At 42.2% G+C, this 230,686-nt stretch carries 197 protein-coding genes, 12 tRNA genes, 1 other RNA gene and 3 pseudogenes (2 of these 213 cut by a window edge); 141 read left to right on the top strand and 72 right to left on the bottom strand.

What is annotated here, in order from left to right; all coding sequences use genetic code 11:
• The 4 genes from ACSLBF_RS12205 to ACSLBF_RS12190 all read right to left on the bottom strand — a co-directional run.
• Positions 1 to 335 carry the 5' portion of a hypothetical protein gene (locus ACSLBF_RS12205; protein ID WP_440053662.1) on the bottom strand. It extends 40 nt beyond the left edge of the window, so 335 of the gene's 375 nt are visible here — the first part of the coding sequence; the start codon lies at positions 333 to 335; its stop codon lies beyond the left edge, outside the window.
• Positions 336 to 503: 168 nt separating this feature from the next.
• Positions 504 to 1,268, bottom strand: coding sequence for a YdcF family protein (locus ACSLBF_RS12200; protein ID WP_440053661.1), 765 nt, complete (start codon positions 1,266 to 1,268; stop codon positions 504 to 506).
• Between the two features lie 116 nt (positions 1,269 to 1,384).
• Positions 1,385 to 2,272, bottom strand: coding sequence for a LysR substrate-binding domain-containing protein (locus tag ACSLBF_RS12195; RefSeq protein ID WP_440053660.1), 888 nt, complete (start codon positions 2,270 to 2,272; stop codon positions 1,385 to 1,387).
• Between the two features lie 320 nt (positions 2,273 to 2,592).
• A complete protein-coding gene (locus ACSLBF_RS12190) occupies positions 2,593 to 4,950 on the bottom strand; it encodes a bifunctional diguanylate cyclase/phosphodiesterase (RefSeq protein WP_440053659.1) in 2,358 nt (785 codons plus the stop codon).
• A 183-nt stretch (positions 4,951 to 5,133) separates the two neighbouring features.
• Between ACSLBF_RS12190 and pyrC the strand changes: the two genes are divergently transcribed.
• From pyrC to ACSLBF_RS12175, 3 genes are all read left to right on the top strand, one after another.
• The gene (gene pyrC / locus ACSLBF_RS12185; RefSeq protein ID WP_440053658.1) at positions 5,134 to 6,171 is read left to right on the top strand and encodes a dihydroorotase; all 1,038 of its coding nucleotides are present in this window, start codon (positions 5,134 to 5,136) and stop codon (positions 6,169 to 6,171) included.
• A gap of 145 nt (positions 6,172 to 6,316) precedes the next feature.
• Complete coding sequence (locus tag ACSLBF_RS12180; RefSeq protein ID WP_440053657.1) at positions 6,317 to 6,622, top strand: H-NS histone family protein; 306 nt, start codon at positions 6,317 to 6,319, stop codon at positions 6,620 to 6,622.
• Positions 6,623 to 6,692: 70 nt separating this feature from the next.
• Positions 6,693 to 8,486: a DEAD/DEAH box helicase family protein gene (locus ACSLBF_RS12175; RefSeq protein WP_440053656.1), complete on the top strand. Its 1,794-nt coding sequence runs from the start codon at positions 6,693 to 6,695 to the stop codon at positions 8,484 to 8,486.
• A 24-nt stretch (positions 8,487 to 8,510) separates the two neighbouring features.
• Here ACSLBF_RS12175 and ACSLBF_RS12170 read toward each other — a convergent pair whose 3' ends face one another.
• Entirely contained in the window at positions 8,511 to 8,834 is a 324-nt protein-coding gene (locus ACSLBF_RS12170; RefSeq protein WP_440053655.1) for a ribonuclease E inhibitor RraB, read from the bottom strand.
• Between the two features lie 478 nt (positions 8,835 to 9,312).
• Here ACSLBF_RS12170 and ACSLBF_RS12165 point away from each other — a divergent pair, with 478 nt between their 5' ends.
• From ACSLBF_RS12165 to ACSLBF_RS12155, 3 genes are all read left to right on the top strand, one after another.
• The gene (locus ACSLBF_RS12165; protein WP_440053654.1) at positions 9,313 to 11,076 is read left to right on the top strand and encodes an autotransporter assembly complex protein TamA; all 1,764 of its coding nucleotides are present in this window, start codon (positions 9,313 to 9,315) and stop codon (positions 11,074 to 11,076) included.
• Entirely contained in the window at positions 11,076 to 14,747 is a 3,672-nt protein-coding gene (locus ACSLBF_RS12160) for a translocation/assembly module TamB domain-containing protein (RefSeq protein WP_440053653.1), read from the top strand. The genes ACSLBF_RS12165 and ACSLBF_RS12160 overlap by 1 nt, the downstream gene beginning before the upstream one ends.
• A 78-nt stretch (positions 14,748 to 14,825) precedes the next feature.
• Positions 14,826 to 15,680, top strand: coding sequence for a peptidylprolyl isomerase (locus ACSLBF_RS12155; RefSeq protein ID WP_440053652.1), 855 nt, complete (start codon positions 14,826 to 14,828; stop codon positions 15,678 to 15,680).
• 46 nt (positions 15,681 to 15,726) lie between these two features.
• Here the strand turns inward: ACSLBF_RS12155 and queF are convergent, their stop codons facing one another.
• Positions 15,727 to 16,572 (bottom strand): NADPH-dependent 7-cyano-7-deazaguanine reductase QueF, encoded by an 846-nt coding sequence (queF, locus tag ACSLBF_RS12150; RefSeq protein WP_440053651.1) that lies wholly within the window; start codon positions 16,570 to 16,572, stop codon positions 15,727 to 15,729.
• 59 nt (positions 16,573 to 16,631) lie between these two features.
• Here queF and syd point away from each other — a divergent pair, with 59 nt between their 5' ends.
• A complete protein-coding gene (gene syd / locus ACSLBF_RS12145) occupies positions 16,632 to 17,183 on the top strand; it encodes a SecY-interacting protein (protein WP_440053650.1) in 552 nt (183 codons plus the stop codon).
• Positions 17,184 to 17,223: 40 nt separating this feature from the next.
• Here syd and ACSLBF_RS12140 read toward each other — a convergent pair whose 3' ends face one another.
• The 3 genes from ACSLBF_RS12140 to ACSLBF_RS12130 form a co-directional block, all read right to left on the bottom strand.
• Positions 17,224 to 17,997, bottom strand: a complete 774-nt coding sequence (locus tag ACSLBF_RS12140; RefSeq protein ID WP_440053649.1) for a Zn-ribbon-containing protein — start codon at positions 17,995 to 17,997, stop codon at positions 17,224 to 17,226.
• Positions 17,997 to 18,257, bottom strand: a complete 261-nt coding sequence (locus ACSLBF_RS12135; protein WP_440053648.1) for a hypothetical protein — start codon at positions 18,255 to 18,257, stop codon at positions 17,997 to 17,999. The genes ACSLBF_RS12140 and ACSLBF_RS12135 overlap by 1 nt, the downstream gene beginning before the upstream one ends.
• 69 nt (positions 18,258 to 18,326) lie before the next feature.
• Positions 18,327 to 18,554, bottom strand: a complete 228-nt coding sequence (locus ACSLBF_RS12130) for a DUF2789 domain-containing protein (protein ID WP_440053647.1) — start codon at positions 18,552 to 18,554, stop codon at positions 18,327 to 18,329.
• Positions 18,555 to 18,746: 192 nt separating this feature from the next.
• On the opposite strand from ACSLBF_RS12130, the gene ACSLBF_RS12125 reads away from it, so the two are divergent.
• Positions 18,747 to 19,379: a GNAT family N-acetyltransferase gene (locus ACSLBF_RS12125; protein WP_440053646.1), complete on the top strand. Its 633-nt coding sequence runs from the start codon at positions 18,747 to 18,749 to the stop codon at positions 19,377 to 19,379.
• Positions 19,380 to 20,082: 703 nt separating this feature from the next.
• On the opposite strand, the gene ACSLBF_RS12120 is transcribed toward ACSLBF_RS12125, so the two are convergent.
• Positions 20,083 to 20,388 (bottom strand): DUF3301 domain-containing protein, encoded by a 306-nt coding sequence (locus tag ACSLBF_RS12120; RefSeq protein ID WP_440053645.1) that lies wholly within the window; start codon positions 20,386 to 20,388, stop codon positions 20,083 to 20,085.
• The gene (locus ACSLBF_RS12115) at positions 20,389 to 21,417 is read right to left on the bottom strand and encodes a DUF3549 family protein (RefSeq protein ID WP_440053644.1); all 1,029 of its coding nucleotides are present in this window, start codon (positions 21,415 to 21,417) and stop codon (positions 20,389 to 20,391) included.
• A 140-nt stretch (positions 21,418 to 21,557) separates the two neighbouring features.
• Here ACSLBF_RS12115 and ACSLBF_RS12110 point away from each other — a divergent pair, with 140 nt between their 5' ends.
• Genes ACSLBF_RS12110 through ACSLBF_RS12100 form a run of 3 tightly spaced genes read left to right on the top strand, consistent with a single transcriptional unit; the run spans position 21,558 to position 23,052 of the window.
• Positions 21,558 to 21,881 carry a YqcC family protein gene (locus ACSLBF_RS12110; RefSeq protein ID WP_440053643.1) on the top strand — a complete coding sequence of 108 codons (324 nt, stop codon included), beginning with the start codon at positions 21,558 to 21,560 and terminating at the stop codon, positions 21,879 to 21,881.
• Complete coding sequence (gene truC / locus ACSLBF_RS12105) at positions 21,875 to 22,609, top strand: tRNA pseudouridine(65) synthase TruC (protein ID WP_440053642.1); 735 nt, start codon at positions 21,875 to 21,877, stop codon at positions 22,607 to 22,609. Before ACSLBF_RS12110 ends, truC begins: the two co-directional genes overlap by 7 nt.
• On the top strand, positions 22,609 to 23,052 hold the full coding sequence (locus tag ACSLBF_RS12100) for a flavodoxin (protein ID WP_440053641.1): 444 nt from the start codon (positions 22,609 to 22,611) through the stop codon (positions 23,050 to 23,052). Before truC ends, ACSLBF_RS12100 begins: the two co-directional genes overlap by 1 nt.
• 33 nt (positions 23,053 to 23,085) lie before the next feature.
• Here the strand turns inward: ACSLBF_RS12100 and ACSLBF_RS12095 are convergent, their stop codons facing one another.
• Both ACSLBF_RS12095 and gloB read right to left on the bottom strand, forming a co-directional pair.
• On the bottom strand, positions 23,086 to 24,663 hold the full coding sequence (locus ACSLBF_RS12095) for a LysM peptidoglycan-binding domain-containing protein (protein ID WP_440053640.1): 1,578 nt from the start codon (positions 24,661 to 24,663) through the stop codon (positions 23,086 to 23,088).
• 385 nt (positions 24,664 to 25,048) lie between these two features.
• Positions 25,049 to 25,816, bottom strand: coding sequence for a hydroxyacylglutathione hydrolase (gene gloB / locus ACSLBF_RS12090; protein ID WP_440053639.1), 768 nt, complete (start codon positions 25,814 to 25,816; stop codon positions 25,049 to 25,051).
• Positions 25,817 to 25,870: 54 nt separating this feature from the next.
• Here gloB and ACSLBF_RS12085 point away from each other — a divergent pair, with 54 nt between their 5' ends.
• Positions 25,871 to 26,626 carry a class I SAM-dependent methyltransferase gene (locus tag ACSLBF_RS12085; RefSeq protein ID WP_440053638.1) on the top strand — a complete coding sequence of 252 codons (756 nt, stop codon included), beginning with the start codon at positions 25,871 to 25,873 and terminating at the stop codon, positions 26,624 to 26,626.
• 2 nt (positions 26,627 to 26,628) lie between these two features.
• On the opposite strand, the gene rnhA is transcribed toward ACSLBF_RS12085, so the two are convergent.
• Positions 26,629 to 27,102: a ribonuclease HI gene (rnhA, locus tag ACSLBF_RS12080; protein ID WP_440053637.1), complete on the bottom strand. Its 474-nt coding sequence runs from the start codon at positions 27,100 to 27,102 to the stop codon at positions 26,629 to 26,631.
• A 68-nt stretch (positions 27,103 to 27,170) separates the two neighbouring features.
• Between rnhA and dnaQ the strand changes: the two genes are divergently transcribed.
• The 17 genes from dnaQ to ACSLBF_RS11995 all read left to right on the top strand — a co-directional run bounded on the left by dnaQ (position 27,171) and on the right by ACSLBF_RS11995 (position 40,609).
• Positions 27,171 to 27,881, top strand: a complete 711-nt coding sequence (gene dnaQ, locus ACSLBF_RS12075) for a DNA polymerase III subunit epsilon (protein ID WP_440053636.1) — start codon at positions 27,171 to 27,173, stop codon at positions 27,879 to 27,881.
• Positions 27,882 to 27,938: 57 nt separating this feature from the next.
• On the top strand, positions 27,939 to 29,309 hold the full coding sequence (locus ACSLBF_RS12070; protein WP_440053635.1) for a TIGR03503 family protein: 1,371 nt from the start codon (positions 27,939 to 27,941) through the stop codon (positions 29,307 to 29,309).
• Positions 29,310 to 29,418: 109 nt separating this feature from the next.
• Positions 29,419 to 29,495: transfer RNA gene (locus ACSLBF_RS12065), tRNA-Asp, on the top strand.
• A 29-nt stretch (positions 29,496 to 29,524) separates the two neighbouring features.
• Positions 29,525 to 29,601: transfer RNA gene (locus ACSLBF_RS12060), tRNA-Asp, on the top strand.
• A gap of 30 nt (positions 29,602 to 29,631) precedes the next feature.
• Positions 29,632 to 29,708, top strand: a tRNA-Asp gene (locus ACSLBF_RS12055).
• A 32-nt stretch (positions 29,709 to 29,740) separates the two neighbouring features.
• Positions 29,741 to 29,817 (top strand) — tRNA-Asp (locus ACSLBF_RS12050).
• A gap of 50 nt (positions 29,818 to 29,867) precedes the next feature.
• Positions 29,868 to 29,944, top strand: a tRNA-Asp gene (locus ACSLBF_RS12045).
• Between the two features lie 41 nt (positions 29,945 to 29,985).
• Positions 29,986 to 30,062, top strand: a tRNA-Asp gene (locus ACSLBF_RS12040).
• Between the two features lie 31 nt (positions 30,063 to 30,093).
• Positions 30,094 to 30,170: transfer RNA gene (locus tag ACSLBF_RS12035), tRNA-Asp, on the top strand.
• Between the two features lie 496 nt (positions 30,171 to 30,666).
• Complete coding sequence (gene imuA / locus ACSLBF_RS12030; RefSeq protein WP_440053634.1) at positions 30,667 to 31,353, top strand: translesion DNA synthesis-associated protein ImuA; 687 nt, start codon at positions 30,667 to 30,669, stop codon at positions 31,351 to 31,353.
• Positions 31,354 to 31,432: 79 nt separating this feature from the next.
• Positions 31,433 to 32,767, top strand: a complete 1,335-nt coding sequence (locus ACSLBF_RS12025; protein WP_440053633.1) for a Y-family DNA polymerase — start codon at positions 31,433 to 31,435, stop codon at positions 32,765 to 32,767.
• Positions 32,767 to 35,856, top strand: coding sequence for an error-prone DNA polymerase (locus ACSLBF_RS12020; RefSeq protein WP_440053632.1), 3,090 nt, complete (start codon positions 32,767 to 32,769; stop codon positions 35,854 to 35,856). Before ACSLBF_RS12025 ends, ACSLBF_RS12020 begins: the two co-directional genes overlap by 1 nt.
• A gap of 77 nt (positions 35,857 to 35,933) precedes the next feature.
• A complete protein-coding gene (locus ACSLBF_RS12015) occupies positions 35,934 to 36,467 on the top strand; it encodes a hypothetical protein (RefSeq protein WP_440053631.1) in 534 nt (177 codons plus the stop codon).
• A gap of 390 nt (positions 36,468 to 36,857) precedes the next feature.
• On the top strand, positions 36,858 to 37,727 hold the full coding sequence (locus ACSLBF_RS12010; protein ID WP_440053630.1) for a hypothetical protein: 870 nt from the start codon (positions 36,858 to 36,860) through the stop codon (positions 37,725 to 37,727).
• Between the two features lie 414 nt (positions 37,728 to 38,141).
• The gene (locus ACSLBF_RS12005; RefSeq protein WP_440053629.1) at positions 38,142 to 38,309 is read left to right on the top strand and encodes a hypothetical protein; all 168 of its coding nucleotides are present in this window, start codon (positions 38,142 to 38,144) and stop codon (positions 38,307 to 38,309) included.
• A gap of 425 nt (positions 38,310 to 38,734) precedes the next feature.
• A complete protein-coding gene (locus ACSLBF_RS12000) occupies positions 38,735 to 39,991 on the top strand; it encodes an alpha/beta hydrolase-fold protein (RefSeq protein WP_440053628.1) in 1,257 nt (418 codons plus the stop codon).
• Between the two features lie 105 nt (positions 39,992 to 40,096).
• Positions 40,097 to 40,609, top strand: a complete 513-nt coding sequence (locus tag ACSLBF_RS11995; protein ID WP_440053627.1) for a GNAT family N-acetyltransferase — start codon at positions 40,097 to 40,099, stop codon at positions 40,607 to 40,609.
• 248 nt (positions 40,610 to 40,857) lie between these two features.
• Here ACSLBF_RS11995 and ACSLBF_RS11990 read toward each other — a convergent pair whose 3' ends face one another.
• The 3 genes from ACSLBF_RS11990 to ACSLBF_RS11980 form a co-directional block, all read right to left on the bottom strand.
• Positions 40,858 to 41,289 (bottom strand): GNAT family N-acetyltransferase, encoded by a 432-nt coding sequence (locus ACSLBF_RS11990; RefSeq protein WP_440053626.1) that lies wholly within the window; start codon positions 41,287 to 41,289, stop codon positions 40,858 to 40,860.
• A gap of 134 nt (positions 41,290 to 41,423) precedes the next feature.
• Complete coding sequence (locus ACSLBF_RS11985; protein WP_440053625.1) at positions 41,424 to 42,290, bottom strand: AraC family transcriptional regulator; 867 nt, start codon at positions 42,288 to 42,290, stop codon at positions 41,424 to 41,426.
• Between the two features lie 101 nt (positions 42,291 to 42,391).
• On the bottom strand, positions 42,392 to 43,024 hold the full coding sequence (locus ACSLBF_RS11980; protein ID WP_440053624.1) for a LysE family translocator: 633 nt from the start codon (positions 43,022 to 43,024) through the stop codon (positions 42,392 to 42,394).
• A gap of 704 nt (positions 43,025 to 43,728) precedes the next feature.
• Between ACSLBF_RS11980 and ACSLBF_RS11975 the strand changes: the two genes are divergently transcribed.
• Positions 43,729 to 45,753 (top strand): methyl-accepting chemotaxis protein, encoded by a 2,025-nt coding sequence (locus ACSLBF_RS11975; RefSeq protein ID WP_440053623.1) that lies wholly within the window; start codon positions 43,729 to 43,731, stop codon positions 45,751 to 45,753.
• Here the strand turns inward: ACSLBF_RS11975 and ACSLBF_RS11970 are convergent.
• Entirely contained in the window at positions 45,743 to 46,948 is a 1,206-nt protein-coding gene (locus tag ACSLBF_RS11970; RefSeq protein ID WP_440053622.1) for an iron-containing alcohol dehydrogenase, read from the bottom strand. The genes ACSLBF_RS11975 and ACSLBF_RS11970 overlap by 11 nt on opposite strands.
• 185 nt (positions 46,949 to 47,133) lie before the next feature.
• The gene (locus tag ACSLBF_RS11965; RefSeq protein ID WP_440053621.1) at positions 47,134 to 47,589 is read right to left on the bottom strand and encodes a hypothetical protein; all 456 of its coding nucleotides are present in this window, start codon (positions 47,587 to 47,589) and stop codon (positions 47,134 to 47,136) included.
• A 93-nt stretch (positions 47,590 to 47,682) separates the two neighbouring features.
• On the opposite strand from ACSLBF_RS11965, the gene ACSLBF_RS11960 reads away from it, so the two are divergent.
• A complete protein-coding gene (locus ACSLBF_RS11960) occupies positions 47,683 to 48,066 on the top strand; it encodes a response regulator (protein WP_440053620.1) in 384 nt (127 codons plus the stop codon).
• A gap of 128 nt (positions 48,067 to 48,194) precedes the next feature.
• On the opposite strand, the gene rpsT is transcribed toward ACSLBF_RS11960, so the two are convergent.
• Positions 48,195 to 48,455, bottom strand: coding sequence for a 30S ribosomal protein S20 (gene rpsT / locus ACSLBF_RS11955; protein WP_010370978.1), 261 nt, complete (start codon positions 48,453 to 48,455; stop codon positions 48,195 to 48,197).
• Between the two features lie 434 nt (positions 48,456 to 48,889).
• Here rpsT and murJ point away from each other — a divergent pair, with 434 nt between their 5' ends.
• The 13 genes from murJ (at position 48,890) to ACSLBF_RS11890 (ending at position 63,603) form a co-directional block, all read left to right on the top strand.
• On the top strand, positions 48,890 to 50,452 hold the full coding sequence (murJ, locus tag ACSLBF_RS11950) for a murein biosynthesis integral membrane protein MurJ (RefSeq protein WP_440053619.1): 1,563 nt from the start codon (positions 48,890 to 48,892) through the stop codon (positions 50,450 to 50,452).
• A gap of 68 nt (positions 50,453 to 50,520) precedes the next feature.
• Entirely contained in the window at positions 50,521 to 51,447 is a 927-nt protein-coding gene (gene ribF, locus ACSLBF_RS11945) for a bifunctional riboflavin kinase/FAD synthetase (RefSeq protein ID WP_440053618.1), read from the top strand.
• A 21-nt stretch (positions 51,448 to 51,468) separates the two neighbouring features.
• On the top strand, positions 51,469 to 54,297 hold the full coding sequence (gene ileS, locus ACSLBF_RS11940) for an isoleucine--tRNA ligase (RefSeq protein WP_440053617.1): 2,829 nt from the start codon (positions 51,469 to 51,471) through the stop codon (positions 54,295 to 54,297).
• Between the two features lie 9 nt (positions 54,298 to 54,306).
• Positions 54,307 to 54,807, top strand: coding sequence for a signal peptidase II (gene lspA, locus ACSLBF_RS11935; protein WP_440053616.1), 501 nt, complete (start codon positions 54,307 to 54,309; stop codon positions 54,805 to 54,807).
• Entirely contained in the window at positions 54,804 to 55,244 is a 441-nt protein-coding gene (gene fkpB, locus ACSLBF_RS11930; RefSeq protein WP_440053615.1) for an FKBP-type peptidyl-prolyl cis-trans isomerase, read from the top strand. Before lspA ends, fkpB begins: the two co-directional genes overlap by 4 nt.
• Positions 55,244 to 56,173, top strand: a complete 930-nt coding sequence (ispH, locus tag ACSLBF_RS11925) for a 4-hydroxy-3-methylbut-2-enyl diphosphate reductase (RefSeq protein ID WP_440053614.1) — start codon at positions 55,244 to 55,246, stop codon at positions 56,171 to 56,173. Before fkpB ends, ispH begins: the two co-directional genes overlap by 1 nt.
• Positions 56,174 to 56,177: 4 nt before the next feature.
• Positions 56,178 to 57,188: a sensor histidine kinase gene (locus tag ACSLBF_RS11920; RefSeq protein WP_440053613.1), complete on the top strand. Its 1,011-nt coding sequence runs from the start codon at positions 56,178 to 56,180 to the stop codon at positions 57,186 to 57,188.
• Positions 57,185 to 57,874: a LytR/AlgR family response regulator transcription factor gene (locus ACSLBF_RS11915; protein WP_440053612.1), complete on the top strand. Its 690-nt coding sequence runs from the start codon at positions 57,185 to 57,187 to the stop codon at positions 57,872 to 57,874. Before ACSLBF_RS11920 ends, ACSLBF_RS11915 begins: the two co-directional genes overlap by 4 nt.
• 132 nt (positions 57,875 to 58,006) lie before the next feature.
• Positions 58,007 to 58,564, top strand: coding sequence for a type IV pilus modification protein PilV (gene pilV / locus ACSLBF_RS11910; RefSeq protein ID WP_440053611.1), 558 nt, complete (start codon positions 58,007 to 58,009; stop codon positions 58,562 to 58,564).
• A gap of 7 nt (positions 58,565 to 58,571) precedes the next feature.
• Entirely contained in the window at positions 58,572 to 59,582 is a 1,011-nt protein-coding gene (locus tag ACSLBF_RS11905) for a PilW family protein (RefSeq protein WP_440053610.1), read from the top strand.
• Complete coding sequence (locus ACSLBF_RS11900; RefSeq protein WP_440053609.1) at positions 59,579 to 60,040, top strand: pilus assembly protein PilX; 462 nt, start codon at positions 59,579 to 59,581, stop codon at positions 60,038 to 60,040. The genes ACSLBF_RS11905 and ACSLBF_RS11900 overlap by 4 nt, the downstream gene beginning before the upstream one ends.
• Position 60,041: 1 nt before the next feature.
• Complete coding sequence (locus tag ACSLBF_RS11895) at positions 60,042 to 63,188, top strand: pilus assembly protein (RefSeq protein WP_440053608.1); 3,147 nt, start codon at positions 60,042 to 60,044, stop codon at positions 63,186 to 63,188.
• Complete coding sequence (locus ACSLBF_RS11890) at positions 63,178 to 63,603, top strand: type IV pilin protein (protein ID WP_440053607.1); 426 nt, start codon at positions 63,178 to 63,180, stop codon at positions 63,601 to 63,603. The genes ACSLBF_RS11895 and ACSLBF_RS11890 overlap by 11 nt, the downstream gene beginning before the upstream one ends.
• Positions 63,604 to 63,659: 56 nt before the next feature.
• Here ACSLBF_RS11890 and ACSLBF_RS11885 read toward each other — a convergent pair whose 3' ends face one another.
• Together ACSLBF_RS11885 and ACSLBF_RS11880 are read right to left on the bottom strand one after the other, a co-directional pair.
• Complete coding sequence (locus tag ACSLBF_RS11885; RefSeq protein WP_440053606.1) at positions 63,660 to 64,172, bottom strand: GspH/FimT family pseudopilin; 513 nt, start codon at positions 64,170 to 64,172, stop codon at positions 63,660 to 63,662.
• A gap of 97 nt (positions 64,173 to 64,269) precedes the next feature.
• Positions 64,270 to 64,818: a GspH/FimT family protein gene (locus tag ACSLBF_RS11880; RefSeq protein WP_440053605.1), complete on the bottom strand. Its 549-nt coding sequence runs from the start codon at positions 64,816 to 64,818 to the stop codon at positions 64,270 to 64,272.
• Between the two features lie 246 nt (positions 64,819 to 65,064).
• Here ACSLBF_RS11880 and glnB point away from each other — a divergent pair, with 246 nt between their 5' ends.
• Positions 65,065 to 65,403: a nitrogen regulatory protein P-II gene (gene glnB / locus ACSLBF_RS11875; RefSeq protein ID WP_440053604.1), complete on the top strand. Its 339-nt coding sequence runs from the start codon at positions 65,065 to 65,067 to the stop codon at positions 65,401 to 65,403.
• A 110-nt stretch (positions 65,404 to 65,513) separates the two neighbouring features.
• Here glnB and ACSLBF_RS11870 read toward each other — a convergent pair whose 3' ends face one another.
• Positions 65,514 to 66,272 carry an outer membrane protein assembly factor BamD gene (locus ACSLBF_RS11870; protein WP_440053603.1) on the bottom strand — a complete coding sequence of 253 codons (759 nt, stop codon included), beginning with the start codon at positions 66,270 to 66,272 and terminating at the stop codon, positions 65,514 to 65,516.
• Between the two features lie 123 nt (positions 66,273 to 66,395).
• On the opposite strand from ACSLBF_RS11870, the gene rluD reads away from it, so the two are divergent.
• From rluD to ACSLBF_RS11840, 6 genes are all read left to right on the top strand, one after another.
• Positions 66,396 to 67,373, top strand: a complete 978-nt coding sequence (rluD, locus tag ACSLBF_RS11865; protein WP_440053602.1) for a 23S rRNA pseudouridine(1911/1915/1917) synthase RluD — start codon at positions 66,396 to 66,398, stop codon at positions 67,371 to 67,373.
• A gap of 196 nt (positions 67,374 to 67,569) precedes the next feature.
• A complete protein-coding gene (pgeF, locus tag ACSLBF_RS11860; protein ID WP_440053601.1) occupies positions 67,570 to 68,289 on the top strand; it encodes a peptidoglycan editing factor PgeF in 720 nt (239 codons plus the stop codon).
• A gap of 88 nt (positions 68,290 to 68,377) precedes the next feature.
• Positions 68,378 to 70,951, top strand: a complete 2,574-nt coding sequence (gene clpB, locus ACSLBF_RS11855) for an ATP-dependent chaperone ClpB (protein WP_440053600.1) — start codon at positions 68,378 to 68,380, stop codon at positions 70,949 to 70,951.
• 126 nt (positions 70,952 to 71,077) lie between these two features.
• Complete coding sequence (locus tag ACSLBF_RS11850) at positions 71,078 to 72,013, top strand: NADP-dependent oxidoreductase (protein ID WP_440053599.1); 936 nt, start codon at positions 71,078 to 71,080, stop codon at positions 72,011 to 72,013.
• 58 nt (positions 72,014 to 72,071) lie between these two features.
• Positions 72,072 to 73,649, top strand: coding sequence for a glutamate--cysteine ligase (gene gshA, locus ACSLBF_RS11845; RefSeq protein WP_440053598.1), 1,578 nt, complete (start codon positions 72,072 to 72,074; stop codon positions 73,647 to 73,649).
• A gap of 122 nt (positions 73,650 to 73,771) precedes the next feature.
• Complete coding sequence (locus tag ACSLBF_RS11840) at positions 73,772 to 74,380, top strand: transglycosylase SLT domain-containing protein (RefSeq protein WP_440053597.1); 609 nt, start codon at positions 73,772 to 73,774, stop codon at positions 74,378 to 74,380.
• 288 nt (positions 74,381 to 74,668) lie between these two features.
• On the opposite strand, the gene ACSLBF_RS11835 is transcribed toward ACSLBF_RS11840, so the two are convergent.
• A complete protein-coding gene (locus ACSLBF_RS11835; RefSeq protein ID WP_440053596.1) occupies positions 74,669 to 75,931 on the bottom strand; it encodes an HlyC/CorC family transporter in 1,263 nt (420 codons plus the stop codon).
• Positions 75,932 to 76,107: 176 nt separating this feature from the next.
• Entirely contained in the window at positions 76,108 to 76,914 is an 807-nt protein-coding gene (locus ACSLBF_RS11830) for a cytochrome C assembly family protein (RefSeq protein WP_440053595.1), read from the bottom strand.
• Between the two features lie 167 nt (positions 76,915 to 77,081).
• Between ACSLBF_RS11830 and ffh the strand changes: the two genes are divergently transcribed.
• From ffh to tyrA, 7 genes are all read left to right on the top strand, one after another.
• Entirely contained in the window at positions 77,082 to 78,458 is a 1,377-nt protein-coding gene (gene ffh / locus ACSLBF_RS11825) for a signal recognition particle protein (RefSeq protein WP_440053594.1), read from the top strand.
• A gap of 474 nt (positions 78,459 to 78,932) precedes the next feature.
• Positions 78,933 to 85,745: an Ig-like domain-containing protein gene (locus ACSLBF_RS11820; protein ID WP_440053593.1), complete on the top strand. Its 6,813-nt coding sequence runs from the start codon at positions 78,933 to 78,935 to the stop codon at positions 85,743 to 85,745.
• Between the two features lie 350 nt (positions 85,746 to 86,095).
• Complete coding sequence (gene rpsP / locus ACSLBF_RS11815) at positions 86,096 to 86,344, top strand: 30S ribosomal protein S16 (protein WP_440053592.1); 249 nt, start codon at positions 86,096 to 86,098, stop codon at positions 86,342 to 86,344.
• Positions 86,345 to 86,361: 17 nt separating this feature from the next.
• Complete coding sequence (gene rimM, locus ACSLBF_RS11810; protein WP_440053591.1) at positions 86,362 to 86,895, top strand: ribosome maturation factor RimM; 534 nt, start codon at positions 86,362 to 86,364, stop codon at positions 86,893 to 86,895.
• Positions 86,895 to 87,650 (top strand): tRNA (guanosine(37)-N1)-methyltransferase TrmD, encoded by a 756-nt coding sequence (gene trmD, locus ACSLBF_RS11805; RefSeq protein WP_440053590.1) that lies wholly within the window; start codon positions 86,895 to 86,897, stop codon positions 87,648 to 87,650. The genes rimM and trmD overlap by 1 nt, the downstream gene beginning before the upstream one ends.
• A 45-nt stretch (positions 87,651 to 87,695) precedes the next feature.
• A complete protein-coding gene (gene rplS, locus ACSLBF_RS11800) occupies positions 87,696 to 88,055 on the top strand; it encodes a 50S ribosomal protein L19 (protein WP_440053589.1) in 360 nt (119 codons plus the stop codon).
• Between the two features lie 433 nt (positions 88,056 to 88,488).
• Positions 88,489 to 89,628 (top strand): bifunctional chorismate mutase/prephenate dehydrogenase, encoded by a 1,140-nt coding sequence (gene tyrA / locus ACSLBF_RS11795; RefSeq protein ID WP_440053588.1) that lies wholly within the window; start codon positions 88,489 to 88,491, stop codon positions 89,626 to 89,628.
• 53 nt (positions 89,629 to 89,681) lie between these two features.
• On the opposite strand, the gene ACSLBF_RS11790 is transcribed toward tyrA, so the two are convergent.
• Positions 89,682 to 90,836, bottom strand: a complete 1,155-nt coding sequence (locus ACSLBF_RS11790; protein WP_440053587.1) for a chorismate mutase — start codon at positions 90,834 to 90,836, stop codon at positions 89,682 to 89,684.
• Positions 90,837 to 91,156: 320 nt separating this feature from the next.
• Between ACSLBF_RS11790 and ACSLBF_RS11785 the strand changes: the two genes are divergently transcribed.
• Positions 91,157 to 94,141, top strand: coding sequence for an EAL domain-containing protein (locus ACSLBF_RS11785; protein WP_440053586.1), 2,985 nt, complete (start codon positions 91,157 to 91,159; stop codon positions 94,139 to 94,141).
• Positions 94,142 to 94,153: 12 nt separating this feature from the next.
• Here the strand turns inward: ACSLBF_RS11785 and ACSLBF_RS11780 are convergent, their stop codons facing one another.
• Positions 94,154 to 94,483: a stress response translation initiation inhibitor YciH gene (locus tag ACSLBF_RS11780; RefSeq protein WP_440053585.1), complete on the bottom strand. Its 330-nt coding sequence runs from the start codon at positions 94,481 to 94,483 to the stop codon at positions 94,154 to 94,156.
• 144 nt (positions 94,484 to 94,627) lie between these two features.
• Here ACSLBF_RS11780 and ACSLBF_RS11775 point away from each other — a divergent pair, with 144 nt between their 5' ends.
• The 4 genes from ACSLBF_RS11775 (at position 94,628) to ACSLBF_RS11760 (ending at position 98,734) form a co-directional block, all read left to right on the top strand.
• Positions 94,628 to 94,933, top strand: coding sequence for an STAS domain-containing protein (locus tag ACSLBF_RS11775; protein ID WP_440053584.1), 306 nt, complete (start codon positions 94,628 to 94,630; stop codon positions 94,931 to 94,933).
• 21 nt (positions 94,934 to 94,954) lie between these two features.
• On the top strand, positions 94,955 to 96,610 hold the full coding sequence (locus tag ACSLBF_RS11770; protein WP_440053583.1) for a SpoIIE family protein phosphatase: 1,656 nt from the start codon (positions 94,955 to 94,957) through the stop codon (positions 96,608 to 96,610).
• A gap of 83 nt (positions 96,611 to 96,693) precedes the next feature.
• Positions 96,694 to 97,362 (top strand): GAF domain-containing protein, encoded by a 669-nt coding sequence (locus ACSLBF_RS11765; RefSeq protein WP_440053582.1) that lies wholly within the window; start codon positions 96,694 to 96,696, stop codon positions 97,360 to 97,362.
• Positions 97,363 to 97,543: 181 nt separating this feature from the next.
• On the top strand, positions 97,544 to 98,734 hold the full coding sequence (locus ACSLBF_RS11760; protein ID WP_440053581.1) for an amino acid aminotransferase: 1,191 nt from the start codon (positions 97,544 to 97,546) through the stop codon (positions 98,732 to 98,734).
• A 123-nt stretch (positions 98,735 to 98,857) separates the two neighbouring features.
• Here ACSLBF_RS11760 and ACSLBF_RS11755 read toward each other — a convergent pair whose 3' ends face one another.
• Positions 98,858 to 99,169, bottom strand: a complete 312-nt coding sequence (locus ACSLBF_RS11755) for a YebG family protein (RefSeq protein WP_440053580.1) — start codon at positions 99,167 to 99,169, stop codon at positions 98,858 to 98,860.
• A gap of 308 nt (positions 99,170 to 99,477) precedes the next feature.
• Between ACSLBF_RS11755 and ACSLBF_RS11750 the strand changes: the two genes are divergently transcribed.
• Complete coding sequence (locus tag ACSLBF_RS11750; protein ID WP_440053579.1) at positions 99,478 to 99,783, top strand: ComEA family DNA-binding protein; 306 nt, start codon at positions 99,478 to 99,480, stop codon at positions 99,781 to 99,783.
• Positions 99,784 to 99,795: 12 nt separating this feature from the next.
• Here the strand turns inward: ACSLBF_RS11750 and ACSLBF_RS11745 are convergent, their stop codons facing one another.
• From ACSLBF_RS11745 to ACSLBF_RS11735, 3 genes are all read right to left on the bottom strand, one after another.
• Positions 99,796 to 100,113 (bottom strand): hypothetical protein, encoded by a 318-nt coding sequence (locus ACSLBF_RS11745; RefSeq protein WP_440053578.1) that lies wholly within the window; start codon positions 100,111 to 100,113, stop codon positions 99,796 to 99,798.
• 2 nt (positions 100,114 to 100,115) lie between these two features.
• Positions 100,116 to 100,622 carry a disulfide bond formation protein DsbB gene (gene dsbB, locus ACSLBF_RS11740; RefSeq protein ID WP_440053577.1) on the bottom strand — a complete coding sequence of 169 codons (507 nt, stop codon included), beginning with the start codon at positions 100,620 to 100,622 and terminating at the stop codon, positions 100,116 to 100,118.
• Between the two features lie 190 nt (positions 100,623 to 100,812).
• The gene (locus tag ACSLBF_RS11735) at positions 100,813 to 102,309 is read right to left on the bottom strand and encodes an amidohydrolase family protein (RefSeq protein WP_440053576.1); all 1,497 of its coding nucleotides are present in this window, start codon (positions 102,307 to 102,309) and stop codon (positions 100,813 to 100,815) included.
• A 153-nt stretch (positions 102,310 to 102,462) separates the two neighbouring features.
• Here ACSLBF_RS11735 and ACSLBF_RS11730 point away from each other — a divergent pair, with 153 nt between their 5' ends.
• The 3 genes from ACSLBF_RS11730 (at position 102,463) to ACSLBF_RS11720 (ending at position 106,031) form a co-directional block, all read left to right on the top strand.
• Complete coding sequence (locus ACSLBF_RS11730; protein ID WP_440053575.1) at positions 102,463 to 104,256, top strand: tetratricopeptide repeat protein; 1,794 nt, start codon at positions 102,463 to 102,465, stop codon at positions 104,254 to 104,256.
• Between the two features lie 143 nt (positions 104,257 to 104,399).
• The gene (gene fadR / locus ACSLBF_RS11725) at positions 104,400 to 105,113 is read left to right on the top strand and encodes a fatty acid metabolism transcriptional regulator FadR (RefSeq protein WP_440053574.1); all 714 of its coding nucleotides are present in this window, start codon (positions 104,400 to 104,402) and stop codon (positions 105,111 to 105,113) included.
• Between the two features lie 312 nt (positions 105,114 to 105,425).
• Positions 105,426 to 106,031: a peroxiredoxin C gene (locus ACSLBF_RS11720; RefSeq protein ID WP_440053573.1), complete on the top strand. Its 606-nt coding sequence runs from the start codon at positions 105,426 to 105,428 to the stop codon at positions 106,029 to 106,031.
• A 261-nt stretch (positions 106,032 to 106,292) separates the two neighbouring features.
• Here ACSLBF_RS11720 and ACSLBF_RS11715 read toward each other — a convergent pair whose 3' ends face one another.
• Together ACSLBF_RS11715 and smrB are read right to left on the bottom strand one after the other, a co-directional pair.
• On the bottom strand, positions 106,293 to 106,541 hold the full coding sequence (locus tag ACSLBF_RS11715; RefSeq protein WP_440053572.1) for a hypothetical protein: 249 nt from the start codon (positions 106,539 to 106,541) through the stop codon (positions 106,293 to 106,295).
• A 221-nt stretch (positions 106,542 to 106,762) separates the two neighbouring features.
• A complete protein-coding gene (gene smrB, locus ACSLBF_RS11710) occupies positions 106,763 to 107,314 on the bottom strand; it encodes an endonuclease SmrB (protein ID WP_440053571.1) in 552 nt (183 codons plus the stop codon).
• 86 nt (positions 107,315 to 107,400) lie between these two features.
• On the opposite strand from smrB, the gene prmB reads away from it, so the two are divergent.
• The 3 genes from prmB to ACSLBF_RS11695 are packed head-to-tail and all read left to right on the top strand — an operon-like array spanning position 107,401 to position 109,966.
• A complete protein-coding gene (gene prmB / locus ACSLBF_RS11705; RefSeq protein WP_440053570.1) occupies positions 107,401 to 108,345 on the top strand; it encodes a 50S ribosomal protein L3 N(5)-glutamine methyltransferase in 945 nt (314 codons plus the stop codon).
• Positions 108,346 to 108,392: 47 nt separating this feature from the next.
• The gene (aroC, locus tag ACSLBF_RS11700) at positions 108,393 to 109,490 is read left to right on the top strand and encodes a chorismate synthase (RefSeq protein ID WP_440053569.1); all 1,098 of its coding nucleotides are present in this window, start codon (positions 108,393 to 108,395) and stop codon (positions 109,488 to 109,490) included.
• Positions 109,491 to 109,534: 44 nt separating this feature from the next.
• Positions 109,535 to 109,966 carry a hypothetical protein gene (locus tag ACSLBF_RS11695; protein WP_440053568.1) on the top strand — a complete coding sequence of 144 codons (432 nt, stop codon included), beginning with the start codon at positions 109,535 to 109,537 and terminating at the stop codon, positions 109,964 to 109,966.
• Positions 109,967 to 110,034: 68 nt separating this feature from the next.
• Here ACSLBF_RS11695 and folD read toward each other — a convergent pair whose 3' ends face one another.
• Positions 110,035 to 110,889 carry a bifunctional methylenetetrahydrofolate dehydrogenase/methenyltetrahydrofolate cyclohydrolase FolD gene (gene folD, locus ACSLBF_RS11690; RefSeq protein WP_440053567.1) on the bottom strand — a complete coding sequence of 285 codons (855 nt, stop codon included), beginning with the start codon at positions 110,887 to 110,889 and terminating at the stop codon, positions 110,035 to 110,037.
• Between the two features lie 451 nt (positions 110,890 to 111,340).
• Here folD and ACSLBF_RS11685 point away from each other — a divergent pair.
• From ACSLBF_RS11685 to ACSLBF_RS11630, 12 genes are all read left to right on the top strand, one after another.
• A tRNA-Pro gene (locus ACSLBF_RS11685) sits at positions 111,341 to 111,417 on the top strand.
• A 40-nt stretch (positions 111,418 to 111,457) separates the two neighbouring features.
• A tRNA-Arg gene (locus ACSLBF_RS11680) sits at positions 111,458 to 111,534 on the top strand.
• Positions 111,535 to 111,558: 24 nt separating this feature from the next.
• Positions 111,559 to 111,634, top strand: a tRNA-His gene (locus ACSLBF_RS11675).
• A 19-nt stretch (positions 111,635 to 111,653) separates the two neighbouring features.
• A tRNA-Pro gene (locus ACSLBF_RS11670) sits at positions 111,654 to 111,730 on the top strand.
• A gap of 23 nt (positions 111,731 to 111,753) precedes the next feature.
• Positions 111,754 to 111,830, top strand: a tRNA-Pro gene (locus ACSLBF_RS11665).
• A 278-nt stretch (positions 111,831 to 112,108) separates the two neighbouring features.
• Positions 112,109 to 113,416 carry a trigger factor gene (gene tig, locus ACSLBF_RS11660; RefSeq protein ID WP_440053566.1) on the top strand — a complete coding sequence of 436 codons (1,308 nt, stop codon included), beginning with the start codon at positions 112,109 to 112,111 and terminating at the stop codon, positions 113,414 to 113,416.
• Between the two features lie 387 nt (positions 113,417 to 113,803).
• A complete protein-coding gene (gene clpP / locus ACSLBF_RS11655; protein WP_440053565.1) occupies positions 113,804 to 114,421 on the top strand; it encodes an ATP-dependent Clp endopeptidase proteolytic subunit ClpP in 618 nt (205 codons plus the stop codon).
• Between the two features lie 122 nt (positions 114,422 to 114,543).
• On the top strand, positions 114,544 to 115,827 hold the full coding sequence (clpX, locus tag ACSLBF_RS11650) for an ATP-dependent protease ATP-binding subunit ClpX (protein WP_440053564.1): 1,284 nt from the start codon (positions 114,544 to 114,546) through the stop codon (positions 115,825 to 115,827).
• Positions 115,828 to 115,949: 122 nt separating this feature from the next.
• Positions 115,950 to 118,298, top strand: coding sequence for an endopeptidase La (gene lon / locus ACSLBF_RS11645; RefSeq protein ID WP_440053563.1), 2,349 nt, complete (start codon positions 115,950 to 115,952; stop codon positions 118,296 to 118,298).
• 222 nt (positions 118,299 to 118,520) lie between these two features.
• Complete coding sequence (gene hupB / locus ACSLBF_RS11640) at positions 118,521 to 118,793, top strand: nucleoid-associated protein HU-beta (protein WP_010371157.1); 273 nt, start codon at positions 118,521 to 118,523, stop codon at positions 118,791 to 118,793.
• A gap of 397 nt (positions 118,794 to 119,190) precedes the next feature.
• Entirely contained in the window at positions 119,191 to 121,098 is a 1,908-nt protein-coding gene (locus ACSLBF_RS11635; RefSeq protein WP_440053562.1) for a SurA N-terminal domain-containing protein, read from the top strand.
• A gap of 170 nt (positions 121,099 to 121,268) precedes the next feature.
• Positions 121,269 to 122,492: a polysaccharide deacetylase family protein gene (locus tag ACSLBF_RS11630; protein WP_440053561.1), complete on the top strand. Its 1,224-nt coding sequence runs from the start codon at positions 121,269 to 121,271 to the stop codon at positions 122,490 to 122,492.
• 48 nt (positions 122,493 to 122,540) lie between these two features.
• Here ACSLBF_RS11630 and ACSLBF_RS11625 read toward each other — a convergent pair whose 3' ends face one another.
• From ACSLBF_RS11625 to pspF, 6 genes are read right to left on the bottom strand one after another with little or no spacing between them, the layout of a single operon-like run.
• Complete coding sequence (locus ACSLBF_RS11625; protein ID WP_440053560.1) at positions 122,541 to 123,302, bottom strand: ATP-binding cassette domain-containing protein; 762 nt, start codon at positions 123,300 to 123,302, stop codon at positions 122,541 to 122,543.
• Complete coding sequence (locus ACSLBF_RS11620) at positions 123,287 to 124,294, bottom strand: peptide ABC transporter ATP-binding protein (RefSeq protein WP_440053559.1); 1,008 nt, start codon at positions 124,292 to 124,294, stop codon at positions 123,287 to 123,289. Before ACSLBF_RS11620 ends, ACSLBF_RS11625 begins: the two co-directional genes overlap by 16 nt.
• A complete protein-coding gene (locus tag ACSLBF_RS11615) occupies positions 124,294 to 125,187 on the bottom strand; it encodes an ABC transporter permease subunit (protein ID WP_440053558.1) in 894 nt (297 codons plus the stop codon). The genes ACSLBF_RS11620 and ACSLBF_RS11615 overlap by 1 nt, the downstream gene beginning before the upstream one ends.
• Positions 125,174 to 126,208: an ABC transporter permease gene (locus ACSLBF_RS11610; protein ID WP_440053557.1), complete on the bottom strand. Its 1,035-nt coding sequence runs from the start codon at positions 126,206 to 126,208 to the stop codon at positions 125,174 to 125,176. Before ACSLBF_RS11610 ends, ACSLBF_RS11615 begins: the two co-directional genes overlap by 14 nt.
• Positions 126,209 to 126,210: 2 nt before the next feature.
• Positions 126,211 to 127,818: an ABC transporter substrate-binding protein gene (locus ACSLBF_RS11605; RefSeq protein ID WP_440053556.1), complete on the bottom strand. Its 1,608-nt coding sequence runs from the start codon at positions 127,816 to 127,818 to the stop codon at positions 126,211 to 126,213.
• 2 nt (positions 127,819 to 127,820) lie between these two features.
• Positions 127,821 to 128,909 carry a phage shock protein operon transcriptional activator gene (gene pspF, locus ACSLBF_RS11600; protein WP_440053555.1) on the bottom strand — a complete coding sequence of 363 codons (1,089 nt, stop codon included), beginning with the start codon at positions 128,907 to 128,909 and terminating at the stop codon, positions 127,821 to 127,823.
• A 183-nt stretch (positions 128,910 to 129,092) separates the two neighbouring features.
• Here pspF and pspA point away from each other — a divergent pair, with 183 nt between their 5' ends.
• From pspA to ACSLBF_RS11515, 17 genes are all read left to right on the top strand, one after another.
• The gene (pspA, locus tag ACSLBF_RS11595; RefSeq protein WP_440053554.1) at positions 129,093 to 129,752 is read left to right on the top strand and encodes a phage shock protein PspA; all 660 of its coding nucleotides are present in this window, start codon (positions 129,093 to 129,095) and stop codon (positions 129,750 to 129,752) included.
• Positions 129,753 to 129,830: 78 nt separating this feature from the next.
• Positions 129,831 to 130,064, top strand: a complete 234-nt coding sequence (pspB, locus tag ACSLBF_RS11590; protein ID WP_440053553.1) for an envelope stress response membrane protein PspB — start codon at positions 129,831 to 129,833, stop codon at positions 130,062 to 130,064.
• A complete protein-coding gene (gene pspC, locus ACSLBF_RS11585; protein ID WP_440053552.1) occupies positions 130,061 to 130,459 on the top strand; it encodes an envelope stress response membrane protein PspC in 399 nt (132 codons plus the stop codon). The genes pspB and pspC overlap by 4 nt, the downstream gene beginning before the upstream one ends.
• Positions 130,460 to 130,507: 48 nt before the next feature.
• Positions 130,508 to 131,920 carry a YcjX family protein gene (locus ACSLBF_RS11580; RefSeq protein ID WP_440053551.1) on the top strand — a complete coding sequence of 471 codons (1,413 nt, stop codon included), beginning with the start codon at positions 130,508 to 130,510 and terminating at the stop codon, positions 131,918 to 131,920.
• Positions 131,917 to 132,930 carry a TIGR01620 family protein gene (locus tag ACSLBF_RS11575; RefSeq protein WP_440053550.1) on the top strand — a complete coding sequence of 338 codons (1,014 nt, stop codon included), beginning with the start codon at positions 131,917 to 131,919 and terminating at the stop codon, positions 132,928 to 132,930. The genes ACSLBF_RS11580 and ACSLBF_RS11575 overlap by 4 nt, the downstream gene beginning before the upstream one ends.
• Before the next feature lie 154 nt (positions 132,931 to 133,084).
• Positions 133,085 to 134,263 (top strand): trans-sulfuration enzyme family protein, encoded by a 1,179-nt coding sequence (locus ACSLBF_RS11570; protein ID WP_440053549.1) that lies wholly within the window; start codon positions 133,085 to 133,087, stop codon positions 134,261 to 134,263.
• Between the two features lie 270 nt (positions 134,264 to 134,533).
• A complete protein-coding gene (phhA, locus tag ACSLBF_RS11565; protein WP_440053548.1) occupies positions 134,534 to 135,331 on the top strand; it encodes a phenylalanine 4-monooxygenase in 798 nt (265 codons plus the stop codon).
• Between the two features lie 9 nt (positions 135,332 to 135,340).
• Positions 135,341 to 135,685, top strand: coding sequence for a 4a-hydroxytetrahydrobiopterin dehydratase (locus ACSLBF_RS11560; protein ID WP_440053547.1), 345 nt, complete (start codon positions 135,341 to 135,343; stop codon positions 135,683 to 135,685).
• A 506-nt stretch (positions 135,686 to 136,191) separates the two neighbouring features.
• A complete protein-coding gene (locus ACSLBF_RS11555; protein ID WP_440053546.1) occupies positions 136,192 to 137,232 on the top strand; it encodes a Leu/Phe/Val dehydrogenase in 1,041 nt (346 codons plus the stop codon).
• 48 nt (positions 137,233 to 137,280) lie between these two features.
• Complete coding sequence (locus tag ACSLBF_RS11550; protein WP_440053545.1) at positions 137,281 to 137,943, top strand: CatA-like O-acetyltransferase; 663 nt, start codon at positions 137,281 to 137,283, stop codon at positions 137,941 to 137,943.
• Between the two features lie 385 nt (positions 137,944 to 138,328).
• On the top strand, positions 138,329 to 139,099 hold the full coding sequence (locus ACSLBF_RS11545; protein WP_440053544.1) for a DUF3450 domain-containing protein: 771 nt from the start codon (positions 138,329 to 138,331) through the stop codon (positions 139,097 to 139,099).
• Between the two features lie 6 nt (positions 139,100 to 139,105).
• On the top strand, positions 139,106 to 140,470 hold the full coding sequence (locus tag ACSLBF_RS11540) for a MotA/TolQ/ExbB proton channel family protein (protein ID WP_440053543.1): 1,365 nt from the start codon (positions 139,106 to 139,108) through the stop codon (positions 140,468 to 140,470).
• Complete coding sequence (locus ACSLBF_RS11535; RefSeq protein WP_440053542.1) at positions 140,470 to 140,994, top strand: MotA/TolQ/ExbB proton channel family protein; 525 nt, start codon at positions 140,470 to 140,472, stop codon at positions 140,992 to 140,994. Before ACSLBF_RS11540 ends, ACSLBF_RS11535 begins: the two co-directional genes overlap by 1 nt.
• Before the next feature lie 14 nt (positions 140,995 to 141,008).
• Complete coding sequence (locus ACSLBF_RS11530; protein ID WP_440053541.1) at positions 141,009 to 141,413, top strand: ExbD/TolR family protein; 405 nt, start codon at positions 141,009 to 141,011, stop codon at positions 141,411 to 141,413.
• The gene (locus ACSLBF_RS11525) at positions 141,413 to 142,018 is read left to right on the top strand and encodes an energy transducer TonB (protein WP_440053540.1); all 606 of its coding nucleotides are present in this window, start codon (positions 141,413 to 141,415) and stop codon (positions 142,016 to 142,018) included. Before ACSLBF_RS11530 ends, ACSLBF_RS11525 begins: the two co-directional genes overlap by 1 nt.
• Before the next feature lie 11 nt (positions 142,019 to 142,029).
• Positions 142,030 to 143,289 (top strand): CDC27 family protein, encoded by a 1,260-nt coding sequence (locus ACSLBF_RS11520; RefSeq protein WP_440053539.1) that lies wholly within the window; start codon positions 142,030 to 142,032, stop codon positions 143,287 to 143,289.
• 85 nt (positions 143,290 to 143,374) lie between these two features.
• Positions 143,375 to 144,391: a hypothetical protein gene (locus tag ACSLBF_RS11515; protein WP_440053538.1), complete on the top strand. Its 1,017-nt coding sequence runs from the start codon at positions 143,375 to 143,377 to the stop codon at positions 144,389 to 144,391.
• Here the strand turns inward: ACSLBF_RS11515 and ACSLBF_RS11510 are convergent.
• Complete coding sequence (locus ACSLBF_RS11510; protein WP_440053537.1) at positions 144,354 to 144,731, bottom strand: conjugal transfer protein TraR; 378 nt, start codon at positions 144,729 to 144,731, stop codon at positions 144,354 to 144,356. The two genes, ACSLBF_RS11515 and ACSLBF_RS11510, sit on opposite strands and share 38 nt — an antisense overlap.
• 34 nt (positions 144,732 to 144,765) lie before the next feature.
• A complete protein-coding gene (locus ACSLBF_RS11505; protein WP_440053536.1) occupies positions 144,766 to 145,755 on the bottom strand; it encodes a tRNA-dihydrouridine synthase in 990 nt (329 codons plus the stop codon).
• Positions 145,756 to 145,906: 151 nt separating this feature from the next.
• On the opposite strand from ACSLBF_RS11505, the gene ACSLBF_RS11500 reads away from it, so the two are divergent.
• From ACSLBF_RS11500 to ACSLBF_RS11430, 15 genes are all read left to right on the top strand, one after another.
• Positions 145,907 to 146,476, top strand: a complete 570-nt coding sequence (locus tag ACSLBF_RS11500) for an HvfA family oxazolone/thioamide-modified RiPP metallophore (protein ID WP_440053535.1) — start codon at positions 145,907 to 145,909, stop codon at positions 146,474 to 146,476.
• 114 nt (positions 146,477 to 146,590) lie between these two features.
• On the top strand, positions 146,591 to 147,433 hold the full coding sequence (locus tag ACSLBF_RS11495) for an HvfB family MNIO-type RiPP peptide maturase (protein WP_440053534.1): 843 nt from the start codon (positions 146,591 to 146,593) through the stop codon (positions 147,431 to 147,433).
• On the top strand, positions 147,423 to 148,160 hold the full coding sequence (locus ACSLBF_RS11490; protein WP_440053533.1) for an HvfC family RiPP maturation protein: 738 nt from the start codon (positions 147,423 to 147,425) through the stop codon (positions 148,158 to 148,160). The genes ACSLBF_RS11495 and ACSLBF_RS11490 overlap by 11 nt, the downstream gene beginning before the upstream one ends.
• Before the next feature lie 436 nt (positions 148,161 to 148,596).
• Positions 148,597 to 149,142 carry an adenine phosphoribosyltransferase gene (gene apt, locus ACSLBF_RS11485; RefSeq protein WP_440053532.1) on the top strand — a complete coding sequence of 182 codons (546 nt, stop codon included), beginning with the start codon at positions 148,597 to 148,599 and terminating at the stop codon, positions 149,140 to 149,142.
• A gap of 2 nt (positions 149,143 to 149,144) precedes the next feature.
• Positions 149,145 to 151,418, top strand: a complete 2,274-nt coding sequence (gene dnaX / locus ACSLBF_RS11480; protein ID WP_440053531.1) for a DNA polymerase III subunit gamma/tau — start codon at positions 149,145 to 149,147, stop codon at positions 151,416 to 151,418.
• 59 nt (positions 151,419 to 151,477) lie between these two features.
• A complete protein-coding gene (locus ACSLBF_RS11475) occupies positions 151,478 to 151,804 on the top strand; it encodes a YbaB/EbfC family nucleoid-associated protein (protein ID WP_440053530.1) in 327 nt (108 codons plus the stop codon).
• A gap of 401 nt (positions 151,805 to 152,205) precedes the next feature.
• Positions 152,206 to 154,632, top strand: coding sequence for a type I restriction-modification system subunit M (locus tag ACSLBF_RS11470; protein WP_440053529.1), 2,427 nt, complete (start codon positions 152,206 to 152,208; stop codon positions 154,630 to 154,632).
• Positions 154,632 to 155,993, top strand: a complete 1,362-nt coding sequence (locus tag ACSLBF_RS11465) for a restriction endonuclease subunit S (protein WP_440056224.1) — start codon at positions 154,632 to 154,634, stop codon at positions 155,991 to 155,993. Before ACSLBF_RS11470 ends, ACSLBF_RS11465 begins: the two co-directional genes overlap by 1 nt.
• Positions 155,993 to 156,115: a hypothetical protein gene (locus ACSLBF_RS11460; protein ID WP_440053528.1), complete on the top strand. Its 123-nt coding sequence runs from the start codon at positions 155,993 to 155,995 to the stop codon at positions 156,113 to 156,115. Before ACSLBF_RS11465 ends, ACSLBF_RS11460 begins: the two co-directional genes overlap by 1 nt.
• Before the next feature lie 68 nt (positions 156,116 to 156,183).
• Positions 156,184 to 157,236, top strand: a complete 1,053-nt coding sequence (locus ACSLBF_RS11455; RefSeq protein WP_440053527.1) for a PDDEXK nuclease domain-containing protein — start codon at positions 156,184 to 156,186, stop codon at positions 157,234 to 157,236.
• A 4-nt stretch (positions 157,237 to 157,240) separates the two neighbouring features.
• Entirely contained in the window at positions 157,241 to 160,489 is a 3,249-nt protein-coding gene (locus ACSLBF_RS11450; RefSeq protein WP_440053526.1) for a type I restriction endonuclease subunit R, read from the top strand.
• 57 nt (positions 160,490 to 160,546) lie between these two features.
• Positions 160,547 to 160,894 (top strand): DUF3024 domain-containing protein, encoded by a 348-nt coding sequence (locus tag ACSLBF_RS11445; RefSeq protein ID WP_440053525.1) that lies wholly within the window; start codon positions 160,547 to 160,549, stop codon positions 160,892 to 160,894.
• A gap of 291 nt (positions 160,895 to 161,185) precedes the next feature.
• Positions 161,186 to 161,851 carry an outer membrane beta-barrel protein gene (locus ACSLBF_RS11440; protein WP_440053524.1) on the top strand — a complete coding sequence of 222 codons (666 nt, stop codon included), beginning with the start codon at positions 161,186 to 161,188 and terminating at the stop codon, positions 161,849 to 161,851.
• 225 nt (positions 161,852 to 162,076) lie between these two features.
• Positions 162,077 to 163,837 carry an endonuclease/exonuclease/phosphatase family protein gene (locus ACSLBF_RS11435; protein ID WP_440053523.1) on the top strand — a complete coding sequence of 587 codons (1,761 nt, stop codon included), beginning with the start codon at positions 162,077 to 162,079 and terminating at the stop codon, positions 163,835 to 163,837.
• A gap of 126 nt (positions 163,838 to 163,963) precedes the next feature.
• Complete coding sequence (locus tag ACSLBF_RS11430; protein WP_440053522.1) at positions 163,964 to 164,533, top strand: rhomboid family intramembrane serine protease; 570 nt, start codon at positions 163,964 to 163,966, stop codon at positions 164,531 to 164,533.
• 29 nt (positions 164,534 to 164,562) lie between these two features.
• Here the strand turns inward: ACSLBF_RS11430 and ACSLBF_RS11425 are convergent, their stop codons facing one another.
• Positions 164,563 to 165,747, bottom strand: coding sequence for a cellulase family glycosylhydrolase (locus ACSLBF_RS11425; RefSeq protein WP_440053521.1), 1,185 nt, complete (start codon positions 165,745 to 165,747; stop codon positions 164,563 to 164,565).
• A 281-nt stretch (positions 165,748 to 166,028) separates the two neighbouring features.
• Between ACSLBF_RS11425 and ACSLBF_RS11420 the strand changes: the two genes are divergently transcribed.
• The 3 genes from ACSLBF_RS11420 to htpG all read left to right on the top strand — a co-directional run bounded on the left by ACSLBF_RS11420 (position 166,029) and on the right by htpG (position 170,423).
• Positions 166,029 to 167,540 carry an alpha/beta hydrolase gene (locus ACSLBF_RS11420; RefSeq protein ID WP_440053520.1) on the top strand — a complete coding sequence of 504 codons (1,512 nt, stop codon included), beginning with the start codon at positions 166,029 to 166,031 and terminating at the stop codon, positions 167,538 to 167,540.
• Positions 167,541 to 167,720: 180 nt separating this feature from the next.
• Complete coding sequence (recR, locus tag ACSLBF_RS11415) at positions 167,721 to 168,332, top strand: recombination mediator RecR (RefSeq protein WP_440053519.1); 612 nt, start codon at positions 167,721 to 167,723, stop codon at positions 168,330 to 168,332.
• A 177-nt stretch (positions 168,333 to 168,509) separates the two neighbouring features.
• Positions 168,510 to 170,423 carry a molecular chaperone HtpG gene (gene htpG / locus ACSLBF_RS11410; RefSeq protein WP_440053518.1) on the top strand — a complete coding sequence of 638 codons (1,914 nt, stop codon included), beginning with the start codon at positions 168,510 to 168,512 and terminating at the stop codon, positions 170,421 to 170,423.
• A 67-nt stretch (positions 170,424 to 170,490) separates the two neighbouring features.
• On the opposite strand, the gene tpx is transcribed toward htpG, so the two are convergent.
• Positions 170,491 to 171,075, bottom strand: a complete 585-nt coding sequence (gene tpx, locus ACSLBF_RS11405; protein WP_440053517.1) for a thiol peroxidase — start codon at positions 171,073 to 171,075, stop codon at positions 170,491 to 170,493.
• A gap of 199 nt (positions 171,076 to 171,274) precedes the next feature.
• Between tpx and ACSLBF_RS11400 the strand changes: the two genes are divergently transcribed.
• Both ACSLBF_RS11400 and ACSLBF_RS11395 read left to right on the top strand, forming a co-directional pair.
• Positions 171,275 to 172,279: a response regulator gene (locus ACSLBF_RS11400; protein WP_440053516.1), complete on the top strand. Its 1,005-nt coding sequence runs from the start codon at positions 171,275 to 171,277 to the stop codon at positions 172,277 to 172,279.
• 2 nt (positions 172,280 to 172,281) lie between these two features.
• Positions 172,282 to 173,250 (top strand): diguanylate cyclase, encoded by a 969-nt coding sequence (locus ACSLBF_RS11395; protein WP_440053515.1) that lies wholly within the window; start codon positions 172,282 to 172,284, stop codon positions 173,248 to 173,250.
• 251 nt (positions 173,251 to 173,501) lie between these two features.
• Here ACSLBF_RS11395 and ACSLBF_RS11390 read toward each other — a convergent pair whose 3' ends face one another.
• From ACSLBF_RS11390 to ACSLBF_RS11345, 10 genes are all read right to left on the bottom strand, one after another.
• Entirely contained in the window at positions 173,502 to 174,404 is a 903-nt protein-coding gene (locus tag ACSLBF_RS11390; RefSeq protein WP_440053514.1) for an alpha/beta hydrolase, read from the bottom strand.
• Between the two features lie 242 nt (positions 174,405 to 174,646).
• Positions 174,647 to 175,588, bottom strand: coding sequence for a hypothetical protein (locus ACSLBF_RS11385; protein WP_440053513.1), 942 nt, complete (start codon positions 175,586 to 175,588; stop codon positions 174,647 to 174,649).
• Between the two features lie 446 nt (positions 175,589 to 176,034).
• Entirely contained in the window at positions 176,035 to 177,204 is a 1,170-nt protein-coding gene (locus tag ACSLBF_RS11380) for a metallophosphoesterase (protein WP_440053512.1), read from the bottom strand.
• 6 nt (positions 177,205 to 177,210) lie between these two features.
• On the bottom strand, positions 177,211 to 177,786 hold the full coding sequence (locus tag ACSLBF_RS11375; RefSeq protein ID WP_440053511.1) for an HAAS signaling domain-containing protein: 576 nt from the start codon (positions 177,784 to 177,786) through the stop codon (positions 177,211 to 177,213).
• A complete protein-coding gene (locus ACSLBF_RS11370; RefSeq protein WP_440053510.1) occupies positions 177,779 to 178,162 on the bottom strand; it encodes a PadR family transcriptional regulator in 384 nt (127 codons plus the stop codon). Before ACSLBF_RS11370 ends, ACSLBF_RS11375 begins: the two co-directional genes overlap by 8 nt.
• Before the next feature lie 299 nt (positions 178,163 to 178,461).
• Positions 178,462 to 179,031 (bottom strand): GNAT family N-acetyltransferase, encoded by a 570-nt coding sequence (locus ACSLBF_RS11365; RefSeq protein WP_440053509.1) that lies wholly within the window; start codon positions 179,029 to 179,031, stop codon positions 178,462 to 178,464.
• Positions 179,032 to 179,141: 110 nt separating this feature from the next.
• A complete protein-coding gene (locus ACSLBF_RS11360) occupies positions 179,142 to 179,609 on the bottom strand; it encodes a GNAT family N-acetyltransferase (RefSeq protein WP_440053508.1) in 468 nt (155 codons plus the stop codon).
• An 88-nt stretch (positions 179,610 to 179,697) separates the two neighbouring features.
• On the bottom strand, positions 179,698 to 180,132 hold the full coding sequence (locus ACSLBF_RS11355) for a GNAT family N-acetyltransferase (RefSeq protein ID WP_440053507.1): 435 nt from the start codon (positions 180,130 to 180,132) through the stop codon (positions 179,698 to 179,700).
• A 159-nt stretch (positions 180,133 to 180,291) separates the two neighbouring features.
• Positions 180,292 to 182,031, bottom strand: coding sequence for a gamma-glutamyltransferase (gene ggt, locus ACSLBF_RS11350; RefSeq protein WP_440053506.1), 1,740 nt, complete (start codon positions 182,029 to 182,031; stop codon positions 180,292 to 180,294).
• 551 nt (positions 182,032 to 182,582) lie between these two features.
• Complete coding sequence (locus ACSLBF_RS11345; protein WP_440053505.1) at positions 182,583 to 183,773, bottom strand: aspartyl protease family protein; 1,191 nt, start codon at positions 183,771 to 183,773, stop codon at positions 182,583 to 182,585.
• A 305-nt stretch (positions 183,774 to 184,078) separates the two neighbouring features.
• Between ACSLBF_RS11345 and ACSLBF_RS11340 the strand changes: the two genes are divergently transcribed.
• On the top strand, positions 184,079 to 184,321 hold the full coding sequence (locus ACSLBF_RS11340; protein ID WP_440053504.1) for a hypothetical protein: 243 nt from the start codon (positions 184,079 to 184,081) through the stop codon (positions 184,319 to 184,321).
• 193 nt (positions 184,322 to 184,514) lie between these two features.
• Here the strand turns inward: ACSLBF_RS11340 and ACSLBF_RS11335 are convergent, their stop codons facing one another.
• The 5 genes from ACSLBF_RS11335 to ACSLBF_RS11315 all read right to left on the bottom strand — a co-directional run bounded on the left by ACSLBF_RS11335 (position 184,515) and on the right by ACSLBF_RS11315 (position 190,016).
• Positions 184,515 to 184,850 (bottom strand): hypothetical protein, encoded by a 336-nt coding sequence (locus ACSLBF_RS11335; RefSeq protein WP_440053503.1) that lies wholly within the window; start codon positions 184,848 to 184,850, stop codon positions 184,515 to 184,517.
• A gap of 191 nt (positions 184,851 to 185,041) precedes the next feature.
• Entirely contained in the window at positions 185,042 to 185,377 is a 336-nt protein-coding gene (locus ACSLBF_RS11330; RefSeq protein WP_440056223.1) for a RidA family protein, read from the bottom strand.
• Between the two features lie 180 nt (positions 185,378 to 185,557).
• Entirely contained in the window at positions 185,558 to 187,303 is a 1,746-nt protein-coding gene (locus ACSLBF_RS11325; RefSeq protein ID WP_440053502.1) for a CocE/NonD family hydrolase, read from the bottom strand.
• 280 nt (positions 187,304 to 187,583) lie between these two features.
• Positions 187,584 to 188,582, bottom strand: a complete 999-nt coding sequence (locus ACSLBF_RS11320) for a sphingomyelin phosphodiesterase (protein ID WP_440053501.1) — start codon at positions 188,580 to 188,582, stop codon at positions 187,584 to 187,586.
• A 402-nt stretch (positions 188,583 to 188,984) separates the two neighbouring features.
• Positions 188,985 to 190,016 carry a S66 family peptidase gene (locus ACSLBF_RS11315; RefSeq protein ID WP_440053500.1) on the bottom strand — a complete coding sequence of 344 codons (1,032 nt, stop codon included), beginning with the start codon at positions 190,014 to 190,016 and terminating at the stop codon, positions 188,985 to 188,987.
• Positions 190,017 to 190,301: 285 nt separating this feature from the next.
• On the opposite strand from ACSLBF_RS11315, the gene ACSLBF_RS11310 reads away from it, so the two are divergent.
• Positions 190,302 to 192,989, top strand: coding sequence for a YHYH protein (locus ACSLBF_RS11310; protein ID WP_440053499.1), 2,688 nt, complete (start codon positions 190,302 to 190,304; stop codon positions 192,987 to 192,989).
• A gap of 19 nt (positions 192,990 to 193,008) precedes the next feature.
• Positions 193,009 to 193,614, top strand: coding sequence for a hypothetical protein (locus tag ACSLBF_RS11305; protein ID WP_440053498.1), 606 nt, complete (start codon positions 193,009 to 193,011; stop codon positions 193,612 to 193,614).
• A gap of 179 nt (positions 193,615 to 193,793) precedes the next feature.
• Here the strand turns inward: ACSLBF_RS11305 and ACSLBF_RS11300 are convergent, their stop codons facing one another.
• On the bottom strand, positions 193,794 to 194,165 hold the full coding sequence (locus ACSLBF_RS11300) for a hypothetical protein (RefSeq protein WP_440053497.1): 372 nt from the start codon (positions 194,163 to 194,165) through the stop codon (positions 193,794 to 193,796).
• A 583-nt stretch (positions 194,166 to 194,748) separates the two neighbouring features.
• On the opposite strand from ACSLBF_RS11300, the gene ACSLBF_RS11295 reads away from it, so the two are divergent.
• On the top strand, positions 194,749 to 195,159 hold the full coding sequence (locus tag ACSLBF_RS11295; RefSeq protein WP_440053496.1) for a MerC domain-containing protein: 411 nt from the start codon (positions 194,749 to 194,751) through the stop codon (positions 195,157 to 195,159).
• Positions 195,160 to 195,419: 260 nt separating this feature from the next.
• Here the strand turns inward: ACSLBF_RS11295 and ACSLBF_RS11290 are convergent, their stop codons facing one another.
• Positions 195,420 to 196,163: a hypothetical protein gene (locus tag ACSLBF_RS11290; RefSeq protein WP_440053495.1), complete on the bottom strand. Its 744-nt coding sequence runs from the start codon at positions 196,161 to 196,163 to the stop codon at positions 195,420 to 195,422.
• Positions 196,163 to 196,405 (bottom strand): thioredoxin family protein, encoded by a 243-nt coding sequence (locus ACSLBF_RS11285; RefSeq protein ID WP_440053494.1) that lies wholly within the window; start codon positions 196,403 to 196,405, stop codon positions 196,163 to 196,165. Before ACSLBF_RS11285 ends, ACSLBF_RS11290 begins: the two co-directional genes overlap by 1 nt.
• A 106-nt stretch (positions 196,406 to 196,511) precedes the next feature.
• Between ACSLBF_RS11285 and ACSLBF_RS11280 the strand changes: the two genes are divergently transcribed.
• Entirely contained in the window at positions 196,512 to 197,078 is a 567-nt protein-coding gene (locus ACSLBF_RS11280; RefSeq protein ID WP_440053493.1) for a MarR family winged helix-turn-helix transcriptional regulator, read from the top strand.
• 385 nt (positions 197,079 to 197,463) lie between these two features.
• Here ACSLBF_RS11280 and ACSLBF_RS11275 read toward each other — a convergent pair whose 3' ends face one another.
• Positions 197,464 to 197,673 carry a hypothetical protein gene (locus ACSLBF_RS11275; protein WP_440053492.1) on the bottom strand — a complete coding sequence of 70 codons (210 nt, stop codon included), beginning with the start codon at positions 197,671 to 197,673 and terminating at the stop codon, positions 197,464 to 197,466.
• 300 nt (positions 197,674 to 197,973) lie between these two features.
• Between ACSLBF_RS11275 and ACSLBF_RS11270 the strand changes: the two genes are divergently transcribed.
• Entirely contained in the window at positions 197,974 to 198,726 is a 753-nt protein-coding gene (locus ACSLBF_RS11270) for a hypothetical protein (RefSeq protein ID WP_440053491.1), read from the top strand.
• A 240-nt stretch (positions 198,727 to 198,966) separates the two neighbouring features.
• On the opposite strand, the pseudogene ACSLBF_RS11265 reads toward ACSLBF_RS11270, so the two are convergent.
• Positions 198,967 to 200,099, bottom strand: a pseudogene (locus ACSLBF_RS11265) (tyrosine-type recombinase/integrase).
• Between the two features lie 715 nt (positions 200,100 to 200,814).
• Here ACSLBF_RS11265 and ACSLBF_RS11260 point away from each other — a divergent pair.
• The 5 genes and pseudogenes from ACSLBF_RS11260 to ACSLBF_RS11240 all read left to right on the top strand — a co-directional run.
• Positions 200,815 to 201,309, top strand: a complete 495-nt coding sequence (locus tag ACSLBF_RS11260) for a hypothetical protein (RefSeq protein ID WP_440053490.1) — start codon at positions 200,815 to 200,817, stop codon at positions 201,307 to 201,309.
• A gap of 201 nt (positions 201,310 to 201,510) precedes the next feature.
• Positions 201,511 to 202,984 (top strand): annotated as a pseudogene (locus tag ACSLBF_RS11255) (transposase).
• Positions 202,985 to 203,186: 202 nt separating this feature from the next.
• Positions 203,187 to 203,573 (top strand): hypothetical protein, encoded by a 387-nt coding sequence (locus ACSLBF_RS11250; protein WP_440053489.1) that lies wholly within the window; start codon positions 203,187 to 203,189, stop codon positions 203,571 to 203,573.
• Positions 203,574 to 203,749: 176 nt separating this feature from the next.
• A complete protein-coding gene (locus tag ACSLBF_RS11245; RefSeq protein WP_440053488.1) occupies positions 203,750 to 205,492 on the top strand; it encodes an alpha/beta hydrolase family protein in 1,743 nt (580 codons plus the stop codon).
• Between the two features lie 263 nt (positions 205,493 to 205,755).
• Positions 205,756 to 206,670 (top strand): annotated as a pseudogene (locus ACSLBF_RS11240) (transposase); the annotation flags it as partial.
• Positions 206,671 to 207,091: 421 nt separating this feature from the next.
• On the opposite strand, the gene ACSLBF_RS11235 reads toward ACSLBF_RS11240, so the two are convergent.
• Positions 207,092 to 208,063: a transposase gene (locus ACSLBF_RS11235; RefSeq protein ID WP_440053487.1), complete on the bottom strand. Its 972-nt coding sequence runs from the start codon at positions 208,061 to 208,063 to the stop codon at positions 207,092 to 207,094.
• A gap of 220 nt (positions 208,064 to 208,283) precedes the next feature.
• Here ACSLBF_RS11235 and ACSLBF_RS11230 point away from each other — a divergent pair, with 220 nt between their 5' ends.
• The 3 genes from ACSLBF_RS11230 to ACSLBF_RS11220 all read left to right on the top strand — a co-directional run bounded on the left by ACSLBF_RS11230 (position 208,284) and on the right by ACSLBF_RS11220 (position 209,681).
• Positions 208,284 to 208,577 (top strand): hypothetical protein, encoded by a 294-nt coding sequence (locus tag ACSLBF_RS11230; RefSeq protein WP_440053486.1) that lies wholly within the window; start codon positions 208,284 to 208,286, stop codon positions 208,575 to 208,577.
• 135 nt (positions 208,578 to 208,712) lie between these two features.
• Entirely contained in the window at positions 208,713 to 209,105 is a 393-nt protein-coding gene (locus ACSLBF_RS11225; protein WP_105168154.1) for a DUF6678 family protein, read from the top strand.
• Between the two features lie 162 nt (positions 209,106 to 209,267).
• Entirely contained in the window at positions 209,268 to 209,681 is a 414-nt protein-coding gene (locus ACSLBF_RS11220; RefSeq protein WP_440053485.1) for a VOC family protein, read from the top strand.
• Positions 209,682 to 210,004: 323 nt separating this feature from the next.
• Here ACSLBF_RS11220 and ffs read toward each other — a convergent pair.
• Both ffs and ACSLBF_RS11210 read right to left on the bottom strand, forming a co-directional pair.
• An RNA gene (gene ffs, locus ACSLBF_RS11215) (signal recognition particle sRNA small type) lies at positions 210,005 to 210,101 on the bottom strand.
• Positions 210,102 to 210,230: 129 nt separating this feature from the next.
• On the bottom strand, positions 210,231 to 211,133 hold the full coding sequence (locus ACSLBF_RS11210; protein ID WP_440053484.1) for a DUF3014 domain-containing protein: 903 nt from the start codon (positions 211,131 to 211,133) through the stop codon (positions 210,231 to 210,233).
• A gap of 363 nt (positions 211,134 to 211,496) precedes the next feature.
• Here ACSLBF_RS11210 and ACSLBF_RS11205 point away from each other — a divergent pair, with 363 nt between their 5' ends.
• Positions 211,497 to 212,636 (top strand): patatin-like phospholipase family protein, encoded by a 1,140-nt coding sequence (locus tag ACSLBF_RS11205; protein WP_440053483.1) that lies wholly within the window; start codon positions 211,497 to 211,499, stop codon positions 212,634 to 212,636.
• Positions 212,637 to 212,661: 25 nt separating this feature from the next.
• On the opposite strand, the gene ACSLBF_RS11200 is transcribed toward ACSLBF_RS11205, so the two are convergent.
• On the bottom strand, positions 212,662 to 215,958 hold the full coding sequence (locus tag ACSLBF_RS11200) for an EAL domain-containing protein (RefSeq protein ID WP_440053482.1): 3,297 nt from the start codon (positions 215,956 to 215,958) through the stop codon (positions 212,662 to 212,664).
• Between the two features lie 431 nt (positions 215,959 to 216,389).
• Between ACSLBF_RS11200 and ACSLBF_RS11195 the strand changes: the two genes are divergently transcribed.
• The 5 genes from ACSLBF_RS11195 (at position 216,390) to ACSLBF_RS11175 (ending at position 224,647) form a co-directional block, all read left to right on the top strand.
• Positions 216,390 to 217,217, top strand: a complete 828-nt coding sequence (locus ACSLBF_RS11195; RefSeq protein ID WP_440053481.1) for a hypothetical protein — start codon at positions 216,390 to 216,392, stop codon at positions 217,215 to 217,217.
• Positions 217,218 to 217,304: 87 nt separating this feature from the next.
• Complete coding sequence (locus ACSLBF_RS11190; protein ID WP_440053480.1) at positions 217,305 to 218,189, top strand: hypothetical protein; 885 nt, start codon at positions 217,305 to 217,307, stop codon at positions 218,187 to 218,189.
• Positions 218,190 to 218,261: 72 nt separating this feature from the next.
• On the top strand, positions 218,262 to 219,002 hold the full coding sequence (locus ACSLBF_RS11185) for a substrate-binding periplasmic protein (RefSeq protein WP_440053479.1): 741 nt from the start codon (positions 218,262 to 218,264) through the stop codon (positions 219,000 to 219,002).
• 143 nt (positions 219,003 to 219,145) lie between these two features.
• Entirely contained in the window at positions 219,146 to 221,248 is a 2,103-nt protein-coding gene (locus ACSLBF_RS11180) for a two-component system response regulator (RefSeq protein WP_440053478.1), read from the top strand.
• 12 nt (positions 221,249 to 221,260) lie between these two features.
• Positions 221,261 to 224,647 (top strand): ATP-binding protein, encoded by a 3,387-nt coding sequence (locus tag ACSLBF_RS11175; protein ID WP_440053477.1) that lies wholly within the window; start codon positions 221,261 to 221,263, stop codon positions 224,645 to 224,647.
• Positions 224,648 to 224,718: 71 nt separating this feature from the next.
• On the opposite strand, the gene ACSLBF_RS11170 is transcribed toward ACSLBF_RS11175, so the two are convergent.
• Positions 224,719 to 225,912, bottom strand: a complete 1,194-nt coding sequence (locus tag ACSLBF_RS11170; protein ID WP_440053476.1) for a Bcr/CflA family multidrug efflux MFS transporter — start codon at positions 225,910 to 225,912, stop codon at positions 224,719 to 224,721.
• 174 nt (positions 225,913 to 226,086) lie between these two features.
• Here ACSLBF_RS11170 and ACSLBF_RS11165 point away from each other — a divergent pair, with 174 nt between their 5' ends.
• The gene (locus ACSLBF_RS11165) at positions 226,087 to 226,884 is read left to right on the top strand and encodes a M48 family metallopeptidase (RefSeq protein ID WP_440053475.1); all 798 of its coding nucleotides are present in this window, start codon (positions 226,087 to 226,089) and stop codon (positions 226,882 to 226,884) included.
• Here the strand turns inward: ACSLBF_RS11165 and ACSLBF_RS11160 are convergent.
• Both ACSLBF_RS11160 and ACSLBF_RS11155 read right to left on the bottom strand, forming a co-directional pair.
• Entirely contained in the window at positions 226,881 to 227,384 is a 504-nt protein-coding gene (locus ACSLBF_RS11160) for a M48 metallopeptidase family protein (RefSeq protein WP_440053474.1), read from the bottom strand. The genes ACSLBF_RS11165 and ACSLBF_RS11160 overlap by 4 nt on opposite strands.
• 12 nt (positions 227,385 to 227,396) lie before the next feature.
• A complete protein-coding gene (locus ACSLBF_RS11155; RefSeq protein ID WP_440053473.1) occupies positions 227,397 to 228,245 on the bottom strand; it encodes a DUF72 domain-containing protein in 849 nt (282 codons plus the stop codon).
• Positions 228,246 to 228,490: 245 nt separating this feature from the next.
• On the opposite strand from ACSLBF_RS11155, the gene aspS reads away from it, so the two are divergent.
• A complete protein-coding gene (gene aspS, locus ACSLBF_RS11150; protein WP_440053472.1) occupies positions 228,491 to 230,260 on the top strand; it encodes an aspartate--tRNA ligase in 1,770 nt (589 codons plus the stop codon).
• Between the two features lie 81 nt (positions 230,261 to 230,341).
• Here the strand turns inward: aspS and ACSLBF_RS11145 are convergent, their stop codons facing one another.
• Positions 230,342 to 230,686, bottom strand: the 3' portion of a protein-coding gene (locus tag ACSLBF_RS11145) for a hypothetical protein (protein WP_440053471.1). It continues 213 nt past the right edge of the window; only the last 345 of its 558 coding nucleotides appear in the window; its start codon lies beyond the right edge, outside the window; its stop codon occupies positions 230,342 to 230,344.

Here is a 230,686-nt window from a genome sequence, read left to right as displayed (position 1 = left end):
CCTGCTAGTTCTGCAATCCATAATTCTTCAGCTTTGAAGCCATCGTCGTTGGCTTTAACCACGGTAAAGCCAGATGATTTCTTCGTAACAGCCTGCGGAGCTTTTTTTGTTGTTTTCGGTTTCTTGCTAGGCGCTGTTTGCGTTTTTTCGCTGGCTACAGCTGAACCTGAAGTAAGTTCTTCAGTAAGCGCTGCGACCTCAGCTAGGCGCATATTTTTGCCACCATCAATGCTGTACCAGCCTGATTTTGCTTCGATTTCAGGCTTCTTGCCGTTTGCAGCCTCATAAGCAGCTTCAAAAGCGCTTAATACTTCAGTTTTATCTAGTTTACTCATCGTAGATCCTAGTCGTGTTGTACGCGGATACGCGGGTTTCAGATTAAACTCTATTTATACCCATATTCGCGCTATTTTTCAATTTTTTAAGGTTTTACACTGATAATTATAGCTATTTCAGCGGATTTTGTTGTCTTTTTCAGCATAGCAACTTGTCTACAAGGCGAATTAAATTGATTCTGGATCGATTAACCTTCGCAAGTCTATCCACAATAAACCAATCTGTTCATGCCAGACTTGCGTGACAGACATTAACGCCTGAATATTAGGAATATACATTCTATATTCTGGAAAATGAACGAAGTTGGTGTATTCGGTGGGAGCAGAGACGACTTCGATACCTTGTGCTGCAAACAAATCTGTTGCGCGTTTCATATGATAGGCTGACGTTACGAGTGCGACATCAAAATCAACCAGTTTGGGTGCTAGAGAACTTGCTTCTTCAGCTGTGTCTCTGGCTGAGGGGTTTTGGATGATACGCTTAGACTCAATACCCAATGTAACAGCTGTGTTAGACATCAGGCTGCTGTTGGTGGTTGCACCAAACCCAGCACCAGAGACGATCAACTTTGCATTTGGATATAATTTCGCAAGCCTTACACCTTCAACCAATCTTGATAAGGAGCAGCCCCCAAGCTGGGCATTACTGGGTAAGGTAGATGAGGGGTAAATATCACAACCCAAAACGACTATTTTATCTATATTGTCATGCTTTTTTGCGTTAAATGGTTGCAACGAATGATTGCTGGAACTCAATACAAATTGTGCGAAAAACGGCGTGGCAATGAACCACAGGAAAACGATAACGACCAGTGCGCCGATATAGGGGCGTTTTTTGCTTTTGGCCACAAACAACATAAAGACCAGCAAACAAAGCAGAGAAAGGGGCAACGGCATTACTAACTGGCCAATGACCTTTTTGGTGACGAACATTTACTTTCCTTATTATCAATAGGGACGACGATTAGCCGATAACTAATTGACATAATAAGGTAAAAAATAGCACTTTGTAAGATGAGCAGCCTCTTTAGTGATGAGGCTGGAAACAACTATCTTGCTGTGGTTTTTCGACAAGTATTTAAAAAGTGTCGATAAACAGGGTTGTCTTTCATGCTCTTCTTCATTGCTAGATACATCGGACGGCTCAGTCCCAACGCTCCAAGCGGAATTGACTTGATTAGCCCTTGGCTCTCATAAGGGGTGACCAGCCAATCAGGAAGTGCCGCGACACCCATCCCTGCACTGACCATTTGGAATATTAATAGACCTTGGTCAACAGTTTTCAGTGTGCCGTCAAATCTGGCATTTTGAATAAAGTGTTTAAAAATGTCCTGTCTTTCTCTAGGGATCGGATACGAGATAATCGTTTCGTCTTTTAAATCTAGAGCTGTGACATAGGCTTTTTTGGCTAGCTCATGATCCGGGGCAACGATAAGTTTTAACTTAAAATCAAATAGATGCGCATACTCTAACTGGTCTGGTTCACGAATATCAGATGTCAGTACTAAATCTAACTCATCGTCCATCAGATCAGGGATCGCATCGTAGCTAAAACCACGTTCGTAATCGACTTGGATATCCGGCCAAAAGGTATTGAACTCTTTGATTGTCGGTAGAAGCCAATGAAAGCAAGCATGACACTCGACACTCAATCTTAGTTGTGAGATTGGCTGGTTAAGGCTTTCTTTTAAGCGACATTTCGTTGCTTCTACTTTGGGTAGAACATCGTTAGCCAATTCCAGTAATAACATTCCTTGAGGAGTGAATCTGACTGGCTGAGTTTTGCGCTCAAAAAGTTGGCAGTCAAGCTTATTCTCGAGATCCTTAATCTGATGAGATAAAGCCGATTGAGTTAAAAATAACTCTCTAGCTGTGTTAACCAGAGAACCAGTTTCTTTCAAGGTGGATATGGTTTTGAGGTGCTTTATGTCAATCATTATTAGTTGTTCTCATTTTTTGTTTGAGCAAAACTCAGCTTAGTTTAATTTTACTGTTGTGCGGTTCTGCAATCAATGTCTAGACGTCTATAGTTCCCTCGTGAATTGATTAAAAATTCACAAAATCACTATAACACTAAAAATGACAGCGTTGTCACTATTTAAACAAAAAATTTTCAAAAATTACAATTTAATTTTCTTCATGCTGAATTTAAGCAAAGGGGGGGTGTTCCAAGTAGAAAATAGCACGAGATATATGAATCGGTGTAAACAAGCTTATTTGGGGATAATGCGGGCTTAGGCCCACATTTTCTGGTCGCTTAGTATTGCTTTAAATGTTTTAAAACATCGTCCGCTGCGATCGCTTTGGAAATCACATAGCCTTGTCCGAATTCACAGCCTTTTTGTTTAAGAATTTGCCACTGTTTCTGAGTTTCTATGCCTTCAGCGACGACGTTTAGGTTTAATGAGCGGGCAAGGCCAAGGATAGCATCAACCAGAGGATTGCCTTCTGTGGATAATTGATCGACGAAGCTTTTGTCTATTTTTAGGACATGAATGGGGAGCTGGTGTAAATATCCTAAGGCTGAGTAACCGGTACCAAAGTCGTCCAGATAGAGTCTTACGCCAAGTGACTCTAAACCACGAATAATTTTCGTCGCTAAGGCGAGGTTTTCAATCAAACCAGATTCAGTGATTTCCAAACATAAACTACCGGGGCTTAATTTGTGCTTGTGATACAAACTTTCAATGGTATCTACAAAATCAGCGCTTGCGAAATGTCTAGATGACACATTAACAGTTACGCAAATAGGCTGTTTTGTTTGTTTATTCCACTCCGCCAATTGTCTTGCTGCGAGTGACAATAAATGCAAATCTAACTCGATAATTTGACCAGTTTGCTCTGCGATTTGTATAAATTCATCCGGCAGCACTTGACCATTTTTAGGGTGGTGCCAGCGAACTAAAGCTTCAAAGCTCACGGTTTTGCCCGTTGCTAGATTAAAGATAGGCTGATACACGAGGGTAAATTCATTCTTTTCAATACCATGTTGCAAGTCATTCTCGATATCTGCGCGTTGCTTCATGCGTTTTCGCATGGCATCGTTAAAGAAGCAAATTCTGCCTCGTCCGCTTGATTTGGCCTCATACATAGCCGCATCTGCTTGTTGAAGCAGGTTTACTGCGTCGTCACTATCGCTGTCGGTAAATGCGACGCCAACACTGGTGGAAGCTTGTAGTACATGACCATCGATATGTAGAGGTTTTGCAATCGCTTGACTGATCCGTTCAAGCACAATATCTACTTGTTTTTTGTTTTGGACGTTTTCCATAAAAATTGCAAACTCGTCACCCCCTAATCTGGCGAAGGTATCGGTTTTTCGAATGCACTCTTCAATTAGTCTGACGATCGCAATTAAGAAGTGATCACCCACCTCGTGACCCAGAGAGTCGTTAATACTTTTAAACCTGTCTAAGTCTAGGTATACCAAACAATGCAAACTTTCGTCACTGGCTCTTGAAAGGCGCAAAATACCATGCTTTACCCTTTCAATTAGCAGGTAGCGATTAGCAAGCCCAGTTAAGTCGTCATGCAGTGCGCGGTGCTCCAGAGCTTGACGAGATAATTGTCGGTCAATCGCCATGCTTATCTGACGACTAATATAGGTCAGTATGGAAAGATCGTGTTCAGTAAAAGCTTTGTTCTCTCGGTAGCTCTGAACGACTATCACCCCTTGATATTTACTGTTAACAATAAATGGCACGCCTAGCCATGAAAGTGGTAACCGGCCGACCATGTGAAATTTACCGGCATCTACATGCGATTTAAATTGGGATGCGTCGCAAAGTAGGGCTTGCTGGTTACGTAAAATATAATATGAAGCGGTATGTTTTAGCTGGTCTTTAGAAACTTTTTGATGCGCATTACATTTTTCTCCACCCTCTATCAGATAATCAATTTCTAAGGCGTCCTGTTCGGCATCGTAAAGTCCGATAAAAAAATTCTCTGCGGGTAATAGGCGGCAGATAATATCGTATAGGTCGTCATAAAAGGCTTCTAGGTTTTTAAATCGATAGGTAATGTTGGCAATTTTAAGCAAAGTTTGCTCTAAACGCTGGGCTTGGTGCAGCTGTAATACTGTACTTTGTAGATGCTCGACGGTTCTTAATTGACTTATTTTGGCACTCATTAAGTGACCAACAGTAGTTAATATTTCCAAGTGTGCAGGCGTAAAATAGTTAGCGTCAGGATGTTCACAATCGATAACTCCGATCAATTCACCTTCATAGGCAAGCGGTACGCATAACTCTGACTGAGCGGGAATGGCGTCAGCGATGTATAAAGGGTGGTTTGCGACATTACCACTGATAAATGACTGTTGACTACTTGCAACATGCCCCGTAATTCCTTCTCCTAATGGTATTTTTGTCCGTCCGACCTGATAGGTATTATTGGATGTTGCAACTCCCATGCTTGCAACGGCCTCAAGTGCAGTTTTTTGCTCGTCGACGAGGTAAATTACGCAGTCGACGAACCCTAATTTATTCACAACTTGTGTCGTAACGTAATCAAAAAGCTCAGTTAGTTGCGTGTGGTGTACAAGCGCAGAAGTAAACTGGTTTATGATGCTAAGCTGTTCCGTTTTTGATTCTAGTTTTTGTTTGTCAGATAGCATGCGATTGTCTCGAAAGAGTAATACATTAAAATTGCTTAACCCCTTTGAATGCTCGAAGCGAGGGTAACATCTTTAAGCAATGTATTCTTAAGCATAGCAAATCATGTGCCTTGTGAACGTAAAAACTTTACACGCTCATCGGTGCGGCCTATGATCGGGCAAATTCAGCAGTGGAAAAGAGCGATGACAAACACAAAGACCTTGACTATCACACGACCTGACGATTGGCATGTACACTTAAGAGATGGTGATGTGTTGACCGATACGGTGAGAGACATTAGCCGATACAATGGCAGGGCTATCATTATGCCTAATCTAATTCCTCCAGTGACTGATACCGCAACTGCGCTTGAATATCGCGACAGAATTATTGCAGCCAAGCCAGAATCTCATTTCGAACCACTCATGGTTTTATACCTGACTGATAATACAACACCCGACGAAATCAAAAAGGCGCATGCGACTGGAAAAATAGTTGCCGCTAAGTTGTATCCCGCTGGTGCAACCACCAATTCGGCTTCTGGAGTGACCGACATTGAAAAGGTTTATCCTGCGCTGCAAGCCATGCAAGAAGTGGGTATGCTGTTATTAGTTCATGGTGAAGTCACGGATTCATCTATTGATATTTTCGATCGTGAAAAATTATTTTTGGAAACTAAGCTGGCTAAGGTGGTCGATGCATTTCCAACACTGAAAATTGTTCTTGAGCACATCACCACAAAAGATTCGGTTGAGTTTGTCCAGAATGCACCAGACAATGTTGCCGCAACAATTACCGCGCACCATTTACTTTATAACCGTAACCACATGCTGGCTGGTGGTATTCGTCCACATTTTTATTGCTTACCGATCTTGAAACGTAATATCCATCAGCAAGCTTTGATCGCTGCAGCAACAAGTGGTAATAAAAAATTCTTTTTGGGCACGGACTCTGCTCCTCATAGTAAAGATAAGAAAGAGGCGGCATGCGGTTGTGCAGGAGCCTACACTGCCCATGCATCAATCGAATTGTATGCAGAAGCATTTGAAGATGCAGATGCTTTAGACAAACTAGAAGGCTTTGCAAGTCACTTTGGGCCTGATTTCTATGGTTTACCAAGAAACACAGATACCATCACATTAACGAAATCAGCTTGGCAGGTTCCGCAAAGCTACTCGTTAGGTGACGGTGAAGTAGTGCCTATAAAAGCTGGGGATGAAATTACTTGGCAGGTTGTTTAAATAACCTCATTAATTCAGATTTATCGGCTCATAGTTTACATAAAGGTGCTCTTAGCACCTTTATTTTTTATTATTTTAAATTGATATTTGAATTTTAGATATTGTAATATAATATTAATTAAAATATTAATTCTCGGAGGGGAAAATGAGAACGATTAAATCGTTTATTAAAGAAGCAAGCTTTGGTGATCTTGAAAAAGCACTTGAGTTAATTCAAAAAGCAATAGATGAGCAGCGAGAGCAAGAAGAAGCTAAAAAAGAAGTTATGGCGATGCTTAAAGAAAAAGGCCTTACTCTTGACGATTTAGTGGGTAATGCTGCTCCAGACAAGCGCGCTAAAGTTAAGCCAAAATATAGAGTAGAAAAAGACGGCCAAGTTTTTGAGTGGACTGGACGTGGTAAACGCCCTAAAGCGTTTCAAGGTGTTAATCTAGATGATTGTTTAATATAACAATCGTTACAGGTTTTATACCAAAGCAAGTGTTCTAAAAAACAGAGCAAATTTTTACGATATAAAAAGGATGTGTCAAAATAGGTACGTCCTTTTTATTTTTTTAAGAAACCGACGTAGAGATTTCCCCATTTATACTCTAAGACCCTACCAAGTTGATGCAGTAAAAAGCACTATCAAGCATTTTCAAAAATCGAGTGATTCAGCTGTAATTGTGTTGCCGACAGGCGCAGGGAAAAGCCTCGTTATTGCTGAACTTGCCAAACTGGCTAAACATAAAATTTTAGTACTCACTCATGTAAAAGAATTAGTAGAGCAAAATGCCAACAAGTATATGAGCTACGGTTTGAAAGCGAGTATTTTCTCTGCAGGGTTGAATCAAAAGTCTCTAAGCCATCAAGTGACTTTCGCGAGTGTCCAATCACTAACTAGAAACTTGCAACAGCTAAACGAGTATTATTCGTTAGTAATAATCGATGAATGTCATAGGGTGAGTAACGATAATGAAAGTCAATATAAAAAAATATTAACCAAGTTAAAAGAAAACAATGTTGATTTAAAGGTTTTGGGACTCACTGCGACACCCTATCGTTTAGGGTTAGGTTGGATTTATCACAAGCATTACCATGGGTTTATTAGAGGTACGAGAGACGTACCTTTTGTTAAATGTATATTCGATTTACCGATTAGGTACATGATTGACAAAAAGTATTTAACTGCACCTAAAAAAATAGATCCAGCTGTAGAAAACTATGATTTTTCATTATTATCCAACGACTCCTTTGGACGTTATTCAGAAACAGATTTAAACTTGTTATTGAAACAACAAACTAGAGCAACAAAAAGTATAATTGAACATCTAATTACCATTAGTGAAGATCGTTTGGGTGTGATGATTTTTGCGGCGACAGTATTACATGCTAAAGAAGTGCTTAGCTACTTACCTCAAGATAATTCAGCATTAATTGTTGGGGATACTGAAAATAACCAGCGTGATAGGATTATCGAACAGTTCAAAAATAAAGCCATAAAATTTTTGGTAAATGTTTCAGTGTTAACCACCGGATTCGATGCACCTCATGTTGATGTCATTGCTATTCTCAGGCCAACTGAGTCGGTGAGTTTATATCAACAAATTGTTGGCCGAGGGTTACGCTTGAGTGACACCAAACAAGATTGTCTCGTCATTGACTATGCGGGTAACGAATACGATTTGTTTTATCCTGAAGTTGGTAGTAAAAAGCCAAACACGGATAGCGAGCCTGTGCAAGTCGTATGTCCTGGTTGTGGCTTTGCTAATATTTTCTGGGGCAAGCTAGATGAGCAAGGCAAAGTGATAGAACATTATGGAAGGCGTTGCCAAGGACTATTAGAAGATGACTTGGGGAGTTCGGAGCAGTGTGATTACCGGTTTAAATTTAAAGAGTGTGATAGCTGTGGTGCAGAAAATGATATTGCGGCGCGACAATGTCACAGTTGTCATGCGGTGATGGCAGATCCTGACGATAAACTTCGAGCAGCGCTGAACTTAAAAAATGCGATGGTATTACGATGCTGTGGATTAGCGGTGGAAGTTATAACCGATAATAAATTGAAGGTAACGTACTACGATGAAGATGGTGCTAGCTGCTCGGAAGTCTACGACTTTAACAACAGCAAAAGCGTTTACCATTTCCACCGTTTCTTTGCTAAGCGCACCAAAACCAATAAGCCAATGAGCTGGAAGCAAGCTTGTGATATTGACTCTGTAACGCTAGTTGCTCCTGATTTTGTGGTTGCGAAACGACATCAAAAATATGGTTGGCAAGTGAGTGATAAAATCTTTGATTATCAAGGAGCTTATCGTAAAGCTGATAAGAGCTAGTGTGAGTGGTAGAAGGGGAGATGGTTAGGCCATCAAACCCCAACCATCTCCATAGCCTTCATGGCTATTGGCGATACTTTCGATATATTGTTCTGTCTGACCAAGTAAAGTGTGCTCAGGCACCATAGTTACGGTTGTAATTACTTCCCAGACACCAGTGTCTTTGCATTGTTGAAGCTCTGTTTTTGGAGCTAATTCATCTTCAGATATTGCTTTCATAAAGCTTTGAGCTTGATCTTTTTTCTCAAACAAAATAAAAAAATCAATGTGTTGGGGAATGGTTAAGTCTACACCTTCTGCAGCTATCTCGGTTAAAAGTTGGCCGTTGTCATCATTTGGAAATTGCATATTGCTACTCTGCTGTATCAGTTGCCTATATTGTCCGATATCTTCTCTAAAATAAAAAGCTTATAGCGTAATTAATTGCTATTTTGTTGGTGAGAAAGGGTATTGATTTTGTGAGGTGGCTTAGGGTTAAACAATGCAGAACAATTGTCTTGGAGTCGCTGAAGATGTGTACTGAAAATAAACCCAACGTTCAGTTTTATTTCTGTATAATCATCGTAATATAATACTAATCCATATAAAGAACTAACTAATTTTAGGAACGAAATCTATAGTTATCTATGTTGAGAATTTCTTATTTATAACGACTAAACAGAAAAGTTTCGTCTAGATATCGATACAACTTTCTCAGCCAAAAATGGGCTACTTTAGTAAGTGAATAGGTATAGATTACAAAGTGGTATCTCAGCTTCATACGCTGTCACATCGAAACCAGATAACGACTGACAGCAGTAACAACACCAATCACAGGCGGGCTTCTTTGAGCAACAGTAATTTGCTGGCTAATGTAATAAAGCGTTTTTTCATTTCTGTTTTCTTCGCAGCGGTTTTGACCAGTCATTACAGTTTTGCGGAGCCTACACAGCGTCCTTTCAGTTCGACAATAAAAGAGATTCAAATTAACGTTGAAAATAGTAGTGTACGAGACAACATTGCCGGCTTTTTAGCGCAATACCAAGGAAAAACACCGAACAAGCTCGTCATGAAGGAGTTAAAAGCTCGTACAGATAAGGCCTTACAGGCGCTGGGCTACTACCAATATGATTTAGTTTTTGCAATGAATAATGGTGTCCTAACACTAAGTGTGGCGTTAAAAGAACCTGTGATATGGCGTGAAATAGATATTCGCCTTGTCGGGGAGGGTCAACAAGATAGCGTGTTGAAGGAGCTGTCTGCTCAATTGCCTATTAAACAAGGTATCCAGGTCAACCATGCGGATTATGAACAAACCAAAGCACTGTTCGAAAGTGAGTTATTAGAACGAGGCTATTTTACATTCCGTTGGTTAGAAACCAAATTAGAAGTACATCGGAAAAAAGGTTATGGGATTGCTCGACTGCACTTAGATACCGGACCTCGCTTTGTTTTCGGCAATATTGTCATAGGCGGAGATACTCGAGCTTCTGAGTACATTACTAATCAAGTTACCTTTGAACCTGGGCAGCCATTTTTGGCAAATACACTTTCAGAATTCAATCAAATCCTTAATAAAATGCCTTATTTTAGCAGTGTTCGAGTTTATCCATTGTTAAAAGAGCGAGTCAATAAGCACGTTCCGATTGGCATTCATGTTGAAGACAAACCCTCTAACAGCTTTGAAATCGGTGGAGGTTATGGTGATGATGTTGGCGCCAAAGCTCGTTTTAAATGGGTTAAACCTTGGGTTACCAGTGCCGGACATACTTTTGAGTCCAACCTAAGATTATCGCAAAAACAACAAGATATTACCGCGAGTTACACCATTCCTGTAGATGATCCCAATGATGATGTTTGGCGTGTTTTGGCGGGGTATCAGTTACAAGATGATGTCACTGATGGCGTAGACAGTAAGATTTGGAATATCCAGTTGCAGCGCCAGTGGCTAACGTCTGACCACTGGGTACGCACCGCTTTTATTAAGCGGGAACATGAATCGACGGAGCAACAAGGTGATATTCAACGTACAGAAATGCTGATCCCTGGAATTAGTTATTTAAAAAAACAGGCCAAGGGCGGAGCTTTACCGTTTTGGGGCAACGAACGCCTAATTTCCATAGAATTTGCAGCTGATGACTTACTCTCATCAGTGGATATGTTAAAGCTGCGTTGGAACAATCAATGGTTAAGGAATTCCGGTGACAAGCACCTTTATATCGCTCGCTTAGATTTAGGTGCAATAGTGACCGAAAATATCGAGTTACTGCCATTTAACCATCGCTTTTTAGCAGGAGGGGATCAAAGTGTAAGGGGGTTTGCGTATGAGTCAATTGGGCCCAAAGATGATGAAGGGAAAGTGCTTGGAGGAAAATACCTAGCGACGGCATCACTAGAATACAACTATCAATTTCATCCAAAATGGCGCTTAGCGTTATTTAGCGATGCTGGCACTGCTACGAATGACTTTTCGGAGCAAGTAGAAGTGGGGGCTGGTTTTGGCTTTCGCTATTTAACTCCCGTCGGCCCAATTCGGTTAGATCACGCTTGGGGACTGACGAAAGACAGTAAAAGCACACGTTTGAGCATCGTCATAGGACCTGAAATCTAATGCAAATTAAAAACATAAAACGAAGAATAATCACCAGCTTGGTGTGCCTGTTTTTATTTGCGGTGAGCCTATTTTTTACCTTACCTGGACACAAGTTCTTGGTGTGGCTTGCCAATCAAACGGTTTCAGGGTTAGTGATTGAACAGCCGAGGGCTCGATTGTTATCTGGCACACCACTGACACTTGCGTATCACAGTGATGGGATCGTTGTAAAAGGGCGAAATGTGCGAGTGACGTTGGAGTGGTTCTCCTGCGCGACAATTTGTATCAGCTTGCACGGTGAGCAAATTAGTATTCGACAAAATCAGTCAGCAAGTGAGCAACTAGAGCCAGAGCTTGAGGTAGAACCAGAATCGAAGCGAACATCAAAGCTGCTCCCTTTTTCCCTTCAGCTTAAAGAAATAAAGCTAAACAAGATTAAAGTGGAAACACCACAACTAGCCTTAACAGTAAACAAGGTAGATTCATCGGTTAGTGTGAGTGACAGGCAGATCCAAATTCCGTTTTTACAAATAGCAAGCTTCCAAGCGGTTACTTTCGAGCAGCAAGCCACTACTGTGCAATCACCTTTAACTGAGTTAGCACCGATTACCTTACCTAACATCGATGTGCCAATATCTTTGCAGCTCAGGCGTTTTGTTGTGCATCAACTTGCGATTAATGAACAACAACTGCAAAACCTAAAGTTTGATGAGTTGAACTTAGATGAGACGCAGTTGGCGTTATCAGGTATCAACGCTAGTTACCAAGACATGCAGTTTACTGCTAACGGGACTGTGACGCTCAGTGACTTCGGTCTGAACCTAACCACGCAAGTCGCTGATAAAAACAATACGCTTAGCGCAGAAATGGCGGGTCACTTAAATGAGTTGCACATAAATGTAGCGACTGAAGGTCAAATCGTAAGTACTTTGCAGCTGCAAGCCGATTTGACTCAACGTAACTGGCCATTTGATCTAACAACTAAGTTGCATGACTCTCAAATGGCTATTAACGGCCTATCTCCTCAATCCGTCAGTGTTGATATGCGCGGTGATGCAAGTCGTTATCACTTCAACATGGATAGCATGCTGTTATTAGATCAAATTGGACAAGCGAAAGTAAAAGCTTCAGCCGCAGGTGGCTTGGATAAGCTAGAGATTAATCACCTGAAGATGGAATTACCAGATTCTACGTTTGCTGCAACAGGAAAAGTAGCTTGGGGTGAGAAGTTAACATCGGAACTCCAAGTCCAGTTTAATGCGCTGCCCATAGGCAAAATTTTAGCGCTTGCCGAGGTCGAAGGTATACCTGAACAAGACAGTTTGTCAGGTGGGACAGAGCTTGAGTTTACCTATCAAGGTTCAGAATGGCAGCTGATGGTGAACCAGCTCAGCGCCACTGGAGACATAGCCAATAAGCCATTAACGTTAGACGCACAATTAAGCTTGAATGACCGTCTACAGGGAGAAGTTAAGCACAGCATAGTTCGCTATGGAAACAGTTTAATTGATGTTCAAGGAGAGCTGGGTAAACAACTTGATTTGATGGCCAAAGTGCATCTTGCACATGAACATTCAGAGCTCATTCCGGTGGATATTATTGGACAGGGGGAGTTGTTTATCCGCGGAGATTATCAGCAGCCTCAGTTACAAAGCACAGTAGCTATTAATAGGGTAAACACACAGCAGCTAAGCCTAACCGGAGTAAATATTTCAACCAGTGGACTATTGTCAATGCAACCTAGTGGTCAACTGAGTGTATCTATAGATGCTATTGAGCAAGGGCAGCAACAGCTTGAGAACATTAAACTTAAGCTTGACGGTGATGTTGCCCAGCATAGGTTAAAGTTGACTGTGAGAGATCCACTGGTGGTCGGTGATTTGAGCCTAACTGGCCAAACAACAGCTGCGGGTTGGCAAGCAACGCTGGCACAAGGGCAATTTACGGCGAAAGGAAAAACACTCAAGCTGAGCGAGCCGGCATTGATTGAAATGGGGGCGAACACACAATCAATCGCACCGCAATGTTGGAAGGTGGAAACAGCATCGGTGTGTTTTGAAGTAACGCAAAAGCAAGGGCAAGGCATAGCCAAACTAAACGCACAACATATTGATCTTGAAAAGCTGACTGCGTGGTTGGGTGGAGACTTTTTTGCATACGGGCAAGCTAATACAGCGGCCGAAGTGCAGTGGCAGCATGGCAAACTGTTGGGTGCTAAAGCCACCGCCAGATTAACCTCAGCAGGGGTAAGTTATCAACAGCAAAACCTACCGATTGAACATGTGGCGTTGAGCGTCACGTCGAATCAGCAGCAAGTATCGGGAAACTGGCAACTGGACTCTTCGGTTTTAGGTGCGTTGAACGGTACGTTTCAAACGCCACTCAATCAGGCTAACCCTACGCTGCGCGGCAATATTGAAATTCAAGGAATAGCGCTTGATAAGTTAACTCCATTTGTTGAAAAATCGTTAGATCAAGAACTACAGATGGGTGGAAATATTAGCGGTGCAATGGCGCTCAGCGGGGTATTAAACGCACCTGAATTAACAGGTGAACTAACGTTGCAATCGTTGGCATTGAGTAGTCCTTTGTCTCCTGTTGAAGTCTCTGATGGTTTTGGCAAGCTTAGTGTTAATAAGCAAAGTGCGCGGTTTAATGCTGACATAAAAGCCAAGCAAGGTGGTGATTTGCAGCTCAATGGAGAGTTAAATTGGGCGTCAAAATTACACGCAAACTTAAATGTCACGGGTGATGCGTTGTTTATTCAAGCCAATTCAAACGTCGAGTTGACAGCATCTCCGAATATTCAAGTGAGTTATCGCGACCAATTATTAGATGTGTCTGGCAAAGTTTTGGTGCCGTACGGACGCGTGAATATCGATTCTTTGCCAGAGGGGGTGGTATCTCCAAGTGATGATCAAGTCATTATTGACGCAAAAGCACAAGAGCCGACCCAATCGAAAATTGCGCAGCGAATTGATTTGCATTTGATCGTTGCTGATAACTTCAGAGTTAAGGCGCTCGGCCTTGATAGTTTTATCCATGGTGAACTTGAGATAGATAAACAACCTGACTCTGTGCTACTGGCGACTGGGGAGCTTGCGCTGCGTGAAGGCAGTTATCGTGCATTTGGACAAGATTTGTTGATCCGAACAGGGCAAATTGGATTCAATGGGTCGCTAGAGCAGCCTTATTTGAATATAAAGGCGATACGTAACCCGGAAGTCACTGCGGATGGTGTGATTGCGGGTGTTGAGTTAGCTGGAAGTATTAAGCACCCCAAGCTCAATGTTTACTCAGAACCGGCGATGGATCAGGGTAAAGCATTGGCTTATTTACTAAATGGTCAACCTTTTGGTGAAGGAGAAGGCTCAAACAATGCACTGTTGACGCAGCTTTTGCTGTCGCAGGGCATCGATAGAAGTGAAGGCTTTTTTTCTAAGGTGGGTAATAAACTCGGCTTCAGTGACGTAAATTTAGCTGCCAAAGGTAGCGGTGATGACACCCAAGTGGAAGTATCTGGCTATATTACCCCGAATGTTCAAGTCAGCTATCGGGTGGGGGTATTTGAGTCAATGAATGAAATAGCGCTGCGTTATCGAGTATTTTCGAAGTTTTATATCGAAGCGACTAGCGGTCTATATGACAGTGTTGACTTACTTTATAAATTTGATTGGGATACAGATTAACAGCGCCAGCTATTTGATTATCTTCATAGTTTGATAATGTATCTGCAATAGAACAAAAACAAAATTGGGAAAACAACAATGAAAAAAACCATACTTTGCGTAACACTTGCGATGCTCACAAATTTTGTGCAAGCGGAAACAATGAAATCACCTTCTGAAATTATTGCCACCGCCACAGCACAAGATTGGCAACAACTCGATCCTGAAAACATTTTACAAATCGATTTACCTACAGGACCGGTCTATATTGCGTTAAATCCGCAACTGGCTCCGGGTCATGTAAACAACATCAAAGCACTGGCCCGCGAAGGCTTTTATAGTGATTTATCTATGTATCGTTTTGTTGAAAACTTTGTCGCACAAGGTGGTGATATGAAGGACAGTAAGCAGCCAAAACAAGGTAAAAAAGCGATACCTCAAGAATTTTTTTATACTTCAAAAGCAGAACTAGCTATTACTCCGATAAACTCAGTTGATGGTTATGCCTCGCGAACAGGGTTCTTAAACGGCTTTGCTGTGGCGCAAAATCAAGCAGGAACAAAAACTTGGATGACTCACTGCGTTGGTTCGTTCGCCATGGCACGCAGCAATGATGTAAACAGTGGTGGCACCGAGTTTTATATTACTTTAACGCCACAACGCTATCTAGATAAGAATACCACCGTGTTTGGCCAATTACTTGCTGGGATGGAGCATGTGCAAAAACTAGATAGAGCACCCACAGAAGGGCAACCTTATAATACTATTCATGGTGTATCGGTGCTTGCAGATAATAAGTCTAAGGTAAGTTTTAAGCGTTTGAAAACCGATACAAAGTTATTCGAGCAGCTGATAGCCGCGCGCAAAAACCGTGCGGGAGAATGGTTTGTTGATAGACCAAACCACACGGATGTTTGCTCCGTCCCAGTGCCAGTCGAAATGACGGAAGGTTAGAGCTGAGTGAACTGCGGCTTGTTATAAAGCAAGCCGCGAAGCGAGTTTACTGTCGGTTAGTTCTAACGGTAAACGTGGTTTTATTTTGGACACTAGAGCGGAAAGGGTTGATATCAAGTCCCCCACGTCTGGTGTATCTGGCGTAAACTTCCAGCTCTATAGGCGCCAATTTTCGCCATAATTCGCAGTAAATACGTTCCACACACTGTTCGTGAAATTCATTGTGATCTCTGAAGGAGATGAGGTACTTCAGCAGTGAAGCTCGGTCTATTTTCTTGCCTTTATAGCGAATAATAATACTGGCCCAGTCGGGTTGAGAAGTTATCAGGCAGTTAGATTTGAGCAGATGACTGTGTAGTGTTTCTTCAACCAATTCATCGCTTTGGGTGGTTAACAGCGAGCTATCCGGGGTATAGCTGTCAATTTCAATATCTAAATCATCAATACATTCACCCGGCATAGCGCTGAATGGAATGCACGCAAAATCATCTGGCCCGTACAAGGTAACCATGACCTCAGTGTTAGCAGCATGAGAAAGGTCGCGACATAGAATTTGTTGTACTTGCTCTGATGAGTCAAAGCGGGTTTGATTAAAACTATTTAAATACAACTTAAACGACTTAGATTCGATGATATGTGAGCTTTGACATGGAAATACAAAGGTCGCCACGGCAACTTGTGGCTTTCCTTTGTTATTTAGCCAAGATAGCTCATAGCCAGTCCATGTGTCTTCACCTTTGAATGGTAAATTTTGTTCGTCGACGGCTATTTGATCGCGGTTTAGTTTACGTGCAATAGGATGCAGTAAACTCGGTGTATAGTCCGAAGCGTATTCGGTGCTTTTACCCAGTAGCGATGACTGAAGTTCTTCTGAATTGCTGTAGTCTGTCATGTTAATTCATTACTCGTTACAATGGTGCAATTATAGCGAATTACAAAGAGAACTTCAGCATGAGCCTTATCGACAAATTGCAGCAACTTCATTTAGCTCACGAGCGCTATTGTCTTGATGCAACACAGCAGATGCCACAGATATACCATGACCCAGATTGGCCAAGTGAATGTGAACGAGGTGAGGTAAATAGTTTAGGAGAGATTGCTTGGCAGGCGGTAAAGCGAGGTGATATCGGTAGCTTAGAAAAATTAGCACAAGCCCTAGAGTGCCAGTTTCCTGATGACCTGAGTGATTTCTATGGCGGCTTTTATGCAGGTAACGTCGAAGCATTTTTTGATGGCAAAAAAATAGAACTATTGCAGGCATGGAATGACGAAGATTTTGCCCGGCTTCAGCAAAACATCACGGGCCACGTGCTGATGAAAAGACGGTTGAAACAACCTGATACGGTGTTCATCGGCTTAACAGAACAAGAAGACCTGTTAATTTCGGTGGATATTTCTTCAGGTGAAGTGGGGCTCGAGTTCGTTGGCAAGAAGCAGCATCATATTTTGGCGAGTTCTCTCTCTGCGTTTATTGAGCAGTTACTGACGCAATACCCCAACTAACTTATAGTGTGCAGCGCACATTATTGTGTGCGCTATCACCTTATTGAAAATCCCAAGAAATGTTAGAAACCAGCTGGCATTGCTCACAACGAAAATCAAACAACTCAAACCAGGGGTCGTCAAGCAGCCAATCTCCATTACAGCTCGGGCATTTACGTGATTTTTCGGCCTCAAGACTTTCGCCACCAACGCGATACAGATAATAGTAAACCGGCTTTTCGGTTAAATAACGGATGCGCTTGCTTAACTCCATGCCTCGTCTAAATAAATCGCTGTCTATGCTGGAGATTTCTTCAAGAGCTGCAAACTCACAGCGAGTTGCACCATTGATTTGAATTTGGTCGCAGGCTTGCCAGTCTTCTTGCCATTTTATTAGCGCTTTATAGTCACCATTGGCAATCGCAGGGATTGTATATAGTGGTACAGGTAAAAAATCATCACCGCAATATAAAGGGCTACAGGTATGAACATAGGTTGTGTATAAAATATAGCTGGATGGGCTTTTACAGGCGTCGGCGCCATTGGCATGAATATCTTGACCAATGACTTTTACTTTGGGTGCTAACAAGCCTGCTTGTTGTAGCTGTTCAATGGCGAACTTTACAAAGGGACTGGCGTTTAATGGGTGCAAAGAGTCTTCTTCAGGGCACATCACACGCGTTACAAAAAAACCTTCTTTTAGTACGGTAGGAAACTCGTCACCGATGATCTGACCGTTAAAGCGCAGCGCATTAACGACGGTATTGATGGCTTTCTCAGCTTTTGTCAAAGTCGTTTCTTCATAACAGTCAAAAGTGAGATCAACAACAAACATTATTTACGCTCCAAAAGAGCAAGTAATTTGTCCAGCTTTGCTTCAATACGATCAAGTTGTGATGAGGATTCTGCTTGGCGTTCTGCAATAGGCTGGGATAGTGATTTTATACTATCTGGGTATTGTTTATACGCACTCATTGCCGCGATGATTTCAGGTATAGGTAATGGACTCGGTAATTTACTTTTGATGAGTGCAACGCTGGGAGTTTTATCTTCATCCAAAAGCGTTTGAATGGCGTGAGCGATAGCCGGGTGCATAAAGGCTCCTAAACTAGAAAAGCTGAGGAGCCGATAATATCATTTTTTGTGTCAAAGAGGGTACTGGGGTTATCTTAATAGTGTATCTAGCTCGTCTATCATCTCACTCCAATCCGCATCTGCTCGTAACGACTCTTCAATAAAATGACGCTGGCCGTCATTCCAAAACGGTGCTTCACTGATCAACATATCGCTAGGAATACGGTGGTTGCGGATAAACTTGTCGATACTCTCTGGGCTATTGTCTAATCCCAGTTGAGAAAATAGCGTGGCGATATTGTGATTACTAGTATCCATCTGACGCTCCATTTATTGCCTGAAATTTAGTCACTAACTATAGTAAAGGAGGTCGCATCAGCTTTGGCAAGTCTAAAATTTGAGATTATTGCTTATGCTGCTGATGGCGCAGTACCGTAGTACAAATAAACAAAATAATAGTTGGGAAGTAAGTATTCACCTAAGTCAAACAATAACAACAAGGAATAGCCTATGTCTGTATCCACATCTGAACCGACAATCCAAGTAAAATATATTGCGCCCGAAGATATCAATGTCGCGGGTAGTTTATTGTACAAGGCATATCATGATGATCCCCTTTTAAAGCAGGTACTTGAGGCAAAAGCAGAAAGGGAGTTTGAGAAAAAGTTACGTGCCTTAATTCGCGAAGAGTTACTGGCGTTTAGCAGAACAGGCCAGCCTGTGCTGGGATTATATGATGGTGAGCGTTTACTAGCTGTCGCATGCGTGATTGCAGATGGGCACGAATTGGAGGCTAGTCGGCAGTGGCATTGGCGCTTGAGATTGATGATGAGCGCCGGCTTTTTGCAAACTCAACAGCTGATAGATAAAGAAAAAATGATTCGAGATGCGTTGGTAGAATTAGAGCCTTATCACTTCTTATCATTGATTGCTGTCGACCCGCAAATGCAGGGTCAGGGATTGGGTCATTGCTTACTGAGCTCATTAGATGATTTACTTGATAGAAGCGATCACTCAAAAGGAATCGCGGTGTTAATTACCCAAGCAGAGCAAGGGCCATTCTTTGAAGGGCATGGTTACACAAAACATTGTGAACTTAAGTTTAAAGCAATTGACGGCGTATTGTACTTTAAATCGCGATAGACAGTTTGGAAGATCCTATGTAGGAAATATCGCACAACAACGTAAGTAAACACGGTTTAAACCGACGACTTAGTATATTGTTTTTTGATTATCTTTTTGTTTTTAAACTAATTTTGTTAAGTTTCATTTTTGTGAAGGTAAAAAGATACGATTTACGAGGTACCTTTATACCACAATAAAAGTAGACTTAGTTATGTAGGGAAGCACAAGAGCAGGAGCTCAGTGTCAAAGGAAAGGAATTTGACAATGTGTAATGGAGTATTTCACAGGGCAAGGACTGAACTGGAACTCGAGGAAGCGAGGGTAAGGCGGAGCTTTACGAAGGGAAATGGAAACACAGGATGTGAAAGGAGCGCGGGAAGCGAAAGGGAGCAGGGACGTGTGTGGAAGGACGAGCTAGGCTCTAGGATGATGGACTACATTCAGGATGAATGTGAAGTGGATGTTTAGGGAAGAGTTAGGAGCACAGACGGAGCTGTGAAGGGGAAGGCCAAGCAGGCTAAATGGAGCGACACTGAATGTGTCATAGGATGAAGGCAAGGAAGGTGCTCGGGTATGAGACGGAGTATATACCCGTTCAGGGGACGAAAAATTGGCGGATCGCTATTCAGTTGTTAGCAGAGGGAGTGGAGACCTCGTGGGATATACGTCAGATTGAGGCGCAGCATATAGGCTTGCGCCTTAGTTTTTTCTAGCTCAAGACTTAGTTCAAGACTTTGTGTGCTGGCAGATCTTTTTTAACCAACCGTTCATTTTCTAAAAACAGAGTACCTTGGTACGATGACTCACCATCTGAACTAAATTCAAATAGAAACTGGCTTTTTATTCCGAGTTTGCCATTCCTTAGCACGCCAATACGTCGTTTAGTGCAAGCCACACTCAATAACTGAACATTGAGCTGTTCGGCTTGATGTTTAGCATGACGATTTGCAGCTTCAGCAATTTGTCGACTATACCAAAACAGCGCGATAGCCGATGTGACGAGAATAAAAATCCATAACGATGTCATTTACGAAAACAGCCTTCCTATTGCACGTGATAGTGTTTCACTACGATTTTGCGCTCTAATCATACCTAGAACATGTGGGCGCAGCATTGGAATTGCAACTAAGTCGGCAAAAACACCTCGAAATAGCTCTTCAGCTTGTGGATGTTGGGCCACGCATTCCATAAATTTGTATAGCCTCTGTGCGTCGGTCAAAGTTTCCCAGCAACGTCCCGTAATGGTAAGTAGACAATCAAGATCACCACTTAATGGACTATCCAAAATACTATCTACTGCCTGCGCAATTAAACCCAGCGCATGACTTCCAGACAGCGCTCTTAAATTTGTAACGCCAAGCCGTGAATCCTGGGTTTTACAGGCAGTTTCCACATATGAAAGCATTTTTTCAGTTTGCGCAGTAGAAATTGCAACATGTTCTAACATTGCAGCTAGTGGCGTTTGAACTTCAATTGGTAGTTGAGGCCAAGCGGTTTCGAGCATGGCGGCATTATTACCATGCTCTAAACGCATCGCAAAATCAGCGAGTCCTTGTAGAGCAACGTCTTGCCACTGTTCAAAGCCAAGCTTCCCAGATAAATACAACTCAGCATGTTCATAGTATTGAGAGGCGGGACGTTTGAGTTCACACTTGAGTAAAGCGTTAAACGCGGCCAGCTTGTTGGCATTGGGTTTGAATACGTATGGGTTGTTGTCTAGCTTCCCTTGTGCGGCTTCACCGGTGAGCTGCGTGCCAAGCGCTTCTAGTACCATCGAAGCAAAGTGGTCTCTGCTGGCTAACACTAATTTACTTTGTTCATCAACAGGAAACTTTAAAAACCACACATAGGGATCTTGGGTTGCCTGGTTGTCCCAAAATTGAATCGCTAAAATCGCATGGCTATTTAGTGGGTATGGATAGGGCACTTGAGCGTTTTCGATTTGCGCGAATTGTTTTTTATCAATTTTTGTTATGCGGCGGCCAATATCAAATACTCGCCATTGTGTGCCTGCATTACTAAGTAATTCACCCAAAGTAGAAATTTGCGCTGTCATACTGCTCTTCTGTTGCTAGTTTAATTAATTCGACGTGGATTATAGCGGTTTTTCGCTATGCTGATAAGAGGTGAGCAGTCGCTTACCATGATTAACATCAGGTATAATGAGCGGACTTTTGCTGTTTAGAATGAGATATTATGGCTAGTAACTTACTCAGTTTGTTAGCTGAATTAGAGTCCTGTTTGAAAGCTGCTGGACTTTGGCAGCGACAGGAGATTGATCCATTAGCACTCACTTCAACACAACCCTTTTGTTGTGACACGATGAGTTTTGAGCAATGGTTGCAGTTCGTGTTTATTCCCAAAATGCAGCTTCTAATTCGCCAGAGTGAACCTCTCCCGAAGTCAATGGCGATTGCTCCTATGGCAGAGATGACATTGCAAAACCATCGTTATTTTTCGGTTGTTTATCAGAGTTTAAAAAACATTGATGCGGCGTTTGAACAGAGGTCATCATGTTAGAGATCATATATCAAGATGCAGATTATGTGGCCATCAACAAACCTTCAGGGCTATTGGTGCACCGTTCATTTTTGGATAAAAGAGAAACTCAATTTGCGATGCAAATGCTCAGAGATCAGCTTGGGCAGCACGTATTTCCAGTACACCGCTTAGATAGGCCAACCTCTGGTGTGTTGCTATTTGCACTCAGCTCTGAAGCGGCAAGAGCAATCAATGAGCAGTTTATTACAGGCGATATTGAAAAGCGTTATCTTGCGCTGGTTAGAGGATTTGCACCGGACGCTACATTGGTCGACAAACCGCTTAAAGAGGAGCTAGACAAAATAGCCGATAAGTTTGCTGATCAAGATAAGGCCCCACAAGAAGCACAGACACAAATTAATTGTTTGCAACAAGCAAGTTTACCCATTCCTTTTGGTAAGTACCCAAGTATTCGTTATTCACTGGTCGAATGCTTTCCCAAAACTGGTCGCAAGCATCAAATAAGAAGACATTTGAATCATCTTTCACATCCCATCATTGGTGATGTAAATCATGGCGATAATAAGCAGAATCATTTTTTTGTTGAGCACTTTGAATTACGAAGACTGATGTTGTTTGCAACTGATTTAAAATTTGTTCATCCTTATAATAACCAAAATATCTCCATATCAGCTAATTTAGGTGAGTCAGCATTAGCAGTCTTTGCCAAGTTGGGTTGGTCTAACAACGAAAGGGATTATAAATAATGGCAGCAATATCGATTTTTGTCGGCAGTATGTATGGTAACGCTGAAGGGCTGGCTGAGAAGTCGGTGGATTTTTTGAATAAATCAGGTCACCAAGCTCAGGTGATAGAGCCTGCGACGCTAGAAGCGCTGAAGCAAGCTGATAATGTATTGTTTATTTCATCTACCACTGGCTCTGGTGATATCCCAGACAATCTTTTACCGCTGTTTTTACAAATGCAAAGTGAATTTCCTATGCTCACGGGGAAAAATGTGGCAGTGATAGCGCTTGGTGACTCTAGTTATGGAGAAACGTTTTGTGGTGCAGGAAAACAAATAGATGCATTTATTGAGGAATTAAATGCGAGCAAAGTACTGCCACGGCTAGATATTGATGCTTGTGAATACTTTGAGCCTTGGGAGGCTGCTGAACAATGGCTGCAGCAGCTTGCTAGTAAGCTATAAATCAAAAGGCTGTTTTCGACAGCCTTTTTGGTGTTAAACACTCTTGCTTTGTAATTTGAGCTTGAGCTTTTGTCCGGGATATAAATACTTTTGCCCCGTAAGGTCATTCCATTTCACGATCTCTTTGACGGTTACATCAAATTTACTGGCAATTCGTGCCAACGAATCACCTTTTCTAACCTTATAGGTGATAGTGCGCTGTTTTGGTTCTAACGTCGAGGCTGTTGAATTTTTATCACTTTTATAAAGTGTCAACTTTTGGCCCAAACGCAGCACAGAATTGGTACTAAGTTTATTCCATCTTGCTAAGTCTTTAACAGTTACGTCGTATTCACGGCTAATGTCCCACAAAGTATCTCCGGCTTTTACTGTGTGGGTTTGTTTTTGTTTGGTGATTTTGTTTGCCGCTACTCTGACTTCCTGTGGAAGATGCTCGCTTTGTAGTGTGCCATCGCTCAATGGGATCAGTAAATTTTGACCCACGCGGATAATATTGCCGTCAATAGTGTTTAATGAACGAATAGCGCCAATAGTTGTTGAAAACTTTTTAGCAACCACAGAGAGGCTGTCGCCATTTTGTACGGTGTAATGTTGCCAGCGCAATCTGTCTTTAACATCGGTATTTGCTAACTTGTCTTTAAATATTTCAACTTTATCTATGGGCAAAAGCAAACTGTGAGGACCATCAGGATCGGTTGCCCAACGGTTAAAGCCTGGGTTGAGACGGTACAGCTCTGTAAGAGATATATCAGCCATCTCAGCGGCTAGCGCAAGATCGATTTGTGATCCGATTTCAACAACATCCACTACCTGCGCATTGATGATTGGCTGCCACTTAACGTTAAATTCATCATGCCTTTTAAGTAGGTCTGAAAGCGCCAACAGTTTTGGTACATAGGACGTGGTTTCTCGTGGTAAATCCAAAGACCAAAAGTCAGTAGGTAGGTGTTTTCTGCGGTTTTTACGGATTGCGCGTAACAGTCGCCCTTCACCAGAGTTATAGGCTGCAATGGCGTTAAGCCAGTCTCCTTCCAGTGTTTTGTGCAAATACGTCAAGTAATCTAAAGCGGCTTTAGTAGAGGCAACAATATCCCGACGTCCGTCATACCACCAGTTTTGTTTTAGATTAAAACGCTCACCAGTTTGTGGCATAAATTGCCATATACCCGATGCACTGCGGTGAGAAAATCCAAATGGATCAAAAGCGCTTTCTACGATGGGAAGTAAGGCTATTTCGATTGGGATATTGCGCTTTTCGACTTCTTCCACAATGTAGTATAGATAAGGCTCAGCACGTTTTGCGATGCGATCTAGGTAAGCTTGGTGGCGCTGGTAGTAATTGCGTTCCGCCACGACGGGACGGTTTTGAGGCACGTTTATTGACAATTGGTAACGTATTCTCTCCCAAACATCGTCAAAAACGGGGACTTCTTCGTCGTCAGTTTCAACTTGCCAAAGCGTAGTCAAAGTTTCTGATATTTCATAGGGGTTTGCGTGATTAAGCTGTGTTTCTTCAGAGTGCTGCACGGCGGTTTCAGCAGGTGCTTCTGCTGTGAGCTGACAGCCACTGAGTATCAATGAGGAAACAATTGTTAGAACGAACTTTTTCATAGGCACTATCTTCGGCTTGCTTATCTAGAACAAAACTGGGCAATGTTACCGAGTTACTTGATGCATTTAAAGTGTTAGCAAAAAATAACGGATATTTGAATGATTTCAACCAAGTATAGCAACCATCTGCAATGTTGGTCATATTTTGTTACATAACCTGAGGGTTGGATTAAGAGTAGGTTAACTTTTTGTCTTTATGAACAGGCTAAAATCCAATGCTATTCAGCCTGAGAGCTTAAGGGAAAATAAGGCGAATGTATGTATCAAGGGCTGTCAATTGAAAGTAAATTCAACGCAGTTAGCCTTAAAACTGGCTTCGAGATAGGTATTAGTTATCCTGAGCTCAGGTCAATTGTGAAAGCATTGGTGCGACATGTTTTGTCTGTTAGAAGTTATCTTTCCACTTTCGTAGTGCACCAAATGTTGCACCGGCAGAATCTGTGACCGGTTGATATTTGGCTGGAACGTGCACCAAGATATTCTTTTCGGAAACCCTCAAAAAAGGGTTAATTTGTTTTTGGATACCAATGCTGGTTGGTAAAGTGATGATGTTGCTTGCACGTTGTTCCGCCGCTATTTCGATATATTCAAGCAGTGTGGGGTTATTAGGCTCCACGGCATAAGCAAATTTCAAATTGGCTAAAGTGTATTCGTGAGTACAGTAGACAAGGCAATCATCGGGTAGGTCGGTAAGTTTACAAAGAGAGTGCCACATTTGACTTGGTGTGCCTTCAAACATGCGCCCACAACCGGCATTAAATAAAGTGTCGCCAGTAAAGGCAAGAGTGGGATGTACATAGCAAATATGATCTAAGGTATGACCAGGAGTGGTTATTATATGAAATTCCATATTAAACAAAGAAATTGAGTCACCTTCAGTTAGAGGGTGAGTTATTCCCTCGTAGGGGCTGTCTTTAGGACCAAAAACTGGGATATCAGGAAATAGCGCTTTTAATGGTGCAATACCATCAGTATGGTCCCAGTGATAGTGGGTAACCAAAATACCGGCAAGCCTTTTACCTAAATTTTCCAGAAACTTTAATACCGGTTGTTCATCGCCCGGATCGACCACCCAAACTTGGTTGCTGTCAGCATGACTTATTGCCCAGATATAGTTATCATTAAATGCTTTAATTGCCTCGACTTGCACCATATATCATTGCTCTATAAAGTGGGTTAATAAGATATATTATAACGGGCTCAATAGATGAAACCAGCGCTAAGCTTTTTACAAGGTCCAAAACCATATAAGTGGCAAGACTTCCCTCATGGTGAATACGTAAAAGTTGGGATCCAAAAACGCCTAGATCCATGGTTATCCAGAATGTTTGGTTATCATATGCTAAAACTGGGCACATTAAGTGGCCAGCTTGATACCTCTAAGAGCCCCATTAAGCATCAAGTATGTGTTGCTCCTCACGGAGATCATGTTGGTGTGTTTGCTGAAATTGACGAACTGCCATTTTATGAGAACTCTGTAGACACTTGTATCTTAAGTCAATGTTTAGAGTATCACTCAGATCCACACCATATACTGCGGGAAGCACATAGGACATTGATCCCAGGAGGCTATATTGTGATCTCTGGCTTTAACCCGTTCAGTTTATGTGGCTTGGCGCATTTAATGCCGTTTAGTAAAGAAAAGCTCCCTTGGTCGGGACGATTTTTTACCCCATCACGTGTGAAAGACTGGTTGGATTTACTCGGTTTTGAGTTATTGGCCGACGAGCGTTTTATTCACGCCTCGTTGGCAAGAGGATCAAGGCTTTCTCGCTTTGCACCGTGGCGGCGGTTTTGTAAGCATTACTTGAAGCCCACAGGAAGTGTTTATTTATTGGTTGCCAGAAAGCGAGTCATGCCATTAACGCCAATCAAGCCTAAATGGCATGCAAGGCCAAAGTGGACGCCTGCGACGGTCAAAGGCGCTGGACTAAGGCAAACTAGACATCAAAAAATCAAATAGGTTTAGGCTACGCTTTGTTCGTAGCCTTCATCACTAAGTAACGTATTTCCTGATGCGGCTTCTCGCGCAAGGTCATCAACCAGTTCATTATATTTATTGCCAGCGTGTCCTTTTACCCATTTCCAAGTAATTTGGTGACGTTGTGTAGCGGCATCTAAGCGTTGCCATAGATCCACATTTTTAACGGGTTGTTTAGCCGCGGTTTTCCAATTGCGCTTTTTCCAGTTGGCAAGCCAAGACTCAATACCTTGTTTGACGTATTGGCTATCTGTATGCAGCACAACTTCACATGGCCGCTTTAGTGTTTCGAGTGCAACAATGGCTGCGAGCATTTCCATTCTATTATTGGTGGTAAGCTGATAGCCTTGGCTTAGTTGTTTTTCATGTCCATTATAAGCCAGGTAAACGCCATAGCCGCCGGGTCCGGGATTACCTAAACATGAACCATCGGTGTAAATCTCTACGGTTTTTTGCACGAAATTGCCCGTTTTTATGTAAAATACGCGAATAGGGCTAACAATAGCAAAGTTAAGCGAGCAACGATATGCACAACAGACAAATTGTACTGGATACTGAAACCACAGGTATTGATCCAAAAGCAGGTCACCGGATCATCGAAATTGGTTGTGTTGAGCTTGTAAATAGAAGACTTACTGGCAATAACTTTCATGTTTATATCAATCCTCAGCGCGATATTGAGGAGGAGGCTATTGATGTTCACGGTATTACCAATGAGTTTTTACGTGATAAGCCTTTTTTCCATCAAGTTGCGCAGGAATTTTTTGATTATATCAAAGGCGCTGAGCTAGTTATTCATAACGCCCCGTTCGATGTGGGCTTTATGGATCATGAGTTTGCTAAACTAAATCAGGGCCATCCAAATACCCACGAATACTGTGAGGTTCTAGATACTTTAGCGATGGCTCGCCAGCTTCATCCGGGACAAAAAAATAGCCTAGATGCTTTGTGTCGACGCTATGATATTGATAACTCAAAACGAACATTACACGGCGCATTGCTGGATTCTGAGATTTTAGCAGATGTTTATCTGGCCATGACTGGCGGTCAGAAAAAGCTAAACTTAATGACAAGTTCGAATTCAAATCAAGATAATAACGCTGGTGGCATTGTAAGATTAGACGCAAATAGACCCGTACTTAAAGTTTTACGCGCATCTGCCGAAGAAGAGAAAGCACACCTCGAACGATTAGAACTTGTAGATAAAGCCTGTGGTCAAAACTTATGGCAGCAATAGCTGCAAATCACAGCTTATCTTGCACAGCCTAACATTTTAGAAAAGTAGGGTAATTACATGGGTTTAAAATGGCTTTTATGTCTGTTGGTTTTTTTAAGCTGTAGCGTATTCGCGCAAGCTCCAGATATTACCCTGTTAGATCGCAATAACAAAGTGAACGAAATTCCACTGTTAGAAAACCGTTTTCGTATTGATCATGATGTAGAAGAAATTACTTTACTCTTTTTCCGTGCCATTGGTGCACCACCAGTCATATTAGTCAGGCCTGATGGCAGTAAGCTATATGTTACTCATGCTATGCATAACAAGAATTTGCAATGGTATGACGAAGTCAGCTATGACCTTATTATTATCAAAAATCCAACCCCTGGGCCTTGGCAAGTTGTTGGTCAAATTCAAGACGGTAGCCGAATTATGGTACTCGGAGATATTGCCCTTGAAGTTGAACAACTGCCGCCGTTGTTGTTTCGTGGCGAGACCCTGAAAGTTTCAGCCAGAGTGACCAATGATGGAAAGCCTATCGATATTGGTTATTTTAGAGATGTGGTCTCGTTACACGTTGAATTTGCAAGTACGAATAATGACAACTACGCAAATTTTGGCGCTGGCACGCATAGTGTCACGGAGTTTAAAGATGACGGCCGAGAGTTTGATGAGCGTCCAATGGACGGTATTTTTACTGGTGAGTTTAGCTTGAGTTTTCCCGCTGGTGAGTGGCAACCTGAATACTTTATTGAAACCCCCATTTTAAAACGTCGTGTCGTGTCTAAGCCTATCGTGGTTGCTGAGCCACCTTTTGCATTCGACCTAATGTTAGCTGGAGAAGGCGAGTTAGAGCATGGTCTAACCATTAATATTGACCCAGCCATTGTTAAAGCTGAAACCATACTGTTTCAGGGGAAGGTGCTATATCCCAATGGTGAAGAACAAATATTTACGTTAGACGCGCAAGAGCGACTATATCGTCAATTAGGAATTAAAAACTATGACTGGGGTCGATACAGCGTAGAAATTTCTGTATTTGGCGAAAATATCAATGGTCGTGAATTTATGGCAACACTGCCTAATTACAATTTTGAGATAGAAAGACCGATTGAAAAAGTCCCTGAACTTTCTATTATTGAACGTCCTGACTTAATCAAAAAAATTAAGCCCAAGCCAGAGCCTAAAATGAGTACTGAACTACTGGTCACAATTATTGTAGCGGGCAACTTATTGGTACTACTAATTGGTTGGGCTTTAGTGCGTGTTTTTGTCCAAAATAAGCCATTACTACCAAAAATATCTTTACCAACCAACCCCTTTAAGAAGAAAGCCGAAGTACTTGATTTGGGCCAATTGGAAGCTTCGGAAGACGAGCAACAAGAGAATGGTTCAAAAAATAACAAATCAGGTGATATTTTGAACCTTTCAATGAAAGATAACTAAAAAACCCGGTTTTTTTTAAAAAAACGGTTGACTCAAGAAGGGGTCATTCGTATTATTCACGCCGCTGTCAGGGAGCACCCCTTACAGCAAATACTGCAAAAATGCATGCGGAGTGGTAGTTCAGTTGGTTAGAATACCGGCCTGTCACGCCGGGGGTCGCGGGTTCGAGTCCCGTCCACTCCGCCAATTTTCCTCAGTATTTATAAGTACACGCTGGAGTGGTAGTTCAGTTGGTTAGAATACCGGCCTGTCACGCCGGGGGTCGCGGGTTCGAGTCCCGTCCACTCCGCCAATTACTTATTTCAATGGTGCATGCTTCTTTGGAGTGGTAGTTCAGTTGGTTAGAATACCGGCCTGTCACGCCGGGGGTCGCGGGTTCGAGTCCCGTCCACTCCGCCAACACTTTAGAAGCAGTCATATTAATACTCTGTGGAGTGGTAGTTCAGTTGGTTAGAATACCGGCCTGTCACGCCGGGGGTCGCGGGTTCGAGTCCCGTCCACTCCGCCAGTTTTAATATGCAAATTTTTATAAGCTCAATGGCAGCTTATTTACTCTGTGGAGTGGTAGTTCAGTTGGTTAGAATACCGGCCTGTCACGCCGGGGGTCGCGGGTTCGAGTCCCGTCCACTCCGCCAACACAAATCAGAGTCAATTAAAGTCATCAAGATATCTCAGCGGAGTGGTAGTTCAGTTGGTTAGAATACCGGCCTGTCACGCCGGGGGTCGCGGGTTCGAGTCCCGTCCACTCCGCCATTTATTGATATCTTACTAAATCTATCGCTGCGGAGTGGTAGTTCAGTTGGTTAGAATACCGGCCTGTCACGCCGGGGGTCGCGGGTTCGAGTCCCGTCCACTCCGCCATTTAGTAAATCTATATTTTTCTATATTCTTCCCTGTCTTTTAATCTAAAGAAATACAATTATTTTTACTGATCTCCTTACTTAACTTTTACCTTTTCCGTTCCTGATTGTATGTTTTCGATACAATACGCACTAATACCAACTCACATTAGTATATGCTTCATTTGAGAGAAACCCGTTGTCTACGGTTTTAATACCAATTCGCAATAACACTTAATCATTTTGAAAGATTAAATCTGACGATAGCTGCGCTAAAAATTTCTCATTTAGAACAACTAAATAGCAAAATTCTTGCCTTGCGTACACGGATATAGGTACCTAAGCGTAGCAGGACGCGATAGCGGTGCTATCGCCAAGTTTTCCTTGCCTCAAAATAGATCACTTCATTAAGTGGATTGGTATAAGTTGCATTTAGTGCAATAAGATCTTGCCGTGTTCATCTTGCGATCTCGCCCACTTTGAATATACTGTATATATAAACAGTGTTTGGGTGACGTATGGCTGATTTCCTTAATTTGTTACAGCGTAAGCATTTGGTCTGGCGTGGTCGGGGACATCGACATGCTATGGAGACTATTTCAACAGGATTTAAAGAGTTGGATACGGCACTTTATGGTGGCTGGCCGCGGCATGGAATGATCTTAGTTGAATCCCTTTTTGGCTCTGGTGAGTTACGTTTGTTATTACCGCATTTAGGCCAAGATGAACGTATTAAGGTGTTGATCCAACCACCAAGTTGTATTTATGCAGAAGCACTAGCATATCAAGGGGTTAGAGCCGATGAGTTGATGCTATTAGAGTGTGATTCCCATAAAGATGCGTTATGGAGCGCCGAGCAATGCTTAAAAAGTGGTGCCTGTGGCACGGTAATGCTATGGCATGAACAGTTTGAGGTCGCGGTGGTGAAACGCTTGCAGCTCGCTGCGGAACAGGGAGACTGTCGACTCTTTGCGCTACATAATAATGCATTTATGGGGTCATTGCCGATTGCTTTATCCTTATCTGTTAAAGCGCAAGAGTCAGGTATCCAGATAGAGATAAAAAAGCATAGAGGCAACTTTAGTCATGCAACAGTTAAACTAGAAAACCGGTTTTATTGGCCTGAGCTGCAAGCCCATCAGCCATTTGGTACAGCAAACAATATAGTCATGCTGACTCATGCTCAGCAACGGTTGAGCAGCTGAGGTAATAATGCAGTGGCTCTATATTTACTTTCCAAAGTTACAATTGGAAAGCTTGCTAACTACATCAATGACAGAGGAAATGACAAAAGCCATTATTATTATCGATGGCAGAAAGAACCAAGTAGTGCAATTAAATCAGCATGCTGAAGTTCAAGGAATTAAGGCGGGAATGGGACTTGGTACGGCAATATCCCTTTGTGAGCACTTACAAGTATTATCTTATGATGCTGAGTTAGAAAGACAGAGCATGACTCAGATAGCTACTGTGCTTTATAACGTCAGTGCAGATCTTTGTATTGATAGTTGCAAAGGTGTCGCACTAAAAGTTGATACTATGCTGGCGATTTACCCCTCAGTGGCTGCTTTTTGGCAGGCAGCTGACGACGTATTAAAACCACTAACACTAAGCTATCGATATGCTAATGCCTGTTCGATAAAAATGGCCAAGTTGCTTGCTCAGCAAGGTATTAATCGTGTCGATATCAGTCAAGCTCAGACTAGCAAACGGCTATATAGTATTGCTTTAGCAAATACCGAGTTAGATAGTAAAGCAATTGAGCAGCTACGTCGTGCTGGGATCAAAACTGTAGGGCAGTTACAGCATTTATCGATATCAGAATTATCTAAGCGATTTGATAGTGAAGTAGTGCATTATATAGGCTGCTTATTTGGTAAATTTCATGAAACAGCCAAGTTCTACCAACCTACTGAAACTTTTGAGCTTACTGTGCCACTCCTTTATGAAGCAGAGCTATTGGCTTGGATAGACGCATTATTAATGAATATGTTACTGAAGCTAGAGGCCTTTTTACGATGCCGTAATAAGCTGGCCAGCACATTACATTTTTATTTTTTACTCAGAGATGCAGAAGCTGTCGAACTAGAGGTAAGCAGCGCTGAGCCACAATATCAGGCGCAGTATTGGAAGCGCTTATTAGATTTGAAATTAGCACCAATAACACTTTTAGCGCCAGTGCAAGAAGTGCGCTTAAAAGTGGATAAACTGCTGACACAAGAGGTAACAACACCAGACTTGTTTACTCGCCAACAAACGGCGATGAGTGAACTTGCTCTGTTATCCTTACTGCGCGCCAAGCTGGGTCATGGCAGTGTTTGTTTTCCATCGTTAACTGGAGATCCAAGGCCTGAATACGCGACGCGCTATCATGATAGACGATGTGACAAACAACTACCACTAAGCCCTAAATTCAGACCGAGCATGCTACTGCCTGAGCCCCAGCCTTTGACTGAAAAAGTCCAGCATGTGTCTGGTCCCGAGCGTATTGCAACAGGATGGTGGGATGGCCACACAATCCAACGAGATTACTTTATTGTTCGTAATCAGCAACAGCAGCTACTTTGGGTATTTAGAGATAGCCAACAACGCTGGTTTTTACATGGAGTATTCTGCTAATGGAATACGCTGAGCTATGCGCGCAAAGTAACTTTTCGTTTTTAACGGGTGCATCAAAACCGGAAGAATTGGTACGGCAGGCTGATGCTCTGGAGTATCAAGCGCTTGCGATTACGGATGAATGTTCATTAGCAGGCGTGGTACGTGCCTACGCCTATCACAAAACACACCAGCTAAAGCTTAAGCTCATTATTGGCAGTTTGCTTAAACATCGAGGCATGGAAGTCGTTGTTTTGTGTCCCACTCATCTGGCTTACAGTGAGCTGTGTCGTGTTATCAGTAACGCACGGCAACGCAGTGAAAAAGGCCAATACCAGCTGAGCGACTGGGATCTTATGTCTATTAAGCATGGCTTATTGCTATTCTTGCCTACAGGCAATAAGCATGATGTCGCTCACCTTGAGTGGCTGAAAAAGTATCACCAAGGACGATTATGGATAGCTTACCAAAGGCTACTTACTGAGCAAGATGCTGTGAAGCTACGCCATACGGAATCTTTATCTACAACTTATAGCATTCCTATTTGTGCCGTCGGTGGAGTGGTGATGCATTGTACGTCACGTCAGGCACTACAGCATACGCTAACGGCGATCCGTCTGAATAAAACAATAGATGCCATTCCTGAAAAACTGCTGACGAATACCGAGCAAGCGTTACGACCTTTACATAAGTTGAGCAAGCTTTTTAAAGGTGAATGGCTAGTAGAGACGGTGAAAATCGCTAATGCCTGCCAGTTTTCACTATCCGAACTGAATTATCAATATCCAAAGGAGTTAGTCCCAACGGGGAAAACGCCAATCGCTTACCTTAGGCAGTTGGTGGAGCAAGGTAAAAAGAGTCGATTCCCTGACGGCGTACCAACTGATATTGCAGCTATCATCGATAAGGAACTCGACTTAATTGAACAACTGGATTACCCATTCTTTTTTATTACCATTCACGACATTGTGATGTTTGCTAAACGGCAAGGGATCTTATATCAAGGTCGAGGCTCTGCTGCTAACTCGGTAGTGTGTTATTGCTTAGAGATCACTGCGGTTGATCCAAGACAGGTGGGCGTATTGTTCGAGCGCTTTATCAGTAAAGAGCGTGATGAGCCGCCAGATATTGATGTTGATTTTGAACATCATCGCCGTGAAGAAGTGATCCAATATATTTATAAAAAGTATGGTCGTCAGCGAGCTGCACTGGCGGCGACGGTGATTACTTACCGTCTAAAAAGTGCGCTGAGAGATGTAGGTAAAGCGCTTGGCATAGAGCTGTCACAAATTGAGTACTTTATCAAAAACTTAAATCGCAGAGACAAAGGCCTAAACTGGCAGGCACAATTAGTTGAATTAGGGTTAAATCCGGATACACTAAAAGGTCAGCACCTAATCCTCTTAGTCAATGAAATTTTAGGCTTTCCAAGGCACTTGTCTCAACACGTTGGGGGATTTGTGATTTCACAAACTCCCTTATATGAACTGGTTCCGGTTGAAAACGCTGCAATGCCAGAACGCAGCATTATTCAATGGGATAAAGACGATTTAGAAGTACTAAAACTACTTAAAGTGGATGTGTTAGCGCTGGGGATGCTGAGTGCCATTCGGAAATGTTTTGCTTATATCGCAGTGCATACACAGCGACAGTTGGACTTGGCGATGCTCACGCGTATGCAAGACGATCCTGAGGTGTATCGTATGCTGCAGCAAGGCGATAGCATAGGGGTGTTTCAGGTAGAATCCCGTGCGCAAATGAGCATGTTGCCAAGGCTTAAACCCAAATGCTATTACGATTTGGTGATCCAAATCGCCATTGTTAGGCCGGGTCCAATTCAAGGTGATATGGTGCATCCCTTTTTAAAACGCCGAGATGGACTTGAGCCCGTCAGCTACCCATCGCAAGCGGTAAAGGCTGTATTAGAGCGAACAATGGGCGTCCCCATTTTTCAAGAGCAAGTGATCAAACTGGCGATGGTTGCTGCTGGATTTACCGGAGGAGAAGCCGATCAACTGCGTCGTGCTATGGCGGCATGGAAAAAAAGTGGTGAACTCATGCCATTTAAAGACAAGCTGATTAAGGGGATGCGTGAACGCGGTTATGAACGCAGCTTTGCGGAACAAATATTTGCCCAAATCTGCGGCTTTGGGGAGTATGGTTTCCCTGAAAGCCACTCAGCTTCGTTTGCAGTATTGGCGTATGCGTCGGCTTGGTTAAAGTATCATTACCCGGCAATGTTTTATGTTGCTTTGTTAAATAGCTTACCCATGGGGTTTTATTCCGCTTCTCAATTACTACAAGACGCCAAGCGACACCAAGTCACTATTTTGCCTATTTGTATTAATCACTCGGGTTATGATCATCAAGTGGTTGCTCAACCATCAAACTTTAAGGACAAGAAGAGTGCGTATGCTGTGCGCTTAGGCATGCGGCTAATCAAAGGATTAAGTGCGACTGATGCTGAATTTATTATTAAGCATCGGCCAGAGCAAGGCTTTTCTCGTATGGTTCAGTTACAGCAGTGTGGCTTGCAGCATAGCACTATTGAGCAACTCATTTCTGCCGGTGCCGTGCACGGTTTTGTTGATAGTCGCTACAGTGCGAGATGGCAGTTACTTGATAAAACTAAAACGCTCCCTCTGCTCGATAAAGTTGATGAAGAAGACGAGCAGCTACAAATAAGTGCCAGTGAATATGAAGAATTACAAGAAGACTTTAACGCCACTGGCGTATCGTTAAGAGCTCACCCAGTGTTGCAGCTTAAACGCGCGGGCCTCATTACTCATGCTGTAACAGCTACTCAACTAAAGCAGCAACGGCATAAGTCGCTGGTGACCATTGTAGGGTTAGTGACTGGCAAACAAGCGCCGGGAACCGCAAAAGGCGTGACATTTTTTACACTAGAAGATGAAACCGGAAACATTAACGTGATTGTTTGGTCAGGGACTGCCAGAGCACAAAAAAAGGCTTATATGGCAGCACAGTTACTTGAAGTAAAAGGTATTGTTGAAAAGCAAGGTGAAGTGATCCATGTGATTGCCGGACGTCTGATTGACCGCAGTGAGTGGCTTGCCGAAATGACAATTAAAGCACGCGCATTTCACTAAAATGCGACAAATATCATTGCGATATTACAGGCGTAGACAATACTTAACTTGTCCAAAGCCAAATTAAAGGAAGCGTAATGAACAAGCGTGTAATTGGAGCCATCTTATCCCTGTTGGTGTTGTTCTCTGTCGGTGCAATGGCGCAGTCACTCCCTAGTAGTGAAGAAAATAAACAGGAAGAAAGCGCGGAAAAACTAACAAAAGCAGAAAAAGAAGCACGTAAAGACGCAGCGAAAGCGCAAAAAGAAGCGCGTAAGGCCGCAGCAGAGTCAAAGCGTGAAGCAAGAGAGGAAAAGACCGAAGCGGAACGTGAAGCGCGCAAAGAAGCTTCAGAAGCCGATCGCGAAGCAAGAAAGTCGCTAGATAAAGCACAACGTGATGAGCGCAAACAAGCCGAAGCTGCGCAACGAGATGCACGTAAAGCAGCCCATCAAGAAGCGAAAGAAGCTCGTAAAGCCGCCGCGAAAGCTCAAAAAGAGGCTCGTAAACAGCAAGCAAAAGAACGCCGCGAAAAAGCCAAAAATAAACGAAAAGACAAGCAAAAAAATAAAGACAAAGATAAAGATAAAGATAAAGACGAAAAAGAAGGAAACACACGCGCTCGGCCCTAGAGCGCGTAAAACTCTTCGCACAAAAACACTAGCCCATCACGTAATCCGTAGGTCGGATAAGCGAAGTGCCATCCGACATTGTAATTTCCTTGCACTGAATTCAGAACTTGTATATTTGGATAGTAGAAATTCAAAGATCAGGTTGATTCAGCCTGAGTGACCATATATATCCAGTTAAGTTAGTTAAGCCACAAAGTAGCTTTGAAGAACCAGCTGCGGATAACACGTTAAAATTTATATAATTACACTTTTGATTTTAGTTCTTTCCTGTATTTTATAAGGGACATAAAAATTGCCAAGAGAGAACCTTGCTCATATTTAGTTAACAGTAAGCTGATAAAACTAATGTGTGCTTTGCTTGCCCATGGATAAAATCTATAAGGAATACGTATGAAACAACTATGCCTATTATCCCTAATCGCATTTAACATATCTGCGAACGACGCATCTGAACAGATTATTTATTTTGATAATGTATTGGATGGTCAAAATACAGAACAAATGCAGAGTAGGGTCAATTTGAAACAGTCAGGTTCTATATTGTTTGGGACTAGTAGCGATGGCGGACCGCTAACGGGTCATATTGAGGCCAGTAACAACCTTTTTTATGGCTCTGGTAATACAAGACGCGTGCAATTTAATTTAGTAGAAAACGGTATTCAAAAGTGGTTCATGGGTACCGAAAGCTCGGAAGGTAATTGGCATGGTGTTTGGTTCGGCCCTAACCAAGATAAAGGCGACTTTTCTGTTTATCTAGAGGGAGCACCTTCATCTGATGTACCAACTTACAATGATATTCTTGAATTCAGTGCAGATCCCATTTTCTCGGGAGGTAGTTATGACCGCGCGAACCCATTAAATGAAGGTTTTTTGGTTGATGAGCATGGTTTAGAGCCATTTCCGTTTGCACAATTGGATCAATCTCGTGGTCTTTATGTTCAGTCTGACACTGGAGGCACACCATTTCCAATGTCGTTTTATCTGACTTTTAAACGTCCCTTTGAACTTAAAACATTTAGACTGGGCTCTTTCAACAATAGATATGGAACTCGACTTTCGACTTTCAATTTTGATATATGGGAAGATGGCCAATGGGTGACTAAAGGTGAATTTTACTTTGAGCAAATCCCTACGACAAGAACTTGGCAGCGACAAGAGTTTTCACTTCCTACGGCAGTGACAGCCACTAAAATTCGAATATCGGCTACTGGAACGAATGAGTCTCCAGCCGTATTAATGTTTGGATTATCCTTTCAGTAAAATAGGTTGGGAAGGCTTCCTGCAATAGAAGCCTACTCGTTTAATGAATAGCACATCGGTATTTATATGCAGTATTGCTTATCAATAGTAACATCACTACTTTTCCGATCATTAAGAAATACTAGGGGTATTTAAGGTTAACCTGAGCGTACTTTATTCACCTTTTATAGGAGCTGCTTTGGTAGGTGAGATTTTGAAATTGGTAGTGTCGCTACATTGAAGCTACTGATAGCCTCTTAAAATGCCTATTCAGCTAGGACCCTAATTATTTCGAGTCTGGTGAAGTACACAAATGGAGCAAAATTTGAAACTAACATTAAAACAAAAGCGATTGGATGCTCAGAGTTACATAGAGTACGCGTTTGCTGAACAAGGTGAGAATGCTCCTGTATTAGTTTTATGAATGGATTTAGAATGCCTTTTAGCAGTTGGCAAAAGGTCATTGATGAATTATTAAAGCAGTCACCTTCCCCATACAGCATACTGCGTTATAACAGACCTAGAGTGGGGGACTCTTCCAGACCAAAGACATCACAAACGGCAGAAGTTGTTACTCAAGATACCTGGTTGGGTAAGCCGTAGGCGTCATCCTACAATCTGATACTTTACTAATAAGATTTAATGAGCAACGAATAAAAGATATGTTGTGATTAGGACAAAGACGTTAGAAACCTATTTTTACCGCAATACAATAGTTAGATCTCATAAAGCCTAATAGCTCAAATCAATACGCACCGCGATTCTTAGACTCACAATAAACGTTCTCAACCCGCCGTTTATCATAAATTACTCTGTGTTTAACGTTGCCCATTGGACAATCGCTATCAAGTGCTGTTACTAATAAGGGGAATTGGCCGTGTTGCTTTGTCTAAACGTTTGTATAAAGGAGCCAACAGTGGGTTGGTGCGCGGCAAATTCGTTCGATTAAAACAGCGAACCGATAGCGTTATAGTAACGGGTTCGGTAGTTTTAAACGTATAACTTGAGTTACATACTAGGAGGTATTGGTGGTTGTATTAAAGGGTGTTAAGTCTGTTATTCTGTTTATATTTTTATCCGTTTCAGTGTTCAGTAAAGCCGCGGTAACGGTAAGTGAGCAGAGCCCCATAGCAATAGGTAGCGAGTTAGTTATAAAATCCGATATATTAAATGAGGAAATTTTCCTTAAAATCGCGCTACCAAGCAACTTTGCTCTTTCCTCTGAGCTTCATACTTATCCCGTTATTTTTATTGTTGGCAAACATGGTCATGAGTACTTTCATGCAGTCAGTGGGGTTGTAAAGCATTTAGCTGATGTTGAACGCATGCCAGAAACCATCGTCGTCAGCATTGATGGTGGCAGTCCATCGCCAGATATTTACCACAATGATATGTTTGGTAGTCAACCAAGTGAGAAATGGCCATCGTGGGGAGAGCCTGAGAAGTATCATCAGTTTTATCAAAATGAACTATTCCCGTTTCTAGAAAAGCAATATCGAGCTAACAACAAACGTAGTGTGGTTGCTATTTCAACGAGCAGCTTTTTCCCGTTTAATAACCTGATTCATGACAAACATTTGTTCGACACTTACATTTTTTTGGCTGCCGCGGATATTATTGGGATGGGACACGCGCCGAATAAAAGCATGATTGATGGTTTAGCCGCTCGGTTGTCTAAAGAACCAAAAACAAATCCGCTTGTCTTTTTTGCCGTTGCCGATGATGACTTGAAAAAACAAGAAAAGTATCAAGCTAATGTGAATAAACTTGAAAACAGATTAAGCAAAATCAAAGATCTTCCGTTTACACTCAAGGTCTATGACAATGAAGGGCATTATGATGCGTTAATAAAAACCATGTTGGATGTGCTAGAAATAAAATATCCCAAATCACTTTGGTCTGCGAAGTATCGCGATATTGTTGCCAAGCCCGGTAATGCGTTGCAAAACCTAGATAAATACTTTGACCAATTAAGTGAGCGTTACGGTTTTACTATATTGCCCAGGGCGACACGCTGGAATAGTGTCAACCGACTCGGTTATATTAGTACACACTTGATTAGACAAAACAGAGCAGCAGAAGCACTCGAAATCGCTAAACGTTATACTGAGTATCAACCTAAATCTTGGCAAGCGTACGAATCGTTGGCAAAAGCATTTGAAGCGAATGAAAATAGCACTCAAGCGATAGCAAACGCTAATGTTGCGTTGCAATTCGCAGGCAGTGAACAAAATAAGCAGCGTCTCATGCAATATATTAAGCAACTAACCTCGACGGTAGAATAAGGTGCTAAATATTTCACAAGAAGGTAAGCGGGGTTATTTCGTTATTTATCAGTGATAATTTTGGTTCATGTGTTTATGCTGGATTAAATTTAAATGGGAGTGAAGATGGTATTATCATTTCAGACCAAAAGATTACAAATCGTTGAGATTGAAAATACTTTTTCCGTCACTGAGCGTAAACGTCTTATTGAGCAAGTGCCTGACATTCTTACTCCTAGCGTAGTCAAAAACCTACCTCCTTATTTTCATGATATCGACTCAACCGCATTAGCTGAACAATGGTTGACTCGGATGCAATCTGAAAGCCGATTACTGCAAGTGAAGTCAGAGCTAGAAGAAACCATCGGTTTTTTATTTGCCTATGTTGAAAACGACACGATTGCACATATTGGTTACTTACTTGCTGAACAACACTGGGGTAAAGGCATTGCCAGTGAATTACTACAAGGCTTTATCCAAACAGTCAGCACGTCAGAGTCTTGGGTTAAGCTTATTGCTGGAGTCGAACACTCCAACTATGCTTCTATTCACTTACTTAACAAGCTCGGTTTTTCTAAACAATTACATAGTGAAAGTGGAGTGGTGTTTTTTGAATATAGAGTCTCTAGAGCTGAATAATACGTTGGATGCTTGGGCTAATATCAATCCTCATTAATAACTCATCATTTTGAGGAGCTAAACCTGACGTTAGCGGTGTTAAAAATTTCTTATTTAGAACAATTAAATAGCAAGATTCTTACCTTGCCTCAAAATAGATCACGTCATTAAGAGGCTGAATTGTTTTAGCTAATGGCTAATACGGAAACGCCCAAGGTTATTGGCCTTGGGCGTTTCTTCTAGCAAGCAGGTTGACGATAAACCGAGCGTTATAACGCCATATGTAGAATTGGAAATGGTTTACCCATATCATCAAGCGGTGAACGCGATGTAATGTTAAAGCCCATGTGCTGATAAAAACCGACAGCCAATGGGTTTTGTTCATTCACATCCACTTTGGTAGCGCCTAATTGCTCAATAGCGAACATGATTAGAGCTTTACCAATGCCTTTGCCTCTGGCTTCGTTTAACACAAACAGCATTTCGATTTTTTCCTCATGCGCACCCAAAAAACCTTGAATTGCGCCATGTCTGTCTTTAATACACTTTAATGTGACAGCGGGAAAAGCTTGTTCCATGATAATGGGTTTAAAAAACGCAATATCTTCTTCTGTAATAAAGTCATGCGTTGCTCGGACTGAGTTTTCCCAAACATCAAGCAACTCTGCGTGATACTCGGGAAGCACATTTTCAACAATCATGTTATTTCCTTAAATTAGACCGGAAGTCATGTGCGGCCGCGAGTGGCTATAGTAGCTTGATTATTCCCTTAAAGTCGATTTTTAGTTTGCGAATGGTTGCATGTTCGTTGGCACTGGATGCAAACATCTGGAGTTTACTCAATAGGCAAGTAAATATCGGTTATCATCTCATGCTCAGGTACTTCGGGAAAGAAACTCACCCGTTCCAAGAAAATAGGAAAGTCTCTCACTTCAAAATCAGACTCTGCTAACCATTCACAGTACAAATAGTTTACTGCCAAACCAATCGCATCATCGCTACCAATATGCCGGATAACCGCACACTTTCCTGCAGGGATGATTTTGTTGATAACACCGTCTGCATTGTCTTCTAACTGGCTTTGTAAAGTACAACAGAGATCAAACCTGAATTCATCAGGGGTGACGACATTGGGATCATCATAGAGTAAATTAAAGGTCCTGCTCTTACTTGGTGGGAGCCTATGGCGTTTTCTCCAGTCGATAAACTTTTGTATCGTACTTGCCAATAAGTGCGGCGCACCTCGGTGTTCCATAACGGCAATATTGGTTTTTGGAAAGTCCACGAGCTTAACGTCAAACGAGGCGTGATGATTCATAATTTTCTTCCTTAGCGTAGTGATAGGATCATAAATATTGAGCCAAGGAGTCCAATCCGGTGCTTTTCTGAATTCAACCGGGCTTTTTGCGAAATGCTTTTTAAACGCGCGCGAAAATGCTTCATGACTTTGGTAGCCATTTTGCAACGCGATATCGGTAACACGGGTTTCATTTCTGTAAGCGAGTTGAAAAGCTGCACGCTTAAGACGCAACAACCGGATAATTGAAACAATGGGTATGCCAAAGTATGCTGAGCTTTGTCTATGGAAGTGATACTTAGACAAGTGAGCGAACTGACACAGCTTGTTGATATCAAGCTTCTCATCAAGATTCGCTTCAATATAATCAATCACTTTAATAAACCGCTTTTGATATTTTGACATAAGACCTTTTCCTCTCCTTAGCTCGGCAATCTTAATATGCGCATATCTACAACACTTGACCAAAATTGCTCAATTGCTCAAAACTAAGTTCAGGTGTGTGATTAATCACTAACCGCTAGTCGTGTTGCGAGACCTAAAAATATGATACCTAAAAGGCCGTCGGTGTGTTTGCCTAATCTAAACTTACCTCCAACAACACTTCCAAGCTTACTAAAAGACAATGCGAATACGACATTTATCGCTAAAGCAAAACCGCTTAATAGCAGCCCAAGAATAAGAATTTGTGGGGTAAGCGCTAAATCAGCATGCGTAAATTGCGGTAAAAACATGCTAAAAAAGAGTAAGGCTTTGGGGTTCATTAGATTATTAAACAAGCCTTGATAGACAAGTTGGTGTGAACTTATAGCCACAGCTTTCATGTTGCTTGTTTCTAAAGGCTGTTTGCTTAGCCATGCTTTCAATAGGCCAAGCCCTAACCAAACAAGGTACAGTGCACCCACTATTTTTATCAGCCAAACCAGCAATGGCATCGCCTGCATGAGCTGTCCCAAACCAAAAGCGACGAGCAAGGTTTGTATTACCCCAGCAACAAAAATACCCAGCGCTATCATTAAACCAGCTTTAAAACCTCTGCTAGATGAATAGGTAGATATAAGTAATAAGTCTGGACCGGGTGAGATAACAAGAAAAAATGTTGCGATAAAAAATACCGGTAGAATAGTTATATCAATCATTTAATTTTTAGTTCTATTAAGGGTTAAAGGGGAAAATACCCATACAAAAGGCAAAAATACCTGTGTTTTGTGGTGTGCGAAAGTCCAGCTTATCGTTATGCTCTAGCTTTTCTTCTTCGAAGAAAATTTAATCCAAGTGAGTAACTCAAATAACACGCCTAACGCCACAAAGGCAAACATGCCTGTTTTATGACCGTAACTATAAGAAGTAATCGCGGCAATAAGTAGTGTGAAGATAACAAAATAGCGGATTAGTTAATTCATCATATTCCTTTTTCAACCATGTTCATTATGTCAATTAACAGCCAGTATCACGCAAGTCTGTTTTTTACTAAATAGCTGAGTTGAGGGAAGTATAAGCAAAGGTGCGTTAAAAGACTCTGCTATTTGTATATTGCTTACGTTTATTCGTTTTGTCCTGAATTTTAGGTAATTCAGAATGAGTTATTGTTATCGAAGTTTATAGTCATTAATTGGCTTATGTGCCTTAGGGAGGGGATTCGTTTATCGAGCAAAAACAGAGATGTTTGACTAAAGTAAAGTATAGTGTGTGCTGAAATTAGCTGGTTGTTTGAAGTTTGTTTAGCATAAGAATAGATCTGGTTAAATAACTCTACCTTACTGAGGATAAAATTAGAGTAAATACTTGGTTTTTAAATTGATATGTAACATAGTTTGCATATTGAGTTGTGAGTGAAGTCGCTATGCTAAGTAAACTAACTATAAAACAAAAAATTACCATGGGTTTTAGTGCATTAGGTATATTGCTACTGCTCGCTTGTGTACTTGCCTATGTTGCATTTTCGCAAATAAAATCTGCCAATCAGCAAATGAGTGACGTGACGCTACCGATACAGCGTAGTGCGGATGCACTGCAATTGCAGCAATTGAGGTTGAGCAAACTCATTTCACAAGCGTATAGCTTTGAGCAGGGAGCAGAAGTAAGCCAAGCAACGAAAAAATTTACCAAAGAGATCGAGCAATATCACCTATTAAAAAGTCAGTTAAAGGAACGCACCAAAAATTCGCCGCAAATGCAGCAGCCGTTAAATGAGGCAATTAAGTTAGGGGAACAATTATCCACTGTGGCAAACAGCATGTTGGAAGCCAAGTCAAAAGCCATCAACTTAGAGAGCGATATTCAGCGCTTGTATCAACAGCTTTTACAACACAAACAACAAGCCAGCGATGCTATGCTGAACCTTGAATTACTAGAAACCGACAATGCTCGTCAGTTAGAAGAAATGGTCGGAACCGGTATTCGTATCGATGACATGCTCTACACCCTTGAAACCAATAGTCAGCGTATTGCTAGTTTGAGCTTGGATCTGCTTGAGCCTCATCAACAAGATGTGACGTTTTTACTTGGCAACGTGGAAACCAACTTCACTTTTTTACAAAGGCAGTCACAAGGAATCGATGCAGAGGCATTGTTACAGGAGTTTACCTCGGCAATGCGTAAAATTAAGGAAAAGCTGCAACAACCAGGTACTTTGTACCAAGCTGTGCGTGAGCAACGCAATCAGCAAAAAAATGCAGTGCAACACTATCAGCGTGCTGAGCAGCTTTCTGAAGCTGTGCTAGCTGAGCTTGATAAAATTCAACAAAATGCAAACCGTGCATTCGCCGAATCACAGCAGCACTCAGAGTCATTGATTGATAGCGCGCAAAACTTAGCGGTTGTAATGGTCGGGGTGTTTTTACTACTTGCGATGTTTATTTCATATTCAACCAGTAAAGCGATGCTCGGACCTCTCGCTGCGGTCAATAAAATGCTTAAGTACCTAGCAACAGGGGACTTATCCCGCAGAATGACAAAGCGTAACGACGATGAATTTGGACAATTGATTGATAACCTTAACCAAGTTAAGGAAAACTTGAGTGCACTGCTTGTCGATATCAACAGCCAAGTCGTTGAGTTACAAACCCTGTCAACTAGTTCGCTGTCAGAAAGTCAGCAAATTGCTAAAAATGCCACTGAGCAGATGCAACGAATGGATAACGCTAATCGACTTTCACACAACATTGCAGCTAGTGCAGTTTCGGTCTCAGAGCGCTCTACTGATAGCTTAGACAGTATCCATAACGCGAATCAACAGCGACAACACGTGGCTAATTATACCGCAGAGAATGAGCGGCTTATTATGTCGTTAAGTCAGAGAATGTCCGAAGCTGTAGTCAGTATGGCTAAACTGACTTCGCACAGTGAAAATATTGGGGGAATACTGGATACGATTTCGTCCATTGCGGAACAAACTAATTTACTCGCTTTAAACGCTGCCATTGAGGCTGCAAGAGCTGGAGAACAAGGTCGAGGTTTTGCTGTGGTTGCTGATGAGGTTAGGACATTGGCTTCGAGGACACAAGATTCTACAAATGAGATCAACAGCATGATTGCCTCACTGCGACAAGATACAAAACAAGCGTCTGAAGCCATTGATTTGGGGCAGAAGGATGTTCAGCTGTGTGTAAAACAAAGTGAAGCGTTGATGCAGTCGATGGCAGAAATATCATCGGCACTGGAACAAGTCACACAGTTAAGCGAAGAAGTTAATCAGGCGGCAAATGGTCAAGCAAGAGACTGTAAGAGCATTGAGAGTGTGATGCTAGAAGCGCAAGCGACTGCTGGTGAGAATGCTGATGCAATGAATAACATGGCCAAAGGCAGTGAATCATTACGTATGTTCGCTGATAAGCTCGCTAAGCTGGTTGAGCGCTTTAAGCTTTAGTGACAGAAATTTGTTTTAAGATGGCCTGACACGCATCGAGATCCATAAAGCACGGCACGGGATAGTCAGGGTGTGCCTCTTTTAATGCCGCTTTTGCTAACATGGCAATATCAGCCTCTGTGATTTCTGCCAGTTTGCTGGGAAGTGTCCAAGTCATAAGTAAATTTTCAATATGTTTTAGCAATAGCTGCGCTTGTTCCTGTTTGGATTGAGAGGCGTCAGCAAAACCGCAATATATGGCTATTTCTGCCATGACGGTATGTACTCTGGCACCATACCAATGTAATACGGGCAACAATAACACTGTATTTGCAATACCGTGGGCAGTCCCATATCTTGCGCTCAGTTGATGAGATATCGCATGTACATAACCAACAGAAGTTCGAGTAAATGCCTGTCCCGCGTAGTGCGAGGCAAGTAACAGTTGCTCTCTGGCTGCCATGTCATTTGGAGTGCCTTTTACTTTGGGTAGGTTGTCAAAAATCGCTTTGCAGGCACTTAGTGCTTTTTCTCGACTAAAGCGCATACAGTTTACACTTAATAGTGCCTCAATGGCATGGGTAAGCGCGTCGATGGCCGTTGTTGCTGTGATGTTCTCAGGCATGCTTGCTGTCAGTTCTGGGATGAGGACGGCATGGTGAGGGACAAGGCAAAAGTCTGTCGCAGCATATTTTTTGTTGGTTTTAGGATCGTTGACGACGGCTGCTACAGTGGTTTCAGACCCGGTGCCAGCAGTGGTTGGAATGGCAATATTTGCGGGCAGCTTTTTTAGTATTTTAAATAGCCCTTTTAGTTTTTCGACTCTTTTGTGTGGCTTTACCGCTCTAGCTCCAATGAGCTTGGCACAATCAATGACAGAACCACCTCCCAAGGCGATAATGGCTTTGCAACGAAATTGTTGAAACAGCGCCAGACCTGACTCAACATTGTCGATAGTCGGGTTTGGTAAAACCGCTGAATAATAGTGATATTGCAGCCCCTGTTCAATCAGACTGAGTTCCAGCTCTTTGTGTTTTTCTAGCGACAGCAGTGTGGTATCGGTTACAACCAATACAGCGTCATTTTTATTTAAGTTAAGACAGAGCAATGCTTCTTTAAGCCCTGCGAATCCAAGGTGAAGTTTAGGGTTGGGTACATCAATTAAGATAACGATCAGTTTTAGTACAAAGTGATATATCCGATACAACCAATACATAACGTTCCTTGATTCAAGTATCTAGCAAGCCCGCAATATAGCCTTGGCTCAGTGTAGAGTTAACTATACTCAACAATAAGCTTTTAGCAACATCACAACGAATTGCTCATGTTAGGAATATCTATTGAGCATGATAACTGGCAGCTAGTAGTCAAAACACTAGCTGCTAGAGAAAGAAGGGAATTTTATAAATCGAGAAGTCGCATTACAGCTGCGAAGGTACCTTGCTGTTTGACGATTTGATACTTTTGGCAGGTATCCGGGTCTTTGACATTGTGACACAAGTAGAGTGTATTTTTATCAAGGGCAGGCTGAGGGTGCAAATGAGAATCAAATAAGACAGGGCTTACACCAGGCACACCCGGCCAATATACGCTTTCAGCGACCAAACCAAGCTTTTCATAAGTAATGAGTTGTGGCTTTGGAAACAACACGAAAACTAACACTAAGATAGTACCAACTATCCATATCACTTTACTTTTAGGTTTACTTTCAACGCTGGCAGAGGCGACGGAAGCTTGAGCTGTTGCGGTTGGCGATTGGCTATTAGTGGGCTTTTTTTTAATCCGGTCAGGTGAGCGCTTTTTATTCTTTGCAGGCACTTTGCCTAGAAGCGATTGTTTTTTTGACTGTTTTACCATTCTTTAATGTAGCCTTTTAGTTGCAGGTCTCTATAATACTTCTATGCTAGTTATGATAGCTTAATTTTATTACGTAGCCTACGGGAAAGGATTATGGATCAGAATATATCTATTCTTATTGTCGATGATGTAGGGACGGTGCGAAGTTTTTTACATCAAACATTAATGCACCTTGGAATCGATCACGTTCAAGAGGCCTCTACAGCAGCACAGTGTGTGAAAGCTTGTGAAGAAAACCATTTTGACATCGTTTTTTTGGACATCGAGTTACCGGATGGCGACGGCAAAGAGTTAATCGCCAAACTTAACGAAATAAACCCAACCATCAATGTGGTGATGGTTTCTGCTCATTCTACCGTTGATAACGTGAAAGATGCGATAGAGCGCGGTGCTAAAGGATTTGTCGTAAAACCGTTTTCACCTAAAAAAATAGCAGCAATGCTGAAAAAGTTTTATCCAGAGTTGGAAATTGCATAAAGATGGTCTTGCTATCTTAGCATGCAAGGTCGCTTTCGCTTCTTCTAAACTTACCTTAGCGTGCTAATGGAGAAATCACAGACATAAAAAAACCGACATAACGTCGGTTTTTTTAATTCAATCACAAATTAAAGTGCTTTGATTTTAGCAACTAGACGGCTCTTATGACGAGCAGCTTTGTTCTTGTGGATTAGACCTTTAGTTGCGTAACGGTCTAGGATAGGTGCAGCAACAGCAAATGCTTGAGTTGCAGCTTCTTTATCACCAGCTTCGATAGCAGCGATAACTTTTTTGAAATAAGTACGCATCATTGAACGACGGCTTGCGTTGTGCTTACGACGCTTTTCGCTAGTGATAGCGCGTTTTTTTGCAGACTTGATGTTAGCCAAGGTTTGCTCCTAACAATCTTAAAATAAGCTTAATTTAAAGGCCGAGGAATATGCCTGTTTTCATAGCAAAAGTCAATAAAAATTAACTTGCTCGACCTAATGTTCAAAACCCAAGATTCGACTTGGGCTATTTTTAATTCTTATCCTGCGGCCCTAAAACCCAAAAGCTACAAGCTTCAAGCGCTGGAACAGGTAAGTACAACCGTAATCTCTCAAGCATCTCTGAATGTTTAGAAACAAGCCTAGGCGTGCTTCTCAGGTAGTCTTGAAAATCTCAGGTTTGAACCAAAGTAAACGGTCCCAATTAGATTAATGGACCTCTGCCTACCTAGGTTAATGGCGGCATTGTATCAAAGCTGACTTAGCACGCCTAGTGCTAAATACGCTCTGAGTGTGGCATAATTCGCCGCGAAAGATTATGGTTGGGAGCAAATGTGGCTAAAGGGTTGTTTAAATCTGGTTTAATTGTCAGCGCTATGACAATGATTTCACGTATCTTAGGGCTAGTTCGTGATGCTGTTGTTGCAAACTTGTTAGGCGCTGGACTGGCTGCGGATGTGTTTTTATTTGCCAATCGCATCCCCAACTTTTTTCGGCGTTTATTTGCCGAAGGCGCATTTGCTCAGGCATTTGTTCCCGTCTTGTCCGAAATAAAAGAAAAACATGGTGATGATAAAGTTCGTTTGTTTGTTGCACAGGCCGCTGGAACATTAGGCACCATTTTACTCTGTGTCACGATAATCGGTGTTATAGGCTCACCTGTAATCGCGGCGCTATTTGGCGCGAGTTGGTTTATCGACTGGTGGCAGGGCGGAGCGGATGGTGAAAAATTTATACTCGCCAGTGCATTACTAAAACTCACTTTTCCATATTTGTTCTTTATTTCATTGGTTGCCTTGAGTGGTGCTGTGCTCAATGTCTACAATCGCTTTGCGGCAGCTGCTTTTACCCCGGTCTTACTCAACGTTGCAATTATTTCCTGTGCCATCTTATTACATGACCAATTTGAGCAAGGCGCTTATGCACTCGCGCTTGGGGTGTTTATTGGCGGTATCGTACAGCTACTATTTCAATTTCCGTTTTTATATCGACTGAAGATACTAAGTCGTCCCACTTTTGCATGGCATAGTCCGGAAGTGACGAAAGTACGAAAGCTGATGATCCCGGCGTTGTTTGGTGTATCAGTGAGTCAAATTAATCTGTTGTTAGATACAATAATTGCGGCAGCATTGATGACGGGTTCCATTGCTTGGTTATATTATTCAGACCGCTTAATTGAATTTCCTCTGGGGCTGTTTGGCATCGGGATTGCTACCGTGATTTTGCCAGCGTTATCAAAATTACATGCGGGAGATAATAAAGAAGATTTCCAAAAGACTTTAGATTGGGGCGTGCGATTTGTTATTTTTTTGGGTGTCCCAGCCATGCTCGGCCTTATTGTGATCAGCCCCTTGATCATCACTGTTTTATTTGGACATGGTGAGTTTATGTCTGGTGATGCGGATAATGTAAATAAGGTGAGTATGGGTGTAGCAGCATATTCCGTCGGGCTGTTAAGCTTTATGTTGATTAAAGTCCTTGCACCGGGGTTTTATTCGAGACAAGACACCAAAACACCGGTACGTATTGGCATTATCACCATGGTGCTTAATATGATGTTTAATTTGATGCTGGCGCCTTTTATCGGCTATTTGGGACTTGCGTTGGCTACCTCCATGTCGGCCTCTTGCAACGCATTTTTGTTATATCGTAAGCTCTCAGAGCAAGACGTTTATCAGTTCTCTGGATTTTCTGTGCGGTTCTCTCTGAAGTGTGTTGCTTCCGGCTTATTAATGGCGATTGCCGTTTATTTCTTAGCACAGCAATTTTTATGGCAAGCCTGGGGCTTGTTTGAACAGGTACTGTTACTTTTCTCTCTGATCTCAGCTGCTGCGATATGTTACTTTGCACTGCTTTTTATTATGGGGATAAGGCTAAGGACAATCCGCGATGCGTAGTTCGCATTTTTGAGCAACTTGGGTATAATCGGGCTCTTTGATACTTGCTGCACAAAGGCACTAGCATTATGCAACTAATCCGAGGGATCCATAATATCCGAGCGCACCATTTTGGTTGTGTGCTGACGATCGGAAACTTTGATGGAGTTCATCTTGGACATGTAGAGGTTTTAAAGGGCTTAATCGCCGATGCAAAGCACTACCAGTTACCGAGTACTGTGATGTTATTTGAGCCGCAGCCGTTGGAATTTTTCGCAAAGGATAAAGCTCCTGCGAGATTAACGCGGTTGCGGGACAAACTTGCGCTGTTAGAGTCTCTGGGAATTGACCGGGTTATTTGTGTGAACTTCAATCGTAACTTTGCGGCACAAGACGCAGAGCTATTTATCACAGATGTGTTGATTGATAAGCTGGGGACTAAAGCATTAACGGTGGGTGATGACTTCCGTTTTGGAAAAGACCGGGCCGGAGATTTCACTATGCTTAAACGCATTGGTGGTCCGCTAGGTATGCATGTCAAAGACACCGATAGTTTTCGCAAGCAAGATTGCCGAGTCAGTAGTACTCGGATCCGCGAAGCGCTGGCAACGGGCGATCTAAATTTAGCGCACGAGATGCTGGGTCATACCTATGCTATTTCTGGTCGAGTCATTCATGGTTGGAAAAAAGGCAGAGAACTGGGGTTTCATACCGCAAATATTGCGTTAAAACGTCAAGTCAGCCCTGTAAAAGGGGTGTATGCGGTAAAAGCAACGGTGGATGGTGTAACCTATAACGGTGTAGCAAATATTGGCAATAAGCCGACTTTAAATGGCACTAAAGCGCTATTAGAAGTACATCTATTTGATTTTAATAAGACTATTTATGGTCAATTTATGCGCGTGGAGCTAATCAAAAAGCTTCGCGATGAACAAAAATTCGAAACATTGGCGCAGCTAACCGAGCAAATAGGGTTTGATGTTAGCGCTGCGAAACAGTGTTTTTCTTTAACGTAGCCGATACGGAAAGTAGGATAAATGAGCGACTACAAACATACTTTAAATCTACCGGAAACTGAGTTTCCGATGCGTGGTAATTTGGCGCAACGCGAACCAAAGATGCTAAAAAAATGGTATGAAGAAGATCTATACGGTCAAATTCGCATTGCGAAAAAGGGTAAAAAGCCATTTATTTTGCATGACGGCCCTCCGTATGCAAATGGTGATATACACCTTGGTCACTCTCTGAATAAAATCCTAAAAGACATTATTATTAAGTCGAAAACACTTTCAGACTTTGATTCACCTTATATTCCAGGGTGGGACTGTCATGGTCTACCGATTGAATTACAAGTTGAAAAGAAAGTAGGCAAGCCAGGACAAAAGGTATCGGTTGCTGAGTTCCGTGAAAAATGCCGCGAATATGCGCGTAAGCAAGTTGAAGGTCAAAAAACAGACTTTAAACGTTTGGGCGTTTTGGGTGATTGGGACAAACCTTACCTAACGATGAATTTTGACTTTGAAGCGAACGCAATTCGCGTGCTTAGCCGCATTATTAAAAAGGGTCACTTACACAAAGGTGCTAAACCAGTTCATTGGTGTACTGACTGTGGCTCTGCGTTAGCCGAAGCTGAGGTTGAATATCAGGATAAACAGTCTCCAGCCATCTACGTGAAATTTGTGTTTGTTGACCAGCAAGCGGTTGTTGACGCATTTGATCTAGCACAAGGCCATGAAGGTCAGGGTGAAGTTAGCACTGCTATTTGGACCACAACACCTTGGACATTCCCTGCAAACCGTGCGGTGGCAATTAATGAGTCATTAGAATATGCATTAGTGCAGATCGAAGACGAAGGTCACCAACAGCGTCTTATCCTTGGCTCTGAACTGGTAAGCGACGTTGTTGACCGTTTTGGTTTCAAACATTACCACGTACTAGGTTACGTAAAAGGTAAAGTATTAGACAAGCTTCGCGTGGCTCACCCGTTTTATGATTATGATGTTCCTGTCATTTTAGGCGATCACGTCACGACAGACTCAGGTACTGGTATTGTTCATACAGCACCGGGCCACGGTCAAGAAGACTTTGTAGCAGGTCAAGCTTATGGCCTAGAGGTTGCCAACCCTGTTGGGGCAAATGGTGTTTATCTGCCTGATACGCCAATTTTTGGCGGTCAGCACGTGTTCAAAGCTAATGCAAACATCATCGAGCTTTTAAAAGAAAAAGGCGCGCTGTTCCATCACCATGCCTTGACGCACAGTTATCCACATTGTTGGCGCCACAAAACGCCAATTATCTTCCGTGCAACGCCACAATGGTTTGTTAGCATGGATCAGGCGAACTTGCGCACGGATTCTTTAGCTGAAATCAAGAAAACACAATGGTTGCCAGAGTGGGGTGAAAACCGTATCGCAAACATGGTTGAAGGTCGCCCTGATTGGTGTATTTCACGTCAACGTACTTGGGGTGTACCGATTGCGTTGTTTGTTGATAAAGACACGGGGGCACTTCACCCTGATACTGAAAACCTGATGGAAGCAGCGGCAAAGTTAGTTGAAAAGGGTGGTATCCAAGCTTGGTATGATCTCGAGCCATCAGAGCTATTAAATGAAGCGGATGCCGAGCAGTATGTAAAAGTACAAGACACGCTAGATGTGTGGTTTGATTCAGGTGTTACACACGCTTGTGTTGTAGACGCTCGTGAAGAACTAACAGGCCCTGCGGATTTATATCTTGAAGGTTCGGATCAGCACCGTGGTTGGTTTATGTCATCTATGATGACCTCTGTAGCGATTAATGGTCATGCACCATACAAGCAAGTCTTAACACACGGGTTTACGGTCGATGAAAATGGCCGCAAGATGTCTAAGTCGTTAGGTAACGTTATTTCACCGCAAGAAATCATGAACAAACTTGGTGCTGATATCTTACGCTTATGGGTCGCGTCCACAGATTACACAGCAGAAATGACGGTGTCGGATGAGATCTTTAAGCGCTCAGCGGATCGTTACCGTCGTATTCGTAACACCAGCCGTTATCTATTGGCTAACTTAAGTGGTTTTGAACCTGCAACAGATTTGGTTGCCGTGGAAGACATGGTTGAGCTGGATCGCTGGATTGTGTCTCGTGCGGCAGAGCTACAAAAAGAAATCAAAGAAGCGTATGACAAATACCAGATGCACCAAGTAACTCAGAAGTTGATGAACTTCTGTACCGGTGAGCTTGGTTCGTTCTACTTAGATGTGATCAAAGACCGTCAGTATACAGCAAAAGCAGACAGCCATGCGCGTCGTTCGTGTCAATCTGCGCTTTACCATATTGCGGAAGCAATGACACGCTGGATGGCGCCTATTATGAGTTTCACTGCGCAAGAAATCTGGGAGGTGTTACCAGGTGAACGTGGCAAGTATGTATTTACAGATACTTGGTACGAGGCGATTGAAGGTGCCAGCGAAGGCTCTCTGAATAACGAATACTGGCAGAATTTGCTAGCGGTTCGTGACGAAGTAAACCGTGTTCTTGAAAACGCGCGTAAAGAAGACGTCATTGGCGCGACTCTACAAGCTGAAGTGACTTTGTATACTGGTGGTGAGTTGGCTGAGAAACTGCAGCAGATCGGAGATGAGCTACGCTTCGTACTATTGACTTCAAAAGCAACGGTTGAAGTAGTCAATAGCAAGCCTGAAGGGGCTATTTCTTCTGAAATCGACGGTCTTTATATTGCTGTGTCGGCGACGTCAGCACAAAAATGTGAGCGTTGTTGGCATTATTGTGATGATGTTGGTGCTGATGAGAGCCACCCTGATATTTGTGGTCGTTGTATCAGCAACGTTGAAGGCGAAGGCGAACAACGTCAATTTGCCTAGGAGTTATACGTGACACAAACTTCACAGAAAAGTGGCTTAGTTTGGTTATGGCTTAGTCTACTGCTTTTTGCAGTAGACTATGTTACCAAAGCCGTTGTCGATGCTAAGATGGACCTATATCAGTCCATTGATATCCTTCCTATTTTCAATTTAACTTATATGCACAACTACGGTGCTGCATTTAGCTTTCTAAGCGATGCCGGCGGTTGGCAACGGTACTTTCTAAGTACGATAGCGGTTGTGATAAGCGTGTTATTGGTACATTGGTTGCGTAAGCTTCCAGCTTCCAATTGGAAGTTATGTTTGGCTTATTCAATGGTATTAGCAGGTGCGATTGGTAACTTAGTAGATAGATTGATTCACGGTTATGTAATTGACTTTTTGCACTTTTATTACCAAGACTGGCATTATCCAGCATTTAACGTTGCAGATATGGCGATTGTAGGTGGTGCATTGCTACTCATTTTTGACGCTTTTACTAGCGAAAATAAACAGGAGAAAACCTCGTGAGCGAACAAGTGATCGGTGCTAATTCTGAAGTCCTGTTCCATTTTTCCATTAAACTTTCAGATGGTTCGGCTGCGGATTCAACCAAAGTGCATAACAAGCCTGCGAAACTGTTTATGGGAGATGGCAGTTTAACTGAGAACTTTGAAAAATGTTTGCTAGGTCTCAAGTCGGGTGATGAAAAAGCATTTGAGCTTGAGCCAGAAGATGCGTTTGGGCAACCAAATCCAGACAATATCTACTACGTTGATAAGAGCAAGTTTGGTGTAGATACACCAGCAGAAGTCGGCAGTATCATTGCGTTTACGCAACCTGATGGCACTGATTTGCCAGGCCTTATTCGCGAAGTTGCCGGGGACTCAGTGACTGTTGATTTTAACCACCCGTTAGCGGGTCAAAAGGTAACTTTTGAAGTTGAAATCCTTGAGGTGAAAAACTGATGGAAATTTTGCTGGCCAACCCAAGAGGGTTTTGTGCAGGTGTAGATAGAGCAATCAGCATTGTTGAACGCGCGCTAGATATTTTTGAGGCCCCAATTTATGTTCGTCACGAAGTGGTGCACAACAAATATGTGGTGGATGGCCTGAAGTCTCGCGGTGCCGTATTTGTTGAAGAGCTTGATGAAGTGCCTGATGACAGCATTGTTATTTTTAGTGCACACGGTGTGTCGCAGCAAGTACGGAACGAAGCAAAGCGCCGTGAACTTAAAGTTTTTGATGCAACCTGTCCTTTAGTTACCAAGGTACATATGGAAGTCACTCGTGCTAGTCGCAAAGGCATTGAATGTATCCTGATTGGTCATCACGGACATCCTGAAGTCGAAGGTACGATGGGGCAGTATGATAATGCTGCTGGTGGAATTTATTTGGTTGAAAAACAGGAAGATGTGGCTCAATTACAAGTAAAAAACCCAGATAACTTGTTTTATTGTAGCCAAACTACCTTGTCAGTCGATGATACTGCTGATGTCATTGATGCGTTACGCGCAAAGTTTCCTAATATCAGCGGGCCGCGTAAAGATGATATTTGCTATGCAACGCAAAATCGTCAGGATGCTGTGCGAGACCTTGCAAGCAAAGTGGATCTGCTGTTGGTGGTAGGCGCTAAAAATAGCTCTAATTCAAACCGCTTACGTGAGTTGGCGGATAAAATTGGCACTATGGCGTATCTGATCGATGACGCATCATCAATTGACGACGCTTGGTTTGAGGATATTAAAGCTGTAGGTGTTACGGCTGGCGCTTCAGCACCGGAAGTGTTAGTACAACAGGTTATTTCTCGGCTAAAGGAACTCGGCGGTAAAACTGTGGTGGAAAACCCTGGGCAAGAAGAAAATGTCGTCTTTGCAGTACCGGTGGAACTAAGGTAACACCATGGAGATGACAACTAACTCTAGGTTGTTATCCGCTTTATTATCTGAAAGAGGCTTACTAGCGATGCTAGTCGCCTCTCAGATCCTCGCCTTTATATACGCGCTTATCGCCATCACACCATTTTGGCAAACTTTGGGATTAGTCAGCTTATTTATTCATTGCACTGCTTTTAGTGCCTTGTTTCCACTGCTGTTAGTCACAAAATTAGATACTCAAATTAGTGATAGACTTTCTTTATTGTTGCTGGTTATTTCTTTCTTAATAACAACAGCAATTACAAGCTTTGTATTTCCAGCCATTTTACAAAATATCGGCATTATTGAAGCGGTCAATTTTTCCGCTTTGGTGTTTGAAAATTTAGCTATTTGCTTATGCATTGTTACCCTATTCGCGCACTTTCTGGCAATTTATGCTGATAACATTGAGCAGATCCAGCGCCTATCACAAGCTGAATTAGATGCGTTGCACGCTCGGATCAGGCCTCACTTTTTATACAATGCCTTAAATACGGTCGCAGAACTGGCGCATGTTGATGCCTGCGCGGCCGAACAATCTGCGATTACATTGGCTAACTTGTCTAAAGCAGCACTTGATAGCAGTAAGTGGGTAACAGTCGATGAAGAAATTGCCTTGTGTAAGGATTATATCGGATTAGAAAAATGGCGTTTTGGGACGCGTTTGCAAGTCGAATGGGATATCCGGGGCGTCACTGGGAAAGAGCAAATCCCATCATTGATTTTGCAGCCGCTAATTGAAAATGCGGTAACCCACGGTGTAGAGCCAAGCACGACAGGTGCTAAAATTCGCATTGCGATTATCAAGCATCAGCCGTTTCTTAATATTGCAATTAGTAATGAAGTAAATGCTGGAGGGGCGGTGGTTTACCGTGGCCACGGTATGGGCTTAAGCAACATTAAAAAACGTTTACAGTTGCACTTTGGCGGAAATATTGATTTTGACGTGTCCAGTGAAGCACAAAGTTTTACCGTTAAATTTAGTATACCGATATGAATAAAGTTCTACGTTGTTTATTAGTTGATGATGAGCCGCTTGCGAGAGTTAGGCTTAAACGCCTACTTGATAGCGTGAACAATATTCAATGTGTTGCGGAAGCAGAAAATGGCGAACAAGCTATTCGAATGCTAACTCAAATTGAAGTTGATCTTGTTTTTTTGGATATTTCAATGCCGGGAATATCTGGGTTAGAAACAGCAAAGCAAATTCGTTTGCTTAACAAACAATGTAAAATTGTTTTTGTGACCGCGCACCCAGAACACGCGCTGGCCGCTTTTGATTTGCTTGCCAGTGGCTATTTAGTTAAGCCTTTGGAATCTAACAAGCTTGAAGCTTTGCTACTGTCGCTATTTCCTGAGGTAGACACAATCACCTATCGAGTTGGAAACACGCTGCGTAAGCTTTTGGTGGATGACATTTTGATAGCCCAAGCGGATAACAAGTACACTCGACTGATACTGGAAAATGGCCATCAAGCATTAATTGAGAAAACACTCAAAGCGCTACATGAAGAGTATCGTGGTTACTTTGTAAAGATCCACAGAAGCACCTTGGTTAAAAGGAGTGCAATTCGCGCCCTTGAAGTCGTTGGCCAGAAACACTTTGTCGTGTTGAAGCATTTTCCTGAAAAATTGGAAGTGAGTCGTCGTGCGCTTACACAGTTACGGGCAGACATCGTCTAAAACTCGCTGACTTAGCTCTGTAGAAGCAACCAAAACCGCTTATCGTTTAAATCAACCGTTTGTACCCCCTGCCGTTGTATTTGAATCCTTGCTCGGTATGATGCATACATCAAAATATTTACCAGATTTCATATGATACTTACACCAAGCCGCAATAGTCAGGGGTTCACTTTATTAGAGGTACTTATCGCCTTTATGGTGCTGAGCTTTGGGCTATTGGGGGCGCTGGCGTTGCAAGGAAGAGCCAAGCAAGCAAGCTTCGATGCCATGCAACGAGCGGCTGCGGTGGAACTTGCCTCGGACATATTACATCGATTACGCAGTAACGATACCGAAGATATTATTACGCATTACGATATCGACTTTTCAAGCGATGATGAAGTTAACTTTTCTAATACCTGCTTTATTCAGCGCTGCACGCCAGCACAAATAGCGGCCACAGATATTAATATGTGGCGCCAAGCAATTAAAGCGCGGGAGAATACTGGCTCGTTGGACAGTGCAACGGTATGTATAACACCTAGTCTTGCAGAAAACAGCAACGGACGTGGTATCAATGTAGAAGTGGTCGTGTCGTGGCAAGGAAAGCAAGAAATGACTGCGATAGGGGATAATGCCAACGTCACATGTGGTAATGCAGATAGTCGTCGTAGGCTGGTTGTCATGAATAGTTATGTCTTGCTTAGGTAATTACGAAATGAGTAAAGTCAGAGGTTTCACCTTGCTTGAGTTAATGATCTCCATGTTTATTGGACTATTGTTGCTTGGAGGCATTATTGCGACTTATATCAGTATGCAGTCAACGACACGGGATACCATGCATATCGGTGAGTTACAAGAAACTGGGCGACTGGCTTTGTCTATATTTCGCCGAGATATAGAACAGGTGGGCTTTTGGGGGACTTTTTATGATGAAGGGTTCACCGAAGACAATCAAAGTGCGGAGCCCAATCCAAATGCGGACTGCACAGGTGGGCTCAATAACGGCAGTTTCCCTAATAGCCAACCGACAAACTTTCGCCCAATTCATGCCGAACTTACTACAAATGGCGCAGCAATGAACTGTATTAATAACGCTAGAACCAACTCAGAGGTACTGCAGGTTAAGTTTCTTGAGGGGAATCCAGCTGTGTCTGATCCTGCAACTTTGCAAGTATCTGGATTGGATAGAAATCGTTATTACTTTATTGCTCAACAAGAGCAAGCGGATTTTAGAGCGGCACAAAATGTAGGGCAACTTCCTTCGGTGAATGCCACTGTTTGGCCCTATAGTCACCATGTTTATTACCTGAGTGAGGAGCGAAATGTTCAGGTGGATGATCGAAATGTCACTATTCCGGTGCTACGCCGTCGTCGGCTAACTGTAAATGGTGGTATGACGGATGAGTTGGTGATTGAGGGAGTTGAGCAAATGCACTTTTTGTTCGGTTTAGATACCGATTTAGATGGTCGAGTAGACATGTACGCAACGACACAGACGATGAGTGAAGCTGATTGGGAAAGGACTCGTGGGATTTTGTTCGTACAAATATTTTTGTTAGTTCGAACCTTATCACCAGACGCCGACTTAAACCTACAAAATCAAACCTACGTGTTGGGCCACGGGCCAAATAAACGCACGTTTAGCTTTAATGATACGTTTCGGCGTACGGTCTTCACAACCACCGTATCTATGCACAATATGGGAGCAATCTCGTGGAGCATATGAAGCAACAAGGTGTCGTTTTGGTTATGGCCTTGGTGATGGTTGTCGCCATCATGGCTATAGCGGCATCGCTGATGAGTAGTAGCACGTTAGATATCAAAATGACGCATGCCGTTATGGAGCGTGAAGAGGCGGAAAACTTATTGTATGGAGAAATGCAAAAGCTGATCCAACAACAACAAGCATTGGCGGAAGAAAGTGTGTTTTTGAAAAAACGTGATGAACTCCCTGCTGGTGGTGAAGTTGTACAAACACCCGGAGGGATACGCGCCGTGGTAACGAATCTTAATCGTGGTGAAATGGAGTTATATTGTCCACGCCAGTATGCGTTTACTCATGGTGTCATTTGCAATATGTCGGAAGTAGAAGCGACGGTGACTTATGGCAGTGATAATCAGCACAGTGTCACCATCGTAATGGGGGTTGGTCAGGAGTTAGTCAGTGGTGTGGCAGGCAAATAATATGAAAAAATACGTTCTACTGTGGGTATGCAGCTTATTATTTATCAAGGTTAGCCTTGCTGAAGACATCGAACTCTATGTAAATCACAATGTGTCGCTAGACGAGAAACCCCGCGTAATGATCATGTTTGACACCTCAGGCAGTATGCTTTGGGATTCGCAAACAGGTAAGGCATGTTATGAATTGTATCGCTATTCAAATAATGGCCGAGGCCATGGTCACGGAAACACATCTTGGGCCTACAGGGAAGTTGAATGTTTTAGGTCAACGGTCCACTCCTCTAAAACCTGTTATCAATACAACGAAAACTTGCAGATGCAAGCCAATATTTGCTCAGATAGTCGCTTGACGGTAGCGAAAAAAGCAATGAAAGATCTCATCACCAAAAATCGAGATATCGAATTTGGTCTGTCGCGATTTTACAGCTCGTATGGTGGCTATATTCTTAATGGTATAGGCGCAAATCCATCAGATCTTATTACTAAGATTGATAACTTACCAGGTGAGGGTTACACCCCTTTGTCTGAGATGCTGTGGGAATTGTATCTATATCTCAAAGGCGGTTTTGTTAAAAATGGCTATAACGGTGGTAGCGATAGAGATACTTCTATCGAACATTTCGGTCAATATGTTTCGCCATTTAAACGAGCTGCTGGAGCTGATAAGCGCTGTGATAATTCAATTAATGTGATCCTAATGACAGACGGTGAGCCAACAGCGGATACCGAAGTGAATTATCACATCAAAGAGCAGTACCGTACAATGTTTGGGAGTTATCCTCCTTCTTTTGATTTGTATGAAAATAACTGGTTAACCCAAAATTATTTAGCTGCACTTGCAAAGGTCATGCGTGGTACATCTGATGTTAAGGTCGATCTTTACCCAAATACACCGGACGAACATGACTTTGCGAGGATTTTCGCGATTGGTTTTGGCAATGGGATGACCGCTGAAGGGCAATTGTTACTCAAGCAAACAGCAGAGGAGAATGGCGGGGGTAAATTTTTGCAAGCCAATACCGCTGATGAGCTGGTTAAGGCGTTGGATACCACTATCGTTAATATTCGTAATGTCAGTGCTAGTTTTAGCTCTCCAACCGTCTCTGTCAATGCCAAAGATCAAACACAAAGTGGGGATAATTTATATTACACCATGTTTGAGCCTGAAACGCATACTCGTTGGAAAGGTAACCTTAAAAAGCTAAAAATTAAGGATGGCGCAATACGTGGTCAAGAAAATACCAAAGCGATAAATAGCGATGGATTAATAGGTAAAAATATTACCACTTATTGGTCAGTGCCTGGTTCAAAAGATGGTCAAAATATCGAGGCCGGTGGCGTGAATTATGCGCTTGAGCAACAAAATACACGCAAAGTACTATCAAATTTTAATAAGTCGTATTTAAGTGAGCTGACTTATCAAAATGCCAGAATTGCTTATCGTGGTGACCGACAGCTTGCTCGGGCGATGAAAGCGAACGTCACTGAACTACCAACATTAATTAGCTGGGCAAGGGGTATCGATGTGGATGACGAAGATGGCGATGGTTCTCGTGTCGACAGTCGTGCAGATATTTTTGCCGACCCGCTCCACTCAAAACCCGTCACAATGAACTATGGCAACGGTGACATTCGTATCTTGGTAGGAACCAATGCCGGCTTTTTACACATGTTTAAAGACGAAGGTAATCGTGTAAAGGAAAGTTGGGCATTTATCCCAGAGGTACTACTACCTAACCTCAAGCCAATAAAAAACAAACAGCCAGAAAGCAAGCTTTACGGCATGGACGGTCCAATCACCATTCACTTTAATGATATCAACGAAAATGGCGTAGTCGATAGTGGTGAAAAGGTCTGGGCTTTTGCTGGCATGCGCCGCGGTGGTAATCGTTACTATGGCTTTGATATTACCAATCCAGATGATCCCAAACTGTTGTGGGGTAAGCCCATTATAGGTGGTGAAGGTGACTTTAAGTACTTAGGGCAGACTTGGTCTAAACCGTTTGTGACATTTTTAGAAAATCAAAAGGAACGACCAGTATTAATTTTTACTGCCGGTTATGACACCAATAAAGATAAGGTGAACAAATCTCCAGACAGTGTAGGTATTGGACTTTATATTGTCGATATTATGTCAAGTACACCTAAAGTGATTTGGTCCCTTACGCCTGATAATGGTTTTAAAGGCCAGCATAGCATTGCGGCCAGCGCGACGGTGACTGATTCAGACTATGATGGCTTCTCCGATAGGATCTATATGGCAGACACCGGTGGCAGTATATGGCGTATAGATATGCCAGGACCTGACACTACGCAGTGGAGTCATTTTGAGTTGGCTAGGCTTGCTGGCAATACAGCAAACCACGATCGACGTTTCTTTTACCAACCTACGATTGCGAGAACGTTTTACAGTCGCGTAACTCGCACTACGGACAGTAGCGGAAATATGATAAAAACCCGAAAAGATATTCCGTTTGAAGCACTGGTTATTGGTAGTGGTAATAGAGCAAAACCAACAAATAAAGGCGTTGATGATTACCTGTTTATGATCCGAGATTTAAATACAAAAACGCAGTCTTTTGCAGAGTCTCCACCTACCACGATAAAAATCGACAACTTAATGGAGATGAAATCCGATCCATTTGGCAATGCCCTAACCAGTATGAGCCGATTCACGGATTTGGAAGTAACATTGGGGCAATATAAAGGCTGGAAATATCAACTCAACGGCAGTGAAAAGTCGTTGTCAGCAGCGACTGTCGTGGGTGGTGTAGCCTATTACACCACGTTTACACCAGCCAATCAGAGCATTCAGCAATGTACGCTGACTGGTGGTAAAGGGCAGATGTATGCCTTTCATTTGCATTATGGTAGCGGAAAAACTTATATAACAGCACAAGACTTACCGGATACACCAACGGTGGTGGTAAAAAATAAGGACAATATTGGCGATAGTGTATTTTGGTTTCCAGGTCCCGGACTGAAAAGCTCAGAAGGTGATGCGTTAACGCCATTTTTGCCAACAGGTATATCAACGCCTGAACCGGTAATGACTAATGGTAAGATTCAATTATTTGGCGACATCAGTTTTGGCATTAGAACTCGTCAGCTTTATATCTACAAACGGGAAAAGAACGATGAAAAATAGTCATGGAAAACACAGTAATATTAAAGGATTTAGCTTATTGGAGTTAATGATAGTGCTTGCAATTGTTGGTATTCTCTCGTTTGTCGCCTATCCAAGCTATCTGGACTACACCGCGCGTGCAGCAAGGGCTGAAGCAATGACGACATTGATCGATGCGGCAAATAAGCAAGAGCAGTATTTCTCGGACAATAGAGTGTATACAGAAGATCTTGCTGCTATCGGTGTGCCCAATACAACAGAAAATGGATACTTCGAACTCGCCGCCACAGTAGAAAACAACACCTTTGTTATTACAGCCACAGCTACGAGTGGGCCGGTTGGGGATGATAGGCAATGTGAAACATTAACTATAAATGACCTCGGAGTTAAAGGTTCAACCGGCACTCTCAGTGCCGAGCAATGTTGGGAACGTTAATTAATAAAGCCCAATTTAGACAATGAAGGAATAGTGCTTAAATTTGCGCCCAACGATTACTTTTCACATTGATTAGTGGCTTTGAATCTAGCCCTTCCTGAAAAACTTACACTCATTGCGACACCAGGTTGGCGTTTTTGCACATTAGGGCAGTAAATAAAAGTGCCATTATATAAGCCTGCTAAACCACCGGTATGTTTAAAACTTACGGCACTACGAGAATACGTTAATTGATCGGTTTTTATAATCGCATCAATAACCTGTAATTTACGGTCTCCTTTAGAGAAAGTACCCAAAGGCTTAGTATCGATGAATAGTGTTAACTGTTGATGCCAATCATCGGAGCTACATCGATTATTTAGCAAAGGGCATAGGGTGACGGTCTCGCCAGTTGCAATGGCCTTAACACGTGCATATTTAAGCTGGTGTTTAAGTGTAATTAAGGCTAATTCAGCTCTTGGTTGTTGAAATAAGTGACTCACTGATGGTGCTGCCAGCGCGGTGAAAATGGCCAAAATTGCCAGTGAAATTAATTGTTCAAAAAGCGTAACGCCTTGCTCTCGATGCATATCCTTTGCCTCGAAAAAGAAAGTAAATTAAGCGTAGTCAGCTAATTCTCAGGCTTCAAGTTGCTGAGATATGCCAGTTATTCGAAACGACTATCGGTTAGCGACACGTATTTGTGGTTGCGCCTCTAAATATGGCTGTTCCGGCTTGAGATATAGTGAGCTGTTGGTTTTGCGAATTGGCATTGGCAGGACAGAAAATAAATTCTCCAGGCCTAGATTGACTTAATAGCCCACCAGAGTCAAAGCGTAGTCGGTTCTGACCAGAAAACGCTAGATTGTCTCCACTTTTAAGCGGTTCCATTAAACGATGTAAGGTGTCTTCGTCTTCATCAAAGCGGCCGTTGTTATCTCGATCTACAAAAATAGCAATACGGCTATTGTTCCAACTTGACGAGCAGTCAAAAGAAGCCCTTTGCTGAGCTTGATTTGTAGGAGCTGGACATAGAATTACGATTTCATCAGAAGCTGTGGCTTTGGTTCTAGCAAACGCGACATTGGTTTTTAATTCCCGCAAAAACATCTCAGCACGATTGTGTTTAAGCGTATCGGAATTAAAGCTAAATCCAATAAAAGAGATAATGGCTAGGATAGCAATCGCAATAAGTAATTCGAGTAACGTAAAACCGGTATTGCGTGAAAGCAACATAATTTTTTATCGCTGTTTTGTTTCGATAATAGGCATTATCTCGTGATTGTGGGGAAGGTTGCAATGCTTCCTCTATGAAATAACCCGTAATCTGTAACGTGTTCTGTTATGGCTGATAACTCTGCTGCTTATTACAACATGTAAACTTGTTATGCGTATTCGAGATGATAACGGAGAAGTTATTCGTTTGCCTTGAGTTACTGGATTGTCTAAAATCGACGCAACTAAAAAGGAACCGAGATCGCTATGAAAAAAATTGAAGCAATTATAAAGCCTTTTAAATTAGACGATGTGCGAGAAGCATTGTCAGATGTTGGTATCACAGGTATGACAGTGTGCGAAGTGAAAGGGTTTGGTCGCCAAAAAGGACACACTGAACTATATCGTGGCGCGGAATATATGGTGGATTTTCTTCCCAAAGTAAAACTGGATATTGTTACAGCCGACGAAGACGTAGACAGAGCGATTGAAGTAATTCTGAAAACTGCTCAAACTGGCAAAATTGGCGATGGGAAGATCTTTGTAACAGACGTTGAGCGTGTTATCCGTATTCGTACAGGCGAAGAAGACGAAGAAGCTATTTAACCTTACCTGCACTTGAAGTTAGTTAAGCATCATCGATTGCAGCCAAATAAAAACCCCAAAGGTCTACTTTGGGGTTTTTATTTGGCTGCAATCGAGTAACAAGAGTGACGCTATCTAACGTTAACTTCTGCTGTTTTTCTTACGTTATCAGCTAAGTCATTTAATCCGAGCTTGCGATAGCTTTTTTCCATAATCTCTAAAGCAGGAGTCAAATAACTACTCTGTGGATAATGTTCTAATACATATTTACCACGGTTTGCTGCTGCTAAATAGGCTTCACGCTCAAAGTAATATTCTGCGACTTTTAGCTCATAACGGGCCATTTTATTAAGAAGCCAAACAACGCGTTTTTTTGCTTCAGGAGCGTAAGCGCTATCAGGATAGTTTTTAATAAGAGTCGTTAAGTCCTGAAATGCAACGCGAGTACGATTAGCATCACGGTCGGCTCTGTCGACTCCGAAGTACTCTTGGAAAGCATTTTCATCAGCCTTAATATTGACCAAACCTCTCATATAATACATGTAGTCGAGATCTTTGTGATTTGGATTGAGGCGAATGAAGCGGTCTATTGTAGCAAGCGCTTGTTCCGTATTACCCATTTGGTAGTACGCATAAACAAGGTCCATTTGCACTTGACGAGCATAAGGGCCAAATGGGAAACGGGCATTGATAGCACCCAACAATTCGATTGCACGACCATATAGGCCCGAGTCTAGAGTTTGTTTTGCATCTTCATACAAAGACTGTGCAGACTTGTTGGGGACTCTCTCAATATCTTCTTGTTCTGGAGCTGAGGAACAGGCTGCGAGAGCTAAAACAGAAGCGGTTAACGCCAGCCTAAAGGCGTGTGTCCTTAGTTTCTTTATCATTTTATTTTACTACCTTTGTTTTCTTCGGCTAGGCCAACTCGGCAAAACCGAGTAAACTATGCATTAATACGATTCTAACCCAGTCGAGCACGGCTTGCACTGGTAAATTAGGTAAAGTTTCAGATGTCAGAGCAAATCTCCCTCCAAGCTGAGGTTCCTGTTGAACTGGGCGGCAAACGTCTAGACCAAATATTGGCGCAATTGTTCCCTGATTTTTCAAGATCTAGGATAAAAACTTGGATTTTAGAAGATAAAGTCACTGTGGACGGCACAGTATTTAATACGCCTCGTGAAAAACTACTCGGTGGTGAAACCGTTAATATTGAGACCTTCATTGAAGCGCAACGCGAATATGAAGCTCAAGATATCGCGCTGGATATTGTCTATGAAGATGATGATATTCTAGTGATCAATAAACCGATGGGGCTGGTTGTACACCCAGGAGCGGGTAACCCCGATGGCACGGTACTTAACGCATTGTTATATCACCATCCAGAGATCATCAATGTGCCACGTGCTGGGATTGTGCATCGTTTAGATAAAGATACCACGGGCTTGATGGTGGTGGCTAAAACCATTCAAGCGCAAACCCATTTGGTTAAAAACTTGCAGGCGCGTGAAAACTTCACCCGTGAATACGAAGCAATTTGTAACGGCACCATGACAGCCGGTGGCATGGTAGAAAAAGCGATTGGTCGACATGCGACAAAGCGTACTCACATGGCAGTGCATGAGATGGGTAAACCAGCCATTACGCATTATCGTGTAGCGGAAAAATTTAGAGCACACACACGTTTAAGGCTAAGACTAGAAACTGGCCGTACACACCAAATTCGTGTTCATATGGCGTATTTGAATCATCCTTTGATTGGCGATCAACTTTATGGTGGTCGGCCACGTCCGCCCAGAAATGCGACACCTGCGTTGAGTGCACAGTTACGAGAGTTTAGGCGCCAGGCGCTACATGCGATAAAGCTCAGTATTGCGCACCCAATTACGGGCGAGATGATGAGCTGGGAAGCGCCAGTGCCTGAAGATATGCAAAAATTGACAGAGGCGCTTAGAGAAGACACCAAAGAGAATCCCGATCTCACTTTGTAATCAACCTCAACGACAGATAAGCGAATTTGCTCAATAATGCTATTTTGTTCTCTGCTCGTTGTTTTCACTAGTAACAGCCTGCTATTACTAGTGAAAACGTCTTGATATTGAACAAAATAACATCATTGGGTGTGAAGAGTCCTATAATCTTAAGTATTCACGTGTTCAAAACTCTTATACGCAGCTGAGGTTAACTATGATTATCGCCAATTGGCCACTTACCCACCAAGTTGGCGTGTTATCTACAACGCGCATTGGTGGTGTGTCTACGTCGCCATATCAAAGCTTTAACTTGGCTTTTCATGTTGGCGACAACGCAGAACACGTCGCGGAAAATCGCCGCTTGCTGCACGGCTACGTGCCAAACCCGATTGTTTGGCTAGAACAAGTGCACGGTGCTGATGTTGTTAACGTAGATAAGCAATTTGAAATTGCGCAAATCCACAAGGCAGATGCATTATTTACTCGATTACCCCAACAACCGCTGGCAATTATGACAGCGGATTGCTTGCCTATCTTACTCGCGTCAAGAGACGGTCAAGAAGTGGCTGCTATTCATGGCGGTTGGCGGCCATTATCTTTGAGTATTATCGAAAAAACTTTGGCGTGTTTTAGCGCTAGTCGAGATGATATTTATGCTTGGCTTGGTCCAGCAATAGGACCGACAGCTTTTGAAGTTGGCGAAGATGTAGTCGCAGCCTTTTCGCATCTTGACCAACCGGGTCTATTTAAACCTTGTCATGATGGTAAATACTTCGCGAATATATTTGCCATTGCCACCACCCAGTTACACGATGCAGGAGTAAATCAAATTTATGGTGAGCAACTTTGCACTGTCAATGAGCCCGAGCGTTTCTTCTCTTATCGCAGAGATACAGTTACAGGTCGAATGGCAACCTTGATTTGGCGCAAATAAGCGACACAAATTCCACTGCAGTTGCTTGATATTAACTAAACTAATACCCATTAATAAGGTAATTAAAGAATCTATGGGTATATAAATCATGCGTTTAGATAGATTTACAAGCAAGTTTCAAGCTGCGCTATCCGATGCGCAATCTTTAGCGCTGGGTCGTGACCACCAGTTTATAGAGCCGGTACACTTAATGTACGCCTTGCTCCAGCAATCAGGCTCTAGTGTCAGAGCGTTGTTGGCGCAAGCGGGTGTTAGTGCCGATGAACTCAACTCTAAGCTTTCTCAAGCCATTGAAAAACTTTTTAAAGTTGAAGGCACAGGCGGTGACGTTCAGCTTTCTAATAATTTAATTTCACTGATCAACTTATGTGATAAGTACGCACAAAAGCGCAAAGATAAATACATTTCTAGCGAACTATTTGTATTTTCAGCCTGTGAAGATAAAGGTCCGCTTGGTGATATCTTCAAAGCACTAAATATCACACAAGACAAAATAGAAAAGGCAATTCAGGCAATTCGTGGTGGCCAAAAAGTGGATGACCCGAACGCAGAGGATACTCGTCAAGCGTTAGAAAAGTTCACTATTGATCTGACCGAACGCGCTGAGCAGGGCAAGCTAGACCCAGTAATTGGGCGCGATGATGAAATTCGTCGCACTATTCAAGTACTGCAACGTCGTACCAAAAATAACCCCGTATTGATCGGTGAGCCTGGTGTCGGTAAAACCGCCATTGTTGAAGGACTGGCACAGCGCATTGTCAATGGTGAAGTACCTGAAGGGTTAAAGAGCAAACGTGTGCTGTCGCTAGATTTAGGTGCGTTAGTTGCGGGTGCAAAATACCGTGGCGAATTTGAAGAACGTTTAAAGTCAGTATTGAATGAATTGTCTAAAGAAGAAGGGCAAGTCATTCTGTTTATTGATGAAATTCATACTATGGTCGGTGCAGGTAAAACCGACGGTGCAATGGATGCTGGTAATATGCTAAAGCCAGCGCTTGCACGAGGTGAATTACACTGTGTGGGGGCGACCACTCTTGATGAGTATCGGCAGTATATTGAAAAAGACGCAGCACTGGAGCGCCGATTCCAAAAAGTATTTGTTGATGAGCCAAGTGTTGAAGATACCATCGCGATTTTACGCGGTTTAAAAGAGCGTTATGAACTGCATCACTCAGTAGACATTACAGATCCCGCGATTGTGGCAGCGGCAAATCTTTCACATCGCTATATCTCGGATCGCCAGTTACCAGATAAGGCTATTGACTTGATTGATGAAGCCGGTTCTTCGATTCGTTTGCAAATTGATTCAAAGCCAGAACAATTAGACCGACTTGAACGTCGTATTATCCAGCTTAAACTGGAAGACAACGCTCTAGCAAAAGAGAAAGACGAAGCCAGTCAAAAGCGTCGTGCAGAAATGCAATCACTTATAAGTGATCTAGAAACAGAGTACCGTGAACTCGATGAAGTTTGGAATGCTGAAAAAGCCTCCTTACAAGGCACGCAAGTAATTAAGGCGGAACTAGAACAGGCGAGACTGGATTTAGAGGTGGCGCGCCGTGCTAGTGATCTACAGCGTATGTCTGAGTTGCAATATGGCCGTATACCTGAACTAGAACGAAAGCTCGATCTCGCTTCGCAAGCTGAAATGCAAGAAATGAGTTTGCTAAAAAATCAGGTTGGAGAAGATGAAATCGCAGAGATTTTATCTCGTTGGACCGGTATCCCAGTTGCTAAAATGCTACAAGGTGAGCGTGAAAAGCTACTGCAAATGGAAGATGAACTGCATAAAAAAGTGATTGGCCAAGATGAAGCTGTGAATGCAGTTGCCAACGCTATCCGTCGTTCAAGAGCCGGGCTTGCCGATCCCAATCGTCCCATTGGTTCGTTTTTATTCTTAGGCCCGACAGGGGTTGGTAAAACTGAGCTCACTAAAGCGTTAGCAAACTTTATGTTCGACACAGAAGATGCCATGGTGCGTATCGATATGTCGGAGTTTATGGAAAAGCATTCTGTTGCGCGTTTAGTCGGTGCACCTCCTGGTTATGTCGGATATGAAGAAGGAGGGTATCTTACTGAGGCGGTAAGACGTAGGCCATACTCTGTTGTGTTATTAGATGAAGTCGAAAAAGCCCATCCAGATGTATTTAATATCTTATTGCAAGTGTTAGATGACGGACGTCTGACCGATGGCCAAGGGCGCACTGTGGATTTCAAGAATACGGTGATCATTATGACTTCTAACTTGGGCTCGGATGTGATCCAAGAACAGGCAGGTAATAACGATTACATCACCTTGAAAGAAAAAGTCATGGGCGTTTTAGCTACTCAATTCAGACCCGAGTTTATAAACCGTATTGATGAAACAGTCGTATTCCACCCACTTATTGGTGAACACATTAAAGCGATTGCGAGTATTCAATTGAGTCGTTTAACTCGTCGTCTAACGGAAAAAGGTTTTGAACTGTCTTTGAGTGATGGTGCGTTGGATAAAATTGCTGCCAATGGCTTTGATCCAGTGTTTGGTGCAAGGCCACTTAAACGTGCAATTCAGCAATATATTGAGAATCCGCTGGCACAAGATTTGTTGCAAGGTAAATTTGTCACAGGTGACACGATAAAAGTGGATGTGGATGGCGATAATATCGTGTTTAGCAATTAAACCGATACTGTAAAGTTTTGAAGCCGCTCTACGATGAGCGGTTTTTTGATGCGTTTATCAGGTGTTGGTATGGGTGTTAAATTAGCGTATTCTAGGCCCAGCTTTTGTTGAAATGAAAATAAACCTATGCAAGTAGAGTCAACCACTTATGGTGTTTATGAGTTTGGTGATGAGGGCCAGCTTGAAGTAATTCAAAAAGTCATTCCAGAACTTACTCACGGCCAAGTATTGTTGCGAGTGTTTAGTACTAGCGTTAACCCAATTGATATTAAAACTCGTCAAGGTCTTGGCTATGTTGCAGCTAATAAGCAGCCAAGTGCATTTTTACCGCTCGGTTATGACGTTTATGGCGAAGTGTTGGCTGTCGCTGATAAAGACAGCGGCATATCGGTGGGACAGCATGTAATTGGTATGGTCGGTTTTGCTAACAGCCCAGGTACATATAGTGATTATCATGTTGTTAGTGAATCGCAAGTAATGCCTGTTGCACCGCAACAAAAAGAAGAAATAGCCGGTCTATGTTTGGCGGGATTAACTGCAAAACAAGCAATTGATAAATTTGCACAGAGTGACAAGCCCTTGTTGGTTTCTGCAGCAACTGGTGGTGTTGGTCATTTGGCGATTCAAATAGCAAAGCTTTACGGTAAGCGAGTGGTAGCACTGACATCACGGAAGACCCATCCGTTACTTGCTCAGCTTGATATTGACGTGATGGACTATGAGCAACTTGCACGGCAACAAATTGATGCGGACTTACTCGATTTAGTTGGGGGAGAGATTGCTTGCTCTGTCCTGTCAAGATTGAAGGAGAATGCACGCATAGTCACGATCCCCAGTGTAACGAAAGAGCTAGTTTGTCAGGCGGCTGAACAATATGGGCATCACTGTGAAGGGATGCTAGTGCACAGCAATATTGAAGATCTTAAGTATTTGTACGAGCGCTATTCGATAGGCAAAATACAGCTAGCGGTAAGTCACACCTTTACCTTAGAAGAAATAGCCACCGCGCATCGATTTATGAACTCGGCAACGCATTTTGGCAAAGTTATTGTAAAAGCTTGAGTAATTTAGTTTTGACCCCATTGAGAAAGCATTGGCCTGTAGGCTCGAGGAACTATTTTTGAAACAATTAGACTTAAACACAAAACTTGAGTTGCTTTCAAATGACGTCCAAAAAGGCGCATTTAAAGGAATTAAACGAGGTATCGAGCGCGAAGCGTTGAGAATACAACGCACGGGAAAGATAGCTAAAACACCACATCCTGAGAAAACAGGTCATGCATTAACCAACCAGCATATTACCACCGATTTTTCGGAGTCCTTATTAGAGTTTATTACTCCCGTCAGTGAGAATGCAGAAGAAACGCTGAATCAACTGGCTGATCTGCAAAAATTCACCCTACAACATATGGGTGAAGAATTACTTTGGCCGATGTCAATGCCGTGTTTCATTGAAGATGAAAGTGATATTGAACTGGCTCAGTTTGGCAGCTCTAACATTGGTAAAATGAAAACTCTGTATCGAGAAGGGTTGAAGAATCGTTATGGCAGTATGATGCAGGCGATTGCTGGTGTGCATTTTAATATTTCGTTTCCTGATTCGCTTTGGTCAAGCTTGCAGGCCATCGAACATAGTACCCAAGCGAGAGAAGAATATATTTCCGATAAATATTTGGGCCTTATTCGTAATTTCAAACGAGAAATGTGGTTGATCAGCTATTTATTCGGTGCATCTCCAGCGTTATGCCCATCATTCCTGCAGGGTAAAAACAGTAAACTACCATTTGAAAAACTACCTTCTGGTACTTTATATCTTGAGTATGGCACCGCTTTACGCTTAGGAGATCTGGGCTATACCAACAGCGCGCAAAGTTCACTAAAGGTAATGTATAACAACCTAGACGAGTATATTGCCGGGTTAAGAGCTGCAATTCGCAGTCGCTCAGACTTGTATCATGAGATCCCTGATTATAAGGCTGCACAGCCCAAGCAGCTAAACCAGAACATCTTGCAGATAGAAAATGAGTTTTACTCACCGATTAGACCAAAGCGTAATGCTAAATCTGGTGAGACACCTACTCAAGCACTGGAGCGCGGTGGGATTGAGTACATTGAAATTAGAGCACTTGATGTGAATCCATTTGCCGAGACTGGGATCAGCCTCGAGCAGATTTATTTCTTGGATGTATTATTAACCTACTGCTTGCTAAAACCTAGCCCCGCATTAGATTGGAGTGCTCAAAAGCTCGCAGACAGAAACTTGCAAAGGGTAGTGAATCAAGGTCGAGACCCAAGTCTGACGTTGACGGCAGATAACGGAGAAGTGTTACTTCGTGATTGGGCTCAGGAAATTTTTGCGCAGTTGAGAAAAGTCGCTGATGTCTTAGATACGAGTAATTCAACAACACGTTACAGTGATGTCATTGAGCATTTTTATGCGAGTGTTGAGGAGCCAGAATTGACATTTTCGGGCCAAGTTATGGCTGCTTTGAAAGCGAGAACGCCGGAGCAGGGGAGTTTGGGTATTGAACTGGCTGAGAAATATAAACTAGCTCACCGCAATTTGGCTTACAGGTTTTATGACGATCAGATACTCTCAGAGTTAGCAGAACAGTCTTTTGCCGGGGAAGCTGCCGTAAGGAAGGCTGACGACAAAGATTTTCGCTCTTTTTTAGACGATTATTTTGCTAAGGCTTAGACAAAAAAAAGCGCAGCCATAGGCTGCGCAAATATAATTTCAGGGATGAAACAATGCTAAACTGCTGCATTCATAGATTAAGACAGGCCATAATTTAAAAAGTTCAGTGGGATTCAAAAAAAATGCAAAAAAAAATTATTTTATTGAGTTTAGTCACTGTTCTGTCGGGTTGTGCAACCGCTCCTCCTAAGCAACCCAATGATATTTGTAAGATTTTTGAAGAAAAAGAAGATTGGTACTACGATGCCCGCGACGCCCAAGATAAGTGGGGTTCGCCAAAACATGTACTGATGAGTATGATGTTTCAAGAAAGTTCTTTTCGCCACGATGCGGCGCCGCCAATGGAGTACTTTCTTGGCTTCATTCCTATCGGTAGAGCAAGCTCCGCCTATGGTTACTCGCAAGCCAAAACTCCCACTTGGTCAGATTACATTCGTGAAACTGGAAATTCTGGAGCGGATCGTGATGACTTTGATGATGCCATCGATTTTATGGCGTGGTTTGTTTACAAAACCAATAAAGTTAATGGTGTTTCAAAGTGGGACGCTTATGCGCAGTATTTGAACTATCACGAAGGTTGGGGCGGCTATCGGCGAGGTACTTATCGCAATAAAAAGTGGCTAATGCAGGTGGCAAATAAAGTGAAGCATCGAGCGTCTCGTTATGCCGCTCAGCTCAAGCGCTGTGAAGATGATTTAGATAAAAACTGGTTCGAAAGAATTTTCTTTTAATACCAATTCACTTAATGAAGTAATCTATTTTGAGGCAAGAAGAGCTTGTCGATAGCAGCGCTCTCGCGTCCTGCTACCGCTTAGGTACCTACGTCTGTATAAGGCAAATATTTGGCTATTTGGTTGTTCTAAATAAGAAGTTTTTAACGCTGCTAACGTCAGGTTAGGTTCCTCAAAATGATTAATTATTAATGAGGATTGGTATAATTCTTGGCTCTGGCTTTTAAACTTCATTTGACACTGAAAAGCATAAAAAACCGCAGGCTAGCTGCGGTTTTGTACATTAGATTATTTGCGGCGCTTTTTTACTTTCAGCTGTTTAATCATATTTTCCTTCATTTCAACCACTTCAAGAATATAGCTGTCAATGAGCACACTCAAGGGGGCGTCCGGAATATCTTCTAAATGTTCTACAATTAGCCCGCTAAGTGTTTTTGGGCCTTCGGTAGGCAGCTGCCAATCCATCTCTTTATTAAGATCGCGGATATTTACGCTACCCTCAACAATAATAGAACCATCACGTTGTCTGCTGACTTCTTCACTGGGAGTCTTTGCCTGTGTGGTAGTAAAATCACCGACAACCTCTTCTAAGATGTCCTCTAACGTAACAAGACCTTGAATATCACCGTATTCGTCAACAACTAAGCCGATCCGTTCTTTATTTTCTTGAAACTTAATGAGCTGAGTGTTTAAAGAGGTATTTTCGGGAATATAGTAGATTTCCCTAACGGCTCGTAACAACGAAGGCTTATCAAACTGTTCTTTGGTCAGCAGCCTTAAAGCATCTCTGGCATGAATAAAACCTACCGCGTCATCAATTTGATCGCGATAAAGCAGCACACGAGTGTGTTGCGCATTTGTCAGTTGTCGTGAAATATCTTTCCAGTCGTCATTGATATCGATAGCGTTGATTTCACTTCTGGGGATCATGATGTCTTCTACCGTAACATGATCAAGATCCAAGATTGAAGTCAGCATGCTTTGGTGATTGGACGTCAGCATAGCACTGGATTCATTTACCACTGTTTTTAGTTCTTCTTTGCTGAGGCTGTGTTCTTCTATTTCTTGTGGTGTGATACCAAACAAACGTAGCATTCCATTGGTTACCCAATTCGTTGCAACTACGAAAGGGAAAAGGATGACAAGTAAACCTTTTAGAACAATCGAGCTTGGGAAAGCAACTTTTTCAGGGTAGAGTGCAGCAAGTGTTTTCGGTGTCACTTCAGCAAAAATTAGCACCACTAATGTTAAGCAAAATGTGGCGATAGCAATACCCATGTCACCGTATAAACGCAGGCCAATAATTGTCGCGACTTGCGCGGCGGCAATATTTACCAGATTATTACCAATGAGTATTAGACCGATTAGTCTATCAGGACGAGTGAGTAGTTTACTCACACGCTTCGCTCCACGATGATTCTCTTTTTCGAGATGCCGCAAGCGAATTCGGTTGATTGACATGATCCCAGTTTCCGAGCTTGAAAAATAAGCCGAGATCAAAATAAGCACGCCCAAAATTATAAATAAGGCGCTGGTTGATATGTCTTCCAACAGAGGTTCCCTTTTTTGCTTATGAACGAGTATTAAGCGTCAGCGTCATAAGTTAGTCAAGTTAAAGTTCGGATTCGACAAAGTTTAACATGCAAACTTCGCTCAAATTGATGAGTTTTCACTGATTAATTCAGCAATCTTTCGCAGTATTTATCATTTGTTGTGTACTGTGTTGTTTAGAATTTGCCGAGTATAACTTCTTGAATAAAGCGGCTGCCGAAATAGGCCAATGTGACCATTGCAGACGCAGTAAAAATAGCGATTACGACGGGCTTGCCTCGCCAACCAAATTTATGGTGTCCAATTGAAACAGTGACATAAATAGACCAAGCGACGATGGATAAAACGGTTTTATGAATGGCTTCTTTGGCAAACATACCATCAAGAAATATAAAACCAGCAGCAAGTGCTAAGGTTAGCAAACCTGTGCCTACAAAAAGTAGTTGGTATAGTTGCTTTTCTACCTGCATTAACGGTGGTAAATGACTCGTCATAATCGCCAAATCACGTTGCTTTAAGCGTTTATCAATAAAAATAAATTGCACTGCATAAAGGGTAGAAATTATCAGGACACAATAAGCCAACAATGACAGCGAGATATGGATGAGTAAACCTATTTCAACATGTAGGTTTTGTAAAATGATGTGATGGGGAATTAAAGGACTCGCCAGTAGTAGCAACGCGGCAAAGCCATAAACAACAGGAAGTAGTAGCGTTGCGGGGAAACGTAACGACACAGTTGTTACACACACGACAATAATCCAACACGTTAATAATGCGACATTAACGGTACTAAGATCTTGTCCTTGTTGAGTGAAAACAGAATTAACAAGGACCAATAAATGAGCCAAGATTGCGATAGTACTTAAAATCAACGTTTTCTTTTGGCTGGGGCCTTGCTTATCAAATAAGCGTGACAACACATGACTGGTCGCCATGATATAAAACAGACTCGCAATGACTGACAAGCTAATGATCAACATAGTGAATAAGCCCAATAAGTTAGTTTCCTTTTCATTGGTTATTGTATTTAAACCCTGTCCGATTGCATAGGGTTTCCAAAAAGAAACTTTGATTGCGCTTGAATACTGTATTAGTGGCACGCATATCAGTATAATGCTTGGCAATTTCGAGATTTTGGAACCGATACATGTTTGAAAACCTCCAAGAGCGGTTAGGAAAAACGCTCAAAAATATCAGCGGCAGAGGCCGTTTGACCGAAGACAACATAAAAGAAACATTGCGTGAAGTGCGCATGGCACTCCTTGAAGCCGATGTAGCCCTGCCAGTTGTTCGCGAGTTTGTTAAACAAGTAAAAGAGCGAGCGGTTGGTGTTGAGGTGACTAAAAGCCTTAGTCCCGGTCAGGTTTTCATCAAAATCGTTCGTGAAGAGCTTGAAAAAGCCATGGGCGAAGCAAACGAAGAACTGAATCTGAACGCTCAGCCCCCGGCCGTGGTGATGATGGCGGGTTTGCAAGGTGCCGGTAAAACTACCAGTGTTGGTAAACTAGCTAAGTTTTTAAAAGAACGTAAAAAGAAATCCGTATTAGTGGTTAGTGCCGACGTATATCGTCCTGCAGCGATTAAGCAGTTAGAGACGTTGGCTGCTGAGGTAGAGGTTGAGTTCTTCCCAAGCGATATATCACAAAAACCAGTGGATATTGCAACTAATGCGATATCACATGCGAAGAAAAAGTTTATTGACGTAGTATTAGTTGATACCGCAGGTCGTTTGCACGTAGATGCAGACATGATGGACGAAATCAAAGATCTGCATGCTGCGATTAACCCAATAGAAACACTGTTCGTGGTTGATTCCATGACTGGTCAAGATGCGGCAAACACAGCGAAGGCGTTTGATGAAGCGTTGCCGTTAAGTGGTGTCATTCTTACCAAAACAGATGGTGATGCTCGTGGTGGTGCTGCACTCTCTATCCGTCATATTACAGGTAAACCAATTAAGTTTATTGGCGTTGGTGAGCGTACTGATGCGTTAGAACCTTTCCACCCTGATCGTATTGCATCTCGCATTCTAGGAATGGGTGATGTACTTTCACTCATCGAAGAAGTTGAGATGAAAGTTGACAAGGATAAAGCAGCTAAAGTCGCTGAAAAAGTCTTTAAAGGTGATGGATTCACTTTAGAGGATTTTGCAGAGCAGCTACGTCAAATGAAAAACATGGGCGGCATGATGTCGATGCTTGATAAGCTACCAGGCATGTCAAATTTGCCAGATGCGGTGAAAGGACAAGTGAACGACAAAACCTTTGTACAAATGGAAGCGATTATCAACTCAATGACCTTAAAAGAGCGCGCTCGTCCTGAGATTATCAAGGGGTCAAGGAAAAAGCGTATTGCAGCGGGCTCTGGTACTCAAGTTCAAGACATCAACAAGTTGTTAAAGCAATTTACCCAGATGCAGAAAATGATGAAAAAAATGAAAGGTAAAGGTGGCATGCAAAAAATGATGCGTGGCATGAAGGGGATGATGCCACCGGGTATGTTCGGTGGGGGCCCCAAGTTTTAACCGCTTTAGTTTGTTGAAAGCCGCAGAACACTGCGGCTTTTTTTGTATTCGTAAAATGTAACCTTAGTCAATAGGTTAAATATCAACTGACCACACTATGAAATCAATCAGAAGAAGCTTTCAGTTGACCTTCATATCTTTTCTATTCTTTCAATAACCACCTTAGACTTTAGGTTTATTAAATTGATTCTTAAGCGATGTGTACTAGAGTCTAGAAGAAGCTCACATATGCAGCTCCGGCCTAGTGGATATAAATACCTAATCACTCTATTAATAGATCCACACTATCGTGGGCCGAGGTTTTTGTTCATGGAAGAGCAAGAGGAGCTCGTTTTGTTTTTTACACTGAGACCTCAGCAAACGGATTGTGTTAATACAGTTTGCCCGGAATAAAATACTCATAAAAATTAATTTCTTAGAGTGATTTATTCTGGTGCAAGTTTTTGTCAAAGCAATTTTGGCGTGGTGAACGGTATGAAAAAAATTTTGCAGACCGCAGGGTTGATTGGTTGTTTTATTGGTTTATTGTGCAGTCATAATGTTCGTGCAGATAGAAACACTTATATAGAAACTACAGAGCACACTTTATATCTTATTGACAAAGATGTGCAGTCCGCAGCAGCGTTGATAAAACATAATCACCTTCCTAGCACGGCAGTCCGTGTAGCTAACCTCACAGATAGTAAACCCCAGCAGGGTGCGGTTGATGCAATCCATCTTGTTTCTCACGGTGGACCCGGGTGGCTTCAACTCGAAAATAAAAAAATCTATCAAGATACGCCAAGCTTTAAACTCCTCGTTGAGCAACTCGATGCGCTGTTATCTGAGCATGGAGTTGTTTACATCTATGGGTGTGATGTTGCAAAGGATCAAAAGGGCCGCGCGTTTATCAATGCGCTTAGTCGTGATTTAGGCCACACAGTATACGCGTCGATCGATAAAACGGGTAATTCAGAAAGTGGTGGAGATTGGTTGTTAGAATATGGGTCAAGTTCTAATGATGAAAGGCAAATTGCTCAACACATAGATGGCTTTTTAGGTGTCTTGGCTGCACCGAACGATGTTACCTTTCAAAATGGTGGTCCAGCCTTGCTCAGTAACCCGGTGACTTTTGATGGAGTGACTTACTCTCATGATTTACCAGCTACGGGTAAAATGGCACGCTATAATGACTCTGTTACAGGTAATGACAATTTTGGCACTGCCGATGGCCAAAACACGGATAATATCCTGCTTTATCATATGTCTGATGGTGGTACGTTGGATGCACCAACAGGCGATGTAGATTTTCGATTCAAAACTTCCAGTGGTGATGAGTTTAAATTGGTTTCTATGGAAGCGGGGGGAATCAGTAATGAAGGTAATGCGGTATCTAACTCTATCAACTATCAAGTAACGATCACAGGATATCGGGATAGTGCCAGTGTCGTATCTGATACCATTGACTTTCAAACATCTGATAGTGCCAATTCGGTGACTTATACCAAGAATTCAGGATACAACGATGGCGTATTAACTTTTGACAGTGAATGGCAGAATATTGACGAAGTCCGGTTTACTACGTCAGGTAAAAGTACCTTTGTGACTTTTGTGCATATCGATACCATTGATTTTGAAGCGGCTGTATCGGATAGCACACCTCCTTCGGTAAACGCATTGAGTATATCTGGCTCCCCAAATTCAAATGACTCTTCTATTACGTACACAATTACTTTTGACGAGTCGGTCGCAAATGTTTCAACGGATGACTTTGCAGTCACGACCGTATCAGGCAACGCGACAGCGACCGTATCCGGTGTTTCGTCATCGTCAGGATCATCTATGGATATTACCATTAGCAGCATTAGCGGAACAGGAAGCCTCAGGCTAGATTTGAACGCTAATACCAATATCGTTGATGCCTTGGGGAATGGTAACAATAACAATGGTTATGTCGCGAGTTTTAATGGCGCAGTGCATACCGTTGATAGAGATGCTCCAACGGTTAGTAATGTAACCTCTAGCGCTTCTGATGGGACCTATAAAATAGGAGATTCGCTGGCGCTTAGCGTCATTTTTACTGAATCTGTAACGGTAACGGGTACTCCGACAATTACACTTGAAACAGGCAGTACGGACAGAGCTGCGACCTACACATCAGGTAGTGGCACTGACACGCTCAATTTTACCTACACCGTACAGTCTGGTGATGTGAGTAATGACTTAGCTTACAACTCTGTGTCAGCGTTAGCCTTAGCTGGGGGCTCAATTAGTGATGCTGCAGGTAATGCTGCTGTGTTAACGCTTGCCACACCGGGAGACGCTAACTCACTTTCTGCAAACAAAGCGCTGGTGATTGATGGTATTAGACCGCAAGTAAGCAGTGTTTCATCAACCTCAGCAGACGGCACATATGTCGCTGGAAATGCGCTTACGATTACTGTGACTTTTGACGAATCTGTAACTGTGACCGGTACGCCTTCGTTAACAATGGAGACCGGGACAAGTGATACGGTGGCGACTTACACAAGTGGTTCTGGAAGCGCAACACTGAATTTTACCTATACCGTACAATCTGGTGATAGCAGTAGTGATTTGGATTACTTTTCAACATCTGCACTGGCTCTATCAGGTGGTTCAATCATTGATAGTTCAGGCAATGCAGCTTCTTTGACATTACCCTCACCCGGCGCTACAAACTCACTATCCGCTAATAAAGCATTAGTGATCGACGGGGTACCACCTTCGGTGACGAGCGTTTCTGCGTCTACGGCAAATGGGAGTTACAAGGTTGGCGATGTGATCACGTTGACGACCACATTTTCGGAAGTTGTAACGGTTTCTGGCACACCAACGCTAACGTTAGAAACTGGCGCGACAGACAGGGCCGCGAGTTATAGTAGTGGGTCTGGTAGCACCACTTTGAGCTTCACTTATGTCGTTCAAAGTGGCGATATTAGTGCTGATTTAGCTTATGTGTCCACAGCAGCACTGGCGTTAAACGGAGGAGCGATTAATGACGCGGCGGGTAACTCAGCAACGTTAACACTTGCGGTGCCAGGCGCTAGTAACTCTTTATCTGCCAACAAAGCGCTAGCTATTGATGGCGTTGTACCAACATTGGTTAGCGCAAATTCAGTGCCTGCTGCTGGCAGTTATGGTCATGCAGCTGGCGACAATATCGTACTTCAGTTCTCTGAAAATATTGCCTTTGGCAGTGGCAGCATTATGTTAATCAACTCTGCAACTTCTGTTGTGATAGAGAACTTTGATGTCACCACCGGGCAAGGGAGTAGTGGTGGTTCGGTTTCAGTTAGTACTAATACTTTAGTAATTAATCCGGGCTTAACGCTTGGGGCCGGACAAAGCTATGCCGTGCAGATTGCACCGACGGCGGTGGCAGATATTGTTGGTAATGCGTTCGCGGGCATAAACGATAACACGAGTTATGTATTTACGGTGGCTGCCAACGTTGTGCTTAGCGTCGATAACTCAAGCATCACCGAAAATGCAGGCGTGGCATCAGTGACCGTTGCATTACAAAACTCGTCAGGTAGTGCTTTTACAGCACCAGCAGATGTGGTGATGCAGCTTAGCTTTAGCGGTACGGCCACCGGCAGTGGTACTGATTACTCGCTCTCTGGGGGGATATCAGGGACTAATGTTACAATTAACACAGGGAGTACATCGCAAGCATTTACTGTTACCGGCGTTGATGATTCTCCTACAGTGGATGACAACGAAACGGTAATCGTTGATATTGATGTTGTCACAAGTGGTAATGCGGTCGAGCTTAACACACAATCCGTTACCATCACATTGGTTGAGAATAATGCTCCAACTATCACAGGCACGCCAAGCACATCTGTTTTTCAAAATGCAGCTTATAATTTTACCCCTCAGGCAAGTGACCTTGATGGTGATACATTAACCTTTAGCATATCAAACCAGCCAAGTTGGGCTAATTTCAACACCTCAACAGGTTCATTAAGTGGAGTACCGAGTAATAGTGATGTAGGTACGACAACAGGAGTGTTAATCAGTGTTTCTGATGGTACTACTTCTGCAAGTCTTTCGCCGTTCAATATTGAGGTAGTTAATGTTAATGATGCGCCAACTATAAGTGGCACTCCAGTAACCTCTGTTTTAGCCGGTACAGCGTATAGCTTTTCTCCGCAAGCGGCAGATGTAGACGGTGATACGCTAAGTTTCAGCATCAATAGTCAGCCTAGCTGGTTGAGTTTTAACTCAAGTACAGGTGAACTCAGTGGAACACCCGAAACTACCGATGCAGGCACCACGAGCAACATCATCATCACCGTGACTGACGGCAGCCTGTCGGCGAGCTTAGCAGCCTTTGACTTAACCGTGACTAGAGAAAACACAGCCCCTGTTGCTACTTCTCAAACCATCAATGTGAATGAAGACACTTCGATCAGTATTGTAGGCAAAGCAGAAGATGCAGAGCAAGACACATTGAGTTTCGCACTTGTTTCACAACCGGCTAACGGTGTACTTACGACTTCTAGTAACGGTTGGACTTATCTGCCCAATACAAACTTTAATGGTCAAGATAGCTTTAGTTACACCGCTAGTGATCAAGAGCTTACATCTGAAGAAGCGACAGTTACCATTAATGTAACTGCAGTTAATGATTTACCTGATGCGCAAGATGATGTCATTACACTGGTCCAAAATGAATCAGATTCTTACACTTTATCGGTGTTGGCTAACGACATTGATGTGGATGGCGACAGCCTTAGTATCGAAGGCGTGAAGGCGAGCATCGGCAGTGTGAGTATCGTTGGTGGTGAATTGAGTTACATAGCGCCAGCAGGCTTTAGTGGTGAGGTACAGTTCGGGTATGTTATTACTGATGGCAATAAAGGTAGAGATAGTGCCAGCGTAGACTTACAGATCACGGGGCCGAATGATGGACAAAAGCCAGTACTGACCGTTCCCCAAGATCTTGAACTAAATGCGCTGGGTTTGTATACCAAAGTCGATTTGGGTGTGGCTACTGCGGTCGATAGTTTAGGTAATCCGGTTCCAGTATCACTGGTAGATCAGATTCCGATATTCCCATCAGGTGTGAACAAGGTCTACTGGCAGGCGACAGATAGTAACGGTTTGCAAACTATCGATAAGCAAACGGTGACTATCCATCCGATAATATCACTTAGCAAAGACCAGGTTGTAGCAGAAGGTAATGACGTTACGGTTCAGGTATTACTAAATGGCAATGCGCCTAGTTACCCGGTTAACGTGAGTTATAGCGTTAGTGGCACTGCAGACAACTTAGATCACAGTGCACAAAGTGGCGAAGTAATCATAACCAATGGTACGAGTGCCGCAATTCAATTCAGCATCTTTAGTGATGATATTAGCGAGTCCGAAGAGTCCATCGAAATCTCCCTCACTGGCGCAGGAAACTTTGGAAGTAAAAACAGCACCACCATTCGTATCCGCGAAGGAAATATCGCACCGACAGTTGATTTGAGTGTCACGCAGCAGCAAGAAGAAAGGCTAACAGTCAGTCAATCAGGCGGGGTGGTTGTGGTACAAGCAACAGCAAAGGATGTTAATCAGCAAGATTTATTGAGCATCAGCTGGACTTCTACTTTGACCTCACAAACCGAAACACAGTCCAGCTTTACGTTTGACCCAAGTAATGTTCCTTCCGGAATTTACCCTGTGACGGCAGCTGTGAGTGATAACGGCGTGCCTGCACTTAGCGCGAAAGATACGGTCTATATCGAAGTAGTAGAAACGCTACTGGAGTTAGGCAGTGAAGATTCTGACGGAGATCTAATTCCTGATGAGGTGGAAGGGTATGCGGATTCTGACGGAGATGGCATCGCAGACTTCCTGGATGCAATAGCGGAATGCAATGTTGTACCAGAAAGAGTGCAAGATCAGGTCGCTTATTTAGCAGAGGGAGACCCAGGAGTGTGCTTACGTAAAGGAGCTGTTGCGGCGCAAAACAGCCGTGGTGGTTTACAGTTAGGTGATGAAATACTACAGGGAGGTTTACCAGCTGATAATGAAGTAAGTAATGTTGGTGGAGTGTTTGATTACATCGCTTATGGGTTGCCAGAGCCAGGGCAAACTTATCGCTTAGTATTACCTCAAGCACTTCCCATACCTGCTAATGCGGTTTATAGAAAATATACAGAAGCTGAAGGTTGGCGGGATTTTGTAGAGAATGCCAATAATAAAGTGTTTAGTAGTGCTGGAGAAACCGGATTCTGTCCACCTCCAGGGGGCACAGTATGGCAAGAAGGGTTGACTGAGGGACACTGGTGTATTCAACTGGAAGTGGAAGATGGTGGACCCAATGATGCTGATGGTGAGGTCAATGGTACCATTGTTGACCCCAGTGGTGTTGGCGTGTACTTGTCAGATAATCAAGTCCCAATAGCCAATGAAGATACTTATTCGATGCAATGGAATAGCACTGAAACATTCGATGTACTTGCCAATGACACTGATGCTGATGGCGATACGTTAAGCATTACACAAGCAAGTACGCAGTTTGGGGTAGTAGAAGTTACAGCGGACCAGCAACTTAGATATACACCTTCGGAGAACTTTGTTGGTGAAAATATAATAAGCTACGGCATCACTGACTCGCAAGGTGGAACTGGGTTTAGTTCAGTAACAGTTACCGTCACAGGTAATCAGCCACCAAAAGCGCAAAATGACAGTGCGCAAACGGCGCATCGCACATTAGTCACAGTTGATGTACTTACCAATGATTCAGATCCTGATGGAGATGAACTCACTATTACATTTGTAAGCGCTAATCGGGGAGAAGCTTACGTTAACGATGGCAAAACCATAAGCTACATGCCAAACGTCGGTTTTGTTGGGGAGGATACCATTACCTATCGTATAAGTGATGGTAACGGTGGCACAGCACAAGCATTGGTAATTGTCTCTGTGGCAGAGAATCAAGCTCCAATAGCTAACCCTAACCGAGCTGCTGTTGATAATATTTCTTCTATCCTAATTGATGTGTTGAGTAATGACACGGATCCTGAGGCAGATGCATTGACAGTAATCGCAGCCAGTGCAGAGATAGGCACGGTAGTCGTTGTAGATAATGGGTTGCTACGATATACACCCAAATCAGGTTATATAGGAACAGACTCAGTGAACTACACAATACAAGATACCTATGGTGCACAAGCAAAAGGTACAGTTAGTGTCAAAATCACCAAACCTGTTTCGGACGGAAGTGGTGGCGGCTTGTTCTGGATACTTTTGTTGGGACCATTGGCTTTATTGAGAAGAAAAGTCGCTTAGTTGATAATTCGTAGAGATGCCGAACTTGTAAGTTCGGCATTCTTTTTTGAATTATATAAATGTGGGCACTAGTTTTTAACTCGCTACCTCTCACCGCGGTGTCTCAAAGAATAGTGCATATGTGGAGCCTGGTTAAAACCGCGTTACGGGGCGCATAACGAGGGAGCTCACAGCAGTATAAAATTATCTTTGTTGTGCGTATCTTAAAATAGTTACTTATTTGGAGGTACAAAAGCAGAAAACGTAATTCATACTTGCATTGCGTGAAAAAATACGTACAATTCCGGAGCTTCCCAAACTGGGAAGCACAAACTTATTAATGAAAACAGTCAATCTATATAGAGGACGGTATGGTAACTATTCGTTTGCAACGTGGCGGCGCTAAAAAGCGTCCATTCTATCAAATCGTGGTTGCGGATAGCCGTTTCTCGCGTGACGGTCGTTTCATCGAGAAAGTAGGTTTCTTTAACCCGATCGCTGCAGGTCAGGAAGAAAAAGTACGTTTAGATCTAGCTCGTGTTGAGCACTGGGTAGGTCAAGGCGCATCTCTTTCAGATCGCGTAGCTAAGCTGGTTAAAGACGCTCGTAAAGCGGCTTAATAGGCGTAAGTGTAACCATGAGTCAAAATAACACCTCGACAATCGTTGTTGGTAAACTTGGTGCTCCTTATGGTATCAAGGGTTGGCTTAAGGTGCATTCATTTACTGATGATCCCCAAGGGATCTTCGATTTCAGCCCATGGTTGATAGGGCAACAAGGTAAATGGCAAGCACTTGAAGTGAGTGACTGGCGTCGTCACAACAAGGGCTATATCGCCAAGTTTGCGCAAGTAAACGACAGAGATCAGGCAATGGCTTATACCAATGCGGAAATCGCTGTTGATGCAGCGCAGCTCCCTGAGCTACCAGAAGGGGAGTTCTATTGGCGAGATCTCATCGGCATGTCTGTGGTAACTGACAAAGGTTACGATTTAGGCTTAGTTGATGACTTGATGGAGACTGGTTCAAATGACGTTTTGGTTGTGAAAGCAAACAAAAAAGATGCGTTTGGCCAATCCGAGCGTTTAATCCCGTTTTTAACCGATTCGGTTATTCTTGAGATTAAGCACGAAGAGAGAAAAATTACGGTAGATTGGGATCCAGCGTTTTAATGAGCGATCAGCAAAAGCTATGGGTTGGGGTGATTTCACTCTTTCCTGAAATGTTTGACGCTATCACTCAGCAAGGTGTGACAGGTCGAGCTGTTAAAAACGGTTTGATTGAGTTTCATTGCTGGAATCCGAGGGACTATGCCACAGACAAGCATAAAACTGTGGACGATCGCCCTTATGGTGGTGGTCCTGGAATGCTAATGATGGTGGAGCCTCTAAAAAAAGCCATTCTTGATGCAAAAACTGCAGCAGGTGATGGTGCGAAAGTAATTTATATGTCCCCACAAGGGCGGAAACTAGATCAACAGGGCGCGGCAGAATTGGCGCAGTCTAATAAATTGATTCTAGTTGCAGGTCGTTATGAAGGTATTGATGAGCGGATCATCGAGTCTTATATAGACGAAGAATGGTCCATCGGCGATTTTATACTGAGTGGCGGTGAACTACCTGCTATGACACTAATTGATGCAGTAGCGAGATTAGTGCCAGGCGTGTTAGGTCACAATCAATCAGCTGAGCAAGATTCATTTTCGGATGGTTTGCTAGATTGTCCTCATTATACTCGGCCAGAAACATTGGATGGTAAACAGGTGCCTGCTGTATTACTCAGTGGAAACCACCAAGCAATCGCTAAATGGCGCTTAAAGCAGTCCTTAGGGAGAACTTGGCAACGTCGTCCTGACTTGTTGCTTAACCTAGCTCTGACTGAGGAGCAAGCAACGCTACTTGCTGAGTATCAGCAAGAGCAAAATTGAGCTTGTGGCTAGAAGACAGTTACACCTAGGAATGTGAGAAATAAAATGGCAAAAGTAAACCAAAATATTATTAAAGAGCTTGAAGCTGAACAGCTTAAGCAAGACGTACCTGCGTTCGGCGCTGGTGACACAGTTGTTGTACAGGTACGCGTTAAAGAAGGCGAAAAAGAGCGTCTACAGGCCTTTGAAGGTGTTGTAATCGCTAAGCGTAACCGTGGTCTACACTCAGCTTTCACAGTTCGTAAAATCTCGAGCGGTGAAGGTGTTGAGCGTGTATTCCAAACGCATAGCCCTCTAATCAGCAGCATTTCAGTTAAGCGTCGTGGTGCGGTTCGTCGTGCTAAGCTTTACTACTTGCGTGAGCGTTCTGGTAAGTCTGCACGTATTAAAGAGAAACTTAACTAATACGTTGCATTTATCAATGCTGAAAAAACAGGTCGCATTTTGCGGCCTGTTTTGGTTTTAAAAATCAAGTTGACTACCTATTCTATGCATACCAACCCGCTTAACTAAGTGGTCTATTTTGAAGCAAGAAAACCTTGTCGATAGTTCCGTTCTCGCGTCCTGCTACCGCTAAGGTACCTACATCCATGCAGGCAAGGCAAACATTTCGTTATTGAGTTGTTCTAAATGAGAAGTTTTTAACGCAGCAATCGTCAGGTTTAATCTTTCAAAATGATTAAGTGTTATTGCCGATTGGTATTATACCTTTACTTCATTTCCATACCATTTGCTATCACGTCACGATAATTTCATGTCTGTCTACTTTTAAACCGCTACGGTTCTTGATAGACTCGCTGTATCGATAAATTTACTACCGTAATTAAAAGTTTACAGAATGATTGGGAATGAGGAATTAGATGAAATCCGTGCAGCGATTGATGAATGTGACAGTCAATTAGTTGAGATTTTAGCACGTCGAAAGTCACTGACTGAAAAAGTCGGAAAAATAAAACAGCAGCAAGGAGCGCCACTACATGTTCCTAAACGCGAAGCTTCGCTTATCAAAGCTAGACGTGCGGATGCCAGCAGTAAGGGCGTAAATCCCGATTTAGTAGAGGACATTCTGCGTCGTATGATGCGCGAGGCTTACGAAAATCAGCAGTCTGAGTTGGCATGTGCTGCACCGCAGTTGTCTCCAGTTGTGATTGTTGGTGGGCAAGGCGCGATGGGGAGATTGTTCTGTCAGCAGTTTAAACGCTCGGGGTATGAGGTAAGAATACTTGATAAGGATAATCAGGCTGAGGCAGAGCAAATATTACAAGATGCTAAGCTCGTGCTGATCAGTGTTCCTATCAATGCGGTAGAACAAGTAGTTCATAGCCTTCCAGAGCTTCCAAGCGACTGTGTACTTGCTGATATCACGTCAGTTAAGCAACACCCTTTACGAATATTATTGGAGAAGCACAGCGGCCCTGTAGTTGGTTTGCACCCTATGTTTGGTCCTGATATTTCTCATTGGGTGAAACAGACGATAGTTGTCTGTGATGGTCGAAAAGAACAGCAATATCATGGTTTGTTAGAGCAATTAAGAATCTGGGGAAGCCAGTTGGTAAAAATGGATGCTAAGAAACATGATCAGGCTATGCAGATCATCCAAGTTATGCGCCACTTAACCACGTTTGTTTATGGTCAATTCCTATCCAAACAATGCCACTCACTGAAAGAATTACGAAGTTGCTCGTCACCGATTTACCAGCTTGAGCTGATGATGGTCGGCAGACTGTTTGCTCAATCACCGGAACTGTATTCGGACATTATGCTTGCTCAATTTAATGATGTAGAGGGATTACTTGCGAGTTATCAGGATACATTCGCACAAACATTAGACAAACTCAAAAGTGGTGATAAAGCAGGTCTAATGGCTTCGTTCTCTCAAGCCAAAGAATATTTCTCCGAAAGTGCCAAGCAATTCTTATCACAAAGCCGTGGGTTATTGAACAAAGCGAATGATGCAAAAGTGCTTGATATGGAGTAAGCGAATGTAGCTGGCCATTTCGTGCTAGCGCATTGAAATGGCCTAGACAGCTACTAAAGTACGTCTACAGCTTGTAACGACTCACTTTGATAGCAACCGAGTAATCTTACATATTGAGTGTGGTCTTTTAAATTATCTAACGCGGTTTGGACATGCTTGTCGGCTACGTTGGCAAGCAGATCAACATAAAATACTTCTTCCCAAGGATTCCCAGGCACAGGACGTGACTCCAGTTTCACCATATTGATGTTGTGTTGTTTAAATACCATCAAAGCGTCTGCTAACGAACCCACATGCTGTTTAGTGGCCATAATCAAGCTTGTTTTAGTGGGGATCTGTGTCGAAACTTGTAAAGCTTTTCTTGCGACAACAATAAAGCGGCTGTGGTTTTCTGTTTGATTTGCCAGTCCAGGTTTAAGTACCTCCAGGCCAAAGCTTCTGCCAGCTTGAGCAGAGCCAATCGCTGCACTGTTAGGGTTCTCCGCGGCCAGTTTTAATGCACTAGATGTCGAGTCACAGGTTTCATGTTGGATATCACCAAGACCCTGAATAAAGCGGCTACATTGCGCAAATGGCTGATGGTGAGCGAAGATCTTATCTATGTCTTGCAGCTCGGTATCTGGTAATGCTAATAGGCAGTGTTCAACAGTGTGCGTTACTTCACCAACGATCGAAACCTGTGCATGCTGAAGTAAATCAAAAACCTCATTAATACTGCCAGAGCTGGTGTTTTCTATGGGTAAAATACCAAAGTCAGCTTGGCCTTTTTCTACTTGCTCTGTGATTTCTTCAAAGCTTTGGCAGCCTATTTCAACGAGCTTGCCCGGGCGGCGGCTGAAATATTTGTGACAGGCAAGCTGGCTATAAGAGCCTTGACCACCCAAGTAAGTTACGCGATGGGTGTCTCCTACTGTACCGGGGTTCAGACTCTTTTGCAGCATAGCTTGTTGATTGAGAACCGAGTCCTCTAAAATGGTTTGAAATACGCTGTTGATATAAAATGCGTCTAAACCTAAGGATTTCCCGTAGCGAATTAGCTTCTCTAGCAGCGCCTGTTCCCTAGCCTCATCCCGGATAGGCTTGTTGTTTGCAATTTTATACTCCAGCACACTGTGGCTGATTCTTCTGCGTTTTGCGAGTAAAATCAAAAGCTCAGAGTCGATTTCATTGATGTCATGGCGCAGTGCATCTAATGTGTCTTGTGTCATAGGTCCTCATTCCCATTTAGCCAAAAAAAAGCCTCCCGATGTTGGGAGGCTTAGCTATTCTTTTCACTCACGAACAGACAAGCCTCTTCATCTAAAGAAGCCAAAAAAGAAGTATGTGTTGTGAGTGATTTTATTGTTCATTTCATAATACCTGAAAAATACTGCCTACATTATTAACACAGGAATTTTTAAAAACAAGAGATATTTTCTTGTGAAATAGCTGTTTACATTTTTATGAACTAACCCTGCCAATTGGTCAGAATATTAGTATTCTGGTATATTCAATTAATCTCTAAGTTGTATACTCTCACAGGTGGCTCTTGAGCAATCGCCGTTTACCTCAAAGGTTTGGCATTAATTCATTGGGTATCAAGCTCTCTGTGTTTATTTCTGCAGTCAGTTTGGTGATAGCTGTGATTGCAGTTGCAGTTGTATTTAAACTCGAAGAAAAAAAGCAGCTTCTAGAAAGATATGAATCACTAAAATTAAGTGCCAATGCAGCTAGCGAGCAATTTAATAAATACTTGAGCACCAAAGTACAGTTGGCCCAGCAAGCTAACTCAGTGGTTTCGAAGCATGTGTTACACAGCGAGTTGAATTCTCCAGCAAAGCTATCGGGGCAGCTCGAAAAGCTTCCCCTATTTTATAAACATATTTCAGATAACGGCCTTTCTGCAGCTTTGCAAAAAAAGCTGTCAACGGCACAGCCAGATCTTGCCCTATTCGCTAAATCGGAAGATGTATTCAATATCTTGGTTCCGACACTATTAAATGATTTTTATAACTTCTATCTAAATTTACAAAGTGGTTTTGTCAGAATTGCACCACCAAACGCTTTAATTACAGGTTCCCCAAAGATATTGAGTAATGACTTACATCAACTGCCAACTCTTCATTCATCTCTAAACCCAACCAAGGAAACCGTTTGGTCCGAGATAACTTACGATGACATTTGGAACAAATGGACGGTTAGTTTGTTAACACCCTTATACATAGGGGAGCAGTACTTGGGCTATACCGGTCATGACATTGACCTGCAAACCTTAGTATCAAAAATACCGAGCTCAGAATCTAGAGAAGGTGTTGTTATCATTGATCAGCATGGGCGTATCATATTTGATAGCGGGTCCCTATATCCAGCTCAATATATGGATGCTCCATTTGATATAAGTGCCCCATCTGAGAGCTTTAACGATGTTGTAAAAGCAGTTATAAATACAAATTTACCGAATCTCCAAGGCCACTTTCATGCGAATGAGAAAGAATACATAATCCAGTTTAATCAGGTTCCAGAGCTAAGCTGGCACCTTGGTTTTTATATGCCTGTAGAAAATACTATTGCGCCACTGGAGCACCTTAAGGTGAAGTTTTTAGGGTTGTTCGCACTTTACGTTATCGTACTGACCCTATTGCTGCAACAAGGTTTGTCGAAAGCATTGCTTAGTAGGCTGAATAAAACAGCTTTGGCGATAAGAAGCTTTGGTAGAGGACAGTGGCAGCAATCAGAACTCCCTGTAAATGGAGATGAAATAGGGAACTTAAATCAAGCCTTTAATGACATGAAAACCGAGTTGTTGCAGTTGACTGAAGGGTTAAACCGTCGGCTTGCAGAAAAAGAGCAAGCAGAAAAAGCAGCCAATCGATTATCAAAAGCAGTGTCGTTTTCAGGTACGGCGGTTGCTATTACAGATGCACATTTTCAAATTGAATATGTTAACCCCAAGATGATAGAAATGACTGGCTTTGCAGAGTCTCATTTTATTGGTTTGCCATTGCTGCATATTATCTCTAGCGAAATGGCGATTTTAATTGACGATATCGATATTGATTTACGTAGCCGAAATTATTGGCGAGGGGACACTTTATTACAAAATGCTAAGTCAAAACCTGTATGGGTTAGCTTAAGTGTGTCCCCGATACGTGAAGAAACCGGTGGGATCTCCAGCTACGTAGCCTCAGCTCAAGATATTTCCTTTATCAAAGAGAGTCAGCGTAAGATGGAAGAGTTGGCTTACTATGATACTTTGACCGGTCTTGCAAATAGAACCTACTTCAGAATGCAACTTCGTAAGTCTATCGCGTTAGCGGAACGTGGACACTACGCCTTCGCTTTATTTTATTTTGATTTGGATGAATTCAAGCGAATTAACGACACGTTGGGACATGATGCTGGCGATCGATTACTCGTTGAAGTTGCTGAGCGATTAAAAAAACGGTTGCGGACGGAAGACACGATAGCACGCCTTGGTGGTGATGAGTTTGCCGTTTTGTTGAGTGGGATACAAGAGCGAGAGCATGCAATGGAAGTTGCCCACACAATTCAACGAACTATAGTGCAGCCTATTAAATTGGCGAACAATGAAGTGATTGTGAGCGCGAGCATTGGAATTACTATGGCACCGTTTGATAGCCACGAAGAGGAGCAGCTACTGAAGCATGCTGATTTAGCAATGTATCAAGCGAAGGCCAAAGGGAGAAATACCTTTCACTTCTACAGCCAAGACCTAGATGAAGCTGCAAGTGAACGCTTACATATTGAGAATGAATTAAGATTAGCATTAAAAATGAAACAGTTCTCATTGCACTACCAGCCTCAGGTTAATTGCCAGACAAATGAAGTTGTCGGTTACGAGGCGTTAACCCGATGGTTTCACCCTGATGAGGGGAATATTCCGCCTAGCAAATTCATACCAATTGCGGAAACCACTGGTCTCATTGTTGAGTTAGGTGCATGGGTATTAGAAGAAGCATGTCTGTTTTCTAGTCGCCTTAAAGCAAGCGGAAAAACTGCGAATATTTCCATCAATCTTTCGGCAAGACAATTTAAAGATTCAAAGCTTATCGAAACACTTGAAAATACGATAAAAAAAACCGCGATGGCACCTGAAAATTTGCATTTGGAGCTGACAGAAAGCATGTTAATGGGAGATGTTGAAGCCGCAATATCTCAGCTAAAAGAGTTGAAAAAGCTTGGTGTATCTTTATCCATTGATGATTTTGGTACTGGGTATTCTTCATTAAGCTACATAAAGCGCTTTCCAGTAGATATCTTAAAAATAGATCGCTCTTTTGTAAAAGATATTCCTGATGACCCAAATGATATGGAAATTACTGCAGCGATAATTGCAATGGCACAAAAACTAAATCTACAAGTCGTTGCTGAAGGTGTGGAAACTCAAGCACAAATTACATTTTTGATAAAAAACAATTGCTTTATAGTGCAAGGTTACTATTTCAGTGCCCCTTTAACAGAGCAAGAGATCTTAGAGCAAGGGCACTATCTAGGTAAACATAGCGAGCGTTAGCGGTTTGGCGGATCAACCGCCAGCGATTTTAACTTTAAAGCCACTTGATTCAAGTAACGACTTAAGTTTATCTCGGTCATCTCCCTGAATTTCTATTACGCCGTCTTTGATTGCACCGCCTTGGCCCATTTTCGATTTCAGGGTTTTAGCCAACTTCTTTAAGTCATGTTGCTCGCTGTCGATGCCAACAACGAGCATCACACCTTTACCTTTACGGCCTTTAGTTTGGCGTTCAATTCGAATTGCACCGTCTTTGAAAACTTTACTCGTAGGTTGTGTTTTTTGCTCTTTGGTATCAATACGACCGACGTCTGTAGAATATACAAGTCTTGATTCTGACATAGTGATTTATATCTCTAAAAAGCTACTTTCAGCCATGATATCAAAAACCAGATTAGTTGTTTTTAATTTTTTGCTAAATACCTCATACCGATTATATTTAAAGCAGACCATGGATAACAAATCAAATTAATTTAGGAGCTTAAGATGAGCTTGAGTACCACAGCGTCCTCCGACGGTAAGGTGTTAACAATCCAAATCAGGGGCAAATTTGACTTCAATCTAGTACAGTCTTTCCGCCAAGCGTATGCAGAACTTCACGAAAACACAAAAAAGGTTGTGGTGGACTTGCGGGATACTGATTATATGGATAGCTCTGCGTTGGGTATGCTTTTAAACATGAAAAAAACGTTGGGTACTTCTGTCGATAGCATTCAGATATCGAATTGTCGGCCTCAGCTCAAGAAAATCTTACAGATCTCTCGTTTTGATAAAAAATTTGAAATTGACTAATTAAACATGGTCTCTTCGAGCATGAATATTCTAGTGGTAGATGACCAGCCACTGAACTGCACGTTGCTGAAGACAATGCTTGAGCAGCAGGGTTACATCGTACATTGTGCCAACAATGGGAAGCTTGCCTTAGATATATTGGCTGAAAACGAAGTAGATATTGTGCTTTTGGACGTCCTGATGCCCGTTATGGACGGTTTTGAAACAGCTCCAAAAATTAAAGAACATGCCGGTAATGTTTATTTACCTATCATTTTTATCACTGCGCTTGAGGATCACCAGAGTTTTGAAAAATGTCTAGCGGTGGGTGGAGATGACTTTATTCATAAACCGTTTGATAAAATTATCCTTTCCGCAAAAATAAAAGCGCACGCCAGAACCCGGCTGCTCAGCCAGCAAACCAATGAACAAAGAAAACAACTTGAGTATCATTACAATCAAATTGAACGCGAGCATGAAATTGTTGAACATATATTCAGTAACGCGTTAGCGCAACAGCAAAAATATGCCAACATTTGTGATTATCATTTGTCGCCAGCTTCTATGTTCAATGGAGATATGTTACTCACTGCGAAAAGCCCAATGGGTGGCTTTTATTGTTTGTTGGGAGACTTTACTGGTCATGGTTTAGCAGCCGCTGTGGGCGCATTACCGGCATCTCGTATTTTTTATACAATGGTACAAAAAGGAATGGCGGTTAGTGATATTGCAGTAGAGCTGAATAGCGCATTGAGTGACTTGTTACCTGGCCATATGTTTTGCGCTGCTGCAATTGTTGAGTTGAGCAGCTCAGGGAAAAGTATTTCCGCTTGGGTCGGTGGGCTTCCCGATATTTACCTCATTGATAATCAGGGAAAATTACTGAAGACCATCGAAAGTCAGCATATGGCTTTAGGAGTTTTAGATAGTGAGGAGTTTGAAAGAAATATTCTGCATTTGGAAGTGAATGTAGGTCAACGATTAGTGATGGCCACCGATGGTATTGTTGAAACTGAAAATGAGGCTGGCGAATTTTTTGGTGAGGAAGCACTGATAGCTCTGTTGGCAAGCCGTACGAGGATAACGACAGAACAAATCATTGAAGAGGTAAAACATTTTAATGGTTCACTTGAGCAGCAAGATGATTTAAGTATAGCGATTATTGATTGCGTCGAAGGTATAGCGCTAAACACCCAGCCGACTGATTATTCTTCACTACCATTCAGCGTCTCGGTTACGCTAGACGCTGCGCAGATAAAAAATACAGACCCAGTTTTGGAGTTGGTTGATTTACTAAGTAGTCTTGAAGGTATTTCAGGCCATAGATCTAACATCTTCTTGTTACTCTCTGAGGCTTACAATAATGCAATTGATCATGGGGTACTCAAACTAAACTCGCAAATAAAGAACAATAAGGATGGATTTTTTGAATTCTATTCTCTGCGAGAAGAGGCGCTGAAAAATATTACAGAAGCGAAGGTTGAGATCTGCGCGAGGTATTGTCCTGAGCAGCTAAAATTGTTTTTTAGTGTTGAGGACTCTGGAAACGGCTACGATGTGATGGAAAATGACGGTGATACAGATGAACTTACTCATGGTAGGGGAGTAAATTTGCTTGATGAAATCGCTGAGCAGGTCACTTATAACGAAAGAGGCAATAAAGTCGATATTACCTATTCACTCATCTCTGACCTTTAGCACACTCTGCGTTAAGTTGGAGCTAAAAATTATTGGCAAGGGAATGGTTGCGTGGTAATCTGGCTTTAGTTTTGGATGTTTAGATGGCTAAAGAGTTGGATTACATTACCCTTAGTGACTTGCCAATATCACGTGATCTGTTAGATGCACAGCTAGTCAAATTGGATGCATATATAACCAAGCATTGCGCAGAACCGGTATGGTCGTATCAAATCCCTGAATTAGGAGAAGGTGGTGCATGTAGCTTGTTCGGTTATTTGCAAGAAGAACCATTTTTATTATCTGATTATATCGATTCTGACCCTAATATGGAGTTGGCTCTAACAAAGTTGCAAACCATTGTTGAGGCTGTGGTTGAATGTACTGGAGTTGACTGGTTTGGCATTTATCAAAGTCGGAAAATAGACGATGTTCAGCAACTATTGAAGCTAGCGTATTCTGGTGCACCAAGCAGACCATTATTTCCTATCACTGCAGCATTTGCTGAAACCTCCAATAATGTTCAAACTGTTATGAGTGGAAAGGCGAGAGTCGTCAACAATGTCTCTGAATATGTAGCTCAAGGTGGTGAATATTATACGTGTGATCCTAAGGTTCAATCAGAGACCTGTTTGCCTATTTTTGATGAATTTCAAAATTGTATTGGTATTGTTGATGCTGAGGCTTTTAGCACAGATTTCTTCACTGAAGAAGTGCTCGCATTATTGGCGGCAGCTTGTATCAGAATCCCACGTTTTTTACCGCAAACTTAATATTACACTCACTGTAAAGCTTGGTTCTAGAGAGTAGGAAGAGCTTTACAGTTGACGTGAATATTTCTCAGCTAAGCAGTAACTGAGAGCCATTAGAGTATGTTAGTATTATTTGAACAATTTTAGGTGACGAGCGTCACATGCTCGTGTTTATGCGTTAATTAAAATAAAGAGATAAGTCATGTTCTCAGAGCTGAAACCACTTCCGACAGATCCCATTTTAGGCTTAATGGCTGCATACAAGCAGGACACTAATCCAAACAAAATCGATTTAGGTGTTGGCGTATATAAAGACGAGCAAGGTAATACACCTGTGCTTCGTGCTGTTAAGAAAGCTGAAGCATTTCGTCTAGAAAATGAAACCACCAAATCTTACATTGGACTAGCGGGTAACTTGGACTTCTGTCAAAAGATGGAAACATTGTTACTTGGAGAACACCAGACGCTTCTTGCTAACCGAGTTCGCACTGCGCAGGCTCCTGGTGGCACCGGTGCGCTTCGTGTTGCTGCTGAGTTTATTAAGCGTTGTAACACGAATGCGACAGTGTGGGTAACAACACCAACATGGGCAAATCACATCAGTTTATTTGAAGCAGCGGGCCTCACAGTTAAAGAATACCCTTACTATGACTACGAAAATAAAGGGTTATTATTCGACGACATGATCAATGCACTAAAGCAAGTACCAAAAGGTGATGTGGTTTTATTTCATGCTTGTTGTCACAACCCTAGCGGCATGGACTTAAACGAAGAACAGTGGAAAGTTGTTGCTGAGCTGGCAAAAGAGCAAGGTTTTACACCGCTAGTTGATATCGCGTATCAAGGTTTTGGTAGCAGTTTAGACGAAGATGCAAAAGGTTTAAGATTACTAGCCGATAGTGTGGAAGAGATGCTTATCTGTTCTTCATGCTCAAAGAACTTCGGCCTCTATAGAGAGCGTATCGGTGCATGCTCTATTATCGCTAAAGACAGCGCTCAAGCTGATGTATCAAACTCGGTGTTACTAAGTGTGGTTCGTAGTATTTATTCAATGCCGCCAGCTCATGGTGCTGATATTGTGAATACGATTTTAAGTAGCGAAGAACTTACGCAAATGTGGTATCAAGAGCTTGATGAAATGCGTTCTAGAATTAATGGCTTACGTACCTTGATTAAAGAAAGCCTAGCATCAAAAGGCGTAGCTCAAGACTTTTCATTTATTGATCGCCAGCACGGCATGTTCTCATTCCTTGGTATCAACAAAGAGCAAATCGACAAGTTACGAGATGACTATTCTATTTATATCGTAGGTTCTAGCCGTGTCAATGTGGCAGGGATCAGTAAAGAGAATATTGATTACTTTGCAGACGCGGTTGCCAGCGTACTCAAGTAAGCTCACAAATTAAGAAAGATGTAGCAAAAAAGCCGCTTAAGCGGCTTTTTTGCTTTCTAGAGTGATAAAATGATGCGTTATAAGTTGCTTAAAGATAGATGAGTATGGCTACGCACTGGCTTTTTACGCTTGCTTGATTTTCGCTACCTTATCATCACTAGCATCAATTGTTTCGGCTTTCTTTTTTTCGGGTTGTTTCGCCGTAGGTTTGCCATTTTTCAACACTGAAATAAAATCGTCTTTTTGTTTTGCAATTTCAAGTGCAAGAGATTCTACTTGTTGGTCGCTCAACGGAACATCAACCTTCTCGAGCATTGCTTCTAACGCTTCCGCTACGTCTAACATTTTGTCGTAAGCATCGGCTTCTTTCTTTGAGGTGAAAGTCATACGCTCGACTCCATTTCTTTCAACAACATATTTAATGACAACTGCCATGGCTGTTCCCTTAATAACTGTTTTTTTATACAGTAATCTTAAATTGGTGATTATGCAAGTGATTTAATCCGAATCATCTATTACGTCAACTCGGTAATGTAAAAGTCAAAGCACCGAGAAAAGCGCGCTTAAAAAGATGCTTATAGTCGCTTGAACCTTGCTTGTTTTCACAAGCATTAGTCAGACTATGCATAAGTATAGCGAAACCATTTTGACAAATTATGAATATCCAACTTTATTTATAGTGCTGCTAGCGACTCAAGAGATAGTAGTTTTTTAGGAATTTCTTTAACACATGGAGTGTACTTATGTTTTTTAAATCATCACTGCTTATCGCAACACTTGCTGTATCTTCTTTTGGCTTGAATGCTCAAGTTTTAGAGGTCCAAGAAGCCTTTTCAGAAGCTAAAAGCCAATCGATCACTCAACTTAATATCAACACAGCTGATGAGTCTGCATTATCCAGTTTGCCAGGGATTGGCAAGCGTAAGGCCAAGGCGATTGTTGATTACCGAGAGCAGCATGGAAGCTTTCAATCACCAGAGGAATTACTGAATGTAAAGGGAATCGGTAAAGGTATTTTTGCAAAAATAGAGGGAAAAATTAAAATTTGACGATAGTGTGAGCTACTGTTTGAGTAGCTCATTTTTGATTTTGTTATGCTCTTCAATGGCTTCATCTAGCCGACTTATAGCGAACTGTATTTCAATTGGCGTGGTGAAAAGCGGGTATATTAAGCCAGCGATAACTAGTATCGGAAGCAATATCCAGCCTTCAAATATGACCAAACTGGCAAAGAACGGAGTAAGCAACGCAAGCTTAAAAATACGTAATAGAATTTTGTGCTTGGGGTTGAGTTTACCTAAAGCAATCGCCAAAACCATTTGCTTGTCACGAAGTTTAAGGTGACTTAATTTGTCTATTTGACTCAGTCTAAAGTACATAGCTATCTTTTAGTAACGTGAAAAAATAAGAAAACCACAAACAATGCGCTGTAAACTGCAAAGATGATTTCCATCCAACCCGGCATAGAAAGACCTAAGAATGACCAATCTATATTGCCACAGTCACCAGTCGCAGCGAAAAAGCTGGGTATCCACTCGTGTAGAGGCATAAAAGCGGGAAAATTTGGCACGAATTCGCAAGTGAACGCAAACGGATCGGTAGTGGTTTGCATATTGATGTGCTCACGAGCAATTAGATATCCCCAGATACTACTAATTCCCCAGCATACAAAGGCTATTGAGCGTACAAAGAACGAGCTAGGGTTCAACATACCTATAATGCCCGCACTGAGTAGACCAAGCACAGCCGTTCTTTGGTAGATACACATGATGCATGGTTCCAAACCCATGGCATACTGAAAATATAGGGCTGTTGCCTCAAATAGCAGAGCTGATAGTGCTAACAGTCCCCACGACTGTCTGGAAAGATGAAAAGATGAAATTTTCATGGGCAGAGGAACCTTTTTTTGTTTTATTATGCTTTATCAACAGTTGCTTCGGCAACCATAACTGTGTTCAAGCTGATATTTATCGCGCTTAGATTCGACCTATAGATTTTGCAAAAGTTCGAAGTCTAAGCGCGAGCTAGCTTAGCATGACCGAGGTTCTTTGTGTTTTCTTCCCGGTGAAGGATAATTTTTAGTTAACTTTAAGATTTCTTATGTGTAACGAGTCTCGCTCAATAGGCTTACCATGAAGGATGACAGTCTGAATATCGTTATAAGCGGCGATAGTTTGTAGTGGATTACTATTCAATAATAGCAAGTTAGCCACTTTTCCTAACTGTAAAGAACCGTAGTCCTGCTGCAGAGCAAAAGCTTCTGCGTTATTTAACGTTGCTGCGGCAAATAGACTGACCAAATCAACACCAGCTTGGTACATCATTGTCAATTCTTGATAAGTTGAAAGCCCTGGCTGTGAGGCGTATGTTGGTGCTGGTGGTGTATCAGAGCCGAGCAACAGTGTTGCACCATTTTCGTGTAAATAACGCAGCGCAATTTCACCTGCAGCAAATGTTTTGTTCATATAAGCTACTTTTTGCTCATTGCTCATATCACCCCAACCGCTATTCATTTCACGAGAAAACCACTGTCCGGCCTCAGATTGGTACCATTTAATTTGTGTTTTTGGCAGCACGGTCTCATAGTCGGACGTAAACGAAAAGGTTTCATCGGTTACATTAGTGAGTGATTTCATCACGTTTAGTGTTGCCTGATAAGCGATGCCATTCTCAATTATCTTATCTAATACGGCTTTTATTTCAGGCGGCAGCGCATTTTTCGAGTCATGTGATTGGTAATCTAGCCAGCTCCATAGTCCGTGAGCCATAATATTTACTTTGGCATCGACTGCTAGTTGTTGCATATCGACTGCATTGGCATGCGCCATGACTGGAAGTTTGAGTTTACTTGCCGTCTTTGTGACTGCTCGGGCACTCTCTTTGGTAATGAGTGGAATATCACTTCTAGCACCAAACCCATCCTCGAAATAAAGCTTGGCACAGGTTGCGCCATCCGATTTCATTCGTGTCAGTGGCGCATCATTCTGATGAAGAGCAAGCTGCTGAGTTGGTATTTTGTGAATAGGGTCAGTATGTTGATGAATAAAATAAGGACGGTGTTGATGTAACTCTGAGTAATCAAAATCTTGTCCATTGTAACCCTGATAAATTGGCATCGCGCCACAAAAGTAGGCGTCTGGTGAAAGGCTGTGTTGTGAAAATGCGTCCATACCTTCTGCGGTATTAGACGGGTCAATGACTTGAGTCACGCCAAAATATAGATAATTTCGGCCTTGCCTTTGTAAAAATTGCTCTTGCATGTTATCTGCGTTAGCGTCACTTCTCAAAAGTCCAGGCATGGTTTTCAAGTGAACATGGCTGTCAGTGAGTCCAGGCATTAAAAATTTACCGCTTGCATCGATAATGCGTAGTGCAGAAGGCTTTTCTTTTGCATTAGAAACCTGAATAATTCTACCCTCATTTATTGCTACCCAGTGGTTTGTCATTGTTTCGACTTGATGTTTGTTTTTTGGAGTTAAAATAGTTGCATTTTCAATCAGTAGTTCAACTTGTGCATACAGAGATTGAGAGCTAAGAGCTAATATTGCGGTGATAAGTGATTTATATTTTTTCATTGTTTAGTCCAGTTAGAGATAGGTTTGGTTAACGTGGTTTGGAGAATAACGAGCTACAGTTGTTTATGTTTAATTTCTAACTTAATAAACTCTGAAATTTTTCTTAAATAAAAATAAAACTATAACTATCATTAGGTTAAAAGGTGCTTCTCATTGAAAAATTTGCGTCTAGGTAATTGGATAATTGAACCAGAGTTGAATCAAATTAGTCAATGTATTGATGGTGATGTGTATACACTGACGCCAAAGGTTATGAAACTACTCCTAGTATTGGTCGAAAGCGACGCAAAGCCTCTCAGCATCGATGAAATTGTAGAGTTAGTTTGGAAGCCAAAAATTGTATCAGACAACTCGGTATATCAGGCTATCGCGCAACTGAGAAAAATACTCAATACCGATCCTCAGTTTGAAGACTATATAGAAAGAATTTCGGGGCAGGGTTACAGGATTTCTCCAACAATAGTTACGCCACAAACTCAGTTTCCAGAGCTTCGCTTGGCTCGAAAGTTCAAATATACAAGTCTTCTAATAGCCACTGCTTTAACAGTAATAACTGTGGTGTTGGCAATACTCATATATAGAGAAGGCTCACCGGCCACCCAGCAACAGCAATATTTTGATGAACTGTCGTTGGCGAAACACTTATCACACAGTACCGAACCCAAAAGCCTTGAACGGGCAAAGTCGATATATCAACAAGTATTATCCAAGCAAAGCGATAGTCTCGCGGCATTAAGTGGCCTCTGTAACACTTATATGGAGCTTAGTGTCTATGGTGATGTGTCGGAATTTGAATTGTTGTCGTTATGTCGGCCACTGCTAGAAAAAGCAGAATCATTAAACCGGGAGCACATCGAGGTCATCACCTCACTTGCTCGCTTTGCAATGACAGAAGAGAATTTGCAACTAGCGGGTGAATATTTTCAACGAGGGTTTGAAGTATCGCAGACGCATCCACGTTTGTGGCATTGGTATGGTCGATATCTTCGCGATCAAGGAAAGGTAGAAGAAGCGTTAGCTGCGCATCAAAATGCGTATCGTTTGGCACCCAATGATCCCGTTATTATTCGAGGTTTTGCCTATGCTTACTTAACCAACCGAAAACTTGATGAAGCAAGGAGGTACTTTGAACGTAGTGTTGAAGTTGCACCTCATACTAAGAATAACCCGCTCTATGCTTTGGATTTTTATCGATTGAATGCCAATCGTGCTGAGCAGTATCTAAATTGGTATCAAAAAAATAACACTGAGTACATTAAACTGTATCCAGCTCATCAGCTGAGTCATGTACTTGTGTTATTGAGCTTGGGACGTACTCAAGAAGCGCTCGACTATTACCAAAATGCCACAAATATTCGCTCGATTTCCAAATCGTTTCAGCTGTATGTTGAGGCTGGACTCGCATGGCAGCAAGGTAATAACACTAAAGCGCTAGAGCTATTGCGTCAACGATATGAGTTGAGTATGACCGGAAATCACTATGTCATGCCTTACGTATTGGCGTTAATTATGAGCGACCAAGCAGCGCATGCGCTGCAAATATTCGAGCGACACTTTTCTGCCATTAAAAACCTTGAAGCGCCAGTAATAGGAAATGAAGGGCAATATCTAACCTATGCGATGATGCTCAAACTAGCGAAACAGCAGGAGCAGCTAGGATCCGTTGTGCACTTACTGGAAATATATAGAGATCAGCAACATGTTATACCCGACGCGCTCTTACCATTTTGGTATGGAATAAAAGGTGATACCGAAAAACAACAACAAAGTCTCAAAAATTTATTTGCACAAGGATGGTTGCCAGATTACAACGATAGTTTTTTTTCACAGCACCTTTATTTGCTATTTATCAACGATGAGCAGTTTAAGCAGCAATGGCGTAAGGGTATAAAAGAACGTCAAGCCTCGCTAACTTCTACCAATGATAGAAAAATGGATGATTTTTGAGCCTTAAAAAAGCTAAAAGGATGGTATTCAATACTGGGATGATTTGTTGCTTGTTAGTTCGGCTTCATCTGGTACAATCAGTGGATTAACGAGCGCAGCCTGCAAAAAATACAGGTATTGGTCCAATAATAAAGTGGTGTGAGATGAGAATTTTCAAAGCCAAAAGCCCAGCAGGATTTGCTGAAGAGTATATTGTTGAGTCGATTTGGAATGGAGAATTCCCTCCCGGTTCTATTTTGCCAGCAGAGCGAGAATTATCTGAGCTCATTGGTGTCACAAGAACCACACTTCGTGAAGTATTACAGCGGTTGGCCCGCGATGGCTGGTTAACAATCCAACACGGTAAACCAACGAGAGTGAATAACTTTTGGGAAACCTCTGGATTAAACATCCTTGAGACGTTAGCGCGTTTGGATGAAGATAAAATGCCAGAGCTAACAGATCAGTTACTTTCTGCTCGTACCAACATTAGCGCTATCTATACTCGTGCAGCGATTAAGTTTAACCCGCAGAGAGTCATTGATATCCTCTCCAAACATGGAGAATTAGAGGACACAGCAGAAGCTTATGCTGATTATGATTATCAGGTCCACCATGAACTCGCAGTTGCCGGAAATAACAAGATTTATGTGTTGATCTTAAATGGTTTCCGAGGACTTTATTCTAGGCTAGGTAGTCACTATTTTTCAGATGCTAGAACACGCGCTTTGGCCAGTCAGTTTTATAAAGATTTAACTCAACTTGCCGAACAACGCGAGCATGATGGAGCCATTTCCTTAATGAGAAAATATGGTCATCAATCAGGTGAAATTTGGCAACAGATCCGTGGTGATATGCCAGAAAACATTATGGATTAACTCGCCTTAAATCGAGAATAAAAAGAAAAGCCTCCTGTTTCACATGAGGCTTTTTTGTTGTCTAAAAATCTTCATAATAGCTCTCGATTTGGTGGTTTTTTAGTAAGGTTTGACTTAACCCAAGTGCCATCGTTTTTTCAGATTGCTGTTATCGGATTTTTCGATTGTTATTTATTTCATTAGCTATCTAAACTAGGCGCAGTTTTTGGGGTTGTTTTTTATTTAAGTTGCCTCAATATAAAAACAAAATCACATCACATGGTTAACTGTGAGATGTGCTCATTGGAAATAAACTAACGATTGGAGAATAAAATGGGTGTATTAGTAGGCCGCAAGGCTCCAGACTTTACAGCTGCAGCAGTACTAGGTAATGGTGAGATTGTAGACGGTTACAACCTTCACGAGCGTATCAAAGGTAAAAAAGCGGTTATTTTCTTTTACCCACTAGACTTCACTTTTGTTTGCCCTTCAGAGCTAATTGCTTTCGACAAACGTTATGAAGAATTCCAAAAGCGTGGTGTTGAAGTTATCGGTGTTTCTATCGACTCTCAGTTTTCTCACAACGCATGGCGTAACACTCCAGTAAATGAAGGTGGTATCGGTCCAGTTAAATACGCTCTAATTGCTGACGTGAAGCATGAAATCTGTCAAGCATATGACGTGGAGCACCCAGAAGCAGGTGTTGCTTTCCGTGGTTCTTTCCTAATTGACTCAGAAGGTAATGTTCGTCACCAAGTAGTTAATGACCTTCCTCTTGGTCGTAACATCGACGAAATGCTACGCATGGTTGATGCACTTGCATTCCACGAAGAGCACGGTGAAGTATGTCCAGCTGGTTGGACTGAAGGTAAAGCAGGTATGGACGCAAGCCCTGCAGGTGTTGCTAAATTCCTATCTGAAAATGAAGGCGATCTATAATCCTTCCTTTCATATAAAAAAACCGCCGAAAGGCGGTTTTTTGTTCCAGGGCGTTTACTAAACATGGCGTACCAATAGAATTAATCAGTTTATTAACCCCTTGGTACAAGACTAATTGTTGGCTACCTTGCCTAGCTTTAGCAAAATAACGTCTAATTAATACTTAAATACTGACTAACTGTTCTGATCACTTGAAAGCTAAAGTAAGCAGCAACTAAGCTAATGACAGGTGTTGCAAATAGGCTCAAAAAAGTTAACTGATCAATCATCTTTTCGGTCCTTGTTTTCAACATGCTGCTTCGCTTCCTTCACCATTGCTTCAGTGACAGCCTGCTTAGTTTCTATTTTCAGGTTCGTTAAACTAGTTTTAATCGATTCCTCAATGCTTTGTGCAATTTTAGTTTTGATATCGCTGAGCAAAGATGAGTCTGCATTTGTTTCTGTCGCATAACTTGTTGAACTAACAACAACTAAAACACCAGATAGAGTTAATTTCGCTAAAGTATTCATGACTAGGCTCCTTTTGATTTATTAGTCGCATTGACTATTACAAAGGTTGTGCCAATATCAAAAAAAACTTTATTTCACTGATTTTTAAGCAGTTTTATTTTTATAAGGAATGTTGTAACAATAGTAGTGTGGGTATTTTGACTAATGGAAGTGTGAAAATAACCAAACTTTAGCGTAATTTAAAGTTCGATTTTGAGGTTACAGGACTGCTTTGACCGCTGTCAACGGCCAAAACTTGGGTCTTCTGGTAAGGCTATCAAAATTAATAAAGCACCTTGTCCACCATATTCTAGAGGGGCTTGATGAATCGCGAGTACATCGGGGTGTTGCACGAGATATTGTGGCACTTTATGTTTTAATACGCGTTCACCGATACCATGAACAATACAAGCGCATGCGATATGTTGCTTTTTACAGGCGTGAATGAGGGCGGCTAATTCTTGTTTTACCGTTTCTTTATTCAAACCGTGAAGGTCTAAGATTAACTCGGGCGCATAATCTCCGCGGCGTAGTTGCTTCGCTAAATAGCGATCAGCGCCTTCTCGAACGTAATTAACGGTGCCTGAGGTGTCGATGTCAGGAACGTACTCATCGGAAAAGTAGAACTCAGATTGCTGCTGACGAGTTTGCTGCTTAAGTGCAACACTAGGCTGTTTCTTTGCGCGTTTGAGCTGTACCTGATCTTGCTTGAGTGGTTTTACACCTTTTAATGTTTGTTTAAAAAGTGCAAAGTCGTCTAGCTCAATTGGCTTGTTGTTTATATCTCTGTTCATCGCAGCATTTTAAATAAAAAAACCGTAAAAACCTAGCTTAAAAACCGCTACAATAGCGCTGTTTAGAATTTTTAAAGAGAATAACCATGAGTGATGTCGAACAAACGCTTATAACTGACGAAGCTGCGTCTGAAGCTTATCAGGATTTACATACGATCCAAGATTGGGTGCGCTGGACAGCAAGCCAATTTGTAACTCATGAAGTTTATTTTGGACACGGCATGGATAACCCCTGGGATGAAGCTGTCCACCTAATTTTACCTGTACTGAACATGCCCATTGATGCCCCAAAAGAAATCATGCATGCACGCCTAACTCAAAGTGAGAAAGTCAATTTACTCCAGTATATTAAAGCTAGAGTCGAGCAGCGTATTCCTGTGGCATACCTTACCAATCAAGCATGGTTTGCTGGTATGCCGTTTTATGTCGACGAACGTGTTTTAGTTCCTCGCTCACCGTTTGCAGAGTTAATCGCGAAAAAATTTGCGCCATGGGTAGCATCGCCAAATAAAGTCACCAGAATCTTAGATATGTGTACAGGCTCGGGTTGTATTGCAATTGCGTTAGCTAAAGCATTTGATAGAGCGCAAGTTGACGCGGTCGATATCTCTTTCGAAGCGCTTGCCGTTGCAGATATCAATATTGAAGAATACATGTTGCAAGACCGAGTTTTTGCTATCCAATCAGACGTCTTTAGTGGTGTTCCTGACCAAAAGTATGACTTGATTGTTGCTAACCCACCTTATGTTGATGCTGAAGATATGTCAGATTTACCGGACGAGTTCCATCATGAACCAGAGTTAGGATTGGCATCGGGTGACGATGGTTTAGACGTAACGCGCACTTTACTTACCGAGGCAGCTGAGCATCTAAATGATGACGGATTGTTATTTGTCGAGGTTGGTAATTCTATGGTACATATGGAATCGCAATTCCCAGATGCACCGTTTACTTGGTTAGAGTTTGAACATGGTGGACTTGGTGTATTTGTAGTAACAAAACAACAGTTACTCGATTATTTTGCAGATTGACAGTGAGTTAATGCTTGCTGTTGTAACTTTTGGAATGAGGAAAGAAAATGGCAGGCAATAGCATTGGCCAATTATTTAAGGTTTCGACTTTTGGGGAAAGTCACGGTGTTGCTTTGGGCGGTGTAGTCGATGGCGTACCACCAGGGCTTGAAATTACTGAAGCGGATTTACAAATTGATTTAGATCGCAGAAAACCAGGCCAAAGTCGTTACACCACTCAGCGTCGTGAAGGCGATGAGGTGAAGATCCTTTCTGGTGTGTTTGAAGGTAAAACGACAGGTACGAGTATTGGCCTGCTGATAGAAAATACCGATCAACGCTCGAAAGATTATTCAAATATTCAAGATCTTTTTAGACCTGGGCATGGTGACTATACCTACTGGCACAAATATGGTCACCGCGACTACCGAGGTGGTGGCCGTTCATCTGCAAGAGAAACTGCGATCCGTGTTGCAGCAGGTGCAATTGCCAAGAAGTACTTAAAGCAAATTCATAACATTGAAATCCACGCTTGCTTATCACAATTAGGTCCCATAAAAGCAGAAACGTTTGATTGGACAGTGGTAGAGAACAACCCTTTCTTCTTCCCAGATGAATCTAAGCTGGAAGCGCTTGACGAGTATATGCGCACTTTGAAAAAAGAAGGTGACTCTGTGGGTGCCAAGGTTAAAGTGGTCGCTAAGAATGTGCCTGTGGGTTTAGGCGAGCCTGTTTTTGATAGACTGGATGCAGAAATCGCACATTCACTAATGAGCATCAATGCGGTTAAGGGCGTAGAAATTGGCGATGGGTTTGATGTAATTGAGCAAAAAGGATCAGAGCATCGAGATGAACTTACTCCAGAGGGGTTTGCTTCAAATCATGCTGGTGGTGTATTGGCTGGTATTTCTACCGGACAAGACATCATCGCCTCAATTGCGCTTAAACCTACATCAAGCATCTCTGTGCCAGGCAGAAGTATTAATACCCATAATGAACCCCGCGAGGTGGTGACTAAAGGGCGTCATGATCCCTGTGTAGGCATTCGTGCAATTCCTATCGCAGAGGCGATGTTGGCAATTACACTAATGGATCATTTACTACGTCACCGCGGCCAAAATCAAGACGTAAACTTGCCACACAGACCTATCCCCAGCCATATCTAATAATGGCACATTGTTTGCTCTTTTTGATTAAATCAAGGAGAGCAATGATGATAACCTACCAAACAAACGCGATTAATCAAACGCCACCTTTTGAAGAGCGACAACAGTTAGCGGCAATCAAGACTGAAAATACCGCCACTGTTCCACACAATTATTTTGTAGCCACAAATATGGAAAAGCAAACGACAGCAGCACCAGCAGTTCCTGCCAAAGAGCCAGCTAAGTATAAAGTAGTTGAACGCAACCAGACGTTTTTGGAAAAAATGAAAGAAGCGGTAATTTTTAGCCGCTTAGGGGCAAATAAAGAGCAAATAGATGAGCTCAAAGAGAAAATGGCGGAACTAGAAAAGCTTGCGGCGGAAGGAAAGATTTCGCCTAAAGAGCTAGAGGAACGGATGGCAGCACTACAAGAAGCGATGAATGAAGCCTTATCACAAGAACGTAACCGAGCGAACAAAGACACGCTTGAAAGTTAGTTTATGAATTTTCATCGGTATCAATATGATAGTAAAAAGGGCCTTATTGAAGGCCCTTTTTCGTGTATTTAACTATGATACTTTTCACATGCTTCAAGTGTATTTTCAATTAAGCTTGCGACAGTCATCGGGCCAACGCCACCCGGTACTGGCGTAATGAAGCTAGCACTTTTTTCTGCAACATCGTACTGCACATCGCCAACTAATTTCCCAGACTCTAAACGGTTGATGCCGACATCGATGACAATAGCGCCTTCTTTAACCCACTCGCCCGGAATAAATTCAGGTTTGCCAACCGCAACAACCAATAGATCAGCGCGGCGAACGTGTGCTTCTAGGTCTTTCGTAAATTTGTGACAAACCGTTGTGGTGCAACCGGCAAGAAGAAGCTCTAATGACATAGGGCGACCAACGATATTTGATGCACCAACAACAACGGCATGCATCCCTTTATAGTGAACACCAGTTGAGTCGAGCAGGGTGATAATTCCTTTGGGTGTACATGGGCGAAGTGAAGGCATTCTTTGCGCAAGTCTGCCTACATTGTATGGGTGAAATCCATCGACATCTTTATGTGGATGAATTCTTTCGAGTACTTTCTCTGCGTCTAAACCATTTGGCAGCGGCAGTTGAACCAAGATACCGTCTACTTCCGGATCGGCATTTAGCGCATCAACCAATTCAAGTAGTTGCTGCTCGTTAGTATCTCCGGGTAAGTCATAAGACTTCGAAACAAAACCTACTTCTTCACAAGCTTTGCGTTTTGAGCCCACATAAACCTGACTAGCCGGGTCTTGTCCAACTAACACGACTGCTAGTCCTGGAGCTCTTAGGCCTTGTGCTTGCCTTTGTTGAACTCGTTGCGCAACAGTAGAACGAACTTGTTTGGCGATAGCTTTGCCATCGATGATGTTTGCCGTCATGATTGACCTATAAGTAAGGGTTAAAAACTTGAACGATAATAGAGCTTTCATTTTATCATAATGCAAATGGCTTCAACTCTTATTTAAGCCTCTAATTTAAGTTGCAATGTATGGGATACTCTAATATTAGCTGTACTCACCATGAGCGTTATAATACCGACCGGTATGATGATTGCTCTAAAAGGAGGACATTTGCCCGCTATTTTCTCAAAAAAACAATATTCAGCCAAGTTGAACTAATAATAAATGACATATTATTCTCTAAGCTAAGGATTAATAGTACAAAATATGGCGTAACTAGACAGAATATCGACACATTGTGGCAAAAATAGGCAGTTGAAATAAAAACTAAAAAAAATATTTGACCTGATCGGGGCAAATCACTATTATGCACCCCGTTGCCAACGAGGACACACCGATTAATCGGTTCTTAGTTCTCAACGGTAAATGTCGGCGATTAGCGCAGCTTGGTAGCGCACTTGGTTTGGGTCCAAGGGGTCGCAGGTTCAAATCCTGCATCGCCGACCACTATTCAAGTAAGAATAGTAACATGAAGATGTTTCGTTATGCGCCCTTAGCTCAGCTGGATAGAGCAACGCCCTTCTAAGGCGTCGGTCGAAGGTTCGAATCCTTCAGGGTGCGCCATTCTTACTTGTCACTTATGTAGTGGCGGCTGTAGCTCAGTTGGTAGAGCCCTGGATTGTGATTCCGGTTGTCGTGGGTTCAAGTCCCATCAGTCGCCCCATCTACATAGTCTGATTAGTCGGCGATTAGCGCAGCTTGGTAGCGCACTTGGTTTGGGTCCAAGGGGTCGCAGGTTCAAATCCTGCATCGCCGACCACTTTCAAAAAAATGTTTATTTATCGGCGATTAGCGCAGCTTGGTAGCGCACTTGGTTTGGGTCCAAGGGGTCGCAGGTTCAAATCCTGCATCGCCGACCACCTCTTCTCAGAAATTATTCTAGTATTCCAATCAAATTTACTAAGTTTTAAGCAATTAGCATCATTATCTCCAAATATTTAACCTGATAGCTCGACTCCGGCGTTGAATAGGTTATAATGCCGCGTCTATTAATTAACGATGTGCCCGTAGGGCAGGCAACAAGCGTCACATGCAGCCAGATAGGTTGGCAAAATTGCCAATGGCCTTTTACAGCATGATGATTGTTTTGTTAGTAAGGAAGGCGCTTTGTCGCCAAAAATGAAGATTGAGGTAAATCATGCAAGTTTCTGTTGAGACGACTCAAGGCCTTGAGCGCCGTCTGACCATCACCGTTCCTGCAGAGAACGTTGAGACTGAAGTTAAAAAGCGCCTACAACAATTGTCAAAAACACAGCGTATCGATGGCTTCCGCCCAGGTAAGGTACCTGTTTCTGTTATTAACAAGCGCTATGGTGCTGCAGTTCGTCAAGAAGTTGCTGGCGACCTAATGCAACGTAACTATATCGAAGCAATTGTTTCTGAAAAAATAAACCCAGCAGGTGCGCCAACTTTTGCACCAAAATCACTAGAAGCTGGTAAAGACCTTCAGTTTGAAGCGACTTTTGAAGTTTACCCAGAAGTTGAACTAAAAGATCTTGAGAAAATCAGTGTTGAAAAACCAGTGGTTGCTGTAACAGACGAAGACCTAGCTAACATGTTAGAAACTCTTCGCAAACAACACGCTACTTGGGCTGAAAGCGATGCTGCAGCAGGCGAAAAAGACCGTGTTACAGTTGACTTCGTAGGCACTATCGATGGTGAAGAGTTTGAAGGTGGTAAAGCGGAAGACTTCCCTCTAGAGCTTGGTCAAGGTCGTATGATCCCAGGTTTCGAAGATGGTATCGTTGGCAAAAAAGCAGGCGAAGAAGTTGTAGCAGACGTAACTTTCCCTGAAGACTACCACGCTGAGAATCTAAAAGGCAAAGCTGCACAGTTTACTATCACTGTTAAGAAAGTTGAAGTGCAAGAGCTTCCTGAACTAACAGATGAGTTTGCAACTAAGTTTGGCGTTGCTGAAGGTGGTGTTGACGCACTTAAAGAAGAAGTTAAGAAGAACATGGAACGTGAGCTTAACCAAGCAGTTAAAGCAAACTTGAAAGATCAAGCGATCAAAGGTCTTCTTGAAACAAACGAAGTTGATGTGCCAAAAGCACTTGTCGATCAAGAAATCGATGCGCTTCGTCAACAAGCTGCACAACGATTTGGTGGTAACGCACAAAACATGCCTGAGCTACCAGCAGAGCTGTTCCATGAGCAAGCGTTAACGCGAGTTAAGACAGGTCTTCTTTTAGGTGAAGTTGTTAAGAAAAACGAAATCAAAGCAGATGATGCGAAAGTTGAAGAGCTAATCGAAACTGTGGCTTCTGCATACGAAGATCCGGCTGAAGTTGTTGCTTACTACAAAGCTAACGACCAGCTTATGCAGCAAATGCGTAATGTAGCAATTGAAGAGTTGGCTGTTGAAGCCGTTCTTGCTTCTGCAAACGTTTCTGATGTTGAGAAGTCATTCGACGACATCATGAACCCACAGCAAGCTGCTCAGTAATAACGATAACGCCGTTTGGCTAAATCGTAAAATTAATGGCTCGATTACTCGTAGAGTAGTTCGGGCCATTTTGTTTTTTTGAGGTCAACAAAACTAAAAAGTACATCGTATAAATCGGAACATTTTAAATAAAGCGCTCACAAATAAATCAAACGATGCAATTTGCAAAAACTTTCTCTGATATCAACTAGTAATTTATATTGTGACTTGATATTAGTATATACAATACATATATCTAAGCTTATTCAATCCTAATTAACTGGTGTAACCTGGGTAACATAGCTATACGCTTGTTCCAGTTGTTATCGGGTTTGAACTTTGTTTGGCAACTAAAAAAGTTTAACCTCTTGCATTGCTGCAGCTCCAATGCGAATAAGGAATAAAAATATGAATGACGGTATGATCGATCCTATCAACGCGCTAGTACCTATGGTTGTGGAGCAAACATCGAAAGGCGAACGTTCTTACGATATTTTCTCTCGTCTATTAAAAGACAGAATCATTTTTTTAACGGGTCAAGTTGAAGACCAAATGGCGAACCTGATTGTGGCTCAAATGCTATTTTTGGAGTCAGAGAGCCCGGATAAAGATATCTACTTGTATATCAATTCTCCAGGCGGCTCAGTCACAGCTGGTTTGTCTATTTACGACACAATGAATTTTATAAAACCGGATGTAAGTACAGTATGTGTGGGCCAGGCTGCTAGCATGGGAGCATTCTTGCTATCAGGCGGCGCGAAGGGCAAGCGTTACTGTTTGCCTAATTCTCGAGTGATGATCCATCAGCCTCTAGGCGGTTTCCAAGGCCAAGCATCGGATTTTGAAATCCATGCAAGAGAGATTTTATCTATCAAAGAAAAGTTAAATCGTTTGATGGCTGATCATACAGGCCAACCTTATGAAAGGGTTGCCAATGACACCGACCGTGACAATTTTATGACCGCAGAGCAGGCATTGGAATACGGGTTAATAGATGCCGTACATTCGCGTCGCGATTTAAAATAAGTCACAACACATGCCTGATCACTTAAAGGTGATCAGGACTGTGCCAAAGGTGCTAATCTTTGGTATAGTAAAATGAAGTAACAAGTTATCTAACGATAACGACATGAGAATGAGGTAGCTGAATGTCAGACACTCCAACAGACGGCGACAAAAATAACAAACTACTTTACTGCTCATTTTGCGGTAAAAGTCAGCATGAAGTCAGAAAATTAATTGCCGGTCCTTCCGTCTATATATGCGACGAGTGCGTCGAATTATGTAACGACATCATTCGGGAAGAAATCAAAGACATTGCGCCCAAGCATGACGCGTCTGATAGATTACCAGTACCAAAGGAAATTCGTGACCATTTGGATGATTATGTTATTGGCCAGGACCACGCTAAGAAAGTGCTTTCGGTTGCGGTATATAATCACTATAAGCGTTTACGCAATCTAGGTGGTAAACCAGAAGTAGAGCTTGGCAAGAGTAACATCTTATTGATTGGCCCGACGGGAAGCGGAAAAACATTGCTCGCAGAGACGCTAGCGCGCTTACTTGACGTACCTTTCACTATGGCGGACGCAACCACATTAACGGAAGCAGGTTATGTGGGTGAAGACGTTGAAAATATTATTCAGAAGTTGCTTCAAAAGTGTGATTATGATGTTGAGAAAGCACAAAGAGGTATTGTCTATATTGATGAAATAGACAAGATTTCTCGCAAATCAGATAACCCTTCAATCACGCGTGATGTATCAGGAGAGGGTGTACAGCAAGCGCTATTGAAACTGATTGAAGGTACCGTTGCGTCGGTTCCACCTCAGGGCGGCAGAAAGCATCCACAGCAGGAATTTTTACAGGTTGATACTTCAAAAATCTTGTTTATCTGCGGCGGTGCATTTGCTGGTCTTGATAAAGTGATTGAACAACGTAGTAACAAAAATACGGGTATTGGTTTTAATGCAGAAGTTCGCTCGAAGGACGCTGAGCGTAGCTTGAGCGACACATTCAAAGATGTAGAGCCAGAAGACTTGGTCAAGTATGGACTTATTCCAGAATTCATTGGCCGGTTACCTGTCGTTGCAACGTTATCTGAACTTGATGAAGATGCATTGATTGAAATTTTAAACGAGCCGAAGAATGCGCTCACCAAGCAATATGCTGCACTATTCCAAATGGAAGGCGTCGAGCTGGAGTTCCGTGAAGATGCACTTAAAGCCATTGCTCACAAAGCGATGGAGCGCAAAACGGGTGCTCGTGGACTACGTTCGATTGTTGAAGCGGTATTGTTAGATACCATGTATGAATTACCTTCAATTGAAGAGGTCAGTAAGGTAGTTATTGACGAAACAGTCATAAAAGGTGAATCAGACCCAATCTTGATTTATGAAAATAACGGTCAAGAAAAGGCGGTATCTGAATAGTTCGACTGAGATTCATTATAAGGAGCCTAGCGCTCCTTTTTTTATCAACATGTTGAACTTTATTGGTGCTATCCCCATATAGCACTGTATTCACGAATTAAACTAAGTGCGAAGAGATTATAATGACGCTTGAAAGAACGGATCGAGTCGAAATTCCTGTGTTGGCGCTGCGCGATGTCGTTGTGTACCCGCACATGGTTATTCCATTGTTTGTCGGCAGAGAAAAATCAATAAAATGCCTTGAAGCAGCGATGGATAATGACAAGCAAATATTTTTAGTGGCGCAAAAGGACGCGTCAGTAGATGACCCAAATTCTGAAGAAATCTATCACACAGGTACAATTGCAACCGTTTTGCAATTACTCAAGCTCCCTGATGGTACCGTCAAAGTACTGGTCGAAGGTACTCAAAGAGCCAAAATAGAAAAATTCTTGGTTAGTGATGACTATTTTTTAGCAGAAGCACAGTACATCGCCTCGGAAGAAGTTAACGAACAAGAACAAGATGTGCTAGTTAGAAGTGCGTTAAGTCAATTTGAAGGCTATGTAAAACTAAATAAGAAGATCCCACCTGAAGTACTAACTTCAGTCTCTGGTATAGATGAAGCAGCACGTTTAGCAGATACGATGGCTGCGCACATGCCCATTAAAGTCCCAGAAAAGCAAAAGGTTCTAGAGATCGCCGGCGTAACAGAGCGTCTAGAATATTTGATGGCATTAATGGAAGGCGAGATAGATCTGTTACAAGTTGAGAAAAAAATCCGTTCGCGCGTGAAAAAACAAATGGAAAAGTCGCAACGAGAGTATTACCTCAATGAACAAATGAAAGCCATTCAGAAAGAATTGGGTGAGCTGGATGATGTACCGGATGAATTCGAAGCGCTGAAAAAACGCATCAGCGAAGCGAAAATGCCTCAAGAACCTGAGGAAAAAGCACTTTCAGAACTAAATAAACTGAAAATGATGTCTCCTATGTCGGCGGAAGCGACAGTAGTACGTTCTTATATCGAGACGATGATTAACGTACCTTGGCGCAAACGTTCAAAAGTTAAAAAAGACCTAGCTGCGGCGCAAAAGATTCTCGATGCTGATCATTATGGTCTGGACAAAGTGAAAGAGCGTATTATCGAATATTTGGCGGTACAGCAACGTACTAACAAATTAAAAGGTCCAATTCTTTGCTTGGTTGGTCCTCCTGGTGTTGGTAAAACCAGTCTCGGTCAGTCTATCGCGCGCTCAACGGGTCGTAAGTATGTCCGAATGGCGCTTGGTGGCGTTCGTGATGAAGCTGAAATTCGTGGTCACAGAAGAACATATATCGGTTCTATGCCTGGTAAGCTGATTCAGAGCATGACTAAAGTAGGGGTTAAGAACCCGTTATTCCTATTGGATGAAATCGATAAGATGTCTTCCGATATGCGAGGGGACCCAGCGTCAGCGTTATTAGAAGTGTTAGATCCGGAGCAAAATAGCACTTTTGCAGACCACTATCTAGAAGTTGATTATGATCTTTCAGATGTTATGTTTGTTGCGACATCTAACAGCTTCAATATTCCAGGTCCATTGCTAGATAGAATGGAAGTGATCCGTTTATCTGGTTATACGGAAGACGAAAAGCTAAATATCTCTAAGCAGCACCTAATTCCAAAACAAGTAAAACGTAACGGCCTCAAGGCGGAAGAAATCGCAATTGAAGACAGTGCAATCATTGGCATCATTCGTTTCTACACCCGAGAAGCTGGGGTGCGTAATTTGGAACGTGAAATTTCAAAGCTATGCCGTAAAGCGGTTAAAAATATACTATTAGATAAGTCTGTTAAACAGGTCGTGATCAATCAAGACAACCTCGAAGACTTTTTAGGTGTGCAGCGTTATGATTATGGTCGTGCGGAAGACGGTAATCGTGTCGGGCAAGTGACAGGTCTAGCCTGGACTGAAGTTGGTGGTGATTTGCTGACTATCGAATGTGCGGCAGTCCCTGGTAAAGGCAAATTAACTTACACCGGCTCACTCGGTGATGTGATGCAAGAATCGATTCAAGCCGCTATGACAGTGGTGAGAAACCGTGCTGAAAAGTTGCGAATAAACGAAGACTTTTATGAAAAGCGCGATATTCACGTCCACGTTCCAGAAGGTGCAACACCGAAGGATGGTCCGAGTGCTGGTATAGCTATGGTTACTGCCTTAGTTTCAAGCTTGACTGGTAACCCAGTGCGCGCTGATGTTGCTATGACTGGTGAGATCACACTTCGTGGTGAAGTACTTCCTATAGGTGGTCTGAAAGAAAAGTTACTAGCCGCCCATCGCGGTGGTATAAAGCATGTACTTATTCCTAAGAAGAACGAAAGAGATCTAAAAGAGATACCAGAAAATGTTCTGCAGGGCTTAGATATACACCCTGTTTCGTGGATAGAAGAAGTACTTGAACTAGCACTTGCGCAGCCGTTAGACAGTTTTAAGGTTGAATCTTAAAAAAACTCATAAAAAATGGAAAAAAGTGCCTGAAAAAGCTTTTCAAATCTAAAAGGTATGTTAAGTTAGGCACTGTAATCGACTCAGGTAGTTCGGAGGCCCCGTAGCTCCTAGGGTTGAGCAAAGTTTTGAGAATTAGAGAGTCGCTGTGATGTCTCTAAGTAAAATAGCAAAAATGTCATAAAGACAGTTTTGATAATAACAATGGAAGAGGATGATATTGTGAATAAATCTCAATTAATCGATCAAATCGCAGCTGATGCTGACATTTCAAAAGCGGCTGCTGGTCGTGCTCTAGATTCATTCATTGAGTCTGTAACTGGTGCGCTGAAAGACGGTGACTCTGTTGCGTTAGTAGGGTTTGGAACTTTCTCTGTTCGTGAGCGCGCAGCTCGTTCAGGCCGTAATCCACAGACTGGTGAAACTATCCAAATCGCAGCGGCTAATATCCCATCTTTCAAAGCGGGTAAAGCGCTTAAAGACGCAGTAAACTAATAGACTTTAGTTCAAGCGGGATAATACGCCGCTAACTGCTTCAAGAAAAAAAGCGTATCTGATAAGATACGCTTTTTTTATAGCTTGATAAGTTAATCGGATAAGTTATACCAATCCACTTAATGAAGTGATTTATTTTTGAGGCAAGGAAAACTTAGCGATAGCACCGCTCTCGCGTCCTGCTAACGTTTAGGTACCTACGACCGTGTAGGCGAGGCAAGAATTTTGCTATTTAGTTGTTCTAAATAAGAAATTTTTAACGCCACTAACGTCAGGTTTAGCTCCTCAAAATGATTAGTTATTAATGAGGATTGGTATTATAACGAACAGGTTAATTTGGATAGCAAACAGCTACAAAGTGCACTACGTGCTTTGACTTAGATAAGAGAAACAATAAATGCTTGAAAAGATCAGAGAAGGCTCACAAGGGCCAGCAGCTAAAATCGTATTGGGTTTAGTGATCTTGTCTTTTGCGCTAGCAGGGATCGGTGGTTACCTAGGTCAAACCACAGAACAAGCTGTCGCAGAAGTCAATGGAGTTAAGATATCTCAGGTTGAGTTTTCACGTGCATACTCAAATGAAAGAGCACGGTTGGAACAACAATTTGGTGAATATTTTGCACAAATCGCTGCAGACCCAAATTATATGGCGCAAATGCGAAACAGTGTTGTTGATGGGTTAGTTCAACAAGAACTTCAATCTCAGCTTGCTAAAGAGTTAGGCTTGAGAGTTAGCGATGAACAGGTTATGAAAGCCATTGTGGAAATGCCTTATTTCCAGATTGCAGGTCAATTTAGTAATGACCGCTACCTGCAAGTTATTCGTCAAATGAACTTCCAAGCTGATACGTTTAGAGAGTTCCTACGCGATGAGATGACGCGTTCTCAGTTAGTGTCATCAGTGGCAGGCAGTGAATTTGTGCTTAATAACGAATTAGAGCGCAGTATTGCCCTACAACAGCAAACAAGAAGCATTGATTACTTGGTCTTAACAAAAGAGTCGGTGATTGACGACATCACGGTTTCAGAACAAGAAATCGAAGATTACTATAACTTGAACCAAAATCAATTCCAGTCGCCGGAACAAGTTGCTGTTCAGTACATTGAAATTAAAGCTGATGAAATTGAATTGATTGAGCCTATTTCAGAAGATGCGATTAAAACGGCATATGAACAAAGTAAAGCACAATACCAAGAAGCAGAAAGGCGTCGTGTTGCACATATCCTAATCGATAGCAGTGAAGACGCAGATGCGGCAAAGGCTAAAGCGCAAGAGTTACTAACTGAATTACAAAGTGGTGCTGACTTTGCTACCTTAGCAGAGCAACAATCAGACGACATCGTGAGTGCAGAACTTGGTGGTGACCTTGATTGGATTGAACGTGATATGATGGACCCTGCTTTTGAAGAGGCTGCATTCGCCTTGGCTGAAGTGGGTGATGTTTCAGGTATCGTTGAATCTGAATTCGGCTACCATATTATTAAGCTTACAGATATGCAGAGCCAGCAAGTTAAAGCTTATGATGAAGTAAGAGAAGAGTTACTTGCTGATCTAGAAAAAGCAGCAAAGATCGACATCTTCTATCAAAAGCAGTCAGAAGTTGCTGAAGTCGCATTCGAGGTAGCTGGCTCTTTAGATGAGGCGGCAACAGCAGCTGGAGTAGAAGTGAAGTCAACTCAATTAGCGAGTAGAACGGCATTACCAGCACCATTGAATGCACCTGCAGTAAGTGCGGCCATTTTTACGCCTGAGCTTATTGAAGATCGTGTTAACTCTGAAGTGCTCGAAGTAGCGCCAGAGCATGTTGTGGTGGTGAGAGTGGCAGATCATAAAGCTGCTACAATTAAGCCTTTGGCTGAGGTGACAGCACAAATTGAATCACAGCTGAAAAATGAGCAAGCTGCTCGTTTAGTTAAAGAGCGTGCTGAAGCGTTACTCGTTGAGTTACAACAAGGACGCACATTGAGTGATATTGCAAAGCAGCAAGGTGTTGAACTGCAGTCAGTAGCTGAATTGAAGCGTCGTAGTTATGAAGTAGCCCCTGCAATTGCCACTGAGGCGTTTAAGTTACCTAAACCGGGAGTCGCTGAAGTTGAAACCGCTAGTGTTGCTTTGAATAATGGTGACGCTGCACTATTGGCATTAAAGTCTGTGACAACGCCGGAAGTACCAGCCAACGTCGATGCAAGTCAGAAGCAGCAAGTTGTAGCTTCGCTATCCAACAAGAATTATCTTGAGTTGCTAAGCGCGCTTGAAGATAAAGCTGAGATTGTAAAGCCACAACTGCAAGTGGCTGAACAATAGATAAAGGTTAAGTTCAATATAAAGGCGCCAACTCGGCGCCTTTTTTATTTTAACAGCAATCCGAACAAGGCTCCTGTTTACCTGTTTCTATTTGACCTCTATTTGATGGACCCTGTATACTTCGCATCCGTTTTAGGAACTCGATGCATTTAAATAGTTAAGGATTTGGTATGAAGCTTAGGTTGAGTATATTGGCTATTACGCTGCTAATTGCAGGCTGTGGTGATGGCAATGAAATCACACAACCGCCTCCTGCGGTTGGGGGAACCTCCCAGAGCGGGGGTGAACAAGGGGGGAATGGTTCAACTACTTCTGGTGATAATAATACGCAGCTATCATCCACTCAGGCCATTGAAAAAATAGTAAATGCTCAAGGAATGGAGCATGCTACTGAACTAGATTTGAGCGTGTTTTCCAAGGCTGAATTCTCTTGTATCAAAGATAATAACTTAGAAGCAGTAAAAGGTTATTTGATTAATACACAAGATAAGCTCAATCATAAAGAGCTACAAACCAGACTCTGTAAAGTTGCAGAACTTTATGCATTAGGAAGTAAGCAACGCCTTACCTTCTCGCTATTAAAGGAGGTTGGCATAAAAGGGTTGTCGGGTAGCGACGGAAAAGTAAATGACTGGGCAATGGATGAGCTTATGTTAGGAGCTCCAGAACAAGCATTTGAATGGGCGAAGCTTCAAAAACTCGTTGACGACTTTCATTACAATCAAGCAAACATATGGCCAAAGCAAATTAATATTTCTTTTGATGATGGTGGAGCGTTAGAGTCGATATATCAACATTTACCACTGTTTGATAAGTACAATGCAACCTTTACCTATTATGTTAGTCACTACTTCTTGATCGATAGTGAAAAAGTCGCAGAAATAGCCGCGCACGGACATGAAATTGGACATCACGGTACCACTCATAAACATGCCAAGGATTATGTTGAGAAGAACGGATTACAAAAGTGGTTAGAGGATGATATTTTTGATTCGCTTTCAGCGATGAAAAGTGATGGTCTTGACGTAACCTCTTACGCATATCCTTATGGTGCGTATACTAGAGAGACAGATACAGAGTTAAAAAAACACTTTAGTCATATTAGAAAATTTGCCTCATGGGCATCTGTAAATTATAGAGGTGAGCGAAGTGACAGGCCGATAACCACAGGACTATCTATTGATGCTCATCGCTTTAATCTCGATAAGATTCGGCACGCGATAGATACACTCAAAGGCGGTGAAACCTTATATTTAGCAACACATGTGATAGGAAAAACACCAAATGAGTGGTATATAACACCGGAAAATTTAGAGGCAGTGCTAAAATATGCTGCAGAGAAAGGCCTAAAATTCTGTCATACCAACGAGTGCATGAACTTTAAGAGTAAATAAAAATATCATTGCTTAGGCCTACCAAATAAGAATAGCGTAGGCCTAAATTTAGGCAGAAAGCAGTCTTTGCATAGACTTAGATTTTGGTTTTGTGAATACTTCCTCTGTAGGACCATACTCCACGACCCGCCCGCGATTTAGCACCAAGATTTCATCACTCATATGCCTAACCAGACTTAAATGATGGGTAATAAGGACGTAAGCAAGTCCAGTTGCTTCTTGCAATTCTAATAAAAGGTTAACCGTTTGAGCGCGAACCGAGGGGTCTAGGGATGATAAGGCCTCGTCTAACACTAGTACTTTGGGATCTAATATTAACGCGCGTGCAAGTGCGACGCGCTGCAGTTGTCCGCCACTAAACATGTGAGGATAATAATCAAAGTGCTCACTCAGCAAACCGACAAGCGTGAGCGTTGCTCTAATTTTTTTCTCTCTCTGTTCTTCAGTCAACTCGGTATTAAATTGCAAGCAATCATCAAGAATATCTCCAATCGTAAGACCTGGATTGAGTGAACGAGTAGGATCTTGAAATATCAGCCTAATAGTACGGCATCCAGAAACTCTTTCTCCATCATCCTCAATAGTTTGGCCATTGAGGATGATTTGCCCAGAGTCAGCGATATCCGCACCTGCTAATACTTTAGCAAGGGTACTTTTTCCAGCACCCGTTTCACCGATGATGGCTATGGTCTGATATGGCGCCAAAGCAAATGAGATATCCTTAAGGACTTTAATTGACTTGCGCTTGAGTAACCCGGCTCTTGCTGAATATGATTTGTTAAGCGATTGCACTTTTAAGACGGGTTGCATTTTTGTTTTCCTTTAATAAGTGGAAAATGGCAAGCATAGCTGTGGCCATGAGACCGCGTCTGCCTTGGTGTAATGACGCATTCCTTTTGAGCTTGGGGACAGCGAGGTCCTAAGCGGCAGCCGATAGGCAAATGCTGTAATGGTGGAATGGTTCCCTTTAAAGCATAGAAAGGTTGCTTGTGAGCAATGCCTTGATCGAAATGGGGGAGGCTCTTTACCAACGCTTGCGTATAAGGGTGTAATGGGCGGTTAAAGATTACATTAGTTGGGCCTGCTTCAACCATTTGTCCGCAGTACAAAACGTGCATCGCATGAGACCAGTCTGATATTTCCTCAAGTTCATGAGAAATCATTAAGATAGACATGTTTTTCAACTGGTTTAGTGATTTTAGTAAACGAAATACTTGAGCTCTGGCGGTACTTTCTAGAGCCGTAGTTGGCTCATCAGCAATAAGTAATTTGGGGCTTCTGGCTATTGCCATTGCGATCATAATCTTTTGGCAAAGCCCCTCAGAGAGCTCGTGAGGGTAGCTATTACAGATTTTTTTATCATCCCTAATCCCTGCTTTATGAAGCAACGCCCGGACTCTGTCTTTTCGTGCCTTTCTTTTGGCAAAGAAACCGCCTTTTAAGCTGCTATCAGGGATAGATTCAGCGACTTGATCAAAGATTGTTGCGGTGGGGTCTAAGCTGCGACTGGGCTCTTGATAAATCATGGCAATATCTTGGCTGACCAACTTTCGCCGTTTTTCCGACGACAGTCTCATTAAATCTACACCTCGCCAGTGCATTCTATCAGCCGTAACGGTCCATCGAGTATTAAGTACACCGACAATCGCTTTCGCAATAAGGCTTTTTCCTGAGCCTGATTCGCCAACCAAAGCATGAACTTCGCCTTCTTTTAGACTTAAGCTCACTTTATCTACGGCACGAATAATCCCATCTTCGGTTTGCAACTCAATAGTCAGGTTTTTGATATCAAGTAATTGCATCAGTCAGCCTTACGTTTTTTTAGTGCTTCGCGTAGTCCATCTCCCACTAAGTTTGTGGACAAAACAGCGAGAAATAACAGCACACCAGGTAGCCCAACGGTCCATGGGGCAAGATATATTAGGTTTAAATTTTCAGCTAAAATAGCGCCCCATTCTGTTGAAGGGGGTTGGGCGCCGAGTTTAAGAAAGCCAAGAGCAGCAATATCCAAAATCGCTGTCGACAAGGCCATGGTAAAAATAACCACAATGTGCTCATAAATATTTGGGAGAATACCACGGACCAGAATTTTCCATCGACTCGCACCATCAAGTTTAAACGCAATAATATAGTCTTTACTCAGTTCGCTAACGACCAAGTTTCTGATGGAATGAATATGCTGTGGCAGTAAGGCAAAAATGATTGCCCAAACCGTGTTCATCAATCCGGGTCCTAATACGGCAATAATAATGATAGCCAGAAGCAGTGAAGGGATAGCGAGTGTAATGTCCAGCAGGTGGTTTAATATACTTGACTTAAGGCCTTTGCTACTACCAGCTAAAGTCCCCAAAATAACGCCTAGTAATGTGGTTACAAGTGCTGCGACGATCGATAAACCAAACGTATAGGTCGCGCCATTCATAAGTCGAGAGAGAATATCTCGGCCTAAATCGTCAGTACCAAGAATAAAACGGACGTCACCTGCTTGGTGCCATGATGGTGGTAATAATAATGCATCTGCATGTTGTTGGTTGACGCCATAAGGAGAAACCAAAGGCGCAACAATAGCCAAGATTGTCAAAGCGCTGAACAGCCATAGGCCGACCAGTGCCGGATGGTTTGAGCGGAACTTCCGCCACAGTCGAAAGAGCGGAGAGCGATTGGAATCTTCACTATACAAATTAAATTTTGCCATGAGCCTGATTCCTTGCTAGCGGATCTAAAGAAGAATAAATAAGGTCAGCCAGCATGTTGGCGATGATCACAAAAAAAGATACTGCGAGCAACCCACCTTGAATAGCAGGAAAGTCTCGTTGATAAATACTGTCGATCAGCCAGCGTCCGATACCTGGCCATGAAAAAATAACTTCAGTGATCATAGCGAGTGTGATCAAGGTACTAAATTGTAAGCCAATTTGTTTTATCACCGGTAGTAGTGCGTTGCGCAATGCGTGGTGAAGGATCAGCTGGCTGCGATTCAGGCCTTTTGCTCTAGCTGTTTTAATATAGTTCTGCTCTAATACTTCAAGCATAGAGTCTCTAGTAAAACGGATCAAAACGGTTGTAGGGTACATTGCCAACACAACAGTTGGTAAGGCTAAATGGTGAACCGCATCCCAAAATGCCGCACCGCCATACGGAAATCCTTGTAAGCCTATATCTATTAAAATGAGATTAGTAACGGGCGTTATTTCGTATAAAAGTCCTATTCGCCCGGACATTGGAAACAATCCTAGACCCAAACAAAAAGCCATAATCAGCAACAACGCTAACCAAAACACCGGAATAGAAAAGCCCATAAGGCTCATGGAATTAATAATCTTATCAGGCCACTTTTTATAATATGCGCTGGCGATGACCCCACTTGGTACGCCGAAAATAATGGCTACCGTTAAGGCATAGATACACAGTTCCAGTGTTGCTGGGAATAATCTGACGACATGTTCAAATACGGGTTCCCCTGACGATAGGGAGTGGCCCCAATCTCCAGATAAAATGCGTTCTATGAATGCTCCGTATTGTGTAAAGAGATTATCTTCAATATGGTACTTTTTCGATAAAGCCTGAGCCTGTGCGTAGGTTGAATTAATTTCACCACTGAAATTTTCTAACAAATCGCCGGGAAATAAGTAGTTCAGTGAGAAAGTGAACACCGTTAATGTAATTAGCATAAAACATAATAGAGACAAACGTCTTATCAGGTACTTCGCAAGCATGGTTATTCTCTCCTTGCTTTAGCGAGCGAAACGCCGCCAAAGGGCTTAAGCGAAACGTCTTTTATGTCTGTATGTGCAGCTTGAAATCGCAGTCCATGAGCAATAGGAACCAAAGGTAATAGCTCAACCACCATCGCTTGAGCTTGATGATAGAAGTGCTTTCTGAGTTCTGCGTCATTTGTATCTAGGGCTTTGGTCAACAATAAATCAAATTCTGGGTTACACCAATTGGCAGGATTTTTGCCGCTGAATGTTGCAGTACAGCTTAGTAAAGGGCTGAAAAAATTATCTGGATCTGGCGTGTCAGCTGCCCAGCCTAGCAATACGCTGTCATGTTCGTGTTTGCCAACCCGCTCGACAAAAGTATTCCACTCATATTCAACAATGCGAGCTTTGACACCGATATCGCGTAAATCTCTTTGAATTAATTCAGCCATTTTTCGCGCGTTTGGATTGTAGATACGTGATACGGGCATAGCCCACAAGGTCATTTCGAACCCCTCAGCGAGCCCAGCTTCGGCGAGTAACGCTTTAGCTTTTTCTGGATCGTAAACGGGCATGTTTGGCTGGGCTTGAAATGCCCAAGACGAGGGCGGTAGTATAGACCGAGCTTGTACGCCACTATTATAGAAAACTGCCTGCATTATTTTTTCAAAATCGACGCTATGAGCAAGTGCTTTTCTGACAATCGGGTCATTAAAAGGTGCTTTTTCCGTATTAAATGCCCAGTAACCAATGTTTAAATTGGCTGCTTTTTCTACGTTAATATCGGCCCGCTTTTCCAAAACCTCCAACTGTGTCGCGCTTGGATGTGCAGTAATATCGCATTCCTTGGTCAGCATTTTTGCGATTCGGCTAGTGCCAATTGCGGTTATGTCATACACCAGTTGTTCCATGAATACCGGATGTTTCCAGTACAGTTCATTGCGATAATAGCGGATTAAGTTGTCTCGTAGAAATTGCCGGTATTTATATGGCCCTGTGCCAATTGGAATGGTATCAAGGTCTTGCTTGCGCTCTTCTTTAGCGAGTAGTTGGGCGTACTCTTGTGACAAAATGACAGCGAAATCCGTCGAAATATTAGATAGAAAACTACTCTCAGCATTGAAGAGCTCAAAGCGTACGGTGTAGTCATCTACCTTTTGCACTTGTCTTATCAGTTGATCTAATCCAACACTTTGGAAATATGGATAAGTGGCATCGCCGACAAAATGAAATGGATTATATACATCAAACAATCGACTAAATGAAAACACCACGTCATCAGCAGTTAACTTCCTAGTTGGTGTAAAATAGTGGGTGTGGTGAAATTCGACATCTTTGCGCAGGTAAAAAGTGAACGACTTACCGTCATTACTGACAGTCCAAGATTCCGCAATTTCTGGGCGAAACTCGCCGCTTTTTGGATCGATGCTTATCAATGTGTCATAAAGCTGGTTCGCTATGATGTCTATGGTAGAGCCCGTGGTAGTAACTTGGGGATTAAAAGTTACTGGATTCGCCTCTGCACAGTACACCAAACCTCGGGACTTTTCGTTTACTTTATTGGGCGTGTAATCGCTACAGCCAAATAGGAGTATGAGAAACGCGCCAATGGACAGTTTTTGCACCGCTATGCCTCTTGTTTTTGGTTTTGATCAAGCAGATTGTATTTCTTCAAATAGCCTCTAAGCTGATGATACGTCAAACCTAGGTTTTGTGCAGTTTTCTTTTGATTAAATTGACTAAATTCCAGTGCTTTTTGTAACAGTTCGATCTCAAACTCATTAGAAAGGTTTTTCAAATCGCACGGGAAAGTAAATGTTCTAGCTGGCCCACTGCTGGGCGGTGCCGTGTTATCAACATTGAGGTTTTCTTTGGGTTCCAGGGGGGCTGGCACTGGCGGCGTTTTTAGAACTTTGATCCTTTGTGACGGCCTAAACGGGCTAGAAAATGGATCGAAAATAATCTCATGTACTGGGATTTGATCATTGCCGTGGCGATACAGACTTCTTTCGACAACATTTTTTAATTCGCGAATGTTGCCTGGCCAAGGGTAATCAAGCAATTGTTCGGTCGCTTTACGGGTAAATCCACTGAATAACTGCCAATCCAAATCTCTTGCCATATTGATAGCAAAATGTTCAGCCAGCAATAAGATATCTTCTTTTCTGGCTCTAAGTGGAGGTAGCGTGATAACGTCAAATGCGAGTCGGTCTAACAAGTCATGGCGAAATTCACCAGCGTCAGCCAACGTAGGCAAGTCTTCATTGGTAGCGCATACCAAACGAGTATCAACTTTGACTGTATGCTTGCCACCCACACGTTCAAACTCGCCATATTCTATAACTCGTAAGAGTTTTTCTTGTACCATGGCGGAGGTGTTAGCCAATTCGTCTAAGAACAGGGTTCCACCATTTGCTCGCTCAAAGCGGCCTTCATGCCTTTTACTCGCACCAGTAAAAGCTCCACTTTCGTGACCGAAAAGTTCACTTTCCAATAAGTTTTCGTTAAGCGCTGCGCAGTTGAGCTTTACATACTCTTGATCCCATCGCTCTGACAAGTAATGCAATCGCGCAGCGATGAGTTCCTTACCAGTACCACGCTCACCGATAATGAGAACTGGCTTTTCCAGTGGTGCGAGTTGTGAGACCTTATCTAAGACAGCCAAAAAGCTATCGGATTGGCCTAAAAGATTATCCTGTTGACGAAAACGGCTCATATTGCCTAACTCTTAGTGTTTTTAACTAATTACTAGTGTATTTTAAAAAGCTGCAGAACTAAAGCGCTTTCTTTTTTGAATTAACACTTTGATTTATATATGTTTTATTTTTAAGAAAAGTTGGCAAGTAATTTGATACATAGTCTGTAAGCAATTTAGCTATTAACTGAAGAGGTAAACACTATGGGAATTTTCTCTCGTTTTGCAGACATAGTGAATTCTAATATCAATGCAATTTTGGATAAAGCGGAAGATCCTGAAAAAATGGTTCGTCTTATTATCCAAGAGATGGAAGATACACTTGTCGAAGTAAGATCAACCTCAGCAAAAACACTGGCTGAGAAAAAGGAGTTGGGACGTCGTTTAGACCAGCTAAAAGCACAGTCCGACGATTGGCAGGCAAAAGCAGAGTTAGCCCTTAGCAAAGAGCGTGAAGACTTAGCAAGAGCCGCGTTGATAGAGAAGCAAAAAGCGTCAGAAGATGTCGCTGCGCTAGAAAAAGAGCTAGAGCATGTCGATACTCATATTGAAAAGCTTCAGCAAGAAGTGAGTACATTACAAGACAAACTAGCAGATGCAAAAGCTCGTCAAAAAGCGATTGTGTTGCGTCAACGTTCAGCTGAATCGCGCCTAGAAGTGAAAAAAGCGCTCGATAGTAGTAAGGTTGATGATGCGTTGTCCCGATTTGAGCGATTTGAAACCAAAATTGATGGTTTAGAGTCACAAGTTGAGTCGTACGATTTAGGCAAAAAGTCATTATCTGATGAGATTGCCGATTTGCAAAAAAATGAAAAAATCGATGACGAACTAGAGCAGCTGAAAAAGAAAATGGCTGAAAAGTGAACTTAAAGGCACCTATCTTTTAAGGTAGGTGCTTACCAACTAAAATAATAACAGCTGAGTTGAAGGCAGGATTGAATTATGGTTGATTTAGATATGTTAATGGGCCCACTTATCGTTTTTATGGTTGTTGTGGCACCACTATGGTTGATATTGCACTACCGTAGCAAAAAACAAGTGAGTCAGGGTCTTAGTGAACATGAACACCGTCAGTTGGTTGAGCTTGCAAGTAAAGCAGAAAAAATGTCGGAAAGAGTCGAAACACTTGAATCGTTATTAGACAGCGAATCACCGCAATGGAGACGCAAGCTATGAGTAGATTCAAAGGCGAGTTATATCGCGACCCAAGAAGAGGAAAAATAGCAGGTGTATGTGCGGGACTGAGTGACTACTTTGGTATGGAACTCTGGTTGGTGAGAATTTTGTTTATTACCGCAGTACTACTATCAGGTGGTCCGTTGTTCATTGTTGTGTATGTTGCTTGTTGGTTTATTTTGGATAAAAAGGAATCTTCACACGCAGAGCGTAAACAACCAGAGGAAATTCCTGTCTCTGTTAAATTCAAAGTCTGGCAAAAAGGAGAGCCACCAAGACAAGCCTTGTTTGATTTAAAAGTCAGACTGTCTAAGCTAGACGATAGAATCCAAAACATGGAACGCTATGTGACTTCACCAGAATTCACAGTAAGTAGAGAAATTGACAAGCTGTAAGGCGGGTAGCTCCGCCTCAGCACTAAAACAAGGAGCGATCTGCTCGTTATGACATCAAAGTTTTTTTCCTCTTCCCCAGCCATTGAGCAACTAAAACAACACGCCAAAAAAACACTCCATCGTTCACTAGATAGACATGTGAAATTAGCTGTCACAGGGTTTAGTGGTAGTGGCAAAACAGCCTTCATTACAGCTTTAATTAAACACTTAACAACACAAGCTACAGAAGACAACTTGCCATTTTTTGACGTAGTTAGAGAAGGGCGTTTGGTCGCTTGTAAACCTGAACCACAAAAAGCGCTCCAAGTCCCTACCTTTGACTACCAGAAAGCGATAAGCAGCTTAATGGCTCCACAACCTCACTGGCCTGAATCAACCAAACGTATTAACACGTTGAGACTGGCGTTTAAATATCATAGTCAACACGGCTTGAAACAGCACTTTTCGGATACACACACCTTGTATCTTGAGTTGTATGACTATCCCGGAGAATGGTTAATGGATCTTCCGATGCTGAAAATGGATTATCGGCAGTGGTGCGAGCAGCAATTTATCATGTTCAATAAACCTAAGTATCAGCCTTTTGCGAGTCAGTTTATCGAGCAAAGTAAATCACTAGATATCAATCAGCCAGTTGATGAGGCTGAACTTAAACGATTGTCTGTACTATATCAGCAGCTGCTAATGAGCTTAAAAGACCAAACGCAGTTATCTAATTTGCAGCCCGGTCGAGCTTTGATCCCTGGTGATTTAGAAGGTGCACCACTCTTAGCGTTTTTCCCAATTGCGGATTTGCCAGAACAGCTCCAGGAGGGGAGCCAAGCCGAACAACTACAGCAACGATTTGAAGCTTACAAAAAGCAGGTGATTTTACCTTTTTATAAAGACTATTTTTGCCAGTTTGATAGACAAGTTGTTCTGGTGGATCTGCTCGGCAGCTTAAATGATGGGTTTGATACATTTAGTGAGCAAGAACAAGCTTTAAAACAGATTCTGGCAATGTTTTCTCATGGCAAAAGTGGGCTATTGTCTAGGCTGTTTAACGCCAAGATAGATAAAGTCCTGTTTGCAGCCAATAAGTGTGACAGTGTAAGTGCTAATGTTCAAACCAACTTGACGCGCTTGCTAAATGACATAGTGCAAGAGAGTTGTAATGAATTAAAGTTTTCAGGTGTTGAAGTTGACACTATGTCTCTTTCATCGGTGAAGTGTAGCCAAGCGAGAGTGGTTAAAGAGCAAGGTGAGTCTTTGCACTGTGTGTATGGTAGGCCAACGGGAGAACAGGAGTATATTACCTATTTACCACCAACCCCTCCTGAACACAGGTTGGCAAAAACTTCATGGCCAGAGCATGGTTACGAATTTCTAAGTTTTGAGCCATTTCCTGCACAGCAAGGCAACATACAGCACGTCCGACTTGATCACGCTCTGCAATTCTTGATAGGAGATAAGTTAAGATGACCGAGCCACAAAAACAGCCCCATACACAGGGTAGACGCATTCATGTAGATGTGCCTGAAGTTAACTTAGATGATACTCCAACAAAAGGGAAAGTAATCGAAAACCCAATGGTTGCTCTTGTTGATGAGGTCGAGTTAGCAGAGGACTCGTTACCAAAAATTGAAAAAATATACCAAAAACCCTGGAAGTTCGGCTTGAAACAGGGCTTTTTTGTTTCATTTTTGCTGTTGGTATGTGTTGAGCTTGTACTGACGTTAATCGAGAGTGCACAGCAGAGTTGGTATCTATTTAGTTTATATTGCACCGTTGCTGGGTTGGCGCTGATCTTGTCTGGACGCTTTTTCATCAAAGAAATATTTGCGCTCAATAAATTAAAAAAACAGCAACAGCTTAGGTCTGATGCACAAAGGTTACTAGAAAGTGACCAGATAGGTGAAGCTGAAAAGTGGTTAACGCCATTGCTGAAGGCGGCGCCAAAAGAGCCTGTTGAAAAGTTTAAATCTGCGATAAAGCCCCACCACACTGACAAAGAAGTAATCGCTCTATACCAGCAAACCGTGTTGAATGAACAAGATCTGCAAGCCAAAAAAATAATACAAGAACATGCGACCACTTCTGCTTTATTAGTCGCGTTAAGTCCGATGGCATTAGTGGATATGCTAGCTGTACTTTGGCGCGGAGTGGTGCTGGTGGAAAAGATCAGCGAACATTACGGTTTAAAGCTTGCTTACCGAAGTCGAATTAACTTATATCGTTTATTACTCAAACAAATGGTGTTTGTTGGTGCGACTGAGCTTGTAAGTGACTTAGCTGCTACCAGTTTAGGTGCTGAACTGTTAGGTAAACTCTCAGCGCGTTCAGCTCAAGGCTTAAGTGCGGGTATCTTCACTACACGACTGGGTTACAAAGCGATGGAGTTGTGTCGTCCGCTACCAAGGCTAGAACACAAACAGAGTATGCTAAAAACCGCAATAACCTCTCTGGGCAAAGTGCTGCTTAAGAAAACATAAGCATCAACGGAAACAAAGATTTACATTAATGATGGTCTAGAAGTGCAGGGGAATAAACCGTTCTAGCCATCTCCACATCTGGCATGCTTGTCAATTTATGCAAAAGTAGAATACTTAGTTAACAAGAAGTAATAACTACAATCAGCAGGCAAGTATGAAAAAATTAAGAGATGAGAGCCAATGTATCCATGGGCCTCACCATTTCGATGATCCTCACGGTGCGTTAACTGCGCCACTTTATCAAAGTTCTACCTTCAAATTTAAAAATGCCGCACAAGGTGCAGCAAGGTTTGCTGGTGAAGAAGCGGGATATATTTACACTCGGCTAGGTAACCCAACAACTCGTGAACTAGAAGAAAAGGTTGCTCAGTTAGAAGGGATGGAAGACGCGGCTGCAACGGCCACAGGTATGGGAGCTGTATCTGCTTCGGTACTGAGTTTCTTGCAGCAAGGTGATCATCTCATCGCATCTAGTGCTCTTTATGGGTGTAGTTTTGCGCTATTTGCGCACATGTTGCCCAAGTTTGGCATTGAGGTTTCTTTTGTCGACCTCACCGATGAACAGGCTTTGAAAAAAGCCATAAAGCCCAATTCCAAAATGCTATTTGCTGAAACACCTATAAATCCAAACATGACGGTATTAGACCTAAAAATGTTGGGTTTGATTGCAAAGCAGCATACGTTGAAATTTGTTGTAGATAATACGTTTATGACACCTTTGTTACAAAAACCCAAGCAGTTCGGTGCAGACATCGTCATCCACAGCGCTACCAAATATCTTAACGGTCACGGTGATGTTGTTGCTGGGATTGTGTGTGGGTCAGCAGAAGATATCGAAGTCATTAAACTGACCGTGTTAAAGGATATCGGCGCAACTATCAGTCCACATGATGCTTGGCTAATCAATCGTGGGCTAAAAACACTAGCGTTGCGAGTTCAGAAACATTGCCTGAGCGCTCAAAAAGTCGCTGAGTTTCTGGAGTCTCATTCGCGAGTGAAAGCGGTCTATTATCCGGGCTTACCATCGCATCCGGGCTATAAGTATCTCGGCGAGCAGATGAAAGGTGCAGGGGGCGTGATTGCATTTGAAATTGACGGTACTTTGGAAGATGGTGAGCGCTTCATCAATGCAACGCAGTTATGTACTTTAGCCGTCAGTCTTGGAGATCCTGAAACACTGATCCAACATCCAGCCTCGATGACACACTCTCCTTACACGCAAGAAGAGCGTTTAGCTGCGGGGATTTCAGATAGCTTAATCCGGATTTCCGTGGGCCTAGAAGATGTTGAAGACATCATAGAAGATTTGCAACAGGCATTTGAGAGGCTGTAACTGTAATTCATGCTATACATCGAAGGGGGGCTTAGCCCTCCTTTTTATTAGGTGTAATTTAATGTGTACTTATTTGTATATTAATGTGTACAAAAATCAGTGTTGAGCAAATGTTTATAACTGCAGTGAGTATTAAACTTTCATTCACTTTTACTTACTATCGAAGATATCAAAATAAACACTCCAAGCATCAGCAAGTCGAAATAAAAAGAGACTTGATATTACCAAGCAAGGTAATTAAACGAGGAGTGGTGAATAGAGGGTTTACCTATGGCTAAAGCAAGCAAATATGTATCGAAGCAACCGGATGAAAACGGGTTTATTGCTTGGACTGATGAAGAAAATCAAATTTGGTCTGAATTGGTTGCAAGGCAACTAAAGTGCATTGAAGGTAAAGCTTGTGACGAATACCTTGAAGGTTTGAAAAAGATAAACCTGCCTCAAGATCGCATTCCACAACTTAGCGAGCTAAACGAAGTATTACTAAAAGAAACAGGTTGGCAAGTTGCGCCAGTTCCCGCATTAATTGATTTTGATGAATTCTTCAGACTGCTAGCGAATAAGCAGTTCCCTGTTGCCACTTTCATTCGGTCAAGAGAAGAGTTCGATTATCTGCAAGAACCTGATGTTTTCCATGAAATATTTGGTCATTGCGCTATGCTAACCAACCCCGCATTTGCTGAATTTACGCATAAATATGGTCAACTAGGCTACGCAGCACAGAAGAAAGACCGGGTGTATCTGGCAAGATTGTATTGGTTTACCGTTGAGTTTGGTTTGATGCAAACCAAAGACGGTGTAAGAATCTACGGAGGCGGTATTTTATCAAGCCCAGGTGAGACTCAATACGTTTATTCTGGTAAGCCGGAAATCCAGTCGTTGGAAGTATTAGACGTATTACGTACACCTTACCGTATAGACATAATGCAACCTATTTACTACACAATAAGTTCGATCAATGATCTGTTTGATATTTCGAAAATGGATATCATGTCATTAGTTGAGAAAGCAAAAGAACTAGGTTTGTTTGAACCTAAATTTCCGCCAAAAGAAAAACTAGCAAGTTAAGGACCTATCATGTCTGATTTGAGTGCACAAAAATGTGAAGCGTGTCGTGCGGATGCGCCAAAAGTATCAGATGAAGAGCTCGCCGTTCTGATTAAGCAGATCCCAGATTGGGTGCCAGAAGTGCGTGACGGAATCATGCAACTAGAGCGCGTTTTTAAGTTTAAAAACTTCAAACAAGCAATGGCTTTCACTAATAAAGTTGGTGACATGGCCGAAGAAGAAGGGCACCACCCTGGCTTGTTGACTGAATGGGGTAAAGTAACCGTAACTTGGTGGAGCCATTCCATTAAAGGGTTGCATAAAAATGACTTTGTTTGCGCCGCTAAAACCGATGATGTATTTGCTTCTCTGTAACTCATACCCGTTACAACCAAGTGAAGTTATCCAATAACACGGTTTCGATCCGTTGAAACGGTGGAGGATAAACTTTCATTATTTCAAAGTGCCGATTTAGACCTAACAATTATTAGGTTGAGTCACTTTACCTAATAAAGTCTCACTTATTAAGCAAGTGAGGCTTTTTTGTTTTCAGGGGACGACACTTCGAATTGAAGCCATAAACCTCCTCAATTTCAGTAGCCATGTAAATTATTGCGTACATGACTATTTTGCTTTACGTTTACGTAAAGATAAATATCGTTAGTTTTGGATTGTTTGGTATTTTATATCCCCTTTATTATTTGTTTGTAATTTAATTTTTAAATATTTTCTTTTATTTTGGATTTTTTATCTATTTATAAAACAATACGAGATAAGATCATCTCAATTTGTGGATTGCAGCTAAACTTAATGATAGAGTCTTGCCAATTTTCAGCGCTATCGAAACCCGTTAGGGGCGAATTAAATTGGAGAAGAAGAAAGTGGCTGTATTTAACCAAGTTGAATTTGATAACCACGAACAGGTGGTATTTTGTTCTGACGAAGCGTCAGGCTTAAAGGCAATTATTGCAGTTCACAGCACTAAGCTGGGTCCTGCTGTTGGTGGCTGTCGTTTATGGAACTATGCCTCTGATGAAGATGCAGTATACGATGTACTAAGATTGTCCAAGGGAATGACCTTTAAAAATGCGGTTGCTAGATTACCTTTCGGTGGCGGTAAATCAGTGATCATAGGTGATGCAAAAAAAATTAAGTCTGAAGCCTTATTTAGAGCGTTTGGTAAGCATCTTGACCGTTTAGGCGGTAGCTATTATTCAGCGGAAGATGTAAACATCACTACAGGTGATGTGATGATCATGCACAAAGAAACAAATTATGTCATGGGACTTGAAGGTAAGAGTGGAAACCCTTCACCATTTACCGCGCTAGGTACTTTTTTGGGTATTAAAGCCGCTTTTCAACACAAATTCGGTCATGAAAATCTAGCCGGAATTAAAGTGTCTGTACAAGGCTTAGGTGCTGTGGCCTATACGCTGTGTAAATATCTGCATGAAGCTGGTGCAGAGTTGTTTGTTACTGACATTAATGAAGAGTCTGTGCAGCGCGTGGTTAATGATTTTAACGCTACGGCTGTTGGCATTGATGAAATCTACGATTTGGATGTCGATGTGTATGCGCCTTGTGCACTCGGTGCAACCGTTAACGACGATACAATTCCGCGTCTAAAAGCGAAAATTATTGCTGGTTGTGCTAACAATCAACTTGCTGAGTCTCGCCACGGTGAGATTATTCGTGAGAAAGGTATTTTGTATGCCCCTGACTACGTGATCAATGCCGGCGGAATCATCAACGTCTACTATGAAACCAAGCCTGAAGGCTATGACAAAGCGGCTTCTACAAAACACGTTGAAGGTATTTACGATACGTTGACCGAGATTTTCAAGCGTTCAGAGCAAGAGCAAAAATCAACACATCTAATTGCGGATGAACTTGCACAGGAAATTATAGAAAACGGTCTATAATATTCGCAGGCATTTTGTAACTAGGGGGCTTTGCCCCCTTTTTTGTGTATGAAAAAACATATTTTAAAAACCGACTGGGCGAGAGCTGAACATTTCAGCTTCTACAGAGATTTTGAACAACCTTATTTCACGATAACCACCAACATTAATATTGAGAAAGTATTTCGTCTTAGTCAGTTACATGGCATTCCTTTCTCGATGTGCTGTCTTTATGTCTTGCAACGTGCTATTGATTGTTATGCGCCAATGCGTCTACGAATAGAAGGAGATGAAGTTTATGAATATGAGCAAGTTACCATAAGCACTATTTTTTTACGCGATACTGACAACAGCTTTCGCTTTGCTAGACTTGAGAGGGATGACGATCTTGCTCACTATGTGAGGATTAACCAAAGAATAAAAGCAGAAAGCATAGAGCTAAACCTGTTATCAGATGCATTCGCACAAAGCGCCACTGTTCCAGACTGTGTGCATGTGTCTATTCTCCCTTGGTTAACGTTCACATCTTTTTCGCATGCTCGAGCAAACAGAGATGACAGCGGAATACCAAAGCTAGTTCTTGGACAGTTTAACAAAGCGGATGGGACTATTCCTGTGTGCATTGAAGTACACCATGCACTGATGGATGGTTTACATGTTTCAGAATTTGTAGAAATGCTTAAGGAAAAAGTAACAAATTTTGAATGCCCTTATCTAGATTTAACGATGTAGAGCAGAAAAACTACTAAATTTATTGTTGTTATATATGCAATGTGTTTTTCGTTCAGTATTTTTGCAATTCACTGCGTGTATGCTCGCTATACGTTGGATTTATTTAAACGGTTTTTTAGTGAAAGAATGTAAACGAAAACAAACGAAAGTTGGATTTGCAACAGGGGAATATTACTTGCTGTGTTTCTCATGTTAATTTTATGTTTTATAACTATTTATTATGTTCTGCTGAAATAAAATTGTTTTCTCAGTGAAGTTGACACATCGTGTTGCATTTAGCATTATTGGACAGTTGATATCTGTCAATTGATATCCGGGTTGCTCTCCCACTAATGTGGAGGGCGCGAAAATTATAAAAGTAACATTACTTAATTGGTTGGGAACTATGTCTGTTAAAATCAGAAAGAGTCTTGTAGCTTCAGCACTTTTCGGTGCGGCAGCAATTGCAAGCAGCAATGTGATTGCAGATCCTTTGAATGACATACAAAAAGTAGGTCAACAAACTCAAACGGCTGCTAAAAAGTCTCAGGAAAAGGTTGATAAAATCTTTGGTCAGTCTCAAGAGATGATCGCGGAATACCGCGCCGTTGTAGATGAAACTGAACTACTGAAAGTGTACAACGATCACGTTGCACGTTTGGTAGCTGACCAGAACGCTGGTATTGAGTCTTTACAGCGTCAAATCAACACAATCGACAAAACTAAGCAGAACGTTGTGCCTTTGATGTATCGCATGATCGATACGCTTGAGCAATTCATCAAAGCGGACGTTCCGTTCAACTTAGAAACTCGTCTAGAGCGCGTTGAAAAGCTTAGAGACCTTATGGATAATTCTTCTGTTACTACTTCAGAGAAATTCCGTCAGGTATTAGAGTCTTACACTATTGAAACAAGTTACAGCACAACAATGGTTGCTGACCAAGGTTCTCTAGAAATGAGCGGTAAGAACATCAACGTTGACTATGCTCGCCTAGGTCGTATTGCATATGTTGCACAGTCATTCGACCAAAAACGTGCTTGGGTTTGGAATAACTCTGCTAGACAGTGGGAAGAGCTGGGTGAAGAGTACTTGAAGCCAGTTAAAAGCATGATCCGTATTGCTCGTAAGCAAGCGGCTCCTGATCTGGTAGAACTTCCAATTTTTGGCGCGGAGTAATTAAACATGAAGAAACTATTTAAAGGTTTTGCTGTTGCTGCTGTGTTATCAGTTTCTGCTGGCGCCGCGTTGAATGCACATGCAAATACACAAGAGCTTGATAAGATCCTTGAACAAGTTAAACAAACTCGTATCTCTGAAGGAAAAATCAATAAACAGCGTGAGCAAGAGTTTTTATCTGATCGTGCTGACAAACAAGCGCTTTTAAACAAAGCAAAACGTGACCTTGCAGCTGAAAAAGCACGCGGTGTTCGTTTAAATGAGCAATTCAAACAAAACGAAATCACACTTGCAGAAAAAGAAGTCGAGCTTGAAAATGCTTCAGGTACACTTGGTGAGATGTTCGGTGTTGTTCGTCGTTCTGCTGCAGATGCTATCGGTTCAATCGAAGCATCACTAGTTAGCGCTGAAAAGCCTGGACGTGCAGAAGTTTTACGTTCACTAGCTGAAGCAAAAGAGCTTCCAACTACTCGTGAACTTGAAGAGCTTTGGATTGCATTCCAAACAGAGATGACTGAGTCAGCTAAGGTTTCAACTTTCGAAGCTGAAGTCGCTGAGCTAAGCGGTGACATCAACGTTAAACAAGTAACTCGTGTTGGTAACTTTAACCTAGTTACTAAAGATGGTTATGTTATCTACGACTCTGAAAACCAGAAAATTGTTCCACTTGGTAAGCAGCCTGGTTCATCTGAGCTGGCAGGTGTAGAGCGTCTATTAGGTGCTTCTTCAGACCAGTATGTTAAGTTCTCTGTTGATCCAACTCGTGGCTCATTGCTTCAGTTGAATACTCAACGTGCAACTAACGAAGAACGTTGGCACCAAGGTGACACAGTAGGTTACATCATCACAGCATTACTTGTACTTGGTGCACTTATCGCAGTAGTTCGTATGATCGACTTGCTAGTTGTTGGTTCGAAAATCAAAGCGCAGGTTAAAAACGCAAATAATCCAAACACAAACAATCCACTTGGCCGTATCTTGAAGGTTTATCATGACAACAGAGACCAAGATGTTGAAAACCTTGAGCTTAAACTTGACGAAGCGATCTTGCGCGAAACACCTCGTATCGAAATGGGTGTAAATATCATCAAGATTCTTGCTGCTATCGCTCCACTACTAGGTCTTCTTGGTACAGTTGTAGGTATGATCATGACGTTTGAGTCAATCACACTACACGGTACGGGTGATCCTAAGCTAATGGCTGGTAACATCTCTCTAGCGCTAGTAACAACAGCTCTAGGTCTAATTGCAGCTCTACCTCTAATCCTACTTCACGCTATTGTTGCTGGTCGTAGTAAAGCGGTTCTACATATCCTAGATGAGCAAAGTGCAGGTATAGTTGCCGCTCACGCGGAGAAGGAGAAAGCCTAATGTTAGTCCTGATGGAGGTATGGGAATCTATCAGGGATTTTGTTGCTACAGGCGGCGATGTATTATACGTGGTCGCAATAGCACTCTTTCTAATGTGGGTTTTAATGATTGAGCGCTATTGGTTCCTACTGGGCGAATTTCCTAAGATTCATAGAGAAATCGTCAAAAAGTGGGACGCCCGCCAAGATACTACGTCTTGGTACGCACACAGAATCCGCGATGCATGGATTTCTGAAGCGTCTGAAAAATTAGATGAGCGCATGTTGATTATCAAAACATTGGTTGCTATGTGTCCATTAATCGGTCTTTTAGGTACAGTGACAGGTATGATCACAGTATTTGAAACGATGGCTACCCAAGGTACGGGTAACGCGAGATTGATGGCTTCGGGCATTTCAATGGCTACGATACCAACAATGGCTGGAATGGTTGCGGCACTATCAGGTGTATTCTTTAGCACGCGTCTTGAAGCTCGCGCTAAGATTGCTAAAGAAAAGCTAATTGATAGCTTGCCTCATCACTAGAGAGAGATTGAACTATGGCACGTAAACAACGTTTTCGTGAGGACGAAGATGCAGCAGTAGATATGACGCCGATGCTAGACATCGTATTCATCATGTTGATCTTCTTCATCGTAACCACTTCTTTCGTTAAAGAAGCTGGTATAGAGGTTAATAAGCCTAAAGCGGCACAGGCACAAACCAAAAAGAATTCTAACATCTTCATCGCAATTCGTGAAAATGGTGAAATCTGGATGGATAAGCGTCAAGTAGACGTGGAACGTGTAAGTGCAAACCTAGAAAGTCTAATGGCTGAGCAGCCAACTGATGTCGTAATTATTCAAGCTGATGAAGGTGCGAAGCACGGCGTGGTTGTAAAAGTTATGGACCAAATCAAAGCAACAGGCGATAACCTGAAGATTTCAATTGCTGGAGACAAGTAATGATTCGACTTCTGTTTTCACTTCTAGCAGGTGGGGCAGTAACTCTCGGCTTGTTCTTTTTTATGTCATATCTGATCTCCGGAGGAGCAGATAGGGCTGACGAGAAAAAAGAACAAATCGTGGTCGAGATTATGTCGAATCCACCTGAATCTAAGGTGCAGCAGCGGAAGCGTGTCCCGCCTCCGCCTCCGCCGCCGCCACCGCCAAAGCAGCCGCCTCAACCAGATGTGGCTGATCCGTCTGTGGGTGCTATTGGCTTTAACATGCCGTCTATCGATTTAGGCGGAACAGCAGGTGGTATTTCTGGACCGGGTGGTTTCGGTCGCGATGGTGATGCAACACCAATCGTTCGAATTGACCCTAAATATCCACCTCAAGCAGCACGTGACGGCAAAGAAGGTTGGGTTCGTCTTTCATTCACTATCAACGAGGTTGGTGAAGTAGAAGATGTCGAAGTAATCGATGCTGAACCTAAGCGGATCTTTGACCGCGAAGCAAAGCGAGCTCTGCGTAAGTGGAAGTACCGCCCTAAGATTGTTGATGGTAAGCCACAGAAACAACCAGGTATCACCGTTCAACTCGATTTCACGTTGAACCAAGATTAAGGAGGCAAGTGATGAAAAATTTACCTAAGTTTACTGCTCTTGCTCTTCTGGTTGCATTAACGGGTGCACTATACTCTGAAGCTGGTTTTGCAGCGCCAAACTATGAAGAAATAGAAAAGCGCAAAAATGCAAAAACCAAGCTAATGGGTGAGCGTGTAGGTAAAAAGGTATCCAAAGCGTTCGAACTGTATAACGAAGATAAACTTGACGAAGCGATTGCGGCATTTCGTGAAATAGACCCTTCAGACGAGTTCGATAAAGCGACGGTTAACCGTTTCTTGGCGCAGTTTTATGCGCAAAAGGAAAACTACGAAGAAGCCGTTAAGTATACTCGTCTGTCTGTAGCGCCTGACGTACTTAACTTTAATGATCAAGCTCAAATGATGAAGTTGCTTGGTGATTTAAGTCGAGCGACAGAAAAGTACCAAGATGCCATTAATGCTTATGAAGCTTGGATGGACTTTACGGGTGAATCCGACGCGAAAGTTTATGCATCGATAGCACAGGCTTATTATGAACTTAAGCAGTATAGGAAGGTTATTGAGCCCGCAGATAAAGCAATTGCATTATCTGAAGAGCCAAATAAACCATATTATATGTTTAAGATAGGTGCTTATATTGAACTTAAACAGTACAAAGAAGCTGTTAAAGTTCAAGAAACGGTGGTTAAACTTTTCCCTGAAGATTCGAAAGCTTGGATCCAGCTAGCAAGCTTCTACATGCAAGTAGAAAACTTCAGTAGCGCATTGACAAGCCTGCAAGTAGCTTACAAACGTGGTGATTTTGAAAGAGAAAACCACTACAAGCTTCTAGCAAACTTATATTCTTTGGTTGAAGCGCCTTGGAAAGCGGCTGTTATTCAGGAAAAGGAAATAAAAGCTGGCAACATTGAACGTAACAAGTCTACTGTTACTGCAATTGCTAGTTATTTCCACCAGTCGAAGCACTTGGCTGACGCTGCTAAATATTACGAAGAAGCTGCGAAGTTTGACAACGATGCCGATCTTTATCGAAAAGCTGGTAACTTACTTCTTCAGGATCAGCAGTATAGTGCGGCAGTAGTCCGTTTAAACAAGGCGTTAGAGCTTGGAACTGATAAAAAAGGTTCCTGTTATGCTGACCTTGCAGAAGCTTACTACTACCAAGATAAGTTCAAACTAGCTTATGATGCAATTTTGAAAGCTCAGGAAGATCCGAGCACTCGAAGATTTGCAAGAAGTTGGGCGAGCTATATCAAGCAGAAAGCTGAACGTAGAGGCGTAAGTCTTTAAGTTTTGAAAAAGCCCCTGTTAAAGGGGCTTTTTATTTTCTATTATTTTTCCCGCACCTTTAACTATCCAAAACGCAAATAATTTTATGTTAAAAAAATCGACTCTCGTGCTCCTGTCATCTCTATTTTTCTTTGGCTGTGACAAACCTATTGAGCATATCTCAAAGCAGCAGCTTCGCTCTGAGCTTATGCAATTGAACCATCTGTTACTGATAGATAATTCCGACGTTCAAGGTAAAGCACAATATTTGCCTTTTAGTGAGGCGTATCTAAAAAAGCGTCATGATCTGTTAAGTAAAAAAAGCGACTTATCCAACTCTGAATTATCAGAATTAAACTATCTGCAGATCCAACAACGTTACCCTGAACGATACTTACCTTGGCCGAGTAACATTGATGTTGTACAACAATTGGCAGTGTTAAATGATGTAGACTTAGCATCACAATGGTTTTCGTTAGTTAAGCGCAAACTAGAGAATGGGCAAGAAAGTAAAATCAGGTTAAATCGAATCGAAAAGTCGCGTCTCCAAACTTATCTATCCAATGCTATTTTCGACGAAGTAGATAGCAAACAAGCGCTAATTCAATATTTAAAAACATACCGTGTGCGTTCAGATTTGGGGCTATTTCAACTGCCAAACGGCAAAGAATGGTATCAATCCAAGCTTAATTTCTATGGAAATATTGATATTCCACCTTACCAATTACTCGCAAATGTTGTAGATGCTATTGATAGCGAAGACAAGCCAAGTCACCAGATTGACTTTGCTAAGATATTTGTCGATGAGCAAGCATTACTAATTGCACTTTTAGGTCACCAATGTGTTGCTAAGCCGGGCCTAAATTGGCGCGATAACTTTGTCCATATTCCCGACACTGTGGCATTTTGCAAGCAACAATTGAGGGGCTTGGAAAAATTAGTATATACAGTGATGGAACTAGACATAGGACTGCATTATCAGGGGTGGACAATGCAGCAAGCTGTGGTTGCGCTTAACTCAAGACTAGCGCTGAATGAACAACAAGCGCAACAGGTAATTGAAAATACTCTGGATTATCCAGCAACTATTTTTGCTGCTTATCCTCATTTAAATGTACCTTAGTCGCGCAATGATTACATCTTTGCGTTGCGGGGTCTTTCGCTAATTGCTCAGTATCAATCTGCTGCTCACAATCACAGCAAAAGCCGAATTGACCAATATCCATCTGACACAGGGCTGCTTCTACTTTCATCATCCGTGCATATTGGGGAAACTGCTCGGGGTTGAGCTTTTCTGCAACGACATCTAACCAATTACTGGCGGGAGTGGATTCCAACTTCCCAGCTAACTCGATAGTAAATTGGTTTGGAGAAGATTTTAATTCCTCCAAAAAGTCAGCTCGTAAGTGGGTTAATTCATTAATTAAATCTTGCTGATAGGTATCTGTGATATTTTCATTCATGGGCGCTCTCCTCTGAGAGTCCCATTATCAAACATCATTTACCAGTGGTGTTATGATTTGAATCAATGACTGGTGTAGTGGCGTATTTTTTTAGCACCCCGACAACGTCGTTTTTGCTTTTCAGCGTTTTGATTTCGTCAAAAACGGTGTGTGCACCTGGGTACTGACGTTTTAAATAACCCAGCCACTGCTTAGTTCTGGCCGAAAAATACTTTTCACTGGTATTTTCATCTTGATGCATTGATGAGTTGATGATGTGGTACACCACGTTACCCCAACTCAGCTCTGAATATTCGGTATGGTTTACCTTTGCTTTGATTTTTGCGGCCAGATCCGGCATCGCAAGAGCGCCTCTACCAAGCATAAGATCAGTACATTGACTTTGTTGTTGGCAACGAAATGCATCTTCCACTTGCCAAATTTCGCCATTAGCGACGACCGGAATGCTGAGCCTATTTAGCAGCGGTGGGATCTTCTCCCAATAAGCAGGTGGTCGATAGCCATCTTTTTTTGTACGAGCATGGATCGCAAGACTAGAAGCTCCAGCCTGTTGTACAGCGTCGACAATTTCACCACTGTTAGTGTCATCGTCAAAACCCAAGCGGATTTTCGCGCTTACTTCTTGCTCCGCAGGAACGGCTTCTCTGACCGCTTTGATTATTTGGTACATTTGTTCAGGTTCTTTGAGAAGTACAGCTCCACCTTTACTTTTATTCACGGTTTTTGCAGGACAGCCAAAGTTAAGGTCGACACCATGTGAACCTAGTTTTACTGCTTTGCGCGCATTCGCAGCAAGCACGTGAGGCACTTGCCCCAGTAATTGAATTCTAACGGGCGTTCCTGCGCGTGTTTTGCCGTTATTAAATAACTCAGGGCAATAACGCATGAAGACTCTTCTTGGTAGCGTCAGGTCGACAACGCGAATAAACTCGGTGACACATAAATCAAAACCACCAATGTCGGTCAATAACTCACGCATTTTAAAGTCAACAACGCCCTCCATTGGGGCAAGTACAAGTTTCATTCGGTTACCTCTGAATTTTACGGCGGCTATTCTATCTGAGCTGAAAATGAATTGCAGTCAAATTTGCTTTTTTCTATGCTTTGACGAAATACTTCTGAAGGTCCTCGGGTCTACTAACGGAATACTCTATAAATCACACAGAGAGAAAGTTATGAACACAGTAAAGAAAAATTCTATTGCTCTAACATTAAGTGCAGTTGTAGCTGGTACTGCAGGGATGGTATCAACTGATGCTAGCGCTAACCCATTTGGTTTTGAAGTGATGCAAGCCGGATATCAATTAGATGCCGGCGAAGGTAAATGTGGTGAAGGGAAGTGCGGTGAAGACGCAAAAGCTAAAAAGGAAGGAAAATGTGGCGAAGGAAAGTGCGGCGCTAAAGACAAAGCCAAAAAAGAAGGTAAGTGCGGAGAAGGTAAATGTGGCGAAGGGAAGTGCGGCGCTAAAGACAAAGCCAAAAAAGAAGGCAAGTGCGGAGAAGGTAAATGTGGCGAAGGGAAGTGCGGCGCTAAAGACAAAGCCAAGAAAGAAGGCAAGTGCGGTGAAGGTAAATGCGGTGCTAAAGACAAAGCCAAAAAAGAAGGCAAGTGCGGCGAAGGTAAATGTGGCGCCAAAGACAAAGCCAAGAAAGAAGGCAAGTGCGGTGAAGGGAAATGTGGCGCTAAAGACAAAGCCAAGAAAGAAGGCAAATGCGGCGAAGGTAAATGTGGTGGTAATCACTAAGTAATGTATGTAATGTCAAAGATCCCAGCCTTACTTCGTGAGTAAAGGCTGGGTTTTTTTACTTATTCTCAATCGACTCTCAACAACACTTCACTAAGTTTAATCGAGGTAGTAATGACATCTCCAATTGGAAACCTAGGGTTAGGTCTTAGACGCGAAATGCTGGATGACATACTGCAAAGTCCACCGCAACTCGTCGATTTCTATGAAGTTGCGCCCGAAAATTGGATGAAGTTTGGTGGTAGGTTACAAAAGCAGTTCCGACAGCTCACAGAAGCACATACATTTGTTTGTCATGGGTTGTCTTTGTCACTAGGCTCTCCAGAGCCGTTAGATGTAGACTTCGTAAAAGCGCTGAAAGTGTTTTTTAAACAACATAACATTTCAACATACAGCGAACACCTGAGCTACTGTTCAGGACTTGGACACATGTACGATCTAATGCCTATTCCTTTCACCGAAGACGCCATAAAACATACTGCACAGCGGATCAGGCAGGTCCAAGATATACTAGAAATGCCAATTGCCGTTGAAAATGTATCTTACTATGGCGCCCCTGGTCAGGAGCTGTCCGAACTTGAGTTCACGCTGGCTGTGCTTGAGCAAGCCGACTGCAAATTGCTGCTCGATGTAAATAACATTTATGTTAACGCAACTAATCATGGCTATGACCCAGAAGTATTTTTACGAGCGATGCCCACGCAACGTATCGCTTATGGTCATGTTGCAGGTCATTATCAAGAGGCGGAAGATTTATTGGTTGATACACATGGTGCAACGGTATGTGATCCTGTCTGGGCGCTGCTCGGTAAGGCATACGAAATCCATGGCCTATTTCCTACCTTATTGGAGAGAGACTTTAATATTCCACCGTTACCAGAATTACTGAGTGAAGTCAGCCATATAGAGCGCCTTCAACATGCTCAGCTTAAGCAAGGAGCTAAGCATGTCGTTTAAAGAGACACAAAGGCAGTTTATGGCCTACATCCGAGATCCTGAAAACCAGCCAATGCCTCAAGATATTGAAGCTCGCAGAATGAAGATCTACACCGAGTTGTTTTTTAACAATGTGGAAGGGTTTGTCGCCACCGCTTTTCCGGTGTTAAAAAGCTTGTATACCGAGTCTAATTGGATGACATTAGTCAGGGCTTTTTTCAGCAAGCATAATTGTCAGTCTCCCCATTTTGTCGATATCAGCAAAGAGTTCCTGATCTTTTTGCAATCACAATATGAGCCTAAAGATAGTGACCCGGTGTTTTTACAAGAATTGGCGCATTACGAATGGCTAGAGCTACATGTTGCCACAAAAATCGAAGACCAAAACGAAAGCCAGCATGAAAACTTGTCGCAGCCTTTATACTTGTCGAGTGTTGCTAATATCGCTCATTATCAATATCCGGTGCACCTGATCAGCCCTGACTTTCAGCCGGCCCAAAGCGATGGGAACACTTACAGTTTTGTCATTTATCGAGATCAGCATGATGATGTGCAATTTATTGCATTAAACGCTATGACGGCGCTGTTATTGAGTTTTATTGATGAAAATTCAGGAATATACTTCGATACGCTGATCGCGGCTTTGGTTGAGCAACTTCCTCAATTTCCAGCTGAGCAGCTAACACAAGGCGCGAAACAGACACTCAGCCAATTTTCTGACTTTGGTATTGTTGTCGCGAAAAACTAATTTGAACACTTTAAGCACACGCCGACTTCGATTATTATAGCGCCTCTTTTTGTCGTGCTTCGGCCATTTCCTGCTCGATGTGGCCAATATTTAAAGGTAGTTGTTATGTCTAAAGGTGATTTTAAAGATCCGTTCAACGCAAAATACTTTATTGCATTTGTTGCGGTATTTGCAGGTATAGGTTGTTTAAACGCAATCTTAGGTTGGGCGGCACATAGCGCTTAATTTGCACTTATACGTGAGGTCGCCGTGGCGGCCTTATTTTGATTCCTCAGCAAAATTCCTGTCTTTACTACTTGCACAAATCTTGGCTTTTCATTTCGCAGTTGACCAATAAACACCCTGTAAATGGTATAAACTGCTTTCAACCATTTAATCCAAGCTTAAACTTGTTATAATCACGCTCTTTGTGTAATAAAGTAAAAACAAACTCATTATGACGAATTCAGCAATGTCACTGATAAAAGAAAGCATCGCAACCGTACCTGATTACCCAAAACCGGGGATCATGTTCAGAGACGTCACTACCTTACTGGCGCATCCAGAGGCATTTAAAGCTTCGATTGATGCATTGGTCGAAGCATACAAAAACCATGGTTTTACCAAAATTATCGGTACCGAATCACGTGGTTTTATCTTCGGCGCACCATTGTCTTACGCACTAGGTATTCCATTTATTCCTGTACGTAAGCCAGGTAAATTACCACGTGCGGTGATCAGCCAGTCTTACCAATTAGAATATGGCGAAGATACCCTGGAACTGCACGCAGACGCTATCGTTGAGGGCGACAAAGTCCTGTTGGTTGATGACCTTTTAGCAACCGGTGGCACGATTGAAGCGACAGCTAAATTAGTAAAACGTCTAGGCGGTGAAGCGACCGATGCGGCATTTGTGATCTCATTACCTGAACTTGGCGGCGAGCAGCGCATTGCTGATTTAGGTATTCAAGTTCTAAAACTGGTTGAGTTCGAAGGCGAATAAGCATGAGCTATCAGGTTCTGGCAAGAAAATGGCGTCCACAAAACTTCCACGAGTTAATGGGGCAAGAGCACGTTAAACAAGCGTTAGTGAACGCGCTAAACGAGCAACGTTTGCATCATGCTTATCTATTTACAGGTACTCGTGGTGTGGGCAAAACCACTATTGCTAGGATCTTTGCTAAGAGCTTAAATTGCGAGCAAGGCGTAACCTCAACGCCTTGTGGTCAGTGTAGTGCGTGTAGTGAAATTGAAGCAGGTAAATTCATTGACCTGATTGAAATTGATGCTGCCTCTCGTACCAAGGTAGAAGACACAAGAGAAATTTTAGATAACGTGCAATATGCGCCAACTCGTGGTCGCTACAAGGTGTACCTTATTGATGAAGTACACATGCTATCTAAGCACAGCTTCAACGCGTTACTAAAAACCCTTGAAGAACCACCTGAACACGTTAAGTTTTTATTGGCAACAACCGATCCGCAAAAGCTTCCTGTGACTATTCTGTCTCGCTGTTTGCAGTTTAACCTTAATGCCATGGCGCAAGGTCAGATTGTTGCTCAGCTTGAGAAAATTTTGCCACAGGAAGGTGTGAACTTTGAGTCTACGGCCCTTGAAACGCTGGCAAAAGCTGCCGATGGCAGTATGCGCGATGCGCTTAGCTTAACTGACCAAGCCATTGCCCAGACCAATGGCGACTTGCAGCTTCATGCGGTGCAGTCGATGCTTGGACTAATGGATAATGCGCACGCTGTGGTGCTATTGTCAGCAGTGCTGTGCCAAGACGGTGAAGCATTAATGAACGGAGTTGACAAAATAGCCATGCAAAATGGCAACTTTGTCAGTGTGTTGGATGACTTAGTCACCTTACTGCATGCCATTCAAATGACTCAATTGGTTGGGCAAACCGCAAAGTTGTCGAGTTTTGACGCTAATGATATCCGATTATTTGCAGAGCAGTTGTCACCAGCAAAAGGTCAAATGCTCTATCAGCTGTTGTTAAATGGTAAAAAAGATTTGCAGTGGGCACCAGAACCTAGGCTAGGTTTTGAAATGGTGATGTTACGCCTGATGGCGTTTGAGCGTGTCGATGATACATCGAGCACTAGTAACACTCAGGTATCCCAAAATAAGCCTGACGATAACAAAGTCGGTAACCTTCGGTCACTATTAAAAAAAGCACCACAGGCAGTCGCAGATCAGCAGCCTAACGCAACAGCATCAAGTGTTGTACCAGTGGTGGAGGAAACACCACAACGGCCACCACAAGCTATACAGCCGACCAATACCGCACCGCAGGTTGAACCTTTGACCGAACCTTTGCCATCAGAAGATGACTTATCTTACCAATATGATGAAGTGATGGCGCAGGCTGTAGAGCAGGGGTTTCAATCAAACCATGACTTTCAACCGCCACCCGCGGGTTTTGCGGACGTGACCCATCATCAAGCTGCATCTCCTGAAGCCGGTCATGAACAACCATTGGAGCAAGCACCACAAGCGTCAATGCAACCTGGTGAAGCTGCTCAGGTAACTGCCAAGCAACAGCAAACCAATTCAGCAATCGCGCGAATTCTGCAAAACCGTAATATTTCTGGTGCAGGTAAGTTAGTTGGGGGCGAGGAAGACTCAAAAAAGTCTGAGGCGCAGGCCGCGCCAGCTCAGCAGCCAACTCCGCCAGCCAGTGAATCAACGGCTCCTGAAAACAAAGTCACTTCATTACCACGGCAGCGTGAGAAAAAGCCTGACTTTAAAGCGCGTCACAAAACCGTTGAGGCTAATTTAGCGCCAGAATTAATAGAGCAGTTGTCACCTGTGCAGTCGGAAACTGAGCAAGAGCAGCCTGTTATTATTCCTGCTCCGAGTGATTTTGTGAGCCCAATTAGTGAGTTGAAACTAGCTCACCAAGTCGATGACTGGGCAAAAATGATTGAAGACATGGAACTCGGTGGTCGAATAAGGCAGTTTGCTTTGCACAGCACGATTGAACAGCAGCAAGACCAATGTATTTTGCATGTGGATATGAGCCAACAACACCTGGACTCGCCAATGCTGAGAGATAAATTGCAGCAGAGTCTATCTGAGTTATTGTCGAAGTCGGTTGCGTTGCAGCTTAATTTTGTTGAGCAAGTGAACGGTACCCCTTTTCAGGTTCAGCAACAGTTAGATGAAAAACGTTTGCAACAAGCTAAGCAAGCGTTAAATGATGATCCGTTGGTTGGCGCCTTTGTGCAATCGTTCGACGCATCATTAGATGAAAATACCGTACAAGCATTGTAATTGGGGCTGATAGCCCTTATCTTTTACCACAATCAAATTGAAGTTATAGAGAGCATAATATGTTTAAAGGCGGAATGGGCAACATCATGAAGCAAGCGCAGCAAATGCAAGAGCGCATGGAAAAAGCCCAAGAAGAAATCAAAAGTCTAGAAGTCACTGGTGAAGCAGGTGCAGGTCTAGTAAAAGTAACTATGCTAGGCAGCCACAACGTACGTCGTGTTGAAATTGACGAAAGCCTAATGGAAGACGACAAAGAAATGATCGAAGACCTACTAGCAGCAGCGGTAAACGACGCAGTTCGCCGTGTAGGTGAAGAAACGCAAAAGCGCATGTCAGAAGTAACAGGCGGTATGCAAATGCCACCGGGCTTCAAAATGCCGTTCTAAGTTTTAGATAAAAACGATTTTTAAGATAGCGCCGGATGGCGCTATTTTTTTGCAAGCTAATTTTAATAGGCGTTTTTGAATAGGGTGCTGTCGCCTATAATCTATTGCATAACGCGAACATAAACCCTCGTACCCATTACAAGTTACTGACAACCTAGCTCAAAAATGCTAGCTTCTCACAACAATAAATAAGGACATAGATAATAACGCAGACCGTTGAGGCTATTTCGTCATTCTGAACTTGCTTCAGGAACTTCATCACCTTAAACGAGTCGCGTTTGCTATAGATAACCGTTTTTTACGCAAATAATAAACAATGATCTTCTCTAAACATCTTATTTTAATTTTTGGTGCCGCTGCGCCTTTAAAAGTCACTCATCATTATTTTTTGGAACACTAACATGACCAACAACAATTTTTCTCAAACTGCGGCTTTTATTTGGTCGGTTGCAGATCTTCTGCGTGGTGACTTTAAACAATCTCAATATGGGCGCGTTATTCTGCCGTTTACTTTGTTACGCCGCCTAGAATGTGTGCTTGAACCGAGTAAAGAGGCCGTACTTACAGAATACCAGCGTATTAGCGCCATGAACCTGCAAGAAGAAGCGCAGGAAAAATTCCTACTGCGTGCAACGCAATTACCTGCGCAGCCTGAAGGGCTATCATTTTTTAATACCTCGCCAATGAATCTTGGCAAAATGGGTCAAAGCGATATTAAAGCCAACCTTGAAAACTACATTCAGTGTTTTTCAAAAGACGCTCGTGAAATATTTGAACACTTTAAATTTGATGAGTTTGTTGGCCTACTCAACGATGCTAACTTGCTTTACAAAGTGGTTGAAAAGTTTGCTAACACAGACTTAAGCCCAAAAGCCATTTCAAACCATGATATGGGTTTGGTATTTGAAGAGTTAATTCGACGCTTTGCTGAAAGCTCAAACGAAACCGCTGGGGAGCACTTTACCCCGCGTGATATCGTGCGATTAACTACGTCACTGGTATTTATGGAAGACGATGACGCCCTTACTAAAGACGGTATTATCCGCACCATTTACGACCCAACTGCGGGTACGGGGGGCTTTTTGTCATCGGGCATGGAGTATGTCCATGAGCTAAACCCAAAAGCAGTGATGCGGGCCTTTGGGCAAGAGCTAAACCCTGAGTCATACGCTATTTGTAAAGCCGATATGTTGATCAAGGGCCAAGATGTAAGCCGTATTAAGCTTGGTAATACCTTGTCGAACGACCAACTGCCAGCAGATAAGTTTGATTATATGCTGTCTAACCCACCATTTGGCGTAGATTGGAAAAAGATCGAAGGGGATATAAAAGACGAGCACACGCTAAAAGGGTTTAATGGCCGCTTTGGCGCGGCGTTGCCGCGAGTATCAGACGGCTCACTACTATTTTTAATGCACTTGATCAGTAAAATGCGACCTGTTTCTTCAAGCGACAGCCATGCGGTTGATGGCAATATCAGTCATGGCGGGCGCATTGGTATTATCTTAAATGGCTCACCCCTTTTTACTGGCGGAGCCGGTAGCGGTGAAAGCGAAATTCGTCGCTATATTTTAGAAGCCGACTTGCTTGAAGCCATTATTGCCTTACCCACCGATATGTTCTACAACACAGGTATCGCTACGTATGTTTGGGTCTTATCTAATAAAAAAGAGGCTGAGCGCAAAGGCAAAGTACAGTTAATCGATGGCGCCAATTTATGCGGTAAAATGCGCAAGTCCCTTGGCTCTAAACGTAACCTAATGAGCGATGATGATATTAAAACCATCACCCGTGCCTTTGGTGATTTTAAGGTGATAGATGCACGTGAGTTAGACAAACCAGTCTCTTCACAAGGGGAACAAAAGTCTAACCGTGGTCGGCAGTCAGCGAATGCTAAAACAGAGGCCCCCAAAACCTTTGCCAGCAAAATATTTAACACTTTTGAGTTTGGCTATCGCCGTGTCACCATTGAACGCCCACTCAGGTTGTCGGCGCAAATAACTGATAACGCAATTGCATCACTGCGTTTTGCGCCTAAGCCATTTAATGCGGTGATGCAGCGCATTTACCAAGACTTTGGCGCAACTTGGACAGAGCAAACTTATGGCCAATTGAGTGAGGTTGAAAGCCAAGTACGCGCACTGATTAAAGCAGAGTTTAGCGAACTTAAAGAAAAGCAAATTAAAGACGTGCTTGATAGCAAAACATGGTTATTCCAAAAAGTTTTGATGGAAAAAGCGCAAAAACTGCAAGCTTATTTTGATGAAAAATCAGGTGATATTTTAGGCGGCAGTACAAACCGCTCAGATGACTTTAACCAGTTTGATATTGACTACCGCAAGGCGCTTAAAGCCTTAGATATGAAATTAGACGCCAAAGAAACAAAGCAATTTTTAGAGGCTGTGACCACCAAAAACCCTGCGGCGGAGCCTGTGGTAGATAAAGCCCTAAAAACGGATGTCGATACACTTTACGGCGCGTTTGCATACCAAGGTAATGTCACAAAGTGGCAAGGTAAAGTGGTGGCATACAAGCAAGATGGCGACTTGCGCGATAACGAAAATGTACCGCTTGACCCAAGTGTAACCACATCAGACTTAATCGAAAGCTACTTTAATAAAGAGGTAGCGCCACACGTTGCCGATGCTTGGATCAACGCCACTAAGTGCGATGACCAAGATGGTGAAATAGGCGTGGTGGGGTATGAAATCCCGTTTAATCGCCATTTTTATGTTTACCAACCACCGCGAGCGCTCGAAGAGATAGATAAAGATTTAGATGCAGTGAGTGCTGATATTATGCAGCTACTTCAAGAGGTGCATTCGTGATGGGGAAATATAAGGCGTATCCAGAATACAAGGATTCATGTAATGATTGGCTCGGAGATATTCCATTAAGTTGGGAAATTGCTCCTATATCGTCTCTTAGTCATAAGATAACTAACGGCTATGTTGGGCCAACGAGAGACATTTTTTTCTCAAAAGGTGTGAGATACCTCCAATCGCTCCATATTAAAAATAATAGTATAAGTTTCCATACTCCTTACTATGTTACTGAAGACTGGAGTAATTCAAAATCCAAATCAATTTTGAATAAGGGTGATGTACTTGTTGTTCAAACAGGAGACATTGGACAAGTTGCCGCAGTAACAGATGATTTCGTTGGTTGTAACTGTCACGCATTAATAATCATTGCTACTACTGAAAAACTAAATGGCTTCTATTTATCTTGGCTGCTTAACTCCGATTATGGATATCATCGCTTAAAATCTATTCAGACAGGCGCACTGCATCCGCACTTAAATTGCGATATGGTTAAAACAGTGAAAACGCCCGTGCCCAGTGTTCAAGAACAAATTAAAATAGTCAATTTTCTAGATCACGAAACCGCCAAAATCGATACTCTCATCGAAAACCAGCAACAGCTTATTAAGCTGTTAAAAGAAAAGCGCCAAGCGGTGATCAGCCATGCTGTGACAAAAGGCTTGAATCCGAATGCGCGAATGAAAGATTCGGGTGTGGAGTGGTTGGGTGAAATACCTGAAGAATGGGATGTCGCCCTTATAAAATACAAATGTACGGAAGTTACAGATGGTGCACATATTTCACCTGAAACTGAAGATGGTGAGCACTATTTTGTCTCAATTAGGGATATTAAAGAGGGAGTAATTAACTTTAGTGGTGCTTTATTAACTTCACCAAAAAGCTACGACTATTTAGTTAAAACTGGCTGTATGCCATTTCAGGGAGATATTTTATTCAGTAAAGATGGCACGATAGGTCAAACTGCGATAACACCAGCTAAGATTAAGTTTGTCGTAGCTTCTTCTCTAATCATTATTCGACCAGATAAAAGTAAAGTAACTTCTTTATTCCTCGACTTCCTTTTACAAAGTTCTTTAGTGAAAGAACAAGTTGAAAGTTTTGTCAAAGGTGCAGCCCTTAGGCGTTTATCTATTCAGAATCTCTTGAAAGTTTTTGGTGTATTCCCTCCAATAAAGGAGCAACAAGAAATAGCTAATCACATACAAGCACAATTGTATAAATTCAAGAAATTGGAAGTTAGGGCGAATGAACAAGTTGAATTATTAAAAGAACGCCGCACAGCGCTAATCTCAGCCGCTGTTACAGGCAAAATTGATGTGCGCAATTGGCAAAAGCCCAAAGCGCAAGAAGAGGACGTGGCGTAATGGATTTAAATTTATACAAAGGTCTTTCTGGCTTTGTCGCTAATAATACATACCCAACATTGCCATGCCCGCATGGCAGTCAACATACGTTAAAGTTGGATATTGCGTGTATTCGTGTTTAGTATCGAAAAAGCATAAGAGATAACAGTTGTAATAATGTAAGCCAAGCAACAGCAAAGGAAGCACCATAATGACTAAGCCAAGCCCTGTTTTTGAGCAAGAGGTAATCGCGCTAATTCAGCAAGCGAAGCAACGCGCCGCTGTGGCGGTAAATAGTGAAGTGAGCTTACTGTATTGGCATATTGGGCAACGGATTAATCAAGAAGTACTCAAGGGCGGCAGGGCTGACTATGGCAAGCAAGTCGTTACTAACTTAGCTAAACAACTTACTTTGCAATTTGGTAAAGGCTGGAGCGCGCAACAACTGCGCCATTGTATGAAGTTTGCACAGTGCTATACCGATGAGCAAATTGTCTCTGCACTGCGGAGACAATTAAGTTGGACGCATATCAAGACCTTGATTTATATTGATGAGCCACTTAAACGCGACTTTTATAGCCAAATGGCCATTACTGAAGGTTGGTCTACCCGCACATTAGATGAACGTATTGGTGCCATGCTATTTGAGCGCACCGCCATCTCAAAGCAGCCTGATAGCACGATCACCACCGAGTTGGCAGCGCTGCGAGAGCAAGGCCAGTTAAACGAAACCTTGTTACTCAAAGACCCATATTTACTCGACTTTTTAGATCTCAATGACCGTTATTTAGAAAAAGACCTTGAAGATGCCATTTTGCGCGATATTGAACAGTTTTTACTGGAAATGGGCGCAGGCTTTACCTTTGTAGCAAGGCAAAAACGCATTCAAATTGATGAAGACGATTTTTATATTGACCTACTGTTTTACAACCGCAAATTAAAGCGCTTGGTAGCCATTGATTTAAAAACCGAAAAATTTAAACACGCGCACAAAAGCCAAATGGAGTTGTACTTACGTTGGCTGGCAAAGCATGAACAAGAAGCAGACGAGTTGCCACCGCTGGGTATCATTTTGTGTAGTAGCAAAAAACAAGAACAAATAGAGTTACTTGAACTAGATAAATCGGGCATTCATGTGGCAGAGTACTTAACGGTATTGCCGCCAATTGAGGTATTAAAAGCACGATTGCAACATGCCACACAAGCCGCTAAGCAGCGCTTAGTACACAAAGATATAGCGCAAACCAATAACAATAAAGATTAAAACTATGACAGACAGCACGAAAGAGCAGGAATTCCAGAACGATATTATCAGGGAAATGGTTGCAAACGGTTGGGTGCAAGGCCAGTCTGAGCACTACAATCGTGAATTTGCATTGTACCAACAAGATGTACTGACCTTTATAAAAGAAACGCAAGGCAAAGAGTGGCAAAAGTTTTGTAAGGTTTACCCCGTTGACTCAGAGCGCCATTTTATAGAAGCGCTGGTGGCTCAGCTAAAAAAAGCAGACAGTAATGCCACCGATAAAGTGTCGCGCACCTATGGCACTTTGGGCGTGTTACGCCATGGCTTAAAAATTCGCAATGCGCGCTTTTCATTGTGCCAATTTAAGCCTGAGCATGATTTAAACCCCGATACGCTTGCTCGCTATGAGCAGAATATTTGCCGTATTGTACCTGAGTTAGTTTATAGCCCGTACGCTACGCAAGCGCATTTTACTATTACGGGTAAAAAGGCAAAAAGGTGGCGTATTGATTTGGTGCTGTTTGTGAATGGCTTACCCGTTGCAACCTTAGAGCTAAAGTCTGAATTTAAACAGACGGTTGACAATGCCATTAAGCAATACAAACGTACCCGTTTACCCAAAGATCCAGTCACTAAAAAACCTGAGCCGCTATTGACCTTTAAGCGCGGTGCGTTGGTGCATTTTGCGCTCAGCCAATATGAAGTGTATATGACCACTAAACTGGTAGGAGATGACACCTTCTTTTTACCGTTTAACAAAGGTACAAGTGAAGGTGGCGCAGGTAATGATATTCCAGTCGATGAAAACCGTTATGCCACAGATTACTTGTGGAATGAGGTGTTAACGCCAGCTAACTTGCTGAATATTATTGGCCGTTTTATTCATTTACAGATTGAAGAAAAGGAAGATTGGGAAGGGCGTAAAAGCAAAAAAGAAACCTTAATATTCCCGCGTTACCACCAATGGCATGTTGTCACTAAGCTAATTGGTGCAGCGATAGAAGAGGGCACAGGTAATAAATACCTTATTCAACACAGTGCAGGATCGGGCAAGTCAAACTCCATTGCGTGGACCGCACACCAGCTTTCAACCTTGTATGATGCTAATGGTAACAAGCAATTTCATTCAGTGATTGTAGTAACAGATAGAACAGTTCTTGATGATCAGCTGCAAGATACTATTTACCAATTTGAACATGCCGATGGCGTTGTACAAAAGATCAATGCTAAGGAAGATAAAGGGCGTTCAAAATCAGAAAAACTTGCCGAAGCGCTACAGAATTCTGCGCCCATCATCATAGTCACCATTCAAACCTTCCCATTTGTGTTGAGCGCCATTGAAAACAGTACCAGTTTAAAAACTCGTAACTACGCGGTAATTGCCGATGAAGCACACTCATCGCAAAGTGGCTCAACGGCACGGCAATTAAAAGAAGTGTTGATGACGGATGAGGTGGGTGATGACGAACTCACTTCAGAAGATATTTTAGATGCAACCATTGCCGCTCGCCGTGGTAGCGCCAATTTAAATTACTACGCGTTCACAGCAACCCCCAAGGCGAAAACACTTGAGCTATTTGGCCGTTTACCCAACCCTGAGTTGCCCGCTTCTAAACAGAATAAACCCGCAGCATTTCATGTTTATTCGATGCGCCAAGCCATTGAAGAAGGCTTTATTCTTGATGTATTGAAAAACTACACTAACTACCAAGTGGCGTATCAATTAGCGCAAAAAATTGAAGCGGCAGATCAAGAAGTAGATAGTAAAAAAGCCAAAGTTAAATTGAGCCAATGGGTACGCTTGCATGAATACAACATTGCGCAAAAAGTAAAAGTGATTGTTGAGCACTTTAAAGCCAACGTAATGGGCTTATTGGGCGGCCAAGCCAAAGCGATGGTTGTGACTAGTTCACGTAAAGAAGCGGTACGCTATAAATTAGCTTTTGATAAATATGTGGCTGAAAACGGTTATCAATCTATTCGCGCTTTGGTTGCGTTTTCAGGTGAAGTTGAATTTGACCAAAATGACCCTGATGCCATCGCTTTGCTTGACCAAAAATTCACTGAAAAAAGTATGAACCCAGCGCTTAAACAAGATATGCGTAAGGCATTTGATACCGATAGTTATCAATTGATGCTGGTGGCGAATAAATTTCAAACAGGGTTTGATCAGCCCAAACTATGCGCTATGTATGTGGATAAAAAACTCGGTGGTGTTGAGTGTGTGCAAACGCTGTCACGCTTAAATCGTACTTATCCGGGCAAAGCCCAAAGCGGCACCTTTGTGCTCGACTTTTATAATGAGCCGCAAGATATTTTAGAGGCATTTCAACCTTACTATCAGACGGCTGAACTGACTGACGTGACAAATCCTGACGTGGTGTTTGAATTGTTTGAAAAGCTGCGTACCAGCGGTATTTTCTTATGGAATGAGGTTGAGCAGTTTGTTGAAGCGTTCTTTACCAAAAATAAATCGAATGCGGCTATCAGTAACATTTGTAAGCCTGCTGTGGAGCGTTGGCAAAAACGTTACAGCTCATCAGTTGAAGCCTACATCCAAGCGAAAGAGATGTTTGAGCGCACCAAAAAAACAGGTGATGCAGTGTTGATAGCCAATGCTGAAAGTAGCTTTAAAGAGTGTAAGCAAGAAAAAGACCGCCTAGAAATATTTAAAAAGGACTTAGGCAGCTTTACCCGCTTTTATGAGTTTATGTCGCAGATAGTGGACTACGACGATAAGGAGCTAGAAAAGCTAAGCTTATACGCTCGACACCTGCGCCCATTACTACGTGAAAAGGTGATTGAAGAAGATGATATCGACCTTGATAACGTTGTGATGAGCCATTACCGATTGTCTAAAATTCGCCAGCAAGATATCCAGCTCAAAGAAGATACGGCGGAGTATCAACTTGAACCAAGCAGTGATGTGGGCAGTGCAAAGGCCAAAGACAAAAAAGAAGAGTTTTTGTCTAACATTCTTGCTCGCCTCAATGAGGTATTTATCACTGATAACCTCACTGACAAAGATATGATCAACTACGCCTTCACTGTACGTGACAAGTTGACTGAAAACGAAACGGTGATGAGTCAAATTGCCAATAATACCCGTGAACAAGCAATGCTTGGCGATTTTCCAAAAGCAATTGATGATGCCATCCTAGATAGTAATGAAGCCCATCAAGAGCAAATGATGCAGTTGTTATCAGACCCATCTAAAACCGCTCAGTTTGCAAGAGTGGTGTTTGATATGTTGTATGGGTTTAAAAGATAACATTAGGGTAAGTGATTTGCGGTATTGCACTATGTCGTAAAGCATAAGAGAAAACCTATGGCATTCAGTGAATTTGAAATAAAACGAATAGAAAAAGTAGTGGGTGAGGCCGTTGAAAAGCGCCGCCAGCCTGTGCAACTGCGAAATGAACTTGATATTGGCTTTCGCATTGACAACCAAACCGTGTTTATTTTTGAGCGCCGCCCGGATTGGCGTGATAAAACTCAATGCAATGAATTTGATAACGTAAAGCTGACGTACGTTAAATCACAAAAGGTGTGGAAGATTTACTGGCTGCGGCAAAACCTAAAATGGTATAGCTATGAGCCAGATCCAACGGCGAACACCATTGAGCGTGCGCTTAAGGTTGTAATGAACGACGAATTTGGTTGTTTTTGGGGTTAAATCAAGTAATGCACGGCTTCACAAGCGAAAACCGCTGGAACCAATATAGGTTTTTTTGTTAAAATTTCGGCTTCATCACATCAAAAGCCTCACAATAGTCAAAGATGGCTCAAAGCGTTCGGTTGTATTTCTGCGTTATGTATTAAAAAAGCATGTTATTGACTCTGCTTCCAAGGTTAGTTTTCTAATCAAACCAAAGCTATTTAGAGATTAATCGTAGTCACGCATTTCTACACGTCGCTTTGAGCATAATTATTTACGTGTGCTTTTATTAAATTTTATAAGGGAAAAATGAAAAGTTTTACATTAGGCGTCACTTTGCTATCGCTGTCTGCTTTTGCAAATGCAGACACTACCGTGGTATCGGAATTGCTGGTAGGCAAGTCCCTAAACAAAATTCACACAGCCCGTCAGGCGGATGCTTTCAGTGGCTATGACGATTCGTTATGGTCTAATTCGTTTGGTTTTCGTTTGGGAGTTGAGCTGAACGATTATTTGACGGTGGAACTGGCTAAACACCTGCATGGTGAAGCAAAAAATGAATTTACTGTTACACATAGCAACTCTATTCCAGGTAGCGCTGATGATGGTTTTGAGCGTGTGTATCATTTCAAAATACCAACAGAAGTAGAATCAACTAGGTTGGGGGTCAAGGGTCAAGTAGCGCTCGTTTCAGACGTGTTTGCGCATGCCAGAGTGGGTATTGCACACTGGCAATACAAAAGCAACTCACCGGCTCGACTTGTTAATCGGCACGTACAGCAAGATGGTGGTGATAGTGGTAATGATGTTTACGCCGGTTTAGGATTTAAATATCAGATTTCAGACAGCTTGCATGTCGGGCTTGAGTACTCATTTTTTGTAATAAAAGAAACAAAAGTGGATGACTATACAGGACCTGCATCTTATAAACACTATGTAAATGACGTATCTGCTATGGTTGGTTGGACATTTTAACGACTTGCAGCGTGGATCGATTGCCGATTTGCATTCTCGACAAACGCTTGGCTGAGCTTATGCAAAGCCAAGCTGATCTATAGATAGTTGCTCAAAAGGCAAAGTCACACCTTTGTCACTAATCTATCGTGATTCTTTCATCGTTCGTTTCCTAAAAGGTAACAATACTCTCGTATCTTGTGCGACTTGTTAATTTTTAGTCATCCAGATAGAGCAAAAACAACGATGAAAAACCTTTTTCCAGTAAAACTCGCCTTGTCGTTTGCATTGACGGCGGGGGCTAGTGTCACACACGCTGACTCACTTTCTTATCAAACTGAACTAAAAGTAGTCAGTGCCAACCTTTGGCATGATTTAAGTGCGAAAGCGCATTACTACAATGCAGGTGTTGCAGAGTTTAAATACTTGGAAGCAGATGTGATTTTTACCCAAGAAGCGGACGGAGTTAACGCAAGACTGGCGAACGATCTGGGTATGTATTTTTGGCAAGGTGACTATTCGACGAGTTCAATGGGAATATTGTCTAAATTTCCAATTAAACACGTGATCCAGCGCGATGCAACCGCTAGCCATATTGGCGCTGTTTTGGACATAAATGGTCGCGATGTCGCGGTTTGGTCTAATCATTGGAACTATACCGAATACGTATCTTACGACGCCCGTGGTGGCAATGGCTCAACATGGGCGGCAAGAAAGCATTGTAAAGCGGTCAGTGACAGCGAGCAGTTAGATATTCTCAATGATAAATCGCAACGGCCCTCACAGGCGGCGAGCTTAATCACAGCGATGAAACCTTATATTGAAAATGGTACGCCAGTTATTGCTGGTGGTGATACCAACGAACCCAGCGGACTCGATTGGACATCAGCGACCGCCAACATGTTCGATCACCAAGGTACAGTCTATGATTTCAAATCGCATCGTATCGTTCGTGCTGGTGGATTAACCGACAGCTATCGCGAACTCTATCCAAACCCAGTGACCCATCCGGGCATATCATGGCCGTTTAGGCAAGAAGATAGCTGGACTAGCGGCAGCAGCTATGTCAAAGAATGCGGTCGAGCGCTAGACGACAGGGACCGCATCGACTTTATTTACTACAACAAAAATACAGTGGGTGTCACCCTAAAAAGTGCTGCATTTGTAGGGCCGCACTTTAGTAATTTCTTTACGGGTCCTGATGGTCAAGATGGCAATTACAATTGGCAAGACCCCATTGCTGGACGGCTAATCAATGAATCAACTCAAGAATCGCAATATGGACTCTATGATTTCCCATCTGATCACTTGTGGTATCAAACCACCTTTGTGATTCAAACGCCTTCAGATACGAGCGTCAGTGACTCGCTTGATTTCAATGCCAAATTTGAAAACGTCGCTTTGAGTGCTGCGGGTAATGACCTAAAAGTGACATTTACCTTGGGTAATACGCAGCATTTGGGCAAAAATGTCAGTTATCAAGTGAACGCGACCACAAAAAATGCCAATCCCTCGGATCAAAGTGGCGGCGTAATTAACGTGGACAGTGATTCGTTCAACAAACAACTTACACTGACAATTCCAAACGCGTTTTTGGCTAACCAATTTGCGCAAGAGGAAATTCAATTACGCTTATTCCACAACAACGGCGCATCACCGAGAGTCGATGCGGTGGTGGATTTACATTGGTCAGAAATCAGTGCGCTTATTAATCTTGATCCTCATACCGAAACTACTATCAATACTTCTAAACAAGTCTATGCAGTCAATGAAGCTATCGTCGCAAATTTCAGTGATGCACCGGGCAATGCTAAAGACTGGATCGGGATTTATTACGGGGGAAATCCGAGCGATGGTTCAGTGTATTCAATCGACTGGCAGTATATTCATGGCGAAACGTCAGGAAGTAGAACGTTTGACGGATTAGCGGCTGGCGAATACTTGCTTAGAGTGTTTGAAAACGACGGGTACACATTACTGGCCGAAACGAGTTTTTCAGTACGTTAATATTGATAGAGATAGATAATGCCCTGCAGGAGCAATTTTTGACAGGGTATTATCATTCCTGCTTGTTTTGCCCAATGGGTGTCATGTAACATCTTAAAAAGACACTATTTATTGTTCGTGCTAACAATGTCAAAATCAGAGCGATTACTGTTTCCTAAAAATTTCAAATATGTTGTTTACGCAATGTTGGTGATGTGTGCTGTGTTGCTGGTCGAGACTTTACTTGGTTTACCGATAGGGCGGCTGGGCATAGTTCCACATAGTACTGCACACCTAACGGGGATTATAAGCGCGCCGTTTGTACACGGAAACTGGCCACATCTTATTGGCAATTTGTTAGGCTTGACCATCAGCGGCTACATCGCCAGTCGCTTACCACGGTTTAAACGTGCGACTGTATTTATTTTTCTCACTACTGGTTTGCTGGTATGGTTATTCGCGAGCCACGCGAATCATATCGGCGCATCAGGCATTGTGATGGGGTACTACGGGTTGTTGTTGGGCTCAGCGGTGTTTCATCGCAATGTTATTGGTATTTTGAGTTTTGTGGCACTTATTGTAGCGACTTATTATGCCAATATTAACTTCTTCGCGACCTTATTTGATTTCTCTGCGAATACCAGTAGTGCAAGTCATATTTTTGGGTTTATTAGTGGTTTGGCCGCAGCCTATCTTACAAAAAGCCCGCTAAAGTAACGGACTTAATTACCTTTTACTTTCAGCGGCTAGCGGTTTTCGATAACTCTATCTTTTACCCACACACCCGCATTTTTAAGTTGACTGTCAACAAAACTACCGTTGCTGCAGGTGCCACGTTTCCATACTGCACCACTGCGGAAATCATCGGAGTAATTCCAATTAGTCCAACTGATTTTTTTGTGTTCCATCAGGTCGATATACTTTTGTGCGCTGTCAAAATCATTGTCACCATCTCCGTCGTAATTTTGCGTGCCCCATTCGCTCACAAACACTGGGAGTACATCTGAGGCGCGATCTAACACATTACGGTAATAGTCTTTATGAGATGCGGCGTAAAAATGAAAGGTATACATGATATTGTCGAATTTCACCGGATCATCCAGTATATCTTGAACGCTGCCCCCACTTGAGGCACCAAACGTCGCCCAGCCATGGGTACCGATCAAAATGAGTGATTCAGGTTCTATTGCGCGGATCACGGGAATTATCTCATCAGCATATTTTCGCACTTCAGTCCATGTGACACCGTTTGGCTCATTCGCCACATCGTAAATAATGTTGTTTCTAGATTTGTTTGCAGAAACGACATCAGTGAAAAACTTTTTCGCAAAACTTAAGTTATAGTTCGGATCCCCCGGATTAAGTTGATGCCAGTCAACTAGTACATACAAGCCACGTTCACTCGCCATTTCTATCAATTTATTCATCTCTTCAGTAAACTTTTCAGGATTGGTCGCGTAGCCACTTTCTTGGACATACATACTCAAACGAATGATATCAGCCTGCCACTCTTCAGCGAGCACATCTAAGGATTGCTCGGTTAGGCATTTATTAAGGCCATACCATTGCAAACCGTGGCTGCTCATGCCGCGCAGTTGTACGACTTCACCTGATTCACTACAGACACGGTTATCACACACCTTAAGTTTGCCATAACGCTGCACTGGAGTGATGCGTTCGCCGCTACTACAAGCGCCAAGGTATTGCCAAGCTGCGGTGGTGCCTGGTACTGAGGTCGTCCACCAATTAGCTTGATACAGTTTGTCGTTGTAGTGCATTTTATCACCGGTAGTGGCATGACTAGGCACGCCTTGCCAGTTAGTTTGCGTCCAATTAGGGTACTCGTTGACTCCCTCGCAGTTAGCAGCAAATGCCGTGTTGATAGATAGCCCCAGAGAGGCTGAAAGGATGGATAATTTTAGATAGTTCATCGATACATTTCCTTAACATGTTGTTCTTATTTAAGGTAACTCACTCCAGAGATTTCACCCTAAGACTTTGGTCTAGTTTTGTGGACAAGTGGCTAGTGTTTGCCGTGATGACTTCATTTAGAAAGTATCTAAACTCAGCTGCGGATAGCCGAATTTTTCGTACTGACTGTTAAACACATGGAAACCCAACGAATGTGTGTATTTTGTTATTTTTATGTTTGTTTTTAATGCGTTTTTTTGTAGTCTCAATACACTTAAAGTAAATGTACTAGGACCGTTTTATGGCAGCCACCAGCCTGCAGATTGAAAATTTAGAAAAATTACTTACCCAAATCTCGACACTGCAAATGAAAACACTATCCACAGGTGCGGTGTTTTATGCCAATGTGCAAAATGGAGAGATCTTACTGTCGACCAATAGCGGCTGGTATCAGTTTGACGTTGATGAATTATTTCGGTTGTTATTCGATGTTGTTTTTCGAGAATCAATACAGGTAAAAGCCTATCGCGGTGAGCACAAAATTGTGCACTATAAGCTACCATTGGTGCTGTATTTACTGCGATTATGCGATTATCAACTGCCAAACATAGAATCAGCAGTTGCATCTATTCAAGTCGCAGAAATCAGTGATGATGAAGGTGAATTGCTCCACGAAAAGTACGATACCTATCTGCAAGAAAAACGCATGAGACGACTTTATTCTCGTACACGCGAGATGGAAGCTCCTCAAGAGATAGTTATAAATAAAAGAGCATGGGATGATTCTGGATCTTCGAGTGATAGCATTGACTTTTTAGCGCCGGATAAAATAGCAGAAGCTAACGAATATTTTAATGTTGACTTACTTTACGCAACGAGCCGAGCACGTAACAGTAGTATCGGTCTATTCGGTAGCGAAAAAGTTAAACAGTTAAACTATGGGGTTGCTCATGTTTCTTTGCCGACGATTCATGAAAAGGGAGTCGTGGAACGTCCGCCGTTCTATGAGAGAGCGTTAAGGCTGTTTAATATTGAACGAGCCGATCCAGCTAAACACATAGTTCTAAAAGGTGATAATGCACTTTCTGAACGCGACTTTTTTAATAGTGTCGATACAAAGTCTGATTGCGTGGTGTTTATTCACGGGTTTAACGTCACTTTTGAAGAAGCTGTGTGTCAAGCGGCGCAGCTTAAGGTTGATTTAGCGTTTGATGGCCACTTTTCACTATTTAGTTGGCCGTCAATTGGAGATCTTAGAGGTTACGTCGCGGATAAAGATAGAGCGGTTGGTGCAGGTCACTTATTAGCGACTTTTATTGAAAAAATGCTCCAAGCTAATACCGGGAATTTGTACATCGTGGCGCATAGTATGGGAGGATATTGTTTGTCTCAAGCGATGAAATCACTCAATGCTGATATTAATACGGGGCGAATTAAGATAGCACTTGCTGCACCAGATATTGACCAAGAAGATTTCAAAAATATTTATGCTGATAGCTATACGCGTCACGCAGATAAAATCACTATCTATGCATGTGATAGAGATAGAGCTTTATTTGTCTCAAGGCTATTACATCAGGGCAGGCGAGTAGGAGATGCTAAACCGATTACCATTTTTAGTGGCATGGAGACCGTGGATGCATCAGAAGTAACCAAGTTTTTGTCTTTAAATCATTCGTACGTATTTCAAGACCGACGGGTATTACTGGATCTAGATCTTTGTTTGTTTCAGGGGTTATCGCCTAGAGCACGTCATCTAAGACCATTACCAAGTCTTCTTGAACAGACACATTGGGGTTTTGATCCTGTCTAAGTTTTAAAGTAGCCACGAGTGATGGAGTCAATTAAAGTCTCCATCTATTACGGCAAACTGAGTGATTATCCCGGGGCGTCGCCAGCAACTCTTTCAATCCCTACTTTAATCCCTTATTATTTCAGCTTATTCAGTCATATTGCTTGTGCCGATAGGCACTAAAGGTTAGACGTTCCAGTTATGCAGTTATCACCTAGTTTATCGGCACTTATTGAAGCACTTCGTTGTCTTCCAGGTATTGGTCCTAAATCAGCGCAGCGCATTGCGTTTCACTTGCTTGAGCGAGATCGTGACGGTGGCACCCAGCTAGGCCAATCTCTGACGCATGCCATGGCAGCCATTGGACATTGCAGCAGTTGTCGTACTTTTAGTGAAGTTGAGGTTTGTGATCTTTGCTTAAGCGTAAAACGACAAGACTCAGGCTTATTGTGCGTTGTTGAATCGCCAACGGATGTGTTAGCCATTGAGCAAACTGGTCAATACCAAGGCTTATACTTTGTGTTAATGGGTCACTTATCGCCTCTTGATGGCATTGGTCCAAACGAAATCGGCTTGGATGTATTAGAGAAAAAGCTTATGGCAGGTAACATCAACGAGGTCATCTTAGCCACCAACCCAACGGTAGAAGGTGAAGCTACTGCACACTATATTTCCGAGTTGTGCGATAAGTATCATGTCGACGCATCAAGAATTGCGCACGGTATGCCCGTGGGGGGGGAGCTTGATTTAGTCGATGGTATGACGCTAATGCATGCGTTTAGTGGTCGTAAAAAACTCGCCACAGGTCAATAAACGTTTGTCACTGTTCTGTTTAATCGCACTAAACAACCTCAGCTGCGAATAAATAGAACAGTTGATATTAAAAAGTTAATTTTTCTCTTGAAACTCTCTGTTCTCACCCCATATACCTAGCATACCAAACAGATTGTTTTTACAAACTGCACTAAATTGCTTAGATCGGAGAGAACAATGACCGCAGCACAAAAAGAAACATTAGGCTTTCAAACAGAAGTCAAACAACTACTAAACCTGATGATCCACTCTTTGTATTCAAATAAAGAGATCTTTTTACGCGAACTGGTTTCTAACGCCTCAGATGCCGCAGATAAATTACGTTACTTAGCGCTTCAGAATGGTGACTTGTATGAAGGTGATGCAGATTTACGTGTTCGCATTAGCGTAGATAAAGATGCAAAAACCATCAGTATCTCAGACAATGGCATCGGGATGACGCGTGATGAAGTCATTAGCTCCTTAGGAACTATTGCAAAATCAGGCACCGCAGATTTCTTTAAAAACCTAACTGGCGACCAAGCGAAAGATTCACAGCTGATTGGTCAGTTCGGGGTGGGTTTCTACTCGGCATTTATTGTTGCCGACAAAGTGACAGTTCGTACTCGTAAAGCGGGTGAAACACAAGCCGTTGAGTGGGAATCCCAAGGCGAAGGTGACTTTACTATCGCAGAAATCGACAAGCCAGAGCGCGGTACAGAAATTACTCTACACCTACGTGAAGATGAATTAGAGTTTCTAGAGTCTTATCGTTTACGCGGTATTGTGACTAAGTACTCTGACCATATTTCTATTCCTGTTGAACTTTACAAAGATCCAGTGCCTGAGTCTGAAGGCACAGATGGCGAGAAGATTGAAGCAAAGCCAGGCGAGTGGGAAGCAATTAACAAAGCTACAGCGCTTTGGACACGTGATAAGTCAGAGATAACAGACGAAGAATATAAAGAGTTTTACAAGCACGTTGGGCATGACTGGGAAGAGCCGCTGTCATGGGCGCACAACAAGGTAGAAGGTAAAACTGAATACACTAGCTTGCTCTACATTCCTAAAAAAGCGCCATTTGATATGTACAACCGTGACCGCCAGAGCGGCCTAAAACTGTACGTACAACGTGTGTTTATTATGGATGATGCCGAGCAGTTTATGCCAAGCTACCTGCGTTTTGTAAAAGGTCTGCTAGATTCTAACGACTTACCACTTAACGTATCTCGTGAAATCTTACAAGATAACAAGATCACGCAAGCGATCCGCAAAGGCTGTACGTCTCGCGTATTAAAGATGCTTGAGCGTATGGGCAAAAACAAACCAGAAGAATATCAAACATTCTGGAACGAGTTTGGTAACGTAATTAAAGAAGGTCCGGCGGAAGATTTCGCAAACAAAGAAGCGATTGCCAAGCTACTTCGCTTTAGCTCAACACATACTGATGAAAGCACACAAAATGTATCGCTTGAGCAATACGTTGAGCGTATGAAAGAAGGCCAAGACAAGATTTACTACGTGGTTGCTGATAGCTTTGAAGCTGCGAAAAGCTCACCTCACCTAGAAATCTTCCGTAAGAAAGGCATTGAAGTGCTTCTGCTTTCTGATCGTGTTGATGAATGGATGATGAGCCACTTAACTGAGTTTGACGGTAAATCAATTCAGTCAATCACGCGTGGTGATCTAGACCTAGGTGATATGGACGATGAAGAAACCAAAAAAGCACATGAAGAGAGCGAAAAAGAAGTTGCAGGGCTACTTGAGCGCATTAAAGAAGTGCTAGGTGATAAAGTAAAAGAAGTAAGATTTACACACCGCCTTACTGATTCACCAGCTTGTGTGGTTGCAGATGACCATGACATGAGCTCGCAAATGCAAAAGCTAATGGAATCTGTGGGTCAAGCTGTACCTGAGTTCAAGCCGGTATTTGAATTGAACCCTGAGCATCAATTGGTTAAACATCTTAACCATGAGCAAGATGAAGACAAGTTTGCGCAGTGGTCACAAGTACTGCTAGACCAAGCGATGCTTGCTGAACGTGGTAGCTTGAAAGATCCTGCGGGCTTTGTCAGCCGTCTGAACAAGCTCATGTTAGATTTACAAAAGTAATGTTATAAAAGTAAAAACCAAAGCCAGCTAAGTTAGCTGGCTTTTTTTTGTCGTGCTTTTTAGCTGGTTATTGAAGCGCTTTTAATGCGTTTACGGCTGAAGCGTAATCAGGCTCAGTAGCCAGATTTTCAACCAGCTGCTTGTATACGATTGTATGGTTTTTATCCAGCACAAAAATTGCTCGGCTAAGCAGCCCCATATCCTTAATGAGTAGGCCATAATTCTCACCAAACGAATGCCAAACTGAGTCGGACAAGGTTTTTACTTTATCGATATTTTCGGCTTTACAAAAACGCTTTTGTGCAAAAGGCAAATCAGCACTAATGGTCAACATAGCAACGTCAGGAAATTGTGTTGCGACTTTTTCATTGAAGTGTTTGGTTTGCAGACTGCAAATTCCTGTATCTAAGCTTGGCACTACACTAATCAATACCGCTTGATTAGCAAAATCTTTTAGCGTAACAGGTGAAAAGTCGACATCAGCTACTTTGAAATTTGGAGCGGTTTGTCCTTCTTGTACTCCTTGACCTAACAGCACGACAACTTTGTCTTTTGCTTTTACTTTACCAAGATCAAGCTGGTTCTCCGGAAGTTCAAAAGCTGTGACTACAGAACTCGCTAATAACCCACTAATTGCTAACATTTTTAGCATAATCTATTCCCTACCAAGTTAACTGAATTGAGTTGAGTGTATTATACTGGTTTGGTGTGTCCAAGCGATTATGACAATTTGATTGTCAACAATGCATTGTTTTATTAACATGTGTCGTAATTTTAAGCTTTTGACTCATAACTATAAATAACTTGCCCTATAATGTACTCATAATAGGTAAACAGCAAAGAGAGCTTGTATGTCAACTTCAGTCCTTATCTGTGACGATTCTAAATTAGCCCGTCGGCAACTGGCGCGTTCGTTGCCGGATGATTGGGATATCAGGGTAGAATTTGCAGAAAATGGATTCGACTGTATTGAAAAAATTAAAAAAGTCTCGCCTGAGATCTTGTTCCTCGACTTAAACATGCCACAAATGGATGGCTATGAAGTACTACAAGCTATTTCCGAACAGGGTTTGTCAGTACTTACTGTCGTTGTTTCCGGTGATATACAGCCTAATGCTCACCAGCGCGTAATTGAATTAGGTGCCATTGATTTTATTCGCAAGCCTTGTGATGCACAAAAGCTCGTGGATATTATTGAGCATCATGGAATAAGAGACAAAGCGAAGCGAGAAAACTTAGTTCATAAGCTAGGTGAACAGCTAGAACCTGAAATTCGAGATATTTATCAAGAAATTACCAATGTCGCGATGGGCCAAGCAGGAGATTTATTGGCTCGTTTATTAAACGTATTTGTTGAACTTCCGATCCCTAACGTAAATGTATTAGAAGTAAATGAATTACATATGGCATTGCAGTCAATAGACGCCAACGCCACGACATCAGGTGTTTGTCAGGGGTTTATTGGCGGGGGAGTGTCTGGCGAAGCATTACTTTTGTTAAATGACTCGAGCTTTAAAGAAATTGCCTCGTTGATGAATTACCATGGTGAGCTCAATAATAAAGTTGAGTTAGAACTTTTAATGGACATCAGCAACATATTGATTGGTGCCATTTTGACCGGTTTATCCAAACAATTGGATATGTCGTTCAGTCAAGGCCACCCGGTTGTGTTAGGGCAGCACGGCGATGTTGCCGAACTCGTAAAGGCCAATAAAGACCGCTGGCAACGAACGCTGGCGATAGAAATTAGCTATGGAATAGAGCATCACAATATTAACTGTGATCTGATGTTATTATTTACTGAAGATTCACTTAAAACCCTGAAATATAAAGTCGCGTACTTACTGGATGACTAACTATGCCGGCAGCTGATTTTGACATGAATGAAATCCACTGGTTAATGGATATGTTTAATACCGTTGACGTTGGGCTGGTGGTACTCGACAGAGACTATAAAGTCTGTGTGTGGAATGGTTTTATGGAAAACCATTCTGGGTTGTTGCCAAGCGCGGTAAAAGACAGAGATGTATTTGATCTGTTTCCCAGTATTGATGAGCAGTGGTTCCGCTCAAAAGCGGAACCTGTTTTTGTATTAAAAAACCGCTCATTCACGATTTGGGAGCAACAGCCTTATATTTTTAAATTTAAAAACTATCGTCCCATTACGGGTAAAGCGGATTATATGTACCAAAATGCGACATTTATTCCGTTAACTACGATTACCGGTGAAGTTGGTCATATTTGCGTGATTATTTATGACGTGACCGACGAAGCCATCAATAAGCTTGAGCTGGAATTACTGAATAGCGAACTGGAAAAGATCAGCCGCACAGATAGCCTAACTCAGTTGTATAATCGGGGCTTTTGGGAAGAAAGCTTAAATAGAGAATTTAAACGACTGAAGCGTAGCCAGGGTCAAAGTGCACTGTTGATGTTTGATATTGATCACTTCAAAAAGATCAATGACGAGTATGGACACAGTGGTGGTGATGAAGCAATAAGGCATATTGCTGACTTGCTTAAAAAAACCATCAGAGAAACCGACACCGCAGGTCGCTATGGTGGTGAAGAGTTCGCGGTGACCTTATTAGATACAGATGAAGAAGGGGCTGTGGTGTTTGCTGAGCGCCTTCGCCGATTAATTGAGAACTCATCCATTTATTACGATGAGCAGCAAATCAAGATTACGGTTAGTCTTGGGGTTGCGCTCTATGATGATAAATTTGCGAAGCATGAACAGTGGATAGAAGCCGCTGATAACGCGCTTTACTCATCAAAAGAAAATGGCCGTAACCGAGTGACAGTCTATTCAGAAAAACAAAAATAGCGCTAGTTAGCGCTATTTTGTTCACATTTTAATTTTCGTTTTATACCAATCCGCTTAACTAAGTGGTCTATTTTGAAGCAAGAAAACCTTGTCGATAGTTCCGCTCTCGCGTCCTGCTACCGCTAAGGTACCTACATCCATGCAGGCAAGGCAAAAATTTCGTTATTTAGTTGTTCTAAATGAGAAATTTTTAACGCAGCTATCGTCAGGTTTAATCTTTCAAAATGATTAAGTGTTATTGCGCATTGGTATTACTCAGCTAATGCAGTTTGCTTCCAGTCAGGGAAGTACTTTTTTCTAAATTGATAGTACTCAGTAATCGCCTTGGGAATGGAAATACTAGGATTTTCGTTGTGGCCAGCGCCTGCGCTGTAACTGTGGCCCCAGTAAATGTTTTCAGGTGCGCTTTGTTCTAATGCCTTTAGCAGTCCTTGAAAAGACCCTGTGATAATTTCGTTTTCTTCTGAACCCAAACTCAGATATAAATATTTAGGTACGCCAGTTAATGTTGGTAGCTGTTTTTTAAACTCTTTTACAACCACTGATTTGTCATACCATGCTGCAGGACTAAACGCGAAATAGCCAGTGAACAACTCTGGCTTAGTGGTAAAGGTATATAATACAAAGCTACCACCGGCAGAAAATCCAGTTAATATTTTGTTGTCATTAATGGGGTATTTACTTTCGATATAAGGTAAAAGCTCTTTTTCAATAAAGGCGAGAAACTTGTCGGCGCGTCCAAATATCTCAGGGTCATTTTCTGATGCGGGACGGGCTTCTATATTCACATCTTTTCGCGCGTAAGGTGGGACGAGATCTCGGTTTCGGGTGTCTGTCCAGAACTGATTAGGAATTGCGACAACAATTGAGTCTTCCGCTTTGCCTTTCAGTCCAAGCTCTTTAAGCTGCTTATCCCATTGTTCTAAGTTGAAATTACCATCGGTTTTAATGATCAGCGGATAGCTTTTGTCTTCATCGTAGCTTCTGGGACGACGAATAAAAATTTTCCGGTCTTCTTTTAACGTAGCAGAGTAGAAGCTTTCATCAATGAAGTCAGAGGTGTACTCTTCGAAGTAACTTTTTGCTTTGATATAAACAATAGAGGTAATGGCTATAATTGGTAGAGCGATTATTGTTTTTATTATTTTGTTCATGCCTTTAAATCCTTGATAGTGTCGTGAACAGTTTTCAAAATATAACACGTTTTAGTTTATTTTATAAAAAATAAAATATTATTCTTTCCTTGGCCTATTTACTTTGGTTTGCAAATTTATTTATAAATAAAGATAGCCTTGTTATTGATCTGTTTTTTCGCTGGTTCTAGTGGCTGGATATCTCCCAAGCTAACGATAAAAGCCGCTTGGGAGTGTGTTTTGAAAAGGATATTAATTACGTGTTATGACTCTTCTTTGACAAACATGAAGGCGCCGTGGTTGGAATTGAAGCTTGGATACGGGTTTGTTTCCTGCTTTTCAAAGTGATAGCCAACGCTAAACTTTCCGGCAGGGATAAATAAATATAGATCTTGCACTTTAGAATCACGAATAGCTTCTAGCGCCAGTTTACTATTAAAAATAAATGGGATTTCAACGGAAACATAATCTTTGCTGTTGTCTAACCAAGGGAAGTTTTCGCCACTGATGCGCGTAGTATAATATGCACTTACACTTACTGGAATTACACAACCACCGAGTACAGGTACTTCGTTTTGATATAGCCCATCATATTCATTTTTCATGAGCTGATAACGTTCTTCAGCGGTTCTTTTATCAAGTATTCCCGGACCTTTTACCGTTCTACCTGCGATTACTTTGTCTAGTCTATTTTGACAAAACTCATCGTTGGTCACCAAAAACTTTCTTGTTTGATAAGCGTTGAGCTCATTGTACTGCTTAGGCTCTATCACGGATATCTGATCGACTGGAATGTCATAAAGAGCGGCATGAAATCTAAGAATTTCTTCATCAAATAGTGTGACTAAATCTTTGGTAAGCAATGTCTGATTTTTATCAATCGCGGTCAGACCCATGATAAACATGCGACTAGCTCTATCTTCAGGGTTTAGAAGCATGCCAGTTAACCCAGCCCATCCAACACTACCTAATGTGGCATTCTTTTCTAAAGCGCTTAAGGCGACATTGAGTCCGTGATTGTATTCTACCAGTGAGTCTTTAGGTACCTCAGTATCTTGTACACTAAACAGACTAATGCTTTCTAGTAAGCGTCTGGCGTTACTTTTGTCTTCAAATTCAACCTCTTTAATATCTACAGGTTCTGTGCTTGTGGTTACACATCCTGCTGTTAGCGCAATAAGTAGTAATAGTGCTAAGTTTTTCACTAGATCAGTTCCCTAATTAATGTTTATTTCAGGGACAGTATACAGAAAGTCACAATATTGAGTAATATAAATTAACCTTAATGAAGTTTGACTATTACACATTGTTAACTAGAAAACCTGAGCTGCGTATAAGCGAATTTGCCCAATAAAGCTATTTTGCACACTCTCTTCGTTGTTTTCACTCGTAATAGCTGGCTATTACTTCGTAAAAATGCCTTGGTATTGAGCTAAATACCATCATTGGATGTTAAAAACTATGTGTCATCTTAATTTTGGATTACCAAAACCCTTATACGCAGCTGAGGTTAAGGAAAGTAAATGGACTGCAGTGCAGAGCCCGGATAAGGTTAGTCTAGTCTTTCAAGAGGTTCTGAAATCATGGCCGCTGGTTGATTTCAGAATCTCTCAATTTACAATAATGAAGCGCTCAGCAATAAGCGTTTGGTCTATAGTGCAGTGCGTTTGCCATCATCTAGTAAACGCAATACTTTACCTTGGTGAAGGTAAAGTCCTTGGGATGATTTACTTGGAAAGCTAGCAGAGTAGTCATTAGGATGCTTCACATCTATGGCGAACAACTTACCATCAAATTGTGTGTTGACATTGAACTGTAGCGTATGCCCGACAACAATACCTTTCGCATTGTAGCTGTCTAAGGTTGCTTGTAGTTGTGCATCATTAACCTCACCCTCAAAGTAACCTCGGTACCAGGCTGGTCCAGTCTTATTTGACACTAATAAAGTTTCTTGCTGATCTGCATCTCGCCGAGGGTAATAAAACTGTCGGTAGTGATTTCGGACTGTGTTATTGATGTCTGCCAGCGCGATATTGAGCTTGCTTATATCAGGGTGGAGCCCACCATGGGTAAAGATATAGCCATTTATTTTTTCTATGACATTTTTGCTGCTCATCCAGCGGCCAATCACTGAATTATCCGAGAACAAGTCACTTTGTGTAACGCCTAAAATACCGCTAATCGGAATATATTTAGAAGCCGCAGAGCTGAAGTCACCGTACATATTTTTTATTTCATGGTTACCAATGATGTAATGAACCATGCCACCTGCTGCTTGAGCTTGTTGTTCCAAATCATGGACAAACCAAAGTAGCTGTGTGGTACTATTGCCTCTGTCTACCAGGTCCCCGACAAGTACCAAATGTCCTTGCTCAAACTGCCACTTTAGCTGCTCATCTATGACTTTATGCGCTTGTAAAAAGTCGCGAAAAGCTTTGAAATTTCCTTCTAAATCGGAAATGGCGATAATGGGAGCATTATCGTTATATTCAGTTGCTGGATTGTCGTGTTTGGTTTGGATAGAGATAGGAATATGCAGATCTTCTAAAGCAAAATAAATGTTAGCTTCTATTTTCTCTGAACTATCGGTTATCGATGTATCGACCCAAAACCCTTGCTCTCGTCCTCCTCGAATGACTAAGCTTTCTACTTGATTTTTCTTATAAAAAACATGTGGCCCTTCACCACCTACCTTTATCGCTAAATCATCTGTACCAAAACTTACAGTGCCTTTATTCGAGACTAAAACAGCAAAGCCTAACAATAGGATTGCTAGCGAAACAAGGGTAAAGTGTTTTAAATATGTGAAGATATATTTCATAGCTGGTCACTCCTTGAATGATTTTAACGTGCGCATCAACGTAGCAGTAACACGTATAATGAGATAACCCACTAACAGAGCGACAGGAATAAACCACATACCAAGTAATTCATTGTGTAGCTGCTCAGAACTTTCTACAGCGCCAATAATAAAGCTGTTATTGTTTGAGCTTGCCCAAAGGCCGATATTATTAGGGGCGAGTAGTTTAGCAAACCCAAGTAAAATCAAGATGAAGCCAGTAAAGTAGCCAAACGCCGCTGTACTCCAATAAACACCTTTACTCACGGTACGTTTAACGATGTTGATCGCTGCCATGCCCGTGGGAGGAGGTGTTCCTTGTACGATGTGACTAACATATTGTTCTGCCAGTTCTCTGGGCGGACCAAATCGAGCCAAAATCTCTTCAACGTTTGCCGATTTGCCTTGTTGCTCGTTTAGATCAATTGCATCGTAAATATGGCTCTCAATTTCACGCAATACTTCATTACTTTCATTTGTCTCCAAACGCGCAAGATATAGGCCCAAAGACTGCAAATAATTGTGTATTTTATGACGTTCAGGGTGTTGTATATATTCACTCACTTTGCTCTCCTTCGCGATTTGTCGCATTGGGGCCTGGATTGGCCAGTAAATAGTTGATATCAGACACAGCTTGTTGCCAACGTTCACTTACTGCTGTTAGTTGCGTAGCACCTGTTTTGGTTAGGGAGTAATACTTTCTTGGTCGAGTCTCGCCTTCTTGAACCCATTGTGCATCGACTAAGCCCTCACGTTTTAGCCTATCCAACAAGGGATAAAGAGTACCTTCGGTGATGCGGGTTGTTGCAAATTGATGTAAAAATTGAAGCAACTCTAAACCATAGAGTGTTCTTCCTTTTAACGCCGCAAGTACAACTAAATCAAGCGTGCCTTTACGCAGCTGACTCTCCCACTTGGTACTTTGTTCTTTCGTACTCACCTGTCGTTTCCTTAAAAATATTTTCAACATAGTATAATGTAAAACACTATACCTTGTATTACATAGTATAGGTTAAAACAAAGTCACGACTTGTACAAGTTTCCTGCTGATTAATTCTTCTATCGATTCAATATTTTTTTAGGGAAGATTGGTAAAGTTTATTAAAATCAATATATTAAATTCTAATTTGAGGTGGTTGTTTGGTGGTCGTTAGAGGTTATGTTTGCAATAATAAATGGACTGAAAAAGGGCAAACTGTTTTATCGACCACGCTATCGCTGTCGCTATGTAGTAAAATTTTACGCGTGAGTGAATTCCGACTTTAGCAGCCCAAAGCACTTGAGGTCGTGAAATTGATTTTTCCAATAGCCACTTTGTCGCCTTAACCCTTCTTCCTTAAAGCCGACTTTCTTTAACACGCATTCAGATGCATCATTACCAGGAATAGTGTCACCCTGAATACGATTTAACGCGCCACATGCCAATTCGCCCGAGAATGCAGCTTGGATAATTCTGCGGATTGCTTCGGTGGTGTAACCCTTGCCCCAAAAATCAGGTAACAGATCGTAACCAATCACGGCATTTTTCATTTGTGGGTTCCACGAGTTGAATCCGCAAGTACCGATTAACTGATCTGACTCTTGTAATCGAATAGCCCAACGTATGCCTAATTTGTCTTGGTAACGGGTTTTAAAAAACGCGATTATCTTGTCGGCCTGTTCTAACTCAGTAAAAGCTTCTAGATCGTAATATTCGACAACAGCGGGGGTTGAAAATAACGTAAAGATCGCGTGATTATCGCTTTCTCGTATTGGTGATAAAGTTAGTCTTGCTGTTTTTAAGCTTGGAAATATTGTTTTACCGTCCATGAAATACTTTTTCTCACTTTTAATTCATTGAGTTTTATAATGCATTAAGAATAGAAAAATAAACAATTTTATTTATTAAAGTTTTAGCTTTTGATTTAAGATTTTTTTGTTCAAGGTTTTTCAGTTAAATACTTGGTCATAAATCGACTGTGAGGATCATCTGTGTAATCAGCAAAAGGTGGGCAATAGCTAAATCCAAACTTTTCATAGAGATTACGAGCTGGTTTAAAAAACGCTTGTGAACCGGTCTCTAGACTCATTTGCCGGTAGCCATTTTTCATCGCAACTTGCATTACATGGGTGAGCAGGGCACTGGCAACGCCTGAATTTCTGGCTGTAGATGCCGTTCTCATGGATTTTAATTCTACATGTTGAGAGCTAAGTTTCTTAATCGCAACGCAGCCTTGCAATTGGTTACTTAACCAACCACTGAAGAATGTGATGTCCGGTGACTTCAAGGCATCCACATCTAATGCGTGTACACTTTCTGGAGGAGAGGTGGCATACATATCGGCGAGGTGTTCTTCAAGTAATGTGATGACTTCGCCACCAGATAAATCATCAATTTTGATTTTCATTTTTAAATCCTTTTGGGTATTCGTACTGTTCAATAGTGTTTGCTAATCTTTCATTTTCTGAAAAGGTCTGGTGTTATCTTTGCTAACGTTAGCAGCGCTTTTTCTTTAAGTAAAAAAAATCGCCTTCATCGGCAACGAGTGAAAATCCATGGATGCGATAAAATTTCAAAGCGTTCAAGTTAGTTCTAAATACGCGCAAACTAATAAAATCTTGCGTGCAAAATGTATTAAGCGCTTTTATTAGATCTGCGCCGATACCACGGGATTGATACTCGGGTAAAATAACTAGCATCATAATATAATACTCATTTTCAATGCCTACAGTTTGTATAAAACCAACTATTTCACCATGGTATTGAATTAAGTAATTTTCACATTGCTGCCAACGCTGTTCAAAGTCATCTTTTTGCCAAGCGTCATCCCAACCCCAAATTTCCTTAATATGTTTGTGCATTGCTTGATGATAGTGTCGCCAAAAATAGGTTTTATTGTCATCAGTGGCCTTGTATAAGTTTAACTTCATCCTGAACTCACATTTAAAATGTCATTCTGTGTATTGAATGAAAGAGTATACGTATAACCGAAAGAGAAAATCTACTGGCTAAACATCTAGATAGCTGACAGATTTGCAATTTCATAAGTTGAAATCCCTTTCAACCTACGATGATGAGCAAGGTTTGAGCTAGTGTGCTGCCGCCACGCCATCTCTCCTTGAGTCAGAGCCAGCGATGTATCCTTTGGGCAGCTTCATAACACCTTGTCCACCACCAAACACTAGCCCTCGATTATTACCCAGAAAAACACTTTGCGCAGTTGCCATCAACGGGTTTTGCGGTGCATGTCCCATGGACCTGAGTTTATCAATGGTTGCTTCAGGAATGGCTTGTTCAAAGCTCACGTTATTTTCTTCCCAATGTCTAAAGCGAGGAGCATCAATGGCTTGTTGAATGTCCATCCCAAATAACACCATGTTGAGTAACACTTGAACATGTGCTTGTGGCTGCTGTGCACCACCAACAATTCCATAGCTTAACCAAGGTCGCTGTGTTCCTTGACTGTCAGTTTTGGTAACAAATCCGGGAATAATGGTGTGAAAGGGGCGTCTTCCTGGGGCAACGGAATTTGCTCTACCGGGTTGCATCGATAAACCAACGCCTCGATTTTGCAGCGCGAAACCTGTTTCAGGAACGACAACGCCAGAACCAAACGAGCCTGCCAAGCTATTAATGAAAGAGACCATATTGCCGTCGCTATCAGCAACACTTAAGTAAGTGGTTTCGCTGGTAGTGAGCGAGCTTTCGGGATCCGCTCTTTTCATAGCGGTATTTGTTTTAATGAGTGCACGGCGATTGCTAATCACCTCGTCCGAGAGTAATTGTGCTGGAGTGACTTGCATAAACTCCGGATCGCCCACAAAGTGCTCCAAGTCAGCATAGGCGAGCTTCTTAGCCTCAATAAGGTGATGAAGATAGTCTGCTGAATTGTGTTCCATAGACTGTAAATCGAATGGTTCTAATATTTTTAGCATTTCCAGTGCAGCAATACCTTGGCCGTTGGGCGGTAACTCCCACAGGCGATATTCTTTAAAAGTTACTGAAATCGGCTCCACCCAGCGGGCATCGTATTGCGCAAAATCATCGGCCGTTAAAAAGCCGCCGAGCTCTTGAACTCTTGCCGCGATTTTTTGACCCAGTTCTCCACCGTACATTACTGATGGACCTTGCTTTGCGATGAGTTTCAAGGTGTCAGCGTAATCTTTGTTGTAAAACCATTCGCCAACCTGTGGAGCTCTGGTTTCATCCACCAAAAAAGTGCTTCGAGCGCCCAAATCCCATTGTAGCTTGCTTTCGAACAGTCCCCATTCTGTTGCCGTCACTTTAGAGACAGGAAAGCCGTTTTCTGCCAAAGCAATAGCAGGAGCCAAAGCCTCTGCGAGCGTGATGGTGCCATGAGCTTCGAGTAGCTTAGCCCAGCCAGCAAGTGCGCCAGGAAGGGTAACGGATTGTGCGCCTTCATCCGGTACTTTGCTGCGGTCGCCGATTTTTTCACGCGTCATTAATGCGCCTGCGTGACCACTGCCGTCAATACCTATCAGACGTTGTTGCTCTTCAGACCAAAGTATTGCAAACATGTCTCCACCAATCCCCGTCATATAAGGTTCTACAACACTTAGTACCGCAGCTGCTGTAACAGCGGCGTCAACCGCATTACCGCCATTTTTGAGGACTGTAAGGCCAGCTTGGCTAGCCAACGGCTGGCTGGTGGCAACCACGCCAGTTGGCGCATAAACTGCTCTCGCTGTGTAGTTCTCTTGGGGAGAACCAAGGCCAGCACGAAATGATAAACCTGCTACGGCGGCGGCAATGGCCACAGTGATGCTTATTGCAACGAGCCAAAATAAAAAACGTTTTATTCCGTTCATATTGAATATGTCCTTTTTTTACTCAAATTTAATTATTGTTATGGTGTTTCTGAAGATGCATTCTGCAAAAACAGGATACCTATAGGCATAATTTAAACCAACATTTAATCTTTTAAAATCAATGGATTATTAATCTGCTTTTGTAAGAAAAGTGGGAAAGTGAGAAGGTTCGCGAAAAAGTGGTTAAATCTACGAAACAAATATTTAACAACTAGGGGCTCGAGGTATCGCGATTCTCACTATTCAAATTAAGCGATGATCTAAATCATTATGAGAGTTTAGCGTTCAGGTAAGCTCTCCTTCTCTGAGTTAGATAACAAAAACCAAAGTGCAATATCACTTATACGGCAAAATGTAGCAGTCAGCATACAGAGGAAAGAGTACATCAATAGTTTCTTATTTTTGGAGTTATTCTTTAGAAACGGTGATGCAATCGAATTTAGCTTGATTAAGCCAACTACTCGATTTTAAATTTTTTAATAATAATTGTTTAATAAAAACTCTCAGGTTTGGGGCCTTTCATATTCACAACATGAAAACAGTTTTTCCAGTTATGAGCTCAAGGTAAGTATTTTTCCGTTTATTGTTTCAATCGTCAGTTGGGGCGTGTCAAGAAATTCTCGAATGCCCATAAACCATTCACAATGGGTAGAAAATTGCTCGTTAGGGGTTTTGCCATTCACCCGTTTGACTTTGTCGCCGTACTTTAGAGGAAGTTGCGTTTGAGCAAGATTGCTCTCAATATAGACCACTTGCCAATATTCACGGTCATCCGTTATGCCAAATAGATAACCATACTCAAGAGGGACGGGTTTTAAGCTTTTTGGTTGTATTTGCGGTGCCAAATACATTTTATCATTTTTATTATTTGCCACGATTAAATAATTCGACAGTACCTTATTGCCTAACTTAGGATTGCTGTTGTCAGTGAATTCAACTTCAACATTTAAGGTTGGTAAATTGCCAATATTAAGTTGCGCGTTGGCTAGGTAGCTTTGTCCTTCTGTGGTGCCGTAAATACCTGAACGAGCACCATCTATAACGTGTAATCGCTCTTTTTTGTCGATTGCAACGCTCTCTGATGGCAGGACTAATCCGCCATTAAAACCCAAGTCTACGAGTACATCCTTGATGAGCTTCCCGTTCACGCGTATGTCGATTTTTGGCACCGCTGACAAGCTGTTGGTTTCCATGTCGATAGCGACTGCATTTTCAGGTAACTCAAAAGCTTGATTAAGGCTTTTTATTGTTAATTCAGAGCGGTTGTAATCTACCTTCCAGTTAGTTAGCTTTAACAAATTCCCGCCAATTATACCATCTGGTGCAATGCAAGGAGTGTATGCCGATTTGGGATAAGTTAGCATGCCTGCTGAAATATTTTTAAATACCACATCACCCAGTGCTAGGTTTTCCACGCGGGTAATATCAAGTACCTTTGAACGTCCAAAAGTATCTGAATTTGAACGGCTTAGAACAGGTTGAAGGCCTAAACGCTCTGCTTTTGCACTACTTACTTTGCTTTCAAATGCGCCACTATCCAAAAGCATCTTTAGCTCGGTCTCTTTAACTTTGGTTGTCAAAACCAATAAACCACGCTCTATTTTGAGTGGAATGACCTGCGAAAATGTTTCTGGTGCTTCACCTTCATTCAGCAGTAACCGGTGTCTAATGGTGGATTGGCAGCTAAATAACAGTAGGCACAACGCAAGCACTGATATCCACAAAATGGTTTTATTAGTCAATATATATCTCCTAGATCAAGATAGGGTGAAGGCTTAGTTCAAATTAAAGGATGAAAGTCAGTAATAAAAGTGACTTTAGTCACCTTTTCACAAGGAAGGTAGAAGGTTTGTTTTTTTAACTCTGCTTTATTGACTCCATACGGGCAGATATAGAGTTATTTTGCGTTAACTATTTGTGTTGTTTGTGATTTTTTTTGGTGAATAAATTGTTGTGGTTGTTTGGTTCTGTGGTTATATTTGTTTGGAGTGTAAAAGGAACTCTTTTATGCCGTAATTATAATTAAAACAAACTTAAAGGAATGATTATGAAACTATCATTAATCACTGTTGCAGCAGCATTTACCTTGACGGTATCTGCTTCAGCATCTGCATACATTAAAACTTTTCCAGAGTATTATGGCCATATAACTTGTCATAAGCCTACTGCAACTAACCCATTTAATATCCTTTGGAGCCGTGAGCTGACTTCTGGAAGTAACGCTGAAGCGAATTCTTTAATCGCCTTATGTGAATCTCAGGGTGGCTTTGCAGCAGATCACAGAACTTAATCAGAACAAAAAACCGACTTAATTTTCAAAGAGGGTTTCGCTTTTAAGCAAACTCTCTTTTACATTATCAGCTGTGCAAATTTTTGAGTATTCAGAGAAGACATTCCACTGATAGAGCTGACTTTCAAGAGGGTAGATGATTCCAACGCTCCGCAAAGCAGACTCATTTTGAGTCTGCTTGTCACTTCAGTGATTATGGACGATAAACGGTACGCAAATAGTCAGTGACACCGTCGCTACAGCGAGCACCATCTTCTTCACCTCTTGCTTCAACAGGGTAAAGACGAACTTTGTAGCGGTATTTCTCTGCGTCTAGGATACGCATATAGATGCCGCCAAAGTTGCCATCATCATAATCTTTGTGCATCACATCGAGTGTGCGACCGTCATAAGCACTCGTTGAATATATAGTAATGCCTGTTGACGTTGGTACAACACGTTCTATAAAGGCTTCACACCAATACGCCGCATTCGCACTGGTTGACAAAATCAAAGCTGCGGATGCAGCAAGTAGAGATAATTTTTTCATGATATTTCCTTATGATAATTTATTTGACTCGTTGAAAGTCGCAACTAATATAGGTACTAACCATGAAGCTTTGATGTGTTTTATGTGTCTTTTTTAAGCGATTGGTGTGTCAAAATTAACTCAGGCAGTCAATAAAAAAGCTCAGAACCGCTGAGCTTTTTTTGAGCAAAAATGCCGTGTGGCCAGTCGGGTTAGTTTGCTTCAGTGGAGCGTATTTCTGCAGCAATCACCGATATTTCGACCAATAAAGCATCTCTTGCCATGGCGGCTTCCACGCAGGCTCGTGCTGGCGCATGGCCTTCTGGGATCCAAGCATCCCATATCTCGTTCATCTCACTAAAGTACTTCATGTCTTTGATGTAAATGGTGGCAGACAAGATATGCTCACGATCACTGCCAGCTTGCAGCAATAACTCATCCACTTTCTCCAGCATCGTTGCGGTTTGTTCTTTAATGCCTTGATCTGCATCTTTACACACTTGGCCACATAAATAGATGGTGCCGTTATGCTTGACGATGCGACTCATGCGTTGTTTAGTATCAATTCTCTGTATCACGGGTGATCCTTTATGGAGTAAATAGTGGAACAAAACTAACTGGCGATTATGGTATCACTGCCTTCTTTGGTGCGTAACCACTTTTTCCTGACAGCCAAGAAGTGCTTGGGGTTAGGTCTTAGCAAAAGGAAAGGCTTGACCCCGATGCTACTATTCTGTGAGTGTCGGAAAAAGCACTTTCTTGCCAGAGGGGATAGGCTTTAGTTCGGGTAAACGTATATAGCTTGGATAGTCGTTATTATGCCACAGTATAATGTGCGCTAACTTTCCATCTTCACTGGTTTGTTGAGCCACCGCTGAAGCGCCATTGAAGTGTTTCTGGAAGTACCAATGAGTTGAAGACAAAGTGAAACGAACTTTACAACCTTTGCTTATTAGACGTTCAATGTAATCAAAGTTATTCATGTTTATCTTAATCGCTTGTGTTGAAGTTACTGGCTCAGCATTTTCTAAGCTGTTGCGGTACTTTGCTCTTTTCTGTGTTGAGGTCAACAGTAGCGGCTTGGTATTTGGACAGACTTCAAATACGTTGGCATGAAAATCCGTATCGGGTACGTTTATACTGAGCCATAACTGAGCGTGAATTTGACCCGATAATAACAGGTCATGTGTGAGTTTTTCGGTTTCAAAACTTATCGACCCATTCTTACTTGCAAGTAACGGTGTTTCGCCACTTAAGTCATATTCACTCGGGAGCGAAATTACGTGGTTAGGATCGTAAAAATACTCTGAGTAGTTATGTTCTTTGCGCACCGAGACGGGGGGAGTGGATGTTAGAAGGTGACTTGACGCCTTGGAGAAATAAAAGCTACGCCAGTTTCCTTGTTCGAGTTGCTCACTGACATGCCATTGATTTAACTTTTGAATGTATTTAGTAATTTTACCTTGAAGGTAGTTTGGCTTTTTACCATCTTTTAAGGTCCAGTTAAACCAGTCAAGGTAGATCTGGTCCATATCAAGCATACTTTGCTGACCCAAAACCAAATCACCTAATTTGGCTTTGGGATGGCGAGTACCGGCATGATCCCATGGGCCGATAACTAAATAATGCTGATTAAAAGCTGATTCATCGCCCCACTTTTGATGATTACGGTAGTAGCTTAAGGTGCCACGCTGATCGCCATCATAGTGTCCTGTGATAGACAGTATTGGCATGTTTATACGCTTATAGTCTTGGGCTTTTGGTGTGAAATCTTGCCAGTACTTGTCATAACTTGGATGTTGTAACCAAGTTTGGTAAACCGTTTGGTCATTGCCCGATAGCTTTTCTAAATCGGCAAATGCTAGGCCATCATTTTTTTGTTTGAGGTAAATATTATCCCAAAAGTTACCCACATAGTGCTTTCCCTTGCCCTCACGTGACACCATGTTAAGCCAAGACATCGCGTAATTAGTATAAATATTGTCTCTAAGCGGAAAGTCTATGCCAGGATAAACAGGAGCAATCGCTATCATGGACTTTAATGAGGGCGGTGAATGCTTTGTTATCGCCCATTGCGTAAAACCACGGTAAGAGCCACCCAAAGTTGCTACTTCTGCGTTGCTAAACGGTTGTTTAGCTGCCCATTCAATAACATCGTAGCCATCTTTTCCATCATTAGCGAAAGGAACAAACTGGCCTTGCGAATCACCGGTTCCTCGGCTGTCTACAGCAATAAAAACATAGTCATGGAGACTAAAAAACTCACCACGTTGTTTGGCTTCTTTTCGTCCATAGGGAGTGATCTGCACGATTACAGGAGCGGGTTGTTGGATATTTGGCAGGTAGATGGAGGCTTGCAGTTTAATGCCGTCCGAAAGAGTAATCGAAATTGCTTTTGTGCTTTCCATCGCATTTAAATTAATAGGGAACAGGGCGCACAGCAGAAGCGATAAAAATATATAGACAACGTTCATAGTAAACTTTCCTTATGTTTATACTTATCCGTTTGAAATGTTATCTTATAACATTTTTGAGGTGTAAAACAAACCACGGCTAGATAAAAAGCGAGTATCAGTAATTACTTAGAGCACATGCCTATGATTATGTAAGAACGGCTACTCATAACTTAGCCGCCGAAGAGATAGACGAATGAACACTAAAAAGGCGGACTATGCCGCCTCAAAACACATGTGAAGTTTGGGGTTTTATACCACTTCGGTAGTTCGTTTTAGCACCAAAACCAGTCGATTAGCATTAAAACTCGAAGTTAACCTGTACTGGGTAGTGATCCGATAACTCATTATAATAGCCATTATGGTAGTAGCGACCGCTACTTAGATTCCAATTTCCTTTCAAGTAGCTCCAGTACCAATTACTTTGGGCTTTCGGATAGCGAACTGTCATATTAGGTGTATTGCTGGGTTGTTTGTGGTCTTGATGCCAAAATACATAATCAAGGGTATCGTTGTACTCAAGGCTGTAGTCAAAATAATATGCATTGGCTTTGGTAAACCAATTGTATTTTGCTGGGAATGAGCCAATTACCGGAGTTTGAAAGTTCAATCCTGCGTGTAAAGTCGCGAGCATATCTGCCACTTCATGCTGTTTACTCCACTCAACATTCATATCGCCACCAATGATGACTGGCTCGTTAGAGGGAATATTTTCTGACTCAATAAAAGCTCGAATTTCGCTCAGCTGTGCTATGCGTACACGGTGTTCTTGTTGCGTATCGCCATCGTGAGTTGCTTGTAAGTGTGTACCAACTAAGTGATAACGCTGACCGTCTTTTTCAATTTCAACGTAGGCGAATCCTTTATTAGCTAAATAATCCCAACTGCCACTCAAGCTATTATTAAACACATGCGCTTTTTGTTTAATAATGGGATATTTAGAAATGATCACCACGCCGCCACGAATTACTATAGGGCTATTGGAGCAATTACCAGTTAACCCATCCCAACCACTGCCGCTGCAGTTTTGCCCGACATTTGGCGTTTGATAAGGATACATATCAGACAAAGCAGCAAGCGCCTGTTCGCCGTCACTGCTAAATACTTCACTAACAAGAATAATGTCCGGGCTGTCGCTCAACGACATCAATGCAGAAGGTAAACGCTCCGCTCGGTTAGCTTGGTCCCAATCCTGTACATTTAATTGCATAATGTTATACGCCATGACTTTAAGTGAGTCGGCGATACTATGGGTGCTTAACAGCATAAGTGCGCTGAACAGGGCATATTTTACTTTCATGTTTTTCTCCAATTTCTCATTATTCTTGTAATCTCTGTTGAGATACTTATTTGCCATAACACTGATTCGATTCAGTACCACAGAGTGAAAATATCGGAGCGAAAAGTAACCATGCTAAGTGTCATGATGATTGCGCTAAGTTGTTTTTTTAATTAAATTTTTCTTTATTTAATGCTGCTTTTTTAAGTCATTTTTATTGCTAAGATACTGCGCGACAGATGAAGTGAATAGCGTGGCGAGAGAAAATAAACACATTGCTTGTGACAGTACGCCTATTCTGAGGAATGACGGTAAAGGAAAATTCTAGCGCTGTAACACTGCGCTTATCCCCACTTCAGGGTTAGCTAAACAAATGCGGAAGTAGCAGCCCCAGATAGTGCTACTTCCACAAGGATAGACGAATCAGGCAAAAACCGTTTCTAGTAAATTCAATTGTCCTGTTTGAACGTCAACTTCACATTGAATACCTAATGGTAAAATGACCTGAGGATCCGTGTGCCCAAAGTCTAAATTAGCCACAATCGTGAGTTGCGAGTTAAAAAATTCTTCTCTTACTACGCTTAGAATTGTTTGTTCCAGCTCAATTTGCTCTTGGTCGCTATAATCTCTCGGTCGACCGAACAACAACGCGCTCAGCTTATCAAATACGCCCATCACGCCATAGTTGCGCAGCCAGTATCGAACATATTCAACGGAGGGCTTTTCTTGCGAGGTTTCTAGAAAAAGGATTTTGCCGTGCCAAAAATCCGGTGTAGGCCAAAACTCGGTGCCCTTAAGCATTTCGAGCACTTCTATACAACCACCAAATAATTGCCCGGATACATTTTGTGCGCCTTGTAACACTTGTGGTCCGCGACTGTTGAGCAGCGGATTACGCATTCCGGTTTGTTCGATATTGGCCCAGTCAGGGTAACCATGATTGTACTGGCAAAATGTGGGTAACAGTCTTGACGCTGGGTTACTGAATAAAAAGTCATGAATATAGCTTTGGTATTTATCATCAAAGTTGTGTAGCTGTGCAAACCCAGCCATCACCGATGGTCCATTGAAGGTGATGATGCCAGCTTGGTTAAGTGTTGTGGTGAGTGCACTGGTATCCGAAAAACCCATAAAAAATTTAGGGTTGTTTGCAATCGTCTCAATATCCAAGCACTTTAAGATCCTTGCAGAATCTGAACCGCCGATGGTGGCGATAATGCCGTCTATGTCATTATCTGCAAAAGCATTATTAATATCCTGTGCGCGTATTTGCGGGTTGTGGAATAGCTCGTTGGCATCCAATGTTGCGCTCGGGTATTCACAGATTTCAAAGCCAAGGTTTTTTAGGTTACGTATCCCTTGCTGGTAAATGTGAGGAAACACCGAAGGTCCTCCCCATGACGGCGAAACGATCGCAAGTCGGCTGCCGATGCTGAGAGCTGGTGGCTTTTTCATAGCTAAATTTCTTTTATAAGCAATAGGGTACGAGATTAACTTGGTGCTAGATCTTTGGCAATACAGGCCGTTAAGATATGCTGGGAAATACTTGAGTTCCTCAATTAGCATTTCCTGACAAAGAGATAAAGATACAGCGATCGAAAACGTTTATTTTGTTTCTAAAAAAGATAATTATTTCATTAAATCAGATAATTAGATATATTTTTGCTGAACCTACACAATTCACCCACAATTCATACCTAGGCTAATTATTAATCTAACAACAGGTATTAGAGGCTAAGTATGATAAAAATCATTCAACGGATATGTGCCTGCATTGTCCTCGCATTATTTACGCTCGCTCTGGTTAGCGGATGCGGCGGCTCAAGTGACAGTTCTACACCTCCACCCACAAATAACAGTAATAATGACTCAGGTTCAGACTCGGATTCGGGTTCTGACTCAGATTCGGACTCGGACTCTGACTCGGGAGACACATCGTACTCAGGTACTGGTGCTGTAACACAAGGTGTGGCGACTACAACAATCAGTAATTTATTTGCACAAGGAAGTCGAGTTTCGGCGATTGGTCGTATCGTTGACTTACAACAGCAAGCATGGATAGTGCCTGCCGATACGCTGTATCAAGATAGCAGCATGCCGTTTGCATCGGACTTATATAACAGTTACGTGTCTGGTCATAATTATACCAATGCAGCAAAGGCAGAAGCTGCGCTAATCAGCTCCGATATCGTAGAGGTTGATGCGGATGGAGAAGTTGTCACGGCATATATTTTTGCTGATAACTACTTTGAAATGTATGTAAATGGCAAAGCGGTTGGGAAAGATCCGGTGCCTTTCACAGAATTTAATGCCAGTATTGTTCGCTTTAAAGTTAAACAACCCTTTGTGGTTGCTATGTTATTGGTCGATTGGGAAGAAACATTAGGTACCGGTACGGAAAATAACCAAGGTACTAACCATGCTGCGGGTGATGGCGGTGTGGTTGCCGTATTTAAGGACGCAACTAAACAAATTATTGGTGTTACCAACGAGCAATGGAAAGCACAAACTTATTATACTGCCCCCATCGTTGATTTAGCCTGCCTAAGCGAATCTGGCAATCAGCGCTTGTCTTCAAATTGCAGTACGGTACCTATTAGCGACATAACCAATGTTAAAGGTGTTCATTGGAGCCGCCCTAATAATTGGATGACCGAAAACTTTGATGATAGCAGTTGGCCTAGTGCGCAAACCTTCACAAACGCAACTGTAGGAGTGGATAATAAGCAAGCGTATACTAACTTTGTCGACATCTTTGATGCGTCAGAAAATGATGCACAATTTATTTGGAGTTCAAATTTAGTGCTAGATAATGAAGTGTTGGTAAGGGGCAGTATCGGCTCAAATACAGACACAGTTCCTGATGATGGTAATAGCGGTAGCTTTACGGTAAGCAGCCGTGCGCTCAAAAGTGATAATATATTACCAATCTCAGCTACCTGTGACGGCACAAATAAAGGTGTCTCCATTCCATTAAGCTGGTCAGGTGCTCCCACAGGAACTAAATCTTTTGCCCTTTCAATGCATCACTTTCCAAACCCCAATGACGTTGGAGACTTCTCCAAAGCGCATTCTTATTGGACTATGTACGACATACCGGCAACAACTTCAAATTTAGCCTCTGGAGAGACCTCGGTAGGAAAATTTGGTATTAACAGTGTAAATAACCAGCCAGAGTATTCGGCTCCTTGCTCTGCTCAACCAAGTGAGCATGAATATACTATTACGGTTTATGCGCTTTCTGCTGATGTAAATTCGCTCGGTCTTAATAGCAGCACTACCGATCTTGTCACTTTACGTGACGCGGTTGCTCCACATACACTCAGCACGTCGGCAATTACAGTAACGCGTACACGCTATAACCCAAAGAATAGTGACCATGTACCAAGCAGTGTTGCGACTACATGTGCAGAAAAATCGGCGGCATTTGCCGCGTACAGTGACTATGTCTCAGTAAGCTGTAGTGGTAATAGCATGAGCGTTACATCTAAAACGTTACTGCCTTATCGCTCACAATTACATGCAGATAAAGCCAACGTAGGCATTCAATCTTGGATTGGTCGAGTTCCTATCCCAGAGCAACTTACGTGGACGCTACCAATAGAGCCTACATACTTGCCTTCACCACAAAGCAACATCAATATTCATCATGCCGTTGGTATTTCGGTCGAAGGTATTCCGATTTTGCATTACGCAAAAGAGAGTGAACCTAATGAAATAGCGCAGTTAAATCAGGACTATAGCGAGCGTGATACCGTGTTGTTGGGTGAAATAGATCAGTGTGGTGGTCACGCAGGTAATGGTGAAGACTATCATTATCACATGGCGCCAATTTGCTTAATGGACAGCCATGATCCTTCACAGCCACTTGCCTACATGTTCGATGGATTACCTTTGTACTTTGGTACTGGTGGTGGCGTTAAAACCTCTGGGGGGACTGATTATGGAGCGGGGCGGTATGCCGAATTGAATTATTTACCTCAAGATGTTCAGCAAGGTGTTAATTCACTCGATGAATGTAACGCTTACGACCTGCATGGTGATGGTAGCGAATATGTGTATTACAGCACGACAGATGCACCATATAGTATTGGTTGCTTTAGAGCGCAGGCAGACCAAGCCGCATCAGTGCCTCCAGGACCACACTGGACCCAAGAGCGTGATCTGTCTTGGACTGGTAATGATGTGTCACTCACGGACTACGATAGCATGAATTTTGACGGTCAGACTTGGCGGTTTATTGAGGTAACGCCTGGCAGCAATAACAACCGTATTCCGGCAGGGAAAACGGCGCTACTGATGTATCGACAACTGACTTCGGATGACCGTGGCTACGATCCAAATGCCAACTGTTATGCTTTTAGGTATAGGCTAGATAGCGCAGACACCACCGGTGCTAACGATACTTACTCTGAACATTGTCGATAGTCTAAGTAGGGCAAGAATAATGAATAACACACTAAAACGCCTACATATTGCGCTAGTGGTCATGTTATTCGCGTGGGTAGATGTTACGTCTGCCCACGGTTTGCAAATGACCACAGCACAAATCGTTCAACGGCAAGACAACTATCTGTTCATTACGATTAATACTCCGCTAAGTAAACTCTACCAAAATATTAACTATGCAGATAAACCGGCATCGATCATCCATCTTGCAAATAGCTCCAAACAGCAGATAAAAGTATTTAGGGAAGCTTTGTTAAAGTTATTTAAAGAAGAATTGACGCTATCTGTCGCGGGCAAAAGCTTGCGATCAATGAGAGTGAGTACCTTATCAGCGAAGGAACTGCAAAAGTTGTTACAAGCGGAGATGGCAGCTCAGGTCTTAAACTCAGCACAAGGCCAATCAAACCACCACCATTCAGATCGTAAAAACTATTTACGCATTGAGGTCGATGGCTTTTTACCTGAAGTGAATGCGCCACGAGTACTAAATGGTCAATTCCCAAGAGCACTCGGGCAAATTTTGGTCAGTTATTCAAAGCCACAGATGCAAACCCTTTCTCCCTCTGAACATGGCAGCATTTATACCCAAGCTTTGTTGAAATAAAAGCTGGACTAAACTAATTAAGGCTGTCGCTAAGGTTGGCGAACAAGGGTAGCTTACAAGGACTGCACTTAAGCTGTCGCAAAAATAATTGCAGGAGTAGGAGAGGCAGTTTGGTAGGGTTAGCCCAGTTTAGGCTAACCCTACTTAGGGTTAATCAAATAACCAAAGCTAATGAATAACTAAACAATCAAGAAATTAATTCTGCGTAAATCTTCATCGTTCGGTGAACTTCTATATCCCATTGCTGAAACATCAATATCACTTTGGTTGGCGCTTACAGCAAGGCTTTTTACACCTTCTTGAGGGTCTTTAATGCTTAAAATCTTAAGAGTACCGAGGACATTACCACTGTCGCCACCGATAAAGTTGATATCTAACTCTCCATGGTGTCCTGTTTTTGCTACGACTTGAAAAACGCCATGCTCACCTCGAGGGATCACTTTGCCATCAATTGAACTTCCATCGCCCTCAACCCAATAGTCTCGAGTTACTTTAGTAGTAATGGATTGGTTAGTTCTATTTTTGATAGTAACATTCGCTGGACTGGACATAGACAAACTCCTTCTGTTTGTTTGATACTTGAAGACCGTTCTTCAAGTGCAATAAAGTCTAGGAATGAAACACGGTCAAGGACATTACAGTACATTACAAAGCGTGTTAAGCCCCCGAAGAAGTGTTGAAATATTGGGTTATCTAAGATCCTAACAAAAGGAGTTAATACGCTGGGAAAACTTATCGCAGGCATATTTTGCATTGTCATTAGCGTTATTAATTTATTCATACAAGACTCTAGTGTCGTTGGTTTTATTATGATTGTGGCCGGTATTTTTGTTGCGGTTGCACCGCTATCATCTGGTCTTCCATCTTTATCGTATGCCTCCACAAATTGCGATTTTTATTCAGGCTCTGATTCGACTGGCGGAGATAGCGGAGGAGGAGATTAACAACGAATGGGTGGTCTCTAAATTTTCAAGCTTGGCATCTGAAAGGCGTTATTTGGCAAAAATAGTGTAGTTTCGATTTACTCCTTTGTTATTTTTGGATATGTTATACCATAACGTTTTTTTGAAAAGCGTTTACACGTCTGCACGCATATCAAATAAGGCCCAAATCAAATATAAAAGGAACAATGGCATGAAAACTGCGCAAAGTATGATCGACAAATTTTCAATAGGGCTATCAATGATGTGTGCCATTCATTGCTTGATGTTACCTATGTTATTGTCGGTGCTGCCAACCCTGGCGGGATTACCACTAAACAGTGAGCTATTTCATGTGTGGATGGTGGTAGCGGTGATCCCAAGCAGTATCTTTGCGCTAGCTCTGGGCAGTAAGCAACATAAACGTTATAGGTTAGTCGTGTGCGGCGGTTTTGGCTTAGCGATGTTAGTGTTGGCACTGGTGTTAGGTGAAAATTACATCGGCGAAGCAGGGGAGAAGCTATTAACACTTGTTGGTTCCGCATTTGTTGCTATTGCACACCTTTACAATTACCGTTTATGCCATGGTGATAAAACTCAAGCGTGTTCCTGCCCAAATACATAGCGATCAGCGAAAAAGCAAGGCGACCACTATGACGTTTATGGCTCCCATCATCGTGTTTAGTGGTATATCTTTACTTGCTTTGCAGTTGCGTTTTAAGTGCTTGGTTGAATTGTTACGCTTTAAAATAATGCATTAGACAAGTTTGAATAGTCTTTTGAGTTTGACACAGTTGCATGACGCCTTAAAGCCTGTTGATTTTTTCCGCAAAAACAAACTTGCAAGATCAACAGGCCCTAATAAACAGTATCAAAATCTGCTTTTTACAAATTGACTTTACCCGGTAATGACAGATCGCCTGAGGCAACATCCATCACATTAACAACGCAAAGTAACGGTGCATGCACACTCTGGTTCACTCTCAGACCTGAGGTAACCCCATCGAACGATATATTTTCAACATTGTCTATTCGATCAAAAGCAATTTGCACTTCTAGAGTATTGCCGTTGAATGTTGGACTCCAACCCGGGCTATCAAGCAAAATAGGTAAGCCGGGCCAGGTTTTGGGTAGTCTAGGTTTACTGCCTTTAGGAATATCCACAACCCCTAATGCGCCTTCACCGCATCGCTCGTTGGGCTTTAAAACAACCCAGTGACTATGCCAAATGTTGCCGTCATTTTTTGTGTCGCCGTCGCCGTTCTCATCGTACAGTGGTGTGTCATCAAAATCGGGGTGAGCAGTGACAGCAAGCGCTAAAATGCCCGCATTTTTCTCAAATCCAACGTCATAACTATCCAGTGTCGTAGGCCAAACATAAGAAAACACATCGCTTCCCGCTAACTTGCCAGTTGCCGTGGGTTTAGTTGTTCCAGCATTGCCAGAAACCGCCATATGAAAAGTGGCTATATTTTCGTTCGTTGTAATTTTGGCGTGAATAATGTCAAAAGGAGCCAGCGTCGATTGATTTGCTGCAGCTTGAATACCCCCTAAATGTTGTGAATGAGCAAGTACTGGATTGACAACACTTGCTGCAATGATTGGCAATAAAAACCGTACGTTTAGCATTATTGCGCTCCTTCTACATCATCTAGTGATGCACCATAGTTGATGTGAAAAACTTCTCCATCTAGCACTAATGCAGGGACTGATGTTACACCTGCCTTTCTCGCTTGAGCGATTGCAGATGCCTGTTCGCCTAGATGTATCACTGCCACTTGATAACGACCTTTATCCAAAGCCGACAATACGAGTTGCTCAGCACTGGTACATACTGAGCAACCTGCGTGATAGAAAACGGCTGTATTCATAGCTAACTCCTTTGATGATTTAAATTGGTATCGACTCGATACTTAATTTAATCTACTGTGCAAAATCAACGTTGTCAAACTAGTTTTTAGTCGATACTATTAACCTATGAAATCAAATCATATTTATAACAGTGTGGAGCGCTTGGCCGAGTTGCTCAAAGTCGGTGCACGTAAAGCGGTTGCCGAGCATGGATTGCAACCCGTGCAGCTTGAAGTACTGCATTACTTATCGTTGTGTAATCGCTTTTCTGATACGCCAATGGCTGTGACTGAGTATTTGGGTTTAACCAAAGGCACGGTATCGCAAACAATAAAAGTGTTAGAAAAGAAAGAGCTAGTAGTAAAAGAGCTAGACATTATCGACAAGCGCATTACTCACCTACGATTGTCCATAGCAGGAAATAAGTTAGTAAAAGAGACTATTCCAACGGCTTTGTTCGTTAACGCGTGTAATAGTTTGAGCGAGCAAACCCAAGAGGACATTGCCGCTGCACTTCAGCAATTGTTATTGGCGTTGTTAAATGCCAATGGCTTAAAAACATTTGGTGTTTGCAAATCTTGCCGTTACAACAGCCAAACAGATAAGGGGAGTTATTTTTGTGAGCTAGTAAACCAGCCTCTTGCCGATGAAGATATCGAGCTAATCTGCCGTGAACATGAAAACAATAGTTAACGTTTGGAGTTCAGGTTAACCAAACATATAAACATGCATAGCTGCCTGCTATTCGTTGTTTTTGGCCTTAGAAGTAGCACGCTTCGCAAGCAAGACTACGTTTTATTTTAATACGTTTTTGTTGAGAAAGAGCATAATGGTGTAATCAACTCAGAATGAGTGATTAACCGGGTTTATGAGAAAAGAAGCCTGCATCTTTAAGTGAAACTGTACTAGCGTTTTTTAAAGTGGATTACTTGTTTCAGAGTCCAAATAAGGCCAAAAAACACCATCTTTTTTTAAATGGACCGTTTTTATAATGAACAGCTATTTATGGAAATGAGCACTAATGTAGGGGGCAAATCGTAGTTTTGACCCCAGCGTTAATTAAGTTAGCGTTAAAACTTTAGCACCCATCCGTGTGCCATCTCGGACATCCACTACCGATAGTACATGCAGAGGTTTGTTCTCCTGGTCTATAAGTACACGGGTCTCCTCCGGTTTTCTGATCTACGGCAGCTAGACCTCCACCAATTTTGGGGGTCATTACTGATGGTAGTAATTCACCATCAAGAGATAGGTTTTTCAGCTTTTGTTTGTTCAATTTTATTTTCATTTTACACCTGTAATAATTATTTAATATTGCAGGCTGAGCTTACTAACTCATAAGTGAGTCTTTCGACAAAATAGTGTGTAAGACTCGTTGAGGCTTAGATAGAGGATGCACTTTCGATCATTGTCTCGTATTTAGGGAAGTGGACACCTTGCTAGGATTGCGTGCTCATTTGGTGAGTGAGATTGATATTTAACCACTTTACAGCATATATTAATGACACATAATGGAAACAGGTTAGTTACAAACAAGTCGCGTATGTAACCTGATAGGTTTGCAAATCAAAAAATCAAAGGAAATAAAATGATAAAAAAACTATCCCTCATCTGCGCCGTTGTCGCTATGTCAGCACAGTCACATGAAAACATTTATGATACTGACTCAGAACCAGGTATTAGTACCCAATATACTCAAGGACCTATCAGCAAGGTGTTGATCCAAAGTCGCAGCGCCTTGAATATTTCAGCACTGTTTTTTGTAACAGATCCTGATACACAGTGTACTAAGGCCCGCGTGATAAATGAAAACACATGGCAACCTTTAGCTGAACTCACAATACACAGCAACACCGCATTGAGTGGTACGCTCCCTTCGGGCTATGAATCTGCTCCTAAATCACTGCAAATTACCTGTCATAGTGAAAATGAGACTTATACGGTACATCATAAGATACCAGCAGCTCCCCAAATCACCTGGGATAGTGAAGTGGAAGTATCAGACTGGGTGGACGGTAACCACGCGGGCTATTACAACAACATTGACTATACATCGACAGCTTTTATTGATAACAAGGCGCCTGATGGTGAGTGCTTTTTTACTAAGCATGTCGGAGCTACACCCAATATTATTGAAACAAAAAATGAACTTCCATTTAGTAGTGAATACTTTAGCACTTCAGGTTCAGCGCTGGGCGGGGGCGAACATGCTTACATCTATTTGGTATCTAGGATTATTTGCCAAAATGCCGGTGGCGTTACCGTAGCAGTAGAAGCATGGGATTTAGGGTATGATCACCATAATGCACCAGACAGAGATTATTCGGTGTATTCCTATTAACAACTATTGAGTATGAACGAGGACAGTTCAGCGTGTTATGCCAAAGCCAAAACTGTCCTTGCGTTTTTTGATACTACCTGTTCTTAACCTGTATCAGGTTTCCTCTTACACACCAAGAGAGTCTTCGGGCTCAAGTCTTGCCTCTGACCAACTAGATGCAATGAGAAGCCTATGTATTCTGCAAATCAACATGTGCCATATGCGGATCATCAGCATAGCTCGTTTATGCCCCTAAATAAGCTAGAAAATTTTGCTCAAAGGGCTAACAACACCGTTTGTGCCCTGCTGTAAAACATGAGTATATATTTGCGTTGTCTTCACATCGGAATGACCAAGTTGAGCTTGCACGGTTCTGATATCTGCACCACTTTGTAGTAAATGAGTAGCAAACGAGTGTCTAAAAGTGTGGGGCGTTATAGGTTTTGTTATTTGTGCTTTTTTGGCTGCCTCTTTAACCGCTTTACGTACACCTGTTTGATGAAAATGATGTCGGCGGATCTCGCCAGTTTCAGGATCAGCACTTAACTTATATGAAGGAAATAGATACTGCCAAGCAATTGACTTATTGGCGCTAGGATATTTTCTTGCCAGTGCGTATGGCATCCAAACACCAGCATATTGTTCATTCTGGGAATCCAATTTTAGTATTCATCTGCTTGAGCAATTTGATTTCTTAGCAAAGGTATAATACCAATTAGTCTTAATACGTGCTCAATTTGAAGGAGTAAATCCGACGCTAACTGCGTTAAAAATTTCTTATTTAGAACAACTAAATAGCAAAATTTTTACCTGACTATCGACAAGATTTTCTCGCCTCAAAATAGATCACTTAATTAAGATAATTGGTATAAGCTCTGTGGCGAGTGTAACCACTCGATGTTTATTCCCTTTTCCATTCCAAATCCGAATACATTTGTAGTCAAAGTCAATATCCTGAACTCGTAGTTGAACAGTTTCCATTACACGTAAGCCGCTACCATACATTAAACCTGAAATTTAATAATATCGTTTACTTAAAAACGACATGAGACGTTTAACCTCCTCGGGGGTCATAACAATTGGCAACTTAGATTGGCGCTTGCTTCTAATAAACGTTAGATTAGGACACAAATCCTGTTTAATTATTTGTTTATACAGAAAAGACAACGCATTTAACGCTGTCGCTTGTGTTTTAGGTGACACATTAGATTTAAGTACAAGGTAGTCGAGATATTCGACAACTTCGTTATTGCCCATTGAAGCTGGTGACGCTTATCATGAAAATGAATATAGGAAGAAATCCATTTAAGATAGGTATCAACGGTTCTGAGCGAATATTGCTTAGTCAGCATAAACTCGGCGATGTGATTTAAAAATGGTGAACGAGTTCTCATTGAGCTGGCTCCAAATGAACTGTATTTATATACAGTATTGTTGTGTTTCTCCTATAGTCAAGAAAACGACCCATTGGGTCGCTTTTATCCTTTCCATATTTTCTATGGTGATTAAAAAATATACCTGTAGCAACAGCTTAATTATTGTGATAGAACTGGTACGATGATAAAAATGACCCGTGGCTTGGTAGAAAAACGACCCAATGGGTCGATATTAAATTGTTATAACCCAAGCTAGCATCTGAGGCTGATTTGAAAATTGCACTAGTCTTTTTAGTACTTATTTATTCTTCTGGAGCAACAGCCTGTTTTGTTCAACCGGAAGGATTAGCAGAGCAGCATGAATCAACTTTTTTGAGCATGTTGGGCTTATCCGCTGTGCTCTGTATATTGATACTGTGCGTGCGTGTTCTTTCAGATAAAAAACGACTTTGGGTGCCGATAATTTGTTTACTATTTGCTGGCTATATTCCTATGAGTATGTACATTCTTTTCATGGAAGGGATTGCAGGTCCTGGTGGGGCTTGTGGTAGACCCATACTCATAGACATAGGGCAAGTGTTGCTCGTTAGTTTGTCAATAATTTTGGGTTACGAAACTTTTAATTGCTGGAGAAGTAAGCGCAGTAATGGGTTATAACAAACCAATTAATCCGACCTCAATACGCTGCGCTTCTTTCGGCGCATTATTGGGCCGTTAACTGGACTCGTGACAATTGAGTGTATATTTTGAACCAACAATAAACACAAGTATTGACCATTTCTTAAGCCTAATCCCTTTTTTTGTATTACTGTTTTTGGTCCTTAAGTTTCCAGTTGTATCTCAAGTAGTCGCTGATATAACAAAAATAAAAAGAGTAAGCTTGGTTAGAGGTTTTGTGGGTATATGTCTGTTGGCTACTATAAGTGAAATATTTAATTACTCTGATAAAGTTGAAGTAAGTAATATCATTGAAAGTAAAGAGTTTAAGCAAGTTCAAGGTTGTATTAGCAACTATGAAAAACAAACACCTAAACATGGCACCTTAATTGAGTCATTCAGTATTGATGATGTTGAATTTACTTTTAGCAATTATGATGTCGGCCCTTATTTTCATGGAAAGTTACATAAAGATAATTTCATAAAAAACGGCCAGTGTGTTTCAATCGATTATGTACTAGATGGACGAAAGAATAAGATTCTTAAAATAGTCCAGTTAACAAAGCCTTAAAGTTGGATTCGTAACAGTTGGCTCGATTCCGCTTCGCTTCACATTTTAGCCAACTGCCACTCACCGCTTAAGGCGGCGTTGAGGCTGTAGAATTACTCTTTTCAGGTACTAGATTGTTGGTTTTGGGTTGACTATTTTTTAACCTTGAATCGAGTTGGTTACTGTGATCTAATAGATATTATTCACCCATGGTAATCTGTTATGGCCAACTACAAGCCAGACTTATCCTGCCAAAGCAAATTCATACCTATCAATTTCGCTGAGCAAATTTTGCCAGGAACCTTTGAATATGCGCTTTGTTATATTGTTGAAAATAAGCTGGACTTGTCGGGCTTTGACGCTTGGTATAACAACGACAAAACAGGCGCTGCGGCGTATCCGCCCACGGTGATGTTAAAGGTTATTTTACTTGGCTATGCACATGGTTTAATCAGTAGTCGTCGAATTGCTAAAGCGTGTGAAACAAACATTTTATTTATGAGTGTGTCGGGTGATATTCAGCCGCATTACACATCAATAGCAGGTTTTGTAGCTAAAATGCACGAACAGATTGAACCGCTGTTCACACAAGTGCTGATGATTTGTGACGAAGAAGGGCTGATAGGCCGCAACATGTTTGCTATTGATGGCTGCAAGTTAAAGTCGAATGCGAGCAAGGAGTGGAGCGGCACATTCGATGAGTTAGGCCGTAAAAAAGCAAAACTAGAGCGGGCAAGTAAACGCATCATTGAGCGCCATCAAGCACAAGACAGCCTAAGTGAAGAACTAGTCATTCAGGACTTAAAGCAAAAAGAAAAGCTAGATAAAAGCGCGGCTAAAATCACAAGGTTCCTTGCCACACATACAGAAAGAACAGGCAGCAAAGGGAAGCCAGTTAAAAGCAATATCACCGACCCAGACAGTGCAAAAATGACCACCTCTAAAGGCACCATCCAAGGCTACAACGGTATTGAGATAAATGACGATAAGCACCAAATTATCCTGCAAGCACAAGTGTGTGGCTCGGTGGGTGAGCAGCAAACACTACAACCAGCCATTACGCAATTAAAGCAGCGGCTTTAACAACGAATCTAACTTGGCATTTATGGCGCAAAGTGGCTTTGATAGTTACATCGCCGATAACCAATTTAGAAAACGCAACCCGCTGTTTAAAGAGAGCAAAACCTACGAAACAGCGCAAGAAAAGCGCCGATTAAAACGGCGTAACGGCAAACCCCGTTTATTTACCTCAGACGACTTCCATTTTGATGACAGTACACAAACTTGTCGCTGCCCAGCAGGTAAAGAAATGTGGCGAAGTGGTACTCAGGTAAAAAGTCATCATCACGAATACACGCGATTCTGCGGTTACTTAAAAGACTGTAAAATCTGCCCCCTGCAACAGCAATGTATGCGAAAACCACCGATAAAAACAGGGCGACAAGTACAGTTTAAGAATGATGAATCACGCAACATAATCAGTTTCATCGATAAAATGAAAGTGAAAATAGACAGCCCAATGGGACGACGACAATACAGCAAACGACTTGGATGTATCGAACCTGTATTCGGCAACATCACGGTGAATAAAGGGATGAATAAGCTTACATTACGCGGTCAAGTAAAAGTCAATGCGCAATGGCAGCTATACTGCCTTGTCCACAATATCGAAAAGTTACGAGAAAGGGTGTCGTAAGCCAATGAAAACCTGACCTAACAGCTCCGAAACGCCTCTTAAACCACAACAAACCAGCTTAAACCAAACGCTCTAAAATAATTACTCACACCCAACTAAACGATTGAATCAAAATAGGAACTCAGTTATCGTTTGGTGATTACAAAAACAAATTTGAAACGAGTTATTCTACAGGCCCGTTATACACCTAAAGGGAGGTTTCGTGTTCTGGATTAAGCGTCATTTATATTATCAAGTCAAAAGAGGACAAGTTACCGTAACTTTTGTTGAAGATGACAAATCAATAACTAAATCTTGTAGCGCCTTAAATCACCCGAGAACATTAATGGGTAACTTTATGGAAATAGAGGACTGTTTCAAAAGTATTGCTCAGGAATTAGCTCCTCGACGTTTCTTACTGCAAGATCCAACAGCTGTTGTTCACTTGTTAGAGTCGGTTGAAGGTGGATACACCAACGTAGAAATCAGAGCTTTTAGAGAGGCTGCATTTGGCGCTGGTGCGCGCGAAATATTCGTTCCTAACAGCAAATCTAAGTTATCTAAATCACAAATTTTAAATCGAGAATTTACGGAGTGGGACGGTGTATAACAAGTTGCTCAAATTCGTTCGTAAACTCACTGGGACAATCAACAGTTGGCTTGGCGCTTCGCGCAAGTATAGCCAACAGTCAATTGCCCCTTAGCAAAGCGTTATAACTTTCTCGACCTCGTTTAAACCTTTACGAAATATTAGTCGACTAAGTATATTTTAAGCTAAAGGAAAATATGTTGTTTACCAGAACCCTATTCCATTTTTTTGTGATTTCTTTAGGACTTCTGACATGTTCAGTTTATGCATCAGCAAAGGATCTAAAAAATTGTGTTTTGGCACAGTATAGTCCGCAAACAGTCGCAATTTCGGGATTACCAGATCCATCTACCATGGGAAGCTATAAATTTAAGGTAGTTAAATATGGTAAGAAACCTTCAATATTCAGTTTTTCAAATCCGGAAATTATTACTCAAAAAGTAAAACTCCCGAGATTCTTGGCGGAATATTCTCGTTCCAAAGGTTACAAAGATGATGCCTACCATAAGTTTAATAATGATGTTTCCCTTGATGGTAAAGTTTGGCTTCCAATTGGGAAAGGTCCATTTCCTTTAGTGTTAATTACTCACGGAAATTCTGCTCCAGGCTTTGATTATCTGGCAGAACTATTAGCGAGCCGGGGTTATTTAGTCGCACAGGTTGATCAGACATATTTAAACGGTTTATGGGGCGAGAACGGTGCCAGAGGATGGATATTGCTTGAACATTTGAAGTTATGGAGACAGTGGAGTTCAGAATCAAAACAGCCTTTTTTTGAGAAAGTAGACATGGAGAATGTTGCACTTATAGGGATGTCTAGAGGTGGTGAAGCGGTAGCTCTGGCTACAACATTTAACCAATGGCAAACACTGCCTCATAGTGATGAAGTTCTCGATTTCGGGTTTAACATTCGAGCGGTTGTAGCGCTTGCACCTATGGATGGGCAATACCTACATACAGACGGAAGTAATGTCTTGAAAAATACCAATTACCTTGTCCTACAAGGCGGCCACGATGCCGATGTTTATCAGTTTCTCGGTAGCCAACAATGGCAAAGAACAAGCTTTGATGACGGTGGAGACTATCTTAAGCAATTGGTCTATTTTTACCGTGGAAACCACATAAACTTTAATCAAAGTATGTCTGGAAGTTTTCATTGGGGAAAAAGGGGGGATTTTGACGCTCAATTGCTGGCCCCAGCTCAACAAGAAAAGCTTACTAAAGTATTCGTATCAGCTTTTCTAGAAGCATCTATATCAAAAAAGGTTGAATATCGCCAGCTTTTTAAACAGCTACCACTGACCGAATTTGATTTACCTGAAGATATCTACATCAGTCGCTATATTACTTCCGATTTCAAGGTTGTTGAGGATTTCGAGGATAGCTCTATCAAGGTAAAATTATCGCGGGTAAATCGAGATAATAAGCAAACTTTTCTACCTGTATCGATTGAACCAGAACGGTTGAGGTATGGCGTAGACACTCCAAATCAAGTGCTAAGACTAAACCTTGCAAAAGACGTTGAAACGCATGTGAGAATACAGCTACCTTCCCAAATGATAAAAAATCAGAGCAATCATCAGTATTTTAATTTTCAATTTTCATTAGCACGCACAGACACTTCTACGCAACAAAAGTGCGAACCCTACAACTTATTCTCTGAGACTAAAATCGAAGTGCTACAAGATTCTTTGTTGGTTGAGTCTATTTCATTGGATACCATAGGAACTGTTAGTCCTTTATTGCTTTCCGACTTCTCAGAACTGGAACGAGGAGGTGTTCAATACGCACAAACAGAACCAATTTTACAGACTTTTTCCGTTCCGATTAAAGTTGAGAATATCGTTGATGGTGCAACAGAGCTTGGTATCATTTTTAAACCATCACAAAACGTGACTATTATTCTCGATGATTTTGGAACTACAGGAGGCACACATTAGTGCAGCCATTAATAAATATTTCAGTTTCTATAGATTGGAACTAAGTTATAACCAAGCCATTAAAAGCGGACATAAAACAGCTGGCTTATGCTCCTGCGTCGCCAATTTTAGCCAGCTATTTTGTGCCGTTTATGGCGGCGTTGAGGCTGTAGAATTACTCTTTTCAGGTACTAGATTGTTGGTTTTGGGTTGACTATTTTTTAACCTTGAATCGAGTTGGTTACTGTGATCTAATAGATATTATTCACCCATGGTAATCTGTTATGGCCAACTACAAGCCAGACTTATCCTGCCAAAGCAAATTCATACCTATCAATTTCGCTGAGCAAATTTTGCCAGGAACCTTTGAATATGCGCTTTGTTATATTGTTGAAAATAAGCTGGACTTGTCGGGCTTTGACGCTTGGTATAACAACGACAAAACAGGCGCTGCGGCGTATCCGCCCACGGTGATGTTAAAGGTTATTTTACTTGGCTATGCACATGGTTTAATCAGTAGTCGTCGAATTGCTAAAGCGTGTGAAACAAACATTTTATTTATGAGTGTGTCGGGTGATATTCAGCCGCATTACACATCAATAGCAGGTTTTGTAGCTAAAATGCACGAACAGATTGAACCGCTGTTCACACAAGTGCTGATGATTTGTGACGAAGAAGGGCTGATAGGCCGCAACATGTTTGCTATTGATGGCTGCAAGTTAAAGTCGAATGCGAGCAAGGAGTGGAGCGGCACATTCGATGAGTTAGGCCGTAAAAAAGCAAAACTAGAGCGGGCAAGTAAACGCATCATTGAGCGCCATCAAGCACAAGACAGCCTAAGTGAAGAACTAGTCATTCAGGACTTAAAGCAAAAAGAAAAGCTAGATAAAAGCGCGGCTAAAATCACAAGGTTCCTTGCCACACATACAGAAAGAACAGGCAGCAAAGGGAAGCCAGTTAAAAGCAATATCACCGACCCAGACAGTGCAAAAATGACCACCTCTAAAGGCACCATCCAAGGCTACAACGGTATTGCGATAAATGACGATAAGCACCAAATTATCCTGCAAGCACAAGTGTGTGGCTCGGTGGGTGAGCAGCAAACACTACAACCAGCCATTACGCAATTAAAGCAGCAGCTTGATAAATTAAACACGGTTAAACCCACAGATGAACTCACAATAAAGTTCACCGCAGACGAAATCAATGACACCCACAACTAAATACATGCAAAGTCGAAATCAATGACACCCACAACTAAATACATTACAAACTTCGCAGGTAGAAATACACAGCCAAAGTTAGAAGCCATTGCAGATAACATTATTGACAATTTAATAGCATATAACAAAGCCTTAAAGTCGAAATCAATAGTGAAATCAATGACACCCACAACTAAATACATGCAAAGTCGAAATCAATGACACCCACAACTAAATACATGCTGGGTGAATGAGTTTAAAAAGGTTTGAAACACATCAATCTCTGGGGTCAAAAGTGCTCATAAATGAAGGGAGTGTGGCGCTCAAGCCTATCTCATTATTAAAACTGCTTTATCGCGCACGACAACGCACTGTAAATACAACAGTTCGATATGTAGAGCTGAGAATACTTGGTTTATTATGCCAACAAGCGTTCGCAGTTTGCTAGGTTTGTTCGTCGTAGCTTTTGAAGCGTTTGGCAGTAAGCGGTTATTTTTCGCTCTCTGCCAACAGCACCGTGAAATACTCGAGAAAATTGCGTGGTGAGCTTTATCCAATTTTCAGGTTGTACATTTAGCCGAGTGAGAATGGGTTGCGCTTCGTTGATATAACCGCGTTTATCGGCACGAATGCTTTTGCCGGTTAATTCAACTAATTCAATATAGGATTTGAGCTCAAAAGGTAGTCCTTTTGGCATCTGTTTTCGTGGGCTGCCCGCAAAGCGTAGTAGGCTTTTTGGTTGTTTACCCTGTTTAGCGTGGTCGATGCGTTTTTTGATGCTGGTGTAGTCTGAGGCTTCAGGTGTTGTCGCGATTTTGGCCCGAATAGGGTTTAAGTCTACATACACCAAACAAGCAGCCAGCGCAGCCTCGTCTAGTAGGGCTTGGGATTTAAATCGCCCTTCCCAAAATCGGCCAGTACAGTTATCTTCTTTATTTGCGCGGCGGGCGGTGTCTTCGTTGAGCACCCGCATAAACCAGCTAATATCAGCGAGCCTTTCCCTGTACTTGGCGATATGCTCATCAAGTATCAACAACTCCGATTCACTGAGTGGCTCACCTTCAATAAGTTTATGGCTTAACCAATTGCCTTTAAACAACTTATGCCATCGTAACACAATCGCTTTATCCGACAGACGCTTAGCCTTCTTATCGTCAACATGTAAAACAACGTGAGTATGATTGCTCATCACTGCATATGCACAGACATCAATACAAAACACCGACCCCAATATCAGGAGCTTCTCTTCAACCCAATCACGGCGATGTTCGTATGATTTTCCAGTAAATTTATCTTCACCGCACAGAAATGCGCGCCTTACGCAACGAGAGATACAGTGATAGTATTTGGTATCGGTTAAACTGATTTGTCTTTTACGGGCAGTTGCCATAGTTTGATTTCCTCAATCCTTTGAGTGCAGAATTAAAGCTTAGGCGGCATCTTAGGAAGGTGCAAATTAGTGGTGGGTGTCAGCGATTTGCTTTACAGTGCAGAATTAAAGCTTAGGCGGCATCTTAGGAAGGTGCAAATTAGTGGTGGGTGTCAGCGATTTGCTTTATTTGGTGATTACAAAAACAAATTTGAAACGAGTTATTCTACAGGCTCGTTAGGTGCACTTGGAAATGCGGAGTTTAGTTTTAATTGTTGTGCTTTTATCAGGCTGCGCAACAAAACCAAATGGCTGTAGTTTCGATCTGAAAGCTTGGGAAAAACCACTTGTGTTACCAGCTTCGTTAAACACAGATTTTAAAGCAGACATTAAAAATTGGTATAAGGCTGATAATGGTGATTTTTTCTACTGCAAAAGTTATATCGCAGAAGGCATTTGTGGTGCTGAGTTTGAAATTCATTTCAAACAGCAAAACGGTACATATAAGTCCGACGAAATAATGTGTATGCAATAGTGCACCTAACAAGCCACTGTAGTCGTGTGCTGCACCCACTGGGACAAATACTCGCAGGCTCCCAGTCGCTGCGCTCCTTAATTTTAGCCTGCGGTATTTGCCCCTAAGTGGGGCGTTATAACTACTTTAGAAACTATGAGTAAAATTCAGATTCAGGAAGAAAAGTTAGCTAAATCTTATCTGCGATTAGATTCGATAATTGCTCGCAAGTTTTCCGTCTCTTATATGAGTAATACAAAGTGGATTAAATTACTCAAAGCTGTTGCGTCATTTGAAGAACGGAGTTATCGAGTAACTTATAAACTAGTTAATGATGACCAAGTAAAGATCTCTCATACAGAGCAATTTGAAGAGCACGTTGATGATTATTGGTTTATTGAACCATCAATTTACAAAGAAATTGAGTGGTTAGAGTTTACGTTTGACGACAACTACAACGTGCCAAGCTTAATTGAGCATCTTTCTGTTATTGCTAAGTTTCCAATTACACAAACTCCTACAGGATATAAAGTTTTGGGGTATACGTAGTTATAACAAACTGTTGAAGTGGGACGTCTAAAGCTTGGCTCGTTTCGCTTTGCTCACAAGTATAGCCAAGCTTTATTAGCCCGTTATGCGATGCGTTATGTGCTTTCTCGAAAATTTGAAAACTAGTGTAGTATTGGTGTTTTCAAAGAAGTGGAAGTCAGCATGTCTAAATCAGTTCAGCAGCAGATCGGCAATATCGCACTAGTCGTTGAAAACTACGATGATGCTATAGAGTTTTATACTCAAAAACTGCAATTTACACTTGTCGAAGACACTGACTTAGGTGGTGGAAAACGCTGGGTTCAGGTTTCTCCTCCGAACTCAAATGGAACAAATCTGCTTTTAGCTCAGGCAAGCACTGAAGAGCAGAGTCTTGCTGTCGGTAACCAAACTGGTGGTCGCGTGTTCTTGTTTCTACAGACTAACGACTTCTGGAGAGACTACGAGTTAATGAAAGCAAATGGTGTTGTATTTAATGAAGACCCGCGAGTAGAAGAGTACGGTACAGTAGTGGTGTTCCAAGATCTATATGGAAATAAGTGGGACTTACTGCAACTAAACAGCGCAACCAAATAGTACACACATAACAAGGCGTTTAAGGCGGATTCACAACGCTTGGCGGTTTTAGTTTAAGTCAGCTTAAGTGTTTAGTGTGAAGAGAGTCTTCGGGGTCAAGTCTTGCCTTTTGACCAAATAGTGCTGAAGAGTTTTAGCAGATTAGTATAAGAAGTGCTATTGATCTAATTAACAGAGATCTTGTTTTAAATTGGATTTATAAGGGAATTAGTATGTTTTAGTATACTTTTGAGTGCTATTAATAAGACTTACACTTCAAACAAAAAAATGGAGTTTGTAGTGACTTACACTTCAAACAACAAAAAAGAAGAGTTGGGTGGCAGTCTTACCAGCCACATCCCGGCACACGAGTCATAAGCTGTGGCTGCTCCCTTCCGGGCCTGACCAGATTCACCTACTATCGTTGCGAGAGGACCAATAAGACTACCATTGAGGGCCTTGTTTGGCGCGGGGTGAATTATCTCGACTTTTGGCAGTGGATGCAAGGGAAAAGTCGAAATGCCCGTTTAACTGGGTGATGTTTAAACAAATTAAACGGGCAGGGAACAATTAGTTGCTTAAAGTTTGCTTTATTTCTTGTAAACGCTTTTTCACGAGCTTCATGTTTTCAGGACCCATTCTTAAAAACTGCTTTTGTGCTGGGGAAAGTTGCTCCCATTCAGAATAGGCGTATTTATAGGTCACTGAATCTTTGACCAGTGGTAGTGCGGTATCTGGAATTGGAGTCGCAAGCAGTTCGTCGATGGCATCCGTCAGCGTGTTGTTAAATGCGTTGCCGTCGTAGCCGATTTCTTCATAGGCTTCTTCAAACAAAGGCTGGTACTTTTCATACAAGCGGACCAGCTGAGCGGTACTCATGGTGTTTAACATGCTGACATATGGCGTATAGCGCTCGTAGCTATTCGGATCAGCAACGACTATGTCGTTATCAATTGCGGTAAAGTCATCTTGAGGTTTAACCAGCGGCGCGTGTTTATCTGCGACTTTGCCTTGTGCAAGATTGTCCACATAAACTACGGTGCGTCTGATCATATCATCGCCAACCAAGAGGTTCATGGCTTGCTCTGATAAATACTCAGAAATACTGGATTTGATTGCCATGTCGCTTTCGTTTAGTTTTGGCAGTTCTAGCATTGCAGCAGTATCAACATCGTTAGTTACTGGCTCTGGTTGTTCACTGGGACGCGTTTCTGGTTGGGTTACCGCGTCGGTGATTTGTCCTGAAACGGGTGTGTCGGTTGCATCAGAAATTGCAGTATTTAGGGGAGTCGACGTTTTTGTCGTTTGTTGCTGCACAGTGTCTTGTTTCATTTTCTCGTTTTCAGGCGCGGAACTGTCGCTTTGCGCTAGAATAAAGACAGTAACGATAGCGAGGGCCACAAGTACAATAGCCGCAAAAAACAGCTGGGTATTGGACGGTTTTTTTCTCTCTTCATGAGTATGTTCAGACATGGGTACTCCCTAAGGTCTTGTCAAATTGTTACTTAACGGGTTCTTACGAACAAGTGTGAACCAAAAACATCGTTAGCGTGTATAGTTGTAGCTGAATTTATGCTTAAAATAAATCTAAAGATGTAATATTGCTGAGACTATTCTTTAATTAAAACATATAGTAATCTCAATTATATTAGATCCGAGACAAGTTGCACTTTGAGGCGACAAATTAACAATCGGGTGTATCCTCGGAGCAGCTCTATAAGCCTCAATATTGCGAGGTTTGATAGTCATTTAACGATTTAGTTTCCTAACAATATGATGATAACGATCAGTAGTTGCTAATCAGCTTATTTTTTATTCAGATGTAGGATCCAAGCATTGACGCAAAACGCACCAAAGCAAAAAAATATCGCATTATTATTGACCGGTGGTGGCGCACGAGCGGCTTATCAAGTTGGTGTGCTTAAGGCGCTGGCTCAGAGCATGCCTCGCACTTCACCATTGCCGTTTAAAATTATTACGGGTACCTCAGCGGGAGCCATCAATTGTGCAGGTATTGCTTGTTATGCGTCATGTTTGCATTTAGCTGTCAGAAAAATCGAGTATGTTTGGAAAAATTTCAACACTGAAATGGTGTATAAAAGTTCGTTTTCGGGGGTGTTTGGTCATATTTTTAAAAATATGCTGCGGAGCTTTCAGGCTGACTATATTAATCAGCCGCCAGCAAGTCTATTAAATAACGCACCACTAAGAAAACTACTCACCGATGTGTTAGATTTGAGTCGTATCGACACCAATTTACATCGTCACTATTTAGAAGCGGTTGCTATCACGGTATCGAGCTATTCTACGGGTAAATCTGTGGCGTTTTATCAGGCCAATAATGCTATTCCTTGGCAGCGTTCAAAGCGTATGGGCATTCCTGATCCTATTTCTTTGGATCTGCTGATGGCAAGTTCCGCAATCCCCATGTTGTTCCCCAGTGTGCGTGTACGTCATCACTATTACGGCGATGGGTCAATACACCAGTTGTCTCCGCTAAGTCCGGCCATTCATTTGGGGGCTGATAAAATTTTTATTATCGGTGTTGAGCAGCCTAAATTGTCAGTTCCCATTGGTTACGAACCACACTTTCCGGGTATGTCAGTGGTGGCGGGTCACTTGCTAGACAGTGTATTTAGCGACACGTTGCAGTCTGATATTGAAAGACTGGAACGAGTGAATCGTACTGTGAGCTTATTACCTGCCAGAGAAAAACATAAAGAATTGAAACGAGTAGATCACTTGATAGTTAACCCCAACTTGAACTTCAATGAAATTGCTGATCATTATTATGAAGACTTACCTTTGGCAATGAAGGTGTTGCTCAGAACCATGGGGGTAAAAAAGCATTCTCCTTCAAGTTTAACCAGTTATTTGTTGTTTGAGCGCACATACACTCAAAAGCTCATTGAACTTGGTTTTGAAGATGGTATGGAGCGGCTGGATGAGATCCGCACGTTTTTAGAATTAGATTAAGTGTTACATCTTGACGGGGTGCAGGTTAAGAGTTGACGATTTGGGGAGCTTGAGACTGCAATAGCGCAATCAACTCCTCATTGCTTAGAGGTTTACTGAAAACGTAGCCTTGAAGTTGATCGCATCCAAGCTCAACAAGCAACTCCCACTGTGCGTGTGTTTCTACGCCTTCGGCAATAGACACCATATTAAGGTGTTTTGCCAAATCAACAATGGCTTGAACAATCGCCACATCGGCAGTTTCTCCAGAAGCCAAATCATCAATAAAAGACTTGTCTATCTTAAGCTTATCGAGACTAAATAACTTAAGGTAATTCATCGATGAATAACCAGTCCCAAAGTCATCAACCGATATTTTAAACCCGGCGACTCGCAATGCTTTCATGGTAGTTAGTGCGTGATTCGGATCTTTCAATGCCACGCTTTCTGTGAGCTCTAGCTCAATGCATTGAGATGCTAATTGATACTGCTTCGTCACACTAAGTAATTTTTCGATGAGGTGTTCATCACTAAAACGACTGGCTGATAAATTGATGGCGATATTGATCTCTGGTAACACTAATGCTTGCCATTCTGCTGCCTGTTTTACGGCATTCTCAAATACCCATTCATCAATATCTTTAATGATGCCGCAGCTTTCGGCAATGGGAATAAATTCAGCAGGTGATACATGCCCTAGTTCTTTTGAATGCCATCTAACCAACACCTCAACACCAATAACGTCTTTTGTGGTGATGGAAATTTGTGGCTGAAATACCAATGATAATTCGTTTTCTATAATTGCAAAGTTCAGCGCATTGATTATCTGTAAATGTCTCGAGACATATTCCAACATGGCTGAATTGAAGAACATATAGTTGTTGCGACCATTATCTTTTACTTTGTAGGTGGCTGTTTCCGCGCACAATATCAGTTTTGCCAACTCATTTGCATCGGTAGGGTACAAGGCTACGCCCATCGAAGCGGTGATCACCACTTTTTGAGTTTGTAGAAACATCGGAGTTTTTATGTCGGCTAAAAGTTGGGATGCTTTTTCATGAGGCGCTGTCATATCACAATTACTCATGAAATAGATATAGGTGTCTCCAGAAAAACGGCAAGTGAAGTCACTCTCTACCATTTGCTTTTCCAGTCGTATGGCGACCTCTTTGAGAATTAAGTTACCAAAGTCGTGCCCGAGTGCGTCATTTATCACTTTGAAGTTATCTAGGTTGATCAGCATTAACGCGCCACTGTGTAGCTTGTTGGATGATTGCAACTGAGAAAATATTTTGTGCATCATCGCTTGGTTGGGAAGCCCGGTAATTTGGTCAAAGAACGACAACCGATGAATTCTGGCCTCGTCTTCAACTTGTTGGGTCACGTCACTTTTGAACGAAATATACTTTATTACTTTGCCATCACTGTCTTTGATGGGAAAAATTGTCGTACGGTCAATAAATACCTTGCCCGACTTAGTCCGATTAATTAAATCACCGACCCAAGATTGACCTTCCTTAAGGCTTTTCCACATCTCCTTGTAAACTGCTTTTGAAGTATGTCCTGAGCTAATAATATTGGGACTTTGTCCTATTAACTCTTCTCTTCTGTAGCCACAGGTAGTTAAGTACGCGTTATTAATATACTCAATTTTCACATCCGTATTAGTGATTAAAATCGGATTGGGATTCTGATCTACGGCAAGTGACAAAGTATTGAGTAAATCTTCTTGGCGTATTTTAGACAACCAACTCCACAGGGATTCTCCCCAAATGAGCGCTGATTCTTTGGCGTAAACCTCAAAGTCGGCGTTTTTGTTACATAACAATAAGGCAAGCTTTACTTCTCCTTTGTCTTTGATTGGCGTAAGAATAAGGTTGGCCCCGTTATCGGTCAGTGATTGCTGGGTTGTCCCTTCGGTTAACTTTTCCAGAATAAAGTTTTGCCAGCGTTTTTCATCTATACCAGATGGTTGTTCACCGGAAACGGATAGCAGCTTGAGATGGTGCTTTGAAACGTCATATATCATCACGCATGTACAGGGAATAAGGTATCGGCAATATCTCGCGCTGTGTGACAAAAATGCTTTTTCATCTCCCAATGAGGCGATTTGCGATAGGTGAAGCAAGCCTTCATTCAACAACGCTTCATGTGCCAAAGCACGCTTTTGAAATACCGACTCACTAGTATTGCGAACCGCGACAGTAAAAAGGGGAGCCGTGCTAGTGTTAGAAGGTTGTTTGGCTATGGCTAGCTCAAAATGCTGCAAGCCTTGATTGGTTTTGAGTGACACATGCACTCTTTTACAAAAACCATCAATATCGGCCAATGCTAACGCTCTAGTGAGTGTTTTAGCATCATCTCGAGGGAGCAATTGTGTAATATTATTACCAACGATGATTTTATTTGTGAAAAATGAGGTAGCAACTCCAGGAAACAAGGTTATCAGGTTTCCCTGTCTATCTAGCTCAAACACCGCATCAGGCATCGAGTCGAGTGTCGCTTTAAGGTGAAGCTGAGAGGCCTTCAAGAGTTGATATGGAAAAGTGATAGACTCAGCCAAAATGACGCGATACAGAATTAAATAAGCCAATACTTTATAGACATGGCCAACAATATTGTACGTATCGGAAGGCTCTTGACGTAGCGTGAATAAAAACTCACTCATGGTACAAACTAACGCAACGGCAATTAACCCAACAACACTTATTTGTTGCTTGGGCTGCTTAAGCGACAACATAAGTAACGCAGCGGCGCAGATAAATAAAAAAATAACGAGATAATCAACAATGGCTGTAAAACCAGTAAGCCCGAAGCCATAAATAAAAGTGCTGGGTAACCCATGGCTTTGAAATAACACCATCCAAATAACCACACAAGTAAACCCCAGAGTTAAAAACAGTATGGCACCGGGTTTTAGCCTGGAAATGGCAGGCTCAAATGCGATAACCAATAGTGCGATAGCGCTCAGTATTCTTGCTGCTAACCAAAAGTTAATGGCTTTTTCTGGTGATGGAGAGAACAGCAGTTCTGGCATTCCGGGGTAAGACACAAGGTGCAAAGCGTCAAATAAAGCAACACTTAACATGCAACAACAAAGCAGTACCATGCTGTTATTTTGGAGATGTGCTCTGGCACTCCAACCAACAGAAAAAATAAGTAGCGAAACTGATATGGACAACATCTCAAGCAATGTATGAACCGCCACAAAGTGGGTCACAGGTGGTAAACCTATATTTTCCTGAACTGCAATAACAGCGACGAGTAATAGCAATGCTATGACGACAAACTGCAAAAAGGTTTTCATATTGGTTAGATGTGAGGTAACAATGTTTTTATCCATAAAAGGTGCTAAAGACCTTAAAAACAATAGCTATGATACTTCCAAGTTAGTTCACTTTTTAAGATTAATACAATTGTCTTAGCATAAAACACAAAGATAAAACCAGCGTAATAAATGCGTGTTATTAAAACGAAAATTACTTTTGTTAAATAATTGAAAGTGTGGGGGCTTTGCGCTAATTTGAGAACACACTTTGGTGTGATCTGACAATGGTGCCGTTATGGTGTGTTAGGGATTACACAAGGTAAATAACCAGAACACGGGATAAGCGGTAGTTACCGCTCAGCGCTTTATCTGCGTCGAAATTTCCTTGAACAACACAAAACGAGTGTTGTTGCTTGGTTTATTCTTGTAAGGGTCTGATTTAATGATGCTTATCGTATCCATTACCCTAAGTTCAGGTTAAATAATAACAATCCAAGGAGACGAAAATGGCCAAGCCAGGTACCATTATTAGTAATGCAGAAACCCGCTCTGCAAACCCCATCACCAGTAATAGCTCTGAAATTCCTGCGACTAAACAATTTGCGGTAAATGCGACGGGAAACTTGTTTATTGCTTCTACGTTGAATAGCTCTGCTGCTGGCAGCGATGTACCGGCTGAAGCACAACAAGCTTTTGGTGAAGTCAGTGTGTTTTTTGCTGCTTTGACTAAAGCGATGGCTGAGGAAGGCAAAAGTTTATATGACTATGATGCGTTAAATGACATTGTGTCTAAGTCCGGCCTGTTTGTTAAAGTTACCCAAAGTGATTACGAGTTTCACAGCAAACAAAGGGGAGTCACGTTAAGTACTCAGCTTGTGCAAACGCTGCTAGGGCTCAGCGGCAATCTTGCATCGGTTGCTAAATCGCTAACTGATATGATTTCTGGTATGGGCAAAGCTGCTATCACGATTTCAGGCAGCACAACCAGCCAAAGTAACAAAGTCGGTACGTTGATCTTTGTATGTGAATATCTGTTAGGCGCGATTTCGATTACACCAATTGTGATGTCGCTTGATGCCACTGAGGCAAAAAAAGAATGGGAAGCTGGTCCTTGTATAAAAGGCGGCGGCTCTGACATGATGCTTAATATTCAAAAAACGGTCTATTTATTCGTGCCGCCTTCTTTTGTAAAAAGTGCAGCTACTTTAAATGAAGCGATGTCTGACCCAGAGTTCAATAACTTGGTCGATTCGCTTAAAGAGTTTATTAATATTCCAACCGAAACGGTAGCCACCGACCCAGCTCCTGCAGCTAAGCCTAAAAAAGATAGCTAATTAGTGCTTGCAGGTAAGCCATATCGTTAACTTTGAAGTTACAGGGCGCAAAGCTTGCGCCTACTTCTTGTCCATTTAGGAGCTTTTATGTTTAAAGGGCTATGGCAGCGTTGGTTTGGTAACTCTTCAGAGCAAAAAGTTAATATCAATAGTGCCGAAACAATGGCTGAATACCAGCCAATAACCAAGCATTATGTATTCAACGAAACTGGCAATATTATGCTTTGTGCAACCGCCGATAGTATTGATAGCTTCGACGATAATATAAAAAGCGCGTTTATGGACGTCAGCATTTTTTTTGCTGCAATGACAAAAGCGCTGAGCAGTACAGAGAACCCAGTTACCAAAAAGCCTTTTTCGATTTTTAATTACCAAGCAGTAAAAAACATGCTCGCCAGTTCAGGTGTCTTTGTCGAGACTAATGTTGAAGAAGGTTATTTTGCGTCTGAAGGTGTGGGCGGTGCTCTGGGTGCAGAATTAATAAAGACGGTACTTAATCGTAACTTTGATGATAACCAACTGTCATTTGCAAAAGGCATGCTCAATGGCATGGGATATCAAGGTGTGGACGAACAAACTTGGGCGTCATTAGAGCCGTCGCATCAAGACTTATGTCGCAGTGGGAATATTTTTTTTATCGGTGAGCTGTTGTTAGGGCTGCCGCAAACTTCCGCTGTATTAATCAACATTGAGCCGCACAGTGTTGACGAAGATTCAGGGCAGATGGACTCTGACCATCAGAGCTTATTTAAGCTTGGCTTAAAAAATGAGAAAAAACACCAATCAATGGGAAAAACCAGAAATTGGAAGTATAAAAAGCGTACTTACTTGTTTATCCCACCGCGCTTTTTTGAAAATAACATTGCTCGCCTCGGCAATGTCGAATCACCTGAATTTGCTGACTATGTGAAAACGTTAGAGCAAAGCCTGACCCCGCTTTGCAAGCAAGTTAAGCAAAATGGAACACCATAAGTGTATTGGTGACAACTGAGCTTTTAGCGAGTAGATTAGGAATAATTCGCTGTTGAAGTTGGTATGTCGGACATGAAAAATAAAATGCGGGTTCTGTTGTTGTGTTTTTTCTCCGCCCTGACGCAGGCGACAACGATAGAATTTATTGCCGAAGAATTACCGCCGTATCATTTTCTTGACCAGCAGGGCACCCCCTCTGGTGGCTTAGTGGATATTGCAAAAGCGGCTGCTCATGATGCTGGAATGACGGCTAAATTCACTTTTATGCCAATGGCGCGTGTGTTGCACGCGCTGCAAACAGACCCTGAAGTTGTGGTGCTCTCATGGCTAAAAACACCAAATAGGACCGCAAGATATAATTTTTTAGGCACTGTCTGCCACGCTTCTGCTTCTTTATTAGGATTGAAAACCAGTGACATTCATATTAAGAATCTCGATGCTGCAAAAAAGTACCGAACTAGCACCATTCGTGGCTATTACAGCGAGCAATTTTTAAGAAATGAAGGATTTAGTGAAGAATACGAATTAGTTTTGGTCTCGCAATACGAGACCTTGTGGCAACTGTTATATAAAGGCAGAACGGATTTGGTGTTGACTAACACAATGTCCATACAAAAAGAACTTAACGCCTTAGGTTTAGATCCTGCGCTTATAGAAGAAAAGTTAATTTTGTCCGAGTTCCCACAAGAAGTTGCCATGGTCGTTAATCAAGGTTTTTCTAAATCAACCGCTGATGCGCTGAGCCGAGGACTTGAAAATATCAAACGCTCGGGCTTACATCGCGAAATACTAAACAAGTGGCAATTGAAGTAGGCCTGACGTTCGCTGTATCTATTCCATTACTGCTTGGCAAATCGATAAGTTAAAAAGACATAAAAATCGGTCGGCTTTTTGTACAAGGATTGTTTGAGCGGCTACGCTTAATAATAAATAAAGGCAAGTAAAGAGCCTGACAAATGGAGTTTACTTTCGAGTCTCGAATACTGATTGTCGACGATGAGTTGAGCAGTATTTTGGTTTTAGAAAAAGCGGTAGAGGGGTTGGGGGAAGTTCGCTACTCCACCAATCCCAAAGAAGTTCCCCAACTAGTTCAAGAATATTTACCTCATCTAATTATTTTAGATATAGATATGGGGGACAAAAGCGGTCTCGATCTTTGCAAAGAGCTGATGCTTATGCATTTGCCCCATAGTCTGACCGTGATGTTTGTGACCTCTCATCAGGAGCCGGATTTAGAATATTTTTCGTTAAAGCTTGGCGCCGTGGATTACATCACCAAGCCAGTAAATATCAAAAATACCCGAATGCGGGTTTCACAACAGCTCAATATTATTAATTACCAAACCCAATTAGAGAATATCTCTCGTGTTTTGCATCGTGAAAAGGAGATGTTACAAACCACACTTAAATCGATAGGTGACGGCGTGGTTGCTACCGATACAGAAGGTCGGGTCACTTTTCTTAATCCAATTGCTGAGCGTATGACTGGCTGGACCGAAAAGGAAGCGAAAGGTCGAACAATTGAAGAAGTAATGGAATTACGTGATGCAACATCGCAAGCCACTCAGATCAATCCGATTAGATTAGCATTGCAAGAAGAGCGCATTGTGGGCATGGCGCTCAATTGTCAATTGCATGGCCGAGAGGGGCAAATTTACCGGGTTGAAGACTCTGCAGCGCCTATTCGCGATGAAAATGGCAATATCAACGGCGCAATTATCGTATTTCACGATATCAGTGAATCGGTCGCGATGGCGGTCAAGATGACCTACTTAGCAAATAATGATCAGCTTACCGGCTTACCAAATCGGATTTTACTACATGACCGTATTTCCCATGCGCTTAAAGCCGCTGAAGGCGGTAAAACATTAACCGCAATATTAATGATCGATATCGATCACTTTAAATATATCAACGATTCGTTGGGGCATGCGTCTGGTGATGCGCTGATTAAAAAGGTGGCAAAACGCATTGAGTCCTTGATCTCACCAAGCTCTACATTGGCGCGAATTGGCGGAGATGAATTTGTGCTGATGCTTGAAAAGTGTAGTTCGGTTGCCTATGTCGCGGGTATCGCCAGTAATCTTATCGCCAGTTTTAAAGAGCCGTTTTTGATTGACGAAACAGAATACAAAATTACAGTGAGCATTGGTGTTAGTATTTCTCCGTTGGACGCTACCGTAGAAGAAACCATGATGCGTCATGCCGATGTTGCTATGTATCGCGCCAAAAACTTAGGACGAAACAACGTTTGCTTTTTTTCTGAAGAGCTAGAAAACGCGTTACTGAAGCGGCACAACTTGGAGCAACTGTTAAGAGACAGTCTGGATAAAGGCAATATTGACGTTTTTTTCCAACCTCAAGTTGAATTAACTAACAAAAAAATATGTGGGTTTGAAGCATTAGCTAGGCTGAAAAATGAAGAGGGCGACTTTGTGTCACCAGCCGAGTTTATCCCCTTGGCCGAAGAGCTTGGTTTGATCAATCGACTTGGTAGCATCGTGCTCAAAAAGAGCTGTGCCTTTGCAAAGCGGATCAGTGAGTCTCAGCTGAACTACAAGGTAAGTGTGAATGTTTCAGCAATGCAAATCAACAGTAATACCTTTGTGGAAGAAGTAGCTGATTGCTTGGAACAGTTTGATCTACAGAGTCGCTATTTAGAGTTAGAGGTCACCGAAAGCGCGTTGGTCAATGACTTTTCCTCAACCCAACACAAATTAAAAGCATTATCAACAATGGGATTGAGTATCGCCATAGATGATTTTGGCACAGGTTACTCCAGCCTATCTTACCTAAAAGCATTTCCTATCCACGTGTTGAAAATTGATCAGTCTTTTGTCAAAGACATGTTGAATGATGAGCAAAGCCTAGGGATTGTCAGAACCATTATATTGCTGGCTAAGTCTCTGAAACTGAATCTAGTTGCCGAAGGAGTTGAGCAGCTCCAGCAAGCAGACATGTTAAAAGAGCTCAGCTGCAATATTGTACAAGGGTATTATTTTTCTCGCCCTGTGGTTGAACAAGAAGCGATAGCATTATTATCTGATTGGCCACGTTAGACGAGAACCACAATGCGTTTTAAAAACAATATGTTGAAAATAATATCCATTTCTGTTTTTTCATTGGCATTACTCGGCTTGTTTGTTTGGTTACTCTGGTCTGTTGACCAGCGTTTGCAAGAAGACGTTACCGAGCAGCTGCTAAGCGAAATGGCCACAGAAGCCAATACGATCGAAGATGAGTTTCTAGAGTATTATGCCGAGCATATCCAAGTATTAAATGTCGTTTATGACACGCCTCCAATTCAGGGCATTGGCCGTGCTTTAAGCAATCAAGGAATAGATCCCGTTGAGCAGCAAGCTCAGCAACTGTGGGAACAACGACTGGCCAGAATTTTCCAGTCTTTTATTTTTAACATGGATAGCATTGTTCAATTACGAATGATCACAGCTGATGGCCAAGAGCTAGTTAGGGTCGATAGAAAAAATGGCAAAGTGTTTAGCGTTCCTAAGGCGAAATTACAAAACAAAAGTGACCGGGCTTATGTATCTGAAACACTTAAGCTCAGTGAGTTTAGTGCGTACATCAGCAAAGTTGAGCTAAACATTGAGAATGGCAAAATCGAACAACCCATAAACCCGGTCCTTCGGGTTGCGATTCCTGTCTATAGCGCTGAGAATGAGTTGTTTGCCATTTTAGTGGTTAATGCCTCTGCTAAGCCCTTGTTTTCGACGTTAGAGCAACGGACATTTAAACATTACTTGCTCGATGCAGAAGGTTTTTATGTATATGGTGCGAGCAGCAAGTATCAATTTACCCAAGAGCTAGGCTCGCCAATGACTATCGCCAGTGAATACCAGCAACAACCTATGCAGATAAATAATGGCATTTGGCTATTAGGTAAACAGGCTCAACCGAACCAGCTCGCGCTAATTAAACAATTTAACCCCAGTAGAGCCTATACTGGGATTATGCAGTTACTCAGTAAAGTTGATATCAACAGCTATTATGCAGAGTTAAGTGAGCGTCGCCGCGCTACTTATATGCTGGGTGGCCTGATCACCATCGTGATGTTAGCAGTGATCATTGCAGTGTTGGTTTTCTATCGCACTAAACAAAGAGATGCAGAAGATAGGTTGGTGTTTGAGTCGATTATAAAAAGCTCCAAAGAGCCCATTGTGAGTTTTGATTTGAGCCTGGAAGTGAAAACCTTTAATCAAGCATCTATTGCATTTTTCCCAAGTCTTCTCGATGCCAATAACCGGGCTTATCAATGTCAGTCTTTACCTATGGTAAAGCTAAAGCAAGCCTTGGGAGAGCTGCTGACCAAAGGTAAACTTGAGCGGTTTAACTGGCAAGAAGAAACTCAGGTAAATAACGAGCGAGTTGTGATGCGGTTGGATGTTGATCCTATTATTGACAGTAATGGAGATCCTATTGGTATTACCTTATTTGGCAGTGACATTACAGAACAAAATGCGGCTGAGGAACTCATTAAAAGAGCCAATACGGAGCTTGAACAAAAAGTTGCTGAACGAACTCGAGCATTACAGGCAGAAAAACAAAAAGCTGAGCAAGCATCTCAACTTAAAAGCGACTTTATTTCAACCGTTAGTCACGAAATGCGCACACCACTAAATGGCATATTGGGCACACTCAATCTACTTCATCGTGAGCCGCAAACTGATAAAGCTTTGAACTACATTGAAATGGCTGAGACTAGTTCGACGACGCTAGCAGCTTTGATTAATGATTTGTTAGACCTATCTAAAATAGAAGCTGGGAAATTAGAAATAGACTCAGAGCCGTTCCATCCAATCTCCTTAATTGAACACGTCTTGTATTCCATCTCATTTAAGGCGTTTGACAAGCAACTTGAGGTGTCTACGGATCTATCTGCTGTTGACTTTACTAGGTTGCAAGGTGATGCGGGACGAATAAAACAAATTATTTTTAATTTGGTGAACAATGCCATTAAATTTACCAACAATGGTGGCGTTTATGTTTCGGCAAGAACGCGAGTCGTTGCTGAGCAGGTGTTGTTTGAAGTTTCAGTAACCGACACTGGTATTGGGATTGATAAAGCGAATCAGCACAAATTATTTGACTCGTTCACCCAGGAAAACGTCGCGATTAGCTCTGAATTTGGTGGCACAGGTTTGGGCTTGGCGATATGTAAAAAGCTCTGCGAACTGATGGGAGGACAGATCTCCTTTGAGTCAGAAAAAGGTAAAGGCAGCACGTTTAATTTTTCTTTACCTTTTTCGCTTGAACTGGCGGAAGTTATTAGTAATAAACGGCTACTCGAACAGACTAAGATCTCTGTATCCCTAGAAAACCAATTCACCGCTTTACATTTATACAATACCCTCGTTGAGTATGGGGCAGAAGTGACCGATGAGAATGCAGATTGGATTATCTGTGACGCCAGTGAAGATACGTATTTGCAGTTACAAAATAGCGATAACTACAGTAAAACGATAGTCCTTCACAGTGATTTTAACGGAGAAACGGTTAAAGCCGGATGTAAGGCTTGTCTAGCCAAGCCATTGCGATTAGCGGCAATGCTGTCAGTGTTCAATCCACAGGCACGTGATGTGTTGAAGATGAACAAAGTACGACAAATAAGCGACGCTTTACCGCTAGAACAATTTGACTTGTCAGGTGTGCGTTGTTTAATCGTCGATGACAACAAGATTAATCAAGAAGTTGCACGAGGATTACTAGAGTCGGTCGGAGGTGACGCGATTTGCTGCAGCTCAGGGCATGAAGCATTAGAAACCTTATCTAAACTGGAGTTAGAGGGAATTAACATTTCCGTGGTATTAATGGACTGTAATATGCCTGGGATGGATGGTTATGATACGACTCGCCTAATTCGCAGTGGTAATGGCACAGAGCGTTTCAAGTCGGTGCCTATTTTTGCTATGACTGCGAGCGCGATGTCTGGAGAGCGCGAAAAATGCCTTGCAGCCGGCATGGACGACTACTTAACCAAACCACTTGAACCTATGACCATGTTGACAATGATAGCAAATGTTGCAGGCAAACGACCCTCGTTAGTGAACCCAACGCCTCATAATCCGCAGCCAACCAGTTCTAATGAACAGGATGTTGATGCCATGCCAATCGTAAATATGGATGAGGTTATGCACCGTTTACAAGGAGATGCTGAGCTTTACAACAAGCTGTGTGCGCTATTTTTTGAGCAGTCGCAGGCTAAGCTTGATGCGTTGCGACAGCACATAGCGCAGGTAGAACACGAGCAAATTCGCCAATCGAGTCATGCGTTAAGGGGCCAAACCGGTGATATTGGCGCCTGTCAATTACATGCCTTGTTCGCAGAGCTTGAAATACAGGCCAAAGACCAAAATCAGCGCATGTACGCACCGTTGATGGATGCAATACATGCAGCTTATCAGCGCTTTAGCGATAATTGTCAGGCAAAATCTGCGTAACGGGTGGTCTCCATAGGCACTCGATGTATTTGAGGTAGTATCTCTATAACTAGCTAGAGATACTGACACCTTTAGCCAAGACTACATCGTTTTTCCATTCGTTGGTTCAACCACTGGCATAGTAGCGTCAGTAAAATTGCACTAAGCATAAAACTGGCAAATGGTAGGGGGGACTCTGGTGCAACAACGGCTAACAAGGGACCGACCAGAGCGCCACTACCAAAACGCAGAGTACCAATGACCGCAGTCGCGGTGCCAGTTTGGTGTTCAAAGCTCAATAAGATCAGTGCATCTGCGTTGCTAGCAATGATACCAATGCTCATCATCAACGGCGCAACGGCAATGGCTAATATCCATACCGAAACTGGCTGGGTACTCAAAGCCACAAGCAGGAATGCGCACAGCACACCGATAAACAACCCAGCTTTAAGCATTCGTCTTGAGCCTAACCTTGGTACGAGTCGTGTATTGGCGAAATTACCTAACATTAACGCGATGACATTCATCGCAAACAGCACGCCAAATAACTGCTCTGATACTCCAAAGTAATCTAAGTAAATGAAAGACACTGACGTTAAAAAGCAGAAAAAAGCAAAGGAAACCAACATCGAAGACAAAATATCGTAACGTGCTTTTTTCTCGGTTAGTACGACCTGATAATTTCGCAAGAAAAAACGTAGATTCACAGGTGCTTGGTTTTTGGTGGGAATTGCAATGCTAAACCCTTGTAACACCGCCATTACTAATAGAGCGTAAACCGCTAAAAACCAAAATAGAGCATGCCAGTCAAAGTACAGTAACATAATTGCACCAAGAGTCGGCGCGAGCAACGGCGCGATCATCATGATCATCGACACGTATGACATGCCTTTTGCGGTGTTTTCTTGATAGTGATAGCGGATCACACCGGGCACTACAACGGTAGCTGCCGCACCACAAAATGCCTGAAGGACTCGTAATATACAAAAAACATCAATGTCGTTAGTGAGTGCTAGGCCGATGGAGCAAAGCGTAAAGCCTGCTAAACCTAATAGCGCTAATGTTTGTCTAGAAAACTTATCGGCAAGTGGGCCGAAAACCATCATGCCTATTGCGTAACCCGCTAAATATCCGCTCAGAGAAACCTGAACTTGCTCAAGAGGTGCATTGAAGCTCTGTGCTATGACAAGCATTGCGGGCAAATACAAGTCGATGGCCAACGGGGTGATGGCGACAATTGCAGCAAGTAAGGGTAACAAAACAACGGGAATAGCGGATGACTTCATATGCGATTCAAAAAATTTTTTTATATTGTACCAACTTAGTCGGCTGGTTTTGTAGTTTTGCGGTAAACTTTCCACTTTAAGTTGTTTATGTTTTCAATATGATTGTGGTTTATGGCGGCAACCTACTCAAACAGTTACTTAACCTCAGTCAGGTAGAATCATGGGAGAAATAGAATGAAAAAAATTATGCTTGCCATTGCTGTGGCAGCGTCATTAGTTGGTTGTAAAACATCACCGACTGGACGAACCCAAATTGCGCTATATTCCGCAAAGCAAATGGACCAAATGGGTGCAGCAAGCTTTGAGCAGCTTAAGAGTGAACAAAAAATAAATGGCGATAAACGTACCAACAGCTATGTAAAATGTATTGCTGATGCACTTATCGCGCAGTTACCAACTAAATACGCTTCTCAGCAGTGGGAAGTAGTGGTATTTGAAGATGACAGTGCTAACGCCTTTGCTCTGCCAGGTGGCAAAATTGGTGTTCACACAGGCATTATGAAAGTGGCAGAAAACCAGCATCAACTAGCCGCTGTAATGGGTCATGAAGTTGGTCATGTGATAGCTGAGCACGCAAACGAGCGAGTTTCTCAAAATAATTTATTGCAAATAGGTTTGCAGGCCGGTCAATCCATTCTTGAATCAAACGACATTGCGCACAAAAATGCCATTATGCAAGGGTTAGGTCTAGGGGCTCAGTTTGGTATCGCTTTGCCATTTAGTCGTACCCATGAGAGTGAGGCGGACATCATTGGACTTGATTTAATGGCTAAGGCTGGGTTTGACCCTACAGGCTCAGTTGCACTTTGGCAGAATATGTCAAAACTGAGTGAACAACGACAGCCAGAGTTTATGTCAACGCACCCTGCGCCTGGGAATAGAATTAAACAGCTGCAAGCGAGCATGACCAGCGCTGAACAATTGGCTGCTAAAGCCCGTAGCCAAGGACTTATGCCAAACTGTCAGCGCTAAGCGTAGATATTACCTTCCAATTCACACATTACCATAAACAGCCGAAGCTCAAGCTCTAGCTGGTGGTAATGTGGCTCCATGTGCGTACAGAGCTGATAAAACGCTTTGTTGTGATCCTTCTCTTTAAAATGAGCTAATTCATGCACCACCAAAACATGCAGCATGGCCTCTGGTGCCGTTTTAAGTTCATCTGATATATGAATTTGATGGCTTGTTTTAAGCTTTTTACCATGTTTAGTGGTTTTAAATGTGTGGGTTCCTAGTGCATTCAGCACTAAGTTTTTGCGTTTTTCGTACTTGGCCAGCGTCACCTTGGCGGCGTTTTTTAAATAACGTTGCCGGAGTGTTTCGACGTATTGATAGAGCTGCTTTTCATTACGTATCAAGTGTGGTTTAGGGTATTTCTTAAAAAAATACTCTGCTAGTTTTTTAGCTTTAATAAGTTGCTCAACCTGTTGTTGCACCTGAGCTGAATATTGGGAAAAATATGGGTGTGACATCGAGTTTTGACCTTAAAATAAATCGACTTGTTTGGCTTCTTTTTCAGCAGGAAAAGGCATCATCACTTGGTGATCTAAGCCGAGATCAGCGACGAACTGTCGAGCCAAAAATGGCGCATCGAAATTATCCGCGGTATGAAAAAATACATAGGGAGATTTACCCTCATTCAGCCATTGCTGGATTTTATTTAACCAAGGTGCGTAATACTCTCGATTGTTTTCAAGGTTTGCGCAGCCAACAAAACGCAGTACTGGGTTTGTGCCAGTTGCTATTGCATGTACGGGTAATCGTGGCTTTTTTTGCTGCGCATCCGCAATCGCTTCCGTGCTGGCCGGTTCACTAAATAGCCCTCGGGTATCCATAACAATGCGATTGTAGTTATGCTGGATCAAATATTGATTAAAGGCTCGTTCATGCTCGCCTTTGGCATAGAAATCACGGTGGCGTACCTCAACTCCTACGCTCAATTCATTAGGTAGCCAGGATAAGAACTGTTTCATCAATGGCATATGTTCAGGCGCGAACCTAGCGGGTAACTGCAACATGAGTACACCAATTTTGCTAATCAAAGGCTCCATGTTTTTGCACCATTGTAGTAATTCGTTTTGGCAATTTGATAACGCCATTTCATGACTAAAGCGCTTGGGCAGCTTGAACGTAAATTTAAAGTCACTGGGCACCATAGTTGACCACTTCTCAACGGTATGCGGAGGTGGATCAGCATAGAAAGTCGTGTTCCCTTCAACGCTGTTGAAAATTTGGGCATATTCACTCAGCATGTTCGCTGATCGGCAATGCTGTGAGAATATTCGACCTTTCCAATGTGCGCTACTCCATTGCGGACATCCTAAAAACAACATAATTACGTTCTTCTGTAAATCACTTGTCGAGAGTTTATCAGATATCTGATTGGGCAAGAAATGGGACCTGTAAAAGGTAATCTGCAATGTTTATCATTAGGAGGATATAACCAACAATATCGTGTTTGGTCGAGATTGAGGATGACATTAGACTGTATTTTTATATAATTGGCGGATATTGAAAATGAGGCGCCACGATAAGCAAATTCGTCTTCGTGGTAGCAAAATGTACTGACAGGAATTTTATGCGCTCTATATACTGCGGAAAACTAAATAAGAGCCATGTAGATCAGGAAGTTGAACTATGTGGTTGGATCAATAAACGCCGTGATCTCGGTGGCCTTATCTTTGTGGATTTACGAGACAGAGAAGGGCTAGTGCAAGTGGTTTTCGATCCCGAAGTCGCAGGGTTGATGGATAAAGCCAACGCGCTGCGCCAAGAATTTTGTGTTCAGATCAAAGGTGTTGTCCGCGCGCGCCCTGACAGTCAAATAAATAAAGACATGCCGACCGGTGAAGTTGAGATCCTAGGCACAGACCTGACTATCATCAACCGTTCAGAGCCATTACCGCTAGATTTCAACCAGCAAAACTCTGAAGAGCGTCGTTTAAAGTACCGTTATCTTGACCTACGTCGTTTAGAAATGAGCGACCGTATTAAAATGCGCGCAAAAGCGAGCAGCTTTGTTCGCCGTTTCCTAGATAACAATGAGTTTTTAGACATTGAAACGCCTGTGCTAACCAAAGCAACACCAGAAGGCGCACGTGACTACTTGGTACCAAGCCGAGTTCACAAAGGTAGCTTTTACGCATTACCGCAGTCACCACAGCTGTTTAAACAGCTACTGATGATGTCTGGTTTTGACCGTTATTATCAAATCGTAAAATGTTTCCGCGATGAAGACTTACGTGCTGACCGTCAGCCTGAATTTACTCAAATCGATATCGAAACGTCGTTTATGACGTCTGCACAGGTTCGTGAAGTTACCGAGCAATTGATCCGTGAAATGTGGCAGTCGCTACTTGACGTAGACTTAGGCACTTTCCCCGTCATGGCGTATAGCGAGGCGATGAGCCGTTTTGGTTCAGATAAGCCTGATTTACGTAACCCACTGGAGCTTGTTGACGTTGCTGATTTAGTGAAAGACGTTGAATTTAAAGTGTTAAGTGGCCCTGCAAACGATGAAAAAGGTCGTGTTGCAGTATTGTGTGTACCAGGCGGTGCTCAGCTGTCTCGTAAACAAATCGACGAATACACCAAATTTGTAGGTATCTACGGCGCTAAAGGTCTTGCTTGGATGAAAGTGAACGACCGTGACGCAGGCGTTGAGGGTGTACAGTCTCCAATCGCTAAATTCTTAAATGAAGACGTGATCAATGCGTTGCTTGAGCGCACAGGAGCAAACACCGGTGATATCATTCTGTTTGGTGCAGACAAACGCAACGTTGTTAACGAAGCGATGGGCGCATTGCGTCTGAAAGTCGGTCTAGATCTTGAGCTAACCGACTTGAATAAGTGGGCGCCATTGTGGGTTGTTGACTTCCCAATGTTTGAAGAAGACGACGAAGGTAACTTGCACGCAGTTCACCATCCATTTACAGCACCAAAAGGCGTTAGCGCAGCGGAGCTTGAAGCAAACCCAGCAGGCACCTTGTCAGATGCATACGACATGGTACTGAACGGTTATGAAGTAGGTGGGGGTTCCGTTCGTATCCACAATAACGAAATGCAGCAAGCGGCGTTCAGAATTCTTGGTATTGAAGAAGATGAGCAGCAAGAAAAGTTTGGCTTCTTACTAGATGCATTAAAGTATGGTACACCGCCGCATGCGGGTCTTGCATTTGGTCTTGACCGCCTCGTGATGTTGTTATGTGGTACAGACAATATCCGTGACGTTATCGCATTCCCGAAAACCACTCAAGCATCTTGCTTGATGACGGATGCACCAAGCCCAGCAAATCCAGATGCATTAAAAGAGTTAGCAATTTCAATAGAAAAGCAGCTAGCTGAGTAATAGTTACTCTGTTTTTAAGGTAAAAAAAAGCGACTAATTCCAGTCGCTTTTTTGTTTTTTAGGTCTGAAAGCGGTAAGTTTTTAGCAGAAGTGCCTTCCACACCTAGCTGGCTCTCTGTACCGGACATCAAATGTTCGTGCTAGTTCATAGGTATAGCCATCATTATCCGTAACTCTTCCTTTTACGTAGAATGTGTCACCATCATTCCCATCGATTTGAAGGCTATACCCTGAATTTGGCTGCTTTACACCATCAACCCAAAATTCATACTTTACGATCTCTCCGTCTCTATCAGTGCCGTTTAATGAGATTAAAGTGGTAGCTTCATATCCATCAAGTCTTATAAAGGAAAAGGTTGCAGACGGAGTGTAATCACAAACTTTTGTTGATACAGTTCGTGTGGATTGAAATGGCAGCGACGTGTA

The sequence above is a fragment of the Pseudoalteromonas sp. T1lg65 genome, assembly GCF_051930985.1.
Classification (GTDB): Bacteria; Pseudomonadota; Gammaproteobacteria; order Enterobacterales; family Alteromonadaceae; genus Pseudoalteromonas.
Note: the sequence above shows the minus strand (reverse complement) of the source record. Positions and strands in the feature narration are given on the sequence as shown.

Bases quoted from the DNA above. Each gene is read 5' to 3' on its own strand.
- ACSLBF_RS12200 (WP_440053661.1), bottom strand. From the start codon at position 1,268: ATGTTCGTCACCAAAAAGGTCATTGGCCAGTTAGTAATGCCGTTGCCC.
- ACSLBF_RS12195 (WP_440053660.1), bottom strand. From the start codon at position 2,272: ATGATTGACATAAAGCACCTCAAAACCATATCCACCTTGAAAGAAACT.
- ACSLBF_RS12190 (WP_440053659.1), bottom strand. From the start codon at position 4,950: ATGCTATCTGACAAACAAAAACTAGAATCAAAAACGGAACAGCTTAGC.
- pyrC (WP_440053658.1), top strand. From the start codon at position 5,134: ATGACAAACACAAAGACCTTGACTATCACACGACCTGACGATTGGCAT.
- ACSLBF_RS12180 (WP_440053657.1), top strand. From the start codon at position 6,317: ATGAGAACGATTAAATCGTTTATTAAAGAAGCAAGCTTTGGTGATCTT.
- ACSLBF_RS12175 (WP_440053656.1), top strand. From the start codon at position 6,693: ATGTGTCAAAATAGGTACGTCCTTTTTATTTTTTTAAGAAACCGACGT.
- ACSLBF_RS12170 (WP_440053655.1), bottom strand. From the start codon at position 8,834: ATGCAATTTCCAAATGATGACAACGGCCAACTTTTAACCGAGATAGCT.
- ACSLBF_RS12160 (WP_440053653.1), top strand. From the start codon at position 11,076: ATGCAAATTAAAAACATAAAACGAAGAATAATCACCAGCTTGGTGTGC.
- ACSLBF_RS12155 (WP_440053652.1), top strand. From the start codon at position 14,826: ATGAAAAAAACCATACTTTGCGTAACACTTGCGATGCTCACAAATTTT.
- queF (WP_440053651.1), bottom strand. From the start codon at position 16,572: ATGACAGACTACAGCAATTCAGAAGAACTTCAGTCATCGCTACTGGGT.
- syd (WP_440053650.1), top strand. From the start codon at position 16,632: ATGAGCCTTATCGACAAATTGCAGCAACTTCATTTAGCTCACGAGCGC.
- ACSLBF_RS12140 (WP_440053649.1), bottom strand. From the start codon at position 17,997: ATGTTTGTTGTTGATCTCACTTTTGACTGTTATGAAGAAACGACTTTG.
- ACSLBF_RS12135 (WP_440053648.1), bottom strand. From the start codon at position 18,257: ATGCACCCGGCTATCGCTCACGCCATTCAAACGCTTTTGGATGAAGAT.
- ACSLBF_RS12130 (WP_440053647.1), bottom strand. From the start codon at position 18,554: ATGGATACTAGTAATCACAATATCGCCACGCTATTTTCTCAACTGGGA.
- ACSLBF_RS12125 (WP_440053646.1), top strand. From the start codon at position 18,747: ATGTCTGTATCCACATCTGAACCGACAATCCAAGTAAAATATATTGCG.
- ACSLBF_RS12120 (WP_440053645.1), bottom strand. From the start codon at position 20,388: ATGACATCGTTATGGATTTTTATTCTCGTCACATCGGCTATCGCGCTG.
- ACSLBF_RS12115 (WP_440053644.1), bottom strand. From the start codon at position 21,417: ATGACAGCGCAAATTTCTACTTTGGGTGAATTACTTAGTAATGCAGGC.
- ACSLBF_RS12110 (WP_440053643.1), top strand. From the start codon at position 21,558: ATGGCTAGTAACTTACTCAGTTTGTTAGCTGAATTAGAGTCCTGTTTG.
- truC (WP_440053642.1), top strand. From the start codon at position 21,875: ATGTTAGAGATCATATATCAAGATGCAGATTATGTGGCCATCAACAAA.
- ACSLBF_RS12100 (WP_440053641.1), top strand. From the start codon at position 22,609: ATGGCAGCAATATCGATTTTTGTCGGCAGTATGTATGGTAACGCTGAA.
- ACSLBF_RS12095 (WP_440053640.1), bottom strand. From the start codon at position 24,663: ATGAAAAAGTTCGTTCTAACAATTGTTTCCTCATTGATACTCAGTGGC.
- gloB (WP_440053639.1), bottom strand. From the start codon at position 25,816: ATGGTGCAAGTCGAGGCAATTAAAGCATTTAATGATAACTATATCTGG.
- ACSLBF_RS12085 (WP_440053638.1), top strand. From the start codon at position 25,871: ATGAAACCAGCGCTAAGCTTTTTACAAGGTCCAAAACCATATAAGTGG.
- dnaQ (WP_440053636.1), top strand. From the start codon at position 27,171: ATGCACAACAGACAAATTGTACTGGATACTGAAACCACAGGTATTGAT.
- ACSLBF_RS12070 (WP_440053635.1), top strand. From the start codon at position 27,939: ATGGGTTTAAAATGGCTTTTATGTCTGTTGGTTTTTTTAAGCTGTAGC.
- imuA (WP_440053634.1), top strand. From the start codon at position 30,667: ATGGCTGATTTCCTTAATTTGTTACAGCGTAAGCATTTGGTCTGGCGT.
- ACSLBF_RS12025 (WP_440053633.1), top strand. From the start codon at position 31,433: ATGACAAAAGCCATTATTATTATCGATGGCAGAAAGAACCAAGTAGTG.
- ACSLBF_RS12020 (WP_440053632.1), top strand. From the start codon at position 32,767: ATGGAATACGCTGAGCTATGCGCGCAAAGTAACTTTTCGTTTTTAACG.
- ACSLBF_RS12015 (WP_440053631.1), top strand. From the start codon at position 35,934: ATGAACAAGCGTGTAATTGGAGCCATCTTATCCCTGTTGGTGTTGTTC.
- ACSLBF_RS12010 (WP_440053630.1), top strand. From the start codon at position 36,858: ATGAAACAACTATGCCTATTATCCCTAATCGCATTTAACATATCTGCG.
- ACSLBF_RS12005 (WP_440053629.1), top strand. From the start codon at position 38,142: ATGCCTTTTAGCAGTTGGCAAAAGGTCATTGATGAATTATTAAAGCAG.
- ACSLBF_RS11995 (WP_440053627.1), top strand. From the start codon at position 40,097: ATGGTATTATCATTTCAGACCAAAAGATTACAAATCGTTGAGATTGAA.
- ACSLBF_RS11990 (WP_440053626.1), bottom strand. From the start codon at position 41,289: ATGATTGTTGAAAATGTGCTTCCCGAGTATCACGCAGAGTTGCTTGAT.
- ACSLBF_RS11985 (WP_440053625.1), bottom strand. From the start codon at position 42,290: ATGTCAAAATATCAAAAGCGGTTTATTAAAGTGATTGATTATATTGAA.
- ACSLBF_RS11980 (WP_440053624.1), bottom strand. From the start codon at position 43,024: ATGATTGATATAACTATTCTACCGGTATTTTTTATCGCAACATTTTTT.
- ACSLBF_RS11975 (WP_440053623.1), top strand. From the start codon at position 43,729: ATGCTAAGTAAACTAACTATAAAACAAAAAATTACCATGGGTTTTAGT.
- ACSLBF_RS11970 (WP_440053622.1), bottom strand. From the start codon at position 46,948: ATGTATTGGTTGTATCGGATATATCACTTTGTACTAAAACTGATCGTT.
- ACSLBF_RS11965 (WP_440053621.1), bottom strand. From the start codon at position 47,589: ATGGTAAAACAGTCAAAAAAACAATCGCTTCTAGGCAAAGTGCCTGCA.
- ACSLBF_RS11960 (WP_440053620.1), top strand. From the start codon at position 47,683: ATGGATCAGAATATATCTATTCTTATTGTCGATGATGTAGGGACGGTG.
- ribF (WP_440053618.1), top strand. From the start codon at position 50,521: ATGCAACTAATCCGAGGGATCCATAATATCCGAGCGCACCATTTTGGT.
- ileS (WP_440053617.1), top strand. From the start codon at position 51,469: ATGAGCGACTACAAACATACTTTAAATCTACCGGAAACTGAGTTTCCG.
- ispH (WP_440053614.1), top strand. From the start codon at position 55,244: ATGGAAATTTTGCTGGCCAACCCAAGAGGGTTTTGTGCAGGTGTAGAT.
- ACSLBF_RS11920 (WP_440053613.1), top strand. From the start codon at position 56,178: ATGGAGATGACAACTAACTCTAGGTTGTTATCCGCTTTATTATCTGAA.
- ACSLBF_RS11915 (WP_440053612.1), top strand. From the start codon at position 57,185: ATGAATAAAGTTCTACGTTGTTTATTAGTTGATGATGAGCCGCTTGCG.
- pilV (WP_440053611.1), top strand. From the start codon at position 58,007: ATGATACTTACACCAAGCCGCAATAGTCAGGGGTTCACTTTATTAGAG.
- ACSLBF_RS11905 (WP_440053610.1), top strand. From the start codon at position 58,572: ATGAGTAAAGTCAGAGGTTTCACCTTGCTTGAGTTAATGATCTCCATG.
- ACSLBF_RS11900 (WP_440053609.1), top strand. From the start codon at position 59,579: ATGAAGCAACAAGGTGTCGTTTTGGTTATGGCCTTGGTGATGGTTGTC.
- ACSLBF_RS11895 (WP_440053608.1), top strand. From the start codon at position 60,042: ATGAAAAAATACGTTCTACTGTGGGTATGCAGCTTATTATTTATCAAG.
- ACSLBF_RS11890 (WP_440053607.1), top strand. From the start codon at position 63,178: ATGAAAAATAGTCATGGAAAACACAGTAATATTAAAGGATTTAGCTTA.
- ACSLBF_RS11885 (WP_440053606.1), bottom strand. From the start codon at position 64,172: ATGCATCGAGAGCAAGGCGTTACGCTTTTTGAACAATTAATTTCACTG.
- ACSLBF_RS11880 (WP_440053605.1), bottom strand. From the start codon at position 64,818: ATGTTGCTTTCACGCAATACCGGTTTTACGTTACTCGAATTACTTATT.
- glnB (WP_440053604.1), top strand. From the start codon at position 65,065: ATGAAAAAAATTGAAGCAATTATAAAGCCTTTTAAATTAGACGATGTG.
- ACSLBF_RS11870 (WP_440053603.1), bottom strand. From the start codon at position 66,272: ATGATAAAGAAACTAAGGACACACGCCTTTAGGCTGGCGTTAACCGCT.
- rluD (WP_440053602.1), top strand. From the start codon at position 66,396: ATGTCAGAGCAAATCTCCCTCCAAGCTGAGGTTCCTGTTGAACTGGGC.
- pgeF (WP_440053601.1), top strand. From the start codon at position 67,570: ATGATTATCGCCAATTGGCCACTTACCCACCAAGTTGGCGTGTTATCT.
- clpB (WP_440053600.1), top strand. From the start codon at position 68,378: ATGCGTTTAGATAGATTTACAAGCAAGTTTCAAGCTGCGCTATCCGAT.
- ACSLBF_RS11850 (WP_440053599.1), top strand. From the start codon at position 71,078: ATGCAAGTAGAGTCAACCACTTATGGTGTTTATGAGTTTGGTGATGAG.
- ACSLBF_RS11840 (WP_440053597.1), top strand. From the start codon at position 73,772: ATGCAAAAAAAAATTATTTTATTGAGTTTAGTCACTGTTCTGTCGGGT.
- ACSLBF_RS11830 (WP_440053595.1), bottom strand. From the start codon at position 76,914: ATGTTGATCATTAGCTTGTCAGTCATTGCGAGTCTGTTTTATATCATG.
- ffh (WP_440053594.1), top strand. From the start codon at position 77,082: ATGTTTGAAAACCTCCAAGAGCGGTTAGGAAAAACGCTCAAAAATATC.
- ACSLBF_RS11820 (WP_440053593.1), top strand. From the start codon at position 78,933: ATGAAAAAAATTTTGCAGACCGCAGGGTTGATTGGTTGTTTTATTGGT.
- rpsP (WP_440053592.1), top strand. From the start codon at position 86,096: ATGGTAACTATTCGTTTGCAACGTGGCGGCGCTAAAAAGCGTCCATTC.
- rimM (WP_440053591.1), top strand. From the start codon at position 86,362: ATGAGTCAAAATAACACCTCGACAATCGTTGTTGGTAAACTTGGTGCT.
- trmD (WP_440053590.1), top strand. From the start codon at position 86,895: ATGAGCGATCAGCAAAAGCTATGGGTTGGGGTGATTTCACTCTTTCCT.
- rplS (WP_440053589.1), top strand. From the start codon at position 87,696: ATGGCAAAAGTAAACCAAAATATTATTAAAGAGCTTGAAGCTGAACAG.
- tyrA (WP_440053588.1), top strand. From the start codon at position 88,489: ATGATTGGGAATGAGGAATTAGATGAAATCCGTGCAGCGATTGATGAA.
- ACSLBF_RS11790 (WP_440053587.1), bottom strand. From the start codon at position 90,836: ATGACACAAGACACATTAGATGCACTGCGCCATGACATCAATGAAATC.
- ACSLBF_RS11780 (WP_440053585.1), bottom strand. From the start codon at position 94,483: ATGTCAGAATCAAGACTTGTATATTCTACAGACGTCGGTCGTATTGAT.
- ACSLBF_RS11775 (WP_440053584.1), top strand. From the start codon at position 94,628: ATGAGCTTGAGTACCACAGCGTCCTCCGACGGTAAGGTGTTAACAATC.
- ACSLBF_RS11770 (WP_440053583.1), top strand. From the start codon at position 94,955: ATGAATATTCTAGTGGTAGATGACCAGCCACTGAACTGCACGTTGCTG.
- ACSLBF_RS11765 (WP_440053582.1), top strand. From the start codon at position 96,694: ATGGCTAAAGAGTTGGATTACATTACCCTTAGTGACTTGCCAATATCA.
- ACSLBF_RS11760 (WP_440053581.1), top strand. From the start codon at position 97,544: ATGTTCTCAGAGCTGAAACCACTTCCGACAGATCCCATTTTAGGCTTA.
- ACSLBF_RS11755 (WP_440053580.1), bottom strand. From the start codon at position 99,169: ATGGCAGTTGTCATTAAATATGTTGTTGAAAGAAATGGAGTCGAGCGT.
- ACSLBF_RS11750 (WP_440053579.1), top strand. From the start codon at position 99,478: ATGTTTTTTAAATCATCACTGCTTATCGCAACACTTGCTGTATCTTCT.
- ACSLBF_RS11745 (WP_440053578.1), bottom strand. From the start codon at position 100,113: ATGTACTTTAGACTGAGTCAAATAGACAAATTAAGTCACCTTAAACTT.
- dsbB (WP_440053577.1), bottom strand. From the start codon at position 100,622: ATGAAAATTTCATCTTTTCATCTTTCCAGACAGTCGTGGGGACTGTTA.
- ACSLBF_RS11735 (WP_440053576.1), bottom strand. From the start codon at position 102,309: ATGAAAAAATATAAATCACTTATCACCGCAATATTAGCTCTTAGCTCT.
- fadR (WP_440053574.1), top strand. From the start codon at position 104,400: ATGAGAATTTTCAAAGCCAAAAGCCCAGCAGGATTTGCTGAAGAGTAT.
- ACSLBF_RS11720 (WP_440053573.1), top strand. From the start codon at position 105,426: ATGGGTGTATTAGTAGGCCGCAAGGCTCCAGACTTTACAGCTGCAGCA.
- ACSLBF_RS11715 (WP_440053572.1), bottom strand. From the start codon at position 106,541: ATGAATACTTTAGCGAAATTAACTCTATCTGGTGTTTTAGTTGTTGTT.
- smrB (WP_440053571.1), bottom strand. From the start codon at position 107,314: ATGAACAGAGATATAAACAACAAGCCAATTGAGCTAGACGACTTTGCA.
- prmB (WP_440053570.1), top strand. From the start codon at position 107,401: ATGAGTGATGTCGAACAAACGCTTATAACTGACGAAGCTGCGTCTGAA.
- aroC (WP_440053569.1), top strand. From the start codon at position 108,393: ATGGCAGGCAATAGCATTGGCCAATTATTTAAGGTTTCGACTTTTGGG.
- ACSLBF_RS11695 (WP_440053568.1), top strand. From the start codon at position 109,535: ATGATGATAACCTACCAAACAAACGCGATTAATCAAACGCCACCTTTT.
- folD (WP_440053567.1), bottom strand. From the start codon at position 110,889: ATGACGGCAAACATCATCGATGGCAAAGCTATCGCCAAACAAGTTCGT.
- tig (WP_440053566.1), top strand. From the start codon at position 112,109: ATGCAAGTTTCTGTTGAGACGACTCAAGGCCTTGAGCGCCGTCTGACC.
- clpP (WP_440053565.1), top strand. From the start codon at position 113,804: ATGAATGACGGTATGATCGATCCTATCAACGCGCTAGTACCTATGGTT.
- clpX (WP_440053564.1), top strand. From the start codon at position 114,544: ATGTCAGACACTCCAACAGACGGCGACAAAAATAACAAACTACTTTAC.
- lon (WP_440053563.1), top strand. From the start codon at position 115,950: ATGACGCTTGAAAGAACGGATCGAGTCGAAATTCCTGTGTTGGCGCTG.
- ACSLBF_RS11635 (WP_440053562.1), top strand. From the start codon at position 119,191: ATGCTTGAAAAGATCAGAGAAGGCTCACAAGGGCCAGCAGCTAAAATC.
- ACSLBF_RS11630 (WP_440053561.1), top strand. From the start codon at position 121,269: ATGAAGCTTAGGTTGAGTATATTGGCTATTACGCTGCTAATTGCAGGC.
- ACSLBF_RS11625 (WP_440053560.1), bottom strand. From the start codon at position 123,302: ATGCAACCCGTCTTAAAAGTGCAATCGCTTAACAAATCATATTCAGCA.
- ACSLBF_RS11620 (WP_440053559.1), bottom strand. From the start codon at position 124,294: ATGCAATTACTTGATATCAAAAACCTGACTATTGAGTTGCAAACCGAA.
- ACSLBF_RS11615 (WP_440053558.1), bottom strand. From the start codon at position 125,187: ATGGCAAAATTTAATTTGTATAGTGAAGATTCCAATCGCTCTCCGCTC.
- ACSLBF_RS11610 (WP_440053557.1), bottom strand. From the start codon at position 126,208: ATGCTTGCGAAGTACCTGATAAGACGTTTGTCTCTATTATGTTTTATG.
- pspF (WP_440053555.1), bottom strand. From the start codon at position 128,909: ATGAGCCGTTTTCGTCAACAGGATAATCTTTTAGGCCAATCCGATAGC.
- pspA (WP_440053554.1), top strand. From the start codon at position 129,093: ATGGGAATTTTCTCTCGTTTTGCAGACATAGTGAATTCTAATATCAAT.
- pspB (WP_440053553.1), top strand. From the start codon at position 129,831: ATGGTTGATTTAGATATGTTAATGGGCCCACTTATCGTTTTTATGGTT.
- pspC (WP_440053552.1), top strand. From the start codon at position 130,061: ATGAGTAGATTCAAAGGCGAGTTATATCGCGACCCAAGAAGAGGAAAA.
- ACSLBF_RS11580 (WP_440053551.1), top strand. From the start codon at position 130,508: ATGACATCAAAGTTTTTTTCCTCTTCCCCAGCCATTGAGCAACTAAAA.
- ACSLBF_RS11575 (WP_440053550.1), top strand. From the start codon at position 131,917: ATGACCGAGCCACAAAAACAGCCCCATACACAGGGTAGACGCATTCAT.
- ACSLBF_RS11570 (WP_440053549.1), top strand. From the start codon at position 133,085: ATGAAAAAATTAAGAGATGAGAGCCAATGTATCCATGGGCCTCACCAT.
- phhA (WP_440053548.1), top strand. From the start codon at position 134,534: ATGGCTAAAGCAAGCAAATATGTATCGAAGCAACCGGATGAAAACGGG.
- ACSLBF_RS11560 (WP_440053547.1), top strand. From the start codon at position 135,341: ATGTCTGATTTGAGTGCACAAAAATGTGAAGCGTGTCGTGCGGATGCG.
- ACSLBF_RS11550 (WP_440053545.1), top strand. From the start codon at position 137,281: ATGAAAAAACATATTTTAAAAACCGACTGGGCGAGAGCTGAACATTTC.
- ACSLBF_RS11545 (WP_440053544.1), top strand. From the start codon at position 138,329: ATGTCTGTTAAAATCAGAAAGAGTCTTGTAGCTTCAGCACTTTTCGGT.
- ACSLBF_RS11540 (WP_440053543.1), top strand. From the start codon at position 139,106: ATGAAGAAACTATTTAAAGGTTTTGCTGTTGCTGCTGTGTTATCAGTT.
- ACSLBF_RS11535 (WP_440053542.1), top strand. From the start codon at position 140,470: ATGTTAGTCCTGATGGAGGTATGGGAATCTATCAGGGATTTTGTTGCT.
- ACSLBF_RS11530 (WP_440053541.1), top strand. From the start codon at position 141,009: ATGGCACGTAAACAACGTTTTCGTGAGGACGAAGATGCAGCAGTAGAT.
- ACSLBF_RS11525 (WP_440053540.1), top strand. From the start codon at position 141,413: ATGATTCGACTTCTGTTTTCACTTCTAGCAGGTGGGGCAGTAACTCTC.
- ACSLBF_RS11520 (WP_440053539.1), top strand. From the start codon at position 142,030: ATGAAAAATTTACCTAAGTTTACTGCTCTTGCTCTTCTGGTTGCATTA.
- ACSLBF_RS11515 (WP_440053538.1), top strand. From the start codon at position 143,375: ATGTTAAAAAAATCGACTCTCGTGCTCCTGTCATCTCTATTTTTCTTT.
- ACSLBF_RS11510 (WP_440053537.1), bottom strand. From the start codon at position 144,731: ATGAATGAAAATATCACAGATACCTATCAGCAAGATTTAATTAATGAA.
- ACSLBF_RS11505 (WP_440053536.1), bottom strand. From the start codon at position 145,755: ATGAAACTTGTACTTGCCCCAATGGAGGGCGTTGTTGACTTTAAAATG.
- ACSLBF_RS11500 (WP_440053535.1), top strand. From the start codon at position 145,907: ATGAACACAGTAAAGAAAAATTCTATTGCTCTAACATTAAGTGCAGTT.
- ACSLBF_RS11495 (WP_440053534.1), top strand. From the start codon at position 146,591: ATGACATCTCCAATTGGAAACCTAGGGTTAGGTCTTAGACGCGAAATG.
- ACSLBF_RS11490 (WP_440053533.1), top strand. From the start codon at position 147,423: ATGTCGTTTAAAGAGACACAAAGGCAGTTTATGGCCTACATCCGAGAT.
- apt (WP_440053532.1), top strand. From the start codon at position 148,597: ATGACGAATTCAGCAATGTCACTGATAAAAGAAAGCATCGCAACCGTA.
- dnaX (WP_440053531.1), top strand. From the start codon at position 149,145: ATGAGCTATCAGGTTCTGGCAAGAAAATGGCGTCCACAAAACTTCCAC.
- ACSLBF_RS11475 (WP_440053530.1), top strand. From the start codon at position 151,478: ATGTTTAAAGGCGGAATGGGCAACATCATGAAGCAAGCGCAGCAAATG.
- ACSLBF_RS11470 (WP_440053529.1), top strand. From the start codon at position 152,206: ATGACCAACAACAATTTTTCTCAAACTGCGGCTTTTATTTGGTCGGTT.
- ACSLBF_RS11465 (WP_440056224.1), top strand. From the start codon at position 154,632: ATGGGGAAATATAAGGCGTATCCAGAATACAAGGATTCATGTAATGAT.
- ACSLBF_RS11460 (WP_440053528.1), top strand. From the start codon at position 155,993: ATGGATTTAAATTTATACAAAGGTCTTTCTGGCTTTGTCGCTAATAAT.
- ACSLBF_RS11455 (WP_440053527.1), top strand. From the start codon at position 156,184: ATGACTAAGCCAAGCCCTGTTTTTGAGCAAGAGGTAATCGCGCTAATT.
- ACSLBF_RS11450 (WP_440053526.1), top strand. From the start codon at position 157,241: ATGACAGACAGCACGAAAGAGCAGGAATTCCAGAACGATATTATCAGG.
- ACSLBF_RS11445 (WP_440053525.1), top strand. From the start codon at position 160,547: ATGGCATTCAGTGAATTTGAAATAAAACGAATAGAAAAAGTAGTGGGT.
- ACSLBF_RS11440 (WP_440053524.1), top strand. From the start codon at position 161,186: ATGAAAAGTTTTACATTAGGCGTCACTTTGCTATCGCTGTCTGCTTTT.
- ACSLBF_RS11435 (WP_440053523.1), top strand. From the start codon at position 162,077: ATGAAAAACCTTTTTCCAGTAAAACTCGCCTTGTCGTTTGCATTGACG.
- ACSLBF_RS11430 (WP_440053522.1), top strand. From the start codon at position 163,964: ATGTCAAAATCAGAGCGATTACTGTTTCCTAAAAATTTCAAATATGTT.
- ACSLBF_RS11425 (WP_440053521.1), bottom strand. From the start codon at position 165,747: ATGAACTATCTAAAATTATCCATCCTTTCAGCCTCTCTGGGGCTATCT.
- ACSLBF_RS11420 (WP_440053520.1), top strand. From the start codon at position 166,029: ATGGCAGCCACCAGCCTGCAGATTGAAAATTTAGAAAAATTACTTACC.
- recR (WP_440053519.1), top strand. From the start codon at position 167,721: ATGCAGTTATCACCTAGTTTATCGGCACTTATTGAAGCACTTCGTTGT.
- htpG (WP_440053518.1), top strand. From the start codon at position 168,510: ATGACCGCAGCACAAAAAGAAACATTAGGCTTTCAAACAGAAGTCAAA.
- tpx (WP_440053517.1), bottom strand. From the start codon at position 171,075: ATGCTAAAAATGTTAGCAATTAGTGGGTTATTAGCGAGTTCTGTAGTC.
- ACSLBF_RS11400 (WP_440053516.1), top strand. From the start codon at position 171,275: ATGTCAACTTCAGTCCTTATCTGTGACGATTCTAAATTAGCCCGTCGG.
- ACSLBF_RS11395 (WP_440053515.1), top strand. From the start codon at position 172,282: ATGCCGGCAGCTGATTTTGACATGAATGAAATCCACTGGTTAATGGAT.
- ACSLBF_RS11390 (WP_440053514.1), bottom strand. From the start codon at position 174,404: ATGAACAAAATAATAAAAACAATAATCGCTCTACCAATTATAGCCATT.
- ACSLBF_RS11380 (WP_440053512.1), bottom strand. From the start codon at position 177,204: ATGAAATATATCTTCACATATTTAAAACACTTTACCCTTGTTTCGCTA.
- ACSLBF_RS11365 (WP_440053509.1), bottom strand. From the start codon at position 179,031: ATGGACGGTAAAACAATATTTCCAAGCTTAAAAACAGCAAGACTAACT.
- ACSLBF_RS11360 (WP_440053508.1), bottom strand. From the start codon at position 179,609: ATGAAAATCAAAATTGATGATTTATCTGGTGGCGAAGTCATCACATTA.
- ACSLBF_RS11355 (WP_440053507.1), bottom strand. From the start codon at position 180,132: ATGAAGTTAAACTTATACAAGGCCACTGATGACAATAAAACCTATTTT.
- ggt (WP_440053506.1), bottom strand. From the start codon at position 182,031: ATGAACGGAATAAAACGTTTTTTATTTTGGCTCGTTGCAATAAGCATC.
- ACSLBF_RS11340 (WP_440053504.1), top strand. From the start codon at position 184,079: ATGAAACTATCATTAATCACTGTTGCAGCAGCATTTACCTTGACGGTA.
- ACSLBF_RS11335 (WP_440053503.1), bottom strand. From the start codon at position 184,850: ATGAAAAAATTATCTCTACTTGCTGCATCCGCAGCTTTGATTTTGTCA.
- ACSLBF_RS11330 (WP_440056223.1), bottom strand. From the start codon at position 185,377: ATGAGTCGCATCGTCAAGCATAACGGCACCATCTATTTATGTGGCCAA.
- ACSLBF_RS11325 (WP_440053502.1), bottom strand. From the start codon at position 187,303: ATGAACGTTGTCTATATATTTTTATCGCTTCTGCTGTGCGCCCTGTTC.
- ACSLBF_RS11320 (WP_440053501.1), bottom strand. From the start codon at position 188,582: ATGAAAGTAAAATATGCCCTGTTCAGCGCACTTATGCTGTTAAGCACC.
- ACSLBF_RS11315 (WP_440053500.1), bottom strand. From the start codon at position 190,016: ATGAAAAAGCCACCAGCTCTCAGCATCGGCAGCCGACTTGCGATCGTT.
- ACSLBF_RS11310 (WP_440053499.1), top strand. From the start codon at position 190,302: ATGATAAAAATCATTCAACGGATATGTGCCTGCATTGTCCTCGCATTA.
- ACSLBF_RS11305 (WP_440053498.1), top strand. From the start codon at position 193,009: ATGAATAACACACTAAAACGCCTACATATTGCGCTAGTGGTCATGTTA.
- ACSLBF_RS11300 (WP_440053497.1), bottom strand. From the start codon at position 194,165: ATGTCCAGTCCAGCGAATGTTACTATCAAAAATAGAACTAACCAATCC.
- ACSLBF_RS11295 (WP_440053496.1), top strand. From the start codon at position 194,749: ATGAAAACTGCGCAAAGTATGATCGACAAATTTTCAATAGGGCTATCA.
- ACSLBF_RS11290 (WP_440053495.1), bottom strand. From the start codon at position 196,163: ATGCTAAACGTACGGTTTTTATTGCCAATCATTGCAGCAAGTGTTGTC.
- ACSLBF_RS11285 (WP_440053494.1), bottom strand. From the start codon at position 196,405: ATGAATACAGCCGTTTTCTATCACGCAGGTTGCTCAGTATGTACCAGT.
- ACSLBF_RS11280 (WP_440053493.1), top strand. From the start codon at position 196,512: ATGAAATCAAATCATATTTATAACAGTGTGGAGCGCTTGGCCGAGTTG.
- ACSLBF_RS11275 (WP_440053492.1), bottom strand. From the start codon at position 197,673: ATGAAAATAAAATTGAACAAACAAAAGCTGAAAAACCTATCTCTTGAT.
- ACSLBF_RS11270 (WP_440053491.1), top strand. From the start codon at position 197,974: ATGATAAAAAAACTATCCCTCATCTGCGCCGTTGTCGCTATGTCAGCA.
- ACSLBF_RS11245 (WP_440053488.1), top strand. From the start codon at position 203,750: ATGTTGTTTACCAGAACCCTATTCCATTTTTTTGTGATTTCTTTAGGA.
- ACSLBF_RS11235 (WP_440053487.1), bottom strand. From the start codon at position 208,063: ATGGCAACTGCCCGTAAAAGACAAATCAGTTTAACCGATACCAAATAC.
- ACSLBF_RS11225 (WP_105168154.1), top strand. From the start codon at position 208,713: ATGAGTAAAATTCAGATTCAGGAAGAAAAGTTAGCTAAATCTTATCTG.
- ACSLBF_RS11220 (WP_440053485.1), top strand. From the start codon at position 209,268: ATGTCTAAATCAGTTCAGCAGCAGATCGGCAATATCGCACTAGTCGTT.
- ACSLBF_RS11210 (WP_440053484.1), bottom strand. From the start codon at position 211,133: ATGTCTGAACATACTCATGAAGAGAGAAAAAAACCGTCCAATACCCAG.
- ACSLBF_RS11200 (WP_440053482.1), bottom strand. From the start codon at position 215,958: ATGGATAAAAACATTGTTACCTCACATCTAACCAATATGAAAACCTTT.
- ACSLBF_RS11195 (WP_440053481.1), top strand. From the start codon at position 216,390: ATGGCCAAGCCAGGTACCATTATTAGTAATGCAGAAACCCGCTCTGCA.
- ACSLBF_RS11190 (WP_440053480.1), top strand. From the start codon at position 217,305: ATGTTTAAAGGGCTATGGCAGCGTTGGTTTGGTAACTCTTCAGAGCAA.
- ACSLBF_RS11185 (WP_440053479.1), top strand. From the start codon at position 218,262: ATGAAAAATAAAATGCGGGTTCTGTTGTTGTGTTTTTTCTCCGCCCTG.
- ACSLBF_RS11180 (WP_440053478.1), top strand. From the start codon at position 219,146: ATGGAGTTTACTTTCGAGTCTCGAATACTGATTGTCGACGATGAGTTG.
- ACSLBF_RS11175 (WP_440053477.1), top strand. From the start codon at position 221,261: ATGCGTTTTAAAAACAATATGTTGAAAATAATATCCATTTCTGTTTTT.
- ACSLBF_RS11170 (WP_440053476.1), bottom strand. From the start codon at position 225,912: ATGAAGTCATCCGCTATTCCCGTTGTTTTGTTACCCTTACTTGCTGCA.
- ACSLBF_RS11165 (WP_440053475.1), top strand. From the start codon at position 226,087: ATGAAAAAAATTATGCTTGCCATTGCTGTGGCAGCGTCATTAGTTGGT.
- ACSLBF_RS11160 (WP_440053474.1), bottom strand. From the start codon at position 227,384: ATGTCACACCCATATTTTTCCCAATATTCAGCTCAGGTGCAACAACAG.
- ACSLBF_RS11155 (WP_440053473.1), bottom strand. From the start codon at position 228,245: ATGTTGTTTTTAGGATGTCCGCAATGGAGTAGCGCACATTGGAAAGGT.
- aspS (WP_440053472.1), top strand. From the start codon at position 228,491: ATGCGCTCTATATACTGCGGAAAACTAAATAAGAGCCATGTAGATCAG.